Raw genomic sequence first — 230,686 nt, forward strand, 5'->3', positions numbered from 1 at the left:
AGCGGCTCGGCGGCAAGCGCGCGCTGGTGCTGACGACGCCGCAGCAGGAGGCGCAAGGCAAGAGCCTGGGCGCGGCACTCGGCTCGCTCTATGCCGGCATCTTTCCGGGCGCCACCATGCACACGCCGGTCGAGGTCACGGAGCGGGCGCTCGCCGAGATGAAGGCATGCGAGGCCGACTGCGTCGTTTCGCTCGGCGGCGGATCGACCACGGGCCTCGGCAAGGCGCTCGCCTTGCGCACGGGTGTGAACCAGCTCTGCATTCCCACAACCTATGCAGGTTCGGAGATGACGCCGATCGTCGGCCAGACCGAGAACGGCCTGAAGACCACCGTACGCGACGCCGCCATCCTGCCGGAGACCGTGATCTACGATGTCGATCTCACTTTGACGCTGCCGGCGAGCCTGGCTGCGACCTCGGGCATCAATGCGATCGCACATGCAGTCGAGGCGCTCTATGCGCGCGACACCAATCCGGTCACGTCGCTGATGGCGGAAGAAGGCATTCGCGCGCTGGCACGTGCCCTGCCCGCCATCGCCGCCAAGAGTGACGACCGCGAGGCCCGCACCGAAGCGCTCTATGGCGCGTGGCTATGCGGCGTCTGTCTCGGCACCGTCGGCATGGCGCTTCATCACAAGCTCTGCCACACGCTCGGCGGCACCTTCGATTTGCCGCATGCCGAAACCCACACCATCGTGCTGCCGCATGCGCTGGCCTACAACGCGCCGGCCGTGCCCGATGCGATGGCACGCATCTCGCGCGCGATCGGTACTGCCGATGCGTCGCGCGGACTCTACGATCTCGCAAAGCGGCTAGGTGCAAAGCTTGCACTACGCGACATCGGCATGCCCGAAGACGGCATCGGCAAGGCTGCCGACCTGGCCGTCACCAACGCCTACTGGAACCCGCGGCCGCTCGAGCGCAACGCCATCCGCGACCTGATCGCACGCGCCTGGGCCGGCGAGCCGCCCGCCGACGTCAAAGCGGTGGCTTGATTCCATGCGGCGCACGCTGATCAAATCCGCGGTCATCATCAGCATGGATGATGCGATCGGCGATTTCAGCACTGGCGACGTGCTGATCGAGCGCAACCGCATCGTCGACGTGCGCCCATCGATCGACGTCGGCAGCAGCGCGGCCGAAACGGAGATCGTGGACGGCACCGGGCGCATCGTCATCCCCGGCCTGATCAACGCGCATATGCACACCTGGCAGACGGCGCTGCGCGGCTATGCCGCCAACTGGACGCTGCTGGAATATTTCCGCCGGATGCATGCCGGGTTCGCAACGGTCTTCCGGCCCGAGGACATTTATATCGCGACCTTGGTCGGCGCGTTGAACCAGATCAACCAAGGCACCACCACGCTGGTCGACTGGTGCCACAACAATCCGACGCCTGATCACACCGACGCTGCCGTGCGCGGCCTGATCGAGAGCGGCATCCGCGCTGCCTTCTTCCACGGTTCGCCAAAGCCCGAGCCGAAACCGGGCGAGCGGCACTTCTCGGAGGTGCCGCATCCACGCCGCGAGGTCGAGCGGCTGCTGGCGGGGCCCCTCGCCGACCGCGACGGCCTCGTCACGCTTGGGCTCGCGATCCTCGGCCCGCATTATTCGACGCTCGACGTCGCCATGCACGATTTCCGCATGGCGCGGGAGCTCAAGCTGATCGCATCGATGCATCAGGGCGGCGGTCCCGCGAAGACGCCTGATGGCTGGGAGAAGCTGATCGAGGCCGGCCTCGTCGGCGCCGGAATCAACATCGTCCATGGCAACGACCTGCCTGACGATCTGCTGGACCGGATGGTCGACCTCGGCGTGTCCTTCTCGGTGGCGCCGGAGAACGAGATGATCCAGGGCCATGGCTTTCCGATCACTGGACGGCTGCTCAAGCGCGGGGTGCGGCCGACCATCGGCATCGATCTGGAATCCGTGCTCGCCGGCGATCTCTTCTCCGCTGCGCGCGTTGCGCTCTCGACGCAGCGATCGCTCGACAACGCCGAGTCGCGAAAGGTCAACGGCACCATTCCGGCGACGACCACGATCCCCGTCCGCGAGGCACTACGCTGGATCACGACGGAAGGCGCGCGCATGCTCGGCCGCGAGAACCAGATCGGCTCGCTGACGCCGGGCAAGCTCGCCGACCTCGTCATCATTGATGCCAGCGATCTCAACCTCGTCCCGGTGCACGATCCCGTTTCCACCGTGGTGATGCAGACGAGCCTCGCCAATATCGAGGCCGTGATGATCGGCGGCGTCTGGAAGAAGCGACATGGCCGTCTGGTGGCCGACGGTCTGGAGGCGAAGAAGGAACTGCTCGTGCAATCCGGCCGGCGGCTGGTGCGCGACATCGAACGACAGGGACACGCCGCCTGAGGGCGTCAAGGACAACAACAATGACAGACGCGCTAGAGAACATCGCTTTCATCGGGATCGGCAAGATGGGCCTGCCGATGTCGGTGCTCGTCGCCAAGGCCGGTTACGCAGTGACCGCGTTCGACCGGAACGACGCACGGCTCAACGAGGCGCGCGCGCAAGGCATCTCGATTGCCGCTTCACCGGCCGAGGCCGTGCGCGGCAAGGCCGCGATCGTCACGTCGCTGCCGGACGACACGGCGTTGCGCGGCGCGATGCTCGGCCCGACCGGCCTCATCGCCGCAATGGCGCCGGCAGCCGTATTGATCGAGACCAGCACCGTGAGCGTCGAAGCCTCCACGGAAGTTGCAATCGCCGCGCAGGCGCGCGGCATTGCCTATCTGCGGGCGCCGGTCTCGGGCAACGCCAGCATCGTTCACACCGGCGCGCTGAGCTGCTTCGTCTCGGGCCCGAAGGACGCCTACGAAAACGCAAAGCCGCTGTTCGCCGCCTTCACCCGCGCGCAGACCTATCTCGGGCCCGGCGAGGAAGCGCGATATGCGAAGCTTGCGGTCAATTTGATGATCGCGGTGTCGGCCGCCATGATGGCGGAGAGCCTGGCGCTGGCGCGCAAGGGCGGCATCGGCTGGCAGGACATTCTGAAAGTTCTCGACGACAGCGCGGTCGCCTCACCGATGGTGAAGTACAAGACCGCGCCGTTGCGTAACCGCGATTTCGACTCGACTTTCTCCTGCAAGCAGATGGCCAAGGATCTCGACTTGATCCTCGGCGCCGGCCATGCCGTCGGCGTTCCGCTTCAGCTCGCGGCTCAAGTGCGCGAAACCTATGGCTCGCTGGTGGCGCAGGGCGACGGCGACACTGATTTCATCGCGACCGTCAAGCATCTGGAACGGCTGTCCGGGCTTGGCGAACCCAAACTCTGATCGGCGGAGGCACACATGCGTAACGTCAACGAGAACACGATCACCGACGCGGTGCTGGAGCGGATCGCAGGCGCGACCGATCCGCGGATCAAGCAAGTCAGCGAGGCGCTGGTGCGCCACCTTCATGCCTTCGTCCGCGAGGTGCGACCGACCCAGAAGGAATGGGACTACGGCATCGACTTCCTGACCCGCACCGGCCACATGTGCGACGACAAACGCCAGGAGTTCATCCTGCTGTCGGATACGCTCGGCGTCTCCATGCTGGTCGACGCCATCAACCATCCGGTGCCGGAAGGCGCGACCGAAACCACGGTACTCGGCCCGTTCTTCGTGCAGGCGTCGCCCGAGAAAAACAACGGCGCTGACATCTCCGGTCCGATGGAAGGCGATCCGATGCTCGTCACCGGCTCGGTGTCGACCGTCGACGGACGGCCGCTTGCCGGCGCCGTCGTGGACGTCTGGCATTCCGACGATGATGGCTCTTACGACGTGCAGCAGCTCGACAAGATCGGCGATCTCGCGATGCGCGGGCGCTTCCACACCGACCAGAATGGCCGCTTCAATTTCTGGTCGATCAAGCCTGCGGCGTATCCGATCCCGCATGACGGCCCGGTCGGCGACATGCTGGCGGTCCAGGGCCGCCATCCCTGGCGTCCCGCGCATGTGCATTTCATGATCTCGGCGCCCGGCTTCGAGCAGCTCGTGACCCATGTGTTCGTCGCCGGCGACCAATATCTCGACTCTGACGTGGTGTTCGGCGTCAAGGACAGCCTGATCCGCGAATTTGTGCGCTGCCCGCCCGGCCGTGCGCCGGATGGTCGCATGGTGGACAGCGAGTATTTTCATCTCAACTATGATTTCGGCCTGAAGCAGGTCGCGAGCAGCGCAAGAGCCGCTTAAACTGAACGACGGCGGACCAGACAAGAGTCCGGCAACAGGGGCAGACAGGGAGCAAGGATGGGACCGCGGGTCAGCACGAGCATATTGGCCGATCGCCTCACGGGCATGATCGGCCTGCGCGCGAGCGTCGCGCGTGGCGTGCTCGATCAGCATGGGCAGAGCGAGTCGCATTATCGCAACCTGCCGCCCGACATCGTCGTCTTCCCTGAAACCACGCAGGAAGTCGCCGAAATCGTCAAGCTGTGCGCCGGTGCGAATATGCCCATCGTGCCGTTCGGCGCCGGCACCTCGCTTGAAGGCAATGCGGCCGCGGTCGCAGGCGGCGTCTGCTTCGACTTCGCGCGCATGAACAAGGTGCTGACGGTGCACGACAGCGACATGGATGTCGTGGTGCAGCCGGGCATCACCCGGAAGCAGCTCAATGCGGAACTGCGCGGCACCGGACTTTACTTTCCGATCGATCCCGGCGCCGACGCCTCGATCGGCGGCATGACGTCCACGCGCGCCTCCGGCACCATGGCGGTGCGCTACGGCACCATGAAGGACAACGTCATGGCGCTGGAGGTGGTGCTCGCCGACGGCCGCGTGATCCGGACCGCCAGGCGCGCGCGCAAGTCGGCCGCCGGCTATGATCTGACGCGGATGTTCGTCGGCGCCGAGGGCACGCTCGGAATCATCACCGAGATCACGCTGAAGGTGCATCCGGTCCCGCAGGCGATCTCGGCCGCGGTGTGCAGCTTCGATACCTTGCATGATGCCGTCGACACCGCAATCTCCGTAATCCAGTCGGCGATCCCCGTGGCGCGTATCGAGCTCCTTGACGACGTCATGATGCGCGGTATCAACGCCTACGCAAAACTCGGCTATCGCGAAGCCCCGACCCTGTTCTTCGAATTCCATGGTTCCGAGACCTCCGTCGCCGAGCAGGCCGAGGCCGCGCAGGCCATCGCCGCCGATCATGGCGGCCATGGCTTTGCCTGGGCGAAAGCGCCGGAGGATCGCAGCCGGCTCTGGTACGCCCGCGACAACACGCTCTATGCGGGCCTCGGCCTACGCCCCGGCGCGCGTGCCGTGATCACGGATGTCTGCGTGCCGATCTCGCGGCTGGCGGAATGCCTGACCGAAGCCCGGCGCGACGCGGACAAACACGGTTTTACGGCGCCCATCGTCGGCCACGTCGGCGACGGCAATTTCCACATGCTGATCCTGATCGACCCGGCAAAGCCGGAGGAAGTCGAAGGCGCCAAAGCGCTCCAAGCCCGCATGGTTGCCCGCGCCATCGCCATGGACGGCACCTGCACCGGCGAGCACGGCATCGGGCTCGGCAAGATCGACTATCTCGCTGACGAGCTCGGCGAGGCCGTCGACGTGATGCGGTCGATCAAGCAGGCGCTCGACCCCAACGGCCTGATGAATCCCGGAAAGATCTTCGCAAGCGGAGCGCGCGCATGAGCACCGCCGCATTGGACATTGAACCCACCTCACCTGCCCCGCTGCTGGAGCTGCGCGGCATCAGCAAGGAATTTCCCGGCGTCAAGGCACTCGACGACGTGTCCTTTGCCGTCTTCCCCGGCGAAGTCCATATGCTGCTTGGCGAAAACGGCGCCGGCAAGTCGAGCCTGATGAAGGTGCTGTGCGGCGCCTACCGCGCCGATGCCGGCGAGTTCTACTACAAGGGCGAGCCGGTCGCGATCAACTCGACCGCGGATGCGCAGAAGCTCGGCATTGCCGTGATCTTCCAGGAATTCTCGCTCGTCCCCCATCTCGATATCGCCCAGAATATCTTCCTCGGCCGCGAGCCGCGGGGGCGCATCCCCGGCACGATCGATCGCAGCAAGATCCTCGCCGACGCCAGGCGTGTGCTTGGCATGATCGGGTTCGAGATCGATCCCTCCACCATTGTCGACAAGTTAGGGGTGGCGCAGCAGCAGATGGTCGAGATCGCGAAAGCGATCAGCCAGAACGCGCGCATCCTCGTGATGGACGAGCCGACCGCGGCGCTGTCAGACCGCGAGACCGAGCTGCTGTTCGCACTGATCGCGCGGCTGAAGGCCGACGGCGTCTCCATCGTCTACATCTCGCACCGCATGGCCGAGGTGTTCGGGCTCGGCGACCGCATTACGGTGCTGCGCGACGGCCGCCGCATCGACGGCGTTCGCCCTGCCGACGTCACGCCGGACCAGCTCGTCCGCATGATGGTCGGTCGCAACGTAGACATGACCTATCCGCGTAATTTTTCCGACAAGCCCGGCGAGCTGCTGCTCGAGGTCAAGGGGCTGAGTGCCTCCACCGGAATCTCCGACATCAATATCGAGGTGCGCCGAGGCGAGATCGTCGGCCTGTGCGGCCTGGTCGGATCGGGCCGCAGCGAGGTCGCGCGCGCCATCTTCGGCGCCGATCCCGTGAGCTCAGGCGAGATCTTCTTCGACGGCAAGGCTATGTCCGGCGAACCGGATCTTGCCGCGCGCCGCGGCATTGCGCTGATCCCGGAGAGCCGCAAGAGCGAGGGTCTCGCGCTGCTGCGGTCGGTCAGTGACAATCTGGTGGTATCGGCGCTGCGAAAGCTGTTCCCGAGCGGCCTGTTCGACCAGCGTGGCGCGCAGCGCACCTCCGACGGCTTGATCCAGCAGCTGCGCATCGCGACGCCAAGCGCACGCCAGACCGTCGGCCTTCTTTCCGGCGGCAACCAGCAGAAGGTCGTGATAGGCAAATGGCTGGCTGCGGGATCAACGCTCTTCATCTTCGACGAGCCGACCCGGGGCATCGACATCGGTGCCAAGTCTGAAATCTTTGCCCTGATCGATCGCCTTGTCGCGGAAGGCGCGGCGGCGCTGATGATCTCGTCCGAGCAGGTCGAGATCTGCCATGTCTGCGACCGCGCCTATGTGATGCGCGAGGGGCGCATCGCCGGGCACCTGACGCGCAGCGAGCTCACCGAGGAGAACATCGTGCGACTGGGGATGCATCATGCGTGAGGCCGCCGTCGTTTCACAGTCCAATCCACTGCAACGCATTCCCGGCGTCGCCATCGTGCTGGTGCTTCTGATCGCGGTGTTCGGCGCCATCGCGCCCGGCTTCCTGTCCGTCGCCAACCTCTCCAACGTGCTGGTGCAGTCGACCATCCTGACCATGCTCGCGCTGCCGATGACGCTGATCATCATGACCGAGGGGCTTGACCTGTCGATGGGCGCGGTGCTGACGCTGACCTCGCTCTGCGTCGCCATCGTTTCGCTCGCGACCCACTCGATGCTGCTGGGCCTCGGCGCGGGCCTGCTGGTCGGCGCGGCCTTCGGCACCGTCAACGGCTGGCTGGTCGCCATCCTCGGCATCCCGCCCTTCGTCGCGACGCTCGGCACCCTCGGCATGGCGCAAGGCCTGTCGCTGATCGTCAGTGACGGCCAGAGCGTGGTCGGCATTCCCCACAGCGTGCGCGACATCTATTCGGCGACGCTGCTGGGCATTCCCGTGCCGATCGTGATGGCGCTGGTGACCTATGCGGCGTTCCACGGCCTGCTCTATCACACCCGCTTCGGCACCTACATCTTCGCACTCGGCGGCAACCGGGAGGCGCTGCGCTATGCCGGCCTCTCGCCGAACCGGCTGCTGATCGCGGTCTACGCGATCGGCGGCGCCATGGCCGGCATCGCCGGTCTCTTGATGACTGCGCGCATGAATTCCGGCCACCCGACGGCGGGCCTCGGTCTCGAATTCGATGCGATCGCCGCCGTTGCGGTCGGCGGCACCTCGTTCGAGCGCGGCAATGGCTGGCTTCTCGGCACCGTGCTCGGTGTCGTCTCGGTTGGTGTCTTACGCAATGGGCTGAACCTGATCTCGATGCCCTCCTCGGTGCAGGTCGCAAGCGTCGGCGTGCTCGTCATCGTCGCGCTGTTTCTGGATGGCCTGCGGAGCCGCGCATGACCGACATCAGCAAAGACGCCATCGCGCCGCCGCGCTCGTTCCTGTCGCAGGACGCGATCCAGGTATTCTATCGCCTGCTCGCGGCGCTGCTGATCTGCGCGGTGCTGGCGGTGCTCAGCGATTCCTTCCTGAGCCTCGGCAACATCCTCAACGTGCTCAGGCAGGCGAGCCTGACCTTCTTCATCGCCTCCGGCCTAACCCTGGTGGTGTTGACCGCGGGCCTCGATCTCTCTGTCGGCGCCAATGTCGCGCTGTCGGCCTGCATCGCCGGCACCGTGATCCACAAGACCGGCTCGCCCGCGCTCGGCATCCTCACCGGGCTTGCCTGCGGCGGCATCGTTGGGCTCCTCAACGGAATCATGGTCACGGCGCTGCGCATCCCCTCCTTCATTGCCACCTACGGCATGCTCTGGGTGCTGAACGGCCTCACCTATTGGTACATGGCGGGCGAGACCCTGCACGGCTTCCCGGCGGGCTTCCGCCAGATCGGCAGCGGCTATCTGTTCGGCCTGCCGATCCCGGTCTACCTGCTGCTGGTGTTCCTCGGGATCGGAACGCTGTTTGCGCAGCGAACGATCTGGGGTCAGGAGATCTATGCGATCGGCGCCAATCCGGTCGCGGCACGGCTCTCCGGCATTCCGGTCGCGCGGCGCCTGCTGCTGGTCTACGCGGTATCAGGCACCATGGCGGGGCTCGCCTCGATCATCTTCCTGTCGCGGCTCAATTCGGCCGAGGCCGACATCGGCGAAAGCCTGACACTGCCCGCGATCGCAGCGGTGCTGATCGGCGGCACCTCGCTGTTCGGCGGCGTCGGCACAGTCTTCGGCACCTTTATCGGCGCGCTGATCCTGACGCTGGTGCTGAACGGCATGAACCTGTTGTCGGTCAGCGCCAACTGGCAGCCGCTCGTCACCGGCATCATCGTCATTCTCGCGGTCTGGCTCGACATGAAGACCCGCCGCCGCGCGCAATGAGTTCTGGAGTTCCAACAAGCAAAATGAGGGATGGAGACAACATGAATAAGAAACTGGGTTACCTGACGTATTATTTGACGCTGCCGCTGCTGATGGCGGCCGCGTTCACCACCGAGGTTCGCGCCGACGGCGAGACCATCGCCGTCTTCACCAAGAACCAGACCAACCCGTTCTTCCAGACGGTGCGGGTCGGCGCCGACAACATGGCGAAGACCCTGAACGCGAAGACGCTGCAGTACATTCCGACCAAGCCTGACTCTATCCCAGAACAGCTCAGCCAGATCGAAGACGTCGTGGTGAAGAAGCCGAGCGCCATCGTCTTCACGCCGGTCGACTACAAGGCGATGGTGCCGGGGGTTGAGAAGATCAACGAAGCCAAGATCCCCGTTATCAACATCACCGACCGCTCCGCCGGCGGCAAGTTCCTCTCCTTCGTCGGCGCCGACGATTACAGCCTCGGCCTCGAGACCGCGCGCTTCCTGCTCAAGACGTTGGGCGGCAAGGGCAACATCGTCATTATCGAGGGCGTCAAGGGCTCGCTGACCAATGTCGACCGCGTCCGCGGTTTCAACGACGCGCTGAAGGAAAACGCCGGCGCAAAACTGCTGGCCTCGCAGCCCGGCAACTATCAGCGACTCCAGGCGCTCCAGGTGATGGAGAATTTGATGCAGTCGAACGCGCAGATCGACGGCGTGCTCGCCGCCAACGACGCCATGGCGGTCGGCGCGATCGAGGCGCTCGACGGCGCCAACCGCAAGGCGCAGGTGATCGGCATCAATGGTACCAAGGAAGCGATCGACGCGATCAAGTCCGGCAAGCTGCTCGCGAGCGGCGACTACAACGGATTTTTCCAGGGATGCCTCGGCACCATGATGGCGATCCGATCCTTGCGCAGCCAACCCGTCATCGCCGAGATCGTGCTGAAGCCGACCGTCATCACCAAGGACAATTACCAGCCGTTCGACGTGCCGCTGGAGCAGCGGAACTGCCCGACTTTCGAAGAAGCCGGCAAGCTCGGCGGCAAGTAAGCGTATCCATCAAGACAAACATGGACGGCCGCCGTCGCGGCCGTCCCAAGAATCCGAGCAGGAAACGGAAACATCATGCTGTTCGCCATTCACGCCATCGACCGCACTGGCGCGCTGCCGACGCGGCTCGCCAATTACGACGCCCATAAATCGTTCCTGAGCGACACCTCGCGCTTCGGCGTCAAGATCGTGATGTCAGGGCCGCTCGTCTCCGACGACGGCGAGAGGATGATCGGCAGCCTGTTCCTGATAGAGGCGCCCGGCCGCAGCGAAGTCGAAGCCTTCAACCGAGCCGATCCGTTTGCGGCGGCCGACATCTGGGAAAAGGTCACGATCACCGGCTTCCTGCGCCGCCAAGGCTGAGGGCGGGCAAAACCAAAAGCGCGAAAACAACCCCATGCACAGTAGAACGAGGTTGTTTTTGCTTGCCAAGCCCACCGGCCGGCTCGTGGCGGACATGGATCCGGAACGAAATTTTGGAGCACAACTGCTGTGATGGTGGATCGTCGTCGACCTTGAGCCGGTCGTAGGTCATGAAAATCTTGATTGATCCATGCCCCTGCTTCACCAGCGCCGGAATGTGCTCCTCGACCGTTTCCTTGGTACCATCGGCGATGATCATATGAAATGTGTAGATGGCGACGTCGGCTTCAAAGACGTCGGTCAGCTGCGTCACAGAGGTCTCCGTCACTTAATGGCCCCATGTTTCGAGAATTCGGCCGGACGCGCAAGTCCCCGGCTATGCGTTTCGGCCGCTGCGGCCCGGCCCAATAGCTCGGACTGACAATGAGAACCGCAACCGGCGCCAGCCGATGACGATCCCGGTGACCGAGAACACCAGTCCCAACATACATAGTCCGACAATCAGAACATCGCGTAGACGTGGATGCGCCATCAGGGCGGGAAAATCCAGCGTGTGCAGCGCGCCGTAGAACCAGCGATAAGCCCGCCGCGACGAATCCAGCCTTTGCAGCAAATTGCCGTCGGCGCCGTCGATGTCGAACCAGAGGTCGCCGCAGCGCGAGCGGTAGACCGGGGCACCCGGGACGGTGGACTGCGCGGGATAGTCGTCGCTGTCGGCAAGTACGGACGGTACGGCGCAGCCGGCCGCGAGGCGCGCGGTCAGCCCCTGGAGCTCGTGCGCATCCAGAAATCCCGTTGATCTATCGCGGGGCGCATCGCCTGCCTCGATCAACGTCTGGGCGGCAAGGCCCATCCGATCCCGCCGATAGAGATTGCCGTTGACGGCAAACCATTCGATTTCACGGGCCGACAGCGATATTGGCTGCCGATCGAGCGATGCGGCCGCCGTCCAATTCGGTGAAGCGTTCATCACGCCGGCTTCTGCCGAGGTCAGTTGCCCGCGCGAGAACAGCCGCCCGTGATCCATGGAGAGCCAGCCACTGAAAATCCATGTCAGCACGAAGACCGTCGCCGCGAGTCCGATGAGATGATGCAGGGCATGCCAGCCACGATAGGGTGAGCCGATCAGACCTCCGCGAAGCTTGATCCGCGTAAGGCCGAGCACAGCGCCAAGCAAAGCTGCGATCAGGGCCAGCAGCGACAAGGTCCAGACCACGCGATCCCACAGCCACCAGTTGCTTCGCAGGATCGTTGGATAGATCCAGTGCAGCACGCTGCCGACAAGATTCCAGCCACGCTCGCTGCGCGTTGTATCCAAAACGATCTCGCCGGTGAGCGAGGAGACGTAGACCTCCGTTGCGGCGGCGTCGCCGAGAGCAATGCGAAACAAGGGCCGATGGCGGTCAAAGCCGTTCGGCATGCTCCATTGGTCATAGCCCGCGCGCGCGACAATCGCGGCCCGCGCGGCATCGAGTCCGCGGCTGCGTGCATGATCTCGCGCAATAGCCAGTGCAATGTCGGAAGACGTGACCGACGCGTCGCCCCCATCGGCGGCACGGACTGCGCCTGCACGCGATGGCGCCGAGACGATATAGACCGGTCCGTCGCTGCGCTGGATCAGCCGAACGCGCGTCGCATCCCCGATCCCGCTCGCGGTCACCGCATCGGTGACCGCGATCCTCGCCTCTGCGCGATCCACCGGCGCCAGTCCGGCAAAGCGTTCCGCTTCCGTCAGGGACGGAAACGGAACGAAGTGCATCACGATTCCCGTCGCGAACCACATCGCAAACAGCAGGCAGAACGCGATCCCGAGCCAGCGATGCAGCAGAACGATCGCGCTCATCATCGATCAGCATCCTACCATTTGAACGCAGCCGAGATCTCATAGGTGCGCGGCGCACCCAAGAGGATCTGGTCGGGATAGAACGGATCGCCCCAGATCGCATAACGCTTGTCGGCGATGTTGCGCACGCGGAACGTCAGGCGGGCCTGGTCGAGCGCATCGAACACCGTTTTGGGAATGTCGACGAAGGCGTAGACGTCCGCGACGGTGTAGGCCTTCATCGTCACGACGTTGGCATCGGTGTTGTAGCGGTCGCCGACATGGCGGCCGGTGATGCCGAGCTCCACCGGCCAGGGCGTGAAGAGGCGCCAGGAGGCGCCGGCGTTCGCGACGATGCGCGGCACATTCGGCGGCGTATTGCCGGAGAACGAGCCGCCGACAAAATTGTAATCGGCATAGCGCGCATCGACATAGGCGATGTTGCCCCAGAGACGCAGAGGCTCGATCGGCCGCACGGATGCAGCCAGCTCCACACCCTTCGACTCCTGCCGCCCGGCGAGGTTGAGCTGCATGCCGCCGGCCGCGGCATAGACGTTCTTGCGCAGGATGTCATAGGCCGAGAACGACCACTCTGCCCGGTTGTCCCAGAACAGGTGCTTGACGCCGGTCTCATAGGTGCGCGCAGTGGTCAGGTTGAGCGGATCGGTCGGATTGAGCAGGAAGATGTTGTTGGCTGCGATGTCGGCGCCGGTGGCGTACTGGCTGAAGAAGGTCAGACCCGGAACGGCTTCCCACGTGTAACCGATACGCCCCGTTGTCGGGACCCAGGATTTCGAGAACGGGAAGTTCGCGTTCCCCAGCCCGGTCTTGTCGGTCGAGTTGCGGTCGAGCCCGATATGCTCGACGCGGAGGCCGCCGACCAGCGCGAAGCTGCGCGTCAACTTCAGCCGGTCCTCGAACGACAGTGCCTCGTTGTCGATGCGGGCGGTCTGCTGCTTGGTCGTGAGCAGGCCGTAATAGCCGCGGTCGGGATTGACCAGCGAGACATCGTCGTTCGGGAAGTTTGCCGCGCCCGGCCTGACGAAGTCGAGATAACTCGACGAAAGCGTCGTGACCAAGCGGTTGTCGAAGCCGGCGATGTTGGCATCCCAGATCAAGTCGGTGATGTTGCCGACAAGGCGCTGGCTGTGCGCGACATAGAAGCGCTCGCGATACACCCTGTTCGTCGTGGAATCGAACGCCTCGATCTCATTGTTGAACCAGGTGCGTTCCGCACCATAACCATAGGCTTGGCTTTTCAGCGTCAGGTCAGGCGCAAGCCTCAGCTCGAAGCCGCCGCGGAGCCACACCTCCTGCGCCACGTTTCGATTGTCGAGGACGTTGTAGTTGGTGTTGAAAGTGCGGTCGTCGATGGTGACAGCCCCAAGATCAGTCCTGTTGAAGTAATTGCCCGAAACGATCCCCGTCGTCGCATGCGAGCCGCTGAAGGCGATCGGCACCAGCGGTGCACCCCAATAGGCTTTCGAACGGTCTTCCCGATACTCGATCGCGCCCCAGATCTTGAGACTGTCCGAAATGCGGTAGTTAAGCTGGCCGGAGACGTCGAGCGTCTTGGTGTTGGTGTCGTCGGCAAAGCCGTTGAGCGAAGCACGGCTGACATCGAAGCGATAGTCGAGTCCCTGTACGTTGGTGCTGCCGCCCGAACCGTAATGCGCGCCGAACGAGTTCAGCGAGTCCGAGAAGAAATCGGCTTCGTTCCGGATTGGTCCGGTGTGCGGCTGCTTGGTAACGGTGTTGATCGCGCCACCGGCGGCACCTTCGCCCGAGATCAGCGAGGCCGGACCTTTCAGGAATTCCACTGCTTCGAGATTGGCCGTGTCCATGATCCGCGAGGTCATGTTCTGCGGGCCGATCTTGATGCCGTTGTAGAGCATGTTGATCTGGCTGTTGGTGAAGCCGCGCATCGAGAACGCCGCAGGCTCGGCCGGGTTATCCCCTGAGGTGACGCCGACGGCGCCCTGCGCAACCTCGGAAACAGTGCGATAGCCCTGCTCGCGCATAGTTTTCGCTGAAATCACCTCCACGGTGGCGGGGACCTCCCGCACGGTTAGACCGAGACGCGAGGCGCTCTCGGGGACTGCATTGGTGTTGAGCGGTGTTTGCGCCGCTGCGGTGGGCACGACAGGCTTGGGCACTGCGGATGCAGTCGCCGGCCGGCGCGCTGCTGCGCGGCGTGGGCTCTGCGCTTCCCGGGCGGCCGGCCTGGCCAGCTTCCGGGGATGAGCGGGCGATATCTCGACGGGCGGCAGAGGTTCGCGAACCTGCTGCGCCATCGCAGCGGGCAGATCAAGGACGGCAAGGGATGTGAGCGCAGCGGACGCAAGGAAATTGCGCAGCCGGATGGCATGGACGGAAAACATGGTTCAGACCTCGGTATGACGTCAGTGGCACGTCACAGCGAACGAGGTCTCACCTTGGCTTGTCAGCCTTCCGATGAAGCCGAATGTCTGTACTCCCCGACCGACATCTTCGCGTGTGACCACGGCTGACGGCAGGTCTCCTGGCTCGCGGGTCACTACCTTGCGTCGCCTTCCCGGGACCGAGATACCCAGTGGCTCGTGACGCAAGATTCGCCGCTTACAGTTGCGGGGGCAGCCACGGCATTGGGGACAAAGTCCCCGCACCGCATTCCCTTTTCATCCCCTCTCGGGGAAACCGTCACGAGCATCTAGGATTACGATCCAGACAGAGTCAATGTGCCAGCAGGCGTTATTGCCACAACGACCAACTTCCTTGGAGATAAGCATGGAAGGCGAGACCTTCCTCTGGCTGATACGGCATGCGCCCGTCGACGGGATCGCCGGGACGATCCATGCAGCCGATGCGCCGGCCGATCTCGGCGGTCGCGCGCAGTTGGAGGCGCTGCGGCAGCGTCTGCCGCAGAACGCCACGAGCTTTGCGAGCCCGTCGCGGCGCACGGTCGAGACGGCCCGCGCGCTGGGGCTAGAACCCGAGTTGGTGGGCGAATTCAGCGAGCAGGACTTCGGTGCCTGGACCGGTCGTCGGCATGACGATCTCGCAGCGACCGGAGGGGACGCCTATGCGCAGTTCTGGAACGATCCGGCGCACGGACGGCCGCCGGGCGGCGAATGCTTTGAGGATCAGGTCACGCGCGTCCGGCTGGGGCTCTCGCGGATCGGAGCCGGATCGGCCACGCTCGTCGTGCATTCCGGCACCATCCGCGCGGCGCTGTGCATCGCGCTGGATCTGACGCCACAGTCGGCCCTGCGCTTCGTCATCGATCCGCTGTCGCTGACCCGGATCGACCGGCTCACGACCGGCTGGCGCGTCGTCTCCGTCAACCAGCGGATGCTTTGATCAGGCCGGACGATCCGGCACATTGGCCTGCGCAAAGGTCGCCATGTCGTTGTGGAGCGCGCAGGCAGATCGCACCAATGGCAGCGCGATGGCCGCGCCCGATCCTTCGCCGAGCCTGAGATCGAGGCTGATCAGCGGTTGCACGTTCAGCGCACGCAGCACCAGCCGGTGCCCCTGCTCCGCCGATCGATGCGATGACAACAAGAATGGCTGGCAAGAGGGGTTGAGCCGCGTCGCCGCCAGCGCCGCCACCGACACGATGAAGCCGTCGAGCAGCACAGGGATGCGGCGCTGCGCAGCCGCAATAACAGCGCCGCAGATGGCCGCGATTTCGAGGCCGCCGACGGCGCACAAGATTTTCTCGGGCGAAGCGCCCGCAACGCCATGGTGAGCAATCGCAGCGTCGATCACCCGCGCCTTGTGCGCACGGCCGGCCGCGTCGACGCCGGTTCCGCTGCCCGCGATCTCCTCGGCACCCATGCCGAGCAGGCTCGCCGCAATCGCCGCCGATGTCGTGGTATTGCCGATGCCCATCTCACCGAAGATCAGGAGATCGGGCTTGCTGGCCGCGGCGCGAGCAACTGCGCGCTGACCGGCTTCGAAGGCAAACGCCAGCTCCGCGGGGGTGAGCGCAGCTTCGACGCTGAAATCGCGCGTGCCGCAACGCGGCTTGTCGGTAACGATTCCCGCCATCTCCTGCTGCGCCAGCGTGCCGGCGTCGACGACCTCCAGGTTTGATCCCAGTTCACGCGCAAGCACCGAGATCGCGGCGCCGCCGGAGGCAAAATTCGCCAGCATCGCGATGGTCACTTGTTGCGGATAGGCCGAGACGCCCTGCGCGACAATGCCGTGATCGCCGGCGAAGATGATGATCGGCACCCGCGCCGCGCGCGGCTGCTCAGTTGCTTGCAGGCCCGCAAGCTCGATCGCGAGCTCCTCGAGCCGTCCGAGCGCGCCGGTCGGTTTCGTCAATTGCGCCTGCCGCGCGACCGCCGCCTCGCGATGGACTGCCGAAATATCGGGGCACTGTTGGTAGACCCATTCGGGGAGCATGCTGCCTCGCTTGCCTTACGGCCTGCGCTTGAGGATGTAACTGTCCATGATCCAGCCATGCCGCTCGCGCGCCTCTTGCCGCACAGCGACGATACGCGGACCGATCTCGGCCAGCACGCCGGACATGATGACCTGATCCGGCATGCCGAGATAGGCGCCCCACCAGATGTGAAGCCCTTCCGGATCAAGCGACTGGAACGCCGTGCCGCCGTCGAGCATCACCACCACGGTATCGACACCTTGCGGCCAGCCGCCATCGCGCAAGCGGCGGCCCGTCGTCACCAGGAATGGCTCGCCGATATCATTGAGCGGCAGCGCATGTGCCGCGCACAGCGCCTGGATCGAGGTGATGCCGGGCACGACTTCGATCTCAGGCGACGGATTGAGCCGCCGCGCGATGCGCAGCGAAGAATCATAAAGCGAGGGATCGCCCCAGATCAGCAGCGCGACCTTGCCGTCAGCGTCGAGATGATCTGCGATCGCCTGCGACCAGGTCGCGGCGACGGCATCGTGCCAATCGTCCACGCCCTTGCGGTAGTCCGCTTCAGCCGCGTCGCGCACTGGAAGATCGAACTCGGCGATGCGCGTCGTGTCGCTGGTGAGCACATCCGCGCAGATCGTCCGCCTGAGATCGGCGAGATCGGATTTTGCGGTCCCCTTGCGCGGGATCAGGACGAGATCGGCCGCGTTGATCGCAGCGATCGCGGCGCGCGTCAGCTGCTCGGGATTGCCGCAACCGATGCCTATCAGGGAGAGCGTGAACATCGAGGCTGCGAAGGGCGGCCATGACGGCCGCCCATTCGCTTGTCTCTCAGGCCGCGCTATGCAAACGCGGGGTGACGAGGCCGGGCGCGGTGACGCCGCGCAACGACTTTGCCAGCGCCAGCACGCCGAGATCGGCGAGCGGCTCGATCACGATGACCAGCGCGTAGGACGCCGCGAACGTCGCGATGTTGGCGAGGTTGGTCGCGCCGAAGCCGGAGCCATAGAGCGCCCAGAACGCCACCCAGGCGATGACGCCGAACTGATACGTCGTCGAAAGCGCCAGTGCCTGGCGGTACTTCAGATCGACATAGGCGGTGTTGCGCGAAATGATCCGCGTGGCGATCGCCTGGATCGCGAACAGCGGCACCAGGAGCGTGGTGACGTTCATGCCATATTGCGGCAGGTCGGGCGGCTCGAAGAAGATGCCCTGGAACAGCAGGCCGAACGCGAGGCCGAAGGCCGCTGGCGCAGCACCGAACAGCAGGAACAGGGTCGAGCCGAGGATGAAGTGCACTTCGGACACGCCGACCGGGAAGTGCGGCAGGATCTCGAAGAAGACGAACACGAGGGCCGTGGTGGCGAGCGTGCGCGCCGCGAACGACGTGATACCCTGCTCGCGCACGGTCTCGACCGCGAGCTTCAACGCAACGCCGCCGACGGCGATGCCGGTTGCGTAGCTCAACACGAGCTTGGCGTCCGAGACTAGTCCGGGTTCGATATGCATGGCTCAGATCCTTCTTGCCGTCACACCCGACGGCCTTGGCCTAAAAACGTGCAGGGCCGGTCTCCTGGCTCGCGGTTCACTGGGAGTCTCCGGCCTTCCCGAACCTTGCGGCCCAGTGGCTGATCGAAGTCCCTCACCGCTTACAGTCGCGGGGGCGGCTGGGGTTTTGGGCGCCGCAACTGGGTCCGCCCATCCCCATTCCCGATTATGCTCCGGCGCTTTGCGCCGCGTCGAGCACCATGCCTCTCCTGTGTGCCTCTTTCGCAAGCCGGGCGTCAAGGGGCGAAGGGCGGCCGAGGCCGTCATGACGGATATTCCCCCGCCAGCGCGCCGAACAGGATCACGGCCGCCGTGGAGGCCGCCCCGCCCCGGGCAAGCTGCTCGGCAAGCTCCGAAATGGTGGTGCGGACCAATCGTTCATCGGGACGGCCGAGGGATTCGGCGAACAAGGCCGGCGCGGTTGGGGAGAGCCCATGCTCTATCAATTTTGCGACAAGCGCCGGAAACGTGCGGCGGCCCATATAGACCACGGTCGTCGCCTCCGGATCGGCCAGCGCCGCCCAGTTGAGGTCTGGCGGCAGCTCGCCCGTGACGTCCGCGCCGGTGATGAACTGCACCCGGCGCGAGGTATGGCGCCGGGTCAGGGGAATCCCGGCCTGGGCCGCAGCGACGCAGGCCGTGGTGACGCCCGGAATGATCTCATAGCCGATGCCCGCATCGCGCAGCGTCTCGAGCTCCTCCTCGAGCCGGCCAAAGATACCGGCATCGCCCGACTTCAGGCGAACTACGCGCACACCGGTTGCGGCGTAGTCGACCAGGAGGCGGTTAACGTGGTGCTGCTTGGTCGAGGGCCGCCTTGCCCGCTTTCCCACCGCGACGAGATTGGCGCCGGGACGGGCCAGATCGAGGATCGCGCCCGAAGCAAGATCATCATAGAGCACGACGTCGGCCTCGCGCAGCCGCGCGGCACCCTTGAGCGTGAGGAGCTCGGGATCGCCGGGGCCGGCGGAAACGAAGGAGACAAAACCGCTCACCGGTCCTCCGCGATCAGATGAAAGAACGTGCCGGTGGCTTGTCCCCGCCGCGAGCCGGTCTCGGTGATGACCGCGCCTGTCGCGTCGTGCACGACCGCCAGCGGCGTGTCGGGCTGCGCGAGGATCGTCGAATAGTGGAATTCATGACCACGCAGGCGTGCACCCGCCTGATGACCCGGCATCGGCGCTGTGAGCTCGGCCAAGCGATAGCCCAGATGCATGCGGCGTTTGGCAAAGCTCGTCTCCAGGCCGAGCAGGCCCGTCATCTCGTGGCGGATACCGTCGGCGTCGGTCAAAGCGGTACCCAGCACCATATAGCCTCCGCATTCGCCGTGCACCGGCCGCGTCGCTGCGAAGGCGCGTAATCCGCTGCGGAAGCGCGCATTGCCGGCGATCTTCCCGGCTTGGAGCTCAGGATAACCGCCGGGCAGCCAGCACACATCGGCGCCCGGATCAGGACCTTCGTCAGCCAGCGGTGAGAATGTCGATATCTCCGCACCCGCCGCGCGCCACGCTTCCAGCATATGCGGATAGACGAAGGAGAACGCAGCGTCACGGGCAAGCGCAATGCGCTGGCCGGGCGGCGTCACGTTCACGCCGCGTGCGGCAGGTTGCGGCGACCAGCTGGCAGCCGATTGCAGCACCGCATCGAGATCGACATGCTCGGCGACGAAGCGCGCGGCCTCGTCGATCAACTTGCCGATCTCCGCTTGCTCCTCGGCCTGCACCAGTCCGAGATGCCGCTTCGGCAGGCTGATCTCGGCATGGCGCGGCAGCGCGCCGAACACGGCAATGCCGGCATCCAGCAGCGCACGCCGCACGAGGGCTTCATGGCGCGGGCTGGCAACGCGATTGAGCACGACGCCTGCAAGGCGCACGCCGGGACGATAGTCGCGAAGGCCTGCGGCGATGGCTGCCGCCGTCTGTGCCTGTCCCGAGGGATCGATCACCAGCAGCACCGGCCAGTCCAGCATCTCTGCAATGTCGGCGGTCGCCCCGGTACCGCAGACGCCCCGCGCGGCGACGCCGTCGAACAGGCCCATCGAGCCTTCGGCCAGCACGACATCGGCGTCAGTGCCGCGGCTGACGAGATGCGAGATCGTCCCGCGATCCATCGCCCAGCTGTCGACATTGACGGAGGCGCGTCCCGTAGCGGCCGCATGAAACGCAGGGTCGATATAGTCAGGCCCGCTCTTGAAGCACTGCACCCGCAATCCGCTATTGCGCCAAGCGCGAGCGAGCGCCAGCGTCAGCGTCGTCTTGCCGACGCCCGAGGCCGGCGCGGAGATGACGAGCCCTGCCGCCATCACGACACCTCCGGAAAACGCGGCTCTGCGCCCACGGGGCGATAGCGGCGGTCGTAATCGGCGGCATAGAGACGGCTCTCGGAAAAATCCGCCGAGCCCAGCGTCTTGCCGACCAGGATAAGCGCGGTGCGCTCCATCTCGCCGCCGACAGCAGCGTCGAGTGTTGCGAGCGTGGCGCGGACGATGCGCTGGTCGGGCCAGCTCGCACGCCAGACGATCGCGACCGGGCAATCCGCGCCGTAATGCGGCGTCAGCTCGGCGACGATCTTGTCGAGCAGGTGGATCGACAAATGGATCGCGAGCACCGCGCCGGTGGCGGCGAACGCGGCGAGCTTCTCGCCTTCGGGCATCGCGCTGGCGCGGCCCGGGGTGCGCGTCAAAACCACGGTCTGGGCAAGGCCGGGCAGCGTCAGCTCGGCCTCCAGCGCAGCCGCGGCGGCCGAGAAGGAAGGCACGCCGGGCGTGACGGTGTAGGGAATGTCGAGCGCGCGCAGGCGGCGGAGCTGCTCACCCATCGCCGACCAGATCGAGAGATCGCCCGAATGCAGCCGCGCGACGTCCTTGCCGTCGGCATGCGCGGCAGCGATCTCGGCGATGATCTCGTCGAGCGACAGCGGCGCGGTGTTGACGATGCGCGCGCCGGGCGGGCAATGCGCCAGCACGCCCTCCGGCACCAGCGAGCCGGCATAGAGGCAGACCGGGCACGTGGCGATCAGATCGCGTCCGCGCAATGTCAGCAAATCGGGAGCGCCCGGTCCGGCGCCGATGAAATGCACCGTCATGCGCCGTCTCCTTCCGCGATCGCCGCGGTCGCGGTGCGATCCTGCGAGACCACCCGCGTTGCGATCAGTCGCGCGCGAGGTCCGGCTGCCGCGAGCGCTGCGGCCTCGGCAACCGATCCCGTCCCGAACTTTTCCGCAACGAGTTCTGACTGTGTCGGCGTGTCGATGCCGGCCAGCATTTCGGCGGCGATCGCCTTGATCGGCACGCCGCATTCATGCGCGAGCTGCTTGAGGGCTTCTGCCTCGGCTTTGTCACTCACAGTCGCGATAGCCGCGAGGCCTTCGGAACCGCCGGCCGCCAGCAGCGCCTCACGCAGCGACGCCAGCGTGACATCCTTTTTGAATCCGAGCCCGGCGACCTTCATCGGACCGCGCTCCATTGCACCACGGGCCGCACAGCCTCCCAGGACCGGTAGCGGCCGAGCGGAGTGGCGTGTGCAATCTCGACCCGCATCAATTCGCCGCCGTGGCGCTGGTGCAGCTCACCGAGCAGCGCTTCCGTCTCCAGCGTCACCGCATGCGCAACGAGCCGCGTTCCGGGCACGAGGCGCGACCAGGCGGCGTCGAACATCGCGACGTCGAGACCGCCGCCGATGAAGACGGCATCCGGCACTTCCAGCGCAACCAGAGCTTCGGGCGCTTTTCCCGTGATGACTGTGATCCGATGTGCCAACCCGAACGCCGCAGCATTGTTGCGAATGTTCGCGGCACGATCCTCGCGCGCCTCGACCGCGATCACCGTACCGCCGCACAGCGCCCACTCAACCGAGATCGAACCCGAACCGGCGCCGATGTCCCACAGCCGTTCACCGGGACGCGGCGCCAGCGCCGAAAGCGCGAGCGCACGGACCGGACGCTTGGTGATCTGGCCGTCATGGACGAAGAGATCGTCTGATAGTCCCGAGCTGCGAGGAAGGCCCTGCATGCCCGCCGCCTCAACGGCCACTGCAACCAGGCTCTCGGCAAGATCACCCGCAAAGCTATCGGCGCGATGCTCGTTGATACTTTCGCGCAGCCCGCCGAGCGCGGCGAGCGTCCAGAATGACGAGGCACCCCAACCGCGCGCCGTCAGCCATTTCGCGAGATCGCCGGCCGCCTTACTGTCGCGTACGAGACAAATAATGCGCGCACCTCGCGCCAGATGCGGCACGAGACGCTCGAATGGCGCGGCGTGGAGACCGAGACAGGCAATTGCTTCGAGGCGCCAGCCCAGCCGTGCGGCGGCGAGCGAAAACGTTGACGGGGCCGGATGCGCGACCCACTCGCTGGCGTCGAGTTTCTCGGCGAGGCTCGCGCCCACGCCGTGCCAGAACGGATCGCCGGAGGCGAGCACCGCCGTCGGGCGGCCGCGGCAGCCCAGCACGATATCTGCGTCGAATGGCACCGGCCACGGCCGACCCCGGCTGGTCACATCGGCAAGCGCGAGGTGCCGTTCCCCGCCGAAGACGGTTTCAGCATTGGCGAGCGCCTTTCGGCTTGCTTCGGACAGCCCGGCAAGGCCATCTTCGCCGATACCGATAATGGTCAGCCAGGGATCAGCCATGACGCGCGCCGTCATTCTGGGCGGAACGGCCGACGCAAACCTGCTCGCGGCGGAGATCGCGCGCGCAGGCATTGACGCCGTGTATTCCTATGGCGGCCGCACCCGTGCACCTGCCAATCAGCCGCTGCCGACCCGCATCGGCGGTTTTGGCGGCGTCAGCGGACTTGCTGACTACATTCGCCGTGAAGGCATCACGCATGTGGTCGATGCGACGCACCCCTTCGCGGCCGGGATGAGCCGCAACGCGGTTGAGGCGTGCGCGGAAACCGGAACGCCGCTGATCGCTCTTGAGCGTGCGCCATGGACCAAAGCGCCCGGCGATAGCTGGATCGAGGTCGCAGACGTCAACGCTGCCGTCGCCGCGCTGCCCGAGGCGGCGGAAAATGTGTTCCTCGCCATCGGCCGCCAACACATCGCGCCATTCGCGGCCAAGCCGCAGCACGCCTATACGCTGAGATTCGTTGATCCGCCCGAAGCGCCGCTGCCCCTCGCCGCGGACGTCATCGTGTCGCGTGGGCCGTTCACGCTTGAGGGTGAGCTGGAAATGATGCGCGCGCGAGGCATCGCGTGGATCGTCGCCCGCAATTCCGGCGGCGACGGCGCGCGCGCTAAAATCGACGCCGCCCGCAGGCTCAGCCTGCCAGTCATCATGATCTCGCGACCGGAGCTGCCCGAACGATTGCGGGTCGAGAGCGTGGCGGAAATCGTACAGTGGCTCGGTCATCGCACCTGCCTCGGCGCATAGACCCAGCGGCCGACGCGGCGGGTCTGCGAATTACCGACGATCACCAGCGTGCGCATGTCGGCCATCTCGGGCGTCGCCTCGTTCAGCCTGACGGTCTCGATCCTTTCATCGGCGGCGCTGATCGCGCGCGCGAAGATCACGAGGCGCTCGCCGCAGCCGGCCTCGTTCAGCACCGCAAGCGCACGGCCAAACCCTTCCGGCCGGCTCGCCGAGCGCGGATTATACATCGCAATGGCAAAGTCGGCTTCCGCGGCCAACCGCAGGCGCTTCTCGATCACCGCCCACGGCTTGAGATTGTCCGACAGGTTGATCGCGCAGAAATCATGGCCAAGCGGCGCGCCGGCGCGCGCGGCAGCCGCCAGCATCGCGGTGATGCCGGGCAGCACACGGATCGGCAGCTCCTGCCATTGCGGCGCCTGTTCGAGCGCCTCGAATACGGCAGACGCCATCGCGAAGACACCGGGGTCGCCGGAGGACACGACGACGACCTGGCCGCCTTCGGCCGCGAGCCGCAGCGCCTCGCTTGCGCGCTGCAGCTCTTCGCGATTGTCGGAAGGATGCAAAGTGAGCCCTGCCCGCGCTGACACGCGCGCGACATAGGGCGCGTAGCCCAGAATGTCGGTCGCGGCGGCAAGCGCGGCGGAGACCTCGGGCGTCACCAGCGCATCGCTGCCCGGCCCGAGGCCCGCGATGGTCAGCGTGCCCGTCATTCGGCGGCGTCCGGATGCCGGCCCTTGCCGTGCACGAGCACGATCGCGAAATAGGGGCAGTCGGCGGCATCGATCTCCGCGAGCCGCACCACGCGCTCGCCGGGCATGGTGCCGCGCTCGACCAGCCAGGCGTCGTCCAGCCGTCCGGCGGCAGCGAGCGCGCGGCGGACCTTTGCCAGATTGCGCCCGGTCTTCATGATCACGAGCGCATCGGAATCGCGCATGCGGCGCTCGAGCTCGGCCTCGGCGAGCGTGCCCATGAGCACCGTCGTCACGTCATCACCGAGCGCGATCGGCTGTCCCACGCCATTCCAGCAGCCGACCATGCCGGGAATGCCGGCGATCACCTCGATCTCGACACGGCCTTGCAGGCGCGTGTGCAGATGCATGAAGGAGCCGTAGAAGTAAGGATCGCCCTCGCAGAGCACGACGACGTCGACCGCACGCGCCAGCCGGGCCAGACGTTCCGCCCATTCGTCGTGGAAGCCGGCAAGCAGCTGGACATATTCAGGCGTGTCGAAGGCGATTTCCGTGGTGACCGGATATTCCATCGGATATTCGGTGACGTCGGCCGCCAACATGCCCTCGACGATGCGGCGCGCCTGGCCGGGCCGGCCCTTCTTGCGGAAATAGGCGACATGCTTTGCGCCGCGCACCGTGCGATCGGCGCGCACGCTCATCAAATCGGGATCACCGGGGCCGAGACCGCAGCAGATGATGCGTCCCATCTATTCGCTCCGGCTCGCCAGCGCGTTCACGGCGGCGACCGTGATCGCGGAACCGCCGAGGCGGCCCTCGACCGTGAGCGCCGGCGCCGGCGGATCGGCCATCAGCGCAGCCTTGGATTCGGTGGCGCCGACGAAGCCCACGGGACAGCCGATGATCGCCGCTGGCCGGGGACAGTCGCGGTCCTCCAGCATGTTGAGCAGATGAAACAATGCGGTCGGCGCGTTGCCGATCGCCACGATCGCGCCATCGAGATGCGGGCGCCACAATTCGAGAGCCGCAGCCGAACGGGTGTTGCGCATGGATTGCGCGAGCGCGGGAACGGTCTCGTCGCCCAACGTGCAGATGACAGCATTGGCCGCGGGAAGCCGCGCGCGCGTAATTCCTTCGGAGACCATGCGCGCGTCGCACAGGATCGGTGCGCCCTTCTGCAAGGCTGCGCGCGCGGCTGTCGCCATGCCTGATGTGAAGCGGATATGCGCCTCCAGGCCGACCATGCCGGCGGCATGGATCATCCGCACCACCACCTGCTCCTCGTCCGGCGAAAAACGCGCAAGATCAGCTTCGGCCCGGATGGTCGCAAAGGACTGCCGATAGATCGCCGCGCCGTCGGTCTCGTACGAGTGCGGCATCAGTGCCCCCCCATCAGGATGGAGGGATCTCTGACGATATCGTCGCGGCTCAGCCCCCGCAGGATGGGCTCATCGCGTGTCGACCCACCGCGCACGAGATCGAAGCCTGCGCCGGTCGCGACCAGAGTGATGGCGGCCGCACCGGAATGGGCGCAGCCCTTGGCGCAACCAGAGACGTGGAGCCGTGCGGCCGCGCCGATGTTCGGAGCCAGGGCCGCGGCCAGACCGCGGGTATCGGCATGCGCCTCGCGACAGCGTGGCGCGCCGCTGCAGGCGATCACGCGTAGCGCAGGATCGTAGGCCTCGGTGATCAGGCCAGTCGCGTTCGGCATCACGCGCTTGCCTTCGCTCAAAACCATCCGCCACGGCGTCATGCGCAGCGCATGTCCGAAACCGGCGAACTGGTCGAGCGTCGCATGCGCCATCTGTCCGAAGGCGACGCCGACCATCGCACCTTGCGAATAGAGGCCGGGACGCGCCGCGGCCATGATCGGCGCCGGCTCGGCATCGCCGAGCAATGCCGCCGGCAGGATTGCACCGGCGGCCAGATGCGCCGCCATCCGCCCGCGCCCGCCCCTGGCGCCGCCTGAGATCGCGAACCAGTTGGCGAGCGCGAGCGCGGTGGTCACGGCTTCGCCGCGCGCGACGGAGCGGCCGAGTTTGTCGCCAGCGGCCCGCACCAGCAGTCCGCCGGATCGATCGCGTTCGATTCGTACGTCCGCGGAATCGCCCGCAAGCACGCGTGAGGTGCCGTCATCAATGGCGAAGCCGAACTTGGTTGGAAGTTCGAGCTTGCTGTCAGCGAGCGCCTCCTCAAGCTCGGCGGCGAGCGATTGTGTCGTGTCTCCGGCACGCCAGAACGGCGTCACAAGAATGTTGCGACGGGATTCGGTGTCAGCGTCGGGGTCGAGCAGCGCCAGTTCCGAAAGGCCGTCGAGCAGCAGCCTGTGGCTGGTGTCGCTGACGCCCCTGATCTGGAGATTGGCCCGACTGGTCACGTCGATCAGGCCGTTGCCATGGCGTTCGGCGAGACGGGCCAGTCCGGAGATTTGTGGAGCATCGAGCCGTCCGCCGAACGGACGTACACGAACCACGAGCCCGTCGCCCGATTGCATCGGGCGCAGCGCGCCGGGACACCAGCCCTTGACCACGGAAGCGCTCATGACGCCTCCCGCAGCGCAGCCGCGATCGAATTGCGGCGCGTTCGCCAGAGCGAGACCTCATGCAGGCGCGTGAAACATGTCTCCATCGCTGCCAGCGCTGCCGGATTTTCGCGGGCCATGAAGGCGCGGACGTCGTCATGGCCAAGCGTCGCATCATAGTAGAGGTCGAACAGATGCGGCGGCACCGCGCCGGCCAGATGCGCGAAGGCCGCCATGTGCTCGAGCGTTGCCGTGATCTCGGCCGCCCCGCGAAAACCGTGGCGCATCATGCCGGCGATCCAGGCCGGGTTGGCCGCGCGCGCGCGGACCACGCGCGAAATCTCCTCGGTCAGCGTACGCGCATGCGGCTGCTCGGGTCGCGTCGTGTCGAGATGATAGAGCGATGGTCCTGCCGCGCCGAGATGCGCTGCGGCCGCCGCAATGCCGGCTTCATGGGCGGCATAGTCGGCCGCGAGCAGAAGATCGGTTTCCGGCAAATCTTGCACGTGCACGAAAGCATCGGCGGATGCGAGCCGCGATTCGATGCCGGCGCGATCGGGCTTGATCGCGCCGTCCGCGGAGAACGCCCAGGACGATGCCGAGAGCCAGGCTTCGCCGGCGGCTTCGCGCGTCTCGGGCGTGAACGCGTCCGGGATCGCCGAGAGGCCGACGCCGTATTGTCCGGGGCGCGGCGCGAACACGCGCGACGTGCGATGGCGATACGGATTTTCATCGCCCTCGTCGTCGCGGGTCGCCAGCGCCTCGGAGGCGGCTTCGAACAATTGCGCGAGGCCGGCGAAGACATCGCGAAACAGGCCCGAGACACGCAGCGTGACGTCGATGCGGGGCCGGCCAAGCTCGGCCGGCGCGATGATGTCGTAGCCGGTCACACGGCCGGAGGCGTGATCCCAGCGCGGCGCAAGACCGGCCAGATGCAGCGCCATCGCAAACTCTTCGCCCGCGGTACGCATCGTCGCCGAACCCCAGAGATCGACGACAAGGCCCTTCGGCCAGTCGCCGTGATCCTGCAGGTGACGACGTAGCAATTCTTCCGCGAGCTTGATGCCTTGGGCATGCGCCGACGGCGTCGGCACCGCGCGCGGATCGACAGCAAAGAGATTGCGTCCGGTGGGCAGCACGTCCTGACGCCCGCGATAGGGCGAACCTGACGGCCCCGGCGCGACACGCTGTCCTGCAAGCGCGGCCCGCAAAGCGTCTCGTTCAGCGTCGCCGCAGGGTCCGCGGCCGAACACGTGCAGGCCGTCGCCGAACTGGCTTTCCTTGAGATCGCAGACGAAGCGGTCGATCCGCGGGATCGCTTCGGCCGGTGCGGCCGCAGCATCGAGACCAAGATCGTCTTCGAGGCCAGCCGCGCGTGCCTCGTCACGGATCGCGGCGATCAAGCGTTGGCGGCGGGCGGGATCGAGGCCATCGGCAGTCGAATATTCATCGAGAAGCTGTTCGAGCCTGCGCAACCCGTCCGGCACCGCTGATGCTGCCAGTGGTGGCGGCAGATGGCCGATGGTGACGGCGCCGATGCGCCGTTTGGCCTGCGCGGCTTCGCCGGGATCGTTGACGATGAAGGGATAGATAACGGGCAAATCGCCGGTCAGGGCTTCCGGCCAGCACGTCTGCGACAGCGCCACTGATTTCCCGGGCAGCCATTCCAGCGTGCCATGCGCGCCCATGTGCACGACGGCATCACAGCCCTGCCCCCGCAGCCAGAGATAGAACGCGACATAGGCGTGGCGCGGCGTGCGGGCGAGATCGTGATAGTCGGAATCGCGCGTGGTCGCATCGCCACGCTCCGGCTGAACCGCGATGATCGACCGGCCGCAACGGATCGCAACGAAGTGGAACGCGCCGTCGCGGCAACCCGGATCGGTCGCCGGTGCACCCCAGGCTTGCGCGAGATCGTCCTGCAAGGATTGCGGGAGGCGCGCGAGCGCCGCGCGGTAATCGGCAATGCTCCAGCTCAAGGTCTGCTTGAGCAGCGTTTCGCCGAGTCCATGGACCGGCGCGACATCGAAGCCGGCCTCCGCGAGGTCGGACAGCAACGCTTCGACGGAAGCAAGCGCATCGAGACCGACCGCATGCGCGATCTGGTGCGGACGACCCGGATAGTTCGAGAGCACGAGCGCCAACCGCTTGCCGGCAGCCGGCTTCTCGGCAAGGCGCCGCCAGGCTGCAACATGCGCGGCGACGGCGTTCACGCGCTCTTCATCCGCGCGATGCGCAAGATGCGAGAATTGCAGATCGGGATCGCGCATCGCGGCCGATTTGAAGCTCACCACACCCGCGAACAGACGGCCGTCGACCTCGGGCAGCACAACATGCATCGCGAGATCGCCGGGCGACAGACCACGCAGCGACTCGGTCCAGTCCTCCCGCCGCACCGATGAGAGCGCGACCTGGAACACCGGACAGGATGCAGCATCGAACGGCGTCGTGCCGTCCTCGCCCATCGCCGAGAACGCCGTCGCATTGACGATCGCAGCCGGAGGGTTCTTCGCGAAATACGTCCCAAGCCAATCCGCAACGCCTGCAGCCTTCAGCGAGGTGACGAATACGCCATGCGCATCAAATCCCTTCTCGCGCAGCGCGGCAATCAGGGCATCGACCGGGGCGGTGTCCGCGGCGGTGAGATAGGAGCGATAGAACGTCACCAGCGCGCGCGGCTTCCCCTCGGAGGCCGACGGCGCCGCAATGACGCCCCGCCCGGGGTCGTAAAAACCCATCTCGGGAACGTTCATCTCGCCGATAACCGGCCCGGCATAGAGACCGGAGGCCAGCGCGAGCTGCGCGATCGCCGCTTGCGCCGCGACGGGGCCGCCGGTGTCGCAGAGCACCTTGAGCCGCCGCAGCGTCGAGACCGGCAAGGTCGAATATGCGTCCAGCCGCGTGTCGTCGCGGCCGTCGGCCGGCAGCACGGCCAGGACGATGCCGCGATCCTTCGCCAGTTGCTGCAGAGCCGCGAGCCCATACGCCCAATAGGACTCACCGCCGATCAGACGCACCAGAATGCCGCGCGCCCGCGACAACGTACGCTCGATATAGGTGTCGACCGAAAGCGGATGACGGAGCTCTGCGAGATTGACGAGCCGCAGCGACGGCAGAGTGTCGCGGCCACGGCGCCAGCCGGCCGCGAACGCCGCAAGATCCGAATCCGAATACGAGAGCACCACGAGATCGGCCGGATCCTGGCCGATGTCCCTTGGCGTCGCGGTCTCCTCGAGACCGCGGCTCTCGCGGAAGACGACGTGCATCAGATACCGAGTCCCGCCTTGATCGCGGCTTCATCAATATTTCCGTGCTCGCCGATCACGACGAGCTTTGACTGCCTGTGACCAGCGCCCCAGGGCTTGTCGAACTGGTGGCGCACGCGTTCACCGACTGCTTGCAGCAGCAAGCGCATCGGCTTGCCCGCAACCGCGATGTAACCCTTGGCGCGCAGCACGTTTTGCTCGCGCGCGAGACGCTGGACCGACGCGACCAGCGCATCGACATCGGCGACTTCAGGAAGATCGATCACGACCGAAGCAAAATCATCGTGCTCGTGCTCTTCCTCGCCGTCATGATGCGAGGGGCGCGCAGCAAGATCATTCTCGGCGGCAGCGCCGAGACCGAGGATGAGGCGCGCGTCGATCGCACCATCGGTCACCGGCAACATCGGCACGCGACGCGGCATCTCGGCGGTGATCGCCGCCTTGGCCGCTTCGAGGCCTGCCGCGCCCGCAAGATCCGCCTTGGTCAGCAGCACGATGTCCGCGCAGGCGATCTGGTCCTCGAACACCTCCGACAGCGGCGTCTCGTGATCGAGATTTTTGTCCGCCGCGCGCTGCGCTTCGACAGCAATCGGGTCGGGCGCGAAGCGACCAGCGGCGACAGCTTCGGCATCGGCCAGCGCGATTACGCCGTCGACCGTGATGCGCGAACGGATCTCCGGCCAGTCAAATGCCTTCAGCAACGGCTTTGGCAGCGCCAGGCCCGAGGTTTCGATCAGAATGTGATCGGGCCTTACCGGCCGCGACAGCAACTTCTCCATGGTCGGAATGAAATCGTCGGCAACGGTGCAGCAGATGCAGCCATTGGCGAGCTCGATGATGTTCTCTTCCGGGCAATTGGCGTCGGCGCAGGATTTCAGGATCTCGCCGTCAACGCCCTGGCTGCCGAACTCGTTGACGAGCACCGCAAGCTTCTTGCCGTTGGCGTTGGCGAGCAGATGCTGGATCAGCGTCGTCTTGCCGGAGCCGAGAAATCCCGTGACCACCGTGACCGGGACTTTTGCGAGCGAATTCATTCGGCGGCCTCCGGCACGACGGCCATGGGGGGAATGCGGGCAAGCGATTGCTTGCGGAAGATCTCGGGACGGCTGCGCCAGGGCACGAGGCCGTCGGGCGCGGCGGCATAGGCGGCGGCGCCCGCGACCACGTCGGGCGCATTCGCATCCGACAGGCGACCATAGACATAAGACCAGCGGCCGGGCGCGCTGAGCGCGACCGAGCAGCCCTGGCTGCATGCAGACAGGCATTCGACGGGAACTACATTGACGCCGTCGGGCACGCCGGCATCAAGGATCGCACCATGCAGGCGCTTGCCGGGTGTCGCCTCGCCCTCGCCGAGCGTCTCCCCGGCACGGCAGGTGATGCAGACGTGAAGTGTGACGGTCATCGCCTCTTCCAGAATAAATAGCGGGAAGCGAAGAGGCGCACGAACCATTCTTGCGAAGGCCCGCTTCCCCGTCGCGGAACACCCCGTCCGCCGGTCCAAAACTCGTCCGCGCTGGCAGGTCTCCCGGCTTCCGGAGCAGGGTTTCCCCTTCGATCCCCGCCTTCCCGATCCCCAAGGGGTCAGTGGCTTCGGGCATCTCTCCGGTCACGGTCGCGGGGGCGGCTGCATTTTGGAACCAAATCTTGCCGATTCGGACCCTATCGCATTCCCTCTTCGCCTGTCGTAGGACAGGAACCAACGCCGGGCCACCATTTGCCCCCGGCCGCCTCTTGTCAAGCCGAAGGACCCCGTCCGATGACGCCTGAACCGGATACCCAAACGGTCGACGAGACCGACGCCCGCCACGCCTCGAAAATGGCGAAGAAGAAGGTCGCCCGCGACAAGATCATGGCGACCAAGAGCGGTGAAAAGGGCCTCATCATCGTCCACACCGGCGCCGGCAAGGGCAAGTCCTCCTCCGCCTTCGGCATGATCGTCCGTTGCGTCGCCCACGGCTTCCCCTGCGCGGTCGTGCAGTTCATCAAGGGTGCCTGGGATACCGGCGAACGCCGCACGCTCACCGGCCATTTCGGCGACCTCTGCCAGTTCCACGCCATGGGCGAAGGCTTCACCTGGGAGACGCAGGACCGCGCCCGCGACATCGCCGCAGCGCGCGCCGGCTGGGAGAAGGCCAAGGAGCTGATTCTCGACCACAACCTGCGCATGGTCGTGCTCGACGAGATCAACATCGCGCTGCGCTACGACTATCTCGACATCGCCGAGGTCGTCGATTTTCTGGCTACGCAGAAGCCGCCGATGACGCATGTCGTGCTCACGGGACGCAACGCCAAGGACGAGCTGATCGAGATCGCCGATCTCGTCACCGAGATGACGCTGGTCAAGCATCCCTTCCGCTCCGGCATCAAGGCGCAAGCCGGCGTCGAGTTCTGAGCACGACGCGATGGCGCGCGCATTGATGATCCAGGGGGCCGGCTCGGACGTGGGCAAGTCGCTCATCGTCGCCGGCCTCGCGCGCGCCTTCACGCGACGCGGCCTGCGCGTGCTCCCGTTCAAGCCGCAGAACATGTCGAACAATGCGGCCGTGACCGTCGACGGCGGCGAGATCGGCCGCGCCCAGGCGCTCCAGGCGCTCGCCGCCGGCGTCGAGCCGCACACCGACATGAACCCGGTGCTGCTGAAGCCCGAGACTGATGTCGGCGCGCAGGTGATCGTGCAGGGGAAACGCATCGCGACCGCGCGCGCGCGTGAATATGCGGCGATGAAGCCGTCATTGATGGGCGCCGTGCTGGAGAGCTTTGGGCGGCTGAAGGTGCGCGCCGATCTCGTGCTGGTCGAAGGCGCCGGCAGTCCGGCCGAGGTGAACTTACGCGAGGCCGACATCGCCAATATGGGCTTTGCGCGCAAGGCCGATGTGCCGGTGGTACTGGTCGGCGACATCGACCGCGGCGGGGTCATCGCGCAACTCGTCGGCATCAAGGCGGTGATCGACCCGGACGATGCCGCGATGATCCAGGGTTTTGTCATCAACAAGTTCCGCGGCGATCCCACGATGTTCGACGACGGCTATAAGCTGATCGAGCAGAAAACATCATGGCGCGGCTTCGGCGTGCTGCCCTGGTTCACGCGCGCCGGCGAGCTGCCGGCCGAGGATGCGCTGGGCCTGAGCGATGCGCGCAAGCCGGGGCAATGCAAGATCGCATGTCTCGCGCTGTCGCGGATCGCCAATTTCGACGATCTCGATCCGCTAAAACTCGAACCTGGCGTCGATCTCTTGATGGTGCGGCCGGGCGAGGCCATCCCCGGCGACGTCAGGCTCGTCATCATTCCCGGCTCGAAATCCACCCGCGGCGACCTCGCCTTCCTGCGCGCGCAGGGCTGGGACATTGATCTCCTGGCGCATTACCGCAGAGGCGGCCATGTGCTCGGCCTCTGCGGCGGCTATCAGATGCTCGGACGCAGCGTCGCCGATCCCGATGGCATCGAAGGACCTGCCGGCAACACACCGGGTCTCGAACTTCTGGATGTCGAAACGGTGATGAGCCCGCAGAAGACGCTGACCCGCGTCGCGGCCGTGCACGCCGCCACGGATCAGCCGATCGAGGCCTACGAAATCCACATCGGCCGCACCGACGGACCCGACCGCGCGTGCCCATTCGCAAAGCTGAACGGCGAACCGGAAGGCGCGATCTCGCGCGACGGACGCGTGCAGGGCAGCTATCTGCACGGCCTTTTCAGGTCGGATGATTTCCGCAAGGCGTTTTTGGCAAAGCTAGACATTCCCGCAGGCGACGAGCCGTATCACGCCAGGATCGAGAGTGCGCTCGATGCCCTCGCCGATCACATCGAGCAGCATCTCGACGTCGCCGAACTGCTCGCGCTAGCGCGCTAGAGCCTCGGCCAGACGCGTCCATTCGGATTCGCTGCCCGGAAGCCCGAGGCGCAGCCATGTCGGCTCTCGCGCGAACACGCGCGACCAGATATGGCGACGCGCCAGCGTCTCTTGCGCGGCGAGCGCGTCGGGTGTCTCGTAGAGACGAAACAGCGGCGTCCCGCCAACGAGCGTCCAGCCTTGCGACTGCACCATGGCGTCGAGGCGAACGCAGTCTCGCGCGAGCCGCGCGGACGTGGCTTCCGCCCAGGCATCGTCACGCAGAGCGCGGCAGCCAATCGCGATCGCCGCTCCCGAGACCGGCCACGGCCCCGACATCGACGCGAGCCTGGCAATATCGGACGAATTGCCGAGCGCAAAGCCAAGCCGCAGGCCGGCAAGGCCATAGAACTTTCCGAAGGAGCGCAGGATCAGCAGCCCCGGCCGGTCTGCTTCCAGCGCGAGCGACAGTTGCGGGTCCATATCGGCAAAACTCTCGTCGATGACGAGACGGCCGACGCGCGGCAGCAGCTCCAGCAAATCCTTTGACGGATGGCACCGGCCGTCGGGATTATTGGGATTGACGACAATGGCGAGGTCCGCGCCGGCCAGTGCGTCGAGCGCGCCGACCTCTTCTACCTTCCAGCCCGCAGCCGAGAGCACCCCGGCATATTCGTTGTAGGTTGGCGCGAGGATGCGCGCGCGGCTGGGTGGTGCGAGTTGCGGCAGCAATTGAATTGCGGCCTGTGCGCCGCCAAGCGCAACGACCGCCGCGCTGGTGCGGTAAGCGTGCCGCGCCGCCTGATGCAGCGCCTCGATCTCGGATCGCGACGGTAAGGCATTCCATGCGCGCGAGCTCACCTCGCCCACGGGATAAGGCAGGCGGTTGATCCCCGTCGACAGATCGATCCAGTCCTCCGCGCGTCCGCCGAAACGCTGCTGGGCCAGATCGAGATTTCCACCGTGCTCGCGCATGCGCTGTTCTTTCACGCGAAGACCAGGATCGCAAGGATGCCGGCGAGCAGCAGCATGGCGCGGCGGTAAACCGTCAATCCCCGATCGACATCGGCAGCAAGCGGATCGCGCGCACCTTCGTTCAGCCATGGCTCGTTCGTGGTGCTGCCGTGATAGATGCGCGGACCGCTCAGCCGCACACCAAGCGCGCCGGCCATGGCCGCTTCCGGCCAGCCGGCATTGGGCGAGCGATGTCGGCTTGCATCCCGCATCATGCACGACAGCGCCTCCGATCGTTTTGTTGCCAGCAGCGCGAACAGAAATCCGCTCAGGCGCGCTGGAATGAAGTTGGCGACATCGTCGATGCGCGCCGCCGCCCAGCCGAAGGCTTCGTGCCGTTCGTTGCGATGACCGATCATGGAGTCCAGTGTGTTGATCGCCTTGTAGCCCAAGATGCCGGGCAGACCGAACAGCGCGCCCCAGAACACGGGTGCGACAATGCCGTCGGATGCATTCTCGGCGAGGCTCTCGATCGCCGCGCGCGCGATGCCGGCCTCGTCGAGCGTCAGGGGATCGCGGCCAACGATGCGCGAGACCGCGTCGCGTGCGGCGGCGATATCACCGGCCCGCATGGGATTTGCGACGGCAGCAACGTGGTCGAGCAAGGAGCGCAAGGCGACCAGCGGCCAGGCCAGGACGCCGACCAGCACGACCTGGATCCAGCCCAAGGGAAGCAAGGACTGAAGCGCCCAACCGAGCGCGACGGCGAGCGCGATCACGACGAGTGCGCCGGCAACGCCCGCGGCCCGGCGAAGCGCCGGCGGATCGGACGCGCGATTCCAGGCGCTGTCGATGGCAGAGATCAGCCGGCCCAGCCAAGTGACGGGATGGCCGATCCGCGCGAACAACCACGACGGCCAGCCCAACAGGGCATCCACCGCCATCGCCACGACCATCGCACCGGCAAAACCCACGCACGCCTCCTGTCCCGCCCCTGTTGCGCAAACCCCGGCCGGAGCGCAAGCCCCCGGCTGGCGGATTTCGGCTTTGTCTTTGCCCAAGTTTGGTGATTAGTGCTGGCCGACAGGAGACTTTATGGCCGTCATTTTGATCACCGGCGGAGCACGGTCGGGCAAGAGCAAGCGTGCGGAAATGCGCACGCGCTCCTTTCCCGGGCAGCCGGTCTATGTCGCAACGGCCGAGGCTCTCGATGCGGAAATGGAGGCGCGCATCGCCAAGCATCGCGCGCGCCGCGGAACCGACTGGATGGAACGCGAAGTGCCGCTCGATCTCGTGCCCGCGCTCGTCGCAACCGACGGCGGCGGCGCAAGGCTGGTCGACTGCCTGACGCTGTGGCTCTCCAACCTCATGCATGCGCAGCGCGACTGGGAGCGCGAGGTGAGCGAGCTCGCGACCGCCTTGTCCCGCCTCAAGAGCCCCGTCGTCTTCGTCACCAATGAAGTCGGCCTTGGTATCGTGCCCGACAACGCGTTGGCGCGCAGCTTTCGCGATGCCGCAGGGATCATGAACCAGACCATCGCGGCGTTGGCCGACGAGGTCGAGTTCGTCGTCGCCGGCCTGCCGATGAATCTGAAATGACGCCGCGCGCCGAGCTTCTGCGGGACATCATCGCCGATCTCAGGATCGCCGTGTCCTTTGTCACGATCCTGCCGGTGGCATCGTCGAAGCCAGCCGGCGACGGGGCCATCGCGCGCGCGACCTGGGCGCTTCCCGTTGCGGGGCTGGCGGTCGGGCTTACCGGCGGTTTGGTTTATGCAATCGCCAGCCGGTTCGGACTGACACCGAACCTTGCCGCCCTGCTCGCGCTGGCCACGACCGCGCTCGTCACTGGCGCGCTGCATGAGGACGGCCTCGCCGATACTGCCGACGGGCTCGGCGGCGGCCGCACCCGCGAGCGCAAGCTCGAGATCATGCGCGACAGCCGGATCGGGACCTATGGCGTCTGCGCGCTGATCCTGTCGTTCGGCCTGCGCTGGAGCGCGCTCGCGGCGATCGCCAATCCGTGGGCCGTCATGCTCGCACTGTGCGCTGCGCACATCGCGGCCCGCGCGGGCGTGCCGGCCTTCATGTCGCAGGTCACCCCCGCACGAACTGACGGCTTGTCGGCAAGTGCGGGATCTCCGCCGGGCCGCAGCATTGCCATCGCCATCGCTGTTGGAACCCTCGCGCTCGCGCTCGCGCTTGGGCCGGGCAAGGCGCTCGTCAGCCTGATCCTGCTCTCCCTCGCCGGCCTGATGCTGGCGCGACTTGCCATCCGCCAGATCGGCGGGCAGACCGGCGACATCCTCGGCGCGTTCGAACAGAGCGGCGAAATCCTCATTCTACTGGTGGCGGCATCCTTCCGGATGGGAGGCTGATCATATGGTCGAGTTCGACGGCACCTTCCGTCAGCACTTGCGCGAACTATTCGTGTGGCGCCGCGACGTGCGCCGCTTCCGCAACGATCCTTTGCAGGACGGCGCCATCGATCGCCTGATCGAGACGGCCTGTCTCTCACCCTCGGTCGGCCTCAGCCAGCCCTGGCGCTTCGTCATCGTCGATGACGCCGCACGGCGCCGAGCCGTGATCGACGACTTCAAAGCGTGCAACGCCGCCGCGCTGAATGCCTACGCCGGTGAGCGCGCAGCGCGCTATGCCACACTGAAATTGTCGGGTCTCGAACAGGCCCCCGGCCACCTCGCCGTGTTCGCCGACAAGGCCAGCGACATCGGTCACGGCCTCGGCCGCGCAACGATGCCGGAGACGACGGAATATTCCGTGGTTGCCGCAATCACCGCGATGTGGCTGGCCGCGCGCGCCGAAGGCATCGGGCTTGGCTGGGTATCGATCCTCAATCCGGATCGCATCCACGCCATTCTCGACGTGCCGGATACCTGGAAGTTCATCGCCTATCTCTGCATCGGCTATCCCGAACTCGAATGCGACCAGCCCGAGCTGGAGCAGGCGAAATGGGAGCAGCGCCGCGGCGCGGAAGAATTCACGCTGCGGCGTTAAGCGCGTCCCCCATACGCCCTACGACTTGCTCCTGCCGGCAATTGCCGCCACCGGCGCGGGGCTTTCCTGCTTCTGGAACATCAACAACGGCCGGAGAATGACGCGGCCATAGGCTTCGTAGTGGTTCTGGGTCGAGACGGCCATCTTCAGCGGCGTCGCGTAATTGGCCTCGAACGTCAGGAACGACGCGTAGGTCCAGGAAAAGCCGACGCCGACCGAGCCCAGTTCGGTGATGCCGGGAAATGTCGAATATACCGCGCCCCAGTCGGTGAAGATGTAGGTGTCGAAACCCCTGAGCCATTGCGACCAATTGTAGTGCAGCTCGGCGTTGAAGTAGTAGCCGCTGTCACCGGACGCCGAGTTGGAGGGATAACCGCGCACGGTGGTGGGGCCACCGATCGAAAAAATCTGGTCGCCCGGCAGCAGCTTTTCCTGCGTGTATTGCCAGCTCGCCAGCACATTGGTGCTGAAATTCGCCGGGCCTGCGGCGCTGGTCGCGATCAACGAGCCGGTATAGGTGTTGAACGCGCGGTTGTTGCCAAGCACATGGTCTTGCCACTCGATGTAGTTCACGGCCGGCGAGACAGTGATCGAATAGGTGTTGCCGGAATTGGTCACCGAGAGGCCCGCCGTGGCCTTGTCGTAATGATCCTGGGTCACGGCGACCGTGGCGAAGCGGCTGACCGTCTTGCCCTCGGTCTCCGCCGCGTTGAGCAGCACCAGCCAGTTCTGCGTCACCCAGACCGGTTGGCTGAAATTGACCGCGGCCTGGCTCGAGCGTCCGGTGACGTCGAGCGCGACGAACGGGCCCTGGATGATCTTGATCTTGCCTTCGGTGTAGCTGACACCGACGCGGCCACCCCAGGGATTGACCGGAACGCTGTAGGCGGCGTTGCCGTTGAGATTACCGTCGGAACGGACACCGTAGAAGGTCAAGCGGTCGTCGACGCCGAACAGACCGTGGCGCTTGTAGAAGGCCCCACCCTCCCAACGCCCGGTGTTTTCCGCGCCCTGGTTGTCGGTGAAGAGCTGCAGGGTGTCGATCGGCGGCTCGATCACCGCGAACTGGAGATCGGTCAGGCCGAAGCTCGTGCCGGGCTGGAGCAGCGCCTTGATCTGCACGTCGTTGGTTCGGTTGAACCAGATCACATCGCGATTGAGTTTTGGAACGTCGAGGACCTCGCCTTCAGGCTCCTTCACGCGCTGAAGGATGTAGTCGGTGCGCGTCTGCTTGTTGCCCTCGATGGTCGTCTTCTGGAGCCGGCCTTCGGTCAGCTTGACGCGGACGATGCCGCCCTTGGCATCCTGCTCGGGCAGCGTCGCTATGCCCGTGACGATGCCGCGCTCGGTGTAGATGGCATTGATGTCGGCGACGAGCTGCAACAGCGAGGCGATGTCGACGTTCTTGCCGACATACTTCTTCGCGATCTCGTCGAGCTCGGCCGGCGTGATGAACTTCGAGCCGTCGAACTCGACCTTGCGCAGGCGGAATTTGGGGCCGCCCGGCTTCAGGAGCTGGGACTTTTCCCGCTCACCGCCGATCACCGCCGGCCCGTTGAGCTTCGGCGGCGCGCTCTGCTGTTCGAGCTGCCGGCGCTGCCGGTCGACGTCGTTCTGGATCACGCCGGGATTGATCGAGGGCACCTGCGCGCGTGCGGGAGCGATGCAGCAAGCTGCCAGCCCAACCCCAAATGCTGCCCCCAGAATCCGCATTCCAAATCCCGTTACCATGCCTGTGCCAGACAGCCAATCGCCGGCCTCGCCGTCTCGACCGCCGCATCCTTCCAGCCCGTGCGCCCCACGCGCTGCCCCTGGCGGCGCAGCTTGCGCATGTCGTTCAGTCCTTCGATGTTGACGGCCGGGCCGGACCCGACGGTCTCGACCGGCCGCGGCGTCAGCAGCGCGTCGAGCCGCGCCTGGCCTGACAGACCGAGCAGGTAGAACGTCCCCCCGTCCTTCTTCGCGAGCCAGGTCTCGATGCTCTCCTTGCCCTCGCCGTCAACCGGGATGTTGCGCACCATGCTCGCGCCGGTGAAGTCGTTGCAGCAGGTGTGGGTCGAGCCGTAGTTGGTGACGGTCGCCGAGACGTCGCCGGTGTAGAACACCACATAGGCGTTGCTGACATTGGCGTTGCCGACCTGGCTCATCGTGAATACGCCGCCCGGCTGATAAAGCTGGAGCGACGGCCCGTTCGTCGGTGCCGGCGAACGGTTGTCCAGCAGCACCTGCTGGGTGGCGGTGGTGAGCATGAGCTGGCCCGGCACATAGCCGTTCAGGATCGTCACGGAGTGCGCATCGGTCAAGAAGTTCGCGTCCACCACCCTGAACTGGTTGATGATGATGGTGTCCGGATCGATCGAGATGTTGGCGTATTTCGCGGTACCGCCATTGTAGCCGGTGATGTTCATGATCAGAGGAACCGACGGGTTCGAGCGGACCTGCTCGCCCTTGACGTCCATGGTATCGGCGGCGAGGTCGAGCTCCTTGACCACGCTGACCCAATTGATGGTCAGGTCGCCCGACGAAATCAGCTTGATCACATTGCCGCTGATCCGGTCGAACGAGACCCCTCCGGCCACATCGAAATGCGTATCGCCGTTGGCGGAGATCGATCCGCCGCGGAGCGAACCGGTGTCGGACTTGACGTCGATGCCGCCGGCATCGCCCGGGATCCCCGTCGTGGTCAGCTGGCTGAAGACGATGTCGTCCACGGCATGCAGGGTCTGCGTGCCGCCGCTGGTGGCGGTGCCGAGCGTGATCCCTCCAGCCGTCGCAGTGATGCCGAGCGTGCCGCCGACGTTGAGATTGTCCCACCTGACAACGGTGCCCTGCAGAAGCGCGTTGCCGGTCGAAGCCGTGAGGTTATGACCAGTGTTCGCGCCCGCCGCGAGCAGTCTTGCCGAGCCGTTGGCCGAGACCGAACCCAGCGTCGTCACGCCGCCCGAGATCACCGTCTGCGCCAGGATGAAGCCGTTATCGGCCGTGACATTGATGTTGCCGACGTCGCCGCTGTAGCCGGTTGCCGCGAGCGACTTGAACGTCACGTTCTGGGTGGCGTGGACCGTCTGCGACCCGCTGCTGTCGGCGGTGCCGATGACGATGCTGCCGTTGTTCGCCACGACGCTGAAGGAGCCGCTCGCGCCCGCCGCCGTGCCCGCCAGCACCTGGTCGAGCGTCAGGCCACCGGTGCCTAAGATGTCCACGCTGCCCTTGACCGCGGAGAGCAGGCTCGCCTCGGTGTCGGTCAGAGCCTTCAGGTAGATGCCGCCGGCACTCGTGCTTGCCGACAGCCGCGCGGCGCTGAGGATGAACCGGCTTGTCGCGTTGCCGATGCCGTTGGATGCGCTCAGCGCGACTTCGGCGCCCGAGCCGGGCGCGACGAACTTGGTCTGACCATCGCCGTTGTCGATGATCGCCCCCAGCGAGGCGACGCCGCCGGCGGTGACGATGATCGAAGGCGCGTTCGAGGCCGCCGCATAGGACAGCGACGAATTCAGCTGGCCGATAGTCGCGTCGCCGGTGGTGGTCACGGAGATCACGCCGGCCGCGTTGATGGCGGTGTAAGCTCCCATCGACAGTGTCGCGGCCACCAGTGTCACTCCGTCCGAGCTGCTGGCGGCCGTCACAGGCGCCGTGCTGGTGCCGGCCGCGAAAGTCATGCCGCGGTTGGCAAGCAGTTGCATCGGGCCGCCGCTGGTGATGTCCGCATTGATGGTGAGCGCGCCGCGCGGAACGTTCAGCGTCAGTGCTCCGCCAGCCGTCAGCGTTCCATAGGTGCCGCTCGTGCCGACCACGAGATCGCCGGTGACCGCGAGGATGCTGAGATCGCCGACCGCCGAGCCGGTCACGGCGCCGGAGATATTCACCTGCACGGGCTGGAAGGTCGAGCCGTTGAAGCTGATGCTGCCGCCGGCACGCAGATCGAGGTCGGTGCCCAGAATGTGGATCGCGGTACGGTCTGAGAAGCCGGATTCGGCGTAGATGCCGCCGGTCGCCGCGAGCTGAATTGCATTGCCGGCGGCAATGTTGCCTAGGATGAGATCGCCGGTGGTCTGCTTCACATAGATGCCCTGCGCCGACGAGACCTGGTCGAGCTGATCGTTGCTCGGATCGGCGAACGCGATCTGGATCGCGTTTGCATTGGCTGCGGGATTGCTTCCGGCGGCCCCGGGGGCACCGACATTGCCGTGCTCGGCGATCAGGGTCAGGTTGCCGATATCGCCGGAGATCACGGGCGTACCGGTCACGCCGGCGGCGGCGGTGATGCTGGTCACGGCGTCGAGCTTGACGTCGCCACGGCCGGTCACTTCGATGCCGTTGGCCTGCGCGGCCGCGATCGGGCCGTAGTTCGCAGTGACGCCGCCGAGTGTAAGGCTGTTCTTGCTGCCGAGATAGACATTCGTCAGCGACTTGGCCGAGATCGCGATCGGGTTGTCGACAACGACGAGGTTCTGCTGCGACAGGCTGACCGTATAGGTCACGACATGGGTCGTCGGGTCGGTGACCGCGCCGACAGTGAGCTGACCGGGGCCGGCGGTCGCGAGCAATCCCCTCTGCTCCGTCGTCAGCGACGAGGAATCGACGCTGGTGAAAGTGAACGTCTGGGGCGCGGCCGAATTGCCAACCGAGCCGCGCGGCGCGTAGAGCATGATCTGGTTGGCGCTGACATTGGCCACGACGTTCTCGTCGATCGGCGGCGGTGCGGCGCCGACGGCCGACGACGAGACGGTGTAGGCGAGCTGGCTCTGCGTCCATTGTGAGCCCGCCGTGATGATGCTGTAGACCGTCTCCGTCGATGCGAGCGTGTAGGTGTAGTTCGCATTATAGGCGTTGAGCGCCGTTTGCAGCGCCGTATTGCTCGGCAGGCGCTGATTGGCTGTCGTTACGCCGTCGAACAGCTTCGTGAACAGGGTCGACGACAACGAGCTGCCGAACACGGTCGCCAGCGGATCTGCCGGTGCGGTGCCGAGCAATGTCGTCAGCGAGGTCTTGAGCTCGTCGGTCGTGATCTTGCCGAGCAGGAACTGATCCCTCAGGAACCGCGTCGTGGCCTCGACCTTCATGTCCGTCGTCGAGACGTTCGCGGGATCGATGCCGAGCTTGGCGGCCACTTGCGCCCGCAGCACCGTCAGCCCCACCGAAGTCGGGTTGTAGGTGCTGCCGTTCGTGAACGCGATGTTCTTGAGCTGGAAGTAGTCGTTGTAGGCCGACGTCACCATCGACTGGTAGCTGTTGACGGCGTTGGTGGCGGCGTTGCCGCTGAGTAGGTCGAGGCTGGCCCAGACATCCTGCAGATGCTGGCTCTGCGCCTGGGTGAGACCAACCGCTGCCCTTCCGTTCAGGATGCTCGCCTGGTTGCCGTCCGAGCCGGCGGCCTCCAGGAACACCGGGCCGCCGCTCGACTGGACCGTGCCGAGGCGCAAATCGCCCTTGGACTGCACGATGTAGGTGCCGGTGGCCGAGGCGCTGTCGAGAACCCCGCCGTCGACGCTGCCGCCGGCCTGCGTCGTGCCCGTCGCCTGGATCACCAGCGGATTGATATTGGTAAGCGTGCTCGCGCCATTGACGACGCTGCTCGTCGCGCCGATCGCGCCGGCGGTGGAGTTGATCTCGACGTTCTTGCCGATCACGACGGGGTTGGCGACGTCGTAGGGCGAGGCCGAGTTGATGTCCCCGGTCGCCGAGATAAAGACACTGCCCTGCGGCGTGCTGCCCGCCGAATTTACCTTCACCTGATTGATCGAAAGCGAGCCGATGGCCGCGATCGCGATGTCGTGGTCGATCGAACTCGCCGTCAGGCTGCCGCCATAGACCTGCACCTGGACGGGAACACCGTTCGCGCCGATCGTGCCGATGCCGCCGTCCGCCGAGAGAATTACGCTCCGGCCCGATATCATCGGGTTGTTCGCGTTCGTCCCGCTGGTGATGGCCGAATTGGCCCCGGTGGCGTTGACCGTCGTCGTGCCCGAGAGGTTGTTGATCGGACCGTTGACGACGATGCCGGAATTCGAAGTAACCAGAACCGTGCTGTTGCCGCCGCCGCTGAACGAGATGTTGATCGGGTTCGACGCCTTGACCGTATTGGTCAGCGTCAGTGTCAGGTGATCGTAGATCTCCTGGTACCAATTGTACTGACCGTCCGCGCCGCAGCACTTCTCGGGATGGGTGTTGCCGCCGCCGGTGTGATAGGAACCGGTCGCGGTAACGACTTCCTGGAAGTTCGAGGTCTGTGGGCCAGTGCTGCCGCCGCCGCCCTGGGCCTGCTGCACGTCCGAAACCAGGCTGATGGTGCGGGTCCAGTTCTGCCCGGTGGCCGCGTTGGGCGTATAGTGCCAGCCGTAGTCGAACTGCGTCGAGTCCGTCGGACGATCCAGCGTAGCCGTATCGACCCACTGGTAGAACATGTTTGCCTTGGTCGCGTACTGGATGCCTGCCGTGCCACTGAGGCTGGTCAGCATCGTGTCGGTGTACTGGCTCGCATTGACGCCGCTCGTTTGATACGTCGACACCTGCTGGCCGCCCGCAGCGGAAGGATTGTAGACGTACCACGTCGTCTGCTGCTTGAGCTGATCGACGATCTCGATCACGCTCGGTGCGCTGACGCCGGTATTGATGGTGTTGGTGACGAGCTGCAGGCCGGTTGTGTTGTTGACCGTGATCGAGCCGGCGCCACCTTTGACCGCGATAGTGCCCTGGGAGACACCATCCTGGGTCGACGTCGAGATGATTTTGCCGTTCAGATAGACGTAGCCGCCCGAGCCCTGCACCACGCCGTTCACGAGGATCTGGTCGGTGAGAGCGTTGTACTTGACCCCGATCTTGATGTCGCCTGCGGCCTCCGTCGTCGCGGAGGCCGTGATGTCGTAATAGCTGCCGTTCCGCGCGTTGACCTGGGCCTGGGCAAAGTCCGCGCCCGCATTGCGGCTCTTGAGGTCGTTGATGGCGGTCAACGTGGTGCCGCCGATGTCGACCGAGTAATCGCTGCTCGTGCCGCTCTGGATCGTGCCGTTGATGTTGATGACCCCCGCCGAGATGATGATCGCCTTGCCGAAGATGAAGGGCGCGTTATCCGGCGGGTTGGTCCCCGTGGGCGCGGTCGAGCTCCAGTTCGAGGACGCGTTCGATTGCGCGGTCCTCGGCGTGATCACGTCGGGCTGGATATTGACGACCTGGAAATAGGCAGAGCACCCCGCGCAATTGAATGGCGAGTAGAACGTGGACGTGTGGTTGGTGGTGGTGGTGTTGCCCTGGGAATCTGTCGAGGTCGTGGTGTAGTCGTAGGTCGAGTTGCTGTAGACGCCCTGGCCGGTATAGGTATCCCGCTCCCACGGCGCGGTGGTGATGGTCTGGCGCGTCGGCCCTTCCATCTGCCCGAGCACGGTGGTGCTCCCAACGCTGCCGGCGTTGGGGTTGCCGCTACCCGGCGCCCCCGATCCCATCGGCAGGAAGATCGCCGAATAGAGCGACAGGCCGTCGTAATACAGTTCCAGCATGCGCGCAGTGAAGATCGTGCTGTTGGCGGCCGTTTGCTGAACGCCGTTGTTGCCGTCGACGCAGCAGTAGTAGAAATACGGGTGACCGGCTCCCCCTGCGATATGCGGAGCGGTCGCGTAATCGCCATAGGCGCCGAGATAGGTCGCCGCCGCCATCACCGCCGTCAGCGTGTCGTCGTCAGCCGGCTTGAATTCGACGCCGGCCCATTGCGAGAGAACATCGTGGTTGGAGGTGTAAAAGCTGCCAATGCCGCCGAGGAAGACGAACGAGCCGTTGGGCGCCACCATCTGGACGGTCGCGGCATTGAGTGACTGCGACGCGACGATGCTGCCGAGATTGTTGGTGATCTTGAGCAGGCCGTTCTCGTTGTTGACGACGCCGTCGAAATAGATGTCGGGCGTGCGGGTCAGCTGGTTGCCGTTCTGGTCGACGCCGAGCCCGCTGGAGGGATCCAGGCGGTTGTAGGTGGCCGAGATGTCGATGATCGGCGTCGCGCTCGGCGTGGCGGTGAAGGTCACGTTGGAGTGCGAATCCGGGTCGACATGGTCGATCTGGCGGTAGGTGATGTTTCCTCCGGTTACATTGGTGACCGTGAGGTTGGCCAGGTCCATGAAGTCGAGACCCCTGTTCTCGATCTTGATCATCGGCGAGCTGCGCGCGATCACCGCCGGCGCAGTCGGATTCGTGCCGCTGTTTCCAGTCAGCTTCTGCGCCAGGATCGAGACGTTGCCGGCGGACACCAGCATATCGCCGAATGCGAAGGCATTGCCGGTGGAGTCGGAGGTGTACGGCGCCTGCTGGATCAACGCGTTGATCTGGCGCTGGAAGTCGCCGGTCGGATCGGTGCCTGACGGCGACATCGTGGCGGGCGCCGCGGGCGTCGCCGCCGCCAGCTGTGAGCGAATTTGCGTCTCGGTCAGGCCGGTCAGCGTGACGAGCTGGTTGACGACGCTCTGGTAGGGATTGAAGCCGCCGACGATGGTGTACTGGACCACCTGGTGGTTCCAGCTCATCATCGGGTTGAAGTGGTCGACGTCGGCGACATATTCGAGGGTAGGTGTCGACGAACCGCCGGACAGCAGTGACGAGTAGGGACTCGTCGTGCTCGCGGTCGGCGTGCTCGCACCTATGTCGATCGTAATGGTGATATCGTTGTTGATGCCCGCCACCACCAGGCCATTGAGCGCGACATCGCCGGTTCCGCTGGTGTGGCTGTGGTTATCGCTGTTCTTGGCGCTGAAGATGTCCAGATACGGATTGTAGTTGCTGCCGTTGCCGGAGGCCGTGACCTGACCCTGGGTCGCTCCCAGGGAAATGTTCTGTACGCCGAGCACGCTCGAGGTGTTGGCGAGCGTCAGGCTTGTGGTGTCATCTGCATTGGCCGTGCCGCGGTAGAGCGTCGAGATCGGAATCGCGGTGTTGTTGTAGACAACCGTCGTTGCGGTTGCCTGCACGCTGCTGAAGATGATGGTATCGCCCGACATGCCGGCAAAAATGTTGATCTGGCCCCAGGCCTCGACCTTGGCGTTGTTGCCGACATTGACGGCCTGGTTGGCGTGCACCCAGGTGTTGGTGCTGGCGCCGACGCCGGCGATCGCGCCGTAGAGGCTGGCATTGGCATTGTTCGCCGCCGCCATCTTCGCCGCCGAACCAATATAGATCTTGCCGACGCTGAAGAGTTCGCGGGCGTTGATGTTGACCGCGAGCGTGGCGTTTGCCGTCATGTTGGATTCGGCGCCGCCGCCCGCGAAGAAGCTGGCCGTGGCCAGGCTGGCAGTGTCGTTGGTGTTCAGCGTGTTGTAGGCCTCGATGTTGATCACCGCCGCCGAGGTCCGCGGATCGCCGTTGAGGCTCAGGACCGTGCCGGAGCCGATGTTGGTGGTGACGGTCTGGGTGACATGGGAGTCGCTGAGTGCGGCAGCGCCTGAGAACGTGCCGCCGGAGCCCGAACGCGCGCCGCCACCGGCCTGGTTGACGATGTCGTTGGAGATGACGACCATGTTGCCGCCGGCCGAATTGATGATCAGGTGGTTTCCGATCTCGGCAGTGGTGGTCGAGTTGACGTCGTTCTGCGCCTTGCCGGCGGAGACACCGGCCGTGGACGCCTGATAGGCGTCACCGCTGGCGGCATAATTCGTGGTGTGCTTGGCGTTGATGCTGAGGCCGCCGAAATAGACCGTGTCATCCGTCGTGCCACCGTCGAACCGCGCATCGGTCACGGCGGTCGAACTCGTGGTTGCGACCGCAGCGGCGCCGGCGTAAGTGCCGCCCGCGCCGACCGTCGCGTTGGAGACGTTGGTATCCTTGCCGGTGGCCGTGATCTGGAGGATACCGGTGTAGTCGGTGTGATTCAGATGAGCCGCGTCCATATCCACGGGCGCGCCCAGATAGGCGTAAGTGTGCGCGCTCGACGACGTCTGGGCGACGGTCGCACCCAGCGCCAGGAACCCGGTCGAAAGGCCGGTCGCCTGGGCGTATTGGCTGCTGTCATTTTCGGCCGCAATGACCACGTCGCCGTTGGGAAGCGTAATCCCGGTGCCGCCGTACGCGCTGACCGTCGCGTTCTCGGAAGCCATGGCCAAGCTGCCCTGCGCGCCGATCAGCGAGCCGCCGCCGCCTGCGAGCGCCCAGGCATAGGTCGTCGTGCCACTGGTCGGGACCAGCGCCATGGCGGTCACGGCGAGCGCACCGCCCGAGAAGACGGCATTGTCGCCGACATCGGCCGTGACCATGGCTCCGACCGTGGACTTGGCGACGGCGACGCCGACCGCGCCGCCGCCGACCGAGACGCCGATCGCGGTGCTCGACAGATTGGGCGTGATCGACGCCGTCACGAGCGTACCGACGCCGGCCGCGGAGGTCGTGATCGAGGAGCCCGAACCGATCTCCGCAAGCACCGTCGAATTTTCGTGAGCCTCGGCGTCCGCACCGACGCCGGCGACGATACCGCCGCCAAGCGCCGTCGAGGTCGTGGTCAATTGGCCGGCGCCGGACGCGCCAACCGCCAGGGTCGAAGTATTGACGACGGCGTCGTCAAGAACCTTCGCCGCGACCGAGCTCGATCGTCCCGCGGTGGCGATCGAAGCGCCGACCGCCACGGCACCGCCGGTGACGCCGCCCGTGAAGACGACCTGGGTCGACGAGTCCAGCGCCATGACGGCGACGCCGTCGCCGCCCGTGCCGGTGATTTGGCCGCCGAGCTGCGCGGTCACGGTGTTGGCAACGTTGCCGACCGCCACGGCTGCGTCGGCGCCGAAGTAAAGCGCGGCACCGCCGGCGATCGCCTCGGTGTCGATGGTCTTGCCGGCATAAGGTCCGGTGCCGGCGTCCTTGACCACCGCAGCAACAGCCACGGAAGGCGCGGATACGACCGCGCTCAGATTGGCCAGCACGCTGCTGCTGACGCTGGTGTAGCCGATGCCGGCACCGATACCGACGTTCTTCGCAAAGCCGGCGCCGAGCAGATACATCTTGGCCGCGTTGGCGCTGGTGGCGGCGACATTGACCTGCGTGCCCGTGACGTTGCCGCCCGCGATCTGCGCCGTGACGCCGTCATTGCCGCCGGTCAGCACGCTGCTGACGTCGTAGGTCGAGGTCACGTTGGCATTGTTCGGATTCCCGGCGGTGCCGCTCGCGACCGCGTCGCTGCCATGCGAAGAATTGGTGCCGGCGTTCACCGACGCGATGGTACCGTTGCCGCCCTGATTGAGCTGGCCGGTCTGCTCGCCCTGCGTATCCGGATCGGCGGTATTGGTGCCGATGATGATGACGCCGACGGTCGCACCGATGCCGACGCTGCCGCCGATGCCGGCGGTGACAGCGTAGGACAGCACCTCCTTGGTGCTGAGCGCGCCGACATTGATCGCGCCGGACGAATTCAAATTGCTGTTGCGGCTTTCCGCAATGGTCTGGCTCTTGAAGACGATGACGTTCGCCGCGGCACCAACGCCGACGCCGCCTCCGCTGGCCCCGATCGCGAGTGCACCCGCGATTTCCTTGATCGCCACGTCCTCGTTCGCGTTGATGGTGACCGCGCCGGCCGCGCCGCCCGTGGGCGATTGCAGCGTGGTGTCGTAGACGCCGGCGATGGTGGTGTTGTTTGCGATCTCGATGTTCGCCATGCCGGCGATCGCCGCCGTCCCTGTCGAAAGCGCGCCGCCGACTGCATAGGCCTCGAAGCGGTTCTTCGTTTTGGCCTCGACGTCGAGCGCGCCGGTCAGATTGACCGCGGTCGTATGCGCCGCGCCGTTGCCCTGGTAGTGGAATTCGTCGCCGACATAGGCCTCGGTCCGGTTCGCCGAGACCTGGACCAGAAACGCCGCGCCGATCGCGGCCTGGCTGCCATAGGCGCCGGAGCCGTTCGCGGAGAAGATGCCGGTGTTGTTGTTGGCGTTCACCGTCAGTGACGCGGCCGTCAGCGCGCCGCCGTCGACATAGGCTTCCGTCGTGGCCTGGAACACGTTCAGCCCGACCGAGCCGGTGTTGAACCCGATCGCGATCGAGGACGCGTCCTGCTCGGCGTTGGCCTTCACGGTGACGGCGCCGACCGTCGGGCTCGGCGACTGGACGCCGCCGACGGTGGCATTGGTGATGTAGGCGCGCGTGTCGCGCGACATCGTCGTGCTGATGATCGTGGCGCCGCCGCCGCCGTTGCCGGTGGGCGGAATGATGCCGGCGCCGAGCGTGCCGGAATAGGAGAAGCTCGACGCGGCCACCTCGATCTGCGGCGCCAATGTCGAGGAGGTCAGGCGCGTGTCGATGGCTGCGCTGTCGATATAGGCCCTGGTCGCCCCGCTCATCACATTGGTGATCGGGTTGATCATGATGGCGATGCCGCTGCTCGCGGCGAGCGACGCAACGTTGGCCACGACCGCCTGGTGCGAGCTTGCCACGACGGCGAGGCCGCGCAAAGCGTCCTGGTTTTCAGAGAGGTCGGGCGTGCTGTCGCTCGGCGCCTGGGCGGCGCCGAGATCGAAGGCATGGACGAGCGTGCCGTTGTTGACCGACAGCGCATCGGTCGCGCTGGTTCCGCGCGCATCGACCTTGGTATTCGCCCCGCTGATATAGGCCGCGGTGGCCCCGGTGATCTTGTTGGTCACCAGCGAACCGGCGCCGCCGCCCGCGCCCTTGCTGATCGACACGGCGCCCGCGAACACCGCCGCCTTGTCGTTGTTGCCGGCGATCACGGCAACGTTGTTGGCGGCGATCACGTCGGCGCCGTTGATACCGTTGGTGCCCGCAGCGGTGATGTTGGCGGTGACGTTGGTCCCCATCAGATTGGTGGCGACCGAACCGGCCAGGCCGACCTGCGAGGACATCGCGATACCAACGGCGATGGTCGAGATACTGGCGTTCGAGTTCGCGCTGACGGCGACGCTGCCGGAGGCGGTCAGCTTGGAGCCGGTGACGCCGGCGCTGACATTGTTGGCGATGCTGCTGTAGACCAGCGCCAGGCCCGCGGCGCTGCCTTGCGTCGAGGCGCCAGCGATAGCGGCGGCTCCGGTGATGCTGGAATTGTCGCTCGCGCTGACGGAGATGTTGGAGGCCGTCACGGTCGATTGCGTCGGGTCGGACTGGTTGTTGCCGATAGCCGCCGTAACGGTATTGGCGATCGAGCTGATCGTCATGCCGCCGACGCCGGCAAACTGGCTGGTCGCCAGGCCGAATCCGATCGTGACCGACTGGATCTTCGTGGTGTCGAGCGCACTCACACTGACACTGCCGAGGGTCGACATCCGGACGTTGGCGATATAGGCCGAATGCGTCGTCGCGATGGTATCGTACACCATCGAGGCGCCGACATTGTTCTTGCCGGCCTGGATGGTGCCCGCAACGGAGACGATGCTGGCGCCCGGACCGTTACCCGTGCCACCGTTGAGCGCCGCCACGCTGAAATCGATGCAGTTCTGCGTGCCATTGCCGGCGGCAGCCGTGCACGTGTCCGATGCGAGATGATTGTTGTTCGACTTCTTGACGAGATTTCCGAGCGCCGTATCGAGGTCCGACACAGCGCCGCTGTCCGCCAGCACCGTCACGCGCCCGACGTTGATGTTCACCGTCGAGCTGCTGCTGATATAGGCCGTCGTCGTGGGCGTAATCTCGTCGACGACGATCGCACCGGCAAGCCCGTTGCCCCCTGCCCCGCCCGTGGCCGCACCGGCGGCAATGACGCTGGCGCTGTCGGCCAGCACCAGCAGACTGTCATAATTCGAGATCGACGTGCTGCGGATATGCGCGTCGGTGGCATTGCCGCCCGCGGGATCGGCAATCGACGCGTAAGTCAGCCCAATGCCGACACCGGCCTTGCCGCCGGACACGTAGAGCGAGCCGCCGCCGATTGCGATGTTCGTAGTCTGGTAGGCATCGACCTCGATCGCGCGATTGGTCCCCGTCGCGTAGCCCGTGATGGTCGAGCTCTCGATATAGGCGTTGGCGCTGTCCGTCATGATGCCGACCGACCCCGACAGCGCGGCCGCATTGGCTGACGTTCCGCCCGCCACGCCGATGGCGACGACGGTTTCCGACCCGCCATTGAGCGCCTGCACCGTCACAGACATCTGGTTCTGCATCGTGGTGCCGTAGATATAGGCGAGCGTGGCATTGTTGGACATCGCAGCCGCGATGGCGGCGCCGATCGCGGCTCCCTGAGACGACGACCCGGACATGTTGGCCGCGGCGGAGCCGGAGCCGTTGCTGAGGATCGTGTCGTTGAGCGCCTGCACGATCGTATTCGTGTTCACCGCGGTCGCCGTGGTGAATTTGTTGACCGACGTATTCCTTACATAAGCACTGGTTCCGAGCGAGACGTCGCTCACGGACGAGCTGCCCGCAAGGTCCATGGTGAAGCCGCTCGTGCTCGATCCCGAGCCCGAGCTGATCTTGTTTGCAGCCAGCGCAATCCCCGCCGGCCCGCCGGTCGCGGCGGCACCGGCGGCGCCCGCCTTGTCGGCGAAGCTGGACAATGACGGTTCGGAAATCGAAGCCGCGACGGCCGCTGCCGTGATCCGGCCTGAGGTGGTGGCGCTGATCGTGAGGTTGTCGGCGTTGACCGAGCCGCTTCCGCCGCTGTTGCCGGCAAACGGATCGTCGGTGCTGAACGGCCCGGGCCGGATGTCGGAATGATTGTCGCCGATATAGGCGGACGTATCCATATTCGCGCCCAGATAGGCAACGGACAATCCAACCGCCGAACCGCCGCCGACATTGACCGCGCCGGCGATCGTCACGACCGACAGATCCTGCTGCGCCAGGATGTTGAGGGTCGGAGAAAAGACGCTGGCCTGGCTTGAGATCGAGGCGTGCGTCGTGTTGTTGAGGAAGCCGAGCGAGGTGATGCCGTTCAGCGCCAGCGCGCCGGCGGCCTTTCCGGACGACGGCGCGACGGCGATGAACTGATCCGAGGTGATCGCGTTGACGGCGATGTCGTCCGCCGCCCGCAGCGACGCACCGTCCGAAACGCCGGCGATCGTGCTGGTGTTGAACTGGACGAAATTGAGCGAGCCGCCCACCGAGGAGCCGCCGGACGTGTTGCCGGGCAGGAAGCCGAGTGTACCGACATTGCCGGCGGCGTCGATCGACGCCGTCGTCGTCGTCGCCGCGATCTGGATGCTGGCGTCGTAGGTGTGGACGTCGCCGTTGTTCACCGTCGCGGACCAGCTGCTGCCGCAAGCCGCCGTGCATGTCGCGGTCAGGCTGGCGCTGCTGGCCACCCACGCCGTGGTGTCGTTGTTCACGACGAAATGGTTCATCGAGCCAGCGACGGCGGCGGTGTCGCCCGCGTCGGCCGTGGCGTTGGCATAGCTGGTCAGAATGTTGCCGCCGACGCCGAGATTGCCGTTGAGGTGACTGAGAACCTCGGTCAATCCGTCCCACTTCAGCCAGGTATTGGTGATCGGCATCCACGTGCTGGTGTCGACGGCGATGTTGGCCGCATTGATCACGGTGCCGCCGCCGATATAGGCGTTCGAATTGTGGTTGAAATTGCCCCATGCGACCGCGGCGCTGATCGCGACTCCCTCGCCGCTCGTGGGGTCCGAGGCGATCGCAGAAGCCGTGGCGTTGCTGCGCACGCCGCGGTCGACGAGAGTGCTGACGACTGCGACATTGCCGCTGACATAGAGGCTGGGCGCGCCGCCGCTCGGATTCTGCCCGATCGACGCGGTGGCGTTTTCGGTGCTGTTGGCCAGCGACAGCGCGGCGGCGGCCTTCAGATCGAAATTCACCGGCATCAGCGGGATCATATGCTGGGCGATGATCGAACCCGGGCTGGCCGTGGAGACCATGAAATCCTGGATCGCGCCGATCACGGCCGGCGTACCGACGATGGTCGAGGCCATGGTCGAGTTGCTCGTGGTATTCGACGTCGCCTCGACCATCACGGAGCCGTTCATCCGGGACGACGCGCTGGTGCCCAGTGACGAGCCGAGCTTTGCGGTGGCGGACGTGGTGACGTCGCTGATGGCGAGCGCCCCGCCGATGCCGCCGCTCGCGTTCGGCGTGCTTAGCGCGACCGCCGTGGCACTGGTCGAGAACGAGTTGTTGTTGATCGCACGTACCGTCAGCGAGTTGCCTGATGCAATCACGTTGCCGACGGAAAGGTTCGCACCGGTCGCGACATTGGCCGAGGTCGAGACCGAGCCGGTGGAATAGGCAACGGTCGCGACGAATTGCGCGCTGGACGTCGCCGCGACCGCAGTCACGTTCAGCGTGGCGTCATTGATGGCGTGGATGTTGAGGTTGCCGCCCGCGCTGATCGTGGCGCCGGAGGCCACGTTGGTGGTGACGTTGCCGTCGAGCTTGCCGACGACCGCGGCGGCGCCGATCGGCGAGCCGCCGAGCAAGGTGCTCGCCAGCGCCGGATCCTGCGCCGTTTCCGAGCCGTGCGACGTGATGTCGACGTTGCCGGCGCCGTTGATGTTGGCGTTGCCATTGATGTTGACCACCGCCGTGGCGCTCGCGGCCACATAGCCGCCGTTGAGGCCGAGCAGCGAGGCCGCAAGCGTGGTGCCGACCAGCGTGAAGAGGCCAGGGACCGAGCTCGTGAAGCTCGATGTCGCCGTCGAGGTCGCGCCGATCGAGATGTCGCCGCCAGTGATCTGGCCATCGATCGTGATTCCAGTGGTCGCGGTGGCTTGGCCCGACAGCTTGGTGTCGTTCGCCGTCGCCGTCAGCGTGACACTGCCGCTGGTGTAGGTCGTTCCACTAATATTGATCGCCTGGGCGAGAATCTTCGCTCCGTTGACGATGCTGATGGTCGGCGCGTCGATCTCGACATTGATGGCGTTGCCGACGGAATGAGTCTTGGCGGCGTCGAGGTTGCGGGCATCGATCACCGCATGCGCGGCCAGCGTGACCGAATGGTCGGCCTGAACCAGATAGGTGCCGCCAGCGCTCAGCGCCGCGATGGCGTTGGCGACGGACGTGTTCCCGAGGGTTACGCCGGCGTCGCCCTGGCTCATGTCGCCGATCACCACATCAGTCGGGTCGATCAGCAGCGTGCCGGCCTGGCCGTTGGGCGCGGCAAGGTTGATGGTAACACCGCTGCCCACGTCAATGACGCCGTTTCCGCTCAGCTCGACCAGACCCGCGTTGCCCGCTTTCGAGCTGGCATTGATCTTGGCGCCGCTCTTGACGGTCACGTCGTTGCCGGCCTTGACGAGAACGCCGCCGGCATCCGCAGTCTTGCTCGCCGTGCTCAACCGCGCATTCTTGCCGAGCTCGGCCTTGTTGCCGGCCACAACGGTGATGCTGCTCGGCGTCGTGCTCTTGCTGCGTGCCGTCAACCGTCCGTTCACGGTGGCGTTGTTGACGGCGCCGATGTGAATCGAGCCATTGCGCACGGTAATCGCCGCGGCGCTGCGCAGCCCCTTCGAATTGACCGAGGCGGAAAATTTGGCGGCGTGATCGAGATTGGCGATGTCGCGCTGGCTCGCGCCCCCGCCGACGAAGATGTTCTGCCCTGTCAGGCGGACACCGTCCTGGGCGTTGATCCGGCCGTAAATACGGATATTGCCGTCAGGCGAGACCGGGAACGACCCCGCCATCAGATTGCCGACCGCCGAGCCGTTGATCTGGCCCCCCGCGCCGATCAGGCTGTCGGTGAACTCGCGCGTCGGTGTCGAGACGTTGAGGCTGCCGACGTTGACCGTGCCGCTGCGGCCGACCACGAAACCCTTGGGATCGGCGAAATAGACGTTACCGCCGATCGCGCCGTTCATGTAGGAGTTCAGTGTGCCGTTGACGTAGACCGGAGCGTCGCGAACGATATTGACGAGATTTTGCGTCCCGGTCGGCAGCTGCAAATTGACGGTGTTGCCCTGGCCGACGCTGAACTGCGAGAACGAGTTGAAGGCGTTGTTGCCGGACACTGTCGACGTCGTGACGTTGGTTACGCTGCCGGAGGTTTGAAGGCTGGTCCCGGTGCGGCCGTCCGGCGTGATCACGTTCGCCGGCTGCGCCTGAAGGCGGACGCTGAACACCGGCAGGAAGACCATCTGCATCGCACAGAGCAGTGACATCGAACGGAAACGCGCAAGTCGGCGCAGCGTCAGCTCGTCATTGTCTCGCTTTGCAGATGGTCGGCGCATTTCAGATCCTCTTCATCGGCATTGGCGCCGATCCACAACCGTGTGGGAGAATGTCGTGGAAACGTTCCGGCATCAGAACTGGCCGGGCGGCAGCTTGAAGATGTCAGGGCTCTTGGCATCGGCGACGTAGAACAGCAGCAGGCTGGTCGGCGTCAGCACACGCTGGTTGTTCTCCTTGTTCTCGAACGTGCCCTGGAGAAGCAGGATGACCGAACGATCCTTGGCGTCGCTGCCGCGGAACATCACGATGCCGCCGCTGACGGGCATGTTGACCGCGATGGAGTCGGGCTTGAAGCCCTCGCTGAGGAAATGGGCGCGCAGGATGTTGGCATTGGAGAACAGCTTCTCCGCCGTGATCGCCGCGTCGGTGCCCTTCGACCAGACCGCGCCGATCTGGATCAGCGACTTGGACTTGTAGCCGAACACGTAAGACAGCTCGGCGGTGCCGCCGTTCGGCAGAAGCTCCGGAACGGAGAGCAGGACGCTCCGCGTCAATTCGGACGCGTTGTCCTGAACCTTGATCGCGTCGGACTTGGCATTGAAGTCCTTCGTCATCGCCGCGCGCACGTCGGCCTCGTTCATGCCGAACTTGGCGGAGCGGAAGCCGTCGATCGCCTTGATCTTGTCGTCTGGGGTTGGCGTCTCGGCGGCGGCGGCCGACGTCGCGCCGGCAGCGACCGGCGTACCGGCAGCGGCCCTCGGTGCCGGCGCAGCTTTCTGCTTCGGCACGGCGCCCTGGGCCGCAAGGGGCCCGGTTGCAACAGAGGTGAGCAGGCCAACGAGGGCCGGAACGAGATAGATTTTGCGCATCGAAAACCTTCGAAAAAACTTGAAACAACGCTTTAAAAATCGGCAGCTACGAATCGGCTTCCCCGAACCGTCATCGCAACCGAGACGGAAAATGTTGCAACGCCGCAATGCGTTACAAGGTGTCACGGAGTAGACAGGGTTCGAAACAGCGACTCTTTGGCGGCGTAGGATACGGTATCGGGCTGCCAAACGCTGCGAATGAACAGTCACAAACGCATTTTTTCATCAATTGTGGATGCCGGCCGTTCGCGCTAAGCATCGGCTTGGGGCAAACCATCATGCAAAGACTTTCATGACCGAACGGCCTTCCGCTCTCGCGGTCGATCGCCGCGGGTTCATTCGCCTTGCGGGCACAACCGCTGCGGGATGGCTGGCGCTCGGCGCAACATCTGATCGCATGCGGGTGGTCGCATCGCTGACCGCATTGCGGCTCGACGACGAATTGACCAGAAGAAGCATGATCGACAGCCCGACCTCTCGCCTGGGTGGCCTCATCGTGGGCTTGAGGCAGCGAGGTTGGGTCGAAGGCGTCAATTTCCGCTTCGAGCTCCGTTCGACTTTCGGCGCACCGGATAGACTGAAGACCGCGGTCCAGGAGTTGCTCGAGCTTAAGCCGGACGTGATCCTGACCGGCTCGACAGTCGAAACCGGGGCCGTCCTCGCAGTCACCAAAACCATCCCGATCGTCTTCGCGACCTCGAATGACCCTGTCGGCAATGGCTTCGTCCAAAGCCTCGCACATCCCGGCGGCAACGTCACAGGCTTCACCAGCAGCACCGCCGAGATGGGCGGCAAATGGCTTCAGCTCGTCCGGGAGGCCGTGCCGGATATCGCGCGCGTTGGTGTCCTGTTCAATCCGGCGACCACGCCCGGCGCCGGACGATTCTACCTCGACTCCCTCGAGCAAGAAGCCGCGGCGTCCGGAGTGGCGGTGGTGCTCGCGCCCGTCAGCACGGCAGCGGACATTGACGGGGCGATCAGCCGCTTTTCCGAACCGCCAAGGGCGGCGATGATCGCGCTCGTCGACAGCTTCCTGGTGGTCAACCGGCAGGCGATCGTCGCGGCAACCGCGAAATACCGCGTGCCCACGATTTACCCGTTCCATTATTTCATGGATGCGGGCGGGCTGATGAGCTATGGGCCGACGCTTGAAGTGCGCTCAGCCGACTATGTCGATCTCATCCTGCGCGGCACCAAGGCCGGCGATCTTCCGGTGCAATCGCCGCGGAAATACGAGCTCCTGATCAACCGCACGGTCGCCCGCGCGCTGGATTTGACGATCCCATTCACGCTGCTCGCACGCGCCGACGAGATCCGCGAGTGAACGAGACGATCGACCACGGACATTTGCGGACACCTCCCGGCCGGCTGTTCCGAAAATACCTCTACTCGATCGCCGCCCTCGCCTTCGCCGCGCTTGCCATCAACACCGGCTTGGACGTCTGGTTCTCATATCGCGAGCAGAAGCAGCTTCTGGCGGCGACCCAGCGCGAGCAGGCAGCGTCCGCGGCCATTCAGATCGGCCAGTTCATCGGCCAGATCGAAAGCCAGATCAGATGGCTCTCCCGCCTGCCCCCCGAGCTGTCCACGAACGAGGACGATCGTCTGAACGCCATCCGCCTCCTGCGTCTCTCGCCCGCGATCGCGGAAATCGCCGAGCTCGACGCGCAGGGCCGCGAGCAGGTGCGCGTGTCGCGCCGTGTCGCGGACAGGATCGGCAGCAAGGCCGATCTCTCCACCTTGCCCGCCTTTCGCGGCGCCAACGAAAGCCGCGCCTATTACGGACCGGTCTACTTCCTCGGTGACACCGAGCCGTTCATGACGCTTGCCACACGCGGAACGGGCCTCGCGCCGAATGTGATTGTCGCCGAGGTCAATCTTCGCTTCATCTGGGACCTCGTCGCCGGAATCAGGGTGGGCAACACCGGCAAGGCCTACGTGGTCGATCGGATGGGGGTGTTGATCGCACATCCCGATTTGTGGCCGGCACTGCGTCGCAGCGACCTCTCCAGCCATGCGGACGTCCGCGCCGCACTCGATGGCGTGGGGCCGCCCTCGGGCGGCCTGGTCAAGGAGGATCTGTCCGGTCAACGCGTGCTGTCGACCTATGCGACGGTCCCTTCACTGGGCTGGCTGGTGTTCGTCGAGCTCCCGCTCAGCGAAGCCTACGAGCCGATCTATGCATCGATCGGACGTTCGACATTTCTCCTGGTCATTCTGCTGGCCTGTGCGGTGCTCGTCTCTTTGTTTCTCAGCCGGCGCATGACCGTGCCGATCCAGATCCTGACGCAGGGCGCGCGGCGGATCGAGAGCGGCGACCTCGGCCTGCGGCTCGCGATCAAGACCGGCGACGAGCTGGAGGCGCTCGGCGATCAGTTCAACCGGATGGCCGCTCACTTGCGCGAATCCTATGCGACACTCGAACGCAAGGTGATCGAGCGCACCTCGGAGCTGGAGAAGACCCGAGACCAGGCGCTTGCCGAGCACGACGCCGCCGAGCGCGCGCGCAGCGCGGCGGTGGCGGCCAACGAGACAAAATCGCGCTTTCTCGCGGTCGTCAGCCACGAGCTGCGCACGCCGTTGAACGGCGTCATGGGCGTGCTGCAACTGCTCGACGACGGCAGCCTCGGTGAAGCACAGCGGCGCGGCCTCACGACCGCGGCTGCGTCGGGGGAAACGCTGATCGCGCTGGTCGATGCCATCCTGGAATATGCACGCCTGGAGGCCAGCGCCGAAACTCTGGAAACGCGTGATTTCCGGCTCGACCAGCTCATCGAAACGGCCGTCGATCTGATGCGGCCGCAGGCCTTCGGCAAGGGACTGACCTTCGACCTCGCCTGCGATGCGACAGTCAATACCTCGGTGCACGGCGATCCCGTGCGGCTCAATCGCATCCTGCTCAATTTGATCGGCAACGCGATCAAGTTCACCCCGCGCGGCGGCATCGGCCTGAACGCCGCCACCGAGCATCATGACGATCGTGCCCTGCTGCGCATCACCGTTCGCGATACCGGCATCGGCATCGCGCCCGACATGCACGAGCGGATTTTCGAGGATTTCGTCCAGGCCGACGACAGCATCGCGCGGCGGTTCGGCGGCACCGGCCTGGGGCTCGCAATCGCACGCCGCCTTACCCGCCTGATGCGCGGCGAGTTGACGGTGGCGAGCACGCCGGGTGCAGGCAGCTCATTCATGCTTGAAGTGCCGCTCGGTATTGCCGCGAGCGGCATCGCACAAGGCGCGGTTCAGCCATCATCGCGGCAGCTTCGCGTGCTGCTGGTCGACGACGATCCCGTCAATTGCGAGGTCGGCGAAGCCATGCTGAAGAGGCTCGGCCATCACCCCACGATCGCCACGAACGGCGCGTCGGCTATCGCACTCGCCCGCGACCAGGCGTTCGACATCATCCTGATGGATCTGCACATGCCCGACATGGACGGCGTGGAGGCGGCGTCACGGATCGGCAGGCTTGGTCTGCCGAGAATGCCGCGCATCATCGCCGTGACGGCCGACGTGTCGCGCCGCGCCCGCGAACGGCTTGCAGGGGCAGGCATCGCCAAGATCGTCAGCAAGCCTATCCTGATCAATGCGCTGCGCGAGGCGATCGAGGACGAACCGCGGGACGAGCCGGCAGCAGTGCAACTTGCCGCGGGCGCGTTGATCGACCGGCATTTCATCGACGACCAGAAGGAGCTGCTGGGCGCCGCGCAAATCGAAAAGCTCCGCCGGCTTCTGCATCAAACGAGCGAGCAACTGATCGGCGACATCGCCAAGGCCGCCGAGATTGGCGAACACACGCAGTTCGCGCGTTGCGCGCATCAACTCGGCAGCGCCGCGAGCGCGCTCGGCCTCGTCCGCCTGTTCGAGCGCTGCCGCGAGATCGAGCTGGCAGCAGCCACGATGTCACCGTTCGAATGCCAGAGTGCCGCCAGCGAGCTGGTCGCGCTTCGGCAGGCCTCGATGAGCGCGCTGGACGAATTGCTCCGGCCGGCCTAACAGCGTCCGGTCAACTGGCCGCGGCGGGTTTGCGCTCGCCTGCTTCGTCGTCCTCTCGCCCAAAACGTTCGACCAGAAAGTCGATGAACAACCGCACCTTCACCGACAGGTGCCGGGTCGGCGGATACACCGCATAGAGCGCGAGCGGCGGCGCTGAATAGTCGTCCAGCACCGTCCGCAGCTGGCCTTTTCGCAACGCATCGGCGGCGATGAATTCGGGAAGCAGCGCGAGCCCCCTGCCCTTGATTGCGACATCGCGCAGCACTTCCGCATTATTGACGCAGAGCGACCAGGCCGGCTGGATCCAGTGATCGCCATCGGCGCCTGTCAGCTTCCACTGATTGCCGGTGAGCAGGAAGCCGTAGGTCAGCGACGCATGCTCGCGCAGATCCTGCGGATGTTTTGGCGTGCCGTGACGTGCGAGATAATCGGGCGAAGCGCAGATCATGCGCGCCACCGGCATGATTTTTCGCGCGATCAGGCTCGAGGACTCCAATTCCGCGATCCGTAACGTCACGTCAAAGCCGTCCTGGACGGGATCGAGCAGGTCGTCGCTGAGGACCAGTTGGAGCTGCAGCTCCGGATACCGCGCCATGAAATCGGCGAGCACCAGCCCGAGCCGCATCGTGCCGAACGACATCGGCGCGTTGACGCGCAACAAGCCGCGCGGCGCCGACTGGGCTTGCGTCACCGCCTGATCGGCGGCCTCGATTTCCGAGAGGATCACGACCGCGCGCTCGAAATAGCGCTGGCCGTTCTCGGTCGGACTCGCATGCCGCGTGGTCCGATTCAGGAGCTGCACGCCGAGGCTCTCCTCGAGGTCGGCGATGTATTTGCTGATCGCCGAGCGCGACAGCCGCAACTGGCGGCCGGCCTCGGCAAAGCTGCCGCTTTCGACAACTTTCACGAAGGCCCGGAGGCTGACCACCTTATCCAAGGGCAGACCCCCGGAATTGCTTCCAAATTGTAGACATAGACGTCATATTTGCATGGATTGTCTCCAATCCAAAGCGGCACGATATTGACAGCCAGAGCAAGACCGCTCCCCGAGTTTTGGAGGACGACAATGTCTGGACTGCACCACGTCACCGCGATTGCCGGCGATCCCATCAGGAATTTCGGATTTTACACCAGGGATCTGGGCCTGCGCTTCGTCAAGAAGACGGTCAATTTCGACGATCCCGGCACCTACCACTTCTATTATGGTGACGAGACCGGCCGCCCCGGCACCATCCTGACCTTCTTCCCGTGGGCCGGCGTGCCGGCCGGGCGCCGCGGCGTCGGCGAAACGCACCAGACCGCCTTCCGGGTGCCGCAACGCTCGCTCGGCTATTGGACGCAGCGCTTCACCGAGAAGGGCGTTGCTTACGAGGCGCTGGAGAAGCGCTTTGGCGAGTCCGTGCTGCCGTTCACCGACCCTGACGGCATGGCACTCGCGCTTGTCGGCGTTCCCGGTGCCGAGAACAAGCCCGGCTGGAGCAACGGCGACGTGCCGGCCGAGCACGCGATCCGCGGCTTCCACGGCGTGACGTTGCTGCTCGACAGCGCGGCGAAGACGGCCGCCGTCCTCACCGACGTGTTCGGCTTCAAGGAGACCGGCCGCGAAGGCTCCGTGATCCGCTTCAAGGCGCCGGGTGCTGTCGAAGGCAGCGTCGTCGACATCTACGAGGCCAAGGGATTTTTGCGTGGGCATCAGGGTGGCGGCTCCGTGCACCACATCGCCTTCCGCGCGGTCGACGACGCCGAGCAGGGCAAGATGGCGCAAAAGCTCGTGAGCAATCACGGCCTGCATCCGACCGAGCAGAGGGACCGCAACTACTTCCGCTCGATCTACTTCCGCGAACCCGGCGGCGTGCTGTTCGAGATCGCGACCGATATCCCCGGTTTCGCCGTCGACGAGCCCGTCGCGACGCTCGGACATGACCTGAAGCTGCCGAGCTTCCTCGAAGCGCAGCGCGAGCAGATCGTGGGTGTCCTGCCGAATTTGGAAGAGAGGGTGTCGTGACCGGGAATTCATTCATCCATCGCTTCGAGCCCGCGACCAGCGCGGGCTCGCCTCCTCTCCTGCTGCTGCACGGCACCGGCGGCGACGAGAACGATCTGCTCGGGCTTGGCAAAATGATCTCGCCCGGCTCCGCCCTGCTCTCGCCGCGCGGACGCGTGCTGGAGCACGGCATGCCGCGCTTCTTCCGCCGCCTCGCCGAAGGTGTATTCGACGAGGAGGACGTTCGCCGACGCGCCCTCGAACTCGGCGACTTCGTCGCGGATGCACGGCAGCGCTACGGCCTCGCCGCGCCTGTCGCGGTCGGCTTCTCCAACGGTGCCAACATCGCCGCCGCGCTGTTGCTGCTGAAGCCGGATGTGCTGGCAGGCGCGATCCTGCTGCGCGCGATGGTGCCGCTGTCGGATCCGCCGAAGGCCGAGCTTGCGGGCAAGCCGGTGCTGCTGCTCTCCGGCCAGGCCGATCCGATCGTGCCGGCGAGCAATTCTGCGCAACTTGCAGCGCTATTGTCCGAGGCGGGTGCGCACGTCGACCACAAGGTGCTGCCGGCTGGCCATCAATTGTCGCAGGCCGACGTCACGCTTGCCCGAGGCTGGATCGGCAGCGGCAACGCGAAGGCGGCCTGAACCAACAGACGGCGCATCGTTCCAGGCGGTGCGCCGCTACTTACTCGAACCAGCCGCGCCGCTTGAACCAGATCAGCGGCAGCACGCCGCTGGCAATGATGGCGAGCCACGCCAACAGATAGCCGAACGTCCAGTCCAGCTCCGGCATGTGCTTGAAGTTCATGCCCCAGATGCCGACCAGGATGGTGGGCGGCACGCCGACGACGGAGACGATCGTCAAAATCTTGAACAGCTCGTTCTGCTGGATGTTGATGAACCCGAGCACGGCATCGAGCAGAAGCTGGATCTTGTCGGTCAGCCGCGTCTCGTAGTCGCCGAGCGAAACGACGTCCTTCGATACGGCGTGAAGCCGCTTCTTCGATGCCTCCGTGATCCATTCGCTTCCGACGTCGCCGGCAAACGACGCAATTCGCCCGACGCCCAGCAGGACGTCGCGCGTCTTGGCGAGACGGTCGGCCAGTTCACCGATGTTTTCCAGCGCCTCGCGCATCCTGCGGCTGGACCGGATCGGCCGCTTGGTGCGAACCAGTCCGCCCCTGAAGACGCTCCGCGACAGCGTATCGACTCTCACGGCGAGATGCTCCAGAGCATCGGCGCCGCGGTCGATCATGGCCTCGAGCAGGCTGGTGAACACGCACATGCCGTTCTCGAGGGTGTCATCGGAGCCGACGCGCTTGCTGACCTGGTCGAAAATGGGCAGCTCCGCAAAGCGCACCGTCACCAGCACATGCGGGCCAATGATAAAACCCACCGGCGTAATCTCGGCCTCGTTGTCCTCGTTGAGCCGGACCGCGGGCGAGCCGAGATAAAGCGTGCCGTGATCGAAGATCAGGCGGCTCGACGCCTCGATCTCGCTGAGCGACTCCGCGGACGGAATGCGTATCTTCAGCAATCGCTCGACGAATTGCTTTTCCTGCGCGGTCGCATCCAAAAGATCAGCCCAGATGATCTCGGACGGCATTTCCGCGCCAATGTTCTGCCACTCGTCGGATGGCCACCTGTACAGTTTGAGCAAGAAACGAACTCCGCATACCCTAGCGCCGGATCGCACGGCATGCGGCCATCCTGCGCTGAGCTAACGCATGAGGGTTCCGATCGTTCAAAGCCGGGGGAGCATCAGAGGCGGCGTAATCCAACCAAGAGGGCGCGGCCTCCTCCGACGATGCCATCATGCCGGTGTTTTGCCCGACGGGTCAATGGCATCGCGGAACGCGCAGCGCGCAAACCGGTGAATCACGCTACGCGCAAACCATCGAAATGATTATCCCCGGCTACTGTGCATGGGGTTGTTTTTCAGGTTTTTGTTTGGACCGCTCTTCAGCGGAGCTGCCCACTCCCACATGGGGAGTGGGCACAGTAACGGACGCCGCGCTAACGCAGCCCCTACTCCCACGCCCATGTCGAGAAATCATTCTCGTACTGCGGGATGTCCTTCCAGACGCCCTTCAGCTTCTTGTTGGTGATGGTGATCAGCTGCGGTTGGTACAAATAGCCGGAGACTGCGTCGGTTGCCAGCATGCGCTGCGCATCGCCGAGAAGCTTTGCGCGGGCGGCCTCGTCCGGCGTCGACACGATCTGCTTGTAGAGAGCGTTGAACGCCGCGTTGTTGTAGCCGAGGTAGTAGTCCGGCTCGGTGATCTTGACGAGGTCGATCGGCTCGACATGGCTGACGATGGTGAGATCGAAATTGTGCGGCCCGTTGCCGGCGAACACCTGCGACAGCCACTGCGCCCATTCAACGTTTTCGATCTTGGCGATGATACCGACCTTCGCGAGCTGAGCCGCCAGGATCTCGCCACCCTGCCGCGCATAGGACGGCGGCGGAAGTTTCAGCGACAGCTCGAGCGGCGTGATGATGCCCGCTTCCGCCAGCAGCTTCTTCGCCTTCTCGGGGTCGTAGGGGTTGATGCCGGTGGTGTCGATGAAGCCGAGCGCGCCCGGCACGTAGAAGCTGCCGATCGGCGTGCCGAAACCGTCAACCGCGCCGTCGATCATCGCCTTGCGGTCGATCGCGGCGAGGATGGCACGGCGCACGCGGACGTCGTCGAGCGGCTTCTTGCGCTCGTTGATGCCGACGATGGTCTTGGCGCGGGAGCCGCCGACCATGACGTTGAAGCGTGGATCGGCCTTGAACTGGGCGATAGTGCGCTGGGCCGATACGCGCGGGAACGCATCGACATCGCCGGAGAGCAGCGCCGCGGTCTGCGCCGCCGGATCGGAAATGAAGCGGATCGTCACCTTCGACAGCTTGATCGCGGCCGCGTTGCGATAATCGGCCCACTTGTTCAGTGTGATCGAAGAGCCCTTGGCCCAGGCCCCGAGCTGATAAGGCCCGGTGCCGACCGGCTGCGTACCGTTGGTGGGTGCGCTCTTCGGCTCGACGATCGAGCCGCTCGCCTGCCCCAGCAGGAACGGCAAGTTCGGCTCGGAATATTTCACCGAGATCACGACCGTATCGGCGTCGGGCGCATCGACCTTCTCGAAGGCCTGGAACAGGCTCTTGTCCTTGTTGGTGCTGGTGGCGACAGCGTTGCGCTCGAACGAGAACTTGACCGCCGCGGAATCGAACGCCTCGCCGTTGTGGAATTTGACGCCCTTGCGCAGCTTGAACGTATAGGTCTTCAGGTCGGGCGAGGCGGTCCAGCTCTCCGCCAGCAACGGCGCGACGGTGCCGTCCTCGTTGATCTTGGTCAGCGTCTCGTAGATGTTGTAGAGCGTGACTTCGGCGATCGCGGCAGCGGCGGCGTTGGTGGGATCGAGGCCGGGTGGCTCCAGCGCCATCGCCATGACGACGCTGTCCTTCTTGCTCTGCGCCAGCACCGGCAAAGGGGCCGCGGCAAGCACGGCGGCGAATGCGACGATCGATAATTTCCTCAACATGCGTAACTCCCGGCCTTCTCTATTCCCAGCCTACGCTAATCCCGCCGCGGACGCTAACCTTCCACGGGCAATGGCGGCAACGCCATCACGGCCTCCGCCTTGTGGCAGGCGGCGAGATGCGTCTCGCCCACCTTGCGTAGCTCAGGCAGAACCTCGCGGCAATGCTGGTGGGCGAGCGCGCAACGGGTGACATAGGGACATCCGCTCGCGGCCGCCGATTGCGAGGCGATCGCCTGGGCTCCGCGCCGGCGCCGGCCGCCGCCGGCGCGCGCCCGAGGCACGGCATCCAGCAATGCTCGGGTATAGGGATGGGCACAGCGCTCGAACAAATCCTCGGGACGGCCCTGCTCGACGATCCGGCCGAGATACATCACCGCGACCTCATCGCAGAGATAGTCGACGACCGCGAGGTCGTGGCTGATCAGGACATAGCTCAGCCCGAACTGCTCCTGGAGATCCTGCATCAGGTTCAAGACCTGCGCCTGCACGGAGACGTCCAGCGCGGAGACCGGCTCGTCGGCGACGATCAGCTTCGGTTGGGTGATCAGCGCGCGCGCAATGGCGATGCGCTGGCGCTGGCCGCCGGAGAACTCGTGCGGATATTTCTCCATGTCGGCATCGCGCAAACCCACTTGCCGCAGCACCGCAGCGACGCGCGCGCGAAAAGTCCTACGATCGGCGTCTTCCAGCACGGTCAGCGGCTCGGCAACGATGCGCGCGATGGTCTGGCGCGGGTCGAGCGATCCGTAAGGGTCCTGGAACACCATCTGGAAATCGCGGCGGGCGCGGCGCAATTCGTCGGCGGAGATGCGGTTGAGATCGCGGCCAAGCAGCGCGACCTGGCCCGAGGTCGGCCGTTCCAGTGCCATCACCACCCGCGCGAAGGTCGACTTGCCGGAGCCGGACTCGCCGACGATGCCAAGGCTCTTGCCGGCATCGACCCGCACACTGACACCATTGAGCGCGCGCACCTGCCCCGGCGGACGGAACAGGCTCTCGCGCGGCAACGTGTAGCGCTGCTCGAGATCCTTCACGTCGAGAAGAGGCGCCGTGCTCATGCGGACAGCGCTCCGACGTTCGCGGCCATGGACACGTTCGTCCGGATGCAGCGCACGAAGTGGCCAGGTCCGACGTCCACCATCGGTGGAAGCGCGGTCCGACACGACTCGATCACGAGCGGACACCGATCGGCGAAGGTACAGCCGGAAGGCAGATCCGCGAGCTCCGGCACCGTGCCCGAGATCGTCGTCAGCCGCGTCCCCTTGCGTGCGCCGAGCTTCGGCCGGGCGCGGAACAGGCCCTGCGTGTAGGGATGTCCCATCCGCCGGAACACCTCGTCGGTCGGCCCGCTTTCGACGACCGTGCCGCCATACATCACCATCATCCGCTGCACGTTCTCGGCGATAACGCCGAGATCGTGCGAGATCAGGATCATCGACATGCCGCGTTCATCGACGAGGTCGGCGATGAGGTCGAGGATCTGGCCCTGGATGGTGACGTCGAGCGCCGTGGTCGGCTCGTCCGCGATCAGAAGGTCCGGCTCGCAGGCGAGCGCCATCGCGATGGTGACGCGCTGGCGCTGGCCGCCGGAGAATTGGTGCGGATAGGCATCGATGCGCCTGGCCGGATCGGGTAGCCCGACGCGGTCGAGCAAGGCGATCGTCTCTTTACGCGCCTGCGCCGCCGAGTATTTCTTGTGACGGCGCAGCGGCTCGGCGACTTGATGGCCGATCGTGTGCATTGGGTTGAGCGCGGTCATCGGCTCCTGGAAGATCATGCTGATGCGGTTGCCGCGCAGGCTGCAATAATCCGCATCCGAAAGCCCGACGAGCTCGCCTCCATCCAGCTTGATGCTGCCGGTGACGACCGCGCTGTCGGGCAGCAGTCCCATCAGCGACAGCGCGGTCACCGACTTGCCGCAGCCGGACTCGCCGACGAGCCCGAGCGTCTCGCCGCGTTTCAGGACGAAGCTGACGCCGCGCACCGCCTGTGCCGGCCCGCGGCTCGTGTTGAGGTGTACGCCGAGATTTTCGACCTCGATGAGCGGCATGGTCGAGCGCTCGCTCATCGTCATCGCTCCCGTGCCAGTCGTGGATCGAGCAGATCGCGCAATCCGTCGCCGAGGAGATTGAGGCCGAGCACGGCGACCGCGATCGCAGCGCCCGGATAGACCGCGAGCATCGGCGACTGGAATAGCAATGTCTGTGCGTCGTTCAGCATGCGGCCCCATGACGGCTGCGGCGGCTGCGTACCGAGCCCGAGATAGGACAGCGCGGCCTCCGCGAGGATCGCGAGCGCGAACTGGATGGTAGCCTGCACGATCAGGATCGACAGGATGTTGGGCAGGACGTGCTCGATGGTGATGCGGAAATATCCCTTCCCCGCCGCGCGCGCGGCCAGCACGAATTCGCGCGCCCAGATCGCGTTGGCCGAGCCGCGCGTCAGCCGGATCAGCGTCGGAATCTGAAAGATGCCGATGGCGACGATCGAGGTCACCATGCCGGGCCCGACGACCGCGGAGAGCATGATCGCGGACAGCACGGCCGGAAAGGCGAAGGTGAAATCGGAGAAGCGCATGATGATCTCTTCGGTCCAGCCGCGCCGGGCCGACGCCACCAGGCCGAGGCAGACGCCGAAGGTGAGACCGATGCTCACCGCGATGATGCCGACCATGATGGTGGAGCGGGCACCCGCGAGCAGCAGCGAGACGATGTCGCGGCCGAAGACGTCGGTGCCGAGCCAGTGCGCGGCCGAGGGCGGCCGGAGCTTCGAGGCGATGTCGATCTCGTAGGGTGACCACGGCGTCCACACCAGCGAGAGCAGTGCGGAGGCGAGCACCAGCAGGCTCAGCGCACCGCCCAGCACAAAACTGCGATGGCGCAGCGCGCGGCGCCAGAAGGTCCGGGCCGGCAGAGCACGCGTTGCGGCCGGCGCGTCGACAAGGGTGGTCAGCGGCGCGCTCACAGGTCGTGGACCTTGATGCGGGGATCGACGAAAGCATAGAGCACGTCGACCACGAAATTGACGATGACGACCATGGTCGCGAGCAGCATCACGCAGTTGCGCACCACGATCAGATCGCGGTTGGCGATCGACTGGAAGATCAGGCGGCCGAGACCCGGCAGATAGAACACGTTCTCGATCACGATGGTGCCGGCCAGCAGATTGGCGAATTGCAGCCCCATCACTGTCATCACAGGGATCATGGCATTGCGCAGCACGTGGCGCCACAGCACCTCGCGCTTGCCTAGCCCCTTCGCGCGCGCCGTGCGGACGAAGTCTTCACGTAGCACTTCCAGCACCGCCGAGCGCGTGACACGCGCGAGGATCGCGGCCTGCACCACCGCGAGCGAGACCGCCGGCAGCAGCAGCGACTTGATACCGAGCCAGATGCCGTCCTCCCAGCCGGGAAAGCCGCCCGCGGAGAGCCATTGCAGCCGCACCGAAAACAACAGCACCAGCAGGATCGCGAACCAGAAATTCGGCAGCGCGATGCCTACCTGCGTTAACGACATCACGCCGACATCGCCGAGCTTGTTGTGATTGGCCGCGGTGTAGATGCCGGCCGAGAGCGCCAGCGTCACCGTGATCAGCATCGCAATGATCGCAAGCGGAATGGTCAGCACCAGCCGCTCCGCGATCAAGCTCGCGACCGGCGTGCCGTAGACATAGGAGTTGCCGAGATCGCCGACGAGAAGGCCCCTGATCCACTGCAAATAGCGAACCGCCAGCGGCTGGTCGAGCCCGAGCTTGACGGTGAGCGCGCGCACCGCGTCGGCCGAGGCATCGGCGCCCATCAGCATCTGCGCGGCATTGCCCGGAAGAGCATCCAGCACCAAAAAAATGATCACGGATGCGCCGACCAGCGTCGCCAGCAAAGTCAGCAGACGGCGGAGGACAAATACGCTCATGCGCGCTCGGATTCAGGGATCATCCGCGGCACGATCAACACGTCCGGGCGCCGGAGGCAAGTCCTTTGCAAACAAGTCCTTTGCTGCATGCCCATCTGCTCAATCCGGCCAGCGGGACAGAAGGTCGTGCGAAGCCTCGAACAGCGCGCTCACGCGCAGCAAGTCCGCATCGCTGCGGAAGCGGCCGACGAGCTGAAGGCCGATCGGCAGGCCGTCGCGGCCGAAGCCGCACGGCAGACTGATGGCGGGATGTCCGGTCATGTTGAACGGCATGGTCCAGGGGAACCAGTGCGGCCGGACGCTGTCAAAGTGCTTGCCGTCGATCTCGATGGTGCCGAACAGGTCTTGATCGATCGGCAGCGCGGTGCGCGTGAGGGTCGGCATCGCCAGCAGGTGCCCGCGCGCAAGCAGGGATTGCACCCGGCGGAACAACGCCGTGCGCGCGAACATCGCTTCCTGATAGGCGACGCCGCTGACGTTGGTCGCAAGCGCGACCTGCTTGACGAAGGCTTCGCTGAGGGCGTCGCCGTGCTCGGCCACGAGCTTTGAAAAGCGCGTGCGCCAGACCGTGTGGTTGATGGCGCGCCAGATCGGTTCGATGTCGAACCCCTCGCCGGAAAATTCCTCGAGCTCGGCACCGAGCCCGGCGAGCCGGTCGAGACTCGCCTTGAAGCCGGCGTCGACATCTGCAGAGACAGGGCGTCCGGGCGGCGACAGGCAGTACAGGATTTTCTGCCCACGCAGATCGCCGCGCGGCAGAGCGGTGCCGATGAAGTCAGGCACGGGAACGCCGATCGACCAGGGATCGCAGGAATCCTCGCCGGCCATCGCCTGCATCATCAGCGCGGTGTCGGCGACGGTTCGCGTCATCGGCGTGACATAGGTCTGGTTGCCGAAGGCATCGAGCGCTTGGCTGTGCGGGATGACGCCGTTGCTCTGCTTCAGCCCGACCACGCCGTTGCAGGCGGCGGGAATCCGTGTCGAGCCGCCACCATCGGTCGCGATCGCAAGCGGCGCGATGCCGCTGGCAACGGCGACCGCCGCGCCGCCGCTGGAGCCGCCCGACGACCGCTCCGCGCTCCAGGCGTTGCGGGTGCGGCCGAACAGCGGCGAGTCGGTCAGGCACTTGCTCCCGAATTCCGGCGTGGTGGTCTTGCCGATCAGGATCGCGCCTTGCGCACGCAGCCGCGCGACCACCACGGCATCCTCGTTCGGCACATTGTCCTTGTAGGGAACGGCGCCGAAAGTGGTCTTCACGCCTCTGGTGTTGACGATGTCCTTGACGGTGACCGGGATGCCGTGCAGCAGGCCGAGTGGTTCGCCGGCCATCATTTTGCGCTCGGCCGCGCGCGCCTCTGCCATCGCCTCGCCGCCACAGAGCGTGATGAAGCAGTTCAACTGGGGCTGGAGCGCCTCGGCGCGCGCGAGCACGGCGCTGACAAGTTCGACGGGGGAGACTTCCTTGCGGTCGATGCGCGCGCGCATTTCGGTGGCGGACAGGAAACAGAGATCATCGTTCATAGAAGGACCGCCTCGCGTCAGGATGCGCGGACCTTGCCAGCGTGCACCGATCCTGTCCATTTCGGCTTGCGCATGGCCGCAGTCCACCGAGACAACTCGGAAATGGGGCAAGGCCTGACGCGCTAGCTACCAGCTCCAATTGATCTCGTGGCTCCACGGCGGATCGGCACCGGGACGGGTGCAGGTCAGGCCGGCGCAACTGGCGGCAAAGGACAGCGCACGGCGAAGCTCGTCCGCGCCGATGTCCTTCAACTGTTGTCGGGCGAGACGCCCCTGCTTGTGCAGGGCGAACAACAGCGCCGCCTGAAAACTGTCGCCCGCGCCGATGGTGTCGGCCACCTCGACCTTGGGCGCGGCGACCTCGATCGGCCCTGCCCCCGCATGCCACGCGATGGCGCCGCTGTTGCCGCGGGTGACGACGACAAGGCTCGCGCCCCGTGCGAGCAGCGTGCCGGCGCGCTGGTGATACGGCTCGTCGCCGAACAGGTAGGCGAAATCGACGTCCGACATCTTGATGAGATCTGCGCTGTCGGCGAACTCCGCCATGCGCGCGAGATAGGCGGGCTTGTCCTTGACGAGGTTGGGCCGGGAGTTCGGATCGAAGGAGATTGTCGACAACGCCCGTGCGTCCGCGATCAGGGCCTTGGTCTCGGCGGCACCCCGGTCATTGACAAGCGTGGTCGAGCCGACATGGAGGGCTTCGACGGTCGCGAATGGAATAGTGCCGCGCCGATAGGTCCAGTTCCGCGTCGCAGTCTCGGCATCGTAGAACGCGTAGTGCGACTCGCCCGCGACGATGCGAACGAAGGCGAGCGTGGTCTGGTGATCGCTGCTTGTAGCGAGAGCGAGTTCGACATTCGACACTGTCGCGTGATCGGCGATCATCTGCCCGAACAGGTCGGTCGAGATGCCGCCGACGAAGCCTGTCGGCGCACCCAGCCGCGCCATGCCGATCGCGACGTTGAGGCAGGAGCCGCCGACGGCCGGCATTACCGCTTCGCGCCCGTCGATGTTTCGCGTCGGGACGAAATCGATCAGCGCATCGCCGCAGGTAATCAGCATTCGCTTCGACCTCTGGCCATCGCGGCACGGCTGCCGCGATCAACCTCGCGCAGCAGCTTGTAGACCTCGCGCTTGCGGGCGTGAAAGGCCGCGATGTCGGGCGCGGTCGGCTCGCTCTTCCGTCCCAGAGCCGACATTTTGGCCATGGTCTCGCCGATCGAGGCATAGGCGCCGCCGGCCACCGCGCCGAGCATCGCGGCGCCGAGCAGCACCGGTTCTTTCGTCTGCGGCAGCGCGACCGTGAGGCCGGTGGTGTCCGCCATGATCTGCCGCACCAGCGGGCTACGGCTCGCTCCTCCGCCCATGATCATGATGCTGGAGCGAACGCCATGCGCGGCAAAGGCCTCGATCACCTCGGCAAGCCCATAGGCGAGCCCGCACAGGCCGGCGACGAACAGCCGTTCCATCGAGGCGATATCGGTATCGAGATCGAGGCCTGCGATCACCGCGCGCGTGTCAGGATCGGCGTAGGGCGAGCGGTTGCCGATGAACTCGGGAAGGACATGGACGTCGCGGGCCAGCAGCGCGGCGCGGCTGGCGCCGCCTGCACGAGCGATGATGCGGCGCTCGAGGAACTCGATGAGGTCGACGCCCTCACTGCGCGCCGCCGCGCTCGCTTCGGCAAAGCCGGGATGCGATTTGAGGAGATGATCGATCGCCGCGCCCGCAGCCGACTGACCGCCTTCGTTGAGCCAGAAGTTCGGCACCATGCCGGAATAGTAAGGACCCCAGACGCCCGGCACGAAGCACGGCTCCTTGGTCGTCGCCATGATGCAGGCCGACGTGCCCATGATATAGGCGAGCCGGTCGCTGACATCGGTCGCGCCGTCCGAGTCATCACGACCGCCGATCGCGCCGATGCCGCCGGCATGGGCATCGATCAGGGACGCACCGACCGGTGTGCCCACAGACAGGCCGAGGTCAGCCGCGGCAGTGCGGGTGAGACCTGCACCCAGGCCCGTACCGGGGGCGACGATCTCGGTGCCAATCCGGGCATATTTCTCGGCCACGAAATCCGAGAGGCCGATGCGCTGAAAGAACGGCGCGCTCCAGCCGCCGCCATCATGCGCGAGGTAGTTCCATTTGCAGGTGACGGTGCAGGTCGAGCGCTGCAGCGAGCCGGTCGCGCGCCAGGTCAGGTAATCCGCCAGATCGAAGAAGTGCCCTGCAGCGTCGAAGCTCGCGCGCATGTGCCGCTTCAACCACAGCAGTTTCGGCATCTCCATCTCGGGCGAGATCGAGCCGCCGACGTAGCGCAGCACGGCGTCACCGGTTTCGTTGATCAGCCGCGCCTCAGCCGTGGCGCGATGGTCCATCCAGACGATGACGTTGCGTTGCTTGTCGCCGGAGGCACTGACCGTGACCGGCTCGCCTTGCCGGTCGAGCACCACGAGGGAACAGGTCGCGTCGAAGCCAATGCCGCCGACGCTGTCGGGCGCGATGCCAGCCTCCGCCATCGCGGCTCGCACTGATCTCACGCAAGCGTCCCAGATATCCTGGGATGACTGTTCGACGATGTCGCCGGCCTCGTGCCAGGTCCTGATCGGATGCCGTGCGATCGCCAGCAAGGTGCCGGCCTCGTCAAATACCCCTGCCCGCGTGCTCGTGGTCCCTACATCGACGCCGATATACGCTCGCGGCATTGTCGCTCCCGGTCGCTTCGTCAATTTTGACGCAAGCCTACCAGCAAGTGTAGCCGCCATCCACCAGCACAATGCTGCCGGTCATCAGGCTCGCCGCCTCTGAGGCAAGGAATAGTACGACGGAGGCGATCTCATCGACCTGCCCCATCCGCGCCATCGGGGTTCCACCAATCCAGGCATCGTACATTCTTGGATTGCTCTTCACGAAGGCGTTGAGGGGCGTCTCGATATAGGTCGGCGCCACCGCGTTGACGCGGACGCCGCGCGCGCCCCACTCAGCGGCCAGCGATTTGGTGAGATGGTGCACCCCTGCCTTGGAGGCATTGTAGAAGCACTGCTCCTGCGGCTTGTTGACGATGAAACCCGACATCGAGCCGACATTGACGATGGCGCCGCGCTTGGCGTTGAGCATGTGCTTGCCGAACTCTCGGCAGCACCAGAAGGTGCCGTTGAGATTGACGTCGATCACATTGAGCCAGTGCTCGTCGGTCACGGTCTCCGCCGGCGTCTCGCTACGGGCAATGCCGGCATTGTTGACGAGGATGTCGACGTTGCCATAGCGGGCGACGAGATCGCTCGCGACCTCCGCGACGCGCCTGGTGTCGGTCACGTCCATGATCGCCGTCTCGGCGTCGTAGCCCTTCGCCTTCAGGCTCTCTTTCGCGCCGTCGGCGACCTTGCTGTCGCGATCGCCGATGACGACCCTGGCGCCGGCTTCAGCCAGCGCCTCGGCGCAGGCGAACCCGATGCCCTGCCCGCCACCCGTGATGAACGCGGTCTTGCCAGTCAGCTTGAATTTTTCCAGGTACATGGTGGTATTTCCGTTTCTTTGCCGTTTCTTTGCCGTTTCTTGCGGTCTCTTGTCAGCCTCGAATGGCGTTGCCGCTCGCGTCGAAGCGATGGATCCGTGCGGGGTCCGGCACCAGCGACACGTGGTCGCCGGCGTGCAGGCTCAATTCACCGATGTAGCGCGCCGTCAGCATCCCGAGCTCACCGGCATCGACATAGAGGAAGGTGTCGCTGCCGAGATGCTCGGCGACCGCGATCGTGCCCTGCCAGCCGCCAGTGCCGTCGCGTTCGATCTTGAGATGCTCCGGCCGTACGCCGATCGTTGCTGCGCTCTTCTGCAAGGCGTGCCCGCCGGTGACGAAGTTCATCTTGGGCGAGCCGATGAAGCCGGCGACGAAGAGGTTGGCCGGCTTCTCGTAGAGATCCAGCGGCGAGCCATATTGCTCGATCTTGCCGCCGTTGAGCACCACGATCTTGTCGGCCATGGTCATGGCTTCGACCTGGTCGTGGGTGACATAGATCGCGGTGGTGCCGAGCTGCTTCTGAAGCCGCGTCACCTCGATGCGCATCTGCACGCGCAGAGCCGCGTCGAGGTTGGAGAGCGGCTCGTCGAACAGAAATGCCTTTGGTTCGCGGACAATGGCACGCCCGATCGCGACGCGCTGGCGCTGACCGCCGGAGAGCTCGCGCGGCTTGCGGTCGAGATAAGGCGTGAGGTTCAGCGTCGCGGCGGCAGCCTCGACCTTGCGGTTGGTCTCGTCCTTGGAAAGGCCGGCCATCTTCAGGCCGAAGCCGATATTGCCGCGCACGCTCATATGCGGATAGAGCGCGTAGGACTGGAACACCATCGAGAGCCCACGCTTCGCGGGGGGCGTATCGACCACGTTCTTGCCGTCGATCAGGATCTTGCCGCCGGAGACGTCCTCGAGCCCGGCGATTAGCCGCAGCAGCGTGGTCTTGCCGCAGCCTGATGGTCCGACGAACACCACGAAGGAGCCGTCCGCGATCTCGAGATCGGCGCCCTTGATGATGTGCACGGGGCCGAAGGATTTCTGCACGTCCTGAAGTGTGATCTGACCCATGATCCGGCAGCCCTTCTTACTTTACCGCGCCGAAGGTGAGCCCGCGCACGAGCTGCTTCTGGCTGAACCAACCAAGGACGATGATGGGCGCGATCGCCAGCGTGGAAGCCGCCGACAGCTTGGCCCAAAACAATCCTTCCGGACTCGAATAGGACGCGATGAACACCGTGAGCGGCGCGGCGTTCGAGGTCGACAGATTGAGCGTCCAGAACGCCTCGTTCCAGGCCAGGATCAGATTGAGCAGCATGGTCGATGCGAGCCCCGGGATCGCCATCGGCGTCAGGACATAGACCAGCTCGCGGCCGATGGTGGCGCCGTCCATGCGCGCGGCTTCCAGGATGTCGCGCGGGATCTCCTTGAAATAGGTGAAGAGCATCCAGATTACGATCGGCAGGTTTCCGAGGCACAGGATGAAGACGAGGCCGATGCGGGAATCGAGCAGGCCGAAGGACTTGTAGATCAGGTAGATCGGCACCAGCACGCCGACCGGCGGCATCATCTTGGTCGAGAGCATCCAGAGCAGGATGTCCTTGGTGCGCTTGGTCGGCGAGAACGCCATCGACCAGGCGGCGGGAATGGCGATCAAAAGCGCAATGAGCGTCGAGCCGCCGGCGATGATGATCGAGTTCAGCGCGTGGTGAAAATAGTCGCTGCGCTCCTGCACGGTCGCGTAGTTCTCGGTGGTCCAGTGGAAGAACAGGAAGGATGGTGGAATCGCGAAGGCCTCAAGTTCGGTCTTGAAGCTCGCCAGCACCATCCAGAGGATCGGGAAGAAGATCAGGAAGCCGAAAAACCACGCCCCGATCGTCGAGACCACGACCCGCCGCCTCGTCGCCATACGCGCCATGTCTCATGCCTCCAGATTGCGGCCGACGATGCGGACCAGGAAGAAGGCAACGACGTTGGCGATCACGACAGCGACGAGGCCGCCCGCCGAGGCGGTGCCGACATCGTACTGGATCAGTGCCTGCGAATAGATCAGGAAGGCGATGTTGGTGGTCGACAGTCCCGGGCCGCCGCCCGTGGTGACGTAAATTTCAGCAAAGACGGTGAGCAGGAAGATCGTCTCGATCAGGATCACCACCGTGATGGGACGCGCGAGGTGCGGCAACGTGATGTAGATGAAGGTCGAGACCGCGCTGGCGCCGTCCATTTCGGCGGCTTCCTTCTGCTCCTCGTCGAGCGACTGCATCGCAGTGAGCAAAATCAGCGTCGCGAACGGCAGCCATTGCCAGGACACGATCAGGATCACCGCAAACAGCGGCGCGTCGGTAAACCAGTCGATCGGCGTCAACCCGAACATCGAGGCGATCCAGGCAAACAGCCCGGATACCGGATGCATCAGCAGGTTCTTCCAGACCAGCGCGCTCACCGTCGGCATCACGAAGAACGGCGCGATCACCATCAGCCGCACGATGTTAAGGCCGATCACGGGCTGGTCGAGCAGCAGCGCCAGCGGAATTCCGAGCAGGACGGTCAGCGCCAGCACCGAGCCGACCAGCACCAGCGTATTCTGGAGCGACGCGAGGAACGCGGGATCGGTGAGGAAGTAGCGGAAGTTTTCCAGCCCGACGAATGATTCCGAGCCGGGATCGAGCAGACTGTAGTGCAGCGTCGAGAAATAGAGCGTCAGCGCAAGCGGGACGATCATCCAGATGAACAGCAGCCCGACCGCAGGCGTCAGGAGCGTCCGTGCGAGAAGCTGCGTCTGCCGGGTTGCCATTCTTGGCTTCTCCGCTTGCGGGAAGAAGGCGGCCATCCATCCCTAGCGGGTGGATGGCCGCAAGTCTGAGCTCAGGAGGGAGAGCTCGGGTTCACTTGATGTAACCGGCCCGCTTCATCTCGCGCTCGGTTGCGGACTGCGCGGCGGCGAGCGCGGCATCGACCGTCATCGAGCCCGCAAGCGCGGCCGAGAACTGCTGGCCGACCTGCGTGCCGATGCCCTGGAATTCGGGGATCGCCGCATATTGCACGCCGACGTAAGGCACCGGCTTCACGGTCGGCTTGTTCGGATCGGCCGCATCGATCGAGGCCAGCGTCAGCTTGGCGAATGGGGCGACCTTCAGATAATCCGGGTTCTGGTAGAGCGAGGTCCGCGTGCCCGGCGGCACATTTGCCCAGCCTTCCTTCGCGGCGACGGTCTTGGTATAGTCCTTGCTCGTCGCCCAGGCGATAAACTTCTCGGCCGCTTCCGTCTTCTTGGAGCCCGCGGGGATCGCGAGATTCCAGGCCCACAGCCAGTTGGCGTTCTTGCCCAGGCCCGTGTTGGGCGCGAGCGCGAAGCCGACCTTGTCGGCGACCTTGGAGTCCTTCGGGTTGGTGACGAAGGACGCCGCGACCGTGGCGTCGATCCACATCGCGCACTTGCCGGCATTGAACAGCGCGAGGTTCTCGTTGAAGCCGTTCGAGCTCGCACCGGGAGGGCCGGCCTGCTTCATCAGGTCGACATAGGTCGACAGCGTCGCCTTCCATTCCGGGGTGTTGAACTGCGGCTGCCACTTCTCGTCGAACCAGCGCGCGCCGTAGGAATTGGCCATGGCGGAGAGGAACGCCATGTTCTCGCCCCAGCCGGCCTTGCCGCGCAGGCAGATGCCATAGACGCCGGCGCTCTTGTCACTGAGCTTCTTGGCGGCGTCGATGACGAAATCCCAGGTCGGCTTTTCCGGCATCTTCAGGCCGGCCTTGTCGAACAGGTCGGTGCGGTACATCACCATCGAGCTCTCGCCGTAGAACGGTGCGGCATAGAGCTTGCCATCGACGGAGACGGCATCCTTGATCTTGGGCAGGAGGTCGGCGACGTCGTAATCGGCGCCGAGATTGGCGAGCGGCACCAGCCAGCCCTTCTTGGCCCAAATCGGCACCTCATAAGTGCCGATGGTGAGCACGTCGAACTGGCCGCCCTTGGTGGCGATGTCGGTGGTGACGCGCTGGCGCAGCACGTTCTCCTCAAGCGTCACCCATTTCACGGTGATGTCGGGGTTCTTCTTGGTGAATTCAGCCGTCAAACCCTGCATGCGGATCATGTCGCCGTTGTTCACGGTGGCGATCGTCAGGGTCGTTTCGGCCATCGCGGGGACGGCCAGCAACAGGCAAGACGCGCCGCAGACGGCGCCAAGGACGTGTTTCACGGGTGACCTCCCTAGGATCGCGCTTTTGAGCATATGCCCACGCGTTGGGCGTATGTTCAACCGAGGGCGGACCGTTGTCAAGCAGGCGCGAGGGCGTTCGCGCAACTTATGAGTGCTGCGGTGCGGGAGATGGTGTCGTGTGCCGCGAGTGGGGTGGCCGTTGCTCGAGCCGGGCGCACGCAACTTGCTCCACGTCTCCCGCTTGCGGGAGAAGTCGTATCGCATCGAAGATGCGATGCGGGTGAGGGTTTTCTCCTCTTGGGGAGTCTTGCCAGCGGAGAGACCCTCTCCCCGGCCTTCTCCCGCAAGCGGGAGAGGGAGAGCAAGGCCGCCGTCGCGCTAGCTCTGCCTCAGCGCTCGATAATTGCCCTTGCGGTCGTCTCGTCGGTAATGAGCCCGTTGATCAACCGCCCGTTCAGCGCCGCCGCGATCGCCGCCACCTTGGCCGCACCGACTGCGGCGCCGATCGTCGTGGTTTTTGCCGGCACTTCCGGCGGAATGCTGGTCAAGCGTTTGTTGGTGCCGGCTTTGAGCAGGCGGCCCTTGGAATCATAGGCCCAGCCGGTGATTTCGCCGATCGCCCCTTGCCGCATCATCTCGAACAATTCGTCGCGGGTGACGAAGCCGTCGACGTGGACCTGCGCCTTCTGGTCCATCTGGCCGATGCCGACGAGGCGCAAATCCGCCTTGCTCGCGACCGCCTTCACCTTGGCGATCGGCTCGATCCGCACCATCTTGTTGCGCTCGTCCTCGGACGACATCAGGAACGGCAGCGGCATCGGATAGTGCCGCGCGCCGGTGCGATCGGCGAGCCGGCCGACGGTATCGTAGAAGCTCGCAGAACCGTCGGCGGAGATGTTGCCGACCAGCGAGACGATCTGGTGGTTGGGCCGGTCGATCGGCGTGACGCGCTCGACCGCGGCGCGCACCGCCCGGCCCGTGCCGAGCGCGACGATGACGGGCGTCTCCGAACGCAGCGTGGCATCGAGCAGATTGGCGCAGCGTTCGGCAATGCCCGCTGTGGCCTGCGGCGCCGCCGGATCGGCCGGCACCACCTCGCAATGGACGAGATCAAACCGTTCCTTCAGCCGCGCCGCAAGTTCCATGCAGGCTGCGATGGGATGTTCGAGCCGGAAGGTGATGAGCCGCTCGGCGAGACACAGCGAGACCAGCCGCTGCGCCGACGCGCGCGAGACCTGGAGCATTTTTGCGATTTCGTCCTGGGTGTGACCGGCAATGAAATAGAGCCAGCCGGCGCGTGCGGCGTCATCGAGCCTGGACTTTTCGTTCTCAGCGGCCATGGCGGGCGTCAGGCGTCCTTCCAGAAATCGATCATGCGCGCGAACACTCGGTCGGCCCCCGCACCCGACAATATAGCCTGCCCGTCGCGGCCGCGATAATGGCTGCCGCCGACAAATCCCCAGACGGTCATGCCGGCCGCCTTTCCCGCCTGCACGCCGCTGGCGCTGTCCTCGATCACCAGCGTGCGCGCGGGCTCCGCACCCATCTTCGCCGCCGCGTGGAGAAACAGATCGGGCGCCGGCTTGCCGTGCCTGACCATCTGCGCGGTGTAGATCCGGTCGCCGAAATGCGCCCGCAGGCCGGTGACGTCAAGAGACAACGAGACGCGGTCGATGTCGCTGGACGACGCCACGCAAAACGGCGCGCGCAAATCGGAGATCACATCGGCGACGCCGGGAATTGGTTGAAGCGCACCCGCGAATGTCGTCAGTACATGCGACTTCAAGCGTGGCAGAAAGCCCTCCGGCACGACCTGTCCGAGATCCCGATAATGCTGCACGACCGCCTTGGTGCTGCGCCCGAGGAAGAGTTCGAGCGCCTGCTCTACGCTGAGCGCGATGCCGCATTCGGCCAGCACGTCGGACAAGCAGCGACAGCTCAACAGCTCACTATCGACCAGCACGCCGTCGCAGTCGAAGATGATCAGATCGGGTTTTGGCCGGCCCTGGTCCATCCGGCCATTCGATCATATACCCAACTCATGGGCAATAGCTCAGCATACGGCGACCCGGCAATGCCGCGGCAGGAAACCGTAGCCCGGGCTCCATCCCGGCTGCGCGGCGTCACCTGCGCTGATTATACACGTCGATGCACACCGCCCCGAGCAGCACCAGTCCCTTGATGACCTGCTGGTAGTCGATGCCAATGCCGAGGATGGACATGCCGTTGTTCATCACGCCCATGATCATGGCGCCAACCACGGCGCCGCCGACGCGGCCGACACCGCCATAGGCCGACGCGCCGCCGATGAAGCAGGCGGCGATGACGTCGAGCTCGAAGCCGAGACCGGCCTTGGGCGTTGCGGTGTTGAGGCGCGCGGCGAAGACGAGGCCGGCGAGCGCGGCGAGCACGCCCATGTTGACGAAGGTGAGGAAGGTCAACCGTTCCGTCTTGATGCCCGACAGCTTTGCGGCTTTCGCATTGCCGCCGACCGCGTAGACCTGCCGGCCAATCACGGTGCGGCGGGTGACGAAGCCGTAGAGCGCGATCAACGCGGTCATGATGACCAGCACGTTCGGCAGGCCGCGATGCGAGGCGATCAGATAGGTGAAGTAGAGCACGGCGCAGGCCAGAAGAATGCTCTTGCCGAGGAAGAACGCGTAAGGCTCGACCTCGATGCCGTGCAACTGCTCGCGCGAGCGACCCTTGGCGCCGGCATAGACGAGGCCGAGCGCGAGCACGGCACCGATCAGCATGGACGTCGGATGCAGCGTGCCGGCCTCGGGCAGCATCTCCGGAATGAAGCCCGACGACAATTTCTGGAAGGTCGCCGGAAACGGTCCGAGCGACTGGCCCTGCAACACCGCGAGCGCAAGTCCCTTGAACACCAACATGCCGGCCAGCGTCACGATGAAGGACGGGATCTTGAAATAGGCCACCCAATAGCCCTGCGCGGCGCCGATCGCCGCGCCCAACAGCAGACAGGCGATGAAAGCGAGCGTGTAGTCGATCTTGTACGTCACCATCAGCACGGCGGCCACCGCGCCGACGAAGCCCGCGACCGAGCCGACCGAGAGGTCGATATGGCCGGTGACGATCACCAGCAGCATGCCCAGCGCCATGATGACGATGTAGCTGTTCTGGAGCACCAGATTGGTCAGGTTGAGCGGCTGCAGCAGCGTGCCGCCAGTCATGACCTGGAAGAACAGCATGATCGCGACCAGCGACATCAGCATGCCGTAATTGCGCAAATTGTTCTTGATGAAGCTGCCGTGCCGGCGCTCCTCGGGCAGCGATACCGTCTTGTCGGTCATGGCTGCGATCCTCCCATCTCCGCGCCCGCAAGGACGCTGCTTCCATAATTTCTATCGTTGCGCATGATGGCGCGCATGATCTTTTCCTGCGTCGCTTCAGTGCCCGGGAACTCGCCGACGAAGGCGCCGTCGTTCATGACACAAATGCGGTCGCAGATGCCGAGGAGCTCGGGCATCTCCGAGGAGATCACCACCACGCCGCGGCCGGCCTCCGCAAGCTCGTTGATGATACAGTAGATCTCGTATTTGGCACCGACGTCGATGCCCCGCGTCGGCTCGTCCAGGATCAAGACCTTGGGGTCCGTCATCAGCCATTTCGACAGCACGACCTTCTGCTGGTTGCCGCCGGAGAGCTGGCCGGTCTCCTGGTAGACGTCGGAGCAGCGGATGCGCATGCGGTTGCGATAGTCGCTGGCGACCTTCAGCTCGGCGATGTCGTCGATCACCCGGCGAGGCGCGACCTGGTCGAGGCTTGCGAGCGTGATGTTCTTGCGAACGTCGTCAGCGAGGATCAGGCCGAGCTGCTTGCGGTCCTCGGTGACATAGGCAAGACCCGCGTCGATCGCGGCCGCGACGTTCGGCAGCACGATCTCATGGCCCTCGAGCCGGATGCGACCGCTGATGGTAGTGCCCCAGGACCGACCGAACAGACTCATGGCGAATTCAGTGCGGCCGGCGCCCATCAATCCGGCAATGCCGACGACCTCGCCGCGCTTCACGCCGAAATCGATGTTCTTGATCACCTGCCGCTCGGGATGGATGGGATGGTAGACCGACCAGTTCTCGACGGTGAGGACGGGCTCGCCGATCTTTGCGCTACGCTCCGGGAAACGGTGGGCGAGATCGCGGTTGACCATGCTGCGGATGATGCGGTCTTCCTGGATCGGCTCGGCGCGGCAGTCGATGCCATCGACGGTGCGGCCATCGCGCAGCACGGTGATGTGGTCGGCGACGCGGGCGACCTCGTTCAGCTTGTGCGAGATCAGGATCGAGCCGATGCCCTGCTCGCGGAAGGCCACGAGACGTTCGAGCAGCGCGGCACTGTCAGCCTCGTTGAGACTGGCGGTGGGCTCGTCCAGGATCAGCATCCGCACCCGCTTGGACAGGGCCTTCGCGATTTCGACGAGTTGCTGCTTGCCGACGCCGAGATCGGTGATCAGCGTATCCGGCGATTCCTTGAGGCCAACCTGCGCGAGGAGTTCCCGCGTGCGCCGATACACCTCGTCGCGATCGACGACGCCAAGTCTTGAAGGCGGATGCGAAAGGAAGATGTTTTCGGCAATCGACATCAGCGGGATCAGCGCCAGCTCCTGATGGATGATGATGATGCCGAGCGCCTCGGAATCGTTGATGTCGCGAAAGCGCCGCTCCGCGCCATCAAAGATGATGGTGCCCTCGTAACTGCCGGCCGGATACACGCCGCTGAGCACCTTCATCAACGTCGACTTGCCGGCACCATTCTCGCCGACGAGGGCGTGGATCTGCCCGGCGTCAACCGAGAAGTTGACGTCGCGCAGCGCCTGCACGCCGGAAAAGCTCTTGCTGACGTTGCGCATCTCCAGCATTGCGGTCATCGTCGTTGTCCCTTGTTCAACCTCTCCCCATCTTGCGGGGATGATATCGCGGCATCCACATCGTCATTGCGAGCGCAGCGAAGCAATCCAGACTCTCTCCGCGGCGGAAGACTGGATTGCTTCGCTGCGCTCGCAATGACGGAGTGCATAGCAATCACTGCCCGTACGGAGATGGCCCCTCACCCCGCCCTCTCCCCGCGAGAGCGGGGCGAGGGCGAAGGAGATAAAGTCTTACTGGAATTGTGACTTCTTGTAGTAGCCGCTGTCGATCAGGACCTTCTCCCAATTGTCCTTATAGACCACGACCGGCTTGAGCAGGTAGGACGGCACGGTCTTGGCGCCGTTCTCGTAGGTCTTGGTGTCGTTGACGGTGACCTGCTTGCCGGCAAGCGCGGCGTCGACCATGTCGGCGGTCACCTTGGCGAGATCGCGGGTGTCCTTGAAGATGGTCGAATACTGGTCGCCGCGCAGCATCGCCTTGATCGAGGGCACCTCGGCATCCTGGCCCGAGATGACAGGCATCGGCTGGCCGGCGCTGCCATAACCGACGCCCTTCAGCGAGGAGATGATGCCGATCGACAGGCCGTCATACGGCGACAACACCGCATTGACCTTCTTGTTGCCGTAGTAGGCGCTGAGCAGATTGTCCATGCGAGCCTGCGCGGTGGCGCCGTCCCAGCGCAAGGTCGCGACCTTGTCCATGCCCATCTGGCCCGAAGCCACGACGAGCTTGCCGCTGTCGATGTACGGCTTCAGCACGCTCATCGCGCCGTTGTAGAAGAAGTAGGCATTGTTGTCGTCGGGCGAGCCGCCGAACAGCTCGATGTTGAACGGACCCTTGCCATCCTTGAGGCCGAGGCCCTGCACGATCGACTCGGCCTGGAGCACGCCCACCTGGAAATTGTCGAAGGTCGCATAGTAATCGACGTTCGGCGTGCCGCGGATCAGGCGGTCATAGGCGATCACGGTGATGCCCTTGGCCTTGGCCTGCTTGAGCACGTCGGAGAGCGTGGTGCCGTCGATCGCGGCGATCACCAGCGCCTTGGCGCCCTTGGTCACCATGTTCTCGACCTGCGAGAGCTGGTTCGGAATGTCGTCCTCGGCATATTGCAGGTCGGTGTTGTAGCCGCGTTCCTTCAGCACCTTGACCATGTTGTTGCCATCGTCGATCCAGCGCGCCGACGATTTGGTCGGCATGGCGATGCCGACCGTTGCTTTGTCCTGGGCTGAGGCGGTGACGCCCGCGGCCATCGTCGCGGCGCCGGCCAGCGCCAGCGCGAGGAATGTCGTCTTCAGTTTCAGCATGTTTCACTCCCTTATGGTGTCAGACTGTTTCTTGGCTTCGTCGAGAACGTGGCGATGAGCTGCTTCGGGCCTCCTATGCGAGCTTGACGTCCGGCTCCGCGCGACCATGCGCGGAGGCCTCCAACAGAAAGGTGCAGCCGGCCTGCGGATCGGCGGCGCGCGCCGCCGCGTCCATGTCCTGCCACGCCGAGGTGACGAGAATGCGCGATAAATCAGGGCCGACGAAAGCGGGGCAGCTTGCCTGCTTGGCCGGCACGCTGATCGAGCGCAGGCGCTCGCCCTGCGGCGAGTAGACATCGATGCGGCTTGCGCCCCAGCACGCGTTCCAGATCTGGCCATCTGCGTCGCACACCGAGCCGTCGAGGCCGCCGATGCCGGTATGGCGCAGCAGCACCTCGGGCTCGCCGCGCGGAAGGCCGGTCGCCGGATTGAGCGGCACGGAATAGAGCACGGCGCGTGCGGTGTCGGTGAAGTAGCCTGTGGCGCCATCGGGCGAGAAACAGATCGAGTTGGGAATGCTGATACCGGGAAACAGCGTCGAGATCTTGCCGCGATGGAACGCATAGATCGCGCCAGCCCCTCGCTCGGCCTTGCGGCCCATGGTGCCGATCCAGAACGTGCCGGATTGGTGCACGCGGCAATCATTGGAGCGCGTCGCGGGATTGTCGGCTTCGAGCGGGCAGAGCAGCGCCATCGCACCGTCGGCGAGCTTGCGGATGTAGAGTCCATCTTCCGCAACGATCAGCTGGCGCTCGGCATCGATGCGCCCGAGCGCGCTCGCCATCCGGCCGAGCGCATGGACGCGAATGCTGCCACGGCCGAGCTGCGCCTCGAACAGCCGCCCCTCGCGGATGTCGAACCACCAGGCCGTGTCGGTGGTCGCGTCATAGGTCGGTCCCTCGCCGAGATGGCAGGGATCGTCCGAGAGGACAGACGTCGGCACCTGCTCCATCATGGCGACCTCACCGCAAAGCGATAGACGGTATGATGGCGATAGACCCCGCCTGGATCGAGGCGCGGGCTTGGAAAATCCGGCCGGTTTGGTGAATTGGGCCACATGTGCGGCTCCAGGCACATCGCGTCCGACTGGCGATACAGCTTGCCGCCCTTCCCCGAGATCGTGCCGTCGAGATAGTTGCCGGAATAGACCTGAAGACCGGGCTGATCGGTGAACAGCTCCATGATCCGCCCCGAGCGCGGCGCCTCCAGCCGCGCCGCGAGCGCAAGCTTGCCGTCGCGGCCAAGACAGTAGGTATGGTCGTAGCCCTTGCCGTTCTGTAATTGCCGATCGCTCTCGCGGATGCGCGCGCCGACGGCCTGGGCGTCGCGGAAGTCGAACGGTGTGCCGGCAACGCTGCGCGGCGGCTCAGGAAGCGGAATGGCGGTGGGATCGATCGCCAGGAAATGTTCGGCGGCGACCGTCAGCTTGTGATCGAGAACGGGTGTGCCTGACGTCGCGCCCTCCAGATTGAAGAAGCTGTGATTGGTCAGGTTGACGATGGTCGGCCGGTCGGTCCGCGCCTCCATGGTGAGCGACAGCTCGCTCGGGCCGGTGACGCGATAGGTCAGGCGGACGTCGAGCCGGCCGGGATAGTTCTCCTCGCCATGCGGGCTCGTGTAGGTCAGCGTCACCGCCGACTCGGCGCCGTCGTCGATCTCCGCAATCTCCCAGAGCTTGCGGTCGAATCCGTCGAGGCCGCCATGCAACGCGTTCGGACCGTTGTTGACGGGAAGCTGCACCGTCTCGCCGTCCAGCGAAAATTGTCCGTTGGCGATGCGGTTGGCATAGCGGCCCACGGTGGCGCCAAAAAACTTCCGCTCGGCGAGATAGCCGGCGAACGCATCGTGACCCAGCACGACGTCGTCATAGCCGCCTCTCGCGTCCGGCGCGATCAGAGCCTGAATCACCGCGCCGTGGGTGATGATGCGCGCTTCGAACCCACTCTCCTCGCGCAGCACGATGCGCTCCACGCTACGGCCGTCCGGCAGTGTTCCGAAGACGTCTTTTTCTATTTTTGCGCCAGCCATGTCTAATCCACAAATGGTTCGACGATATTGCGCCTGCCGAGCAGGAAGGCATCGGCGACGAGACGAAGCGGCGCCAGATCGACGTCGCGGGCACCTGTTGCGGCAAGCGTGACGAAGCGCCGGTACAGCTCCCGATATTCCTCATCGGGCGCCTCGGCAACGGTCTTGCCGTCGATCGCCATGATCCGGCCGCCGCGGGATAGCGTCATCCGGCCCTGGTCGGTTTCGACGAGGATATCCCAGCTCTGCGGCCCGGTCTGGCGGAAATCGAACTCGGCGGTAACTCGCAGGCCATCAATATCGGCCAGCGTCAGGTTCGCGGCGATCGGCGCCTGGCAATTGGCGGGGAAGGCGAGCTCGGCCGCGGTGACGAACACCGGCTTCGGCAGGATCCTGGTCAGGATCGACAGCGCATTGATGCCGGGATCGAACACCCCGAGCCCGCCGGGCTCCCAGATCCAGGCCTGCCCGGGATGCCAGACGCGGACGTCCTCTTTCCAGTTGATGTGCACGGAGGCGATCCGCCGCGCGGCGAGCCATTGCCGCGCCGGCTCGACGGCCGGTGCTTGGCGCGAATGCCAGGTCGCAAACAGTGTGCGCTTCGCATCCGCCGCCATCGCGATCAAGGGATCGAGCTCGGCAACGCCGGTGCCGGGCGGCTTCTCCAGCATGACATGCTTGCCGGCGGCGAGCGCCAAGGCAGCCTGGGTGCGGCGCACCTGCGGCGGCGTGCACAGCGACACCGCATCGATCGACGGCCCCCTCTCCAGCAATTCCTCGATGGTGGCAAAGTGCGGCAGCCCCGGCAGCGAGGCGTTGCGGCTGGCAACGGCCGCGAGCGTCGCACCCGGCACCGCGGCGATCGCGCCGACATGCTGGTCCCGCGCGATCTTGCCGAAGCCGACGATGGCGATGCGAAGTTCAGTCACGATCTCTCTCCAGTGTCCGCGGACGGCAGCGCCTCGGCCGGTACAGTCTCGGTCACTGTACCCTCATGGCGGCGCATGCCGTTGTGAATGACGTAGACCATCGCCTCCGAGGCAGTCGCGGCATCACCCGTCGCGATGGCATCGACGATCTTCTGATGCCAGAGCAGCACGGTGTCGCGGTCCTCCGGTTCGACAGGTGCGCTGAGCAGGAACGAGGCGCGCAAGGCGGCCTCGATGACGTGCCCGATCGAGCGCATGAACAGATTACCGGACGCACGCGCCACGGCGACATGAAGCGCGAGGTCGGCATCAGCAAAGCCGACGGAATCGGAAGCCTCATCCCGCATCCGCTCCATGCAGCGACGCAGCTCGGCCAAGTCCTGCTCCGACCGCTGCGCCGCTGCCAGCACGGCCGCGCGCGGCTCGACCGCAAGGCGGATCTCGGCGAGGTCGTTGAGGAAGCGCTTGTCGATGCCGGCGTCCAGATGCCAGGCCAGCACGTCGGCGTCGAACATGTTCCAGGCGACGCGCTCGCGCACGACAGTGCCGACCCTCGCCTTGGTGGTGAGCAGGCCCTTGGCGACCAGCGTCTTCACGCTCTCGCGCAGCACCGGCCGCGACACGCCGAACATCGCGATCATCTCGGCATCACCCGGAAGCCTTGTCCCCTCCGCGTAACGCCCGGCGATGATGTCGACGCCGATCGAGCGCGCCACCTCCGCGTGATTGGAGTGCGCCCGGCGCGTCGGGATGACGACGATGCGCGAGGTCATGAGACGGCTCCCGCGCGCTTCGCCACCGGCCGGCGCGCGAGCGCGACCAGCCCCTGCTGCAAGGCGATGAAGGCGAACAGCAGCACGCCGGTCGCGATCTTGGTCCACCAGCTCGACAGCGTCCCGTCGAAATTGATGTAGGTCTGGATCATGCCCTGGATCAGCACGCCGAGGAAGGTGCCGACCACCGAGCCCTGCCCGCCGGTGAGCAGCGTGCCGCCGATCACGACCGCCGCAATGCTGTCGAGCTCGACGCCGACGGCGGAAAGCGAGTATCCCGCACTGGTGTAGAAGGAGAAGACGATGCCCGCGATGCCCGCCAGCAGGCTCGACAGCATGTAGATCTTCACCGTCATCCTGCCGACGGCAACGCCCATCAGGCTCGCGGCCTGCCGGCTGCCGCCGAGCGCATAGACATTGGCGCCGAACCGGGTGAGACGCAGCAGCAATGCGCCGCCGATCACGATCGTAAGCATGATGATCGCGACCGCAGTCAGGCGCCCGCCGCCGGGTAGCCGCAGCGCGAAGTCCGACACGGTGGAATAGACCGGCGCGGTGATCGGCACCGATTCCGTCGAGAGCAGGAAGCTGGCGCCACGGGCCAGGAACATGCCGGCGAGCGTCACGATGAAAGGCGGCAGATCGAAGACGTGGATCATCGCGCCCATCGCCGCGCCAAAGGCTCCCGAGAGCGCGAGGATGGCGACGAAGGCGACGAGAGGTGGAACGCCCCAGCGCTCGATCGCCAGCGCGACGAATACAGTGGTAAAGCCGATCACCGAGCCGACCGAGAGATCGATGCCGCCGGAGATGATGACGAAGGTCATGCCGGTCGCGACGATGCCGAGGAAGGCATTATCGGTGAGGAGATTGCCGACCACGCGAGTCGAGGCGATGTTGGGGAATTGCACCGCGCAGAGCGCGAATCCCGCGACGAGCACGATGGCGGTGATGAGGACGGGCGGCAGGCCTTTCAAGCTTTTGCCCTCCGCAGCCGCGCCACGACACCGGCAACGCCGGACAGTTTCGGTGATTGCAGCAGAAGCACGGCGATCACCACCACTGCCTTGACCAGCAAATTGAACTCCGGCGGATATCCCGACAGCAAAATGCCGGTGTTCATGGTCTGGATGATCAGTGCACCTAACACAGCAAGAATTAGGCTGAAGCGGCCGCCGAACAGCGAGGTGCCGCCGATCACAACGGCCAGGATCGCGTCGAGCTCGAGCCAGAGGCCGGCATTGTTGGCATCGGCGCCCATGATGTCGGCAGCCGCGATCACGCCGGCGAGCGCAGCACAGACACCGCACCAGACATAGACCGCCAAAATCATGGCGCGCGTGCCGACGCCAGCGAGTTCGCTCGCCCGCGCATTGCCGCCGGTGGCCTCGATCAGCAGTCCGAGCGCCGAGCCGCGCACCACCGCGCCGGTGACGATCAGCATGCCCAACGCAACCGCGACTGGCACCGGCACGCCAAGAATGGCGCCATTACCGAGCCAGACCAGATCGGGCGAGGAGAAGGTCACGATGCGACCCTCGGTGATGAGCTGCGCGATGCCGCGTCCCGCCACCATCAGGATCAACGTCGCGACGATCGGCTGCATGCCGAGCACCGCGACGAGAAATCCGTTCCACAAGCCGCAGATCAAGCCCGCGCCGAGCGCGGCTGCCAGCACCACGGCCAGACTATGGCTGTCGGCGAGGCTCGCCGCGATCGCGCCAGAGATCGCCATGATCGCGCCGACCGAGAGATCAATGCCGCGCGTCGCAATCACCAGCACCATGCCGAGCGAGAGCAGCGCCACCGGCGTGCCACGGTTGAGCACGTCGATCAGGCTGCCGAACAGACGGCCGTCCTGGAGACGCAGGTCGAAGAATTGCGGCGACACCACACGATCGACCGCCAGGATAACGATTAACGCAAGGATCTGGGCAAGGCCGCGGCGCGGCAACAGCGCTGTCATGCCCGGCCCTCATGCGCGACACTGACCCCGTCGGCGGCGATGGCGGCGAGAATGCTGCCGACGTCGGTAGCCTCGCCGGCGAGCTCCTCGACATGGGCGCGATCGCGCAGCACCACCACACGATCGGAATAGGTCACGATCTCGTCGAGCTCGGAGGAGATCACGAGCAGCGCCAGCCCGTCGTCGCAGAGCTCGCGGATCAGGCGGATGATCTCGGCATGCGCACCGACGTCGATGCCGCGGGTCGGCTCGTCCAGCACGAGCAGCCGCGGCGAGGTCGCAAGCCAGCGAGCCAGCAGCACCTTTTGCTGATTGCCCCCGGACAACAGCCCGACGGGACGCTCCGGATCGGGCGGGCGGATGTCGAGCATCTTGACGTAACGGCTTGCGATCTCGTCCTGCTCGCGGCGCGACAGCGGCCGATGTAGGCCACGCTTGGCCTGGAGCGCGAGCACGATGTTCTCGCGCACGGTAAGCTCGGCGACGATGCCGTCGGTCTTGCGCTCTTCCGGGCAATAGCCAAAGCCGTGGCGCACGCCATCGCGCGGCGACTGAAGCCGGACAGGCACGCCTTCGACTCTCGCCTGCCCGCGATCGGCGCGCTCGGCGCCGAACACCAGCCGCGCCGTCTCGGTTCGGCCGGAGCCAAGCAGACCGGCGAGGCCGACGACCTCGCCGTGGCGCAGCTCGAGATTGAACGGCGCGACGTAGCCGGCCTTGCCGTAATTCTCGAAGCTCGCACAGACGTCACGCGTCTTCTGCGCGCCTGCCGATGCCCGGGTGCTGGTGGTCTCCGCAAGCTCGCGGCCGAGCATCATCCGGATCAGCTCGAGCCGCGACAGAGACGCGGTCTCGCGCTCGCCGACCAGGCGGCCGTTGCGCAAGACTGTGATGCGATCGGAGATCTCGTAGACCTGGTCGAGAAAATGGCTGACGAAAACGATCCCGATACCGCGCCTGGCGAGCTGGCGCATGATGCGAAAGAGGATCTCGACCTCGTGGCGGTCGAGGCTCGCGGTCGGCTCGTCCAGGATCAGCACGCGTGCGGAGAGATCGACGGCGCGCGCGATCGCGGTGACGTGCTGCACGGCGACGGAATAGCTGCCGAGCGGCGCCGATACATCGATATCGAGACCGAAATCCGCGAGCAATGTCTTCGCGCGACGGCGCACCTCGCCTTCGCGCACGATGCCGAAGCGCATCGGCTGGCGATCGAGGAACAGGTTCTGCGCCACCGAGAGGTTCGGCAGCAAATTGACTTCCTGATAGACGGTGGCAATGCCGGCCTGAAGTGCGGCCTTGGCCGAGCGCGGCGCGACCTCTTCGCCGCTGATCCTGACGATGCCGGCATCGCGCGGGAACACGCCCGTGATCACCTTGATCAGCGTAGATTTGCCGGCGCCGTTCTCGCCGAGCAGCGCATGGATCTCGCCGGCGCGGAGCGTGAAGTCGACCTCCTGCAACGCATGCACAGCACCAAAACTTTTGCTGATCCCGCGCACCTCCAGCAGGGAAGCGGCAGAATCCGAGCTGTTCTCCATCGTGACGTCACTCCCACCGGCGCCCGCTGATGATGCGGACACCCAGCCTATCCGTTCGCGCAGCGGTTTCGAAGGGGGCCGCCGGACTGCCGAAACACGGCCGTCCGGCGACGCACTCGCCTCAGTAACCGAGGCCCTTCTTGCTGTCGTAGATCTTCTGCGGATCGTCGGTGGGCGTGTAGAGCTTCGAGTCGGTCTGGATCCATTTCGGCGGAACCGTGCCCTTATCCTTGAACGCCGCGATGGCATCGAGGGCGGGACCCGCCATGTTCGGCGTCAGCTCGACCGTGGCATTGGCTTCGCCTGCGACCATCGCCTTGAAGATGTCGGGGACCGCGTCGATCGAGACGGTGAGGATGTCCTTGCCGGGCTTGAGGCCCGCTTCCTTCATCGCCTGGATGGCGCCGACCATCATGTCGTCGTTGTGCGCATAGACCGCGCAGATCGACTTGCCGCCGCCTTCGGCCTTGATGAAGCTTTCCATCACTTCCTTGCCCTTGGCGCGGGTGAAGTCGCCGGTCTGGCTGCGCACCACCTTCAGGTTCGCATGCTTGGCGATGGCGGCGTCAAAACCCTTCTTGCGATTGGCGGCCACGCTGGCGCCGACGGTGCCCTGCAATTCGACGATGTTGCAGGCCTTGGCCCCGACGGTCTTCGCCAGCCAGTCGCCGGCGACCTCGCCTTCGTGCACGCTGTCGGAGGTCACGGCGGTGAGATAGAGCTCCTTGCCGGAGGGATCGATGTCGCGGTCGAGCAGCACGACCGGGATCTTGGCCTCCTTCGCTTCCTTCAGCACCGAGTCCCAGCCGGTCGAGACGACCGGCGCGAGGAAGATCGCATCGACGTTCTGCGCGATGAAGGAGCGGATCGCCTTGATCTGGTTCTCCTGCTTCTGCTGCGCGTCGGCGATCTTGAGATTGACCTTGCGCTTGGTAGCCTCCTGCTTGGAGACCGACGTCTCGGCCGCGCGCCAGCCGGATTCCGATCCGATCTGCGAGAAGCCGATGGTGAGTTCGGCGGCGTTGGCCGGCAGCGCGAGCAGCAACGCGGCGGTCGCGCTGGCCGCAAAGAGGGCTTTGAGGATCATCAGGCGTGTCTCCCAAAATGTTAATCCGGGCGCGCCGATTGGTAGCATGGCACCCGCAGACCGCCCTTGGAGGCGGCGGGAGGGACTATTTCACGGAAGTTTGGTTCCGACTAGTCATATTATCTGACTATTTGCGCTGAACACGGCAGTCGGCGGGAGGGCCATCGTATGACACGCCCAGCGCGATTTTGTTCCGCGGATGCAACGGGAAGATGAAAAGAATGTGTGCGGCCCATCCTTCGAGACGCCCGCTGTTTGCGGGCTCCTCAGGATGAGGTTCATGTTGGCAGCTAAATCCTGAACCTCATGGTGAGGAGCGCCGCTTGCGGCGCGTCTCGAACCATGAGGCCCCGCAAGTGAGATGAAGCGAAGCCGGCGCTAGATCAGCTTCCGCTGCGCCAGATTCGTCATCAGCGCACCGATGCCAAAGGTCCAGGGCTCGCACTCGTCGCTGGTCCGCATGCGGTTGACGAGCTTGCCGAGCTGGGGCGCCGAGATCGTGACGATGTCATCGCGCTTGTGGGTGAACCCCTGCCCCGGAGCATCGCGATCCTTGACCGGCGCGAACATCGTGCCGAGGAACAGTACGAAGCCATCAGGGTATTGATGCACCTTGCCGATCGTTTGCTCGACCAGGTCGGTGGGATCGCGGCTGATCATGCTGATCGAGGAGTGGCCGTCGAGGACAAAACCGTCCGCCCCTTTCACGTTCAGGCTGATCTCCAGCTTGCGCGCGTCGTCGAGCGAAAAACTGTCGTCGAACAGACGCAGCAGCGGGCCGATCGCGCAGGAGGCGTTGTTGTCCTTGGCCTTAGACAACAGCAGCGCCGAGCGGCCCTCGAAGTCGCGCAGATTGACGTCGTTGCCGAGCGCGCCGCCGACGATCTTGCCGCGGCTGGAGACGAACAGCACCAGCTCGGGCTCCGGATTGTTCCAGGTCGATTTCGGATGCAGCCCGGCATCCATGCCGGTGCCGACCGAGGACAAGGTCGGCGCCTTGGTGAAAACCTCTGCATCGGGGCCGATGCCGACTTCGAGATACTGGCTCCAGGCGTTCTGGTCGATCAGCACCTGCTTCAGGTGCATCGCCTGATCTGAGCCCGGCTTGAGTTTTGACAGATCGTCTCCGATCAGCCGCGTCACTTCTTTCCGGATCGCTTCCGCCGAGGCCGGATTGCCTTTCGCCCGCTCCTCGATCACGCGCTCCAGCATCGAGATGGCGAAGGTGACGCCGGCCGCCTTCAGGGTCTGGAGATCGACCGGCGCGAGCAGCCACGGCATTTTCGAATCGCGCTGATCCGGCGCCGTGTTGGCGACGATGGCATCGAGATCGCCGATGCGCTCACCCCTGGTCGCGGCAAGCGCCTTGGCCGGCTCGTCCTCTTCGCAGAGCGCGCTGATGGTCGGGAATTTCGCGGTGACGTCGAAGACACCGTCGGCGCGGACGGCGACCACGGCCGGGCCATTCGCCTGCGGCAGCCAGACGCGGCCGACGAGCGTTCCCCGCGTGCCGTCCTCGGGAAGAAGGTCCTTAACCGTCAATGTCGTCATGGCGCGTCCCCGCTCTTTTCGGATCGGCCGCGCTCGAAGAGGCCGATCATGTTGGCGAAGACCAATAAACGTCTGGGACGGGAAGTCCAGAGCGGCAGCCTGCCGCGCTTCTATGCCCCCGCCCGCGCCTTTCGGGCCGCGATCTGCTGCAGCGCCCAGCGCGCGTTCTTGCGCACATCGGGATCGGCATCATCGGCGATGACGGCGAGGAACGCTTCGCCGTCGGGATGGGCGATCTCGCCGAGAGCCGCGGCCGCCTCCTTCCGCAAGTTCGCTTGCTCGTGATTGACGCAATTGCCGATCGGGCGCACCGCGCGCTCGATCTTCATTCGACCAAGACTGCGGATCGCCTTCAGCCGCACCTGCCAGAAATCGTCGCCGAGCGAAGCGACCAGTTGATCGGCGGCGATCGAACCGTTGACGTTGAGACCCAGCGTCTCCGCCGCCATCTCGCGCACCATCCAGTCCGAATCCTTCAGCGCACGCGTGATCGTCTCCGCCGCAGGCTTCAGATGCGAGAACGCGAGTGCGCTGACGGCAGCACGGCGCACATGCGCGTCGGGATCGTTGATCAGCGCGGTCAGCGCCGGAATTGATTCCTCAAGTTTGAGGAAACCGATCACACCGATCGCCTGCACGCGCACGGCGGCGTCCGTATCCTGGAGCGCTTCCAGCGCCGGCTTCAACGTATCCTTGCAGCGCAGCTCCTTGAGCGCACGCAACGCGCTCATGCGCACGAAGGCGTGGGCATGCTTGACCAGCGGCAGGATGATGTCGGCGCAGGCTGGATCCTTGAACTCGGCCATGCTGTCGGCCGCGGCGGCGGCGACGATCCTTTCGGGATCGACCAGCAGCTTCACCAGCGCACTGGCGGCCTCCGGCCCGTCGAACTCGCCGAGCGCCATCGCCACCTGCTGGCGCACGCCGGCATCGGGATCGGCGACCATGCTGGCGAGATGGCCGACCGCTGCGGGATCGCCGGAATGGCCGAGCGCGATGATCGCGACGCGGCGCTCGGCGGGATCTGCGGCCTGCAAACGCTCGTCGGCGTCTTCGAGGTCGTCGTAGGATTCGAACGGGCTCGACATGATCACCTCAACAGATAAGGAATGTTGACGGTGACGGCGCCGGTCGGGCAATCCGCCTCGCAGGGCATGCAGTACCAGCATTCGTCATAGGCCATGTAGGCCTTGCCGGTCATGTCGCTGATGCGCAGCACGTCGAGCGGGCAGACGTCGACGCACACGGTGCAGCCCTTGTCGGCGATGCATTTGGCGTCGTCAACGACCACCGGAACCGATGTCTGATAGGAAGCGAGAGGCATCGTATGTCTCCTGTTATTTGTGCGGCGGGTCAGGCTGTGGCGCGAATGCGCTGCTTGTCGTAGAGATCCTTTTCGTCGTCGGCGATCGGCACGACGTAGGGCTCCACGGCACGCTTCTCGCTGGTCATCTTGTCGTTCTGCTTGGACAGCAGCGTGTGGCAGAACCAGTTCTCGTTGTCCTTCTCCGGGAAATCCGTGCGCCAATGATAGAGGCCCCAGCGACTTTCCTCGCGGTAAAGCGAGGCATGCACAGCCATGTCGGCACAGTCCATGATTGATTGCACTTCGAGGGCGCGGAGCAGCTCATGCGCGTTGCGCGCAATCATGTGCTCCTGCATGTCCTCGCGGGCCTCGGCGAGGCGGCGCATGCCGAGCTCGTATTTGCGCGTGACTTTTGGCGGCTGGAGATAGTCGTTGACCAGGCGCCGGGTCTTGTACTCGATCTGGTTCGGCGGAATGCCATCCTCGCGCTTGGTCGGCGCCATCACGCGGTCGCGTTCCCTGGCGACATCGGCCGCATCGAACTCCGCAAAGTCGTGGTTCTCGGCAAACTCCATCGCGTCGATGCCGGCAACCGCCCCGTTGGTGAAGGCGCCCAGCATGTAGTTGTGCGGCACGCTCGCCATGTCGCCCGCGGCATAAAGGCCGGGCACAGTGGTGCGCGCGTTGTCGTCGACGAACACGCCGGAGGCGCTGTGACCCGAGCAAAAGCCGATCTCGGAGATGTGCATCTCGATCGACTCTTTGCGGTAGTCGATGCCGCGCCCCTGTTGGAACAGGCCGCGCGTCGGCCGCTCCACCTTGTGCAGCGTGGTTTCGATCTCCTCGATCGTGTTCGGATGCAGATGCTTGAGCTGGAGGAACACCGGACCCTTGCCCGACAGGAGTTCATTGTAGAACTCCAGCATCATCTGCCCCGACCAATAGTCGCATTCGATGAAGCGCGATCCCTCGTTGTTGGCAGTGAAGGCGCCGAAAGGACCGGCGACGTAGGCGCAGGCCGGGCCGTTATAGTCCTTGATCAGCGGATTGATCTGGTAGCATTCGAGGTTCGCGAGCGCGGCGCCGGCATGATAGGCCATCGCATAACCGTCGCCGGAATTGGCGGCGTTCTCGTAAGTGCCGAACATGTAACCGGAGGTCGGGAGACCGAGGCGACCGGCTGCGCCCATGCAGAGGATCACCGACTTGGCCTTGATCACCAGGATTTCGGCCGTGCGGGTGTTGACGCTGATCGCGCCGGCGATACGACCATCAGCGGACTTCAGCAGCCGCGTCGCCATGTAGCGGTTGGAGATCAGGATGCGAGCGCGGCGAAGCTGGCGATAGAGCGCCTTCTTCACGGTCTCGCCGTTCGGCATCGGCAGAACGTAGCTGCCGATATGATGCACCTTCTTGACGGCGTAATCGCCGTTCTCGTTCTTCAGGAAGCGAATGCCGAAACTGTCGAGCTCCTCGACGATCTTGTAACAGTTCTGCGCGTATTTATAGACCGCCTTTTGATCGACGATGCCGTCATTGGCGATGGTGATTTCCTTGGTGTACTGCTCGGGCGTCGCGTAGCCGGGGATGACGGCGTTGTTCAGCCCGTCCATGCCCATCGAGATGGCGCCGGAACGCTTGACATTGGCCTTTTCGAGCAGGACGACATTGGCCTTCGGGTTCTTCAGCTTCGCCTTCAGCGCCGCCATCGGGCCGGCGGTGCCGCCGCCGATCACGAGCACATCGCAGGAAACCTCCGAAAGTCCGTCCACGATCTGATCTAGTGCCATCGCTTGCTCCTGGTTCACCGGCAGGTCCGGCGCCTTTGCATCAGATTTGTTCAGTGGCTCGTCCGGCGATAGCAATTAGTTGTCGCCGGGACGCGATTTGCGCATCAGCGCTCGACGAAGGCCTTTTCGATCACGAAATGGCCGGGCCGGCTGTGATTGCCCTCGACAAACCCGCGCGCGGAAAGCATCGCGGGAAGTTCCTCCAACATCGCCGGGCTGCCGCACAGCATGATGCGGTCGGTCTCGATATCGAGACCCGACTGCCCGATATCGTCGAAGAGTTGATTCGAGGCGATCAGGTCGCTGATGCGGCCCCGATTCCTGAACGGCTCGCGGGTGACGGTCGGGTAGTAGACGAGCTTGTCGCGGATCAGCGGCCCGAAAAACTCGTGATCGCGCAGGCATTCGACGAGGTGCTCGCCATAGGAGAGCTCGGAGACCTGGCGGCAGCCATGGGCGAGCACGATGGTCTCGTAGTTCTCGTAGACGTCGGGGTCCTTGATCAGGCTGGCGAACGGCGCAAGCCCCGTTCCGGTCGAGAGCAGCAACAGGCGCTTGCCGGGAATGAGATTGCCCGTGATCAGCGTGCCCGTCGCCTTGCGGCCGACCAGAATGATGTCGCCTTCCCTGATCTTCTGGAGCCGAGAGGTCAGCGGTCCGTCTTGCACCTTGATCGAGAAGAACTCGAGCGCCTCCTCGTGATTGGCGCTGGCCATGCTGTAGGCTCGCAGCAACGGCTTGCCCTCGACTTCTAGTCCGATCATCGCGAACTGGCCGTTCTGGAAGCGGAAGCCGGGATCGCGCGTCGCGGTGAAGCTGAACAGGGACTCGGTCCAGTGCCTGACCGACAAAACCGTTTCCTTCTGAAATGCGCTCATTGTCTCTCCTGACCTCGATTGGGCACAAGGTTTCGGAGAGAACGGAATCGGGCAACGCCGAACTGAAATTCCCGGTCGATTAGTTTCACATTTCGCGGGCGATGATTGAAGTACAGGCGACCAAGAACAGCGCCGCGCGCTTGCGCAGGCAATTAGTTGCTATCGCGGTGGCGTCACGACGACATAGAGAGAGGTTGGAGATGCGTCATGACCTTGGTGGCACCGACCGTGGCAGATTACGAAGCAAGCGCCGACCTCGCCACGCTCCGTGTTCGCACCGCTGGGGACGACGCGCTGGACTTGCCCGCGGAAACACTCCGCCTCTCCTGCAAATGCGCCCACTGCACCCGCGCCCGCTTCGACGGCCGCTTCCCAGAGCGGTTTCCGGGCATCGCGATCACTGAGATCGGCGATCTCGGTTATGGGCTGAACATCTCGTTTTCGGATGGGCACAACCGGGGGATTTACCCCAAGCCGTATCTGTTGAGCCTGGCGGGGCGCTAGGCCCATACTCGCTGTCGTCCTGGCCTTCGCCAGGACGACGGCTTCATGCACATCACACGGTTCCTCGCCCTATCTGGCACGGACATTGCTCCTCTTTAGAACGATTTCAACGTTCCGGAGGCAGACGATGTTGCAGGCGGCGAATGCGGTTCGGGGGGCTGGTCCCCCGGCAGTCCGGCCTGCCGGCAGTTCCTCGCTGCTGCTCACCGAAAACCAGCAATGGATCGGCGGACCGCCGCCGTTGATGGACAAGCTCAGCCAGCGCGAGCGGGAGCTGGTGCTGAGACAGGGCCGCCGAAAAGTGCTCAACCGCGGCCAGACGCTGTTCAGCCAGGGCGGCAAGCATGACGGCATCTGGCTGATCGAGAGCGGCCGTATCCGGGTGTTCTACACCTCCCCTCTCGGCCGCGAGATCACGCTGGCTTACTGGCATGTTGGCAATTTCGTCGGCGGGCCCGAAGTGTTCGAGGGCACCGTGCATCAATGGTCCGGCGTTGCATCCAGCAATTGCAGCGTGGTGCATCTGCCCGGAAAGGAGCTACGGTCCCTTGCCGTAGAGATCCCGAACCTTGCGATCGGCCTGATCGAGGGCCTGACCTTCAAGGGCAAGTGCTATTCGGCGCTGGCCCAGATGCTGGGAACGCGCTCGATCACACAGCGCCTTGCGCATCTCCTGCTGCATCTCGTCGATCTCTACGGCGTCGAGGACGCCGACGGCCGGGTGATCGCGGCCGCCTTCACCCACGCCGATATCGCCCACATGGTCGGCGCGACCAGGCAATGGGTCACGATCAGCCTGAAGCGCATGCAGGAGAAGGGAATCGTGCTGACCAAGCGCTCGCAGATCGTGGTCTGCCGGCCCGACGTGCTGGAAGAGATGCGGGGGCAAGGATCTGACTAGGGCCGATGCCCAGGCAAGCGGCTTTATAGTGCAGGACTGCTCAAGGAGTATGCAATCCGCTTTTCCCGGCAACTAATCGACTGCGGCGGACATTCCGGATTTGCCCTGTCGGCGCCCTCACCCAATCATGGCAACCACAGCACATCCAACCGAATGAGGATGAGAATGGTCCGCCGTCTTTCCACGCACTCGATCACGATGCCTGTGACGTCGCTGGCGCTTCTCCTCGCGCAGCCGGCCTCGGCGGAAACCGTCACGCTCGGCATCGGAACGCAGGATACCACCACCAACACGGTGACCGCCGGCGTCGTCATCCGCCAGCTCCATCTCCTCGAAAAATATCTCCCGAAGGACGGCAAATACGCCAACATCAAGTTCGAGCTGGAGTGGCAGAACTTCACCTCCGGCCCACCCGTCACCAACGCGATGATGGCGAACAAGCTCCAGATCGGCATGATGGGCGACTATCCGCTGATCGTGAACGGCTTCACCTTCGACAGCAATCCGGAGAGCAAGAGCCGGCTGATCGGCATCGCCGCCTACAGCCTGTCCGGCTCAGGCAACGGCATCGTCGTTCACAAGGATTCGCCCTACTACGATCTCGCCGATCTCAAGGGCAAGCTCGTCAGCGTGCCGTTCGGCTCCGCCGCGCACGGCATGGTGCTGAAGGCGATGCAGGACCGCGGCTACACCTCCGATTTCTTCCAGCTCGTCAGCCAGAGCCCGGAGGTCGGCTCGACCAATCTCCAGGAGAAGAAGATCGACGCGCATGCCGACTTCGTCCCCTTCGCCGAGCTGCTGCCGTTCCGCGGCTTTGCGCGAAAGATCTTTGACGGCGTCGAGACCAATCTGCCGACCTTCCACGGCATTGTGGTCCGCACCGACTTCGCGGAGAAATATCCAGAGGTCGTCGTCGCATATTTCAAGGCTCTGATCGCCGCCAACCAGTGGCTGCGCGACGATCCCAAGCTTGCTGCCGAAAAAATCCAGGAATGGACCGGCATCAACAAGGAAGTCGTCTACATCTTCCTGGGGCCCGGCGGCAACATGACCACCGATCCCACCGTCAAGCCGGCGCTGATCGATGCCGCCACCGCCGACGTCAAGGTGCTGCAGAACCTCGGTCGCATGAAGGAGTTCGATCCCAAAAAATGGGTCGACGACAGCTACATCCGCAAGGCCTATGCCGAGATGAAGCTCGACTACGACGCGCAGCTCGCCAGCACCAAAAATTACGAGATCTCCGGCGAAGACGCTTTCTGCAAGAAATCGATCGCCGATCCGCGCAAGGCCGGCGAGATATGGATCGACGATTCAGGCATTCTGCCCTTCGCGTCGGCCGCCTGCACGCTCGGCGCCTATGCCGACTTCAAGGCCAAGGGCAAGAAGATCAACGTCGCCTACCTCTTCGATACCACCCGCGGCATCAAGCTGTTCGCCGATCAGGCCTTCTTCGCAGTCGGCAATGGCGAGGTTGCGCCATTCCTGCTGAAGAAGGACGCCGAAGCCTACGCTGCGAAAATCAGCGGCAAGGTGCTCGGCTTCGACGATGCCGTGAAGGTGGCGGTCGGCGGAGGCAAGACGTGAGCAGTCCCGCCCTCCTCAGACATTCCGAGCACAGCATGCCGGCAAGTGCAACCGCGGAAACGACCTCCGTGCCCGCCACCACTCCACCCGCGGCACCGCCCTCCTTCGGCACGCTGGCGCTGCGCTGGTACCGGCTCAACCGGGACGGGCTGCGTGCAACCGCGATCGGCATCATCTCGCTGCTGGCTTTCCTGCTGGTCTGGCACCTGCTCACGACCTATCGCGTCGTGTTCTTTGTGCGCTTCACCAACGTGCCCTCGCCGCTCGCGGTCTATGCCAGCTTTGCTAAGGCGATCCACGATCCGAAATTCCTGCTGCACGTGCTCTTGAGCTGCCGACGCATCTTCTTCGGCTTTTCGCTCGCAGCGATCGTCGCCGTGCCGCTCGGCCTGATCATGGGCCGCTTCAAGCTTGTCCATGAGATCATCTTCCCCGTGGCGGAGGTGCTGCGGCCGATCCCGGCGATCGCCTGGGTGCCGATGGCGATCATGCTGTGGCCGACCAACGAGCAAAGCATCGTCTACATCACCTTCCTCGGATCGTTCTTCCCGATCCTGGTCAACACGCTGCACGGCATGTCGCTGGTCGATCCCGTGCTGGTGCGCGCCGCGCAATGTCTCGGCGCGCGGGAGCGCTGGATCTTCCGCGATGTGTATTTTCCGGCCTCGCTCCCGCACATCTTCACCGGCCTCACCGTGGGCATGGGCGTGGCATGGGTGTCGCTGATCGCCGCCGAGATGATCTCGGGACAATACGGCATCGGTTACTTCACCTGGGAGGCCTATTCGCTGGTCCAGTATGCCGACATCGCACTCGGCATGATCGCGATCGGCGTGCTCGGCCTCGGATCGAGCATGTTGATCCGGGGGGCCGGACAATTGGCAATGCCATGGAGATCAAGATGAGCGAGATCGTCGTCAAAGCACCGCAAGGCCATATCGAGGTCAGGAACTTCTCCCTCAGCTACGATAGCATCGAGGGGCCGGTCGAAGCGGTCACCGACACCCAGATCCATGTGAAGCCTGGCGAGTTCGTCTCGATCGTCGGGCCCTCCGGTTGTGGAAAGTCGACGCTGCTCAACGCGGTCGCGGGCTTCCTCAAGCCGACCACGGGCATCGTCACCGTCGACGGCGAGAAGGTGAACGGCCCCAGCGCCGAGCGCGGCATGGTGTTCCAGCAATATTCGCTGTTTCCCTGGAAAACCGTGCGGGAGAATGTCGAGTTCGGCCTGAAGATGCGCGGCATGCCGCGTTCGCAGCGCGAGCGCGCCGCGCGGACGTTGCTCGGGCTTGCGGGCCTCGAAGCCTTCGAGAAGCATTATCCGGAAAAGCTTTCCGGCGGAATGAAGCAGCGTGTCGGCATTGTCCGCGCGCTCGCGACGGGACCAAAGGTGCTGCTGCTGGACGAGCCCTTCGGCGCGCTCGACGCGCAGACGCGCGTCATCATGCAGCAAATCCTTACCAACATGTGGCAGCGGCTGAAGATCTCAGTGCTGTTCGTCACCCACGACATCGACGAGGCGATCTTTCTGTCCGACCGCGTCTATTGCATGACCGCGCGCCCCGGCTCGATCAAGGCGGAGATTCCGATCCCGCTGGAGCGGCCGCGGCAGCAGTCGATGATGATGTCGTCGGAATTCCTGGCGCTACGCCGCGGGCTGATGTCGCTGATCCGCGAGGAAAGCATCAAGGCAATGGGCGGCGAGCTCAACGACATGGGCATGCAGGGGCTCAACATCGAGCTGCACGGGCATTCGCTCGCGGATGTGATTTGATCCACCTAGCCCGGCTTGCCGGAAAGGCAGTTTCGTAGGGGGCAAAGCGGAACGTGCCCACCACTATCGCGATTGTCGAAGGATGGTGGGCACGGCGCTTACGCGCCTTTGCCTACCCTACAGCAGCTTCGGGTGCTCGCGAGCCTCAGCCCTCACTTGAACCAGTGCACCAGCGCGATGCTGATGCCGAGCAGCAGCATCAGCGACAGCGTCACGGCCGCCGTCACCCGTCCCCCGACATTGGCAAGCACCTTCACATCGACGCCGAGGCCAAGCGCGGCCATCGACACCACCGTGAGAAAACCCGTGATCCGCGTGATCGGGGCAACCACCGTGGACGGCACGATCTCGAGCGAGCGCAGGGTCGCGAGCACGAGGAAGCCGAGGATGAACCACGGGACCAGGCGGAAGAAGCCGACATTGGTCTTCTTGGCGTCGCTCTGCCAGCGCGAGGCCGTCAGCGAGAGGCCGACAACGACCGGTCCGAGCATCAGGACGCGCATCAGTTTCACGAGCGTGCCGATCTGCGTCGAGATAAGTCCCGCCGGCACCGTCGCGGCCAGCACCTGCGGCACGGCATAGACGGTCAGGCCTGCGAGGATGCCGTATTGCGTGGCCGACAGCTGAAGCAGCGGAATCAGCAGTGGCAGGCCGAGCACCATCATCACGCCGAGGATCGCGGTGAAGGAGATCGAGGATGCGATCTCGTCATTGCTGGCGCCGATGATCGGCGCCACCGCTGCAATCGCTGAATTGCCGCAGATGGAGTTACCGCAGGCGATCAGGATCGAGAGCCGCGTCGAGAGACCAAGCAGGCGGCTGATGCCGAAGGAGACGCTGAGCGCGACCACGACGACCGCTGCGATCGATGCCAACAGCGCGACGCCGGACGCTGCGATGGCTGCAAAGCTGATCGAGGCCCCCAGCAGCATCACAGCGATTTCGAGCAGCTGCTTGGCGCTGAATGCGATGCCCGCCTGCCAGCGCGGCGCGGGCTTCCAGAAACTGCGCAGCGCCATCCCAAGCAGAATCGCCATCACCAGCGCCTCGACATAGGGATGCTCGAACACGCCCAGCTCGGCCCGCTCCAGCAGGGCCGAGACACCGGCCACGACGATGCAGAGAAGGATACCCGGAAGCAGCGCGACGATACGGCCAATGGCCGTAGACGGCTTGGCGTCGGCTGGGCTGGATGCTTGATTCTGCGACACAAATCTCTCCCCGAGGAGAAGGATTTATACGCAGCGCCGCTTCGTTGGGGAATAAGTTTTCGACATATCAGGGCCGAGGGAAAGTTCTATCCTCAGCCTGGAATAGACGGCTCGCAAGATCAGGCAGCCTTCAGAAGAACAGGTTTTTGGTCAGCGAGGCAACGCGGCTGAAGCCCTCATAGACGCCGGGCTCGAAGTAGGCCGCACGCGCGAGCACGATGCCGGCGACCAGCGACCAGAACAGGCCGGTGCCAACCCGCAGGAGCAGCTTTGACCCGCGCGAGCGCGGCTGGGTGTCCGTTGCGGACACCAACTGCTCGCCGAAAGGCTCAAATCCAGTGCGTTCCATAGCCGTCGATCCATCGATTTCTGAAGGAAATGTCGTCGTTTCGGCCCGAAACAGCAATGGAAGCGATTGGCTTTTTCGTGCCTCGGAGGGGAAACTCCTTCCGCCGGAGCGACGCGGGGCAATGGTTTTCTTCTTCCGGCCTATCTGGGCACCGGCGCACCGGCTACAACGCCAGATAGCGGCGGCGGATCGACTCGTTGGCCTTCAGTTCGTCGATCCCGGCGGCATAGACGATCTGACCCTTGTCGATGACGGTGGCATGGCTCGCCAGCCCCAGGCAGAAATGCATGTTCTGCTCGGCGATCAGCACCGTCGAACCGATCTTACGGAGTTGCCGCAACAACTCGCCGATCCGCTGCACGATGATAGGCGCGAGACCCTCGCTCGGCTCGTCGAGCAGCAACAGCGCCGGATTCCCCATCAGCGTGCGCGCGATGGCGAGCATCTGCTGCTCGCCGCCTGACAGGCGTCCGGCGATGCGGTGGCGCAACGGCTCCAGCAGCGGGAAAACGTCGTAGATGCGCTTGATCGGCCATTCGTCCTGGCCCTCAGGCCCGCGCTTCCTGCCGATGACGAGATTGTCCTCGACCGTGTGCTCCGGGAAAATCTGGCGGTCCTCCGGCACGAAACCGAGGCCGGCGCGCGCGATATGGTGCGGCTTGCGGCCGGAGATCACCGCTCCGCGCAGGCTGATTTGGCCCCGTCGCGGCGGCGCCAAACCCATGATCGCCTTCATGGTCGTGGATTTGCCCGCGCCGTTGCGCCCGAGCAGCGCCATGGTCTCGCCCTGCCGCACCGCGAGGGCGACGCCGAACAGGATCTGGCTGGTGCCGTAGTAGACGTCGAGATCGGCGACTTCGATGACGGCAGCACTCATGCGGCGGCTCCCGCATGCTCAGTACCGAGATAGGCCTCGATCACCGCGCTGTTGTTGCGGATCTCGTCGGGCGTGCCGGTCGCGAGGATGCGGCCGTAGCAGAGCACTACGATCTTCGGTGCAATCTTGAATACGATGTCCATGTCGTGCTCGATGAAGACGACGGTGATCTTTTGCGTTTCCCAGAGCTCGCGCACCTTGTCGATCATGCGCCAGCGCTCCTCCGGGCCCATGCCGGCGGTCGGCTCGTCCAGCAGCAGCACCTTCGGTTCGAGCACCAGGGCGAGTGCGATGTCGAGCAGCTTCTGGTCGCCATGCGACAGCGTCGCCGCCGTGCGATTGCGTTTGCCGGCGAGGCCCAGCAGCTCCATCACATGCTCGGCACGGTCGCGGGTCTCGGGCAACGGAAAACGCTTGTGCAGCACCGCTGACGATCGCTGGTCGGCGCTGACGGCGGCGAGCATGGTTTCCTGCACGGTCAGCGATTTGAAGATGTTTGCGACCTGAAACGCGCGGCCGATGCCGTGGCGGACGATCGCCGGCGGCGAGCGGCCGGCGAGATCGACGCCGTCGAGGAGCACCTGGCCGGAATCCGGCCTCAGCGCGCCGGTGATCAAATTGAAGAAGGTGCTCTTGCCCGCACCGTTCGGCCCGATCACGGCTGTGAGCGAGCCGTCGGGGAAGTCGAGCGAGACGTCGTTGGTCGCCTTCACGCCGCCAAAGGACTTTGCGAGATTGCGGATCTCGAGCATGGCTAGCGCCCTTCGCCCGTATTGCGCCGGTGCGAAAACCATTCGGCGACGAAATCGAGCAAGCCTTTGCGCAAGCCCAGCGCGAAGAACAGGATGACGACGCCCAGCACGATGCCGTGGTACTCGGTGAAGCGCGTTACGGTATCGTTGAGCAGCAGCAATAGCACTGTGCCGACCATCGGTCCGAGGAAGGTCGAGACGCCGCCGAGCATGTTGATGAAGATGCCCTCGCCCGAGATGGTCCAATAGGCAAATTCGGGATAGGCGCCGGAGACGAACAGCGCCATCACCATGCCGCCCATCGCCGCGAACAGCGCCGCGAGCACGAAGACGGTGAGTTTTGCGCGCCAGACGTCGATGCCGAGAAAGCTCGCGCGCGCGGCGTTGTCGCGGATCATGCGTAGCGTGTAGCCGAATGGCGATTGCGCGATCTGGCGCATTGCGAGCAGGCCGAGGATGAGAAGCGCACAGCTCGCGACATAGAGATGGACGTGGTTGGCGAGATTGATGCCGAGGAATGCGGGACGCGGAATGCCACCGCGCAGGCCCTGGTCGCCGCCGGTGAAGGAGGCCCAGGACAGGATGGTCGAGTGGATCAGCATCTGGAACGCCAGCGTAACGAAGGCGAAATAGATATCCTTCAGCCGCACGCAGATCGCACCGATGACGGCGGCGATCACCGCGGTGATCGCGAGCGTCGCGACGAAGGCGACCGGAATGGGCACGCCGAGCTTCTGCATGATGAGGCCAAAACTGTAGGCCCCTAGACCGAAGAACATGCCGTGGCCGAATGAGGTCAGGCCGGTATAGCCGACCAGCAGGTTGAGCGAGGTCGCGAACAGGCCGTAGGCGGAGCAGCGAATGACGAAATCGAGCAGCGCCTTGCTGCCGGTGAACAGCGGCAGGCTCGCCAGCACGGCGAAGGCGATCAGCGCGATCAGGACATCGCGATAGCGTTGCAGCACCGCGCCGTTGCGCGCCGGCACTAGCGTCCGCGCGCGCCCGGCCTCCAGCTCGGTCATGCCGCCTCCTTGCCGAACAGGCCGGTGGGCTTGGAAACCAGCACGATCACCATGAACAGATACATCAGGCCTTCCGTGAACAGGGGAAAGCCGAGCGAGCCGAACGAGCGGATCAAACCGAGCAGCAGCGCACCGACCAGTGCGCCCAGAATCGAGCCCATGCCGCCGATCACGGTGACAATGAAGGATTCGATCAGCACCGAGAATCCCATGCCGGGGGTCAGAGAGCGCACGGGCGCGGCAAGCGCGCCGGCAAGGCCCGCCAGCATGCCGCCGAGCGCGAACACGCCGCCGTAGATCAGGCCGGTATTGATGCCGAGCGCGGAGACCATGCCGGGATTATGCGCGGCGGCACGGATCACCTTGCCGATGCGGCTGCGCGAGAGCCCAATCCCGAGCACGATCGCCGCGACCAGCGCCACGCCGATCAGCAGCAGATAATAAGGCGGCACCACGCCACCTGCGATGAACAGCGGCATCACCTGGAACGCCGCGGGCATGCCCATCGACTTGAATTCCGGCCCCCAGATCAACCGCACCACATCGTCGAAGATCAGGACGAAGGCGTAGCAGACCAGCAGCTGCATCAGCACGTCGGCGCCGTAGACGCGACTCATGAAGACGCGCTCGAAGATCAACCCAAGAACCGCGGTGCCGGCTGCACCGGCAATCATCGCGAGCGCGAAGCTGCCGGTGAACTGATAGGCGGTCATCGCGAAATAGGCGCCGAACATGTAGAATGCGCCGTGGCTGAAATTGACGATCTTGAGCACGCCAAAAATCAGTGTCAGCCCAACCGCGACCAGGAACAGCAGCATGCCGATGATGAGGCCGCTGGTGGTTTGCGTCACCAGGCAGGCGGAGCTGGAGAGGCAGCCGGCGAGCGCGTCGAGATCCACGGGAGCACTTTCATTGCGGCGCGCCTGATACGGCGCGGAGAACCAAACGAAACAGGCGGAGACGGTCACCCATCTCCGCCGCGTCTCAGATCAGGTGTAGCCCTTGCTCTTCTTCCACTCGGCTTCGAGTTCGAAGATGGTCTTCCAGTCGCCGGCCTTGACCTCGGGGACATAGGGCTCCTGCGGAATCGTGGTGCCCCAGCCGATGGCGTAGCCGACCAGCGTGTGGTCGTCGCCGCGCATGGTCACGGTGCCGTCGGCGCCGAATGGGCACTTGATGGTGAGGCCCTTCAAGACCTCCGCGATCTTCTTGCCGTCGGTCGAGTTGGCCTTCTTCGCGGCTTCGCTAAGGAACATCACCGCGGTAGCGTTCTGCCATGACCAGTTGGTCGGATATTCGTTGTACTTGGCCTTGTAGGCATCGCCCAAGGCGGCGTTTTCCGGCGTGGTCGGGAACGACTTGATGTAGCGATTGCCGGAGTGGATGCCCTTCGGCAGGTTCTTCACCACGGTGAGCGCGGTGTAGTCGGCCATGTTGACCGCGAACACCTCCATCTGGCCGAACATCGCGTAGATGTTGGCCTGGTCGATATAGGAGGTGAGATCGCCGCCCCATAGACAAGAGTACAGCGCCTGCGGCTTGGCCTGCAAAATCTTGGTCACCACTTCGGTGTAGTCGGGCTGGAACAGCTTTGGCCAGGACTCGCTGATGATTTCGACGTCGGGCGCGAAGCGCTTCAGGTACAGAGTGAACTCGCCGGTGGTGTCGCGGCCATAGGCATAGTCGGGCGAGCAGGTCGCCCATTTCTTCAAGCCCTTGGCCTTGGAGATCGACGCGGCGTAGCTGCCGCCGACGATGGAATCGTGGATGCCCTGGCGCACGCAGCGGAACGCGTTCGGGATGTGCTGCTTCGGATCGGCCGTCAGCGACGACGCTTCTGAGCAGGTGTGGACGCAGAGCACACCGAGATCGCGCGCCACTTCGTGGACCGCGAACGATCCGGACGAGGCCTCGCCGTCGATCAGCCACTCGCAGCCGTCGGTGTTGACGAGTTCGCGCGCGACGCGTGCAGCTTCCTGCGGCTGGCCCTTGGAGTCGCGGATCACCATCTCGATCTGCCGGCCGGCGAGCCCGCCGGCTGCGTTGACCTTGTCGACCTCGAGCATCACCGCGTTGCGCGACGACGTGCCGAGCTGCGCGACCCGGCCCGACAGGATCGTCGGCATGCCGATCTTGATGGTCTTGGCTTGCGCACGCGCCACCCACGGCGCGGCAACACTGATCGCACCGGCGCCCATCAGCGCCAATGTTGAACGGCGGCTGATGCCCGGCGTGCGGGTTCTCGTCATCTTTTCCCTCCCTCTGTCGGGTCGGCGTGTCCTGATCCCTGCCGGAGATCGTCTCGTCTCCGTGTTCCCAAGGATTTCAGAGGGAGGGGGTGACGTCAAGCCAAAGATGAATTATGAGTCAGAATTCATCAAAGAGGAAACGGCGCCGGAAATCGGCCCAAAATCCGCGCAATGATCAACCTGTCGAGCTTCATCGCCTTTCATGCCCGGCGCACGCCGGACCGGCCTGCGCTGAAATATCGCGGCGAGGAGATCTCCTACGCCGCCTTCGACGCGCGCATCCGGAGGGTGGCAGGTTGGCTCGACGCTCAGGGCATCCGCGCCGGCGATATCGTGGCCGTGCTGATGAAGAACAGTGCTGCCTTCCTGGAGTTGGTCTTTGCCACCAGCCATCTCGGCGCGGTGTTTTTGCCGATCAACTTCCGCCTCTCGCGCGATGAGGTCGGCTACACCGCCCGCAATGCCGGCGCGCGGCTGCTGATTGTCGACGAAGAGCTGGCTGCGAACGCAGCTGGTGCAACCTTAGTCGTGCTCGACGAGGCCGCGCAGCAGAGCGTGACGCGCCTCGCAGGGGAAGCGCCGCCCGCCCCGATGCACCTCCGCCAGCCGTCAGATCTGATGCGGCTGATGTACACCTCGGGCACCACCGACCGTCCCAAGGGCGTGATGATCAGTTACGACAATTTCTACTGGAAGTCCGCCGACCAGACGATCGCGCTGTCCTTGAGCGCGGAGACGCGACTTCTGATCGTCGGCCCGCTCTATCACGTCGGCGCGCTCGATTTGCCCGGCATCGCCGTGCTCTGGCATGGCGGCTTCATCATGATTGAACGCAACTTCGAGCCGGAAAGCGCGCTTGCCGCGATCGCGGAGGACAAGCTCAACGCCGCCTGGTTCGCGCCTGTGATGACCACTGCGATGCTCACCTGCCCCACCCGTGAGCGCTATGATGTGTCGAGCCTGAAATGGGCGATCGGCGGCGGCGAGAAGACGCCGGAGCTGCGCATCCGCGCTTTCGCGGAGTTCTTCCGCCATGCGCGCTACATCGATGCCTATGGCCTGACCGAAACCGTGGGCGGCGACACCTTTATGGATGCAGGCCGGGAAATCGAGAAGATCGGCTCCACGGGGCGCGCCATTGCTCACGTCGAGATCGAGATCCGCGACGAGGACGGCAACAAACTCCCGCCGAACGTCGATGGCGAGATCTGCCTGCGCGGGCCAAAAATCACGCGCGGCTATTGGAAGGATCCGGAGAAGACGGCGGCCGCCTTCTTCGGAGACTGGTTCCGCAGCGGCGACGTCGGTTATCTCGACGACGATGGCTTTCTGTATCTGACCGACCGCAAGAAGGACATGATCATCTCCGGCGGCGAGAACATCGCCTCCTCCGAGGTCGAGCGCGTCATCTACGATTTGCCTGAGGTGCGCGAGGTCGCGGTGATCGGCCTGCGCGATGCGCGCTGGGGCGAGCGGCCGGTCGCCATCGTCGTGCTGGCTGACGGCGCGAGCCTCGAACTCCCCGCCCTCACCGAGCACTGCCGCACGCGGCTGGCGAGCTTCAAGGTACCGAAACAGCTCATCATCCGCGGCAGCCTGCCGCGCAACCCGTCCGGAAAGATTCTCAAGCGCGTGCTGCGCGCCGAACTGGAGACCGTGGCATGACGCAAGGCCCCGCCAGCGAGAAAGTCACAAAACTCAACCGCGTCGAGCGCAACGCCTGGACCAAGCAGAAGATATTCGAGGCCGCCACAAAGGTCGTCGGCAAGCATGGCTATGCCGAGGCCTCCGTGGCCCGCATCACCGAGCAGGCCGGCGTCGCGCAAGGCACCTTCTACAATCATTTCGAGAACCGTCAGGAGCTGCTCGACCAGCTGCTGCCGAAGATCGGCCTCGATATGGTCGAGTTCATCCGCGCCCGCACCGGCACGGCGGATGCGGCACGGCAGGAGATCGAGCGCTTCTCAGCATTCTTCGACTTCATCCGCGAAGTGCCGGAATTTTTGCGCATCCTCAACGAGGCCGAGTTCTTCGCACCTCCCGGTTACCAGAAGCATCTCGACAACATCTCGGTCGCCTATGTCCGCATTTTGCGTCGCGCGCGACGTTCAGGCGCGATCGAGAATTACAGCGACGAGGAGTTCGAGGCCATCGTCCACATGCTGATGGGCTCGCGTGGCTATCTCAGCCGGCGCTACTCCTATTCCGCCGATGGCGTCACCGCCGTACCCGAGCACGTCATCTCCGCCTATCGCAAACTAATGACGCGCGGCCTCTTCATTGCATCCGGAGATCAGGACACGCCATGAACATCGAATCTCCGCACAAGGCGCTCGACCTCACCTCGACGATTGAAGAAGGCGACATCCGCTGCCTGCTGATGGTGCTCGTGCACATGACCGGCGACGAGCGCTGGCTGGAGCCACCCTATCTGCCCAAGCGCGACATCCGCCTCATCCCCGATCCCGAGGCCGGCGTGCCCAGAGAAGTCCAGGACGAAATCCGCGCCGCGGTCGTCAAGCTCTTTGCCGATGGCCCACCCGAGCCTGTCATCACCGATCCCGGTGATGAACTGCTGCTCAAGATGATGCGCGCCTGTCTCGGCGAGAATGTCTCGCCGGAATACGCACCCCTGATGCGCGAGGAGATGGGTTTTGTGCCGCGCGAGGCGCGATGGGCCAAGCGCCCTTCAGACGAAAAACTGGCCGAGCAGCATGTGCTGATCGTCGGTGCCGGCGTCTGTGCCATCGCGCTCGGCGTAGCGCTCGGCCATCTCGGCATTCCTTACACCATCGTCGAGAAAAACGAGGAGCTCGGCGGCACCTGGTGGATCAATCGCTATCCCGGCTGCGGTGTCGACACGCCGAACCACTCCTATTCCTACTCCTTCGGCTCGGGCAATGCATGGACCCGCTACTTCTGCCAGCGCGAGGAGCTGCACGGATATCTGCTCAAGGTCGCCGACGAATACGGCATCCGCAAGCATCTGCGCGTCAGCACCGAGCTGACGTCGTCGCGCTGGGACGAAGGCAAGAGGCGTTGGATCTCGACCCTCAGGACTGAGAATGGCGTCGAAACCTTCGAATCCACTGCGCTGGTGAGCGCGATCGGCCAGCTCAACGATCCCTCGCGCGCCCGTTTCGAGGGCGAGGAAGACTTCAAGGGAACGATCCTGCATTCGGCGCTGTGGTCCAGCGACACCAATATCGACGGCAAGCATGTCGCCGTGATCGGCACCGGCGCGACATCGATGCAACTGGTGCCGGCGATTGCCGGCCGCGTTGCCTCGGTCACTGTCTACCAGCGCAGCGCGCAATGGGCACGGCCTGTGAAGGGCTATGCCGATCCGATCAGCGAAGGCGCGCGCTGGCTGCTCGCGCATCTGCCGTTCTATGTGCAATGGTACCGCTTCAACATGTTCTGGCGTTACGGCGACGGTCTGCTGCCGTTCCTGCGCAAGGACCCGGCCTGGCCGTATCCTGAGCGCGCCGTCAACAAGGGCAACGACCGGCACCGCCGGGAGCTGACCGACTTCATCCTCACCGAGCTGAAGGACCGCCCCGATCTGATCGAGAAGTGCGTGCCGACCTATCCGCCCTATGGCAAGCGCATCCTGCTCGACAACAACTGGTTCAAGACGCTGATGCTGGATAATGTCCAGCTCGTCACCGACGCGATCGATCATTTCGACCAGGGCGGCATCGTCACCGCGGAGGGCGAGCATCGCGCCGCCGACGTCATCGTGGTCGCGACCGGCTTCAAGGTCACGGAAATGGCCGCGCGCCTCAACATCAGCGGCCGCAACGGCAAGGATTTGCGCGAGGCCTGGGGCAACGACAATCCGACCGCGTTTCTCGGCCTCACCGTGCCCGATTTCCCAAACTTCTTCTGCATGCTGGGTCCAAATTCCGGTCCCGCGCATGGCGGCAGCGTCATCTTCCAGTCGGAATGTCAGAGCCGCTACATCTCCGCCTGCCTCGCCGACATGATCGAGCACGACGTCGCAGCGATCGACGTCCGCAAGGATGTGCTGGACGACTATATCCGGAAGGTCGATGCCGAGCACGAGACGATGATCTGGACTCATCCCGGCATGAGCACCTACTATCGCAATTCGAGCGGCCGCGTGTTTTCCGCAATGCCCTGGCGCTTCGTCGACTACTGGCGCATGACGCATGATCCTGATCTGCGGCAGTACAGACTGACGAAGGCGTGAGCTTAAGGGAGGGAGTTGGCCATGCCGAAGCCACGCGTGCGCGTCTACACCGATTACAAGAGCCCCTACGCGTTCGTCGCCAACAAGCGTCTGTTCGAGCTTGAGGAGACGCACGGCGTCGAGCTCGAATGGCGGCCCTACACGCTTCGCGTCGCCGAATTCATGGGGACGGTCGAAGAGCGCACGCCGCATTTCTGGCGCAAGGTGCGCTACGCCTATATGGACGCGCGGCGCTATGCCAATGCGCAAGGGCTTGTCATGAAAGGGCCCCGACGGATTTACGACGCCTTCCATTCCAGCGTCGGCATGCTGTTCGCACAGGCGCACGGCTTCTTCCGTCCGTATCACGACACGGTGTTTCGCCGTTTCTGGAGCCATGAACTCGAAATCGACGACCTCGCCGCAATCACTGACGTCATCACATCGTGCGGCGGCTCGGCGAGCGAGTTCGGAGCCTACGTCCACGGCTCCGCGCGCGCCGAACATGACCGCATCATCGACGAGGCCGAGGCGCTCGGCGTGTTCGGCGTTCCAACCATGGTGTTCAACGGCGAGCTGTTTTGGGGCGGCGACCGCATCGACATGCTGATCGAACGCATCGAGAAGCCCGAGACGATCGAAGCCGCGCTCGGCAGCCGCCATCGCAAGCCGGTATAAGCAGCAACGCTACGCCGCCAGTCCGCTCTCCACCGGAGCAAACTCCAGCCCGAGGCTTTCCGCCACGGCCTTGTTGGTGATGCGGCCGCGATGCACATTCAGCCCGTTGCGCAGATGTGGATTTTCCAGCACCGCGGCAAAGCCCTTGTTCGCAAGCATCAAGCCGAACGGTAGCGTCGCGTTATTCAGCGCGTGGCTTGACGTCACCGGCACCGCGCCGGGCATGTTGGCGACGCAATAATGCACGATGCCGTCGACCAAATAAGTTGGTTCTGCATGTGTCGTCGGGTGCGAGGTCTCGAAGCAGCCACCCTGATCGATCGCGACGTCGACCAGCACGGCGCCCGGCCGCATCGATGTCAGCATCGCACGCGTGACGAGCTTTGGTGCGCTGGCGCCCGGCAGCAGCACCGCGCCGATCACGACGTCGGCGGCGAACACCTCCTCCTCGACCGACTCGATGGTCGAGAACCGGGTGCGCACGCGGCCGGCAAAGAGATCGTCAAGTTCGCGCAACCGTGGAATCGAGCGGTCGATCACCGTGACCTCGGCACCGAGCCCTGCGGCCATGCGCGCAGCCTGCGTTCCCACCACCCCGCCGCCGAGCACGACGACCCTTGCCGGCTGCACGCCGGGAACACCGCCCAGCAGCAGCCCGCGGCCGCCGGCCGAGCTTTTGAGCGCGGCGCCGGCAGCCTCTATGGCAAGGCGGCCGGCGACTTCGCTCATCGGCGCAAGCAGGGGGAGGTGACCGGCCGCGTCGGTGACGGTTTCATAGGCGATCGCAGTACAGCCGGAGGCGAGCAAACCTTTGGCTTGTTCGGGATCCGGCGCGAGATGGAGGTAAGCAAACAGGATCTGGCTTTCGCGAAGCTGGGCCCATTCGCTCTTCTGCGGCTCCTTCACCTTCACGATCATGTCGGACTTGGCGAAGATGTCGCGCGCGTTCTCGGCAATGATGGCCCCTGCCCGCCGATAAACCTCGTCGGAGGCGCCGATGCCGCCGCCCGCGCCGGTCTCGACCGTCACCTGGTGCCCGGCGGCGATATATTCGCGGACCACGCCCGGGGTGAGCCCGACGCGATATTCCTGCACCTTGATCTCCTTGGGCACACCGACACGCATCCTGGGCTCCTTTTGATTCACCTCCTGATCGTAGCGACGGGGCCGGTTTGGTTTCGTGCAAATATCCGCTAGCTTTGGCTTCTCCGCGCCGGTTTCCGGCGCGCAAACGCCCTTTCACGCTGGAAACGAAACCTTGGCCCTCGACCGGAAAGATCTCGCCATCCTCGCGGAACTCACCACCAATGCGCGGGCCAGCCACACCGAGCTCGCCAACAAAGTCGGCATGTCCAGCACCGCGCTGGCACGGCGGCAGAAGGCGCTGGAGGACGACGGCTACATCCAGGCCTATCAGGCCGCGCTCGACCTCGCGCAATTCGGCCTCACCACCACGGTGCTGGTCCGTATCGCGCTGGAAAGCCAGAGCGACGAGGCGTTGAAGGCGTTCGAGGCGGAGGTGGTGAAATGCCCCTCCGTGGTGCGCTGCTTCCTGATGTCGGGGACCGACGACTACATCCTGATCGTGCTCGCCCGCGACATCCAGGATTTCGAACGTATCCACCGCACCGAGTTGTCGCGCCTGCCGCGCGTAGCACGGGTACAATCGAGCTTTGCGCTCCGCGAGGTCGTCAACCGCGCGGTGCCGAATGTGGTGTTCGGGGAAGCAAAGCGCTGACTGCGGCCTCTCGGAAAGGCGAACTGCCGCCAAGGAACCAACCGGCCGGTGGTCCGTTGGGCGCTATTGGCCGGCGGAGGCGTCCCCCCGCGTCAACACGACTGACGTCCGGCATCGTCGCCGTCGCAGGGAGCAGGACATGGGCGATCTCACGCATCAGATTCCCGAACGCATTCCGATCCATCTTGTTGTCAACGGCGTCAGTCACAAGCTTGATCTCGTGCCCTGGACCACGTTGCTGGACGCCTTGCGAGACCATCTTGCGTTGAGCGGCACCAAGAAGGGGTGCGACCATGGTCAGTGCGGCGCCTGCACGGTGCTGGTGGACGGCCGGCGCGTCAATTCCTGCCTCACGCTCGCCGTCATGAATGACGGCGCTGAGATCACGACCGTCGAAGGTCTTGCCAAGGACGGTACGCTGCATCCCCTGCAACAGGCTTTCATCGACCATGACGCCTTCCAGTGCGGCTATTGCACGCCGGGACAGATCTGTTCGGCGGCCGGACTGCTCGTCGAAGGCCATGCCCGGGATGCTGACGAGATCCGGGAGCTGATGAGCGGAAATCTCTGCCGCTGCGGCGCCTATCCGAACATCCTCGCCGCCATCCAGCAGGCAATGGGCCAGCCATGAACAACTTCCAGTATGCCCGAGCCACGGACGTTACCGACGCGATCCGCCTGCTCGCCGCCGATCCCGGCGCCAAACTGATTGCCGGCGGCACCAATCTGATCGACCTGATGAAAGAGAATGTCGAGCGCCCCTCCGGGCTGATTGACATTTCCCGGCTGCCGCTCCGCAAGGTCGAGGAGACGGCGGACGGGTCCTTGCGCATTGGCGCCCTGGTGCCGAACTCGGACCTCGCCTACCACCCGCTGATCGAGCAGCGCTATCCTCTGCTCGCCAGCGCCATCCTGGCCGGTGCCTCGGCGCAACTGCGCAACATGGCGTCGGTCGGAGGCAATCTGATGCAGCGAACGCGCTGCGCCTATTTCTATGACACGGCCACGCCCTGCAACAAGCGACGTCCCAGCAGCGGCTGCTCGGCAATGGACGGCCTCAACCGCAACCATGCGATCCTCGGTACGAGCGCCGCCTGCATCGCGACCAACCCGTCCGACATGAGCGTGGCGCTGGCTGCGCTTGGGGCGCTGGTGCACATCGCAGGCCGCTCCGGCGAGCGCATCATCGCGCTGACCGATTTCCACCGGCTTCCCGGCGACACGCCTCATGTCGATACCAATCTCGGCACCAGCGAGATCATCACGGCGATCGAGCTCCCGGCCTGCGGCTTTGCTCAAAACTACAGCTATCTCAAAGTTCGCGATCGGATGTCCTATGCTTTTGCTCTGGTCTCGGTCGCCGCCGCGCTCGAACTGGAAGGCAACGCGATCAGCGGGGCACGGATGGCGCTCGGCGGCGTGGCTCACAAGCCCTGGCGCAGCCTCGAAGCCGAAGCCGCGTTGCGCGGCCAGGCCGCGACGCCCGACCACTTCTCGCACGCCGCGGATCTCCTGCTCCAGGGAGCAACGACCCGCTCACATAATGGCTTCAAGGTCGAGCTCGCGCGCCGCGCCATCGTGCGGACGCTGACACAGGCGGCGAATGCCACGCCGCAATCCCAGGCCCACAAGAAGATCGCGTGAGGGACCGATGAACGCCTATATCGGAACGCCAACGTCGCGTGTCGACGGCCGTGCCAAAGTCACCGGCGCCGCCAAATACGCCGGCGAATTCCCGGCCGACGGACTCCTCCATGGCTTCGTCGTCGAGGCCACCATTCCATGCGGGCGCATTGCCCGCCTCGACACCAGTGCGGCGCTGCAGGTCAAGGGCGTGCTCGACGTGCTTACGCATGCGAACCGTCCGCCGCTCGCCGACAAGGACGAGGCGTGGAGGGACGAGGTTGCACCGGAGGGTTCGCCTTTCCGTCCACTCTACGACGACACGGTCAAGTTCAACGGCCAGCCGATTGCGTTGGTCGTGGCGGAGGACTGGGAAACCGCGAAATTCGCGGCCACACTGGTGCGGGTCGAGTATGAGCAGCGCGGCTTTGCGACCGACCTCGAGGGCGAGCGCGGCAAGGCTGCCGAGATGGACAAGCCGCATAAGCCGCGCGGCGACGCCGCAGCAACTCTTGCCCAAGCCCGCGTGCGCCACGAGGCGGAGTACGTGATTCCAACAGAGCATCACAACCCGATGGAGCTCTATGCGACCACGGCGATCTGGGACAGCAATGGCAAGCTCACGATCTACGACAAGACGCAGGGCGTTCAAAACGTCCACAAATTTCTCTGCGGCGTGTTCGACAAGAAGCCGGATGACATTCGCGTGGCCTCGCATTACGTCGGCGGCGCCTTCGGCTCCGGCTTGCGGCCGCAATACCAGGTGGTGCTGGCAACGCTTGGCGCGCTCGCACTGAAGCGGTCTGTTCGCGTCGTGCTGACGCGGCAGCAGATGTACGGGCTCGGCTACCGGCCGATGACGATCGAGCGCGTCGGCCTCGGCGCAAAATCCGACGGTACGCTCGATGCGGTCACGCACGAGGCGATTGCCGTCACCTCCCGCTACGAGGATTTCGCACGCAATGACACCGGCTGGGCCGAACAGCTCTACAGCAGCCCGAACAGCCGTTTCTCCCACAAGCTCGTCCACCTCGACGTCTCCACTCCCTGCGACATGCGCGCACCGGGCGCGGCGTCGGGCGTCTGCGCCCTCGAATGCGCCATGGACGAGCTCTCCGTCGCGCTCAAGCTCGACCCGATCGAACTGCGGCTGAAGTGCTATTCGGATCGCGACCAGAGCGAAAACCTCCCCTACACGAGCAAGCAGTTGCGCGAATGCTATGCGCGCGGCGCGGACGCCTTCGGCTGGAGCAGACGCAATCCTGCGCCGCGCTCGATGCGCGATGGCAAAGAGCTGGTCGGCTGGGGCATGGCGACGGGCGTGTGGGAAGCGTTGCAGATGCCGGTCGCGGTGCGCATCGTGCTGACGTCGAACGGACATGCCGAAGTGTCCTGCGCCGCATCCGACATCGGCACCGGTACCTACACCATCGTGGCGCAGGTCGCGGCCGATGCGCTCGGCCTGCCGATCGAGAACATCAGCGTCCGGCTTGCCGATTCCACTCTGCCGCAGGCGCCGGTCGAGGGCGGCTCCTGGATGGCCGCATCGAGCGCGCATGCGGTGCTCGCAGCCGCTGAAGAGGTGCGCAAGGAGCTGTTGCGCTTGGCCGGGAAAATTCATGGCTCGCCGCTCGCCGGCGCCGAGTTGGCCGATACGGTGCTGACCGACGGCAGCATTGCCAGGGCCAGCGACAACCGCCGTGCGGTCTCGATCGCCGACGCGATGCGCCATGGCGGCGTCGAACGTATCGAGAAGGAAAAGCTCAACCAGTTCGGTGAGGACAAGAAGCACGCACGCAATACCCATTCGGCCGTCTTTGCCGAGGTCAAGGTGGACGAATTGCTTGGCGTCATCCGCGTCACGCGGGTCGTGAGCGCAATCGCGGCCGGGCGGATCCTCAACACCAAGACCGGCCGCAGCCAGATCATGGGCGGCGTGGTCTGGGGGATCGGGATGGCCCTGCACGAGGAGACGGTGATGGACCACCGCTTCGGCCGGATCATGAACGCGAACATCGCCGAGTACCACATCCCGGTGAATGCGGATGTTCAGGACATCGACGTGATCTTCGTCGACGAGCCGGACGCGCACATCAACGCGCTCGGCATCAAGGGACTGGGCGAGATCGGCATCGTCGGCGTCCCCGCCGCGATCGCGAACGCCGTCTATCACGCCACCGGCAAACGCATCCGCCGCTTCCCGATTACATTGGACAAAGTGCTCGACTGAGACGTTGCAGCGGTCGCTCGGAGCCGGCCGCTAGACCTCACGACGGAAAGTCAGCCGGCCTGACCTGGATGCGGTCGGCATGCAGCGACCAGTGGTGCAAGGCCTGGTCCTTGCAAAACCTCGCCTTCGCCCGCTCCCTGGCCTCGTTCTCGTCGGTGGCGTCGATCTCGAGCGAGCCCTGGCACACCTCGATCTGCCGGCCGTACTGGCCGAGCACGTCCTTCATGAATCTGACGACATAAGTTGACATGGGACCTCCTGCTGCCACGGCCAGCCCCGGCGACACTCTAATACCATTTAGCCTGAATGAGGGAGGGAGAATTTGACGCGCATCAAGGCCGGTAGGCGGTTCCACGCTGCCCCGGAATGGCAAGCTCCTAACCCTACCCCGGCGTTACCCCGAACGCCTGCTTGAAGCGCTCGGCATAGCGCGGCCAAACCTCGGGATTGATGATGCGCGGCGGGCGTTTGCCGTCGAGCGTGTCCAGCACCTGCTCGGCGGCGATGCGGCCCATGTTCTGGCGCGCCTCGATCGTGACGCCTGCGGTATGCGGGCTCGCCAGCACGTTGTCGAACTGCAGCAGCGGATGCTCCGGCGGCGGCGGCTCCTTGGACCAGACGTCGAGGCCGGCACCCGCGATGCGCTTGTCGCGCAACGCCTGGAGCAGCGCGTCCTCGTCGTGAATGAAGCCCCGGGCCGTGGTGACAAAATACGCATGCGGCTGCATCAGCGCGAACTCGCGCACGCTGATCAAGTTGCGGCTGCCCTTGTTGAGGGGACAGGAGATCGAGACGAAATCGGCGCGGCGCAGCAGCTCGTCGAGTTCGACCTTCTCCCCGCCTCGCTCGGACATCACCTCGGCCGTGAGATACGGATCATAGGCCAGCACCTTCATGCCGAGCAGGCCCTTGCACAGCGCGGCGATGCGGCGGCCGACATTGCCGAGCCCGACGATGCCGACGGTCTTGTGCTCGACCTCGTTGCCGACGAGTTCGTTGCGATTGACGTTGGCCTCCCTGCGAAGCTTGCGGTCGGACTGGATGATACGCTTGGACAGCGTCAGCATCATCGCCAGCGCATGCTCGGCGACCGAATGCGCGTTGCCGCCGGACTGGTTGACGACGAGCACGCCCGCATCGGTGCACGCTTCGGCGTCGACGGGATCGAAGCCCGCGCCGTTGCTGGAAACGAGCAGGAGGTTGGGCGTACGCTTCAGGAAGGCGGCGTCAACATGGAAATGCGGCGCGAGTTCATCGCGAGCAGCCCCGATCTGGTAGACATGGGCCGCGCTCAGGATCGGCGCGTAGAAATCCTCAGGGCTTTCGTTCTCGATGCGATCGAGCCGGACGTCGGGCCGCGCCTTCAGGATGTCGATATAAATCGGATTGGCCAGATATTTGACGTAGAAGACACGCTTGCTGTTGACGGACATCAGGACCCTTCCGGCTCTCTCCAGGAGATCCGCAGGGCCAGCGCAGCGCGCGCTCCTGTCATGCGTTCCTCCGTTCTCTTGTTATGCCCGCTTATGACACGTCGGTACCGGTCGCGGCAGGCCGTCTGGCGCAGATCACGGTGCAGTCCGGACATGTTGACAATCCCGCCCGCCGCGTCAAGTTCGGCAGACCGCCGCGACGGCCAAGACAACGCCTAAGGCAATGGCCAAGACCAAGACGCATGCGCGGCTGAAGGGAGAATGCAATGGCGATTGCGGAGCAACATACCTCGTCCGAGGCGGCGCAGACCTCCAGTGACAAGAGCTGGCACGGCATCGTCCTGCAAACCCTGAAGCGGAACGAGATCAGCCTCATCCCTTACGTGCCCGACCGCGTGCTGACGCCGCTGATCAGGAACCTGCACGCCGATCCCTTCTTCACCACCTTTGCCACCGCCCGTGAGGAGGAAGCCGTCGGCATCGTCTCGGGCGCATGGATGGGCGGACGGCGGGCTGCGGTGCTGATGCAGACCTCCGGCTTTGCCACGCTCGCCAACGTGCTGGCCTCGCTCGCGGTGCCCTACCAGATCCCGCTGATCATGTTCGTGTCCGAGCGCGGCACGCTCGGCGAGTTCAACTACGGCCAGTCGCTGGTCTGCCGCACCATGCGTCCGGTCCTGGATTCGCTGGCGCTCGAGCATCACACCATCACCCGGCTCGACGAGCTCGAATTCATCACCGACCGTTCGATCAAGCAGGCCGTCACGACACAGGCGCCCGTGGCGCTGATCCTCAACCCGCTGCTCACGGGCGGCAAGACTTTCGACAAGTGAGGCCGGCCCAAATGAATACAGACGCGCGCAACACCAAAGTGATGAACCGCTTCGACGTCACCTCGCGCCTGATCGCGAAACTCAAGCACGAGGAAGCCGTGATCGGTGGCATCGGCAACACCAATTTCGATCTCTGGGCCGCCGGCCACCGTCCGCAGAATTTCTACATGCTCGGCAGCATGGGGCTCGCCTTTCCGATCGCGCTGGGCGTGGCGCTGGCGCAGCCGGACCGGCGCGTCTTTGCGCTCGAAGGCGACGGCTCGCTGCTGATGCAGCTTGGCGCGCTCTCGACGATTGCGGCGCTGAAGCCTGAGAACCTCATCATGATCGTGATGGACAACGGCATCTACCAGATCACCGGCGCGCAGCCGACACCCGCCGCGAACGTGGCTGACATCGTCGCCATCGCCGCCGGCTCGGGGCTTGCCAACAGCGCCTGGGCCGCGGACGAAGAAGATTTCGAGCGGCTGGTCGAGGAAGCCATGTCGGCCTCCGGGCCGAGCCTGATCGCCGTCCGCATCGACGACAAGCCGGGCGTCGGCGCCACCCGACGCGATCCCGTGCAGATCCGGGAACGCTTCATGCACGGCCTTGGCGTGCGCGAGGCACTTTAACTTTTTGTCATTAACTACACGGCGATCTGATCCCCGCCTCACTGCAGGCGCGGCAAATCCGTGCTAAGCGGTGCGTATGTCCATTTTCATCCGCTTTTTTGCCTGGCTGCTCGCAGCCGCCGTCACTTTCGCAACACTCGGCCCGCCCGGCCTGCGGCCCCGCTCCGACCTCGGCCAGGACGGCGAGCATGCCCTCGCCTTTGTTCTGGTCGGATTGGCCTTCGGCCTGGCTTACCGGAACCGTCGCTGGGCCGTGGCTGCCGTGGCGGTAATTCTGATCGGCATGCTCGAACTGATGCAATTCTGGGCGCCGGGTCGGCATGCGCGGCTGGAGGATTTTTTGGTCGATGCCGGCACGGCCTGCATCGGCTTTGCGTTCGCGACCGCCGTCGATTGGGTCATGACACGCTTCCGCGCAAATTCGGCCCTGACGAGCGAAGGCCCCGCGGAGTGACGCTCCGCAGGGCCCAATTGTTCAAGCCTAGACTCTGATCGATCAGTCGATGATCTTGACGACGCGGCGTGTGCGCGGCTCGACGATCACGCGGCGATCATTGACGACTGCATAGCGATACTCGGTGTAGTTCGGAACGGGGCGCAGCACAACGGTCGGCGGCAGCGGCTCGCCGACAACGACGCGATCCTCGACGACGACGGAATCGCTACGCGGGATTCCGCCCAGGATCGCATTCGGAATTTCCAGGCCGGCGCCGACCGCTGCACCGACGGTGCCGCCGACCATCGCGCCAACCGGGCCGCCGATGTCGCCGCCCGCACGTGCACCGTTCGCGGCGCCCTCGGCGGTCGTCGACTGAGCAAAGGCTGCGCTTGACACCAGCAGCGACGCGGCAGCCAACGAAATCGCAAGACGGGTTTTCATGTCCTGATGTCTCCAGTGATTGTTGTGCGCCTTCAACCGCGGGGCCGGAGCATTGTTCCGGTTCCCCATGGCGAAAGACGCGCCAGATCCGGAGACGGTTACCGCGTAACAGTTCAGGCCGCGGCGATCTCGTGGCCAGCCATCAGTTCCAGCGCCCGCACCATCGCCGAATGATCCCAGCCCTTGCCGCCATGCGCGGTGCAGGACGAGAACAATTGCTGCGCCACCGCCGTGCTCGGCAACGACAGGCCGAGCGCGCGAGCGCCTTCAAGCGCGAGGTTGAGATCCTTCTGGTGCAGCTCGATGCGGAAACCGGGATCGAAATTGCGCTTCACCATGCGCTCGCCATGCACTTCGAGTATCCGCGACGAGGCAAAGCCGCCCATCAGGGCCTGCCGCACCAGTGCCGGATCGGCGCCGGCTTTCGACGCGAACAGCAGCGCTTCGCTCACCGCCTCGATCGTCAACGCGACGATGATCTGGTTGGCGACCTTCGTTGTCTGGCCGTCGCCATTGGCGCCGACCCGGGTGACGTTCTTTCCCATGCGGTCGAAGATCGGCTTCATGGTGCTGAAGGCACGCTCGGGCCCGCCGACCATGAAGGTGAGGCTTGCCGCCCTGGCACCGACCTCCCCGCCCGAAACCGGTGCGTCGAGATAATCCGCGCCGAGCGCCTCGATCTTCTTTGCGAACTCTTTGGTCGCCAACGGCGAGATCGAGCTCATGTCGACCACGATCTTGCCCTTGGAGATGCCGCTCGCGACGCCGTCCGTGCCGAACAGCACTGCTTCCACATGCGGCGTATCGGGCACCATGATGATGACGGCATCCGCCTCCTCTGCGACCTCCTTGCTCGACTTGCAGGCAACGCCGCCAGCCGCGATCAGCTCCGGCGCGACAGGCGCGACGTCATGCAGGAGAACGCGATGTCCTGCGGCCAGAAGATGGCCGGCCATCGGCCGTCCCATGGTGCCAAGTCCGATGAAGCCGATGTCGATCATGTCCAAATTTCCTCAGGTCTCGAATGTCCGCGCCGCATGCCAGGACAGGCCTTCCAGCGTCGTGGTGCGCGGCTTGTACTCACAGCCGACCCAGCCGCGATAACCGATCGCGTCGAGATGGCGGAACAGGAAGGGATAGTTGATCTCGCCGGTGCCCGGTTCGTGGCGGCCGGGATTGTCGGCGAGCTGGATGTGGGCGATCTGGGGGAGATATTCCTGCATGGTACGGGCGAGGTCACCCTCCATGATCTGCATGTGATAGATGTCGTACTGGACGAACAGGTTGTTCGACCGCACCTCCGAGATGAGCTGCACGGCCTGCTCGGTGCCGTTGAGGAAGAAGCCGGGAATGTCGAGCGTGTTGATCGGCTCGACCAGCAGCTTGATGTTCTCCCGCGCCAGCGTCGAGGCCGCGAAGCGCAAATTCCCGACCAGCGTCTCGTTCAGCTCGCGCGGATCGGCGTCCACTGGCGCGATGCCGACGAGGCAGTTGAGCTGCTCGCAATCGAGCGCCTTGGCATAGTCGATGGCGCGAAACACGCCGTCGCGGAATTCGGCGACGCGATCGGGCAGGATCGCGATGCCGCGCTCGCCTGCGGCCCAGTTGCCGGCCGGCAGATTGTGCAGCACCTGCGTCAGCCCATGGCTGTCGAGCTGCTCGCGCAAAAGCGCCTTGTCGAAATCATAGGGAAAGAGATATTCGACCCCGGAGAAGCCCGCCGCCTTGGCCGCGGCGAAGCGGTCCACGAACGGCATCTCGTTGAAGAGCATGGTGAGGTTGGCGGCGAATTTCGGCATGATGCTGTTCCCTATTCCGCCGGCTGCAGCACGCCGGGCCGCGCGCTCGCGACCTCGTCGAGCGGCAGATCCAGCACCTCCTCGAACTCGACGATGTTGTCGATCTCCGTGCCCATCGCGATGTTGGTGACGCGTTCGAGGATGAACTCGACCATCACGGGCACGCGGTACTTCGCCATCCATTCGCGCGCTGTGGCGAACGCGGCCTGCGAATCCTTGGGATCGGTGACGCGGATCGCCTTGCAACCGAGGCCTTCGGCAACCGCGACGTGATCGACGCCATAGCCACCGAGCTCGGGCGCGTTGATGTTATCGAAGGAGAGCTGGACGTGATAGTCCATGTCGAAGCCACGCTGGGCCTGACGGATCAGCCCGAGATAGGAATTGTTCACGACGACGTGGATGTAGGGCAGATTGAACTGCGCGCCGACTGCGAGCTCCTCGATCAGGAACTGAAAATCGTAGTCGCCGGAGAGCGCGACGATGTCGCGATCCGGGCACGCCGCGCGCACGCCGAGGGCGGCGGGCAGCGTCCAGCCGAGCGGCCCCGCCTGCCCGGCATTGATCCAGTTACGCGGCTTGTAAACGCCGAGGAACTGCGCGCCGGCGATTTGCGACAGGCCGATCACCGAGACGTAGCAGGTGTCACGGCCAAACGCCTTGGTCATCTCCTCGTAGACGCGCTGGGGCTTGATCGGGACGTTGTCGAAATGGCTCTTGCGCAGCATCGTCTTCTTGCGATCGCGGCAGGCCGCGGGCCACGCCTGGCGCTCGCGTAACCTGCCTGACCGGCGCCACTCCCTGGCGACGGCGACGAACAGTTCGAGCGCGGCCTTCGCGTCCGAGACGATGCCGAGATCGGGATTGAACACGCGCCCGATCTGGGTCGGCTCGATATCGACATGCACGAAGGTGCGACCTTTGGTGTAGGTCTCGACCGAGCCGGTGTGACGGTTGGCCCAGCGGTTGCCGATACCGAGCACGAAATCGGATTCGAGCATCGTGGCGTTGCCGTAACGATGGCTGGTCTGGAGACCGACCATGCCGGCCATCAGCACGTGGTCGTCGGGGATGGCGCCCCACCCCATCAACGTCGGCACCACCGGAACATTCGCGATCTCGGCAAACTCGACCAGCAGGTCCGAGGCGTCCGCATTGATGACGCCACCGCCCGCCACGATCAGCGGCCGCTCGGCGGCGTTGAGCATCTCCAGCGCCTTCTCGACCTGCTTGCGCGTCGCGGTGGGCTTGTAGACCGGCAGTGGCTCGTAGGTCTCGTCGTCGAACTCGATCTCGGCGAGTTGCACGTCGAGCGGCATGTCGATCAGCACCGGCCCCGGGCGGCCGGAGCGCATCACGTGAAAAGCCTGGCTGAACACGCGGGGCACCAGCGCGGGCTCGCGCACGGTCACCGCCCATTTGGTCACGGGCTTTGCGATCGACTCGATGTCGACGGCCTGGAAATCTTCCTTGTAGAGCCGCGCCCGTGGCGCCTGCCCCGTAATGCAGAGAATCGGGATGGAATCGGCGATCGCCGAATAAAGCCCGGTGATCATGTCGGTGCCCGCTGGCCCCGAGGTTCCGATGCAGACGCCGATGTTGCCGGCCTTGGCCCGCGTGTAGCCCTCGGCCATGTGCGAGGCACCCTCGACATGCCGCGCCAGGATATGGCGGATCGAACCGCGCTTCTTCAGCGCCGAGTAGAGCGGATTGATCGCGGCCCCGGGAACGCCGAAGGCAGTCGAGATGCCTTCCTTCTCCAGAATTCGCACGGCAGCATCGATGGCTCGTATTTTCGCCATATCGGACCTCGCTCGGTTGCATTGGCTGAGCGAGATCATCGGGCGCGCAGGATACGATCTCAACGAGATCGATTTTATTTTCCACGATGCGGCAGCCGCGGAAAAAACGCGGCGGTCTCAATCGGTTAGGTCGAGAAACGCGTGAAAGCGCTCACTCGAACAGCGGCGCCAGCTCCATCTGCGGCACCAGCACGAGACCCTTGTCGGTGATGCGAATTTCCGGAATGACCGATAGCGGAATCAAATTGAAGCCCATGTAGGGGATGGTGCAGCCGGCCTCCGCCCATTCCTTCTTCAGAGCCTTGACCTCCTCGGCCACCTCCGTGACGCGCTTGTCGGACAAGAGCCCGGCGATTGGCAGCGGCACCAGCGCCCTCACCTTGCCGTCGGCGACGACACAGACGGCGCCCTGCTGTGCCTTGATGGCCGATATCGCTGCCTGCATATCGGCCTCGTTGGTTCCGGCAACGATGATGTTGTGGCTGTCGTGCCCGACGCTGGAGGCCACCGCCCCGCGCTTCAGGCCAAAATCCTTCAGCAAGCCATAGGCGACGTTGCCGGCCGATTTGCCGTGGCGCTCGACCACCGTAACGAAGCACAGGCCGTAGCGCGCAAACAGCGACGGCCAGTCTTCTGCGGGCTCGATTGCGATCTTCTCATGGATGAGCGTGATGCCGGGCAGCGCGGTTTTGATCGCGTTGACGGTACAGGCTTTCGCCGGCAACTCCGGCGTCAACTTGACCTTCTCGGGCAGCTTCACGGTCGCATAGGCCGCCCTCGGATATTGATAACGCTGCGACAGCGCCTGATCGAGCTTCGGCGTGATCTTACGGTGCTCGACCACGAGTTCGCCGCCGTACCAGGTGCATTGCGGCCTGAGATTGTCGTCCATCAGCACCAGATCGGCGCGGCGGCCGCCGCCGAGCCCGCCGATATCGCCATCGACGCCAAAACGCGTCGCACCATGCAGCGACCCCATCGACCAGGCCTGCTCGGGCGACATTCCCGCCTTCACCGCCTCCCGCACCACCCAGTCGAGGCCGAACAGCAGCAGATCATCGGCGTCGCGGTCATCGGTGCACACGGCGGTGCGCTTGTGCGAGGCGCCGAGCTCGGTGATGGTGCGGATCGCCTGCGGCAGCGAGTGCCATGGCGTGGTCGGCGGGCCGCCGCGCAAAAACACCCAGACGCCGGCATCGAGCAAATCGTCGGCGATGTCGCGGTCGATCGCCTCATGGGTGTCGGTGACGCCGGATGCCGCATAGGCCGCAACGAATTCGCGGCCATAGACATGGCCGGACACCGGTCGCCCGCGCTTCAGGGCGGCGGCGAGGATGGCGTGGCTGCGTTCATCGCCCATGGTGACAGGCACAAAATCCATCTTCTCGCCGAGCCCGACTGCTTCCGGCCAGCGGTCGAACAGGCCGGCGATCTTGTCCGGCGTGAGGTCGCCGCCCGCAGTCTCCAGTGCGGCCGAGGTGGCCGGTACCGTGCTCGGCACCGTCAGGAAGATCGAAAGCGGGGCTTCGCGCGCGTCCTCCAACATGGCTTCAACGCCGGCGACGTCCATGACGTTGCCGATCTCGTGGCTGTCGCAGAAGATCGTGGTGGTGCCGTTGAGCAGTGCCGCCTCGGCATAGGCGCAGGCCGTCACCATCGAGGATTCGATGTGGATGTGCGGATCGACCAGGCCCGGCGCGATGATGCCGCCGGCGGCGTCGTACAGCGGCACGTTGCCGAAGAATCGCTTCGCAGCCCCCGCCGGCTTCACCGCCGCAATGCGCCCCCCGGTAATCCAGACCTCGCGGTTCGCGTGGATACGCTCGGAATAGGTCGAGAGCACCCGCGCACCTGATATGACGAGATCGGGCGCGACGCGCGCGGAGGCGACATCGGCCAGACGCCGCGTCATCGCGTGCAGCGGTGCGACGGCAAAGCGGGTGAGTTTTGTCATGAGCGCTCTCGCGGGATGTTACGGCCCGCGATGGTTACGCCCTGAGCCAGACCGGGCAAGCTCAAATGTAACAGCACGCCTGCTTACGCCTTGGGTGGAACGCCTGCCGTCCCTGACCTTCTGCGCGGGTTCCGCGTTTTCGACGGTGGTGCGGCAGCGGGCTTGACCCGAATCCGCATCGACCGCCCCTTCGGCTCATCGATCTCGAAGGAGTTTGTCTTCCGCACGAGGTCACTCAGCTTGCGGAAACCGAACGTCCTCGGATCGAAATCGGACGCCAGATTGGCAAGCTGCCGCCCGACCTCCCCGAGCGTGACCCAGCCGTCTTCGCTCTCCATCTGGGTGATGACCCTCTTGATGATGGGGGTTGCCCCATCGGGCGGCTGAAGTGGCGCTGACCTCGCCGCCGCATCCTGCGTGTTCGCGGGGGCGGGAAGCAGGTTCTCCGTATAGACGAACCTTCGGCAGGCCTGCCGGAAGCTTTCCGGCGTCTTCTGCTCGCCGAACCCAAAGACATCGACGCCCTGCTCGCGGATACGGGCGGCAAGACGGGTAAAGTCGCTGTCGGACGACACCAGGCAGAAGCCATCGAACCGGCCGCTGTGCAGCAGGTCCATCGCGTCGATGACCAGCGTTATGTCGGATGCATTCTTTCCCGTCGTATAGGCGAATTGCTGCTGCGGGATGATGGCGTGTTTCGACAGGATGTCGGCCCAGCCCCTGGACCTGGCATTGGAGAAATCGCCGTAGATGCGGCGGACGCTGGCCTCGCCGATCTTGGCGATCTCCTCGAACAGTCCATCCGCGATCTTGGCCGAAGCATTGTCGGCATCAATCAGGACGGCGAGACGGGGCGAACGGAGCTCTGACGGCATGACTTTCCCCAAAAGGACGCGACAACGGTGGACGGATATACCGATGTCGGGGCTCTTGCCGCCAGAGCTGATTTCTCCCGCAAGGTGGCGATGGAGCGCAGGCCTGGCTCAACCCGGCTTTGCCGCCGGCATCACGCCGCCAAGCGCTGCCGTCAGTTCCGCCGCGACGTCCCGCACCACGCGGCCGATCTCGGGCAGCCGGGCGTCGGTGACGCGGCTGGTCAAGCCGGACACTGAGATCGCGGCGAGCGGCTCGGCGCTGGGGCTGTAGACCACGGCTGCGACGCAGCGCAGACCCATCTCGGCCTCTTCATCATCCACCGCAAAACCCTGCTTGCGGATGGTCGCGAGCTCCCTGAACAGATCGCTCGGTCGCACGATGGATTTCTCGGTCAGGCGTGGCATGCCGTGATGGCGGATGACGGCACCGACGTCCTCGTCGGAGTAGGTCGCAAGCACCGCCTTGCCGACACCCGATGTCACCATGGCGACGCGACCGCCGACCTTGGTCAGCGAGCGCATGATCTCGCGGCTCTCCATCCGGGTCAGCACGATGATGAACTCGTCGTCGACGACGGCGAGATTGGCGGTCTCGCGGGTGAGATCGCGCAGCTTGCGCAAATAGGGAATGGCCTGGGCGCTGAAATTGCGCCGTCGGGCAAAGCTCGCGCCGACCGTGAAGCTGCGCACGCCGACATGCCATTTGGATTCGGCGCGGTCGAATTGCACGAAGCGGCGGCTTTCCAGCGTCGCCAGCAGGCGGTGCACGGTTGAGGCCGACAGGCCGGTGCGGACGGCGAGATCGCTGAGGCGATAGCCTTCGTCGTCCTCGGCCAGTGTCTCGAGGATCGACAGCGCGCGGCCGACGGACTGCACACCGCCGTCGCGCGCGTCGTGGTCAGCCTCCGATGACGATCGAGGCTCGAGCGATTTGCGCCGGATCACGTTCTTGCCCATCGCGACCTGACAATTGTCACCTCTCTCCGCGTGCGGAGAGAGGTGAAAGTCCTCGTGTCAGAGCAGCCCTGCCCCGCGCGCCCATTTGTACTTGGCGCCCAGAACCTCGACCGGCAGTTCGGTCGAATAGGCATAGGCCGGGATGCCGTTCTGGTAGAGATATTCGGCGGCTTCCTCGACCTCGACGTCGCCGGCGAGCGAGGCGACGATCGGCTTCACAAAACCCTTCGCCTCCATCTCCTTCTTCACCTCGATCATGTTGCGGGCGAACACCATCGGCGGCGTGACGATAGTGTGCCAGTAGCCGAGGATCAGCGAATGGATGCGCTCGTCCGTCAGGCCGAGCTTGACCGTGTTGACGTAGGTGATCGGCGGCTCGCCGCCGGTGATGTCCACAGGATTTCCGGCCGCGCCGAACGGCGGGATGAACTTGCGGAAGGCCGCATCGAGATCCGGCGGCATCGACATCAGCGACAGGCCGTTGTCGACGCAGGAGTCCGACAGCAGCACGCCCGAGCCGCCTGCGCCGGTGATGATCAGGACGTTCTCGCCCTTGGGCGTCGGCAGCACCGGCACGCCGCGCGCGAACTCGAGCAGCTGCCGCAGCGAGCGGGCGCGGATCACGCCGGACTGCGCCAGGACGTCCTCGTAGATCTTGTCGTTGCCGGCGAGCGCGCCGGTGTGCGACGAGGCTGCCTTCGCACCGGCGGAGGTGCGGCCGGCCTTGAGCACGATGACAGGCTTCTTCTTGGAGACGCGTTTTGCGGCTTCGGCAAAGGCGCGGCCGTCCTTGAGATCCTCGCAGTGCTGCGCAATCAGGTTGGTGTTCGGATCCTGCTCGAAGAAGGCGAGCAGATCGTCCTCGTCGATATCGGACTTGTTGCCGAGACCGACGATGGCCGACACACCCATTTTTGCCGAGCGCGAAAAACCGATGATGGCCATGCCGATGCCACCCGACTGCGATGACAGCGCCGCGTGGCCCTTGACGTCGTAGGCGGTGCAGAAGGTCGCGCAGAGATTGGCCGGCGTATAGTAGAAGCCGTAGATGTTCGGCCCCATCAGGCGGATGTCGTACTTCTTGCCGACCTCGACGATCTCGGCCTGGAGCTCCGGCGCGCCGGCTTCCGCGAAGCCCGACGGAATCAGAACCGCGCCGGGAATTTTCTTCTCGCCGCATTCGGTCAGCGCCGCGGCCACGAACTTCGCGGGAATCGCGAACACCGCGGTGTCGATCACGCCCGGCACGTCCTTGACGCTCTTATACGCCTTGTAGCCGAGGATTTCGGCGGCCTTGGGATGGATCGGGTAGATGTCGCCCTTGTAGCCGCCGTTGATGAGGTTCTTCATCACGGAATTGCCGATCTTGCCGTCTTCGGCCGAGGCACCGACCACGGCAACCGCCTTCGGCTGCATGATGCGGCTCATGGCCGCGACGATCTCTTCGGTCGGGCGCGGCTTCGGCTTGGGCACGTAAGCGAAATCGACGACGATGCGGACGTCGGCGGCGATCGCGTCCTTTGCCGTCGCGAACACCGGGTTGAGATCGAGCTCGACCATCTCGGGGAAATCAGTGACGAGCTGCGAGACCTTGACGATGATATCCGCAAGCGCCGTGCGGTTCACCGGCTCGCCGCCGCGAACGCCCTTCAAAATCTCATGCGCCTGGATGCCGTCGAGCATCGACAGCGCGTCTTGCTTGGTCGCGGGCGCCAGGCGGAAGGTGATGTCCTTCAGGACCTCGACCAGCACGCCGCCAAGGCCGAAGGCAACCAGCTTGCCGAACGAAGCGTCGGTGATCGACCCGACGATCACTTCGGTGCCGCCGGCCAGCATCTGCTGCACCTGGACGCCCTCGATCTTGGCATCGGATTTGTACTTCTTGGCGTTGCCGAGAATGGTGTCGTAGGCCTTCTCGGCGTCTTCGGCCGTCTTGAGGCCGACGATGACGCCGCCGGCTTCGGTCTTGTGGAGAATGTCCGGCGAGACGATCTTCATCACCACCGGGAAGCCCATGGACGAGGCCATCTTGCCAGCCTCGCCGGCCGACTTCGCCACGCCCTCCTTCGGCACCGGAATGCCGTAGGCGTCGCAGACCAGCTTGCCTTCCGGCGCGGTCAGGCTGGTGCGGTTGTCCGCCTTGACCTGGTCAAGCACCTTGCGGACGGCATCTTTGGAATTGGACATGTGGCTTCTCCCTGGACCTTAGTTCTTTCTCAAAGCGCGCGCGTGTTGCGGCTGCCCGTGATGCTTGCCAATCGCCGCGCTCTGTTCCATGTCGCGGAGCGGAGTGGCGTAAGCCTGAGACTACTCCGCAGCTTTGGATCAAAAATGGCTGGCGATGGCATTTGGTATGCCAGAAGCCAACTTGTCAAGCTGCAGCGCACCTTAGAATGCTGCGAAAAATAGGCAGCTTGACATTCTGGTATTTGGTATGCCAAAAACTTTCCGGTCAATATTCCTGTAAAAGACGACTCCCACTGGAGGAGATTCGTCGTGTCACTGCGGAAACCAACCAAGGCGTTGCCGAACATGGCCGAGGCAGATATCGCAATCGTTCGTATTGCCCCGGAGAGCAGCTTCAAGAACAAGGCGTATGACGCCTTGAAGCAAGCTATCCTCAAGATGGACATCTACTCGACGCCCGAGCCGGTGATGCTCGACGAGCGCGCGCTGTCAGAACGCCTGGGTGTGAGCCGCACGCCGATCCGCGAAGCCATCGCGATGCTCGAGCAGGACGGTCTCGTGAAAACGGTTCCGCGCCGCGGCATCATGGTGGTGCGAAGGACCAAGACCGAGATAGTGGACATGATCCGCGCCTGGGCGGCGCTGGAAAGCATGGCGGCCCGCCTCATCACCACCACCGCGCGCAAGAAAGACATCACGGCGCTGCGCGACTACTTCAAGGACTTTGGCAAGGACCGCCTGCCCGAGGATCACGTCGAGGAATATTCGCGCGCCAACATCGCCTTCCACCAGGCGCTGATCTCGCTGTCGGAATCGTCGGTGCTGGTCGATCTCACCAACGACCTCCTGCTGCACGTGCGCGGCTATCGCCAGCTGACTATCGGACGCAAGGACCGCACAGCGACTTCGCTGCCCGAGCATCTCGGCATGATCGAAGCACTGGAAGCGCGCGACACCGAGCTCGCCGAGAAGCGCGCCCGCGACCACACCCTCGGCCTTGCTGCTTACGTCGAAGCGCACGGCCAGGAATTATTCAACTAGCAACGTTCACCAGAAGGGCGAAGCACTCGCCCCAGTAGCTGAGACCAGGGAGACAACGCCCATGCTGAATACCGCGACCAAGTCCGAAGCACCGGGCACCGAGCAGGAATTGACGGATGGTTTTCATCTCGTTATCGACGCGCTCAAGCTGAACGGCATCAACACGATCTATAATGTGCCGGGCATCCCGATTACGGATTTGGGCCGCATGGCGCAGGCGGCCGGTATTCGCATGATCTCGTTCCGCCACGAGCAGAACGCCGGTTATGCGGCGGGGATCGCCGGCTACCTCACCAAGAAGCCCGGGATCTGCCTCACCGTCTCCGCGCCAGGCTTCCTCAACGGTCTCACCGCGCTCGCGCACGCCACCACCAACTGCTACCCGATGATCCTGATCTCGGGCTCCTCCGAGCGCGAGATCGTCGACCTCCAGCAGGGCGACTACGAAGAGATGGACCAGCTCGCGATTGCCAAGCCGCTGTGCAAGGCGGCTTATCGCGTGCTGCACGCCCAGGACATCGGCATCGGCCTGGCCCGCGCCATCCGTGCCGCCGTCTCCGGCCGTCCCGGCGGCGTCTATCTCGATTTGCCGGCAAAGCTATTCGGCCAGGTGATGAACGCCGATGCCGGCCGGAAGTCGCTGGTCAAGGTGATCGACGCGGCTCCCGCGCAGATCCCCTCGCCCGCTTCCATCAAGCGCGCGCTTGATGTGTTGAAGAACGCAAAACGTCCGCTCATCATCCTCGGCAAGGGCGCGGCCTACGCGCAGGCCGACGAGGAGATCAAAACCTTCGTCGAGAAGAGCGGCGTCCCCTTCCTGCCGATGAGCATGGCCAAGGGCCTCCTCTCCGACACCCATCCGCAATGCGCAGGTGCTGCTCGCTCGACGGTGCTGAAAGAATCCGACGTCGTGCTGCTGATTGGCGCCCGGCTGAACTGGCTGCTCTCGCACGGCAAGGGCAAGAACTGGGGCGAAGCGCCCAAGAAGTTCATCCAGGTCGACATCGAGCCCAGGGAAATGGACTCCAACGTCGAGATCGTCGCACCGGTCGTCGGCGACATCGGCTCGGTCGTCTCCGCCTTCAACCAGGCGATGGCTTCGGGCTGGACCGCCCCGCCGACCGAATGGACCAAGGCGATTTCGACCAAGCGTGAAGAGAACGTCGCCAAGATGGCGCCGAAGCTCATGAACAACAAATCGCCGATGGACTATCACGGCGCGCTCGGCGTGCTGAAGAACGTGATCAAGGATCATCCCGAGGCGATCCTCGTCAACGAGGGCGCCAACACGCTCGATCTCGCCCGCGGCGTCATCGACATGTACAAGCCGCGCAAGCGTCTCGACGTCGGCACCTGGGGCGTGATGGGCATCGGCATGGGCCAGGCGATCGCGGCAACGCTTGAGACCGGCCACCCCGTGCTCGCGGTGGAAGGCGACAGCGCGTTCGGCTTCTCCGGCATGGAGGTCGAGACCATCTGCCGCTACAATTTGCCGATCTGCATCGTCATCTTCAACAATGACGGCATCTATCGCGGCACCGACGTCAACGGCGCTAATTCCGATCCGGCGACGACGGTCTTCGTCAAGGGTGCGCGCTACGACAAGATGATGGAAGCCTTCGGTGGCGTCGGCGTGAACGCGACCTCGCCGGACGAGCTCAAGCGCGCCGTCAACGAGGCGATGGCCTCGGGCAAGCCGACGCTCATCAACGCGGTGATCGATCCGGCTGCAGGTTCCGAGAGCGGCCGCATCGGCAACCTCAATCCGCAGAGCGTTCTGCAGAAGAAAAAGTAAGTCCTCCCCTTCAACCCTTTATTCCCTGCGGTTGGCAGGGGCAGACAGAGTACGGAGCAACACGATGACCAAGGCGCTTGAGGGCGTTCGCATTCTCGACTTCACCCACGTCCAGTCCGGACCGACCTGCACGCAGCTGCTGGCCTGGTTCGGCGCCGACGTGATCAAGGTGGAACGTCCGGGCGTGGGTGACATCACCCGTGGCCAGCTGCAGGACATCCCGAACGTGGACAGCCTGTATTTCACCATGCTCAACCACAACAAGCGCTCGATCACGCTCGACACCAAGAACCCCAAGGGCAAGGAAGTCCTCACCGAGCTGATCAAGAAGTGCGACGTGCTGGTCGAGAACTTCGGCCCCGGCGTGCTCGACCGCATGGGCTTCCCGTGGGAGAAGATCCAGGCGATCAACCCGAAGATGATCGTCGCCTCGATCAAGGGTTTTGGTCCCGGACCGTACGAAGACTGCAAGGTCTATGAGAACGTCGCGCAGTGCACCGGCGGTGCCGCCTCCACCACCGGCTTCCGCGACGGTCTTCCGCTGGTCACCGGCGCACAGATCGGCGACAGCGGCACCGGTCTGCATCTGGCGCTCGGCATCGTCACCGCACTCTATCAGCGCACCCATTCCGGCAAGGGCCAGAAGGTCACTGCCGCGATGCAGGACGGCGTGCTCAACCTCGCGCGCGTCAAGCTGCGCGACCAGCAGCGCCTCGCCCATGGCCCACTGAAGGAATACAGCCAGTTCGGCGAAGGCATTCCGTTCGGCGATGCCGTGCCGCGCGCCGGCAACGATTCCGGCGGTGGCCAGCCCGGCCGCATCCTGAAGTGCAAGGGCTGGGAGACCGATCCCAACGCCTACATCTACTTCATCACCCAGGCCCCGGTCTGGGAGAAGATCTGCGACGTGATCGGCGAACCGACCTGGAAGACTGATCCGAACTACGCCAAGCCGGCCGTCCGCCTGCCGCGCCTGAACGAGATCTTCGGCCGCATCGAACAGTGGACGATGACCAAGACGAAGTTCGAGGCGATGGAAATCCTCAACAAGGACGACATCCCCTGCGGCCCGATCCTGTCGATGAAGGAGATCGCCGAGGACCAGTCGTTGCGCGCGACCGGCACCGTGGTCGAGGTCGACCACCCTACCCGCGGCAAGTACATCTCGGTCGGCAACCCGATCAAGCTGTCGGACTCCCCAAGCGACGTGGAGCGCTCCCCGCTGCTCGGCGAGCACACCGACGAGATCCTGCGCAGCGTACTCGGCTTCTCGGACCACCAGGTCGCCGACATTCACAAGTCCGGCGCGCTCGATCCGCCGCAGAAGCAGGCCGCGGAGTAAGCGGAGCTACCCGAGAAAACAGAAGGCCGCCGGTTTCGGCGGCCTTTTTGCTGGCGCCGAGATGAACCATGTCGCGCAATCGGCACGTTTCCTGGGTTGACCCGCCAAAGCGAATAAGGACTAATCTTGGGGAACCGATGCGGCAGCCGGCCGTTGTTATCTCGACCGGTGTGCTCTCAAATGCGGGCGTGCCGCGGCCATAGCGAGTGACTGAACGCCTCGCAAAAGACCTGCATACCGCTGAAGAACTTGCCGCCTTCTCCCTGGAAGGCGAGGCCTAAACATGCAGGATGCGAGAGGAAAGCGTCGCGTTCTGGTCGAACCACGAACGTTGATGAAAGTGAGGTCGAAATGTTGAAAGATCAATCCCCTGATCGCGCCAAGCGTGAAGCCAACAAGGCGTTTAAACCAACCACAACGCAAAAGCCGGTGAATGACTATGCGAAGGACCAGAACTCCTTCAACGAGAACCGGGAGCGGCTGAAAGCCGAGCGATTGGCCCGCGAAGCCAAGCCGGGAAAAGATTCCGATTAGGAGCCGCTCTGAACCAGCTTCCGTTCGCAAACGCGCTGGAAGCCTGGCATCGAAATCGACCCCGATCTAAAGCATCGAGAGCACGACGATCCCGTCTTCAAGCTCGCCTAAGGCCAGCCGAGTCCGCGCGACGCGCTCTAATTCCGTTCGGTTCTTTTGAAGATAGCTGAAGGCCTGCTTCTGCGTCAGGAACGTGGTGGCAAGTCGACACATTTGCCGGCCCGCGCCAAGCGCGAGAAAGAAAGTGATTGTGCCACCGCTGTCCGACTTTATTCTAGGCACGACCCGCACTCTTTGGCATGTGACCGGCCCTCTCCAGATTTTCGTCGGCGCTTTTAGTGCCGGCTATGGCGGCAGCTTCTTCTTGCGCTTCGCGGGGGCAGGCGCCGGCAACGACGCTTGAAGGGTCGCGTCGGCCGCTTCCTTGGCCCGGCGCAGCTCTCGAAGCCGCGCCATGTTCTTGCGAACATCGACGGCTTGCTTTTCGGCATCCGCCATGGCTCGCACGCCTTCTTCGGCAGCCAAACGCTGACGATTGGTGCGCGCTATGGCTTCAGGTGATGGTTCGGCCGATTTCCTGGCGCTCATTATTCACCCTGCTCTGCAACAGACAAAACCCGCTCAATCCTGGGATCGAGCGGGTGGCGTGGCCGTTTCAGTACATCCGTGAAACGGCACCAGGGCTTTAAGCCAGCGAGAGATTCTCTGCGCTGACCTTGCCCCGCATCTTGTCGGTCTTGAGCTCGAAGTTGACCTTTTGGCCCTCTGCGAGACCCGCAAGACCAGCCCGTTCGACCGCGCTGATGTGAACGAACACATCACTACCACCGTCGTTCGGCTGAATGAATCCAAAGCCCTTCTGGCCGTTAAACCACTTCACAGTACCTGTTGTCATTTTCTTCTCCAAAGCGCATACGCGCGCGCCCCGCGCGATAGTCACGCAGAACCAAGTCAATTCGTCGATGTCTATGGAAAAGGAGCCCGCGGGCACATTCAACAAGGCACAGCGGCTGAACGAACAGCTCTAACGTATACCACATCTGCCTCATTTGCAAGGCTTGGGCGGATTCCAAGGCGCTTGGCCAGCCTTCATGGCTTGGCCAGCCTTCAAGGCTTGGCCGGATTCAAGGATTGGCCGGACCCTATGCCTCAGGAACTCGACGGCGAGATACGCCCGCGTCAGGACGGACGGAGTAGGCACGATGCCGCAGGATGGCGCCAGTATGCCAGCTCTCGCCAGGCATCCCCTATAGAAATTCGAGACGCCCTGTCGGATCGGAAGTATCCCGTTCGTCATCTAGACATGAATGGGCAATAGACGCTGAGGTCGAGCCCAACGATTCATGAGGAAGAACGATCATGCCCAGCACTGTCCGCCTGCACCGCGTTCTCTCGACCAGCCCCGAGAAAGTCTATCGCGCTTTTCTGGAGGCGGATGCGCTGGCGAAATGGCTTCCGCCGAATGGCTTTACCTGCACCGTGCATCATTTCGAACCGAAGGTCGGGGGCACGTTCAAGATGTCGTTCCGTAACTTCACGACGGGCAACAGCCACGCCTTCGGCGGCGAATATCTCGAGCTCATCCCCGGCGAACGTCTCCGCTACACCGACAAGTTCGACGACCCCAATCTGCCGGGTGAGATCCAGGTGACGGTGTTGCTGAAGAAAGTATCCGTCGGCACCGAGGTGGATATCACGCAGGCCGGCATTCCCGACGTCATCCCGCCGGAGGCTTGTTATCTCGGCTGGCAGGAGTCGCTGCGGAATCTGGCGAAGCTCGTCGAGCCCGAGATCAACCAGTAGCGTCCCACGCGGAGCCGAGGGCCCGCCAAAGGCGGGCGTCTCGAAGGATGGGCGGCAGAGAACAGCCTTGAATGCGATAGTCCTGTCCGGAAGCGGGGCAAGCGATCGAGCCCAGTCTCACAGCGCTTACGCGCCCACCCTCGACTCCAGCCCGCCGCTTGCGGTCCAGCGCTCCGGGTCGGGGCTGTGTCCGATCAAGGCCAGGCCGTAGGCAATCGACTCGAACTGGTCGCCCGACATCAGCCGTTCGTTGCCGAACCGCTCGGCGAACAGTTTTCGGACAGCGGGCACGAAGGACGTGCCGCCGGTCAAAAACACCTTCTCAATTTCGCGCGCGGTGATGCCGGCTTCGCCCAACACCTTGTCGACGGTGGCCCCGAGCCTCGCGATATCGTCGGCAATCCAGGCTTCAAAATTCTTCCGCGTAATGGTCGAGCCAATGTCGACCCCGCCGCCCTTGAAGCGGAACTCGACCTGGTCCTGCGCCGACAACGCGACCTTGGCATCGGACACCGCGCGGTACAGAGAAAAGCCGAGGTCGAGATCGACGATGGTGATGAAGTCCTCGAGCAGAGCCGGCTTCACCGCGGTGCGCGCAAGGTCCCGGAGCTCGCGCAGGTCGCCGTTGCTCTTCATCATTGCGAGCTGATGCCAGCGCGCGAGATTGGTGTAGTGGCCGGTGGGGATCGGCAGCACCTTGTCGAACGAGCGGAAGCTGGAGCCTTTGCCGAGGCGCGGCGAAACGACATGGTCGACGATGCGGTAATCGAAGGTGTCGCCCGCAATGCCGATGCCGGCATGGCCGAGCGGCTCGGCACGCAAGCTGCCGCCTTTGCGCGAGAAACGCATCACGGAGAAATCGCTGGTGCCGCCGCCAAAATCCGCGACCAGCACGGTGGCGTCGCGCTCCAGCCGGCGGGCGAAGGAGAACGCGGCGCCGACCGGCTCGTAGACATAGCGCGCGTGACCGGCGCCAAGGCGCTCGAACGCGGCCCGGTAGCGCTGCATCGCCAGCGCTTCGTCGGGATTGCCGCCGGCGAAGCGCACCGGGCGGCCGACCGTGATGGTCGACGTCTCGAAGCCGAATTTGTCGCCGCCATGGCGCGCCAGCGTCCGCAGGAACGCCGCCAGAATATCCTCGAACTTGTAGCGCTGCCGGAACACCTGGGTGGTGTTGAAGCTCGAGCTCGCCGCGAAGGTCTTGAACGACTGGAGGAAGCGGTAGACGTGGCGCCCTTCGAGGAACTGCTCGATCGCCCAGGGGCCGCCTTCGGCCTGGGCCCCGGCTCCCGGCCGGTCCTCCCAGAAGCACAGTGCCGAGACAAAGACGCTGTGGCGCTGTCCGCCATGGTCGAAGCGGATGGCCTCGACCCGGCGGTCGTCCGCTGCAATCGCTACGACCGTGTTGCTGGTCCCAAAATCGATGCCGATCGAGACGGCGGGCGAGGCGCTCGACATGAACCACTCTGACAGATGATTGGAAGGGGGCAGACCACTAACGGCTTTGCCTTGCCCTGCCAAGACCTTGCCCTGCCAAGACCCTGCCGGACCGCCAAACACCGCGTTTCGGCTGTCCAGGAGGACTTTAAGCGCGAAACGGCCCCGTTAACCCCGTGCTATGTTGCAATGCGGGATATCGCATGCTGCTATGCAATGGCATGCGTAGACAGTGGCATCTGGTATACATAGATTGCCCTTCGAAATGAGACAGCAATACTGACCGTCTCAAGAAGGGATCTCCAATGTCCAAGTCCGCTGCCGTCGCTCTCGCACCGTCCTCCTCGCTGTTCGCCCGCCTGATGGCCACGATCGACCGCCTCCTGATGGCGAGCGCCGAGATTTCGAATCACAACGGCGACCTCCCCCGTTTCGGCCTGTAAGCCCGCGCTGCCAGGAGCGCGACGGTTTCAGACCGGTTCGCATACTACTTTTGATGAATGGCCCCGTAGGACGGGGCCATTTCTACTTGTGCTGGCCTGAGTCACAGCCGCAACGGGTCAAGGTACTGCGGCATTTGCGCACGGTGACCGGACCAGCGCTTGAAGCTTGGCATAATGCATACAAGAATGCCGTCCCAGCGCTCGCAGAAAAATGAGAGGCGCCACGGGAGGCTTTATGACGGACATGGTGCAAGCAACCGCCCCTACAGCTGCGCGCGTTAGCGACACGTATCGCTGGACGCAACTGGCGGTCGGGGTCGGGGCGATGGTGATGATCGCCAACTATCAATACGGCTGGACGTTCTTCGTCCCCGACATCCAGAAGAAATTCGGCTGGGATCGCGCGTCAATCCAATGGGCCTTCACACTGTTCGTGCTGTTCGAGACCTGGCTCGTGCCGGTCGAAGGCTGGTTCGTCGACAAATACGGCCCGCGCCTCGTCGTGCTCATCTGCGGCGTGCTGTGCGCCATCGGCTGGGCGATCAATGCCCAGGCCACCACGCTCAACGGCTTCTATCTCGGCATGATCATCGCGGGCATCGGCGCGGGCGGCGTCTATGGCACCTGCGTTGGCAACGCGCTGAAATGGTTTCCTGACAAGCGCGGCCTTGCCGCCGGCATCACGGCTGCCGGCTTCGGCGCGGGCTCCGCGCTCACGGTCGCGCCGATCCAGGCGATGATCAAGGATAGCGGGTTCCAGACCACCTTCCTCTATTTCGGTCTCGGCCAGGGCATCGTCATTTGCATCCTCGCCTTCTTCCTGCTCGCGCCGAAAGCAGGTCAGGTGCCGAGCGTGGTCGCGAACGCCGCGCTGGTGCAGACGCGCCGCAACTACCAGCCGACCGAGGTCCTGCGCCAGCCGATCTTCTGGCTGATGTACTTCATGTTCGTGATCGTCGGCGCCGGCGGCCTGATGGTGACGGCGAACCTGAAGCCGATCGCGCTCGACTGGAAGGTCGACAACGTGCCGGTCACGCTGATGGCGGTGACCATGACCGCGGTGACTTTCGCGGCCACGATCGACCGCGTGCTCAACGGCCTGACGCGTCCGTTCTTCGGCTGGATCTCCGACATGATCGGACGCGAGAACACGATGTTCATCGCCTTCGGTATGGAAGGCATCGGCATCTGGATGCTCTACCTCTGGGGCCACGATCCGCTCTGGTTCGTGCTGCTCTCGGGCTTCGTGTTCTTCGCCTGGGGTGAGATCTACTCGCTGTTCCCCTCGACCTGCACCGACACGTTCGGCGCCAAGTTCGCGACCACCAATGCGGGCCTGCTCTACACGGCGAAGGGTACGGCCTCGCTGCTGGTCCCGATCGGCAACTACATGCAGCAGTCGTCGGGCAGTTGGGACCACGTGTTCATCATCGCGGCCGGCGCCAACATCCTGGCCTCGGCGCTGGCGATCGCGGTGCTCAAGCCCTGGCGCAAGGTCGTGGTCGCGCAATCGACTATCTGACACACGCTCCAAAAGCGCTTCTTGCGCAAAACGCCCGGCCTCAGGCCGGGCGTTTTCGTTTTGCGCGAAGCTTTCGCGAGCCCAATTTTTCCCAATGGAACCCGCCTTTTGTCACCAGGGCGCCAAGTTAGGGCTTGCAATCTGGAATATGGTATACCAAGGTCCCCGCCGCGCTTGCGACGATAAGCCACAATATTGCGACATCAGGTCATCTTGCAACCGGTGTCGAACAGACAGGCGCTTGGGAGGTTCTTGATGATTTCCGGCACCGACGGCGCCGTCACGGCCGCGCCTCTTCGCACAGGTTTCCGTTGGCTCCAGCTCGTCATGGGCATCGTCTGCATGGCGATGATCGCCAATCTGCAATACGGCTGGACGCTGTTCGTCGATCCGATCGATCACACGCACCACTGGGGCCGCGCCGCGATCCAGCTCGCTTTCACCATCTTCGTTGTCACCGAAACCTGGCTGGTGCCGATCGAGGCCTGGTTCGTCGACAAATACGGCCCGCGCCTCGTCATCATGTTCGGCGGCGTCATGATCACGCTGTCATGGATTCTCAACTCCTACGCCGATAGCCTCACTTTGCTCTATACGGCCGCGATCATCGGCGGCATGGGCGCGGGCGCGGTGTACGGCACCTGCGTCGGCAACGCGCTGAAGTGGTTTCCCGACCGCCGCGGCCTTGCCGCCGGCGCAACTGCCGCCGGCTTCGGCGCAGGCGCCGCGCTCACCATCGTGCCGATCGCGACCATGATCGCAACGAGCGGCTATCAGCACGCGTTCTTCACCTTCGGCATAGGCCAGGGCGTGATCGTCTTCGTGCTCGCCTTCTTCATCCAGCCGCCGCGGATTTCGATCCCGCCGAAGAAGAGGCAGCTCAATCTGCCGCAGACCAAGATCGACTTCACCCCGCCGCAGGTGCTGCGCGCCCCTATTTTCTGGATGATGTATCTCGTCTTCGTCATGGTCGCCTCCGGCGGCCTGATGACCGCGGCGCAGATCGCCCCGATCGCGCACGACTTCAAGATCGCCGACACGCCGGTGACGCTTGCAGGCTTCCAGATGGCGGCACTGACGTTCGCGATCTCGCTCGACCGCATCTTCGACGGTTTCGGACGCCCCTTCTTCGGCTTCGTCTCCGACACGATCGGCCGCGAGAACACCATGTTCATCGCCTTCGGCACCGCCGCGCTGATGTTGCTGACGCTGTCGTCCTATGGCCACGTGCCGGTCGTCTTCGTGCTCGCGACCGCTGTCTATTTCGGCGTGTTCGGCGAGATCTACTCGCTGTTCCCCGCCACCTGCGGCGACACCTTCGGCTCGAAGTTCGCAACCACAAACAACGGCATGCTCTACACCGCGAAGGGCACGGCATCCCTGCTCGTTCCGCTCGCCAGCGTAATCTCGGCGACGTACGGGTGGAAAGCCGTGTTCGTGGTCGCGGTGGCGCTGAACGCGACGGCGGCGCTGATGGCGCTGTTCGTGATCAAGCCGATGCGCCGCTCCTTCATCCTCGGCAAGGAAGCCGAGAGCGTCAACGCCGCGACGGCTAACGCCAAGACCGAGACGGCGTAACGGCCACGCACCTTGCTCGGTTGAGAAAGGGGCGCAGCGATGCGCCCCTTTCTTTTTTGCTTTTGGGGAACGGCAAACGTCAGCAGTGCTGCCGCAAGATTTTTCGGATCAGCCAAATCCAACGCTTGACCATTGGCATTATGTATACCACACTTGCTCCAACATTCACCCAGGGAGGTTGCAATGCTGGTCGGAGACATTCTGCGCAACAAGACACCGCGCGTTGTCACGGTGCGAATGAACGAAACGGTGGGTATCGCCGCCAAGCTGATGCGCGCCAACAATATCAGCGCACTGGTGGTGAAGGACGTGGTCCGCTCCGAGGGTAACACCGCGGTCGGCATGTTCACCGAGCGCGACGTCGTGCGCGCCGTCGCCGAGCACGGCGCCAATGCCGTCAACGTCAAGGTCTCGCAGCTGGTCTCGGTGCAGCAGCTCGTGTCCTGCACGTCGAGCGACACGATCGAGCACATCCGCCATCTGATGAACCAGAATCACATCCGCCACCTGCCTGTCATCGACGATTACAGTCTGGTCTCGGTCGTCAGCATGCGCGACATCGCCGCTGCCATGGACGAAGCGCTCAACCGCACGCCGCAAGCAGCAGCCTGAAGGCGTCGCCGCACTTCCTGGAACTGCAGCCACGGAAAAAGGGCGCCCCTCCCGCTTGCGGGAGAGGGTTGGGGAGAGGGTCTCTCCGCTAGGAAGACTCCCCAAGAGGATAGAGCCCTCACCCGCCGCGCGAGCGCGTCGACCTCTCCCGCAAGCGGGAGAGGTGCAGAGAGCCTGTGGCGTGAACGATCGAACGAACGACCAATTTTGGTCCCGCGAGGATTCCATGAAGATCTGCATCTACGGCGCCGGCGCGATCGGCGGATATCTCGGGGTTCAGCTCGCGCGCGCTGGCGCCGACGTCAGCCTCATCGCACGCGGCGCCCACCTCGCCGCGATGCGCGAGCGCGGCTTGACGCTGCTCGCGGGCGAGGAGAAGCACACCGTGCATCCGCGCTGCACCGACGATCCCGCCGAGCTCGGCGTGCAGGACTACATCATCATCACGCTGAAGGCGCACTCGATCACCGGCGTGATCGAGAAGATGCAGCCGCTGCTCGGACCCCACACCCGCATCGTCACCGCCGTCAACGGCATCCCCTATTGGTACTTCTACAAGCACGGCGGCCAATACGAGAACGCGACGCTGGAGAGCATCGACCCCGGCGGACGGCAGTGGCGCGAAATCGGCGCCGGGCGCGCCATCGGCTGCATCGTCTATCCCGCCACCGAGATCGAGGCGCCCGGCGTGATCCGCCACGTCTACGGCAACAATTTCCCGCTCGGCGAGCCCTCCGGTGAAATCACCCCGGACGTGCAACGCCTCGCCGATCTCTTCGTCGCCGCCGGGCTGAAAGCGCCCGTGCTCGACCGCATCCGCGACGAGATCTGGCTGAAGCTGTGGGGCAATGTCTGCTTCAACCCGATCAGCGCGTTGACCCACGCAACGCTCGACGTGATCTGCACCGATCCGGCCACCCGCGCGCTGTCCCGCGCGATCATGATGGAGACGCAAGGCATCGCCGAGACGTTCGGCGTCAAATTCCGCGTCGACGTCGAGCGCCGCATCGAGGGCGCGCGCAAAGTCGGCGCGCACAAGACCTCGATGCTCCAGGATCTCGAGCGCGGCCGTCCGATGGAGATCGACCCGCTCGTCACCGTTGTGCAGGAGATGGGCCGCCTCACCGGCGTCCCCACCCCCGCGCTCGACTCGGTGCTGGCGATGGTGACCCAGCGCGCCCGCATCGCCGGTCTCTATGACGGTATCACGACGCCATCAGATCCGCGCGCACTGGCGGTGGCATGATGGCCGGCGAGATGAAACAATGGCTCCGCTTCCGCAACAGCGGTGCGACCGGCTTCGGCACGTTGAATTCGTCAGGCATCAGCGTGCACGAGGGCGAGATGTTCGGCCGCCATGCAGCCACCGGCAAGACGCTGGCACTGTCGGAGGTCGAGCTGCTCGCGCCCTGCGCGCCCAGCAAGATCGTCGCGCTCTGGAATAATTTTCACGCGCTCGCGGCCAAGCTCAACCAGCCTGAGCCACCGGAGCCGCTCTATCTGCTGAAGGCCACCACCAGCATCACGACACCTGGCGCCGTGATCCGCCGTCCCTCGTATTACGACGGCAAGACAACATATGAGGGCGAGCTCGGCATCATCATCGGCAAGACCTGCGCCCGCGTCTCGCCGGCGGAAGCAGACAGCTTCATCTTCGGCTACACCTGCGTCAACGACATCACCGCCAACGACATCCTGACCAGCGATCCCACGTTCCCGCAATGGGCTCGCGCCAAGGGCATCGACGATTACGGCCCGTTCGGCCCCGTCATCGCCACCGGTCTCGATCCGGCCAAGCTGGTGGTCCGCACCATCCTCAACGGCGCGGAGCGGCAGAACTATCCGATATCGGACATGATCTTCACCGCGCAGGAACTGGTCAGCAAGATCTCCCACGACATGACCCTGCTCCCCGGCGACCTCATTGCCGTCGGCACCTCGGTCGGCGTCGGCGTGATGAAAGAGCCGGTGAACATGGTCACCGTCGCGATCGACGGCATCGGCGAGCTCACCAACGAGTTTCGGCTGTAGCGCAATCTCTGTCGTTCGATGGATTCCGGGCTCGGCGCTACGCGCCGCCCCGGAATGACGGCCGAGGGGACCTGACGTCGCCCGCTCCCAATTCGGTAAAATCCGGTACTCTCCACCGCCCTCCGCCGATCGGCTGACGCAACCAGCCGTGGATCGCGCTACCGGAAACGTCCGGGCAAGCCCCGCGACCCTTTCGCGCCAGCGCCTCGGCGCGTTGCAGGAGACGCTGGCGACGCTGAACGCCTTCAAGACGGAGCTGTCGAAGTCGCAGGCCGATCTCGTCCCGCTGGAGGCCCCGGTGTTCGGCATCGAGGCTCTGATTACGGACGTCGGCACCACCCGCGACCTCCTCGCCAAAACCGTCGGCGAGATCGAGGCGAGCGGCGACGTCACCCTCGCCTCGCGCGTCGATGCGCTGACCAAGAGCAAGCGCGAGGTCGAAGACCGCCTAGCCCGCATCTTCGACAATTTCAACGCGCTCGACGGATTGCGGAAAGACATCGGCGGGATTTTCTCGACGATTCGGAGTAGCCTGAACCGGATCGGGTGAGGCCGAGCTGCGTAGGATGGTTTCGCTGCGTTCAACTCATCCTGCGAGCCGCGTGCTCCGAAACGTTCAGACACATCACATCTCCACGCGCCCGGCAGATGCCGCCAACATGTCGCGCGGATGCCGCACTGTGGACGTATTCGGCCGCCCTTCTGTGAGGCGTGTCTGGGGGCACGGCGGTGCCGTGTTTGGACCAAACCTTCTAGGGGTATGACTGTGAAGAAGATTGTATTTGTCTTGGGTGCTACGCTTGCTCTGGTGACGGTTGCGAATGCTGCGGATCTGCCGCGCCGCCAGCCCGTTCCCGTCTATTCGGAGCAGGCGCCGATCGGCAAGATGCCGATTGGCAAGAGCCCGGTTGGAAAGGCCCCGATCGGCAAGGCGCCCGGCCCGGTCGCGGCGCGCTACTGACGCGTTAGCGAAGTACGCGCAGAAGAAGCAAGCGCAGACTTGGCGTAAGCGGCCGACAGTCGAGGGGCACAGCGTGACGAACAAACCTGATCGATCGGGACCCTGCATCCTTGCGGGATTTGCGCTCGCGGCCATGATCGCGTGTACGACACCCTCGGCCTCGGCCCACGAAGCGAACAAGCGCGTTGCTGACGCAAACGCGCTTGCCACCACCGACACCGTATCGCGGCCGGCGCCGCCATCGACGCGGCGCGCGGAGAAAGGTCCGTACTACGTCGATTTCCGCGCCCGCACGGCCGCGAGCTGGGGCCACGCCTTCGTCTGGTACGGCAAGACCAGCGAGCGCGCCGTCGAGGTGGCAGGGCTCACGCCCGCCGGCGACACCTGGGCCTATGTGCTCGGTCACGTCACCTGGGTGCCGGCGGAGACCGGCGCGAGTTACGGCGATCTCGACCCGGACTATCTGACCGCGAACTACCGCGTCTATTTGAACGAAGCCGACGCCAAGCGCGTGTTTGCCTATATCAAGAGATTGCAGGCGAGCTCGCCGGTCTGGAACGCCGAGACCACCAACTGCACCGGCTTCATCGGCGACATCGCCGAGTACATGGGATTGAAGGTCCCCTACCGCTGGCAGCGGCCGGAAAACTTCGTCAACAGCCTCAAGGAAATAAACGGCGGCCGCCAGATGGTGCGGCTGTCGGCGGAGTAGCCGCAGCCTTGTCACCCGTCGGGCAAAACACTCCGCGCAATTCCCCCACCTCGCTTGTCAATCCTCCGCGCCAAAAATATTCCACTTTACCGAAATTCTGATTTACCGTACACACGAACCACCCTGTCCGAGACAAGGGACGGATCGCGATCGTCACGAACGGCGGGCAGGGTAGCGATGGACGCGACGGCGTCGGGCGCGATCGGAATTGCAGGGCGGCCTTGCCGTGAGCAGTCACCACCGCGCGTACGACACGATGCCGACAGCGTTTTCGCATGGCTTCGGGCGTGAGCACACGCCAGCTCTCGAAGTCCCAGCGAGGATGTGCGCGGACGGTCAAGTCGTGTGGTCCTGACGCCCGGGGTCTGTGCGTCAAGTCCAGCGGTGATGTTGCTGCCCGACCGGGCGTGCGCATCAGCGATCCGCTCGGCGACGGGGGCAATAGTGCATCGCTCCCCGAGGAGAGCACGAAGTAAGCCGTAAACCATTGCGCAGGGAAGGCCGGGCGATTGGCTGACCTGTGGTCCACCCCGTGTGCATCTTCCTGCGCACGGACCTGGGTGCCAGCCGGCGCCCGGCCTTCCCTGCGCCCTTGTCACGACGAGGGCGATGCGATCAGGCAAAGCTCGGGCGAAATGCGCCGCGAGGAGGCGAAGGTGTGTCCACTGTTTGAAAGTTGGGTCGGGATTGATCCGCAGACGGTTCGTCCGTGCCCCGGATGCAGCGCAGCGTCCCCTCGACGGTGCCCTGCAGAGCCGGGGCCCATCTTTCAGAGTGCTCGCGGGGCATGGGTCCCGGCTCTGCGCCGCAACGTGAAGGACGTTGCAGCGCGTCCGGGACACGAGACGGAACGACGCTGTCGCCCACACTCATCGCGCCCCAATTATCCGCCCCACGGAATCCCCCACTCCCCCGCATGATCGCCCTGTCCGACCTCGCAATAGACTTTTCCCGACCCGGGCGGCATCCTGCCGCCATCAACCGATAACAGAGCGCCACGCAGGCGGGGGAAACAGATCATGTTGCAGACGCGGTTCACGAAGCTCGTCGGTGTCGAGCACCCGATCGTCCAGGGCGGCATGCAATGGGTCGGCCGTGCCGAGCTGGTCGCTGCCGTCGCCAATGCCGGGGCGCTCGGATTCATCACGGCGCTGACCCAGCCGACGCCGGAGGACCTCAGGAAGGAGATCGCGCGCTGCCGCGACCTCACCGACAAGCCGTTTGGCGTCAACCTCACCATCCTGCCCGCGATCAAGCCGCCGCCTTATGCCGAATACCGCGCCGCCATCATCGAGAGCGGCATCACGGTGGTCGAAACCGCCGGCAACAAGCCGCAGGAGCATGTCGACGAGTTCAAGAAGCACGGCGTCAAGGTCGTGCACAAATGCACCAGCGTCCGTCACGGGCTCTCGGCTGAGCGCATGGGCGTGGACGCCATCTCGATCGACGGGTTCGAATGCGCCGGCCACCCCGGCGAGGACGACACCCCCGGGCTGATCCTGATCCCGGCCGCCGCCAACAAGATCAAGATCCCGATGATCGCTTCAGGCGGCTTTGCCGACGCCCGCGGCCTCGTCGCCGCGCTGGCGCTGGGCGCCGAAGGCATCAACATGGGCACGCGTTTCATGGCCACCAGGGAAAGCCCGATCCACCAGCTCATCAAGGAGAAGATCGTCGCCAATGACGAGCGCGAGACCGAGCTGATCTTCCGCACCATGCGCAACACCTCCCGCGTCGCCAGGAACGAGATCTCGACCAAGGTCGTTGCGATGGAGAAGGAAGGCGCCAAGTTCGAGGACATCCGCGAGCTCGTCGCCGGCGCCCGTGGCAAGATGGTCTATGCGACCGGCAACTCGGACGAAGGCATCTGGTCGGCGGGCCAGGTGCAGGGCCTGATCCAGGACATCCCGAGCTGCGCCGAACTCGTCTCCCGGATCGTGCGCGAAGCCGAGGCCATCATCCGCGGCCGGCTCGAAGGCATGATCGTTCATCCGACAGCGCAAGCTGCTGAATAGTCACTGTAAGAAGCGAGAGCAATTTATGAAGGCTTATGTCTACGGCCCTGGTGGCGCTACGATTTCCGACGTCGCTCAACCAAAACCTAAAGGCACGCAGGTGCTGGTCCGCGTCCGCGCCTGCGGACTGAATCGCGCCGACACCGGCATGCGCAAGGGCCACGCCCATGGCGCGGCCGGCGGCGCCGGCACCGTGCTCGGTATGGAATGGGCCGGCGAAGTCGCCGAGCTCGGACCGGATGCCAAGGGCGTGAAGGTCGGCGACCGCATTATGGGCTCGGGCGGCGCGGCGTTCGCCGAATACACGCTGGCCGATCACGGCCGGCTGTTCCGCGCGCCCTCGAACATGAATTTCGAGGAAGCCGCCACCCTCCCCGTCGCGCTCGCGACCATGCACAACGCCGTCGTCACCGTCGGCGGCGTGCAGCCCGGGCAAGCCGTGCTGATCCAGGGCGCAAGCTCCGGCGTCGGCCTGATGGCGATGCAGATCGCCAGGCTCAAGGGCGCCAAACTCGTGATCGGCTCGTCGACCGATGCCACTCGCCGCGGCCGGCTGAAGGAATATGGCGCCGACCTTGCCGTCGATTCCTCCGATCCCACATGGGTCGACGAGGTGCTGAAGGCGACGAACGGCGAAGGCGTCGACCTCATCGTCGACCAGGTCTCAGGCCAAGTCGCCACCCGGAACCTCGCCGCGACCAAGGTAAAAGGCCGCATCGTCAATGTCGGCCGGCTCGGCGGCACCCATGCCGATTTCAACTTCGACCTGCATGCGGCGCGCCGCATCGACTATGTCGGCGTCACCTTCCGCACCCGCACCATCGAGGAGGTCCGCGAGATTTTTGAGGAGGTTCGCAAAGACATCTGGGGCGCGGTCGAGTCGCGAAAACTGCAGCTGCCAATCGACAAGGTGTTTGCCTTCGACGACATCGACAAGGCATTCGAGCACATGGAGGCGAACAAGCACCTCGGCAAGATCGTGGTGACGGTGCCGTAGCGGTCCCAGTCTTGCGGGGTGGGCAAAGCGAAGCGTGCCCACCACAAGCGGTTGATCAGGAGACGCCTGTTGGTAGGCACGGCGCCATGGCGCCTCTGTCCACCCTACGAAAAGGTGCTCCTGCAACTCACTTGCGACTACGTCTGTGGACTGCAGCTTGATGTTCACCCGTGGCCTGCTAAATCCCACGCCATGAGCTCCCAACACAACAAGACCTCGGTCGCGGCGATCTCGATCTTCGCCAGCGGCGGCATGGCGGCGGCCAAGTTCGCAGTCGGGATCGCGATCGGCTCGCTGGCGCTGATCTCCGAGGCCCTGCACTCCTCGGTCGACCTGGTCGCCACCATCATCACCTGGGCGGTGGTACGGGTGTCCGACAAGCCGGCGGACGAGGAGCATCATTACGGCCACGGCAAGCTCGAAAGCATCTCGGCGCTGGGCGTCACGGCCCTGCTCTACGTGCTCGCCGGCGGCATCCTGGTCGAATCCTACAGCCGGCTGCGCGAGGGAACCCCGCCACCGACCATTTCGGCCGTGCCGTTCGTGGTGCTGGTGATCGACATCGTCGTCAATCTCTGGCGCGCCCGCGCCCTGCACCGCGCCGCGCGGGAGACGCGGAGCCAGGCGCTCGCCGCCGACGCGCTGCATTTCGCCTCCGACGTGATGGGCTCTTTCGCCGTGATCGTGGGCTTGGTCCTCGCCGCCCTCGGCTTCTGGTGGGGCGATGCCGCCGCGGCCGCCGCGGTCGCCGTGATGATCGCCCTGCTCGGCTTGCGCATGGCCGGCTCGACCGTGCAGACGCTGCTCGACCGCGCCCCGGAGGGCGCGCAGGAGAAGGCCACGGCCGCGATCCGGGGCGTGTCCGGCGTGATCGACGTCAAACGGCTGCGCGTGCGCATGGTCGGGGCGACCACCTTCATCGACACCATCGCAAAGGTGCCGCGGACCTATCCGATCGACCGCGTCGAGGAGATCAAGCGCAAGGCGCAAGCGGCCGTCGACAAAGCATTCGGCGATACCGACCTCACCTTCACCGCGGTCCCCGTCGCCCGCGACAACGAGACCGTCCGCGACCGCATCATGGTGATCGCGCATAATTCGGGACTCGCCGTCCACCACGTCACGGTGCACGACCTCGGCGGCAAGCTGATCGTCAGCATCGACCTCGAGGTCGACGCCGGAATGCAGCTCGACGCTGCCCATGACGTCGCCAACACGCTGGAGCGCAACATCCAGGAGGAGTTCGGCGCGGACGTCGAGGTCGACGTCCACATCGAGCCGTTGGAACCTGAACTGCCGTTCGGGGTCGATGCCGCACCGGAACGGGTGCAGGCCATCGCCGCCGCTCTGACGGAATACGCCGCCGGCGGCGAGATTCACGACATCCACAATGTCCGCGTCCGCAACACCGACGCCGGCGAGATCGTCAACTTCCACTGCCGCGCCGAGCCGTCGATGAGCGTGATCAAAGTGCACGAGCACGTCGACGCGATCGAGCGTGCGCTGCGGCGCGCGTTCCCGAGCGTGAAGCGCGTGATCAGTCACGCCGAACCGCCGCGCGCATGATGCAGAATGTGCGAGGAGTCACACGTTCCCGTTTCGGACTCGTAACGCACGTCAATTTACGGACGCGAGAGGCGCGAACTCTCCATTGGATAAGAATTATTCGGCATTAACGATTCATTGACTCTCGACAGGCCGCGAAAACTGGATTCAAATCGCTGTGATTCGAAAGCGATGTGGGGCTGCTTTCGAAATCAGTCGCAGCAGAGTTTCCAGGGGGCCTAGGGCATGGCGCGTGCAGACGCCGCGAACGCGTGCGTGCAATCCGATTCGATCAAAGGATTGGCGCAATCGATCGCGAAACCTGCCTACCATCGGCTGCTGATCGCGGAGCCGGCGCTGCGCCGCGCGGTGCCGACGCTCATCATCGCGTTCCTGATCACGATCTGCCTCGGCGCGTTCGTGCAGGTCGTCGATCAGACGCGCCAGAAGCGGCTGGTGATCCGCCACGACATGTCGGCGCTCGTTGACCTGCTCGCCGAGCGCATCGACCGCCTCACCTCGGCGCGACAGGAGCGGCTGAAGAACATCGAGAACCTGCCGACGCTGCTGTCCGATCTCATTCCGTCCTGGGGCACCGCCTCGGGCCGCCACGTCATCGTCACCTCGGCCGGCCTCGATCGCCGCATCCTCGCCCGCATCCCGGTCGACAGCGATCCCTCGGGCAACGATCGTCTGCTCGACGCAATCACGACGGCGCAACTGCTGGCGGCGCCGCCGCGCGACGGCAACATCTCCGACATGACGCTGCCGAACGGCAACGCCGCGATGGCGACCTCGCGGCAGATCAAGTCGCTGCCCGGCTTCGTCACCGTGATCCAGGAGCGCAACGAGCCGATCTGGGGCTCGGACGCCGCGCTGTCGGTGACGCTGTCGGCCACCACCGGCTTCGTCGTCCTGATCCTCGGCTTCGCCTTCCACTGGCAATCCACCCGTGCCCGCGAGGGCGACTTGATCAACGACGCCGTGCGCGGCCGGATCGACACCGCGCTCAACCGCGGCCGCTGCGGGCTGTGGGACTGGGACCTGTCGCGCGGCCGCATCTTCTGGTCGCAGTCGATGTTTTCGATGCTCGGCCTCGACGGCCGCAACGAGCTCCTCACCTTCGGCGAGGTCAACGCACTGGTGAAGTCCGACGACATCGACCTGTTCGAGATCGCCGACCAGCTTATCTCCGAGAAGATCGACCACATCGACCAGACCTTTCGCATGCAGCATGTCGACGGCCATTGGATCTGGCTCCGCGTCCGCTGCGAAAAGACCCACGGTGCGACCGATTCCAGCGTGCACCTGATCGGGATCGCCGTCGACATCACCGAGCAGAAGAGCCTCGCCGAGCGGACCGTGGAAGCCGATCTGCGCCTGCGCGACGCGATCGAGACCATTCCCGAAGCCTTCGTGCTGTGGGACGCCAGCGACCGCCTGGTGCTCTGCAACTCGCACTTCCAGCGCCTGCACAAGCTGCCCGACAGTGCCGTCATCTCCGGTACCTCTTACGAGACCGTGCTCGAGGTCGGCCGCATGCCGGAGGTGCGAACCCGCCATAACGAGACCGCCAGCCAGGGCCCCGGCGCGCGCACCTTCGAGGCGCAGCTCGACGACGGCAGCTGGCTGCACATCAGCGAGCGCCGCACCAAGGACGGCGGCTACGTCTCGGTCGGCACCGACATCACCCGCATCAAGGAGCACGAGCAGAAGCTGGTCGACAACGATCTGCGCCTGCGCGCCACCGTCATCGACCTGAAGCGCTCGCAGGCAGCTCTGGAACGACAGGCAGGCGAGCTCGCCGATCTCGCCGAAAAATACCAGCGCGAGAAGACCCGCGCCGAGGAAGCCAACCAGACCAAGTCGAAATTCCTCGCCAATATGAGCCACGAGCTGCGCACGCCGCTGAACGCAATCATCGGCTTCTCCGAGATCATGGGCTCGGGCATGTTCGGCGAACTCGGTTCGGAAAAGTACCAGGAATACTGCCACGACATCCTGACCAGCGGGCATTATCTGCTCGAAGTCATCAACGACGTCCTCGACATGTCCAAGATCGAGGCCGGCCGCATGAAGCTCGACATGGAAGAGCTCGACCTGGCGCAGACGCTGGCGGAATCCTTGCGGGTCGTCACCGGCCGGGCGCAGGACAAGCACCTGACGCTCGACGCCGACATCGAAAAATCCCTCTCCGTCGTCGCCGATCGCCGCGCCACCAAGCAGATCATCGTCAATTTGCTCTCCAACGCCGTGAAGTTCACGCCCGACGGCGGACGCATCGTGGTGCGCAGCCGGCAGTTCGACGACAGGATCGTGCTGATGATCGCCGACACCGGCATCGGCATCGCGCCGCATTCACTGGCGCGGCTCGGCCGCCCCTTCGAGCAGGTCGAGAGCCAGCTCACCAAGACCTATCACGGCTCGGGACTGGGGCTTGCGATCGCCCGCTCGCTGGCACAGCTCCATGGCGGCTCGATGCGGCTGCGCTCCAAGCTCGAAGTCGGCACCGTCGTGCGCGTGACCCTGCCGCGCGACGCGATCAAGGCGGCGTCCGGAATATCGGCCGCGGCCTGAATCCTACGATTGCAGCGACGGCGCGACTTCGCGCGCGACATTGACCAGCGCCGCAATCAGCGGCGTCATCGGATCGCGCTGCGGGATCACCATGCCGATGCTGTAATTGACATCCGGATCGGTGATCGGGATCGAGCGCACCGTGTCGGACAGGCCGAGCGTCTCGGCGAGCTTGGCCGGCATCACGCTGGCCCAGCGTCCCGTCTTCACATGCGTGAACAACACCAGGAGCGAGTTCGACGTCAAGGTCGGCGTCGCCTCCGCGCCGACCGAACGCAGCGCACGGTCTATGATGCGGCGGTTCTGCATGTCGGGCGTCAGCAGGCACAGCGGCACCTGCCCGACCTCCGTCCACGTTACCGTCTCGCGATCGCCGAACATTCCATCCGGCGCGGTGAGCAGGCGATAGCTCTCGTTGTAGAGCGGAATGGTGCGCACCTTGCCGATCGGCTCGTTCTCGATATAGGTCAGCCCCGCATCCACCTCGAGATTCTCGAGCAGCCCCAGCACCTCGGATGAGGTGGTGGACCGGATGCTGAAGCGCACCTCGGGATGCCTGGCGCGGAACGGCGTCGTCAGCGCGGCGACCATGCCGAGCACGGTCGGGATCGCGGCAATACGTATCTCGCCGGAGAGCTGATGCTTCAACCCATTGATCTCGTCACGCATCGCGCGTGCATCGCCCACGATCCGACGGGCCCAATCCAGCGCCCGCTCGCCTTCCGGCGTAAAACCCTGGAAGCGAGAGCCGCGCTGGACCAGCATCACGCCGAGAATCTCCTCGAGCTGCTTGAGCCCGGTCGACATTGTCGGTTGCGTCACGCCGCACACCTCTGCGGCCCGGCCGAAATGCCGCTCTTTCGCCAGCGCCAGCAGCAATTCAAGCTTGTCGAGCAACCGTCATCCCCTCGGATTGTGTGGTGGCATACAAGCTAGCATGCCGTACCCCGACCAACACGTAAAAACCGCCCGGCGGACAGCTCCGATTGCAATTTCAAATCGACTGATCGCCAACGCAAATCGATCGGAATTCGCAATCGCAGCATGAGACAGCTTTATTGATCTTCGAATGATTCCAAATAGTTTGCGATGAGCAGACGCTCTGGTTGAGAACGAAGAATGACAGCGGCTTTTGAGCCTTGGGACGAAACGCGCGGCGCCGATATCATCGCCGAACACGGCAAGCAGGAAGGCGCGACGCTGGTGATCCTGCACGCGCTGCAGGGGGCGTTCGGCTACGTGCCGGAAGCAGCCATTCCGATGGTGGCGCAAGCGCTCAATCTGTCGCGCGCCGAAGTGCATGGCGTGTTCACGTTCTATCATGATTTCCGCCACAAGCCGGCCGGCCGCCATGTGCTGAAACTCTGCCGCGCGGAGGCCTGTCAGGCGGCGGGCGGCGATGCGCTGGCTGCGCGTGCCGAGGCGAAGCTTGGCGTCTCGCTCGGCAACACGACGGCCGACGACCGCGTCACGCTGGAGCCGATCTACTGCCTCGGCCTGTGCGCGACCGCACCGTCCGCGATGCTCGACGGCCGGCTCATTGGCCGGCTCGATGAAAAGCGTATCGATGCGCTTGTTGCGGAGGCGCAGCGATGAAGATGCGGATATTCGTCCCCCGCGATGCGGCTGCAGTCGCCGTCGGCGCCGATGACGTGGCCACGGCGCTCGAACAGGCCGCGGCACAGCGCGGCCTGCCGATTGAGATCGTCAGGACCGGCTCGCGCGGGCTCTGCTGGCTGGAGCCGATGATCGAGGTGGCAACCCCCGGGGGCCGCGTCGCCTACGGACCGGTCGGCCCGGAGGATGTTGCCTCCGTGTTCGATTCGATGGCGAGCAATGGATCTCATCCCCTGCGGCTCGGCGCCGCGGATGAAATCCCCTGGCTGAAGCGCCAGACCCGCCTCACCTTCGCGCGCTGCGGCGTGATCGACCCGCGCTCGCTCGACGACTACCGCGCCCATGGCGGCTACAAGGGCCTTGAGCGTGCGCTCTCGCTCGGCTCGGATGCGATCCTGAACGAAGTCACCGCATCCGGCTTGCGCGGCCGCGGCGGCGCGGGCTTCCCGACAGGCATCAAATGGAAGACGGTCGCGCAGGCGAAAGCGGATCGTAAATTCATCGTCTGCAACGCCGACGAAGGCGACAGTGGCACCTTCGCCGACCGCATGATCATGGAAGGCGACCCCTTCGTCGTGATCGAGGGCATGACGACCGCCGGCATCACCGTCGGCGCGACCAAGGGCTACATCTACATCCGCAGCGAATATCCGCATGCCGTCGAAGCGATGAACGCGGCCATCACCGCGGGTAGACGCGGCGGCTATCTCGGCGACAAGATCGGCGGCTCCACATACAGCTTCGATCTCGAAATACGCGTCGGCGCCGGCGCTTACGTTTGCGGCGAAGAGACCTCGCTGCTGGAAAGCCTCGAAGGCCGCCGCGGCCTCGTGCGTGCAAAGCCGCCGCTGCCCGCGCATCACGGCCTGTTCGGCAGACCGACCGTCATCAATAACGTGCTGTCGTTCGCCGCCATCCCCTTCATCCTGGCCGAAGGCGCCAAGGCTTATGCCGATTTCGGCATGGGTCGCTCGCGCGGCACGATGCCGATCCAGCTCGCCGGCAACATCCACCAGGGCGGGCTGTTCGAGACCGCATTCGGCGTTACGCTCGGAGAGCTCGTCGACGACATCGGCGCCGGCACGTTCACGGGCCGTCCCGTTCGCGCGGTTCAGGTCGGCGGCCCGCTCGGCGCCTACTTCCCGCGCGCGCTGTTCGACACCCCCTTCGACTACGAGGCCTTTGCCGCGCGGGACGGCCTGATCGGCCATGGCGGCATCGTCGTGTTCGACGACAGCGTCGACATGCGCAAGCAGGCGCGCTTCGCGATGGAATTCTGCGCCGTCGAATCCTGCGGCAAATGCACACCGTGCCGGATCGGTTCGACCCGCGGCGTCGAGACCATCGAGAAGATCATGCGCGGCGAGCGCGTGAGCGAAAATCTGGCGCTCGTAGAAGACCTCTGCAACACGATGAAATTCGGCTCGCTCTGCGCGCTCGGCGGCTTCACGCCCTACCCCGTGCTCAGCGCATTGAAGCACTTCCGGGAAGATTTCGTCCCGGCCCCGACCACGCTTCAGGCCGCGGAATAGGAGAACGACAATGTCTCTGATCGAAGAAATCGACTTCGGCACGCCGCGCTCGAAATCGGAAACGATGGTGACGCTGACCATCGACGGCAACCAGGTCACGGTGCCCGAGGGCACCTCGATCATGCGGGCGGCGATGGACGCCGGCCACCAGATCCCAAAACTCTGCGCGACCGACATGGTCGATGCGTTCGGCTCGTGCCGCCTTTGCGTCGTCGAGATCGAGGGCCGCGCCGGCACGCCGGCCTCCTGCACCACGCCCGTCATGCCCGGCCTCGTCGTGCACACCCAGAGCGAACGGCTGAAGAAGCTACGCAAGGGCGTGATGGAGCTCTACATCTCCGACCATCCGCTCGATTGCCTCACCTGCGGCGCCAACGGCGACTGCGAGTTGCAGGACATGGCCGGTGCCGTCGGCCTGCGCGACGTGCGTTACGGCTATGAGGGCGAGAACCACGTCTTTGCCAAATCCAATGGCGAGATCAACGCCGCCTGGATGCCGAAGGACGAGTCGAATCCGTACTTCACCTATGATCCCTCCAAGTGCATCGTCTGCTCGCGCTGCGTCCGCGCCTGCGAGGAAGTCCAGGGCACCTTCGCGCTGACGATCTCCGGCCGCGGCTTCGACAGCCGCGTCTCGCCCGGCATGAGCGAGAGCTTCCTCGGCTCCGAATGCGTCTCCTGCGGCGCCTGCGTGCAGGCCTGCCCGACCGCGACGCTGACCGAGAAATCGGTGATCGAGATCGGCCAGCCCGAACACTCCGTCGTCACCACCTGCGCCTATTGCGGCGTGGGCTGCACCTTCAAGGCCGAAATGCGCGGCGAGGAAGTCGTCCGCATGGTGCCGTACAAGGACGGCAAGGCCAATCGCGGCCATTCCTGCGTCAAGGGCCGCTTCGCCTGGGGTTACACCAACCACAAGGAACGCATCCTCAAGCCGATGATTCGCGAGCGGATCGAGGACCCCTGGCGCGAAGTGTCGTGGGACGAGGCATTCTCGTTTGCCGCCGACAGGCTGCGCGGCATCCAGAAGACCTACGGTCGCGACGCCATCGGCGGCATCACCTCGTCCCGCTGCACCAATGAAGAAACCTATCTAGTGCAGAAGCTGATCCGCGCCGGCTTCGGCAACAACAATGTCGACACCTGTGCCCGTGTCTGCCACTCCCCGACCGGCTATGGCCTGTCGACCACGTTCGGTACGTCCGCCGGCACACAGGATTTCGACTCGGTCGAGGACACCGACGTCGTCGTCATCATCGGTGCCAACCCCGCTTCGGCCCACCCCGTCTTCGCCTCTCGCCTGAAGAAACGGCTGCGCCAGGGCGCCAAGCTGATCGTGATCGATCCGCGCCGCACCGAGATGGTGGAATCGCCGCATGTGAAGGCGCTGCACCTGCCGCTGATGCCCGGCACCAACGTTGCCGTGATGACGGCGCTGGCGCATGTGATCGTGACCGAAGGCCTCGCCAACGAAGCCTTCGTGCGCGAGCGTTGCGACTGGAGCGAGTTCGAGGAGTGGGCGGCGTTCGTCTCCCAGCCGAACAACAGTCCGGAGGCCAGCGCGATCCTCACCGGCGTCCATCCGAAGGATCTGCGCGAAGCGGCTCGCATCTACGCCACCGGCTGCAACGGCGCGATCTATTACGGTCTCGGCGTCACCGAGCACAGCCAGGGCTCCACGACTGTGATCGCGATCGCCAACCTCGCGATGGTCACGGGCAATATCGGCCGCTCCGGCGTCGGCGTGAACCCGCTGCGCGGCCAGAACAACGTGCAGGGCTCCTGCGACATGGGCTCGTTTCCGCACGAGCTGCCGGGCTATCGTCACATCGCGGGCGATGCCGTGCGCGAGCAGTTCGAGGCGCTGTGGAACGTCAAGCTCAACCCCGAGCCCGGCCTGCGCATCCCCAACATGTTCGACGCCGCGGTCGAAGGCACGTTCATGGGCATCTACGTGCAGGGCGAAGACATCCTGCAATCCGATCCCAACACCAAGCACGTGGTGGCCGCACTGTCGGCGATGGAATGCGTCATCGTCCACGACCTCTTCCTGAACGAGACCGCGAACTACGCCCATGTGTTCCTGCCCGGCTCGAGCTTCCTCGAAAAGGACGGCACCTTCACCAACGCCGAGCGCCGCATCCAGCGCGTTCGCAAGGTGATGACGCCGAAGAACGGCTTCGCCGACTGGGAGGTCACCATCGGCCTTGCCAAGGCCATGGGCTTCGAGATGAACTACAGCCACCCATCCGAGATCATGGACGAGATCGCCGCGCTGACCCCGACCTTCGCCGGCGTCTCCTACGCCAAGCTCGACGAGCTCGGCTCGGTGCAGTGGCCCTGCAACGAGGAGGCGCCCGAGGGCACGCCGGTGATGCATATCGACGGCTTCGTCCGCGGCAAGGGCAAGTTCGTCGTCACCGAGTATATCGCGACCGACGAGCGCACCGGCCCGCGCTATCCGCTGCTGCTCACCACGGGCCGCATCCTCAGCCAGTACAATGTCGGCGCGCAGACCCGGCGCACCGAGAACGTGGTCTGGCATGCCGAGGACCGGCTGGAGATCCATCCGCACGATGCCGAGCAGCGCGGCGTGCGCGACGGCGACTGGGTGCGGCTGAAGAGCCGTGCCGGCGAGACCACGCTGCGTGCGGAGATCACCGATCGCGTCGCGCCGGGCGTCGTCTACACCACGTTCCACCATCCGGACACGCAGGCCAACGTCATCACGACCGACTATTCGGACTGGGCGACCAACTGCCCCGAATACAAGGTCACGGCGGTGCAGATCTCGCCGTCGAACGGCCCGTCCGACTGGCAGAAGGCCTACGACGCGCAGGCACGGCACTCCCGCCGTATCGCGCCGGCCGAGGCGGCGGAGTAGCGGCATGCACGTGCCGGTCCAGGCCATCGACCGCGAGATCTGGCGCGACGGTATCGCGTCCGAGGGGACACGGCTGATTCCGGAGGAGGCGCCGCTGGCGCTGACCTACAATGGCGGCACCTATGCCGTCATGATGGGGACGCCGCAGAACCTGGAAGATTTTGCGGTCGGCTTCAGCCTCGATGAAGGCATCATCAAATCGGTCGACGACATCAAGTCGCTCGAAATGGTCCGCCTCGACGACGGCATCGAGCTGCGCATGTGGCTGGCCTCGGAAGATGCCGCGCGCATCGGCGAGCGGCGCCGCCACATCGCTGGCCCGACCGGCTGCGGCCTTTGCGGCATCGATTCAATCGCCGAAGCCGTGCGGCCTGCGGCAGTCGTGCCGCAGGGACAGACGTTTACGCCCGAACAGGTCATGGCGGCGATGCAGACCATCGCACCGCTGCAATCGATCAATTTGCAAACCCGCGCCGTTCACGCCGCCGCGTTCTGGTCGCCTGCCGGCGGTATCGTCACGCTGCGCGAGGATGTCGGCCGCCATAATGCGCTCGACAAGCTCGCCGGCTCGCTGGCGCGCAGCCGCACGGTTGCAAGCGGCGGTATCGTGCTGCTGACCAGCCGCGTCTCGGTCGAGATGGTGCAGAAGACCGCCGCCATCGGCGCACCGGTGATGGTCGCCGTCTCTGCGCCGACCGCGCTCGCGGTGCGCACCGCTGAGGCCGCCGGCATCACGCTGATTGCCATTGCCCGCCAGGACGGGTTCGAAGTGTTTTCGCATGCCGGCCGGGTTGTCGCGCGTCATGCCACGGAGATTGCCGATGTCGCCTGACCGCCTGATCTACATGGCCAACCAGATCGGCACGTTCTTCCGGAGCCAGGGCCACGACAAGGCCGTGCCGGGGATCGCCGATCATATCAAGAAGTTCTGGGATCCGCGGATGAAGCGCGTGATCTTCGCCCATCTCGATGCCGGCGGCGTTGGCCTGGAGCCGAACGTGCGCGAGGCGCTCACCTCGCTGAAGCCGGCGACGTCCCTTCCAGCAGCGCCCTGAAGACACGGCGCACCTCGCTCTGCGTCTCCTTCACGCGCGCCTCCAGCGAGGAGAAATCCGGTGCGTCGCCGGCGCGTGCCATCACGCGCAGCAGGTCGGTGCCGGCTGTTTCCGGCTTGAAGCGGTCGCTGACGCAGAGCCGCAGGATCTGCGTCAGGTCGTGATAGAGCCGCGCTGCGGCGCGCAATATCTCGGTCTCCGATTGTGCGAGCACGCCGAGCCGACATGCATTTTCCAGCACCTGCATGGTGCCGACGTCGAGAATCCCCGGCTTCTCGTGAGCATGTACGAGCTGGAGATATTGCGCGATGAAATCGATGTCGACCATGCCGCCGGCGGCGTATTTGAGATCCCAATGGTCGGTCTCGCCCTTCTCCTGCGCGATCGCGCGCCGCATGTCCGCGACGTCGTTGGCGGTGATTCCGGGATCACGGCGGCGGGTCAGGACATCGCGGATGACGTGCTCGATCCGTTCCCGAAATGCGGGCGAAGCCGACACCACGCGCGCGCGCGTCAGCGCCATGTGCTCCCAGGTCCAGGCCTCGTTGGTCTGGTAGTCCGCGAAGGAGACGAGGCTCGACGCCACGGGGCCGGCACGCCCCGAGGGACGCAGCCGCATGTCGATCTCGTAGAGCACGCCGTAATTGGTACGCGTCGTGAAGGCGCTGATCAGGCGCTGGGTGAAGCGGGCGAAGTAGTGTGCACCTTGCAGTGACTTCGCACCGTCGGAGTCCGGGTTGTCGCTGTCGAAATCGTAGAGCAGGATCAGGTCGAGATCGGACGACGCCGTCATCTCTCGGCTGCCGAGCCGGCCCATCGCGATCATCGCGGTCTCTTGTCCCTTGATCCGGCCGTGCTGGGCGGCGAAGCGGTCGGCAACGAGGCCGTGCACGGTATGGACGATGCCCTCGGCGACGTCGGCAAAGGCCGTGCTCGCCTGCTGCGCCGAGACCGTGCCGGACAGGATGCGCGTGCCGATCAGGAACAGGCTCTCCTGCCCGAACAGGCGCAGGCGGTCGAGGAACTCTTCGTATGAGCCGGCATCCTGCACCGTCGTCGCGAGCCGCCCCGACAATTCCTGCCTGTCGGGCATGGCGCCGAAGAAGCGCGGATCGATCAGGCCGTCCATGAGCTGCGGCTGCCGTGCCAGCATCTCGCCGAGCCGCGGTGCTGCACCCAGCACCAGCGCCACCAGCGCGACGAGATCGCGGTTCTGGCCGAGCAGCGTGATCAGCCGGCCGCCGCGCTGAAGCGCCCCAAGGAATTGATCGAACGCCACGACCGCCCGGTCCGGCTCCTCGGCATGAGCGAGACCGTCGATCAGGGCCGGCACGAATTCGACGAAGGCGCTTCGCGTCGCCTCATTGCGAAACACGCGGTAGTCGCCGGTGATCCAGTCACGCACGGTCTGCGCGACCGCGGCGGGCTTCTTGAAGCCGAGCGCCGCCAGCTGCTGAAGCAGCCGCGGATCGTCGGGACCCACACTGTAGTCGAGTGCCGGCAGCCTGGCCGTGCCGGTCGGATCGTCGCCCTCGAACAGCTTTTCGTAGTGCCCCTGGACGATCTCGAGCTGGCGCAAGAGGTCGCCGGCAAAGGCCTCGCGATCCGGATAACCGAAGAACCAGGCGAAATGCTCGACCGCCTCCTTGTCCTCGGGCAGCGTATGGGTCTGCTCGTCGGCGATCATCTGGAGCCGATGCTCGACCCGGCGAAGGAATTCGTACGCAGTGGCCAGTTCGTCGCGCGCTGCGAAGGTGATCCAGTTGCTGGAAGCGAGAATATTGAGCGCGGCGAGCGTCGGCCGCACGCGCAGCTCGGGATGGCGGCCGCCGGCGATCAATTGCTGGGTCTGGGCGAAGAACTCGATCTCGCGGATGCCACCGCGCCCGACCTTCACGTTATGCCCTTCGACCGCGACCTCGCTCTGACCGCGATAGGTCTGCATCTGCCGCTTCATGTCGTGAACGTCGGCAAGCGCGGCGAAATCGAGATGCTTGCGCCAGACGAAGGGCGCGATCTCCGCGAGCAGCGCTTCGCCCGCTTTGGGATCGCCGGCGCAGGCTCGCGCCTTGATCATCGCGGCGCGCTCCCAGGTGCGCCCTTCCCGCTCGTAATAGTTCAGCGCGGCGTCGCGCGAAATCGCCACCTGCGTCGAGGATGGATCGGGACGCAGGCGCAGATCGACGCGGAAGACATAGCCGTCATAGGTGCGCTGCTGGAGAATGCGTGCCATCCCCTGCGTCACCCTCACGAAGAATGGCTGGGGTTCGATATCCGCTGCCAGCGTCGTATTGTCGGGATCGAAGAACACGATCAGATCGATGTCGCTGGAATAGTTCAGCTCGCCAGCGCCCATCTTGCCCATCGCAAGCACGATCAGCCCGCAGCCTTCCTCGGGCGCCTCGGGATTGGGCGGCAAGAGCTTGCCGCGTGCGGCTTCCTGCCGCAGCAGGTACTGAAGCGCCGCCTGCACCGAGGACACCGCGACATCGGTGAGAGCTGCGGTCACCCGCATCACCGGCCAGACGCCGCCGATGTCGCACAGCGCGGTCAGGAGCGCGGCCTCCGCCTTCATGCGGCGAAGCAGCCGCATCACCTCGGCCTCGTCGGATGCCGAGAGCACCGCACCGCTCGCCTCCGCGATCAGCGTGGCGAGATGCGCATCCGGATCGCATTCCAGCAGCCGGATCAGGCGCAAGGGATCGGAACGCGCCAGTTCGAACAGATAAGGCGAGAATTCCGTGATGCCGGACAGGATGTCCCGCGCGAAGGGATGAGCCAGCAGCGCTTCAAGACGGGCGGATTGCGCGGGCTCGAGCCCGGCCAGCCAGCTTTCAAAACGTCCTTGGTCGGTGACGGAAGCGGCAATATGGGGAGCCTCCGCGAAGCGTGCGGCCAGGCTCTCACCATGCTTGTCCGCGTTTCCCGGCGCGGAATGGTTCATGCCACCTTCTGTGGCACATCCTGCATTGACGGAGCAACCCTGTCGCCGGCCCCCGCGCGCGCCGGCAGCACCAGCGTGGCGACAAGCCCGGGCTGGGCGTCACCCAACCTCAACTCGCCGCCATGCAATGTCGCAACCGCCGAGGCGAGACTGAGGCCGAGCCCGGATCCGGGCAGCGTACGGCTCGCTTCCAGCCGCACAAATCGTTCCACGACGTGCTTGCGGTCGGCTTCGGGGATGCCGGGACCGCGATCGGTGACGCTGAGCAGCACCTGATCGCCCTCGCGCCTGGACTCGATCGTGATCTGCCGGCTGTCCATGCTGACCACGGTTCCAGCCGAGTGCGCGATCGGTTTGCCGTATTTGATCGCATTCTCGACAAGATTGGCGAGCGCCTGGCTGATCAATTCGCGGTTGGCGTGAACCGGCGTCGGCTCGCAGCTGACCTTCAAGATCATGCCGTCGTCTTCGGCCAGCGGCTCGTAGAGCTCGTGGATGCCGCCCGCGACGTCGGCGGCGTCGAAATCATCCATGTTGCCGCGCGCCTGTCCGGACTCGGCACGCGCGATCATCAGCAGCGCGTTGAAAGTGCGGATCAGGCCGTCGGATTCCTCGATGGTCCGTTCCAGCGCGGCGCGGTAATCGGCCTCGCCGCCCGATTTCGCCAGCGCCTCCTCGGCACGGTTGCGCAAGCGCGTCAGCGGCGTCTTGAGATCGTGGGCGATGTTGTCGGAAACCTCCTTCAGTCCCGCCATCAGCGCCTCGATCCGCTCCAGCATGGCGTTGAGGTTTTCGGCGAGGCGGTCGAGTTCGTCACCGCTGCGTCCCACCGGCAGGCGTTCGCTGAGATCACCGGTCATGATGCGATGGGCGGTGCCGCTCATCGCATCGATGCGCGTGAGCACTCGGCGCGCCACGAAGATGCCGCCGCCAAGGCCAAGCACCACGACGATCAGGATCGACCATTGCGCGGCCTTCGCCACGATGCCGAACAGCCGTCGCCGCTCCGCGAGATCGCGTCCGATCAGAAGCCGGAAGCCGTTTTCCAATTCGGTGACGCGAACCAGCGCAAGATGGTCGCGATCATCGGTGTCCTCGATCCGCCGGTAGGCGGTCTCGGACCAGCCGCGCGTCGCCATCACGCCGGGCGCGAGCGAGCCGACATTGCCGGCGATCGACTGGCCGGTCGGCGTCGTCACCAAATAGAGGTTGGCGCCCGGCCGCAACGCCCGGTACTCAATGGCAAGGACGAGACCGCGCAAGCCGCGGCGGCCGTAGATCTCGTTGATCTCCGACGTCTCGGCATTGACCGTCTGCGTGATCTCCTCGGTGATCAGCCGCCGTGTATTCCAGGCGAAATAGGCAAGCAGCGAGGCCGCGAACATCGCGAACAGCAGCAAATAGACCAGCGTCAGCCGGAATGCCGTGGTGCGGACGAGTTTACCGAATGCCGTCACGGATCATGTACCCAATCTGAGCGCTGCGCCTGCTATCACCAGTCATCGTCTCAACTCGCATTCCCATTTATTTTCAATGTATTACCGGAATCTACTGCCGTCTGACTCCGTTGAAAATCGTCAACCGTCGGCCGGCTTTGGCGAAAAACTGGTAAGTTGACGCACCTCTCGCCTCCAAAGTATCCGTGACGGTCATATATCTGAAGCAGGTCGATTTTGGAACAACTGACTATCACGACCGAGCATCCGCGACGGTAAGTGGTAAGCGGGAGGGGAACGTTAAAGTGGCACTCAATTCGAACCAAGTTAAATCCCTGCAAGCTGGCGTTCATGCGGACGGAGGGGGTCTTTATCTGGTGGTGCGCGAAAGCGGTTATCGGGTGTGGGCCTTCCGCTTCACCGACCTCGAGGGAAAGCGGGCGCAGATGGAATTCGCCAGGGCTGGCGATCGCGACGGCGCAAGCGGTGACGTTCTGACCTTAAGCAGCGCGCGCGAGAAGGCGCGCGACTATAAGGTCGCTTTGAAGCGCGAGGGCATCGATCCGCGCGTCAAGAAGCGTGCCACCGCTCAGGGCGGCAAGATGTTTAAGGAGTTTGCCGAGGAACAGTATCCCGGTTGGTGCCAAGGGCTGTCCGAAGAGGAATTGAAGCAGTGGCAGCGCTCCATCCGGGACGTTGCGAGCCTGCACGAAAAGAAGCTCCAGGAGATCACTACCGAGCACGTGTTGGAAGCGCTCAAGGCGATCTGGACCGTGAAGCCGGTTACAGCGTCGCGGACACGCCAGCGGATCGAGCGGCTGATGGACGCTGCCAAGGCGTTGAGACTGCGCACGGGCGAGAACCCGGCTGCATGGCGCGGCAACCTCAAACACCTGCTGCCGTCGCCCCGCAAGCTGAATCGCAAGAAGGGACATCGGTCGGCGCCTTATACGAAGATGCCGGGAATGATGAAAGGGCTGCGCTATGATCCCGGCAACGCCGCCCGCTGCACAGAAGTCGGCATCCTCACAGTGTCGCGGAGCCAAGAAATCCGGCTAATGGAGTGGACGGAGCTCGACTTCGAAGCACGGACGTGGGTGGTTCCGGCTGAGAAGATGAAGATTAAAGGCGAGCTAGAACCGAAGCCGCATCTCGTCCCGTTGTCAGATCAGGCAATCGAGATCATCCAATCGATGCCGAGCACGAATAAGTACGTATTCCCCTCCGACCACGCGGAGGAACATCAGCCGTTCCGGGCGAACGCGCTTGTTGCGGCCATCGAGCGCACTGCCGTTAAATCCACCATGCATGGCTGCCGCACGAGCTTCCGAAATTGGGGCGCTGACAATAAGGAGCACAATTTCCGTCGGGAAGTGCTCGAGTTCTGTCTGTCACACCGTATCGGCGATGAGGCTGAACTGTCGTATTGGGACAGCGAGATGATCAAGCGACGCCGCGATGCGCTGCAGGCGTGGGCGGACTTCATCAAGCCGCGCAAGAAGACGTCGGGCGAGCAGTCGCCCGAAAGAAAGCGGCAAAAGCTGAAACTCGTCGCCTGACGAGCCGCACTAAGATTTCGCATCCGGTCATTGGCATTTTTTGAGGACGAACAACATGAAGCAACACATTCCCGAGGTCTTTTCTCCTGGGTTAATTGACTGGAGCGCGCTCGTGATCATTGGCAACGCGATGCCACCCCGCGATCCTGAAGACGACGAAGATGACGATCAGGAAGAAGAGGACGACCGCGCCGACGAACCGCCGGTCGTGCGCGAACCAGACGAAGATTAGACTAGTCGGTCGTTGGCAGCCGGCGTTATATTATGTTCCATGAGCTGGGACGAGAAAGACGTAACGCTGCTCAAAGAACTCTGGGCATTGGGGCACAGCGCCGCACAGATCGCGCGCGCACTCGGGTGTAGCCGTAACGCGGTTTGCGGGAGGCTGACTCGTTTGCGCCTTAAGCGTGGTCACAAGCCGCCAGCAGCAAAGCCCAGAATAAGACCAGTCCCGAAGCGAAGGCCAGCGTTGTCGGCCGCCTGTGTCAGCCCGGTGGAAAAGAAGCTATCGAAACCGCTAGCGAGGCAGCAGTCTAATGAATTCAACAAGCGCCAACTTTACGCCATGCTAGCTGAGGCGGTCAGGAACACGGGCTAAGGGCCCACCATGACATCGTTGCGGCAACGCGTGCATACCTAGTTCAGTTCCAACGGGCTCGCTGTTGCGGGCACCTAAGAAACTAGTCTTCAAAGAAGCCGGGGTGTTTCGCGACAAAAGACTGTAGCTCGCGCGATACGCGATCGAGATGGTTCGCCATTTGGCTTTTTGCCTGATCAGGCTGACGCGCAGCAATCGCGCGAAATATCGCTTCGTGCTCGCGGAAGGTTCCCTCGGGCCGTCCCGGCTCCGGCAGAAGCGTCCGGCGAACTCGCTCAAGATGAGTCCGGATCGGATCGAGGACCTCGCCAACCCGCCCAAGACGCAGGCCCTCAGTCAGCTGGCGATGAAATCGGGTGTCGAGTTCGTGGAAACCCTGGAGATCACCGCTGGTGATGGCGGCCATTTGGTAGGCGAGGTTCTGGCCAAGCGCTGCAATCGCATCGTCCGGCATGTCGGTCGCGCAGACCCCGACAACCTCTATCTCCAGTGCACGCCTCATCAACATCCATTGCCGCACATCCTCAAGGTGGATCTTGGCCACGTAAGAGCCGCGCTGCGGCTCAACCACTACAAGCCCCTCGAAAGCGAGCCGATTGATCGCGGTCGTTATGGAGAGTCGAGACACGTCGAAAATTGCACACCACTCGTTCTTGTCGATTGGGGCGTCCGGCGCGAGCGCACCCGAAACGATGGCACGCTTGAGCGCCAAATAGGCATGGTCGACTTTCGATCCGCCCGCCCGACGTGCGGCGGCCGCTCCTCCGCTGAATCCGCCGACTGAATGCATGCTGTGGTCCTGTATCTGATGTTCACATTTCCAGTGGCGCGAGAGCCAATCATGGACACCAGGAGGCTTGACGAGCGGCAACTGATATAACTAGCATATCAGAAAAATAACCAACGAATACCTGCCGCTCGACGTCTCCAAAGACTTTGGGCGCGCCGGGAGGAGAGCAGCCCGATGGAGACACGCTTCGGCGCCCTCGGAGGAGAGGATGATCGGGCCGCGGACCGCTCCTCCCGTATGGTCGAGCTTAGCAGCCCAGCCTGCGCGCCGACCGGGCAAATTGTGCTTTCTGCGGAGCGCGTCTCGAAATCTTTTGCTGGCGTAAAGGCGCTCAACAACGTCGACTTCGATCTGCGCTGCGGCGAGGTGCACGCGCTGATGGGCGAGAACGGTGCCGGCAAAAGCACCTTGATGAAAATTCTCGCGGGCGTGCAAACGAATTATCAAGGGACGATTCAGGTCGGTGGCCGGGCCGCCGCATTTGCCGGAGTGCGCGATGCTGAAGAGGCCGGCGTCGCGATCATCCATCAGGAGCTCAATCTCGTTCCCGAGCTGAGCATCGCCGACAATATCTTTCTTGGTCGCGAGCCGCTGATCGGCGGCGTGCTGATCGATCGCCGCCGCATAGTCAAGGCGGCGGAGCGCCTGCTGCACCGCCTCGGCGTCTCAATCGCTCCGGAAAGTCGACTCGCCGACTTGCGCGTCGGCGAGCAGCAATTGGTGGAAATCGCCAAGGCGCTGTCGCTCGACGCGCGCATCCTTATCATGGACGAGCCAACTTCTGCATTGTCGTCGTCGGAATGCGAGACGCTGTTCAAGATCGTGCGACAACTCGCGAGCGAAGGTGTCGCGATCATCTACACCTCGCATCGTATCGAGGAGGTGCTCGATCTCGCCGACCGGGTGACGGTGCTGCGCGACGGCAGGCGCGTTGTCACGGCTCCGATCGGCGACTTGTCGCGGGGCGCGATCATCTCGGCGATGGTCGGCCGCGACATGGTCACAAGCGATCGCGGTGCGGCCGCGCAAGACGGTGCGAACGTGCTTTCGGTGGATGACCTGACGCTGGACACGCTTGGTCCGCACGGCTGGCGCCGGATGTTGCACGGCGTCAGCTTTCAGCTCGGACGCGGCGAGATCCTGGGCATCGGCGGCCTGCTCGGTTCCGGCAGGACGGAGATCCTGGAGTCTATCTTTGGTGTCGCGAACGGTTGGCGGGGCGGCGCCATCGCGATCGATGGCACGACCGTCGATATCAGCTCGCCAGCGGAGGCCTGCCGCCTCGGTGTCGCGCTCGTGAGCGAGGATCGCAAAGAGCGCGGCCTGCACCTCGCGGCCTCGATCTGCGACAATATCGCCCTGCCGTCGATCGGCGCGCTGTCGCGCTTCGGCCTGCGCGCTGTCGCGCTTGAACGCGCCCTGGCGGCCGACATGGTCGGCCGGCTCTCGGTCCGCTGCACCGGCATCGATCAGACGGCAGCAGCGCTCTCAGGCGGCAATCAGCAGAAGATCGTGATCGGCAAGTGGCTCGCCACCGAACCGCGGATTCTTCTGCTCGACGAGCCGACCCGCGGCATCGATATCGGCGCCAAGCAGGACATCTACCGGCTGATCTTCGATCTCGCCGCGCAAGGCCTCGGCATCGTCGTGGTCACCTCCGAGATGCCTGAGCTTCTTCTGTTGTCCGACCGCATCCTGGTGATGTGCGAGGGACGGCAGACCGGAGTCCTGCGGCGCGAGAGCGCGACGCAAGAGACGGTGATGCGTCTTGCAGCGCCAGGCATGGCAGCGTGGTCGCGGGAAACATCGTCATGAAGGCGTTTCTTCGGCTCTTGTCCCGGACCAAGCTTTACTGGGGGCTGCTGCTCATCTGCCTGGTCGGTGCCCTCACCTCGCCGCATACGTCATCCGGTAACAATATCTTCCTGTCCTACGGTAACCTGACCGATGTCCTGCGGCAGGTCTCGATTACGGGCCTGGTCGCCACCGGCATGACGATGGTCATTCTGCTCGGCGGCATCGATTTGTCGGTCGGCTCGGTCATGGGCTTCGCGACGGTGATCTGCGCGATGCTGCTCACCAAGCCCGGCTGGACCGCGGCCGCTGTGATGGGCGTTCCGGCGGCGACGTTCGTGAGTGGCGCAGCCATTGCTCTCGTTGTGCGCTTCATTGTCCGCGGCCTGGCGCGGGGCCGTGACGTCGGCGCGGGGCGGCGCCGCGAATTCGCAGTGTCGCCCTGGCGCGGCTTGTGGATTCCCGCGCTGCTCGGCCTTCTCGGCGCCGCCGCCGTTGCGTGGTGGACGGCAAGCCAGGCGACGGCCAGATTCGGCGTTCTCGGCGTTCTCCTCGTGGCACCGTGCCTCGCACTGCTGCTTGGCGCCATCAACGGGCTCTTGGTCGTCGCCGGGCGCTTGCAACCCTTCATCGCGACGCTGGCCATGATGGTCAGCGCACTCGGCATCGCCCGTCTCACCGCCGGCCAGGACAATGCCGTCGTACCGGTCTACACCGGTACCAATGCCACCGAAGCATTTGAGCTGCTCCGCTCGATGCTGTGGGGCGTGCTGCCGATGCCGAGTGTTTTCTTCCTCGCAGCGATCATCCTGTTCGGCGCGATCCTGCGCTTCACGACCTTCGGCCGCTACGCCTACGCCATCGGCGGCAACATCGAGGCCGCCAAGCTTTCGGGCATTAACGTCGCCCGGGTCCAGCTCACGGCCTATCTGCTGTCCGGATTCTTGGCGGGAATTGCAGGGGTCCTGTTCGTCGCGCAGTACCGCCAAGGCAAGCCCGATGCCGGCGCCGGGCTCGAGCTCGACGCCATCGCCGCGGTCGTGATCGGCGGCACCAGCCTGATGGGCGGCCGAGGCGGTCTCGCCGGCACCTTCGTCGGCGTCCTGATCTTCGGTTTGCTGTCCGACATCCTCCAGCTTCGGAACATCGACTCCAACGTCCAGCTGCTGATGAAGGGGTTGATCATCGTCTGCACCGTGTTGGTGCAGGAGCAGAATCTCGGCCAGCTCATCGCGCGATGGCGGTTCAGCCGATCGCCGGAAGCCAGCGTCGATCCGAAAACAGCCGAGTCCTGTCGGCTGCCAAGCGCCGCCAAGGCGCGATTTGCAACGGAGGATCTCGATGAAGCGTCGTGAATTCCTAAAACTGTCGACCACCATGGCCGGCGCCGCAATGACGATCTACGTGCCGGCCGGCTGGAGTCCCGCCAAGGCCGCCGCGAAGTGGAAGGTCGGCTTCAGCCAATGCACCACGCTCGAGCCGTGGCGCGTGCAGTTCAACAAGGACATCCAGGCCGAGGCCAAGAACCAGCCCGACGTCGAGCTCGTCATCACCGACGGCCAGGACAAGACCGAGAAGCAGGTCGCCGATTGCGAGAACCTCATTGTCCAGCAGGTCAACGTCCTGCTGATCTCACCCAAGGAATCGGCGGGCCTGACCGGCGTCGTCGAGAAGGCGATCGACGCCAAGATTCCAGTCATCGTGCTGGATCGCAACGTCGACACCAAGCGGATCACACAGTTCATCGGCGGCGACAATGTCGCCATCGGCAAGGCCGCCGGCGAATATGCTGTGAAGCTGCTCGGCGGTCCCGGCAAGGCGACCGGCAACGTCGTCGAAATCTGGGGCGGCATGGGCACGCAGCCCGCCCACGACCGGCACGACGGCTTCCATGCTTTCACCGACAAGGAACCGAGCATCAAGAACCTGCTCAACAATCAGTCGGGCGACTGGAAGCAGGACAAGGCCTACAACATCATGACGACCGCGCTGCGCAACAACGAGAAGATCGACTTGGTCTATGGCCATAACGATCCGATGGCCTATGGCGCCTATCTCGCGGCCAAGGACGCCGGCCGCGACAAGGATATCAAGTTCATTCTTGGCATCGATGGCCTGCCGGATGAAGGCGTGACCTGGGTCAGCAAGGGGCAGCTCACGGCGACATTCCTCTATGCAACGCCCGGAGCTGAAGGGCTACGGCAAGCTGTCAAGCTCTTGAAGGGCGAGAAGCTGGAGCCGGTCATCACCTTGCCCACGATGCTGATTACGCGGGACAATGCATCGGAGATCCTGAAGAAGAACGGGCTGCTTTGACCTCCGGATCTTCAGGCCGACGCGGGAGCTGACCGAGTCTGGTTCGACCTGGTCGAACCAGACTCTGCATTCGTTTGGGCTGTCTCTCTACTTGCGTGATGGCGTTGGACTGCCAATGCTAATCGAGGTTTGACATGAGCGATCCGATCTTCGGCAGAAGCGACGGTGTGTGGCTGAATGAACCGGAACGATGGACCGCGCGCAGCGACAGTCTTGAGATGGTCACTGATCAAGCCACCGATTTCTGGCGCGAAACCCATTACGGCTTCAGCCGGGACAGCGGGCATTTCCTGGGCTTCCGCACCGCCGAGGCATTCACCGCCGAATTGCGCGTCCAAGGTGACTTTCGGGCGCTCTACGACCAAGCGGGCATCATGGTCCGTATCGACGCGCAACATTGGGTCAAGGCCGGAATCGAATTCTCCGACGGCCGCGCCATGCTTGGCAGCGTTCTGACCGACCGGCAATCGGACTGGGCGACAGCGCCCTATGAGCACGACGCCGGCGACTTCTGGATGCGCGCAACCGTGACGAATGGTGTCCTTCGCCTGCAGGTCTCGGCCGATGGCAAGCTCTGGCCGCTTGTGCGATTGGCGCCATTCGCCAAGGCAAAGTCGTACCTCGTGGGGCCGATGGCCTGCACACCCGAGCGGGCCGGATTGAAGGTCGTTTTCCCGGCGTTTCGCCTAACACCGCCGCTCGACAAGGATCTGCATGATCTCGGCTGAGGGCTGGCCATTGGCTTGTCGCGCGGATTGATAGCCTCGACATCGTCTTTGCTGAGCGGTGACGAGCGATTCACGGTGGTGGCCGGCACGCGGTGCGGGACATCATTGTCGCCTGGTCACGACACTCGGTGCAACGTCGCCGGCACGTTTACAGCAAGACCGGGAACGCCGCGAGGCCGTCCTCGACTGCCGACTCGCCCTTCGCGATCACGCGTTGGGCGTGATCGACGAGGACGATCTTGACCGCCGATGCGCCGAGATACATGATCCTTGCAAATCGTGGACGTCGATATGGACGACGGCTTCGCAACGTCGGATAGTCAATCAATCCAAGAAGCCTGATCTCGTCAAGGGAGACGTCGCATGCTGAAATCGATCGATCCGCTTTTGAATGCCGATGTTCTCTACGCGCTGCGATCCATGGGGCACGGCGACGATCTCGTGCTCTGCGACACGAACTTTCCGGCCGACGCGGTCGCGCGCCAGACTGTGCTGGGGCGGCTGTTGCGCATCGACAACGTCACCGCAAGCCGCGCCTCGCGCGCGATCCTGTCAGTGCTGCCGCTCGACAGCTTCGTGGACAAGCCGGCATCCCGCATGGAGATCGTCGGCCAGCCCAACGAAATTCCACCTGTGCAGAGCGAGGTCCAGGCCGAACTCGATGCGGCGCAGGGCCGCTCTTTTCCGATGGCCTCAGTCGAGCGCTTTGCATTCTACGAGCTTGCGAAGAGATCCTATTGTGTGATCCAGACCGGAGAGCGGCGCTTCTATGGCTGCTTCATCTTCAAAAAGGGCGTCATTCCGCCTGATGCTGCTTGAGGTGAACATCTTGACGGCACGGCTGCACCGGCGTCTGACATAAATACGACGTCGAGATGATGCCGCGCTCGCGGAACCCTGCTCATTCACGATCACCGCGACGGTGATCGGCGCTGCACGGCATCAATCATCTTGCAGCGCGGCATTGCGAGGACCCTGCTCATCGTTCGCGCATCGACGGCACGCGCGACCTCAATCTCATGCGCATTCGTTGACTTTGATATGCGCCGCTGCATACTCGAAACGGCCTCTGCCGCCATCGCCACGACGCGGAAGTCCGCCGAGTGTCACGTCATCGAGGTGCTCGAGCGAAGCGGACTTTAAAAAAGAAGGTCACGCAAAGAAAGTCAAAAACGGGAGGGTATCGCGGTGAAACAGCACGATCAGCATTCCGCATTCCAGCCGAACCGGCGAACGGTGCTAAGAGGCGCGGCGAGCGCCGCAGCACTTGGCTCCAGCGGCGCACTCGGCACGTTCTCGGAGCTCGCATTGGCGCAAACCAACCTACGCGCCGAGATCACGCAAATTCCTGGTGTCGGCAAGGGCGCACCGACGGACGCCGACTGGCAGAAGGTCGGCGAACTCTGCCTCGGCCCGACCAAAGCGAGCATCAAGGAAGGCGAATTCAAGGGCGTCGAGCTCTCGTTCATGGGGCTCAACAATCAGAACCTGCACAATCTCCTGTTCCGCGGTTTCCTCAAGCCGTGGGAAGCTTATACGGGCGCGAAAATCTCCTGGATCGATCTCGCTCAAGCCGACTACAACCCACGGCTACAGCAGGCAATTGCGACGAGCACGATCGATTTTGACATCCTCGAGATGGGCGCGCCGTTCGAGGGCGATGTCTGTGGCAAGGGCTTGGCATCGGAGATGCCGGACTGGGTCAAAAAGCAGATCGATATCGATGACTATGTCGACTATCTGAAGCCGCCGGTCGGAACCTGGAACGGCAAGACCTATCGCGTCACCATCGACGGCGACTGCCACAACTTCAACTACCGCAGCGACGTCTTCTCCGACGCAGCCCTTGCCAAGGCCTGGAAGGACGCCGGCAACACGGTCGAATGGGGCGTGCCGAAAACCTGGCAGCAGGTCCAGGCGGTGACGAAATTCCTCAAAGGCAAGAAGATCAAGAACCAGAACGCGTTCGGCTATCTCGATGCGCCAAAGCCCTGGGGCGGCTTCGGCTTCTATTTCCTCGGTAGCCGTGCCTCGGCCTACGCCAAGCATCCCGACGACAAGGCTTGGCTGTTCGACATCGACACGATGAAGCCGCGCATCAACAATCCGGCCTGGGTGCGCGCTATCCAGGATGTCATTGACGCGCTGCCGTTTGAGCCGGCCGACCAGCTCAACGCCGATCCGAACACCACCGGCTTCCAGCAATTTCTCGCCGGCATCGGCTCAATGATCCCCTGGTGGGGCGACATCGGCCAGGTCGCCAAGGCGAGCGACACCTCGGTCATCGGCGATATTGTCGGCTTCGACATCCTGCCGGGATCGGACGATGTCTATAATTCCAAGACTGGACAGTGGGATAAGCTCGCGAGCGGTCCGAACCACGCGCCGAACTGCGCCTATCTCGGTTGGGGCGTCTATGTGATGGCCAGGGTCAATGGCGACGAGAAGAAGCACAAGGCCGCCTGGAGCGCGGCTGCGCATCTCGGCGGCAAGGATCTGTCGCTGTGGATGGTGATGTATCCGTCGGGCTTCCAAGCCCACCGCACCAGCCACTTCCAGTTCGACGAATGGGTGGCTGCGGGCTATGACCGCAAATACATCACCTCCTACCTCAACTCGCAGCTTGGCTCCTACAATCATCCGAACCGGGCGGTCGAGCCGCGTATCCCCGGCATCTTCCAGTACTACAGCATCGCGGAGGATGAGCTGACGAAGATTTTTGCCGGCAAGGTCGACGCGCAGACCGGCGCGAACAACATCGCCGCCGCCTGGGAGAAGCTGACCAACCAGATCGGCCGCGAGCGGCAGATCGCACTCTACAAGGCCTCGCTCGGCGTGTAGCCGCACGAGCTTCACGAAGACCCTCGGCTGGCAACGCTCTCGCGGTGCCAGCCGAAAACTTGCCCGGCGGCCGACCGGTCATTCAGGATCGGCAGAGTTCGATTGCCATGCAGAATTCAGCTCCCGTGACCGGCGACCTGCACCACCAGCCCGCGGTAGCACGCGCGCCGGCCCGGCGGAAGACCGCCGGCCGCGCGCTTGTCGCACTGGCGTCGCTCGGTTTCCTGCTCGTACTCCTCGTCCAGATTCTACACACGACCGGTGCGACCGCGGCCGGGTTCTCCGATTGGCGACCGATCGTCATCGCCTATCTCATCTGGTCCGTCGCCTTCGCCATCGCCCAAGTGCTGATCCGCGGCGAGCGCGGCCAGCGCGCGCTGTTCCTGCTGCCGGCAGTGTTCTTCACCATTGCGGTGGTGATCTTCCCGAGCATCTTTGGGATCTATATCGCTTCGCTCGACTGGAATCTCAGCTCGGTCGAAGGCCCGCGTTTCGGCGGCTTCGACAATCTCGTCGGGATGTTCCACGACACCTATTACTGGAACGCGCTGGGCAACATGATCTTCTACGCGGTCGCAGTCCTCGGCGAGTACGCGATCGCGTTCGGCCTCGCGCTCCTGCTCAGCGCCGAGATCCGCGCGCGAAAATTCTTTCGCATCGTGTTCCTGCTGCCGATGATGCTGAGCCCCGTCGCCGTGAGCTGGATGATCGGAAAATCGCTGCTCGAATATCGCTTCGGCCCGGCCGCGACGCTGGCGCGCTATCTCGGCTGGGACAACCCGGCCTTCTTCGCATCGCCCTGGATGGCGCGCTTCACCATCCAGGCGATGGATGCCTGGGTCTCCATTCCCTTCATCATGATCATCCTGCTCGCAGGCCTACAGGCGATGCCCAAGGAGGTGCAGGAGGCCGCCAAGGTCGACGGCGCGAACGGCTGGCAATCGTTCTGGCACGTGACCTTTCCGATCATGCTGCCGGTGAGCATCACCGTGCTCATCATCCGCGTCATCTTCAAGCTGAAGCTCGCCGACATCGTGATCAACGTCACCGCAGGCGGCCCCGGCGGCGCCACCGATACCGTGTCCAGCTTCATCTATCGCGTCTACCGCGACCGCTCGAACGTCGGCTACGGCACCGCACTTGCCATGGTCTATCTGCTCCTGATCATCGTGCTGCTGACGCTGATGTTGCGGTTCTCCAAACGATGGACGCAACGGGTCACCTGAAGGAGTTGCACGCTTGTCTGTCACGCCCCTGGCATCGCGTCCCGCCCGTAGGGCCCTCGCCGCACCGCGCGCAAAGCGGATGCTGAGTCGCGCGCTGATCTACGCCGCGCTGTTGCTTTGGACCTTCATCTGCCTGTTCCCGATCTACTGGACCGTCACGACCTCCTTCAAATCCGCGGTCGACGTAACCCAGGCGCATTTGATCCCTTGGGTAGACTTTCAGCCGGACTGGAAAGGATGGCGCTCGCTCGGGCTGTCGCCGGATACGTTGTTCGGAACTTCCACTGCGCGGTCCGAGTTCGTTAACCGCTTCGTCAACAGCATCATCACCTCGGTCGGCGCATCGGCGCTGGCCTTGATCCTCGGCTCGCTCGCCGCCTACGGCCTCAGCCGCTTTCGCTACAAATTCGCATGGATGCGCAACGACGACATCCTCTTCTTCTTCATGTCGCAGCTGATCCTGCCGCCGGTCGTGCTCGCCCTGCCCTTCCTCGTGCTCTACAAGGCACTGGCACTCCTTGACACCACATTCGGATTGATCCTCCTCTACACCCTGACGGTGCTGCCAATCGTCATCTGGATCATGCGCGACCAGTTCAATGCCATACCGGTCGAACTCGATGAAGCCGCCTTTGTCGACGGCCTGTCGACCTGGGGCGCGTTCCTGCGCATCATCCTGCCGCTTGCGGTCCCCGGCATGGTCGCCGCCTTTATCCTCTCGCTGGTCCTGTGCTGGAATGAATATTTCTTCGCCGCGTTGCTTACCAGCACCGATGCCAAGACATTGCCTGTGATGGTGGCAAGCCAGACCGGCTCGCAAGGGATCAACTGGTGGTCGATGGCCGCGCTGTCAACGGCCGCGATCGCACCGCTTGTCGTCGTCTGCATCTTCCTCGAACGCTATATCGTCAGTGGTTTGACGACGGGTGCCGGGAAGTAGCGGCGAACCCAGGGTTGAGATCAAGTACGCCGGTCGTCGCACTCCACCTCTCCTCAGTGGAGAGAGGCGAGTTCTTGGCTCGTATCGATTCAACCAATATTCACCGCCTCTACCCCGGAACAGGCGCTTCCGATTCCAGCAGGCGCGCGGCTTTGAGATCGCTCCAGAGCGCGGACGGCACTGTGGCGCTCAGCGCTGCCACGTTACGCTCGACCTCCTGAACATTATGCGCCCCGAGCACCACGCTCGCGACCGCGGGATGACCGAGCGCGAAATGTAGAGCGGCCGTTGGCAGCGCGACTCCATGAGCTGCGCAGATATGCTGGATTTCGACAACCTTCGAAAGGATTTGCGGCGGCGCGTCCTGGTAATTGTACTTGGCGCCCCTAGTGGCGCCCGTCGCCAGAATCCCCGAATTGAATACGCCGCCGAGCAGCACGGCGATGCCCTGCTTCAGCGCCAGCGGCATGAACTCCTCGAGTGCCGGCTGTTCCAGCAGCGAATAACGCCCGGCGAGCAGCATCACCTCGAAGGATCCGGCCTGCGCGAAGCGCACGCATATCTCGGCCTCGTTGACGCCGATTCCGATGCCTGCGACCACGCCTTCGGAACGAAGTTGTCGAGCGCTACATAGGCCCCGGACATCGCCTCGCGAAACCGGTCCTCAATCGCGTCCTTGCCGTGGGTCCACACATCGACATCATGGATCAGCAGCAGGTCGATCCGGTCGGTGCCAAGCCGTAAGAGCGACCGCTCGACCGAGCGCATGGTGCCATCATAGGAGTAGTCGACGATGGCCCGGTGCGGCTGTCCGCCAACAAATCCGGACCGAGTCTCCGGCTGGTGAAACGGATCCATCCAGCGACCCGTCTTGGTGCAAAGCACCACCTCCTTGCGCGGCACGCGCCTGAGCGCCGTTCCGCAGCGATGCTCCGACAGGCCATTGCCATAGTGCGGTGATGTATCGAGCAGATTGATGCCGAGTTCGAAGGCGCGGCTTGCGGCTGCAATCGTAGTCTGGTCGTCGAGCTTGAGAAAGAGATCGCCGAGCGGTGCGGTTCCGAACCCGAGGATGGAGACTTCGAGCCCGGTCCGGCCAAGGGGACGGCGCGGCAATGCTGATTGTGAAACCATGGGGATTGCAGTCCTTCTCCGCGCCTCAATGGCGCGCTGGTCTCATTGGTGGTGACGCACAGCGTATGACTTTGCCGTTACGTGTCAACGCGAAGAATAGGCTGCGCAAAGCTGTTCCGCCGACACGATCGAGTTGCTAAGAATAGCCGAAACCAGCATGCGGGCGCCTCACGACCTGCAGCAACGAGGAGGAACGATGCTCCCCTATGTCACGCACGATGCGCGCTTCGAACGCCTGGTCTTCGGTCACGCCAATCTCGAAAAGCTCACCAGCGGCTGCCCCTGGGCCGAGGGCCCAGCTTACTTTCCAGCCGGCCGCTATTTGATCTGGTCCGACATTCCGAACAACCGGATGATGCGTTTCGACGAGACCGATTTCGCAACCACCGATACCGAAATTCGCTGATAGTGGATGTTTGACGAGTCCGCGCTTGGCATTTTTAGCCAGATTCGTGGAAAGCTCCAATTCAACCGGTTAGTGGCACAGGTTCGATTCCGGCCAGGGGCACCAACCAGGCTGTTCAAGCCCGTTCTAAAGCGTCCGCAACCGTCCGCGCAGTGCTCGGAAACCCTTGAAAAATAGGCTCTTCCGCGTACATTCGCGTTCGTCACCGTTTGTTCTCATCCGATCCCAGCCGCCCGATTTGTCGGTATTTTTGTCGGTATCTAGAGAACAAGCGTTCACGGCGACTTTCGCTATTCCGAACGAAGGGATTTTGAGCAGATGGCCGGCAAGAATGATGGCGTGCGCGCCACCCCCAAGCAGATCAAGACAGACGTCGACTGCCGCGCCGCCCGACCGAAATTCGACAATGGCATCTGGAGCCCCGCCAAGATTTCCGACGCCACGGGCGGCGGCCTCTACCTCTTCGTCACGCCGGACCAGAGCAGGCCCGGCGACGCTGCCTCCAAGCTCTGGCGGATTGACTACCGCTTCCACACCCGTCGGAAAACCTACTCCATCGGCCGTTATGGCAACGGCAGGGATGGCACGTTCTCGCTCGCCGACGCGCGGCGCGAGCGCGACAAGGCCAAAGACCTGCTCAAGGAGGGCAAAGACCCGAGCACAGAGAAACAGCTCGACAAGCACAGGCAGGCGGCCGCCCGGTCATTCGGTCAGTGGGCCGACGAGTGGCTCGCGAAGAAGAAGGTTGAGAAAGTCAAACGCGGTAGGATCGTCGCGGTGCGCGACCCCAAGACCATCGAGATCCTTGAGCTGCGCGTCGGCTACGTCAAGGCGCGCTTCGGCAAGATGTGTAGGCAGGACATTAAGCGTCCGGACGTGCTCGCTTTCATGCGTTCATACGAAGCCGAGGGAAAGCTGGAAACCCGCGACCGCGTGCGCAGCATCGGCGAGCAGATTTGCGACTATGCCGACGTCGAAGGCGACGGCTACAATCCATTCCGCAACCTGAATGGGCAGATGATTGCCAACATTTCGACCCCGCGTCCTGGCGTCACCGAACCGCGCGACGTGACGCGCGTCTTCAAACTCATCAGCGCACCTTGGACGAGAGCGAGGTTTGGTGACGTTGTGGGCCTTGCCTTGCGCTTCGACGCGCTGACCATTCCCCGCCCCGGCATGGTCAATGAAATGGAGTGGAACGAGGTTGATTGGGATGCCAAACGCTGGACTATTCCAGCCGCCAAAATGAAGACCGGCTGGGACCATGTCGTGCCTCTGTCACGGCAGGCACTCGCTATCCTACGCAGCGTTCAGAAGCTGACCGGCCATCGCCGGTACGCGTTTTCCTGCTCGAAGGACGCGCCGCTATCAAACAACACGCTCAACAAGCGCTTACGGCTGCTGGGCATTGACACCAAGACCGATCACTGTGCCCACGGATTCCGGACCACCTTCTCGACCCTGTCTCACCACGAAGAGATCAAGGACGCCAAAGCATGGGATGGCGATGTCGTCGAGCTGCAGCTTGCGCATCTCGATAACTCTACCGTGGAAGGTCTCTACAAGAAGCACGGACCGCTCGCGCTGATCGGCTCGCGCACAAAGCTGATGCAGCATTGGGCTGATCGGATCGACCACTGGCTCGATCCCAAGAAGGTAATGTCGATCAAGGGAGGCGCGCCTGCTTGAGTCACCTGAAGGCGATCCTTCTGGGTCGCCTGCGCCGATATCGCAAGGATCGGTGGTTGCGGGGACGTGCAACCATCTCAAATTGCTGTTTCAGGCGGTCGCCTGACCGGAGCAGGTCTCATTCTCTTGAGACAGTGCGTCCCGAACGCAGTGAACAATTTCTAAGTTGTTGATTTTTATAGCTATGGCAGACATTTCCGTCCCGTTTTGTTCACGGTCGTTTCACCCAATTCGTTGCGATTTCGTTGCGACCTTCGTAGACGAGAACGAGAGCTGCTGAGGACCTTGGGATCGGATACGCGGCGGGATTGGTTAGATCCTTCGTCGCCGACGGCGGGGCCATTTCCAAATGCCCGTTCCAAATGAACAACGGAAGCCGGGCGCAGTATCTTAGATTTCACTGGCAATCTTTGGTTTGGACCAACGTCAGAATGGCGGAATCAAAATCAGTCTGATTGTTCAACGATTTCAAGCCGCATTTGGAAAAATGTGCGAATTCGCCCCTAGTGAGAATCAATTGCTTAGCAGGCTTTTCCAAATGGGAAAGCGGCCAGCGCGGATCACAACCGGGCAGCCAACCCGCGACCTAGACCCTTGGTAGTTCGTCAAAAGCCGCCGTTGAAGCAGCGGCTTGACAGCTCCTAAACGAGTGCGGCGAGAGACCAAAATCGGGACCCGCTGTCGCGCTGGCAAATTCAACGTTCGCGCACAATCTTAGGGAGCGCCGCAGCTTCCATCAGGCAGGCTCCCACACACGATCGCCGAGTTTGCTTGACCCCACGACTACATCAACCGCGTCGTGAGAGGGTCAAAAGATAAACGCCACAAGGCGGCCCAACACGGCGACCGACAAAGCTGCGAGAAGGACGATAAGTTGCCCAAACTGGACCTCTTCCATGTCGATGTCCGGCATCGTGATCATGGCGTATGCGATCATGTGGCAATTCTCCATGGTAGTTCCTCCCCTAGCTATTGTTCTGCCGTCTTCCGGGCAGTACCACCCGTTCGTCGCGGATCGCTCGAGGGGCGACTCTTCGCTTAACGCGCGCGGATCAGGCCGCCCTGCTTTCAAGCTCCGTCTGATGAGATGCCGCAATCGTTCCGACGCACACTCCGAAGCCGATGGATGCAAAGCCCTCACGAGTGCAGCGCCCCTCAAATCGGATCTCGTCACCGTCGTGTAGAAAGCCGCGACGCTCTCCGTTGGGAAGCGTAATGGGGCGGGTTCCGGCAGAAGTGAATTCGAGCATGCTGCTCAATTCAGCGTCGGTAGGTCCGGAGATCGTGCCGGTGCCGATCAGGTCCCCCGGTAGAAGGTTGCATCCATTGATCGTGTGGTGCGCAACCATCTGCGCCGGTGTCCAATATAGATATTTGGCGTTCGAGCTGAGAATTTCGACAGGAACGTCCCTTGCGGCCCGCATCTTTTCGGTCGTGAGAAAAACCTTCAGGCTTATGTCCAGCCCGCCACTTTTCTGATCGTCCTCGTCGAGCAGGTATTTCAACGGCTGGGGGTCCCCGTGAGGACGAACCATCGCCGGAATGCGGAACGGAGCCAACGCGTCAGTAGTGACAACCCACGGCGAGACGGACGTTGCGAAACTCTTGCTGAGGAATGGTCCGAGTGGATACATCTCCCAGCGCTGGACGTCCCTCGCCGACCAGTCGTTGAGAAGTGAATAGCCGACGATCTGTTCGCTTGCGCGCGCAACCGGGATCGGACTTCCGAGCTCGTTGCCGCCACTGAGATAGAACCCCATCTCCAGTTCGAAATCGAGTCGTTCGCACGGACCGAAGCCAGGACTGCCCCCGTCAACCGACGGCGTCCGCTGTCCCATGGGTCTGCGGACAATTCCCTGCCCGATTTGCACCGAAGACGCCCGCCCGTGATAGGCAATCGGCACCCATTTGTAGTTGGCGGGCAGCGGATTTTCAGGCGTGAGGAGTGCGCCGGCCGCCTTCGCGTGATGTATGCCGGCATAAAAATCCGTGTAGTTCGGCACCGCAGTCGGACGATACATCGTGCAAGCGCTCAATGGGACCAGCAGGTCCGACGCACGGCGGCGCGCAGCCTCACCGCTTGAACCCGCGTCAAGCGCGGCACTGACTGCCTTTCGTAAGTTGTGCAACGCGCGAGGTCCCAACGCAAACAGCGAGTTGAGCGAGGAGTCGGCGACGGTCCACTCGGGAATTTCTGCCGGCAGGAGACCGGCGCTGTGCGCCGCATGAAGATCGAGGATCTGGTCGCCGATCCCAATCCCCGCGGATCGCTTTCCGTCCTTGCCACGGCTGAAGACACCGAGCGGCAGGTTCTGGATGGGGAAGTCGCCGGAGGGGTCATTGGCGGCCGCCACAAAACTGCGGCGCGCCGGATCGTGGGTCTCGTCGATCATGGCGTTCATCCTGCAGCTCCCGCCAGCGCGTTATTGCCCTCAGAGGGTCCGATGCCGATCTCGGATTGCACAAACTGAGCATCAAACGCCCGCCGCTCGGCCGCGGCGCGGGCCGTTCGGTCACTCAGCGAACCGAGCCAAATCACCAGAAATGCCAGGGGCATCGAGAAGAGCGCCGGATTGTCGTAGGGAAATAACGGCGCCGCGAAATGGAATACCGCGACCCAGACTGTCTTGCTCAGCACGACGAAAAGGAGAGAGCTGAACAGGCCGACCAGGCCACCGGCAACGGCGCCGCGCGTGGTGGTACCGCGCCAAAAGATCGCCATCGCCAGCACTGGAAAATTGCAGCTTGCCGCGACCGAAAGCGCTAACCCCGCCATGAACGCGACATTCTGGTTCTCGAAAGTGATGGCAAGGCCCACCGCGACGATGCCGGTCGCCACCGCGGCAATCTTCGCAACCATCACCTCACGTGCCTCTGGCGCGTTACCCTTCGCAATCACCTGCCCATAAATATCGTGGCTCACCGCCGAGGCGCCGGCGAGTGTCAATCCGGCGACCACGGCGAGAATGGTGGCAAACGCGACGGCCGAGATAAACCCAAGCAGGATTGGTCCGCCGAGAGCGCCCGCCAGGTGCACCGCCGCCATATTGGGACCGCCGATCAGATCGGTAATCTTGTTGAACTGGCCGCCCGCGCCGACGTTGAAGAAACTCGCATCCGGCATAAGGACCACCACCGCAGCAAAGCCGAACAGCGGGATGACTAGGCAGAAGTAAGCTACACAGGTCGTCGCATAGAAAACCGACTTCCTTGCGCCTGCGGAATCGCTGACGGTGAAGAACCGCATCAGGATATGCGGCAATCCCGCGGTACCGAACACCAGCGCGAGTCCAAGCGAGATCGCGGAAACCGGCTCAGCGAACAGCCCGCCTGGAGAGAGAACTGAGGCCCCCTTGGGGTGCACCCGGCTCGCCTCGGCGAATAGGCGTCCAAGACTGAAATCGAAGCGCCACAGCACCACCAGCGCCATCAAGGTGCCGCCGATCAGCAGCAGCAGCGCTTTGGTGATCTGAACCCAGGTGGTTGCCTGCATGCCGCCGACAGCCACATAGACGATCATCAGAAGTCCGACGCCGGCGACTGCGAACAGATAGTTCACCCCGAACAGAAGCTGAATGACCTTGCCGGCACCGATCATCTGCGCGATCAGGTAAAACAGCACGACGACGAGACTGCCGGTGGCGGCGACCAGACGGACCGAGGTCCGATCGAGGCGAAACGACGCTGCGTCGGCGAACGTGTAACTGCCGAGGTTGCGCAAGCGCTCCGACATCATGAACAGCACGATCGGCCAACCCGTCAAGAAGCCCAACGCATAGACGAGGCCATCAAAGCCGGTCGCATAGATCAGCGCCGAGATACCGAGGAAAGCCGCGGCCGAAAGAAAATCCCCCGCAATCGCCAGGCCGTTCTGGAGCGGCGTGATCTCATGTCCCGCGGTATAGAAGTCCGCCTTCGATTTGGTTCTGCCAGCCGATCGATAGGTGATGAGGAGCGTGACGGCGACGATCAACAGGAACATGCCTATGGCAACCCAGTTCAGATCGCGGCCCGCTACAACAGCGGTCGCCTGCGCATGGGCCGAAAAGGACACCGTCGCCGCAATGGCGGCCAGCAGAATGCGCATGATCATCGGCCACACTCCCGGCGAACGAGCTGTGTCAGGCCGTCGAAGTAGGTGTTGGAACGGCGTACATAGTAACCGGTCAGGGCAACGACCAGGGCGATCATGCCAAGCGCGATCACCATGCCCAACGGAACGGCTCCGCCTGCCATGCTCTTCCCGAGCGCTGACGACGCCGCCGAAATCAGCCCGATGAAGCCGAAGAACATCAACAACGTGACGATCGAGAGCCCCCACCGCAACCTTGCCCGTGCGGCGGTCAGTTCCCGAAAAGACGGATTAGACAGGATTTTTCGCGTTTGTTCCGACGACAACGACATGATTTCCCTCCCCCATTTCTTGATCAGTTGGTTTCGACGCAGCTAGGACGCCTGCTTCAGGACATCGTCACTATCGGGCGGCGCGGATGCTTCTATCGACGGCGAGGGTCGCGGCGGAATGTTCGTCAACAGCACGCCCGAATTGGTAAGGGCTGCGATCTCCTGGTCGGAGTAGCCGTATTCCTTCATCACTTCGACGTTGTGTTCACCGCGAAAGGCGGCTTCGCGCGCAGCGGCCAGCGGCGTCTTCGAGAAGTGCCAGGGCTTGCCGGGGATCCTGACCGCCTTGCCGCGGCGGTCGGTAACCTCTTCTATCGCGCCCCACCATTTGACCCAGTCCGAACCGGCGAAGTCCTTGACCGAGCGAACCACGCCGAACGCCAGCTTCACTTCGTCGAGCTGTGCATCGAGTTCGCCGGCCGTGGCAAAGGAAAGAATCCACTGCTGGATGATCTGGTAAAGGGCGTTGAGATTCTTCCGGCGCGCCGCCGGCGTGGCGAATCTGGGATCTGAAGCGAGATCGGGGCGACGCATCGCCGCGATGTAGTTCGGAAACGTCAGGCTGCTGACGACACTGGTCGCGATTGTGATGACGTCACCGTAGCTTGTCTTGAAGAACGGCGAGTCAGCAGGTCCGAGCGCCGCCGGTTCGGCGCCGAGATCCACGCCGGAGAGATCGGCATGCACCCGTTCATTGACGGCAAGCATGGTGGCGGCCATCGCAATATCGACATATTGGCCCTCGCCTGTCTGGTCGCGGTGATGCAGTGCTGCCAGAATGCCGATGATCGCTTCGAGGCCCGTATAAATGTCGGCATGCGAGTAGGCATCATGCCTCTTGACCGTGAGATCCTCGCCGAGATGGTCGATCATCCCGCCGACAAAGCCGGATTCGGCATGGACGGTCGGCGCGTAGGCGCTGCGGTGTGACAGCGCGCTGCCCTGGCCGTAGCCGCTGATTGAGGCGTAGATTACTTTCGGGTTGCGCGCGGCGACGGATTCATAATCGAGGCCGAAGAATTTCAATGTGCCGGCGCGAAAATTCTCGACGATAATGTCGGCGCTATCGCACATCTTGCGCACGACTTCTCTTCCTTCGGGGAAGTTCAGGTCGATGCTGATGTTCCGTTTCCCGACGTTCTGTTGGATATAGTAGTAGGACATGCTCGCGGTTTCGTCGCCAGGCAGGGCGTACCGTGAGATGTCTCCGCGCGGCGGCTCGATCTTGATCACGTCGGCGCCGAGGTCCGACAGGGCCCTGGTGCAGTGGGGACCAGCAAGGACGCGCGAGAAGTCGACGACCTTGATTCCGGCAAGGGGTGTACGATTTGTCATGACAACGTCCCTCAGCGGCCCGAGAAAATGGCGTGACCAGGCCCGGACTCGCGGAAGGCCTTCAGGCCGACGACGAGATCGTTGCTCTGTAAGATCGGACGCTGCGCGTCAGACATTGCGCGGTCGGCTTTCACGACGCTGTCTTCCATATATTCCCGGACCAGTCGTTTGGTGGCGCCATGCGCCACTGTCGGGCCCACCGCAAGCTCGAGCGCGAGGATCCGCGTCGTTTCTTCAAGCTGGGCTTCGGGCACGACGCGATTGACGATATTCCAGCGCTCCAGCGTCGCCGCATCATAGCGACGTCCGAACAGAGCCATCTCCTTGGCGCGCGCCACGCCGGCGCGCGATGCCACACGTTGTATGGCGCCCATCAGCGGATGCAGGCCCAGCGTCACCTCGACCATGCCGGCCTTCGCGGAGTCCGCGGCAACGATGATGTCGCAGGCCAGCGCCAGCTCGAATCCGCCACCGAGGGCCAATCCGTGCATGCTCGCGATGATCGGCACAGGAACCTGTTCGAGCGCATCCAGGCAGGCGCACACATCGATTTCGGGCATCCGTTCGCCGCGATTGTCGAATAGTTCTATTTCAGCACCGGCGGAGAAGTGTCGCAATCCGCTCCGCAGGATGATGGCACGCGCGCCTCCCTTATGAGCCTGTTCGACTGCATCCAGCAGCGCGGTCAGCAGCGGCTTGGCCACGAGATTGTAGGGAGCGAAAGTCATCGTCAGGGTAACGAGATCGCCCTCCCGACTGACGGTAACCAACTCGTTTGGTGTGGTCATTGAATTCCTCCGGATTTTTTTGAGTCAGTCGTTCGGTTCGATAATGGAACGGTATCTGAAAAACTCATACGGTCAACATAAAAAAGATATTATTGGATTCATCTTGTATTCCTCCGAATCCTTGTGAAAATGCCAGGGATGCCTCAGGACGCGACCAGCCTTACCGTTTCAGCCTATGCTCGACTTCGCTCGGACATCTTGGCCGGCCGCTTGCCGGCCGACGGAAAGCTGAAAATTCAAGATCTGGCTCAATATCTTGGGGTCAGCCCGAGCGTTGTACGGGAGGCCCTGTCGCGTCTCTCTGCCGAGGCGCTGGTCATTGCGGAGCCCCAGCGAGGTTTCCGGGTGGCGCCCATCAATGCCGCCGATGTTTCGGATCTGACGGCCGTCAGAATCGACATCGAACTGAAATGCATGCACCGCGCGATGAAACTCGGCGGCCTCAAATGGGAGGCTGCTATTGTCGCAGCCGATCATGAACTCTCGCATACGCCCCACGACATTCACGACCTGGGCGACGACTGGATGATCGCGCACGCGAAATTCCATGCCACCCTGGTGGCGGCCTGCGATAGTCCCTGGCTGCTGCGAATCCGCGAACAACTCTTCGTCCAGGGCGAACGCTATCGCCGCATCAATGTGCGAATGTCGCGCGCCGATCGTGATCTGCGCGCCGAACATTCGGCACTGGCCCAAGCCATTCTTGGCCGGCATGTGAAACTCGCCACCGATTTGATGACGGAACATCTGCGCTTGACCGAGGTGCTGACGCTTCAGTCGCTCAAGTCGCAGGACGCAGCGGTCGCCTAGCAAAAGCGTCTCCCGGCCCGATACGTTCAATTCGGCCAACCACGCTCAATTGACCATCCGCTCGTATCCTTCCCAATAGCGCTCTCGCAGCAGCCGCTTGAGGATTTTCCCGGACGGATTGCGGGGAAGTTCGTGCACGAATTCGATCGACTTCGGGATCTTGAACCCCGCCAGCCTTCCTCGCGCGAAATGCAGTATGCCCGCCGGGTCCGCCGTACGATCCGGTTTCAACACGACGAGGGCCTTGACCGCTTCACCCCACCGGTCGTCAGGCACGCCGATGACGGCGACGTCGGCGATATCCGCGTGTCCATACAAGGCACTTTCGATCTCGGCGGGGTAGACGTTCTCTCCGCCGGAAACGATCATGTCTTTCAAACGATCATGAATGTACAAATAGCCGTTTTCATCGAGGAATCCGGCATCGCCGGTATGCAGCCATCCGTTCCTGAGAGTCCTCGCGGTGTCCTCTGCCCGATTCCAGTATCCCTTCATATTTTGCGATGAGCGGCACACGACTTCACCCACCTCTCGGGCTGGTAGCGGTTTGCCCGACGCGTCGATGACCATCAGTTCAATGCCTTCGACCGGACGGCCGCATGACCTCAGGATATCCCTATTGTTCGAGGAATGGTCTGCAGCATCCAGAACCGTGATGACGCCGGTCGTTTCGGTCAGGCCGTAGACCTGGAAGAACCCCGTATGCCTGAACACCCGGAGCGACTTCCTGAGAAGCTCGAGCGGTATCGGGGAGGCTCCGTAAAGAATCTGTCTCAGTGAGGAGAGATCGATTTTTTCAACGTTACGTTCGGCCAGCATCGCCAATAGCATTGCCGGAACGAGGAACGTGACCGTAGCTCGTTCGCGCTGTATCGTTTCAAGCGCCACCGATGGAACGAACTCGCGAAGCACGATCGTCTTGAGGCCGGCGACCAGACCGAATACGCCGGTACCGACCCCTGCGATGTGGAACAACGGCATTGCGAGCAGCATGACATCGTCGGACGACCACGCCTTCCAGTCGTCAAGCGCGTGTAGTGGAAAATTGGCGTGAGAAAGCTGCACGCCCTTCGGATAGCCGGTCGTGCCGCTGGTGTAGAGCTGCAAGCAAACGTCATCGGGGCTGACTGGCAGGCTCGCCTCGGTCGTCGGGTGGGCATCGCGCCACTTGAGGTAACGAGAGTCCAACACAATGATTTGGTAAACAGTTTCCAGCTGATCCTGGATTTCAGTGGTAAGTTTCTCGAACGATTCCCCGACGAAGAGAATCTCGGTTTTGGCATCGTTGACCGCGAAAACGATCTCGGGAGGTGCCAGCCTTGCATTGATGGGAACCAGGACGGCGCGGGCCTTGGCTGCCCCGAGAAGCACTTGAAAAAAGATATCCGAATTCTTGTCGAGTATCGCAATTCGGCTGCCCGGTCGCACACCCCCAGCCATGAGGCCATTGGCGACTTGATTGGATAATTCCTCCAAAACCCGATAGCTTGTCTCGCGCCCCTCGAAGCTCACGGCGACGGCGTCGGGCGTGATGGCCGCGTAACGTCGCGGAATTTCCGCGATCGTCTGGATCGGCGTTGACAGCAAGGCCCCTTCCGATTTGGACATCCATCCCTCCCGTTATGATTTTTGAGATGGAGGATGACCGGCCCGGCGCCCGGCAAGTATCTAAATTCTGAACTACCGCTATTCAGCGCAGAATGACCACGGCCTCTTCGCGTGTCTTACCGCGATATTTCCAGATGCGGCGAAGGCAGCATGTGAGACGGCCTCAGGCCTTGCGCTTGGTCACTCTCGCATTTCGAGGGTTGCCCGCGAGCCATTCCCTGGAAGCGGTGAATTCTGCTTCCAGGAATCGCCTGACTTCACGAGTCAATTTTCTCAGGTCGCTCTCGCGCCGGCGCAGCAGCCATACGTTCATCGTAACTGTCTCTTGCGGCAAGACCTGAACCAGTCCCTCGGCTTGCGCGAATGGTACAGCAAGAAGCGCAAGCCCGAGACCGCAACCGGCGGCGGCGAAATGGTTGGCAATTGGGTTGACCCGAACAACGCTGCGGATGCCCGCCGCTTCCGAGAAATACTCCAACAAATCCCTCTGATTGGGCCGAACGTTGCGGAAGGAGACAAAATCGGCAGTATGGCCGATGATGTCGTGATCCCTCAGCTCTGACAATGACCGAGGCGCGGGGCGTCCGGCAAGGTACCGCTCGGAGGCAAAAATCCCCATCGGCACGTCCGCGACCCGCTTTCCAATGAGATCGTTCTCGCCGGGATCTCCCATCCTGATGACGTAGTCCAGATCGCTCGTTGCCAAGCTCTGCTGGTTCACCGTGGAGATGATTTCCAGGTAGATTCGACTATCGCGCCGTCGCAGCTCCGCAACCCGCGGGAGAAGCCAGTGCTTGGTCATGCCTTCGGTCGCCGATATCCTGACCACTGACGATCGTTGCCCGACGCGCGAACGCAGATCGCGATGAAACGACTCGAATGCGAGCATCATATCGCCGGCCGAGCGTTGCAGGTCCTCGCCTTCCCGCGTCAGCTTCACCCCGGACGAGGCGCGAAAGAACAGGGGAGCGGCCACGTAGCGCTCCAGCTCCTTCAGACGCCTGCTCAATGTCGGTTGGCTCATTCCCAGTTCGTGTGCGGCACGGTTGACGCTTCCAGTTCTCGCCACCACGGAAAACAAGCGAAACAAATCCCAGCTTGCCTCGGTCATGCTCTCGTCCTTTGCGCAAGCGCTTTTGGTTCCTGATCGCCGAGTGCGAACGACGTCGCAGGACCCGGAAACACAAGCGAAAAAGCCATCAAAGCCTGGCCGCTATTCAATATTGCGTTCCCCGTTCAACAAAATCGACATGGCCTTCCTCGCAGTTTGGGGAAATATGCCAAACGGTCGAACAACGGACACAGCGATGGCACAGATTAAGCTCGAGGCGATCAGGGATTTCGTGGGCCAGAATCTCGGAACATCCGACTGGGTCACCATCGACCAGCCCATGATCGACCAGTTCGCGGCCTGTACTGGGGACAGGCAGTGGATCCACGTGGATGCGGACCGCGCGAGCAAGGAAAGTCCTGTAGGCGGCACCATTGCCCACGGCTTCCTGAGCCTGTCATTGATTGCGCCACTTGGCATGGACCTGGGGCTCGCTCCGGTCGACGCATCTGCCGTCTTCAACTATGGTCTGGACAAAGTCAGGTTCCTGACACCCGTAAGATCGGGTAACCGCGTTCGCCTTCAGCTTTCCATGACAAGTGTCGAACCGAAGGACAACGGGCGTATGCTGATCAAGGGCAACGCGGTACTTGAGATCGAGAATAGTCAAACGCCGGCTCTGGTCGCCGAGACGCTGACGCTGGTGGTCCCTTAGCCCTCCACCGCCGCGAACGGTGTCACTACAAAACCGCAGGCCGCCAGACCAAGACGTTCAGGAAGACGATAGCACCGAAGTCAGACCACCATCGACGGCAAGGATCTGTCCGGTAATGTGCTTGCCGGCGTCGCTGGCGAACAGAACCGCGGCACCTTTCAGATCGTCCTCATCACCGATGCGGCGCAGCGGCGCGCCAGCGGCGAGCTTTTCGACCCCGACCGCTTCGATCGTTCCCTTTGTCATCTTCGATGGGAAAAAGCCAGGCGCCAGAGCATTGGCCGTAATTCCGTAACGCCCCCAGCTCCCCGCCAACGCCCGCGTGAAGTTGACGACAGCGCCTTTGCTTGTGTTGTAGGCGACCGTCTGCATATCCCCGGAACTTCCGAACAGGCCCGCGATCGAAGCAAGGTTGACGATGCGGCCATATTTGTTCGGTATCATCGAACCCTTGGCGATCTGTTGGCTGAGCAGGAACAGCGAGCGGATGTTCAAGTTCATCACCTTGTCCCAGGCTTCGATCGGGTGATCTTCCGTCGGCGCGCCCCAGGTGGCGCCCGCGTTGTTCACCAGAATGTCCACCCGTCCGAGCTTCTTGATCGTTTCGTCGGCGAGGCGCTTGACGTCTTCGTCCCTGGAATTATCCGCTGCGATCCATTCCGCCTTGATGCCGAGCCCGGCAAGGTGCGCCTGGGCCTTTTCCAGGTCTGGCGCCTTGCGAGAGGAGATCACGATCCGTGCTCCTTGCTCACCCAGCGCCTCGGCGATCTGCAACCCAAGGCCACGGGAGCCTCCCGTAACAAGAGCATTCCTGCCGGTGAGATCGAATGCCTTCTTGATGCTTCCCATGGTCAAATCCTCTGGTCCGGAGCGAAGTTCTACCAAGCGGTCGTGGGATCTCTATTTCCCGCGGAATACTGCCGAGCGGCGCTCCACGAATGACTGGATGCCTTCTTTCATGTCTTCGCTGCTGAAGACGCGATCCTTGATCTTGGGAATGTAATCGATCGCGGCTCTCTCGCCGGCCTCGATGTATTTCAACGCGGCCTCCTTCGTCACCTGAATGCCGATCGGCGCGTTCTTGGCGATCAGATTCGCAATCTCCATCGCGCGCGCAATCTGCTGGCCGGGAGCGACGACTTCCTGAACAAACCCGATCTTGTAAGCCCGCGCGGCATCGAACTCGTCGCATAGGAACAGGTGATACATCGCGTCTCCCCAGCCCGCCCGTGTCAGATATCGGAAATGGGCACCACCAAGAGGCGCGATCCCGCGCTTGGATTCCATCTGACAGAACCGTGCGTCGTCGGCCGCCACGACGATGTCGCCAGCGAGCATCATTTCGATGCCAATCGTGAAGCAGATCCCCTGCACTGCCGTCACGATCGGCTTGCGACACCGGCTCTTCAACGCGAACGCATCGATGTTGTCGGGCTTGATCTCGGTATTCTCGGCCTTGGGTCCGAAGAATTTCGGCATATCCAGCCCGGCCGTGAAATCCGGGCCCTCGGCGCAAAGTACCCCGACCCAGTAGTCGTCGGTGCGGTCGAGAAGCGTCATCGCATCCGACATCTGCGCCATCATCTGCGGACTGAACGAATTCTTCTTCGCAACGTTGTCGATGATGATCTTGAACACATGCCCGTGCACCTCGGTGCGGATTTGGCCGACCTGGGTTTTCGTGTCGTTCATTGCCAGTCTCCGAATTGCTTCCAGGCGACTGCGCAAGGACACGCAGGCTCCTCCCGTCGTCGACTGCCGGGCAGCCGATCATTCGTTGCCAGCCAGCTTGGACCGATCGCCGCAGCACCGGCTACCCAACATTTTCGATAGCCGTTATTCAGTAGCGACGAACCCTGCCCCGACACCCTTCATCGCTCGGATTAGCTCAGCGCTGCGAATGCAGTTCGTTCGAAAGCCATCAATTCCTCTGTCCGGCCGTCGCGTATCTTCAGTAGCCACTGCGGATCCTGAAGCAGCGCCCGACCCACCGCGACAAGATCGAACTCCTCGCGATCGAGGCGGCGGATTAACTCGTCGAGGGACGCCGGACGCGAGCTTTCTCCGCTGTATGCAGCGATGAATTCGCCGGTCAGACCGACTGACCCGACCGAAATCGTCGGTACACCCGTGACCTTCTTCGCCCATCCGGCGAAGTTCAAGTCGGAACCATCGAACTCCGGCTCCCAGAAGCGCCGTTGCGAGCAATGCAGAACATCTACTCCAGCGTCGACCAGAGGTTTGAGCCAGGCTTCCAACGCGCGAGGCGTCTCGGCCAGCTTCACTTCATAGTCCTGCTGCTTCCACTGGCTGATGCGGAGCAGTATCGGAAAGTCCGGTCCGACCGATTTGCGAACCGCGTGGATGATATCAGCGGCAAACCGCGCCCGACCCGGCAGGTCCTTGCCACCATAAGCATCCTCGCGGCGATTGGTGCCCGCCCAGAAGAATTGATCGATCAGATAGCCGTGCGCGCCATGCAATTCGACGGCGTCGAATCCCAGGCGCTTCGCCGCAAGCGCTGCATCGGCGAAGGCGCGAATGGCGTCGGCGATGTCCGCTTCGCTCATCGGCTCGCCAAATTTCTTCTCCGGTCGCGACAGACCGGACGGACTGTCGTAAGCACCCGGAGGAGACCAATCCTGGGCGCGGGTGCGAACGGCTCCGACGTGCCATAGCTGCGGTGCCATCAGGCCACCGGCGGCATGCACCTCGTCGACCACACGCCGCCACCCCGCCAACTCCTTCTCACCGTGAAAACGGGGAACATTCGGATCGTTCAGGGATGCCGGACGATCCACGCCCGTGCCCTCCGAGATAATGAGGCCGACCGCTCCTTCGGCACGCCGACGGTAATACTGCGCGACGTCGCCGGTCGGGATTCCGCCCGGAGAGAATGAGCGCGTCATCGGCGCCATCACGACCCGGTTCGGCAAGGTCAGCCCTTTCAGCTTGAAAGGCCGGAAAAGAACGTCGCTGGACATCCGTGCTCCATGATTCAGTTGATCGCGTGGCTCAAATCACCTGCGCAGCGTGTTCAGACGATACAATTCATTTCCCGTCGGCGCTGAGTACACTACCAAATTGCTCCCACGTGGTCCCATTCCAGCGCTGCAGCTGCAGCTGCGTATACGCCATACTGCTTTCGGGGCCCGTGTTGATGATGACACCTGGTATAACAGTGGGAAGCGACAACCCGCGGATGCTGCGCGATTGCCTGACGATATTCTCCCGCGAGAGATCGTTGCCACATTGCTTGAGTACCTGCTCCAGGATCTGTCCCTGCTGGGTCCCGAACAGATAATTGTTGTCTCCGATATCTGCGCCCGGCAGGTATTTGGCAAAGAACTCGCGGTACCATTTGATGCCGGGATCGTCGGCCCACTTCTTATCATTCGGATCCTTCGTGATTGTCGCGGCGACTATGCCTACGGCCTTTTCCGGTCCTGCGGGGACGATGGTCGAAGACACCGAGCTCGAAACAAAGTTGATCAGGAACAGCGGCTTCCAAGCTATCTCATCTGCCTTCTTGATGGCCTGCGCTGCGAATTTTGGCGTGCCGGCCACCAAAAACGCCGATGCGCCAGACGATTTCAGCGAAACGACATGGGAATCAATGGTCGGCTCCGTCACTTCGTAGGACGACGCGACGACTTTCTTGTCGAAATCGTCCTTCAAATAGCCCTTGAATGCATTGACGAAGTCCTTACCCAGATCGTCGTTCTGATACAGGATGGCAATCTTCGCGTCCGGCCGGGTCTGGGTGATGTATTTCGCGTAGATTCGTCCCTCGGTGTCGTAGCTCGGCAATCCCGTCGTGGTCATGGGGAATTCAGCGAAGTTCGTGAATTTTGTGACTCCGCTCACAACAAACAGATGCGGGACTTTCTTCGCGTTGACGTACTTGATAGTAGCGCTGATGCCGGGCGTCCCCAGCGGGCCGAACAGGAACGCCACCTCGTCACTTTCCACGAGTTTCCTGGTCTGCTCCACCGTCTTGGGGGGACTGTAGGCATCGTCGTAGGTGACGAGGTTTATCTTCCGCCCGTTGATGCCGCCGCGCTCGTTGATCGAATTGACGTAGGCGATCATGCCCTTTCCGGTATTGCTGAGCGGCGAAGCGGGGCCGCTGAAAGGGAACGTCGCTCCTATCTTTATCTCGGATTCAGTGACGCCCGGCGTCTGCGCATGCGCCCCGGCTATGGATGCCGCGAGCGCGGCTACAATCATGACGCTTCTCAACATTGTCATCTCCCTTCGGCGACAAGTCCGTCGCTCACGTTCTTTCTTAAACCGGCATATTGCCGTTCAAATCATCCTGACGCCCGTCAGCCAGCGGCGGCCGCACGCGACGCCTTCGGGGCGGCCTGTTCGTTCGCCATCTCTCGCAGCTTGTGTTTCAGTATCTTGCCGGTGGAGGCCGAGGGCAGAGCGTCGAGCACGATCAATTCGGTTGGACGCTTGTAGGACGTGAGCAATTGGGCCGTATACGCCTTTAGGTCTTCCGCGCTGATGCTCGCACCGGGGAGAAGCTGAACGAACGCGACGACCTCCTCGTTGCCCTCGACCTTTCGTCCGACGACGGCCGACTGAACGACCTGGTCGTGCGCGTTCAGGACCGCTTCCACCTCGGCGGGATAAACGTTGAAGCCGGAGCGGATGATGAGCTCCTTGGTGCGGCCGGCAATGTAGAGATGCCCCTTGCCGTTCACCCGCGCGAGATCTCCCGTGTTGAACCATCCCTGCTCATCGATCGCCGCCGCTGTCAGGTCGGGCGCACGATAGTAGCCGAGCATGATGTTCGGACCTCGTACGTGCAATTCGCCCACCTCACCGGTCGCCACCTTTTTTCCTTGTCCGTCCACGATCCGGTGCTCGACGCCGGGAAGAAAAGGGCCGACCGACTCGTCCGAGACAGGCTGTTCCGAACGGACACCCGACAGGCCGGGCGAACATTCGGTTATGCCGTAGTTGTTCAACAGCGGGATTCCAAACTCGTCCTCGATCCGCTTCTTGAGATCGAGGTCTAGCGGAGCGCCAGCCACCGCCATGATCCGCAGGCTGCCCCGCTCGAGCCGTTGGATGCCCTTGACCGCCTTGTGCTCAAGCAGCCGCTGATATGTGGCAGGCACGCCGAATAGGCTCGTAATCCCTTGCTCGGCGATGGCATGAGCCAGCGCAGCGGGATCGGCCTTGGCCACGACGTGCAACGTGCCGCCGTGCATCAGCGTCGAAATCAGTAGGATCGCATACCCGACGATGTGCGACATCGGCAGCACGCCGTAAATGCGGTCGCCTGGACTGCTTCGTCGAAGGATTCCCGACGTCCTTGCGGTGAAGAGCAGATTGCGGTGGCTCAGCATGACGCCCTTCGGCGCACCGGTCGTGCCCGAGGTGTATAAAAGGCCTGCGACCTGGCGGGCGCCATCCTTCTCGACGGGCTCTGCTTTCGCATCCGCATTGAGAGGACCGACACCGATTCCACCAAATGGTCCGACGGCGCCGATTTTCGCTCCGACGCGAGTGGCATGATCGGCCGCTTCCTTCGACAGAGCCGAGTTGAACAGAACGCGTCTGGCGCCGCTGTGCGTCCCAATCAGGTCGATCTCTCGGGGCGAAAGGCGGGGATTGACCGGAATACCCCAGGCATCGAGCTTGCTCGCTGCGAAGAGCATCACGCCGAGGGCCACGCTGTTCTCACTGGCAATCATCACGCGATCACCGGGCCTGATGCCCAACCCGGCGAGATTCTTTGCAGCAGCGTCGACAGCATCCGAGAACTGCCGGTAGCTCCAGGAACGCCCGCCTTCCACGAAGGCCGGATGATCCGGAATATCCCGCACGAACGGCGCGTAAACCTCGTGCACTCTGGACGGCAGGCCGTCCAGCAGTTCGGCTGCGGTAAGCTCGTCCACGCTCCTCATGCCATCCTCCCTCGCGCCTTGTTTTCGGCAGCGTGCGCGGCCTCCTTCAACCGGGAGGTCCGCACCCTTCATTCATATCGGCCCGCGGAGTAAACCGTTCTAAAATAGAACTGTCAAGACGAGCAGACGTCAATGTGCCAGAGAATGGCGGAATTCTTGGTGCAGAAATCGAATTCCAATTTAGAATTGGCGATCTCCGCGCACTTGTTCGGAGGGATCAGCTGAGCGTAATTACCATTTCTCGACCCACGGCCGCAGCACGACTTCAAAAGCCCAGGTCGACCGATGCTGGCGGTGCAGCTGCAGATAGGTTTCCGCAATATGGACAGGGTCGGCCATGTTGTCTTCCACGGTCGTCCCCGCCAGACGGTGCGCGCGGGTCCCGTCTTCCTGAGTCCAACCGATCGCGGCATCGATCGGCACATTCGCCACATGGATTCCCTGCGGCATCAATTCTCTCGCCATGCTTTGCGCGAGTCCGGATTTGGCATGGCACGCCATCGCAAATGCACCACTCGATGGAAAACCCTTGAGCGCCGCGCTGGCGTTCGTAAAGATTAACGTTCCTCTCGTACCATTGACGTCGGGTTCGTTTCCGAGCATGAGCCGAGCTGCCTGTTGACCTACCAGAAACGCGCTGAATGCCGAGTTTCGGATTGTTTCGAGCGCCATTATCGGGTCGGCTTCGAGAATGTCCTTGCGGAAAATGCCGGGAACGCGGCCATCGATGTTATGCACGACAAGCCTCGGCGCTCCGATCTCTCGAGCGACATTCGCGAACAGCTGTGCCACGGCCTCCGGTTCGCTTGCATCGCAGGCGTAGCGACGTACGCCGTGCACCTTTTCGAGAGTCTCAAGGACGGCTTTTTCCGGATTCCTGGCTGCGACGGCGACACGCATTCCGTTTTCCGCGAACAGCCTGGCGCAACTCGAACTGATGCCCGGGCCACCGCCGACAATAAGTGCGACGTCCTGCTGGAAAGGCTGTGTATCGCGGTTGGATTCAGTCATGTCGTTTCCTCATGCACTTGGTGCCGGCCGGCGTATGGCGTCGCAACGCAGGCGGCACCGTTACGGAACTATTGTTTCACCGCGATCACGACCTTGCCCTTTGCGCGCCCGGTCTCGACATAGGCGAGCGCGTCGCCGGTTTTTTCGAACGGGAAAACCTTGTCCACGACCGGACGGATCACGCCGGATTCGATCAGGGACGTGATTTCGCGTAGCTGCTGTCCCTGCGCTCGCATGAACAGGAATGAGAAGCGCACACCAAGTTTTCTGGCTTTCTTCCGCACACCATGGCTCAGCAAACGCAGCACCAGTTTCAGGAAGATGTTCATCCCCTGCTCCCTCGCGAATTCGGGGTCGGGCGGCCCGGAGATTGAGATGAGCAGGCCGCCCGGCTTGAGCACGCGCAGAGATTTTTCAAGCGTCTTGCCGTCCTGGCTGTGCAGGACCAGATCGTAGCCCGACAAGACTTTCTCGAAATCCTGGGTCTTGTAGTCGATGACCAAGTCCGCGCCGAGGCTCTTGACCAGCTCGACATTCTTCGCGCTCGTCGTCGTCGCGACGACCGCACCGAGATGCTTGGCGAGTTGGATCGCGAAACTCCCCACCCCGCCGGAGCCCGCCTGGATGAAGACCTTCTGGCCGGGCCTCAGCTGGCCCACCTCGACTAGCGCCTGCCAGGCGGTCAGCCCCACCAGCGGGATGGAAGCGGCCTCTTCCATGCTGATGTTCGAGGGCTTCGGCGCCACGTCGGCTTCGTTCATGGCAATGAATTCGGCGAATGTTCCGATCCGATGATCGCGCGGCCGCGCATAGACCTCGTCGCCTGCCTTGAATCGCCTGACATTGCGGCCAACCCTGACGACCGTCCCGGCAACATCGTGGCCCAGAATGAAGGGCGGACGATACGGCAGGATGAGCTTGAATTCTCCATTCCTGAGCTTGGAGTCCAGGACGTTCACAGCAGTTGCGCGAACCCGAACCAGGACATCATCGTCCCGCAACTCCGGTTCTGGCATGGTTGCCGAGCGCAGAGCCCCTTTCTTCTTATATTTGTCGACGACGAATGCCTTCATGATGTCATCTCCAATTTGAAAATATGGTCGCGGCGTCAGGCGTCGAGGAACGACAGCGCCTTCGGCACGAAATCGGCGTGGTACTGGAAAATCCCGCCGTGCCCGGCATCTTCGTAGATGACCAGTTGGGCGCCCGGAACACGCCGTGCCATGTTGGTGCTGTTTGCGGTCGGCACCATGATGTCGTTATCGCCATTCGCGATCAGGACCGGGATGCGGAGGCTGCCGAGATCCTGAGGCGCCTGCTGGCCCCAGCTCTTGATCGCCTTGAGCTGCCGCAACAAGGCCACTGGCGTGGCTCCTTTGTCCCGATTTGACTTACGCTCCTTCAGCCTTTCCAGAAAGGCCTTTGCGGCCCGGCGGCCATTGGCTGTGGAGGTGAAGAACAGATAGAATTTCGGGTCTCGCAAAGTCAGCAAGCCCTTGATCATCAGCGGCCAGGACACCGGCCCGACCTTCTCGATACCTTTGCCGCCTGCCGGGCCCGTGCCGGTCAGAATCAGCTTTCGCACGAGACCAGGGGCCTTCAGTGCGATATCCTGGGCTACGAAGCCGCCGAGGGAAAAGCCGAGCAGATCGACTTTTTCAAAACCCAGCGCGGCGATCAGAGCAATCGTATCTTCTGCCATTTCGCCAACGCTAACAGGCGCTTTCCCGCCTGAAGCGCCGATGCCGCGGTAGTCGATCGCGATCACGCGATGCCTGGTGGCGAGCCCGTCGACGATCGGTGGATCGAAATTGTCGAGAACCGCGCCCCAATGGTTGAGAAGGATCAATGGCACGCCAGTGCGTGGACCGATATCGCGATAGGCAAAAGTTGTTCCTGCAGCACTGATCGAAAGATTCGGCGCATCGACATAGCGCACGACCGATCCTGGGTGGCTGACATAAGTTGACATCACTTACTCCATAGTTCGGCTGACACCGGAATCCCTGAGATCAGAGGGATATCGGATGACGCGGTTCTTCCTGTGCGCACGAAGAGGTGCACGTGTTGATAGGCCGCTATGTTGGCCTTGGCCCGACGCCAGCCCAATGCTGGCGGAAGCACCCGGCATCAGCGCAATTCCGCGTCCTCGGCTCCGGTCTTCCCAATTTGGTGTGGAACACCGACGAATGATCTGTTACTATCAATTTAGTATCAAGTCACTACTAAAATGAGACTTACATGAAAAAACCTTCGGCCCAGCCTTGCCTGATCGCCCGAAGCCTGGCGCTGGTCGGAAACGCATGGAGCATGCTGATCATGCGCGACGCCCATGCGGGACTGACCCGCTTCGACGATTTTCGCAGGAGTCTCGGTATCGCGCCGACGATGCTGACGGGGCGCCTTTCGGCGCTGGTTGACGAGGGAGTGCTGGAGAAGCGCCGTTATTCAGACCGTCCGCCACGGGACGAATATGTGCTGACGGAAGCCGGGCGCGACTTCTTGCCGGTCCTATTCGCGATTGGTGCGTGGGGACGCAAGCATCGCAGCGGAGGCAAGGTGACCCGGTTCTTTGATGCCGAAAACGGAACGGAGATCGATCCCCTCACCATCGACCGCGCGACCGGCGCTCCGATCGGAACGCGTCCCATTCGTATCGCCGCAGTCGAATGAGCAATTAGAGCGTTTCATTGCTTAATTGAATCGGAGGGGATTCCGGTTTCTGGCGGTTTGTGATTCAAGATGCTGACTGGATTGGAGGCCAGCATCGCATGACCCGACCTCTTTCCCTGGATCTTCGCGAGCGAGTGGTGGCGTCGGTTTTGGCAGGCGAGAGCTGCCGGTCTATGGCAGAACGGTTCGGCGTTGCGGTCTCGTCAGTTGTGAAGTGGTCACAGCGGCAGCGGGCGACCGGCTCGGTTGTGCCTGGCAAGATGGGCGGACACCGCAAGCCTGTACTTGATCCGCACCGCGCCTTCATCGTCGAGCGAATCACTCAGACGCCCCACCTGACGTTACATGGCCTGAAGGCGGAACTGACGGCCCGTGGGGTCAAGGTCTCGCACAACGCGGTCTGGCTGTTCCTGCGCCGGGAAGGGCTGCGGTTCAAAAAAACACTGTTCGCTCTTGAGCAGGCTCGGGCCGACGTCTCTCGTAGGCGTCAGCGTTGGCAATCCTGGCAGGCCGGGCTCGATCCGGGCCGGCTCGTCTTCATCGATGAGACCTGGATCAAAACCAATATGGCCCCTTTGCGGGGCTGGGGGTGCCAAAGTGGCACGCCTGCGTGGCTTCGCACCGCACGGTTACTGGCGTACCCTCACGTTCCTCGGCGCGCTCCGCCACGACCAACTCACGGCACCCTGCGTCTTCGACGGGCCGATCAACGGCGAATGCTTCCGCGCCTATGTTGAGCACCTTCTCCTGCCAACCCTGCGCGAGGGCGATATCGTCATTCTCGACAATCTTGGAAGCGACAAGTCGAAAGCTGTCAGGCAGATGATCCAGGCCGCTGGCGCCAGGCTCTGGTACCTGCCGCCATACTCCCCCGACCTCAACCCGATCGAACAGGCCTTCGCCAAGATCAAGCATTGGATGCGGCAAGCTCAGAAGCGCACCATCGAGGACACTTGGCGACACATCGGTCACCTCGTCCACGACATCCAGCCTCGTGAATGCGCCAACTACTTCGCTAACGCCGGTTATGCTTCAGTCAAAAAGTGAAACGCTCTAGCTTGGCAGCTCCAGCTTGTGCGGTTGCGGGTACGGCCCGCTAGGCCTTCGAAGTCATGACCTGAAAGAGTTTTACCTGTAAGTCGGCGGACGCTTCTCAATAAAAGCCCGGACAGCTTCGGCGTGCTGCGCAGTGCCCGCCGCGAGGACCATCCTCTCGGCCTCTTGATCTAGTGACGTCAAGAAGTCGGCCGACAGCGCAAGGTCGAGATTATCCTTCATGCAGGCATAGGCGCTCGCCGGGCCATTCGCCAATGCTCTCGCCATTTCGAATGCTTCGCTTTGCAGTTCGGAATCAGACACCACGCGATTGATAAGGCCCAATGCTTCGCAGCGCCGTGCACTGATCCGTTCAGACAGAAACATCAGTTCGCGAGCACGTGCCGTCCCGGCAAGCCGGGTCAACAACCACGAAATGCCGTAATCGCCGGTGAGCGCAATCCTGGCATAGCCTGTCGTCATGATCGTGGATTCGGCCGCGATACGAAGGTCGCAAGCGAGTGCGATCGCAAGCCCGGCGCCAGCCGCCGGTCCCGGCAAAGCTGCGATGGTGGGCTTCCGCACCGAAACAAGTACGCCGGTCAGGGTTCGCTGACGTTCCCGCAATCGCGCAACCTTGTCGCTGAATGACATCGCCGGCGCGGCAGCGTTGCCGCCCATTCCCTTAACATCGCCGCCCGAACAGAAGGCAGTGCCTGCACCGGTAATCAGGAGGGCTCCGACCTCAGGATCATCTCCATTCTGTTTGATCATCCGGCGCAACGCCGGCGTAAGATGATCGGACAACGAATTTCGGGCTCCGGGCCGGTTCAAGGTAATCACCGCGACGCGATCCCGGATCGCGCACAGCAGTTCGTCCGTCCCCGCATCAACCGCGATGGATCCATCAGTCATGTTCCTGACCTTTCAAGTCCCGCGGAGAGCTCTCCAAAGTGACCCAGCGCGCCGTGCCCGTGTTCGAGCGTTACCAATTTTCGTTGAATGGCCGCAGTTCCGTGAGAAACGACCAGGCCGAGCGATCCTGACCGTAGAGATGCAATAATTCGTCGGCGATCGCCGCCGGCTTGATGAAGAACTCATCCGGTTTGTCGCTCATCCGCGCGCGCATCCGGGGCGTATCGATAACGGCGTCGATGAGAACGTAGGAGACGTGGACGCCGAGAGGTCCTACTTCACGTGCGATCGACTCGGCCAGAATGCGCTGCGCCGCCTTCGTCGGCGCGAAGCCGGCGAAATTGGCTTTGCCTCGGATCGAAGAGGTGTTGCCGGTCACCAGGATTGCGCCCTTGCCCCGAGCGATCATGTCAGGCGCCACTTCTCGCGACAGGTACAACAGACCCATCACGTTGACTTCGAAGTTGCCCTTCAGCATCTTCGGATCGATCTCGCGAAAACTCCCCCAACCCCCTCCGACCGCGTTGTGGATGAGAATGTCCGCCGCGCCAAAGCGGCGCTTTACGTCAGCGACTGCGGTCCGCACCTGAGCCTCCTCGGAGACGTCGCAGGTCACCGCGTGCACGTCCGGAAGCTCTTGCGCAAGTCGATTGGTGAGCTCCGCTGAGCGGGCAAGCGCGATGATACGAAACCCGCCAGCAGAGAAGCGCTTGACGATGGCAGCTCCCGTGCCTGGCCCTACTCCGGTCACGATTGCGATTGGTTTCTCGGTCATTCGACGCTCCCTTCGAGCTATTGTCCGGCCGCTCTCTTATGAATTCGCTCGGATTGCGACTGATAGGCGGCAGCTTCGTGCCCGGACACCAGGGTCAAACGCACCGGGACGTTCTTGTGGTAGGGCGTGCCCGCAATGGGATCACGGTTGCCGCTCTCGGTGAGCAGATTGATGCGCGGTCCGTTGATCAGGCGCTCTCCGTCTGATGTCGGGTATGCCTGACCGTAGCCGTGCGGCAGCGCCAACTGGCCGTTCCGCATGGCGTCATCGACCTTGCAGCGGACGACGAGCCGCCCGACCGCCGACTCGACCGCGATCCAGTCACCATCCTTCGCGCCCAACTCGCTCAGATCGCTCGAATTGATCAACAGGGCGCCGTCCGGGTCGTCGCGACGCCACGCGGGATCGCGAAATATCTGGTTGGCATTGAACATGCGGCGACCACCGGCCGCCAGCATGAACGGAAACTCCTTTGGCGCGCCCGCAGCCTGCGGATCGAGACGCGCCAGCCATTCCATCATCTGCGGGACGACCAGCCGAACCTTGCGATCCGAATGGCTGATCAGTGACCAGACCTCGTCATACTTGTGCCGGGTGACCGCCGTGCCCTGCCGGGTCGCCACAATGGTGTTGAACAGAAGGTCTCCGAGCTGCTGGTCCGTCACCTGGTCGGATGCGCCGATCGCCCGCCGTACCGCTTGCGGCGACCGCTTCGCGCAAGCCAATGCCGCGCTCCACAACGGAGCCGCGGCCGCCGTGTCATCCGGAAGCGTCTGCCCTAGCGTATGGTAGAGCACCAGGGCAGGCACCGCCGCCGGGTTTTCCGCGATGAAGGCACGAAAGGCCGCGGCGAATTCAGGTCGCGAGCGCTGTGCTATTTCGCGTAGCGGCGCGAGCACATTGTCACCCGGCAGAAGCCCCAGGGCGACGGCAAGCCGCGTGTAGATCTCGGGCTCTGGCAACGTGCCGGCGAGCGGCGGCAAGACGCCAGCGCGCACGTGAAAATAGTTTGTCGGGAATTCGTAGTTAAAGAGAGTGAATTCCGTCTTCTCGTATTGTGTGGACGCCGGGAGAACGTAATGCGCGAGCCTAGCGGTTTCGGTCATCGCAACGTCCACGACGACGCATAGTTCGAGCGATTTCAGCGCGCGTTCCACCGCCTCCGTGTTTGCGGCGGTGTTGGCGGGATTGGAGCTGTCGATCCAGGCGCAGCGCAACCGGTCTGGATGGTCCTTGAGAACCGCTTCGGGGAAAATGTTGGGCGGCAACAAGCCGCCAATGATGGCGTCGCCGGTTGGCGCGAATGTCTGGTTCGGAGAATTTCCCCATAGCGGCTGAAGCCAGCTATGCAATTGGTTGGTACCTTCACGGCCGAAATTGCCGGAAAGCATGATCAAGAGCTTCTCGAGATAGGAGTTGAGAGTCGAGTTGACGCCTTGCTGGATGCCGAGTTCAACCCGAACCACCATGGCCTTCGCGGCCGCGATCATCGCGGCGCAGCGCTCCAGCTGCGCGATCGAGATATCGGCGGCGTCGGCCCATTCTTGAACGGGGATATTCAATAGCGCTTGCCTCACTTCCGCGAAGCCGATCGTATGCGCCTCAATGAACGCGTGGTCGATCCGGTCGGACCGGACGAGCGTGGCCAGCAGCGCGCCAAGAAGAAACGTATCCGCACCGGGACGAACCGCAAGATGCAGATCCGCCATCTCTGCGGTTTCGGTTCGCCGGGGGTCGATGACGACCAGCTTGCGTGCGGGATCCTTGCGTATCTGATTGAGATGGTCGCGCGCATTGGGGAAGCCGTGCGCGATCCAGGGATTTGCCCCGATGACAAGCAAGAGATCGCAATGATGGACGTCCTCTGAGGTGTGGCAGGTTTGGCTGCCGAACATGTGGCCATTGACCCAGAAGTCGCCGGTTTTTTCCTGCGAAAGAGCGTTGAAGACGCCGCGCGAGCCCAGCGCACGCAACAAACCACTGGCGTAGGCGCCGCCAGCGTGGTTGCCCTGCCCGCCGCCGCCATAAAGGGCAATACTCTTGCCGCCATACCTGTCGACGACGTCTCGAAGCCGCTCCGCGATTTCTGCGATCGCGACGTCCCACTCGATCTCATCAAAGCCGCCATCGGCGCGACGACGCAGCGGGGTCGTGAGCCGATCCCTGTGATGCGCATAGTAGGGAATGCGCGCCGCCTTGTTGCACAGATAGCCTTGCGACTTCGGGTTTGAACGGTCGCCTCGTACCTTCTCGAGACGCCCCTCATTCACCCAGACCTCGATGCCGCAGTTTACGTAACACAGGTTGCAGGCTGTCTTGAGCCACTTGCCGGCCGTCATGGGCACCTCCCAGATTATGGTTTGTCGCAGCTCATCGCCTTTGCTGTTCTGCGCTGTCGCTTGTGAGTCCGGCCGCAGACAGTCATCCGTCCGGCGTCGAGAATATCGTCGGAAAGCTTCCCGGCGCCGACAGCACGCGATAGCACGATCGATCCAACCATCGTCGCAATGGCGCTCGTCGCGATTTGGCGTGCCTGTTGAGGACCCTCGGCGGGAAGCACTTCGACCAGGATGTCGATCATCTTCTCCAGCTTGGAAGCAAGCGCCCGTTGCTCCCTCGGGCTCGATCGAGCGACATCAGCGGCCAGGGCTGGAAGCGCGCAGCCTTGTCTGGGATTGTCGCGGTGGCGGGAACTGAGATAATCGGCGATCAACGTCTCGAAACGATCCTCGTTTGCCTTCCGGTTCGCCAGTTTTTTCCACCGCTCGGCCGTTTGATCCATCGCAAACGCAATTGCCTCGCCAACAAGCGCGGCACGCGACTCGAAATGGTTATAGAACCCGCCGTGCGTAAGACCGGCGAGCTTCATCAATTCGACAACACTAAGCCCTTCGGCACCGTTTTGACGCAAGCCGTAGGAGGCACTTTCAACGATCCGGCTGTGGGTCTGGCGCCTATGGTCTCCTACGTAACGCATCTCCCCTCCGTGCAAGCTGCTCGGTGACCGGCTGTACGACCGTTCCCATCCACCAGCGCTTCTGGACCGCGCTTTTGAAGCGACGGCAATATTTCATTGCAATGCCGGCCATGTTATATGATTATCGTCATATAACAACAGCGATCAACAGGAGAATTCGCCATGGCTTCCGATCCCGTCGTCATCCTCTCCGCAGCCCGGACGCCGCTCGGCCGCTTCATGGGCGAGCTCTCGCCACTCAGTGCCCACAAGCTCGGCTCCCATGTGATCGGATCTGCGCTCGAACGAGCCAAACTGGCGCCCGAGCGGATCGACGAGGTGTTCATGGGCAACGTGTTGCCGGCCGGACAGGGCCAGGCGCCGGCACGCCAGGCCGCGCGCGGCGCCAAATTGCCCGATGCCACCGGCGCCACCACGATCAACAAGGTCTGCGGCTCCGGCATGAAGGCCACCATGCTGGCTCACGATATCATCAATGCGGGCTCCGCCGAGATCGTTCTGTCTGGCGGCATGGAGAGTATGAGCAATGCGCCCTATTTGCTGGCCAAGGCGCGGGGCGGCTATCGCGCTGGCCACGACCGCATCATCGACCACATGTTGATGGACGGGCTGGAAGATGCCTACGAGACCGGACGCTCGATGGGCGACTTTGGCGAGGCCACGGCGGAGGCCTATCAATTCACCCGCAAGGACCAGGACGAGTATGCGATCGAGACCTTGACCCGCGCCCGCAAGGCGGTTGAGGGCGGCGCGTTCAAGGCTGAGATAGCTCCGATCACGCTGACCGAGAAAGCCGGGCCCCGGATCATCTCCAATGACGAACATCCGCTCAAGGTAGATCCCGCCAAAATCCCCGGGCTGAAAGCCGCGTTCCGCGCCAACGGCACCATCACGCCCGCCGCCTCATCCGCCAATGCTGACGGCGCTGCGGCGCTCGTCTTGGCGAAACGCTCGCTCGCCGATCGCGACGGCCTCCCGGTGCTCGCCGAGATCAAGGGCCATGCCACCCACAGCCAGGAGCCACAATGGTTCACCACGGCCCCGATCCCCGCTATTCGCAAGCTGTTGGACAAGGTCGGCTGGAGCGTTGGCGACGTAGATCTGTTCGAGATCAATGAGGCATTTGCCGTCGTGGCGATGGCGGCACAGAAGGATCTCGGCATCCCCAGAGAGAAGCTGAACGTCAATGGCGGCGCCTGCGCGCTAGGTCATCCCATCGGCGCCACCGGCGCGCGGCTGATCGTGACGCTATTGCACGCGCTCGAAACGCGGAACCTCAAGCGCGGGGTCGCGTCACTCTGCATCGGCGGCGGCGAAGCCACGGCCATCGCGATCGAGCGCGTCGTCCGCTGATATTGCGGCTAGGCGACAAAAACGGAATCGGCAAGCGGCGCGAACCGCGTCACTCGCCGCCTTGATCTACCTATCCCTGTCACGCGAAAGATCCCATGGCTGACCTGATCAACACCGCGCCTCGGGACATTCCCACCTCCAGCGCCCTGCCTATCGCGGTCCTTTCCGTCCTGGCCGCGATGGGAACGCTCGCGACTAACATCTTGCTGCCGTCTCTGCCGCAGATTGCGATCTCATTGAATGTCACGACTGCAGAGGTCACGTCCGCCATCACCGTGTTTCTTGCAGTGTTCGGGTTAGGCCAGCTCCTGGTCGGACCGCTTTCGGATCGCTACGGAAGACGTTGGCCGGTCCTGATCGGATTTGCTGTGTTTTTCGTCGGCAGCGTTTGGTGCGGTCTGGCAACCGACCTGCCCAATCTCCTCATCGGCCGCGTCGTGCAGGCAACAGGTGCTTGCGCGACGTCAGTGCTGTCTCGCGCTATCGCCCGCGACATGTTCAGTGGCGCCGCACTGGCGCGCGCGATGGCGCTCATCATGATCGTGATGTCCGCTGCTCCCGGATTCTCGCCGCTGCTTGGCGGCGCCCTCGACCACAGCCTGGGCTGGCGCGCCGAATTCGCGCTGGTCGCAGCCTTTGCCGCCGTCAGCGCCGTTGCCTACGCCATCGTTCTTGGCGAAACCCACAATTCGATCCGCACGCCGTTCAATCCAGTTGTCGTCGGCAGGACCTATGCCGGTCTGATTCGAGACCGTCGCTTCGCTACCCCCGCGGCCGCCTCGAGCCTCACTATGGGCGGCTTGTTCTCGATGTTTTCCGCTGCGCCGCGCCTATTCATCGAAGCGTTGCACTTCACGCCGATCCAGCTCGGGCTCTTCTTTGCCGGCACCGTCTTCATCGTATTCGCCGCGGGTATGCTTGCCACAAGATTGGCACCACGCTACGGGCTCGATGGTCCGATCCGGGCAGGTTTGTGCGCGACGACCGCCAGCAGCCTTGCGATCCTGCTCATCTCGCTGATCAGTCCGACTTTCTTGCCGTTCTTAGCCGCAATGAGCATATATCTCCTCGGCATGGGCATTGTCGGTCCATTGGCCACGGCGCGCGCGTTGTCTCCATTCGGCGAGAAAGCCGGCGCGGCCTCGGCGCTGCTGGGTTTCTTGCAGATGATGATCGCGGCAATCGGCGTATGGCTTGCTGCCACAGTGTCACATGAAGCAATGTTTGCGCTGGGCGTCGTGATGAGCGCGTTCTCCCTGCTGGCTCTTGGCCTGTACGCGCGGGGCCCGGGGTCTTGATGGGCGTATGACTCCGCACGCGCTTCCGTTCAGTCACTCATCGGCTTTGCGAAGTCGGGCTTAGGCCTGTCGGGCAAAACGCGGCAAGGCATGGTCGGCCCCACAATTGAGCCTGTTTCCAGCTCAATCAGGTCCCGTGGAACTCCGGCTTGCTGCTGCCCGCTGGGCGCTTCATCTCGAACATGTTCTCGGTCCTGACCTCGAGATAATCTCCACCCCGGCCGGCGCGCAGAATGGGACGCGCAAGTGCCGTGTTGTAGACGCCGTCCTCGATCAACGTTTTGTCGATGTAGACCGCGACGACCTCACCAAGCACGAACCATCCTTCGACCTTTTCTCCGCGTGCGTTGGCCAGCTGAGAGACCTCGACGACTTTGCATTCCATGGCGGCCCTGCTCTCGCCCACCCGCGGCACAGCAACGTGGCGTCCGGGTATCGGTGTCAAACCGGCTGCTTCGAACTCGCTCACGCCGTGATCGAGTGGCGTCGCTGTCACGTTCATGCGCTCGCCGAGATCCATGGTGACCAGATTCCAGACAAATTCGCGCGTCTCGCTGACGTTCTTGACGGTGTCTTTCCACGAGATCGAGGAAAATCCGATGATCGGAGGATCGTAGAGGAACGCGTTGAAAAAGCTGTAGGGGGCCAAGTTCAATCGACCGGCTGCATTGCGCGATGAGATCCACCCAATCGGACGCGGCGCGATTATCGCATTGAACGGATTATGCCGGAGCCCGTGGCCTTTCGAAGGCTCGTAGTAGTGGAAGTCGGCCTGGTCCATAAATGCCCCCGAAGCTGCCGAAGGCCGTCGATCTGACCCGTTGAGCTTCAACAAAGATCGACGCACGCATGACCATGCGTGCGCATAGCCTCCGTCAGAACGTCCGGAAGCGGTATGTCCTCCCGGGCTAAGCCATCGCCCGAGCCGCAGCCGGCCGCTGTCCGGCGCCGTCGAGGAAACCAGTCAGGCGCTGCCGGATGAGTCTTTCCGCATCCGCCATGATGCGGTCGATCAGTTCCTTCACGGACGGAATGTCGTGAATGAGCCCGACGACCATGCCGCAGCTCCATGCGCCCGCATCCATGTCGCCGTCGATCATCACCTTGGGATAGACGCCCGCCACCTGGTCATGGATGTCCTCGATCTTGAGGCTCTTGCCCTTCTCGCGCTCGATCTCGAGCAGTTGCTCGACGCCCTTGTTGTTCAGGACCCGCTCTGTATTCCGGAGCGCACGCATCACGAGCCTGGTGTCGAGTTCCGTCGCCGCGACCAGCGCCTTCTTGACGTTCTCGTGCACCGGCGCTTCCTTGGTGGCGATGAAGCGCGTGCCCATGTTCATGCCCGCAGCGCCCATCGCCAGGGCGGCAACCAGGCTGCGCGCATCCGCCATGCCGCCCGAGGCAACGAACGGGATCTTCAGTTCCTCCGCGGCGCGCGGCAACAGGATCATGTTCGGCATGTCATCCTCGCCGGGATGGCCCCCGCACTCGAAGCCGTCGACGCTGACGGCATCGCAACCGATCTGCTCGGCCTTCAGTGAATGCCGGACGGAGGTGCATTTGTGGATCACCTTGATGCCGCCCGCCTTCAGGGCCGGCATGTACTGTTCGGGGCTGCGCCCGGCGGTTTCGACGATCTTGACGCCGCCCTCTCTGATGGCCGCGATGTACTCCGGATAGGGCGGCGCGCTGAAGGTCGGCAGGAATGTCAGATTCACGCCGAACGGCTTGTCCGTCATGTCGCGGCAGCGAGCGATCTCCTTGGCCAGCAGCTCCGGCGTTCTCTGCGTCAGGCCCGTAATCAAGCCGAGCCCGCCCGCGTTGGAGACGGCCGCCGCCATTTCGGCGAAGCCGACATAGTGCATTCCGCCCTGGATGATCGGGTGCTCGATGCCGAACAGTTCGGTAATTGCTGTCTTCACGAATGATCTCCCGCGTTGCCGCTCAGTGGATGATTTCGAACAGGCCGGCTGCGCCCATGCCGCCACCGATGCACATGGTCACCACGCCGTACTTCGCCTTGCGCCGCCGGCCCTCGATCAGGAGATGGCCGGTGAGCCGCGACCCGGTCATGCCGTAGGGATGACCGATCGCGATCGAGCCGCCGTTGACGTTGAGCTTGTCCGGATCGATTCCGAGCTTGTCGCGGCAATAGATCACCTGCACCGCATAGGCCTCGTTCAGCTCCCAGAGGTCGATGTCGTCGATCTTGAGGTTATGGCGCTTGAGCAGGCGCGGGATCGCGGCGACCGGGCCGACACCCATCTCGTCCGGCTCGACGCCGGCAGCGACGAAGCCACGAAAAATGCCAAGCGGCTTGAGACCCTTTCTGGCCGCAATCTTGTCGCTCATGATCACGCAGGCCGAGGCACCGTCCGAGAGCTGGCTGGCATTTCCTGCGCTGATTGTCTTGCCCTCGAACACCGGCTTGATCTTGGCGAGGCCTTCGGCGGTGGTTTCCGGACGCGGGCCTTCGTCCTTGGTGAGCGTCACCTGCTCGTAGGTGACCTCCTTGGTGTCCTTGTTGAACAGCGCCATCCTGGTCGTGAACGGCACGATCTCGTCGTTGAAGCGGCCGGCCTGTAACGCAGCGCCGACGCGGCGTTGGCACTCGAGGCTGTATTCGTCCTGCTTGTCGCGGCCGATCTTGTAGCGCTCGGCAACGACCTCGGCGGTATCGAGCATCGACATGTACATTTCGGGCTTCATCGCCATCAGCTCGTCGTCCACCGCGTGGAACTTGTTCATGTGCTCGTTCTGCACGAGGCTGATCGACTCGATGCCTCCGCCGATCGCGACCTCGACCCCGTCGAGCATCACCGAGCGCGCGGCGACCGCGATGGCCTGCAGGCCGGACGCGCATTGCCGGTCGATCGTTGTGCCGGCCACCGTGATGGGCAGGCCGGCGCGGATCGCGCCCTTGCGCGCCACGTTCATCACCATGGTGCCTTGCTGCATCGCGCAGCCCATGACCACGTCTTCTACTTCTCCGGGCGCGATGCCGGCGCGCTTCACGGCTTCGGCCATCACGTGCCCGGCCGTGGTGGGGCCGTCCGTGTTGTTGAGCGCGCCGCGATACGCTTTTCCGACGGCCGTTCGGGCGGTGGAAACGATGACTGCTTCAGTGGTCATGCCTGCCTCGCTGCTTATGCGGCCGCGTCCAGCTGCGCGTAACGCAGCACATGGAACGCGGGATCGCCGAACTGGATGTTGATGGAGGAGATTCGCTTGAAATAGTGCCCGACGTTGAGCTCGTCGGTCATTCCCATGCCGCCGTGAAGCTGCACCGCCTGGTCGGCGACGAACTTGCCGGCATAGCCGATCTTCGATTTGGCACCCGAGGCGAGCCGCGACAGGCCGGCATCGCCAGCGCTGAGACTGAGGCTCAGATGCTGCATCAGGGAAAGCGCCTCCTGATGTGCGATGAACATGTCGACCATTCGGTGCTGCAGCACCTGGAAGGAACCGATGGTGGTGCCGAACTGCTTGCGCGTCTTCGAATACTCCAGCGTCGCCGAATTCAGCTCGCCGATGGCGCCGACTGCTTCCGCGCAGAGCGCGCCGATGGCACGGTCACGGCAGGCTTCCAGCGCGGCAAGACCCTCGCCTTCTGCGCCCAGCAATTGCCCGCGGACCTCGTGCAGGCCGAGCTCGGCAGCCCGGCGGCCGTCGATGGTCTTGAAGCTCCGGAGATCGACGCCGGTCGCGCGCCGATCGACCACGAACAGGCTGACGCCGCCGCGGTCACGATCGTCGCCGGAGGTCCGCGCAGAGACGATCAGATAGTCGGCCCAAGGTGCGGCGATCACCATGGTCTTCGCGCCGGTCAGGATGTGGTCGCTCCCCTCGCGCCGCGCCCGCGTCGTGACATTGGCAAGATCGAAGCGCGATGCCTTCTCCGTCCAGGCCAGCGTCCAGATTTTCGAGCCGTCGATGATTTCAGGGATGAAGCTTTGCTGCTGCTCCGGCGTGCCCACGTGCTCGATCAATCCGCCGGCCAGCACCACCGTCTCGACGAACGGCTCGACCACGAGGTGACGGCCGAACTCATGCATCACGATCATGGTCGACAGCGGACCGCCGCCGAGACCGCCGGCGCCCTCGGAGAACGGTGCAGCGAGAAGGCCGAGCTCGGCGAAAGCGTCCCATTGCTTTCGGCTGAAGCCCTCCTCGCTTGCCACGATCTTGCGCCGCGCCTCGAAGTCGTACTGGTCGCGCAACAGGCGCTGGACGCTGGATCGCAGCAATTCCTGCTCTTCCGTGAACTGAATATCCATCCGATCCTCCCGATCCGCCGTGACTAGAGCCCGAGCACGGCTTTGGCGATGATGTTGCGCTGGATCTCGTTGGATCCGCCGTAGATGCTGAGCTTGCGCGCGTTCAGGTATTTCTCCGACGCGGTATGGCCGTAGTCGGCGCCGGGCATGAAGCGGTTGGCGCTGACCGGATGCTCGCGGATGGCAAGGCCGTAATTGCCGATCGCGCGATGGGTGAGTTCGGTGATGGCCTGGAAGATTTCAGTGCCGCGGATCTTGAAAAGCGAGGCGGCCGGGCCAGGATCTATGCCGCGCGCCATCTGGGCGACGACGCGCAGCTCCGTCGCCTCCAGCGCCAGCACGTCGAGCTCGATGCGGGCAATGTCCCGCAGAAATTCGAGATGCGCGGGATCCTCGGCCGGTATTTCGGCCTTCACGATCTGTTTCAGCTTGTTGATGTAGCGGGTGGACCGGCCGATGCCGGCCATGCTGGTGCGCTCGTTGCCGAGCAGGAACTTGGCGTAGGTCCAGCCCTTGTTCTCCTCGCCGATCAAATTCTCGGCGGGCACGCGGACGTTCTCGAGGAAGACGTCATTGACCTCGTGGCTGCCATCGATCGTGATGATCGGCCGCACGGTGACGCCGGGCGACTTCATGTCGATCAGCAGGAAGGAGATCCCGGATTGCGGCTTCGCGCTCGGATCGGTCCGCACGAGGCAGAAGATCCAGTCGGCATGCTGCGCCAGCGTGGTCCAGGTCTTGTGACCATTGACGATGTAGTGGTCGCCGTTGCGCACGGCCTTGGTTCTGACGGTTGCGAGGTCCGAGCCGGAGCCAGGCTCCGAATAGCCCTGGCACCACCAATCCTCGCCGGAGAGAATCCGCGGCAGAAATTTCTGCTTCTGCGCCTCGTTGCCGAAGGTGTAGATAACCGGCCCGACCATGGTGACGCTGAATGCGAGCGGCGGCAGCGTGCCGGCGCGAGAGGTCTCCTGCTCGAAGATGAAGCGCTGCGTGACGGACCAGCCCGGGCCGCCATACTCCTTGGGCCAGAGCGGGGCGATCCAACCCTTCTTGTGGAGGATCCGGTGCCACAGCAGCGACTGCTCCTTGGTCAGGTCGGTCTCCGGATTGGGAACGCGCATTTCCGGCGGATAGTTCTCCGCAATGAAACTGCGCACCTCGTCACGAAACGCGGCATCCTCGGGCGAAAGCTTGAGCTCCATCGCAGCAGGCCCGCTACCACTTCTCGCCGAAGGGGCGGATCTCGAGCTCGAAGGTCCAGGCGCTTTTCGGCTGCTGGTAGAGCTGCCAATAGGATGCTGCGACGGAGGACGGAGGCATCAAGGCGTCCGGATCATCCAGCGCGGTGGGCCCGAGAGCCTCCAGTCGGCGTTGCCGCACCCACTCAGTATCCACGCCGGAATCGATGATGAGATGCGCGACGTGAATATTTTTCGGGCCAAGCTCGCGGGCCATTGCTTGCGCGACCGCACGAAGGCCAAACTTGGCGCTTGCGAAAGCGGCATACCCGCTGCCGCCTCGGAGCGAGGCGGTCGCCCCGGTAAAGAAGATGTTGCCACCCCCGCGCGGAAGCATGAGGCGGGCCGCCTCGCGACCGGCCAGAAAGCCGGAATAGCAGGCCATTTCCCAGACCTTGCGGAAAACGCGTTCTGTGGTTTCCAGAATTGGGAAATTGACGTTCGCACCGATGTTGAAGATGCAGACTTCCAGCGGCGCATGCTTGTCTGCATCGTTGAGGAAGGAGATGATCTCGTCTTCCTTGCGAGCGTCGAGCGAGCGTGCGTGAATCTCTCCGCCGGCAGCCTCGATATCCCTGACGAGCGGAGCCAATTTTTCGCCGTTACGACGGCCGGCGAAGACCGTGAAGCCTTCTGCGGCGAACTTTTTGGCGATCTCGCCGCCGATGAAGTCTCCGGCGCCGATGACGGCCACGGTCGCGTTTCTCTTTTGCAAGATGTCCTCCCGGTAAGTTAGATGTGTTGCCTGCGGAATTCGGGCGTCTGCACCGCAGGGGTTGCGCCGCCTTCGCGCAAGCTCTCCGCGAGCTTGTGCTTGAGTATCTTGCCGGTCGACGTCGCCGGCAAGGCATCGAGGATGACAATTTCGGACGGCCGCTTGTAAGAAGTAAGCTGAGACCGGACAAAATGCATCAGGGTCTCTGGTGTCGTGCAAGATCCTGGCAGCAACTGCACAAAGGCCACGATCTCCTCATTGCCGTCCGCGGCACGACCGACCACAGCGGATTGCACGACGTCCTTGTGTGAACTGAGGACAGCTTCGACCTCCGCGGGATAGACGTTGAAACCGGAACGAATGATCATTTCCTTGGTGCGGCCGACGATATACAGACAATCGCCGTCGAAACGTGCGAGATCGCCGGTGTTGAACCAGCCCTCGCTGTCAATCACCTTTGCGGTAAGCTCGGGGGCACGATAGTACCCCAACATGACGTTGCGCCCGCGAACATGCAGCTCGCCGACTTCACCTCCTGCCGTCGGAAACCCTTCGATGGTTCGCACCCGCGCCTCCACACCCGGCAGCAGCGTACCAACAGCCTGATCCGAGCGTGGTCTGTCGAAACGTACGCCTGATATTCCCGGCGAGCATTCGGTGATCCCGTAGCCGTTGAGCAACGGAAGCCCGAACTCCTCTTCCACACGCAACTTCAAATTCAAATCCAGCGGCGCGCCGGCGACGGCAATCAAGCGCAACGAACCTCGGGGGAGTTGTTCCACGCCTGATACGCTCTTGTACTCCAGCAGGCGCTGATAGGTGGCAGGCACGCCATTGAGAATGGTGACGCCCTCCTCCGCGATGGCCTTTGCAGTCGCGGCAGGATCGTATTTGCTGACCATCCGCGCCGTGCCGCCAACCATCAGCGTCATCATCAGGAGCGAGATGCCGACGATATGCGAGATCGGCAACACAAGATAGATCTTGTCCTTCTCGTTCATCCTGCGGAAATACGCGGTGGTCTTTGCGCTGATCAGAAGGTTGTCATGCGAGAGCATCACGCCCTTGGGAGTCCCCGTCGTTCCGGACGTGTAGATCAAAACCGCGACTTGCCTCGCTGGATCGGCCTCCACCGGCTGGACCACCGCGCTTTCGTTGAGCGGACCAACACCAATTTCCGACAGCGCGCCAATTCGCCGATTCTCGGCGCCATAGCGAGAGGCGTGAGCAGCGGCCTCGTTCGAAATACCCGACGTGAACAACATCCGCCGGGCGCCGCTGTGATCGCGGATCTGGTCCAGTTCGCGCGCCGACAAGCGCGGGTTGGCGACAATCGCCCAGGCGTCGAGCCGGCTCGCCGCCAGCAGCAAAGCGGCAAGCGCAATACAGTTCTCGCTGACAATGATCATCCGATCGCCGGCCCTGATCCCCAGCGATGAGAGCATGGTGGCGATCTCGCCAACGCGCTGCTCCAGATCTCGATAGCTCCAGGAAGCCCCATCCTCGACCAGCGCAATCCGGTCAGGCGCTCTGGCAACCGGTCCTGCCGTTACTTGATGGATTCGGCTCGGCAAGCCGACAACAATCTCGTCGACACTGATCGTCTCTGAAAGCTCCAGCACGACTGACCTCCCGACCGACCATGCCGACTTTGCAATGCGGCACACTTGGCTTCGACTTATAGTTCTTTTTTAGAACTCGTCAATCGATAAATCGTCGTCAGCCTTTTCCGGAGTCGAATGGACAATCCATCCGCGAGTATCGTTTTCTGCGCGACTCTTAAGAACCTCCGTTTACAACGCATCATCCGGCAGCTAGTCTATAGTATCAAATAAGAACTTAAAGGGGAGGATCGAGGATGGCAGCGAGCCGCGGTGTAGCGATACTTGTCGGCGCAGGCGATGCCATTGGCGCGGCGGTCGCCCGGCGTTTTGCCCGAGGCGGCTATACGGTTTGCATTTGCAGACGCGATGCGTCCAAATCGCAGGGACTCGTGGCCGAGCTGAGGGCTGCGGGGCATGACGTTCACGCATTCAGCGTGGATGCGCGTCAGGAACCAGAAGTCCAAGGCATATTCACGCGGGTCGAGAAAGAGCACGGGCCTGTCGAGGTTTGCCTCTACAATGCCGGCTCGAACGTCAACAAGCCTCTGCTCGAGACCACGGAGAAGTTGTTCTTCAAAGCTTGGGAACTCGCCTGCTATGGTGGTTTCCTGGTTGGACGTGAGGCGGCTCGCGTGATGCTGTCGCGCGGACGCGGCACCATCTTCTTTACGGGTGCGACGGCAAGCGTGCGTGGCGGCCCGGGATTTGCAGCATTTTCATCAGCGAAGTTCGGCCTTCGTGCAGTGGCACAGGCGATGGCGCGCGAGCTTGGACCGAAGAACATTCACGTCGTGCATCTCCTGATCGACGCTGGCGTGGATAGCGAGGCGATTCACCAACGCATGAAGGCAGCGAAGGGGATCGAAGCAAGCGACATTCCGCCCGATAGCCTGACCAAGACGTCTTCCATTGCCGAGGCGTATTGGTTCACCCACCAGCAAAGCAAAGATGGCTGGACCCACGAGCTCGATCTCCGTCCGTCCGTGGAGAAATGGTAACATGAATGCGACACCAGACCTGACCCTGTGGGGCGTTGGAACGAGTCGCACCATTCGTCCGCATTGGGCCATGCACGAACTGGGCTTAGCCTACAAGACAAGGCCCATTGGCCCGCGAACCGGCGAAACCAAGACCGCGGAATACTCGAAGCTCAATCCGCGCCAGAAGATCCCGCTGCTTCAGGATGGCGACTTCTGCATCGGCGAGAGCGCGGCGATCGTTGCCTACCTGTCGCGAATGTATTCCACGACGGAACGCTCGCTGATTCCGGAAGCCGCCCGCGAGTATGCGGCGTGGCTGGAATGGTGCTTCTTTATCGTCGCGGAGCTGGATTCCACCAGCCTTTACGTGATGCGTCGCCATCGGGCCGATGCGCTCGGCCCGATCTACGGCGTCGCGCCCGAGGTCGTCGCCCAGGCCGGAGAGTATTTCCGCCAGCAGTTGCGCCATGTCGAAGTCGCGCTCGCAGACGGCCGGCAGTTCCTGATGGGCGACCGGTTTACCAGCGCTGACATCCTGCTCACGACCTGCCTGGAGTGGGCCATCGCCTATGGCGTCGGCATTTGCGACAACGCTCAGCCCTATCTCGAGCGCATCAGGAAACGGGAAGCTTTCCAGCGCGCCGTCGCGGCGAATGCCCCGCTGGCACCGATCACGCCGGCGCCGGCGAAGACCTAGAGTACGGCCTCGTGCGCTTCGCCGTCAGACGGCGACGCGCACGCTGCGCTCTGCGACCATCTTGTCGATGGCGGCGTCGTCATAGCCCAGTTCGTGCAACACGTCGCGCGAGTGCTCACCGACCCTGGGAGCGGGCCCACCGATCGCGGCCTCATTGATCGCAAAGCGGGCTGCGGGTTTAGGTTGCCGCACCCGCCCGACCTTCGGTTGATCGAACTCCGCGATGATTTCGCGCGCGACCACCTGTTCGTTGTGGATGATTTCGCCGCGCCGCAGGATCGGCGAACAGGGGACGTCGGCGGCATCCAGACGCTCCAGCCATTCTGCGGTGGTGTGCTGGCTGATATATTCGGCCATCTTGTTGATGCGTGCCGTGGCGTTGACCGAGCGCGCCGATGGCGTCGCAAACCGGGGATCCTTGGCAAGCTCGGGATCGCCGGAGGCCTGGCAAAACCCCTGCCATTCGGAATCGGAAATGGTGCCGGCGGTGATGTAGCCGTCGCTGGTCTTGAACACGAGATCGGGCCGATCGTTGGGATCGGCAGCAGCAGCCTCGGCACCCACCACCGTGTATTGCATCATGCCTTCGGGCCACAAATACGAGATCATCGCATCAAGCATCGCAACCTGAATGTGATCACCCTGCCCGGTCTTCTCGCGGGCATAGAGCGCGGCCGCCACCGCCTGCGCGGTGAACACCGCGGTGGTCTTGTCACAGACGATGGTGCGGATCATCTGCGGGCGGTTCGTGACCGGCTGCGACTGGATGTCGGCAAAGCCCGACAGGCCCTGAATGATCGGGTCGTAAACGCGCTTCTTCACATAGGGTCCGGTGTCGCCAACACCGCTGATCGAGACATAGATCAGGCGTGGATGCCGCTGGCGCAGCTCATCGCCGCCGAGACCGAGGCGCTCCATGGTGCCGGGCCGGAAATTCTGCACCAGCACATCCGCCTTCGCGACCAATTTGGCCAGAACCTCACGGCCGGCCGCGCTTTTGACATCAATCGACAGCGAGCGCTTGCCACGGTTTGAAGAAATGAATAGCGCGGAGAATTCGCCATCCTTATCAATGGTGGCGCGGCTGCGCCGGGTAATGTCGCCGCCGATCGGCTCGATTTTCAGGACGTCCGCGCCCTGATCCGCCAGGAACATGGTCGCGAAAGGACCCGACACTACGCCTGTCAAATCGAGGACACGAACGCCGTTGAGGGGGCCGGGCATGACATTCTCCCTAAATTGGTTTTGTTATAAGGCCGACTGAGCTTTCGTCATGCAGGCGCGCGGACGTCTGCTCGGCTCTGCAAGGCTCCAGGTCCTGGCCTTAGGCCGTCTTCGAAACGGGCTGGCCAATCTGCTCGACGATCGACTCCTCCACATCGCGGAGCTGGTCCTTGCCGAAGAACATCTCATTTCCAACGAAGAAAGTCGGCGAGCCGAATGCGCCGCGGTTGACGGCGTCGGTGGTCCGATCGATCAGCCCTTTCTTGACGTCATCCTGCTGCGCACGCGCAAGCAACCGATCAATATCGACGCCTGAGGAGATGAACGCTGCTCGGAAGGTTTCGAGATCATCCATCTTCTTCGGCTCCTCCCACATGTGGTGGTACGCCGCGCGGAAGTAGGGTTCGAACACGCCTTCGAGCTGCGCCGCGACGGCGCCGCGCATCAACATCAGCGTATTGACCGGAAAGAACGGATTGGACCGGAACTTCGTTGCGTTATGACGGCGAATGAAGCGCTGTGTCTCCAGCGCCTGATACTCCGGCTTGTTCTTGATGCCACGAAGGGATTCGAACGGGGACATGTTGCCCGTCGCCTTGAAGATGCCGCCGAGCAGGACCGGGACATATTCGAATTTCACGCCGGTGCGCCGTTCGATTCCCGGCAGGGCCAGTTCCGCGAGGTAAGCATTCGGACTGCCGAAATCGAACAGGAATTCAACTTTGAGAGACATGTCAGCTCCTCCCGCAGAGCGCGATGTTGGTCAGATTTGGGTGATCGTCCAGGCCGAACGCAGGCTGTCACCCACTTGTATAGTTCTAAAATTGAACTGTCAAATCTGCTCTGAAATCACGAGGTTTGGGCGACCGACGGGGGTATTGTATCCACTTTAGTACCTATCTAGAATGGTGTGAGCGGCGCATGCCCCTCCCCCCTGATTCGAGCGGAACAGGCACCGGCCGACCGGAGAGCAGAATGAAATGGGATGAACTTGAGGAAGAGCCGTGTTCGATGGCTCGCACCATCGGTGTGATTGGTGACCGCTGGACTCTTCTAATTCTCCGCGAATGCTTCCTGCGCACGCGCCGCTTCGAGGGTTTTCAGTCAGCGCTTGGAATCACACGGCATTTGCTCGCCGAGCGGTTGAAGAAGCTGGTCCGGCAGGGCGTCCTGCGCCGCATTCCGTATCAGGAGTCGCCTAAACGCCACGAGTATATCCTGACGCAAAAGGGCCTCGACCTCTATCCGATCATGATGGCGCTCGTACATTGGGGCGACACCCACATGGTCGACGAACGCGGACGTCCCCTGCTGCATGAGCACCGCAAGTGCGGAAAGATGTTCGACCCCGTGATGGTGTGCTCGGAATGCGGCGAGCCGCTTTCAGCCAAGGAAGTTCATGTCCACCCTGGTCCAGGTGCGCGCCCGGCTCCAGAGAGGGTCTTGCTTGACAAAAAAGCAAAGCCGAAGCCCCGCAGGAAAGCGGCGTAACGGCGACGCGCCGCGTTTCCCCCGCAACGGCCGCAGCACTGCGGCGGCTAACTCTGCGCCATCGGCTGGGTGAACTACAGTTTGACGCCCCCCGGTGCAGAAGCGCATCAGTTCGACTGACTATCCGATCGGCTCGCCATGACCCTCTGTTCTACGGCAGCGCGTAAGACGCCAGCCCGAGCAGCCTCTGCAGGACGTCGCTTGGTTCGATTCTGGACCGAGCATTAGAAGCTCAATTTCCAAACGCGCCAAAAAATTCGGCAGGAATGGAGCTGCTTACGCAACGAACTCAACGGCTTGTAAGCTGGCTGGCGACCCAGTGCTGATCGCACCTGTCTCTAGGTCATTTCCCGGCAAACAGGGAATTTTGCGGGGAATTTGATCGTTTCGGCTTCGCAACTGCCGCTGGCGAAAGAAAAACCGGCCTGTTTGCAGGGCGTTATCGCGAATACCCTATGCCACGTATCAGCGAAATTTGAGCAGATATCAGCGAACTTCCGGGGATGAGCAGCGAATTTGTATCCTGCGACGCCGGAGACAGCGAGCACCACGCCTGCCTGGTTATTCTGCCTGGTTATTCTGAAAAGAGAGACTCGGGCGCCGGCAAAAAAGAAGGCTCTCCGGGCAGCTCGATTATCTGCTTCCAAGTCGAGGTCGTGACACCGAACAGAACGCAGCCTGACTGGCTTGTGCTATCGCCAAAGGCCGGGCCCCAGTTTTGGTTTGCTGTTAAGCCGAGAGAACTCACCTCGTCATGGCGGCGGCGGGATCAGCCGGGTGGAATGGCGCATCAGCGGCGTCACGGCCGGCGTGGACACACAGGTGTCCGCGCCGACAGGCCAGCCGACACGGCTCAGCCGCGGCCCGCTGCTCGATGCCGGCGACAACGCGATCGAGGTCGTGGCCTAAACGCCGCGAACCTGCTCGCGTCGCTCCCCGCGCGATTGTACGTCGCCTCGCAACTGGTCGCACCGCCCGGCGCCCCGACCCAGCCGCCGCTGGGCGACCAGCCGCCGGTTCGACCAGGCCGTGGCTGTTTCGTCTTGGTGGCCGGCGTTAACGACTATGCCGATCCCCGCATCCAGCTGTCCTACGCGGCATCGGATGCAAAGGACGTCGCACGCGCCTTCCGGGGCCAGCGGCAAGACAGACCCGCGTCCTGCAGGACGACGTCACGCCGGTGGCGGCGGCAAAGCCCAAATACGAACTGTCGCAGACCGCGCAGCTCCAGGTTTAGCCGAACGCGGGCGGAACCGTCGTGCGAAGCCTCTCCACAAAGACGGTGGTCACGGTGATCGAGAGCAAAAATGGGTGAGTCGCTGATTGCAACCGATCGCAAGCCGCTCGGCTACATCGCCACGAGGGACCTCGCTCCATCCAGTAGAAGCGTCAGTTGAAGGCATCACTCCGATCGGAGCACGCGACGCGGTGTAAGCAAGCGCCGAACTTTGATCCCTATCGCCTTCCAACATTGACCCCACACGTGATGAGCAATGGCCCAAGAAATTAGGCAGTGTTGGCCGGGGTGAACCTTCAGCCCCGATCGGGGTCAAACCGTGCGGCGAATAACACGCAGAATGGCTGCAAGGATTCGGTCGGGCGTTCGGCTCCAGTATTTCGGCTTTCAAGTCGACGATTAGGCCGGCGGGGAAATTCGATTCCGATACGGAGCGGTCAACAGCAATTGGAAAACCGCCCTTGCTGCCATGTACTGCGCAGCAGGCCTGCTCCGCTCGCTTCCAGTCAGAACAGAAATCCCTGACCGGTCTATAACGGACCATCGCCAGGCGCGGCCGCGCCTATAAATGGAAAGATCAAAGAGAGGAAAATCGCCAGCGATCATGGCGGGAACACCCTCAAACAGGCACATGGAAATAGACAGGATACATTACAAATCTGACAGAACAACTTTCGGCTAATGTCAGAGTTCCAAGGCTGCGTGCTTCTCGAAAATAGTTGAAGCTTAAAGCTTGGCGCTACTCGACGATCTCCGGTAGCGATTTATATAGAATGCGACCGATAATCGGCGTCGCGGATCCGGGATGCTTGCAGGACCCGAACTTGCCCCACCGAAAGCGTGAACTAAATGTCACCTTCCTCTACCGACAAGATCGCGCTCTTCATCGACGGAGCCAATCTCTACGCGACGGCGAAAACTCTGGGCTTCGACATCGATTACAAGCGCCTGCTGAAGGAATTTCAGAGCCGCGGGACACTGACGCGGGCGTTCTACTACACCGCGATCATTGAGGATCAGGAATACTCCTCGATCCGCCCCCTGATCGACTGGCTGGACTACAACGGCTACACGGTCGTGACCAAAGCGACCAAGGAGTTCATCGACGCCTCCGGCCGCCGTAAGGTCAAGGGCAACATGGACATCGAGCTCGCCGTGGACGCCATGGAGCTCGCCGAGCACATCGACCAGATGGTGCTGTTCTCGGGTGACGGCGACTTCCGCTCCCTGGTCGAGGCCGTTCAGCGCCGCGGCGTGCGGGTCACCGTGATTTCCACGATCGCCAGCCAGCCGCCGATGATCGCCGACGAGCTGCGCCGCCAGGCCGACGTCTTCACCGACCTCGTCGAGCTGCAGGCCAAGCTCGGCCGCGATCCGTCAGAGCGCCCCGCCTTGCGTGACCGTGAAGCGCGTGGACACATGCCAAAATTCTTGCAAGAGCCGAAAGGGAACGACCCTGCCGGCTAGACAGTTAAGGACCGCCCGCATCGGCGAATCTGGGCGGACGGACTTCAATAGAAGAGCATCACCGACATCCACGCCGCCAGCGACGCGCAGAGACCAATTCCAAGATAAGGCAATGCAAGGCGCATCGGGTTTCTCCTCCGAGACGCGAAATATGCCTTAGCTTCACATGTCGGCCGCCCAATGACTACGAATCTCCGGTTGTGCCGCCGCCGCTGCCGGGCGGCGACTTGCTGGTGCACTCGGAAGCAGGCGTATGCTCGACCCGGGCACCGGTTTGCTGCTGGTGAACCTGCTCCTCGGCGTACAAGAGCACCTTGCGCCGCGTATTCTGATCGGTCAGCTTCTGAAAAGCCCTGATCAACCGCAGCATTTGAAGATCTTCGGTGCCGTTCGCCATGGCAAAATCTCGCTAAAAAAGGTGGCATCTCCAATGGGAAAGTTATGCAACGGTTCACCCGGCGGAGGAACGTGGAACTTCGTCGAAGGTTAAGGTCTGCTGGCCATAGCCGCCGATGGCTGGCGGAGCGGCTCCGATCCACCTCTCCAAGACACCCCGGCCGGGGCCGTCTCTCCGGCAAGAGCTGTTCTCATGACATGCGTCACCAACGCGACGACCCCGGCTTGGTCTGCGAGAACAATTCCGCGCCTGCCCCTGTGGCGACGCCGGTGCGCGTCAAGGGCGGAATGCCGCGTATGCCCAATGGCTTTAAGGTCGAGACCGACAAGGTCCGCTGGCGGGTCCGGGTGTGAATTCGTGCCGGCGATCGCCTTGAGCGCAACGTAAGGGCAGCCAAATCATGACCGAAAAGAAAAGCGCGAAGAAGTGTAAGGCGTCCGCAAGGGAGAGCGCGTCAATCCTCCGTCCGCAAGCAACGGCGTTCGATACGGTTGCTATCTATCGCCCTTCCCTCAAGTTGCGTTCCTGCAATGCAAAATCCCAATTCGGTTTTGGTCTTGTTAGGGTTAGGGATCGCCTTGCTCGGTGTTTGGCTTTTTCTTGGGGCTGCTGAGCGTGTGGTGATCATAGGCGCCTCGCTACCGCTTTCCATCTGGTCGATCGGATTAGCAATGGGCCCCGCGCGTCGGGGTCCGCACCTAACCGCAGCGCGGCGCCTTATGGCCGCCGGCATCGCCCGACAGCCGGATCATATGTTGCACACAGCTTCTTAACCGGCCAGTTCAAAATGCGGGCTTGGAAAAGGGTCGTAGGATCTGCGCGATGTCGTACTGGTGGAGGGCCTGCCGACGGCTAGTCCCGGCGGCGCCCTGAGCCGGAGCCGCTAGGCAGACCTAGGTCGAGTGTTGAGACGCACCAAGGCGCCTCTGGCGACCGCCGTCAGCTCGCCCAAGGTGCTCTGACCAGCCGCGGCCGCTTGGATCAACTGTTCCGCGATGTACTTACGGCTCTCGTGATCGCCGCCACGCGGAAGTTCTCGGCACACCTCCTCAAAATGAGGTCCATGTTCGCACGCAACCGAGAGCTTATTTCGCCCATCACCTTGTTTCCCTCAAAGAAAAAAAGCACGCCAAAATGCCGCATCCACGGATGAGCACAACATGAAAGTTCCTGGAGGGTTAAAGCCGGCGGACGTGTGCGCCGACGGACAGAGGCTGCGGGTAGCGAGAGGGCCGGCGGGACGTCTCTCGGCGAAAGCTCGGGGGCTCCGTGAAAGTTGGCCGGCGAAACCGCTCCGAGACCCGAAAAGCCCTGCGGCTGATGCTGCCGTCGCAGACTAATACCTAATACCTATTTTGCCGGGTATTTGGATTTCCCTCGGCGGTAGAGATCAACAATCCGCATCCTTCAGCTTCCGATTGAGTATCGCTGGGCGGCTAAGTTTGGACAGCCGGTCGCGATTGTATGGCCGCCTTTGCAGCAAGCACATTCGACGTCCGCCATGCGCGAAGACCACTCTAGCGGCTGTTATAAGAAGCTCTGAAGCCGCCTCATGCCTCCCGCCTTTAGCCGCGCCGGAATTCAGGCGCCGAATTCCGCTGAAGTGGAGGCCTCGAACTTTCCGAGCCTCACCAGCGGCGCAAAGCATCGGCTGTCACTCCGACCTTACACGAAACGGCTGGCCAATTTTTTCTCGGATTAACACTGATTGGAATGGCCATATCGATCGGCTCAGTCGTCTACATCGTCATGCTGCGAAATCTGTTAAAGCTGGAAGCTCTCTGAGGATGTGGGGTATTCGCGTCGGTCGACGGCCGATTAT

The 230,686-nt window shown here is 63.7% G+C and carries 199 protein-coding genes, 1 pseudogene and 3 riboswitches (2 of these 203 running past the window's edge); of the genes and pseudogenes, 85 read left to right on the top strand and 115 right to left on the bottom strand.

Annotated elements, in window-relative coordinates; translation table 11 throughout:
- The 10 genes from ABIB06_RS03240 to ABIB06_RS03285 form a co-directional block, all read left to right on the top strand.
- A protein-coding gene (locus tag ABIB06_RS03240; RefSeq protein WP_354044141.1) for a maleylacetate reductase crosses the window boundary here: on the top strand, window positions 1-995 show its 3' portion. The gene continues 85 nt to the left of window position 1, outside the view; the window shows 995 of its 1,080 coding nt (coding positions 86-1,080); the start codon falls outside the window, past its left edge; the stop codon is at window positions 993-995.
- A 4-nt stretch (window positions 996-999) separates the two neighbouring features.
- Window positions 1,000-2,373, top strand: a complete 1,374-nt coding sequence (locus ABIB06_RS03245; protein WP_354044145.1) for an amidohydrolase family protein — start codon at window positions 1,000-1,002, stop codon at window positions 2,371-2,373.
- Between the two features lie 20 nt (window positions 2,374-2,393).
- On the top strand, window positions 2,394-3,296 hold the full coding sequence (locus ABIB06_RS03250; RefSeq protein ID WP_354044148.1) for an NAD(P)-dependent oxidoreductase: 903 nt from the start codon (window positions 2,394-2,396) through the stop codon (window positions 3,294-3,296).
- Between the two features lie 15 nt (window positions 3,297-3,311).
- On the top strand, window positions 3,312-4,196 hold the full coding sequence (locus tag ABIB06_RS03255; RefSeq protein ID WP_354044150.1) for an intradiol ring-cleavage dioxygenase: 885 nt from the start codon (window positions 3,312-3,314) through the stop codon (window positions 4,194-4,196).
- A gap of 57 nt (window positions 4,197-4,253) precedes the next feature.
- Window positions 4,254-5,648, top strand: coding sequence for an FAD-linked oxidase C-terminal domain-containing protein (locus tag ABIB06_RS03260; protein ID WP_354044156.1), 1,395 nt, complete (start codon window positions 4,254-4,256; stop codon window positions 5,646-5,648).
- Window positions 5,645-7,171 (top strand): sugar ABC transporter ATP-binding protein, encoded by a 1,527-nt coding sequence (locus tag ABIB06_RS03265; RefSeq protein ID WP_354044160.1) that lies wholly within the window; start codon window positions 5,645-5,647, stop codon window positions 7,169-7,171. The genes ABIB06_RS03260 and ABIB06_RS03265 overlap by 4 nt, the downstream gene beginning before the upstream one ends.
- A complete protein-coding gene (locus ABIB06_RS03270; protein WP_354044164.1) occupies window positions 7,164-8,114 on the top strand; it encodes an ABC transporter permease in 951 nt (316 codons plus the stop codon). The genes ABIB06_RS03265 and ABIB06_RS03270 overlap by 8 nt, the downstream gene beginning before the upstream one ends.
- Complete coding sequence (locus ABIB06_RS03275) at window positions 8,111-9,088, top strand: ABC transporter permease (RefSeq protein ID WP_247444889.1); 978 nt, start codon at window positions 8,111-8,113, stop codon at window positions 9,086-9,088. The genes ABIB06_RS03270 and ABIB06_RS03275 overlap by 4 nt, the downstream gene beginning before the upstream one ends.
- A 41-nt stretch (window positions 9,089-9,129) precedes the next feature.
- Complete coding sequence (locus tag ABIB06_RS03280) at window positions 9,130-10,116, top strand: sugar ABC transporter substrate-binding protein (protein WP_354044169.1); 987 nt, start codon at window positions 9,130-9,132, stop codon at window positions 10,114-10,116.
- 75 nt (window positions 10,117-10,191) lie between these two features.
- Window positions 10,192-10,479 (top strand): YciI family protein, encoded by a 288-nt coding sequence (locus ABIB06_RS03285; RefSeq protein ID WP_354044173.1) that lies wholly within the window; start codon window positions 10,192-10,194, stop codon window positions 10,477-10,479.
- On the opposite strand, the gene ABIB06_RS03290 is transcribed toward ABIB06_RS03285, so the two are convergent.
- The 3 genes from ABIB06_RS03290 to ABIB06_RS03300 form a co-directional block, all read right to left on the bottom strand.
- Window positions 10,451-10,792 carry a hypothetical protein gene (locus ABIB06_RS03290; RefSeq protein ID WP_354044580.1) on the bottom strand — a complete coding sequence of 114 codons (342 nt, stop codon included), beginning with the start codon at window positions 10,790-10,792 and terminating at the stop codon, window positions 10,451-10,453. The genes ABIB06_RS03285 and ABIB06_RS03290 overlap by 29 nt on opposite strands.
- Window positions 10,793-10,855: 63 nt before the next feature.
- Window positions 10,856-12,325 carry a PepSY domain-containing protein gene (locus ABIB06_RS03295; protein WP_354044176.1) on the bottom strand — a complete coding sequence of 490 codons (1,470 nt, stop codon included), beginning with the start codon at window positions 12,323-12,325 and terminating at the stop codon, window positions 10,856-10,858.
- An 11-nt stretch (window positions 12,326-12,336) separates the two neighbouring features.
- Window positions 12,337-14,682, bottom strand: coding sequence for a TonB-dependent receptor (locus tag ABIB06_RS03300; protein ID WP_354044180.1), 2,346 nt, complete (start codon window positions 14,680-14,682; stop codon window positions 12,337-12,339).
- 113 nt (window positions 14,683-14,795) lie between these two features.
- A riboswitch (cobalamin riboswitch) is annotated at window positions 14,796-14,997 on the bottom strand.
- A 70-nt stretch (window positions 14,998-15,067) separates the two neighbouring features.
- Here ABIB06_RS03300 and ABIB06_RS03305 point away from each other — a divergent pair.
- A complete protein-coding gene (locus tag ABIB06_RS03305) occupies window positions 15,068-15,640 on the top strand; it encodes a histidine phosphatase family protein (protein WP_354044184.1) in 573 nt (190 codons plus the stop codon).
- Here the strand turns inward: ABIB06_RS03305 and cobT are convergent, their stop codons facing one another.
- The 8 genes from cobT to cbiE all read right to left on the bottom strand — a co-directional run bounded on the left by cobT (window position 15,641) and on the right by cbiE (window position 22,848).
- Window positions 15,641-16,693 (bottom strand): nicotinate-nucleotide--dimethylbenzimidazole phosphoribosyltransferase, encoded by a 1,053-nt coding sequence (cobT, locus tag ABIB06_RS03310; protein ID WP_354044188.1) that lies wholly within the window; start codon window positions 16,691-16,693, stop codon window positions 15,641-15,643.
- A 15-nt stretch (window positions 16,694-16,708) separates the two neighbouring features.
- On the bottom strand, window positions 16,709-17,458 hold the full coding sequence (gene cobF, locus ABIB06_RS03315; RefSeq protein WP_354044191.1) for a precorrin-6A synthase (deacetylating): 750 nt from the start codon (window positions 17,456-17,458) through the stop codon (window positions 16,709-16,711).
- 46 nt (window positions 17,459-17,504) lie between these two features.
- Entirely contained in the window at window positions 17,505-18,182 is a 678-nt protein-coding gene (locus ABIB06_RS03320) for an energy-coupling factor ABC transporter permease (protein ID WP_354044195.1), read from the bottom strand.
- 37 nt (window positions 18,183-18,219) lie between these two features.
- Window positions 18,220-18,439, bottom strand: a riboswitch (cobalamin riboswitch).
- Window positions 18,440-18,484: 45 nt separating this feature from the next.
- Window positions 18,485-19,216 (bottom strand): uroporphyrinogen-III C-methyltransferase, encoded by a 732-nt coding sequence (gene cobA / locus ABIB06_RS03325; protein ID WP_354044199.1) that lies wholly within the window; start codon window positions 19,214-19,216, stop codon window positions 18,485-18,487.
- On the bottom strand, window positions 19,213-20,523 hold the full coding sequence (locus tag ABIB06_RS03330; RefSeq protein ID WP_354044203.1) for a cobyrinic acid a,c-diamide synthase CobB: 1,311 nt from the start codon (window positions 20,521-20,523) through the stop codon (window positions 19,213-19,215). The genes cobA and ABIB06_RS03330 overlap by 4 nt, the downstream gene beginning before the upstream one ends.
- Entirely contained in the window at window positions 20,523-21,305 is a 783-nt protein-coding gene (gene cobM, locus ABIB06_RS03335) for a precorrin-4 C(11)-methyltransferase (RefSeq protein ID WP_354044206.1), read from the bottom strand. The genes ABIB06_RS03330 and cobM overlap by 1 nt, the downstream gene beginning before the upstream one ends.
- The gene (locus ABIB06_RS03340; RefSeq protein WP_354044209.1) at window positions 21,302-21,670 is read right to left on the bottom strand and encodes a cobalamin biosynthesis protein; all 369 of its coding nucleotides are present in this window, start codon (window positions 21,668-21,670) and stop codon (window positions 21,302-21,304) included. Before ABIB06_RS03340 ends, cobM begins: the two co-directional genes overlap by 4 nt.
- Entirely contained in the window at window positions 21,667-22,848 is a 1,182-nt protein-coding gene (cbiE, locus tag ABIB06_RS03345) for a precorrin-6y C5,15-methyltransferase (decarboxylating) subunit CbiE (RefSeq protein WP_354044213.1), read from the bottom strand. The genes ABIB06_RS03340 and cbiE overlap by 4 nt, the downstream gene beginning before the upstream one ends.
- On the opposite strand from cbiE, the gene ABIB06_RS03350 reads away from it, so the two are divergent.
- Window positions 22,847-23,593 (top strand): cobalt-precorrin-6A reductase, encoded by a 747-nt coding sequence (locus ABIB06_RS03350; RefSeq protein WP_354044216.1) that lies wholly within the window; start codon window positions 22,847-22,849, stop codon window positions 23,591-23,593. The two genes, cbiE and ABIB06_RS03350, sit on opposite strands and share 2 nt — an antisense overlap.
- Here ABIB06_RS03350 and cobJ read toward each other — a convergent pair.
- The 7 genes from cobJ to ABIB06_RS03385 are packed head-to-tail and all read right to left on the bottom strand — an operon-like array spanning window position 23,569 to window position 31,474.
- Window positions 23,569-24,303: a precorrin-3B C(17)-methyltransferase gene (gene cobJ, locus ABIB06_RS03355; protein WP_354044219.1), complete on the bottom strand. Its 735-nt coding sequence runs from the start codon at window positions 24,301-24,303 to the stop codon at window positions 23,569-23,571. The genes ABIB06_RS03350 and cobJ overlap by 25 nt on opposite strands.
- Complete coding sequence (locus ABIB06_RS03360) at window positions 24,300-25,031, bottom strand: precorrin-2 C(20)-methyltransferase (protein ID WP_247289004.1); 732 nt, start codon at window positions 25,029-25,031, stop codon at window positions 24,300-24,302. The genes cobJ and ABIB06_RS03360 overlap by 4 nt, the downstream gene beginning before the upstream one ends.
- Window positions 25,032-25,661, bottom strand: coding sequence for a precorrin-8X methylmutase (locus ABIB06_RS03365; protein ID WP_354044223.1), 630 nt, complete (start codon window positions 25,659-25,661; stop codon window positions 25,032-25,034).
- Window positions 25,661-26,824 carry a precorrin-3B synthase gene (gene cobG, locus ABIB06_RS03370; protein ID WP_354044226.1) on the bottom strand — a complete coding sequence of 388 codons (1,164 nt, stop codon included), beginning with the start codon at window positions 26,822-26,824 and terminating at the stop codon, window positions 25,661-25,663. Before cobG ends, ABIB06_RS03365 begins: the two co-directional genes overlap by 1 nt.
- Entirely contained in the window at window positions 26,821-30,069 is a 3,249-nt protein-coding gene (cobN, locus tag ABIB06_RS03375; protein WP_354044230.1) for a cobaltochelatase subunit CobN, read from the bottom strand. The genes cobG and cobN overlap by 4 nt, the downstream gene beginning before the upstream one ends.
- Entirely contained in the window at window positions 30,069-31,103 is a 1,035-nt protein-coding gene (gene cobW / locus ABIB06_RS03380; protein ID WP_354044233.1) for a cobalamin biosynthesis protein CobW, read from the bottom strand. Before cobW ends, cobN begins: the two co-directional genes overlap by 1 nt.
- Entirely contained in the window at window positions 31,100-31,474 is a 375-nt protein-coding gene (locus tag ABIB06_RS03385) for a DUF1636 family protein (protein WP_247350160.1), read from the bottom strand. The genes cobW and ABIB06_RS03385 overlap by 4 nt, the downstream gene beginning before the upstream one ends.
- A gap of 96 nt (window positions 31,475-31,570) precedes the next feature.
- A riboswitch (cobalamin riboswitch) is annotated at window positions 31,571-31,788 on the bottom strand.
- 40 nt (window positions 31,789-31,828) lie between these two features.
- On the opposite strand from ABIB06_RS03385, the gene cobO reads away from it, so the two are divergent.
- Together cobO and ABIB06_RS03395 are read left to right on the top strand one after the other, a co-directional pair.
- On the top strand, window positions 31,829-32,464 hold the full coding sequence (gene cobO, locus ABIB06_RS03390) for a cob(I)yrinic acid a,c-diamide adenosyltransferase (protein WP_354044238.1): 636 nt from the start codon (window positions 31,829-31,831) through the stop codon (window positions 32,462-32,464).
- A gap of 10 nt (window positions 32,465-32,474) precedes the next feature.
- Window positions 32,475-33,923 carry a cobyric acid synthase gene (locus ABIB06_RS03395; RefSeq protein WP_354068447.1) on the top strand — a complete coding sequence of 483 codons (1,449 nt, stop codon included), beginning with the start codon at window positions 32,475-32,477 and terminating at the stop codon, window positions 33,921-33,923.
- On the opposite strand, the gene cobD is transcribed toward ABIB06_RS03395, so the two are convergent.
- Together cobD and cbiB are read right to left on the bottom strand one after the other, a co-directional pair.
- Window positions 33,912-34,877: a threonine-phosphate decarboxylase CobD gene (cobD, locus tag ABIB06_RS03400; RefSeq protein WP_354044245.1), complete on the bottom strand. Its 966-nt coding sequence runs from the start codon at window positions 34,875-34,877 to the stop codon at window positions 33,912-33,914. The genes ABIB06_RS03395 and cobD overlap by 12 nt on opposite strands.
- 11 nt (window positions 34,878-34,888) lie before the next feature.
- Complete coding sequence (gene cbiB, locus ABIB06_RS03405; protein WP_354044249.1) at window positions 34,889-35,830, bottom strand: adenosylcobinamide-phosphate synthase CbiB; 942 nt, start codon at window positions 35,828-35,830, stop codon at window positions 34,889-34,891.
- 121 nt (window positions 35,831-35,951) lie between these two features.
- Between cbiB and cobU the strand changes: the two genes are divergently transcribed.
- The 3 genes from cobU to bluB are packed head-to-tail and all read left to right on the top strand — an operon-like array spanning window position 35,952 to window position 37,871.
- On the top strand, window positions 35,952-36,455 hold the full coding sequence (cobU, locus tag ABIB06_RS03410; protein ID WP_354044253.1) for a bifunctional adenosylcobinamide kinase/adenosylcobinamide-phosphate guanylyltransferase: 504 nt from the start codon (window positions 35,952-35,954) through the stop codon (window positions 36,453-36,455).
- Window positions 36,452-37,234, top strand: a complete 783-nt coding sequence (gene cobS / locus ABIB06_RS03415) for an adenosylcobinamide-GDP ribazoletransferase (protein ID WP_354044256.1) — start codon at window positions 36,452-36,454, stop codon at window positions 37,232-37,234. Before cobU ends, cobS begins: the two co-directional genes overlap by 4 nt.
- Window positions 37,235-37,238: 4 nt before the next feature.
- Window positions 37,239-37,871 carry a 5,6-dimethylbenzimidazole synthase gene (gene bluB / locus ABIB06_RS03420; protein ID WP_354044259.1) on the top strand — a complete coding sequence of 211 codons (633 nt, stop codon included), beginning with the start codon at window positions 37,239-37,241 and terminating at the stop codon, window positions 37,869-37,871.
- Window positions 37,872-37,889: 18 nt separating this feature from the next.
- Here bluB and ABIB06_RS03425 read toward each other — a convergent pair whose 3' ends face one another.
- The 3 genes from ABIB06_RS03425 to ABIB06_RS03435 all read right to left on the bottom strand — a co-directional run bounded on the left by ABIB06_RS03425 (window position 37,890) and on the right by ABIB06_RS03435 (window position 56,761).
- Window positions 37,890-39,584 (bottom strand): ShlB/FhaC/HecB family hemolysin secretion/activation protein, encoded by a 1,695-nt coding sequence (locus ABIB06_RS03425; RefSeq protein ID WP_354044262.1) that lies wholly within the window; start codon window positions 39,582-39,584, stop codon window positions 37,890-37,892.
- Between the two features lie 11 nt (window positions 39,585-39,595).
- Window positions 39,596-55,951, bottom strand: coding sequence for a leukotoxin LktA family filamentous adhesin (locus ABIB06_RS03430; protein ID WP_354068445.1), 16,356 nt, complete (start codon window positions 55,949-55,951; stop codon window positions 39,596-39,598).
- 72 nt (window positions 55,952-56,023) lie between these two features.
- Complete coding sequence (locus ABIB06_RS03435; RefSeq protein ID WP_247350140.1) at window positions 56,024-56,761, bottom strand: hypothetical protein; 738 nt, start codon at window positions 56,759-56,761, stop codon at window positions 56,024-56,026.
- 292 nt (window positions 56,762-57,053) lie between these two features.
- Between ABIB06_RS03435 and ABIB06_RS03440 the strand changes: the two genes are divergently transcribed.
- Together ABIB06_RS03440 and ABIB06_RS03445 are read left to right on the top strand one after the other, a co-directional pair.
- Window positions 57,054-58,085, top strand: coding sequence for an ABC transporter substrate-binding protein (locus ABIB06_RS03440; protein WP_247350138.1), 1,032 nt, complete (start codon window positions 57,054-57,056; stop codon window positions 58,083-58,085).
- Window positions 58,082-60,757 carry a hybrid sensor histidine kinase/response regulator gene (locus ABIB06_RS03445; RefSeq protein WP_354044272.1) on the top strand — a complete coding sequence of 892 codons (2,676 nt, stop codon included), beginning with the start codon at window positions 58,082-58,084 and terminating at the stop codon, window positions 60,755-60,757. Before ABIB06_RS03440 ends, ABIB06_RS03445 begins: the two co-directional genes overlap by 4 nt.
- Before the next feature lie 10 nt (window positions 60,758-60,767).
- Here the strand turns inward: ABIB06_RS03445 and ABIB06_RS03450 are convergent, their stop codons facing one another.
- Window positions 60,768-61,694 (bottom strand): LysR family transcriptional regulator, encoded by a 927-nt coding sequence (locus ABIB06_RS03450; RefSeq protein ID WP_354044275.1) that lies wholly within the window; start codon window positions 61,692-61,694, stop codon window positions 60,768-60,770.
- A gap of 129 nt (window positions 61,695-61,823) precedes the next feature.
- On the opposite strand from ABIB06_RS03450, the gene ABIB06_RS03455 reads away from it, so the two are divergent.
- Together ABIB06_RS03455 and ABIB06_RS03460 are read left to right on the top strand one after the other, a co-directional pair.
- Complete coding sequence (locus ABIB06_RS03455) at window positions 61,824-62,762, top strand: ring-cleaving dioxygenase (RefSeq protein ID WP_354044277.1); 939 nt, start codon at window positions 61,824-61,826, stop codon at window positions 62,760-62,762.
- Window positions 62,759-63,385 carry an alpha/beta hydrolase gene (locus ABIB06_RS03460; RefSeq protein ID WP_354044280.1) on the top strand — a complete coding sequence of 209 codons (627 nt, stop codon included), beginning with the start codon at window positions 62,759-62,761 and terminating at the stop codon, window positions 63,383-63,385. The genes ABIB06_RS03455 and ABIB06_RS03460 overlap by 4 nt, the downstream gene beginning before the upstream one ends.
- A gap of 40 nt (window positions 63,386-63,425) precedes the next feature.
- Here ABIB06_RS03460 and ABIB06_RS03465 read toward each other — a convergent pair whose 3' ends face one another.
- The 32 genes from ABIB06_RS03465 to ABIB06_RS03620 all read right to left on the bottom strand — a co-directional run bounded on the left by ABIB06_RS03465 (window position 63,426) and on the right by ABIB06_RS03620 (window position 99,404).
- Window positions 63,426-64,400, bottom strand: a complete 975-nt coding sequence (locus ABIB06_RS03465; protein WP_354068443.1) for a magnesium transporter CorA family protein — start codon at window positions 64,398-64,400, stop codon at window positions 63,426-63,428.
- A gap of 368 nt (window positions 64,401-64,768) precedes the next feature.
- Window positions 64,769-66,265, bottom strand: a complete 1,497-nt coding sequence (locus ABIB06_RS03470) for an ABC transporter substrate-binding protein (RefSeq protein WP_354044286.1) — start codon at window positions 66,263-66,265, stop codon at window positions 64,769-64,771.
- Between the two features lie 53 nt (window positions 66,266-66,318).
- Window positions 66,319-67,323, bottom strand: coding sequence for an ABC transporter ATP-binding protein (locus ABIB06_RS03475; protein WP_354044290.1), 1,005 nt, complete (start codon window positions 67,321-67,323; stop codon window positions 66,319-66,321).
- Complete coding sequence (locus ABIB06_RS03480) at window positions 67,320-68,333, bottom strand: ABC transporter ATP-binding protein (protein WP_354044293.1); 1,014 nt, start codon at window positions 68,331-68,333, stop codon at window positions 67,320-67,322. The genes ABIB06_RS03475 and ABIB06_RS03480 overlap by 4 nt, the downstream gene beginning before the upstream one ends.
- A gap of 2 nt (window positions 68,334-68,335) precedes the next feature.
- Window positions 68,336-69,229, bottom strand: a complete 894-nt coding sequence (locus ABIB06_RS03485; protein ID WP_354044297.1) for an ABC transporter permease — start codon at window positions 69,227-69,229, stop codon at window positions 68,336-68,338.
- Complete coding sequence (locus tag ABIB06_RS03490) at window positions 69,226-70,176, bottom strand: ABC transporter permease (protein WP_354044300.1); 951 nt, start codon at window positions 70,174-70,176, stop codon at window positions 69,226-69,228. The genes ABIB06_RS03485 and ABIB06_RS03490 overlap by 4 nt, the downstream gene beginning before the upstream one ends.
- 99 nt (window positions 70,177-70,275) lie before the next feature.
- Window positions 70,276-71,697: an amidase gene (locus tag ABIB06_RS03495; protein ID WP_354044303.1), complete on the bottom strand. Its 1,422-nt coding sequence runs from the start codon at window positions 71,695-71,697 to the stop codon at window positions 70,276-70,278.
- 126 nt (window positions 71,698-71,823) lie between these two features.
- Window positions 71,824-72,759 carry a carbohydrate kinase family protein gene (locus ABIB06_RS03500; protein WP_354044307.1) on the bottom strand — a complete coding sequence of 312 codons (936 nt, stop codon included), beginning with the start codon at window positions 72,757-72,759 and terminating at the stop codon, window positions 71,824-71,826.
- Window positions 72,753-74,402, bottom strand: a complete 1,650-nt coding sequence (locus ABIB06_RS03505) for an FGGY-family carbohydrate kinase (RefSeq protein ID WP_354044310.1) — start codon at window positions 74,400-74,402, stop codon at window positions 72,753-72,755. Before ABIB06_RS03505 ends, ABIB06_RS03500 begins: the two co-directional genes overlap by 7 nt.
- Before the next feature lie 37 nt (window positions 74,403-74,439).
- Complete coding sequence (locus tag ABIB06_RS03510; RefSeq protein WP_354044313.1) at window positions 74,440-75,213, bottom strand: SDR family NAD(P)-dependent oxidoreductase; 774 nt, start codon at window positions 75,211-75,213, stop codon at window positions 74,440-74,442.
- A gap of 52 nt (window positions 75,214-75,265) precedes the next feature.
- Complete coding sequence (locus ABIB06_RS03515; protein WP_354044316.1) at window positions 75,266-76,273, bottom strand: ABC transporter ATP-binding protein; 1,008 nt, start codon at window positions 76,271-76,273, stop codon at window positions 75,266-75,268.
- A gap of 16 nt (window positions 76,274-76,289) precedes the next feature.
- The gene (locus tag ABIB06_RS03520; RefSeq protein WP_354044320.1) at window positions 76,290-77,120 is read right to left on the bottom strand and encodes a carbohydrate ABC transporter permease; all 831 of its coding nucleotides are present in this window, start codon (window positions 77,118-77,120) and stop codon (window positions 76,290-76,292) included.
- A gap of 3 nt (window positions 77,121-77,123) precedes the next feature.
- The gene (locus tag ABIB06_RS03525) at window positions 77,124-77,996 is read right to left on the bottom strand and encodes a carbohydrate ABC transporter permease (RefSeq protein ID WP_354044324.1); all 873 of its coding nucleotides are present in this window, start codon (window positions 77,994-77,996) and stop codon (window positions 77,124-77,126) included.
- Window positions 77,997-78,087: 91 nt separating this feature from the next.
- On the bottom strand, window positions 78,088-79,401 hold the full coding sequence (locus tag ABIB06_RS03530) for an ABC transporter substrate-binding protein (protein ID WP_354044327.1): 1,314 nt from the start codon (window positions 79,399-79,401) through the stop codon (window positions 78,088-78,090).
- A 350-nt stretch (window positions 79,402-79,751) separates the two neighbouring features.
- Window positions 79,752-80,702: a sugar-binding transcriptional regulator gene (locus ABIB06_RS03535; RefSeq protein WP_354044330.1), complete on the bottom strand. Its 951-nt coding sequence runs from the start codon at window positions 80,700-80,702 to the stop codon at window positions 79,752-79,754.
- An 8-nt stretch (window positions 80,703-80,710) separates the two neighbouring features.
- Complete coding sequence (locus ABIB06_RS03540) at window positions 80,711-81,376, bottom strand: HAD family hydrolase (RefSeq protein WP_354044334.1); 666 nt, start codon at window positions 81,374-81,376, stop codon at window positions 80,711-80,713.
- 109 nt (window positions 81,377-81,485) lie between these two features.
- Window positions 81,486-82,676 (bottom strand): multiple monosaccharide ABC transporter permease, encoded by a 1,191-nt coding sequence (gene mmsB, locus ABIB06_RS03545; protein ID WP_354044338.1) that lies wholly within the window; start codon window positions 82,674-82,676, stop codon window positions 81,486-81,488.
- Window positions 82,673-84,250, bottom strand: coding sequence for a multiple monosaccharide ABC transporter ATP-binding protein (mmsA, locus tag ABIB06_RS03550; protein WP_354044341.1), 1,578 nt, complete (start codon window positions 84,248-84,250; stop codon window positions 82,673-82,675). The genes mmsB and mmsA overlap by 4 nt, the downstream gene beginning before the upstream one ends.
- Window positions 84,251-84,481: 231 nt before the next feature.
- A complete protein-coding gene (gene chvE, locus ABIB06_RS03555) occupies window positions 84,482-85,555 on the bottom strand; it encodes a multiple monosaccharide ABC transporter substrate-binding protein (RefSeq protein WP_247350094.1) in 1,074 nt (357 codons plus the stop codon).
- 73 nt (window positions 85,556-85,628) lie between these two features.
- On the bottom strand, window positions 85,629-86,507 hold the full coding sequence (locus ABIB06_RS03560; RefSeq protein WP_247350272.1) for an SMP-30/gluconolactonase/LRE family protein: 879 nt from the start codon (window positions 86,505-86,507) through the stop codon (window positions 85,629-85,631).
- Window positions 86,507-87,583, bottom strand: a complete 1,077-nt coding sequence (locus tag ABIB06_RS03565; protein ID WP_354044346.1) for an aldose epimerase family protein — start codon at window positions 87,581-87,583, stop codon at window positions 86,507-86,509. The genes ABIB06_RS03560 and ABIB06_RS03565 overlap by 1 nt, the downstream gene beginning before the upstream one ends.
- A gap of 2 nt (window positions 87,584-87,585) precedes the next feature.
- Window positions 87,586-88,512, bottom strand: a complete 927-nt coding sequence (locus ABIB06_RS03570; RefSeq protein ID WP_354044350.1) for a Gfo/Idh/MocA family protein — start codon at window positions 88,510-88,512, stop codon at window positions 87,586-87,588.
- Window positions 88,509-89,285 (bottom strand): FadR/GntR family transcriptional regulator, encoded by a 777-nt coding sequence (locus tag ABIB06_RS03575; RefSeq protein WP_354044353.1) that lies wholly within the window; start codon window positions 89,283-89,285, stop codon window positions 88,509-88,511. The genes ABIB06_RS03570 and ABIB06_RS03575 overlap by 4 nt, the downstream gene beginning before the upstream one ends.
- The gene (yjfF, locus tag ABIB06_RS03580; protein ID WP_247350087.1) at window positions 89,282-90,262 is read right to left on the bottom strand and encodes a galactofuranose ABC transporter, permease protein YjfF; all 981 of its coding nucleotides are present in this window, start codon (window positions 90,260-90,262) and stop codon (window positions 89,282-89,284) included. The genes ABIB06_RS03575 and yjfF overlap by 4 nt, the downstream gene beginning before the upstream one ends.
- Window positions 90,259-91,251 carry an ABC transporter permease gene (locus tag ABIB06_RS03585; RefSeq protein WP_354044358.1) on the bottom strand — a complete coding sequence of 331 codons (993 nt, stop codon included), beginning with the start codon at window positions 91,249-91,251 and terminating at the stop codon, window positions 90,259-90,261. The genes yjfF and ABIB06_RS03585 overlap by 4 nt, the downstream gene beginning before the upstream one ends.
- Window positions 91,248-92,792 (bottom strand): sugar ABC transporter ATP-binding protein, encoded by a 1,545-nt coding sequence (locus ABIB06_RS03590; RefSeq protein ID WP_354044574.1) that lies wholly within the window; start codon window positions 92,790-92,792, stop codon window positions 91,248-91,250. The genes ABIB06_RS03585 and ABIB06_RS03590 overlap by 4 nt, the downstream gene beginning before the upstream one ends.
- A 121-nt stretch (window positions 92,793-92,913) precedes the next feature.
- Window positions 92,914-93,879 (bottom strand): galactofuranose ABC transporter, galactofuranose-binding protein YtfQ, encoded by a 966-nt coding sequence (gene ytfQ / locus ABIB06_RS03595; RefSeq protein WP_247350085.1) that lies wholly within the window; start codon window positions 93,877-93,879, stop codon window positions 92,914-92,916.
- Between the two features lie 378 nt (window positions 93,880-94,257).
- On the bottom strand, window positions 94,258-95,430 hold the full coding sequence (locus ABIB06_RS03600) for a fumarylacetoacetate hydrolase family protein (RefSeq protein WP_354044364.1): 1,173 nt from the start codon (window positions 95,428-95,430) through the stop codon (window positions 94,258-94,260).
- Between the two features lie 110 nt (window positions 95,431-95,540).
- Window positions 95,541-96,518 carry a HEAT repeat domain-containing protein gene (locus tag ABIB06_RS03605; RefSeq protein WP_354044368.1) on the bottom strand — a complete coding sequence of 326 codons (978 nt, stop codon included), beginning with the start codon at window positions 96,516-96,518 and terminating at the stop codon, window positions 95,541-95,543.
- Window positions 96,519-96,520: 2 nt separating this feature from the next.
- Window positions 96,521-96,754, bottom strand: coding sequence for a 4Fe-4S dicluster domain-containing protein (locus ABIB06_RS03610; protein WP_008141081.1), 234 nt, complete (start codon window positions 96,752-96,754; stop codon window positions 96,521-96,523).
- A 29-nt stretch (window positions 96,755-96,783) separates the two neighbouring features.
- Window positions 96,784-98,526, bottom strand: coding sequence for a fumarate reductase/succinate dehydrogenase flavoprotein subunit (locus ABIB06_RS03615; protein WP_247350080.1), 1,743 nt, complete (start codon window positions 98,524-98,526; stop codon window positions 96,784-96,786).
- A 104-nt stretch (window positions 98,527-98,630) separates the two neighbouring features.
- Window positions 98,631-99,404, bottom strand: a complete 774-nt coding sequence (locus tag ABIB06_RS03620; protein ID WP_354044374.1) for a ferredoxin--NADP reductase — start codon at window positions 99,402-99,404, stop codon at window positions 98,631-98,633.
- Window positions 99,405-99,611: 207 nt separating this feature from the next.
- Between ABIB06_RS03620 and ABIB06_RS03625 the strand changes: the two genes are divergently transcribed.
- From ABIB06_RS03625 to ABIB06_RS03645, 5 genes are all read left to right on the top strand, one after another.
- Complete coding sequence (locus tag ABIB06_RS03625; protein WP_354044378.1) at window positions 99,612-99,908, top strand: gamma-butyrobetaine hydroxylase-like domain-containing protein; 297 nt, start codon at window positions 99,612-99,614, stop codon at window positions 99,906-99,908.
- A 127-nt stretch (window positions 99,909-100,035) separates the two neighbouring features.
- Window positions 100,036-100,809 (top strand): Crp/Fnr family transcriptional regulator, encoded by a 774-nt coding sequence (locus tag ABIB06_RS03630; protein WP_354044381.1) that lies wholly within the window; start codon window positions 100,036-100,038, stop codon window positions 100,807-100,809.
- Window positions 100,810-100,974: 165 nt separating this feature from the next.
- A complete protein-coding gene (locus tag ABIB06_RS03635) occupies window positions 100,975-102,396 on the top strand; it encodes an ABC transporter substrate-binding protein (RefSeq protein WP_354044385.1) in 1,422 nt (473 codons plus the stop codon).
- Window positions 102,397-102,431: 35 nt separating this feature from the next.
- A complete protein-coding gene (locus ABIB06_RS03640; protein ID WP_354044388.1) occupies window positions 102,432-103,301 on the top strand; it encodes an ABC transporter permease in 870 nt (289 codons plus the stop codon).
- Window positions 103,298-104,170 carry an ABC transporter ATP-binding protein gene (locus ABIB06_RS03645; RefSeq protein ID WP_247350070.1) on the top strand — a complete coding sequence of 291 codons (873 nt, stop codon included), beginning with the start codon at window positions 103,298-103,300 and terminating at the stop codon, window positions 104,168-104,170. The genes ABIB06_RS03640 and ABIB06_RS03645 overlap by 4 nt, the downstream gene beginning before the upstream one ends.
- Window positions 104,171-104,322: 152 nt before the next feature.
- On the opposite strand, the gene ABIB06_RS03650 is transcribed toward ABIB06_RS03645, so the two are convergent.
- The 7 genes from ABIB06_RS03650 to ABIB06_RS03680 all read right to left on the bottom strand — a co-directional run bounded on the left by ABIB06_RS03650 (window position 104,323) and on the right by ABIB06_RS03680 (window position 110,630).
- A complete protein-coding gene (locus ABIB06_RS03650) occupies window positions 104,323-105,381 on the bottom strand; it encodes a YeiH family protein (RefSeq protein WP_354044394.1) in 1,059 nt (352 codons plus the stop codon).
- A 130-nt stretch (window positions 105,382-105,511) separates the two neighbouring features.
- Window positions 105,512-105,691, bottom strand: a complete 180-nt coding sequence (locus ABIB06_RS03655) for a hypothetical protein (protein WP_354044398.1) — start codon at window positions 105,689-105,691, stop codon at window positions 105,512-105,514.
- A 202-nt stretch (window positions 105,692-105,893) separates the two neighbouring features.
- On the bottom strand, window positions 105,894-106,607 hold the full coding sequence (locus ABIB06_RS03660; RefSeq protein ID WP_354044402.1) for an ABC transporter ATP-binding protein: 714 nt from the start codon (window positions 106,605-106,607) through the stop codon (window positions 105,894-105,896).
- Window positions 106,604-107,359, bottom strand: a complete 756-nt coding sequence (locus tag ABIB06_RS03665) for an ABC transporter ATP-binding protein (protein WP_247350063.1) — start codon at window positions 107,357-107,359, stop codon at window positions 106,604-106,606. Before ABIB06_RS03665 ends, ABIB06_RS03660 begins: the two co-directional genes overlap by 4 nt.
- A 2-nt stretch (window positions 107,360-107,361) precedes the next feature.
- Complete coding sequence (locus ABIB06_RS03670; protein WP_247444966.1) at window positions 107,362-108,381, bottom strand: branched-chain amino acid ABC transporter permease; 1,020 nt, start codon at window positions 108,379-108,381, stop codon at window positions 107,362-107,364.
- The gene (locus tag ABIB06_RS03675) at window positions 108,378-109,280 is read right to left on the bottom strand and encodes a branched-chain amino acid ABC transporter permease (protein WP_354044410.1); all 903 of its coding nucleotides are present in this window, start codon (window positions 109,278-109,280) and stop codon (window positions 108,378-108,380) included. The genes ABIB06_RS03670 and ABIB06_RS03675 overlap by 4 nt, the downstream gene beginning before the upstream one ends.
- Window positions 109,281-109,370: 90 nt before the next feature.
- Window positions 109,371-110,630 (bottom strand): ABC transporter substrate-binding protein, encoded by a 1,260-nt coding sequence (locus ABIB06_RS03680; protein WP_354044413.1) that lies wholly within the window; start codon window positions 110,628-110,630, stop codon window positions 109,371-109,373.
- Window positions 110,631-110,801: 171 nt separating this feature from the next.
- Here ABIB06_RS03680 and ABIB06_RS03685 point away from each other — a divergent pair, with 171 nt between their 5' ends.
- The 4 genes from ABIB06_RS03685 to ABIB06_RS03700 are packed head-to-tail and all read left to right on the top strand — an operon-like array spanning window position 110,802 to window position 115,503.
- Window positions 110,802-112,295 (top strand): AMP-binding protein, encoded by a 1,494-nt coding sequence (locus tag ABIB06_RS03685; RefSeq protein ID WP_354068440.1) that lies wholly within the window; start codon window positions 110,802-110,804, stop codon window positions 112,293-112,295.
- A complete protein-coding gene (locus ABIB06_RS03690) occupies window positions 112,292-112,939 on the top strand; it encodes a TetR/AcrR family transcriptional regulator (protein WP_247350053.1) in 648 nt (215 codons plus the stop codon). Before ABIB06_RS03685 ends, ABIB06_RS03690 begins: the two co-directional genes overlap by 4 nt.
- Window positions 112,936-114,846: a flavin-containing monooxygenase gene (locus ABIB06_RS03695; protein ID WP_354044420.1), complete on the top strand. Its 1,911-nt coding sequence runs from the start codon at window positions 112,936-112,938 to the stop codon at window positions 114,844-114,846. The genes ABIB06_RS03690 and ABIB06_RS03695 overlap by 4 nt, the downstream gene beginning before the upstream one ends.
- A gap of 21 nt (window positions 114,847-114,867) precedes the next feature.
- Window positions 114,868-115,503: a 2-hydroxychromene-2-carboxylate isomerase gene (locus ABIB06_RS03700; RefSeq protein ID WP_354044422.1), complete on the top strand. Its 636-nt coding sequence runs from the start codon at window positions 114,868-114,870 to the stop codon at window positions 115,501-115,503.
- Window positions 115,504-115,512: 9 nt separating this feature from the next.
- Here ABIB06_RS03700 and ald read toward each other — a convergent pair whose 3' ends face one another.
- Complete coding sequence (gene ald, locus ABIB06_RS03705) at window positions 115,513-116,628, bottom strand: alanine dehydrogenase (RefSeq protein WP_354044425.1); 1,116 nt, start codon at window positions 116,626-116,628, stop codon at window positions 115,513-115,515.
- Between the two features lie 133 nt (window positions 116,629-116,761).
- Here ald and ABIB06_RS03710 point away from each other — a divergent pair, with 133 nt between their 5' ends.
- The 4 genes from ABIB06_RS03710 to ABIB06_RS03725 all read left to right on the top strand — a co-directional run bounded on the left by ABIB06_RS03710 (window position 116,762) and on the right by ABIB06_RS03725 (window position 121,094).
- Window positions 116,762-117,241, top strand: a complete 480-nt coding sequence (locus ABIB06_RS03710) for an Lrp/AsnC family transcriptional regulator (RefSeq protein WP_247350047.1) — start codon at window positions 116,762-116,764, stop codon at window positions 117,239-117,241.
- Between the two features lie 139 nt (window positions 117,242-117,380).
- Complete coding sequence (locus ABIB06_RS03715) at window positions 117,381-117,872, top strand: (2Fe-2S)-binding protein (protein ID WP_354044430.1); 492 nt, start codon at window positions 117,381-117,383, stop codon at window positions 117,870-117,872.
- A complete protein-coding gene (locus ABIB06_RS03720; protein ID WP_354044433.1) occupies window positions 117,869-118,885 on the top strand; it encodes an FAD binding domain-containing protein in 1,017 nt (338 codons plus the stop codon). Before ABIB06_RS03715 ends, ABIB06_RS03720 begins: the two co-directional genes overlap by 4 nt.
- A gap of 7 nt (window positions 118,886-118,892) precedes the next feature.
- Window positions 118,893-121,094, top strand: coding sequence for a xanthine dehydrogenase family protein molybdopterin-binding subunit (locus ABIB06_RS03725; RefSeq protein ID WP_354125566.1), 2,202 nt, complete (start codon window positions 118,893-118,895; stop codon window positions 121,092-121,094).
- A gap of 37 nt (window positions 121,095-121,131) precedes the next feature.
- On the opposite strand, the gene ABIB06_RS03730 is transcribed toward ABIB06_RS03725, so the two are convergent.
- Window positions 121,132-121,344: a hypothetical protein gene (locus ABIB06_RS03730; RefSeq protein ID WP_247350040.1), complete on the bottom strand. Its 213-nt coding sequence runs from the start codon at window positions 121,342-121,344 to the stop codon at window positions 121,132-121,134.
- Between the two features lie 133 nt (window positions 121,345-121,477).
- Window positions 121,478-122,527 carry a hydroxyacid dehydrogenase gene (locus tag ABIB06_RS03735; protein WP_354044440.1) on the bottom strand — a complete coding sequence of 350 codons (1,050 nt, stop codon included), beginning with the start codon at window positions 122,525-122,527 and terminating at the stop codon, window positions 121,478-121,480.
- Between the two features lie 266 nt (window positions 122,528-122,793).
- Here ABIB06_RS03735 and ABIB06_RS03740 point away from each other — a divergent pair, with 266 nt between their 5' ends.
- From ABIB06_RS03740 to ABIB06_RS03750, 3 genes are all read left to right on the top strand, one after another.
- The gene (locus ABIB06_RS03740) at window positions 122,794-123,360 is read left to right on the top strand and encodes a decarboxylase (protein WP_354044443.1); all 567 of its coding nucleotides are present in this window, start codon (window positions 122,794-122,796) and stop codon (window positions 123,358-123,360) included.
- A gap of 11 nt (window positions 123,361-123,371) precedes the next feature.
- Window positions 123,372-123,974, top strand: coding sequence for a thiamine pyrophosphate-dependent enzyme (locus tag ABIB06_RS03745; RefSeq protein WP_247444980.1), 603 nt, complete (start codon window positions 123,372-123,374; stop codon window positions 123,972-123,974).
- Window positions 123,975-124,050: 76 nt separating this feature from the next.
- Complete coding sequence (locus tag ABIB06_RS03750; RefSeq protein WP_354044448.1) at window positions 124,051-124,428, top strand: VanZ family protein; 378 nt, start codon at window positions 124,051-124,053, stop codon at window positions 124,426-124,428.
- A gap of 42 nt (window positions 124,429-124,470) precedes the next feature.
- On the opposite strand, the gene ABIB06_RS03755 is transcribed toward ABIB06_RS03750, so the two are convergent.
- The 8 genes from ABIB06_RS03755 to ABIB06_RS03790 all read right to left on the bottom strand — a co-directional run bounded on the left by ABIB06_RS03755 (window position 124,471) and on the right by ABIB06_RS03790 (window position 134,428).
- Window positions 124,471-124,854, bottom strand: a complete 384-nt coding sequence (locus ABIB06_RS03755) for a DUF1236 domain-containing protein (protein ID WP_354044452.1) — start codon at window positions 124,852-124,854, stop codon at window positions 124,471-124,473.
- A gap of 113 nt (window positions 124,855-124,967) precedes the next feature.
- Entirely contained in the window at window positions 124,968-125,855 is an 888-nt protein-coding gene (locus tag ABIB06_RS03760; protein ID WP_354125567.1) for a 2-hydroxy-3-oxopropionate reductase, read from the bottom strand.
- A 12-nt stretch (window positions 125,856-125,867) separates the two neighbouring features.
- Window positions 125,868-126,653, bottom strand: coding sequence for a hydroxypyruvate isomerase (hyi, locus tag ABIB06_RS03765; protein WP_354044458.1), 786 nt, complete (start codon window positions 126,651-126,653; stop codon window positions 125,868-125,870).
- Window positions 126,654-126,664: 11 nt separating this feature from the next.
- A complete protein-coding gene (gcl, locus tag ABIB06_RS03770; RefSeq protein WP_354044462.1) occupies window positions 126,665-128,455 on the bottom strand; it encodes a glyoxylate carboligase in 1,791 nt (596 codons plus the stop codon).
- A gap of 151 nt (window positions 128,456-128,606) precedes the next feature.
- On the bottom strand, window positions 128,607-130,409 hold the full coding sequence (locus ABIB06_RS03775) for an adenine deaminase C-terminal domain-containing protein (RefSeq protein ID WP_354044465.1): 1,803 nt from the start codon (window positions 130,407-130,409) through the stop codon (window positions 128,607-128,609).
- Window positions 130,410-130,492: 83 nt separating this feature from the next.
- Window positions 130,493-131,284 carry an NYN domain-containing protein gene (locus tag ABIB06_RS03780; RefSeq protein ID WP_247350018.1) on the bottom strand — a complete coding sequence of 264 codons (792 nt, stop codon included), beginning with the start codon at window positions 131,282-131,284 and terminating at the stop codon, window positions 130,493-130,495.
- A 108-nt stretch (window positions 131,285-131,392) separates the two neighbouring features.
- The gene (locus ABIB06_RS03785) at window positions 131,393-132,241 is read right to left on the bottom strand and encodes an IclR family transcriptional regulator (protein WP_354044470.1); all 849 of its coding nucleotides are present in this window, start codon (window positions 132,239-132,241) and stop codon (window positions 131,393-131,395) included.
- 57 nt (window positions 132,242-132,298) lie between these two features.
- Window positions 132,299-134,428: an acetate--CoA ligase family protein gene (locus tag ABIB06_RS03790; RefSeq protein ID WP_354044473.1), complete on the bottom strand. Its 2,130-nt coding sequence runs from the start codon at window positions 134,426-134,428 to the stop codon at window positions 132,299-132,301.
- Between the two features lie 345 nt (window positions 134,429-134,773).
- Here ABIB06_RS03790 and ABIB06_RS03795 point away from each other — a divergent pair, with 345 nt between their 5' ends.
- From ABIB06_RS03795 to ABIB06_RS03810, 4 genes are all read left to right on the top strand, one after another.
- On the top strand, window positions 134,774-135,469 hold the full coding sequence (locus tag ABIB06_RS03795; RefSeq protein WP_247350268.1) for a GntR family transcriptional regulator: 696 nt from the start codon (window positions 134,774-134,776) through the stop codon (window positions 135,467-135,469).
- A gap of 61 nt (window positions 135,470-135,530) precedes the next feature.
- Window positions 135,531-137,264: an oxalyl-CoA decarboxylase gene (oxc, locus tag ABIB06_RS03800; protein ID WP_354044476.1), complete on the top strand. Its 1,734-nt coding sequence runs from the start codon at window positions 135,531-135,533 to the stop codon at window positions 137,262-137,264.
- A gap of 64 nt (window positions 137,265-137,328) precedes the next feature.
- On the top strand, window positions 137,329-138,606 hold the full coding sequence (frc, locus tag ABIB06_RS03805; protein WP_211394187.1) for a formyl-CoA transferase: 1,278 nt from the start codon (window positions 137,329-137,331) through the stop codon (window positions 138,604-138,606).
- Between the two features lie 351 nt (window positions 138,607-138,957).
- Complete coding sequence (locus ABIB06_RS03810) at window positions 138,958-139,140, top strand: hypothetical protein (protein ID WP_247444991.1); 183 nt, start codon at window positions 138,958-138,960, stop codon at window positions 139,138-139,140.
- A 66-nt stretch (window positions 139,141-139,206) separates the two neighbouring features.
- On the opposite strand, the gene ABIB06_RS03815 is transcribed toward ABIB06_RS03810, so the two are convergent.
- From ABIB06_RS03815 to ABIB06_RS03825, 3 genes are all read right to left on the bottom strand, one after another.
- Window positions 139,207-139,431: a hypothetical protein gene (locus ABIB06_RS03815; protein WP_354044482.1), complete on the bottom strand. Its 225-nt coding sequence runs from the start codon at window positions 139,429-139,431 to the stop codon at window positions 139,207-139,209.
- Window positions 139,432-139,485: 54 nt separating this feature from the next.
- Window positions 139,486-139,728: a transcriptional regulator gene (locus ABIB06_RS03820; RefSeq protein ID WP_247350006.1), complete on the bottom strand. Its 243-nt coding sequence runs from the start codon at window positions 139,726-139,728 to the stop codon at window positions 139,486-139,488.
- Between the two features lie 97 nt (window positions 139,729-139,825).
- A complete protein-coding gene (locus ABIB06_RS03825) occupies window positions 139,826-140,035 on the bottom strand; it encodes a cold-shock protein (protein ID WP_211382982.1) in 210 nt (69 codons plus the stop codon).
- A gap of 464 nt (window positions 140,036-140,499) precedes the next feature.
- Between ABIB06_RS03825 and ABIB06_RS03830 the strand changes: the two genes are divergently transcribed.
- Window positions 140,500-140,943, top strand: coding sequence for an SRPBCC family protein (locus ABIB06_RS03830; protein ID WP_354044488.1), 444 nt, complete (start codon window positions 140,500-140,502; stop codon window positions 140,941-140,943).
- 126 nt (window positions 140,944-141,069) lie between these two features.
- Here the strand turns inward: ABIB06_RS03830 and ABIB06_RS03835 are convergent, their stop codons facing one another.
- On the bottom strand, window positions 141,070-142,401 hold the full coding sequence (locus ABIB06_RS03835) for an Hsp70 family protein (protein WP_354044491.1): 1,332 nt from the start codon (window positions 142,399-142,401) through the stop codon (window positions 141,070-141,072).
- A gap of 284 nt (window positions 142,402-142,685) precedes the next feature.
- Here ABIB06_RS03835 and ABIB06_RS03840 point away from each other — a divergent pair, with 284 nt between their 5' ends.
- The 13 genes from ABIB06_RS03840 to ABIB06_RS03900 all read left to right on the top strand — a co-directional run bounded on the left by ABIB06_RS03840 (window position 142,686) and on the right by ABIB06_RS03900 (window position 157,373).
- Window positions 142,686-142,823, top strand: a complete 138-nt coding sequence (locus ABIB06_RS03840; protein WP_247496438.1) for a hypothetical protein — start codon at window positions 142,686-142,688, stop codon at window positions 142,821-142,823.
- Window positions 142,824-143,058: 235 nt separating this feature from the next.
- Window positions 143,059-144,345 carry an oxalate/formate MFS antiporter gene (gene oxlT / locus ABIB06_RS03845; RefSeq protein WP_247350002.1) on the top strand — a complete coding sequence of 429 codons (1,287 nt, stop codon included), beginning with the start codon at window positions 143,059-143,061 and terminating at the stop codon, window positions 144,343-144,345.
- Between the two features lie 255 nt (window positions 144,346-144,600).
- Window positions 144,601-145,923 carry an oxalate/formate MFS antiporter gene (gene oxlT / locus ABIB06_RS03850; protein WP_354044499.1) on the top strand — a complete coding sequence of 441 codons (1,323 nt, stop codon included), beginning with the start codon at window positions 144,601-144,603 and terminating at the stop codon, window positions 145,921-145,923.
- A gap of 183 nt (window positions 145,924-146,106) precedes the next feature.
- Window positions 146,107-146,535 (top strand): CBS domain-containing protein, encoded by a 429-nt coding sequence (locus ABIB06_RS03855; RefSeq protein ID WP_354044501.1) that lies wholly within the window; start codon window positions 146,107-146,109, stop codon window positions 146,533-146,535.
- 226 nt (window positions 146,536-146,761) lie between these two features.
- Window positions 146,762-147,781: a 2-dehydropantoate 2-reductase gene (locus ABIB06_RS03860; RefSeq protein WP_354044504.1), complete on the top strand. Its 1,020-nt coding sequence runs from the start codon at window positions 146,762-146,764 to the stop codon at window positions 147,779-147,781.
- Window positions 147,778-148,566, top strand: a complete 789-nt coding sequence (locus tag ABIB06_RS03865; RefSeq protein ID WP_354044506.1) for a fumarylacetoacetate hydrolase family protein — start codon at window positions 147,778-147,780, stop codon at window positions 148,564-148,566. The genes ABIB06_RS03860 and ABIB06_RS03865 overlap by 4 nt, the downstream gene beginning before the upstream one ends.
- A gap of 148 nt (window positions 148,567-148,714) precedes the next feature.
- Window positions 148,715-149,116, top strand: coding sequence for a hypothetical protein (locus ABIB06_RS03870; RefSeq protein WP_354044509.1), 402 nt, complete (start codon window positions 148,715-148,717; stop codon window positions 149,114-149,116).
- A gap of 210 nt (window positions 149,117-149,326) precedes the next feature.
- Complete coding sequence (locus ABIB06_RS03875) at window positions 149,327-149,527, top strand: hypothetical protein (protein ID WP_354044510.1); 201 nt, start codon at window positions 149,327-149,329, stop codon at window positions 149,525-149,527.
- 73 nt (window positions 149,528-149,600) lie between these two features.
- Window positions 149,601-150,239, top strand: a complete 639-nt coding sequence (locus ABIB06_RS03880) for a hypothetical protein (protein WP_354044511.1) — start codon at window positions 149,601-149,603, stop codon at window positions 150,237-150,239.
- A 1,019-nt stretch (window positions 150,240-151,258) separates the two neighbouring features.
- Window positions 151,259-152,254 (top strand): NAD(P)H-dependent flavin oxidoreductase, encoded by a 996-nt coding sequence (locus ABIB06_RS03885; protein WP_354068435.1) that lies wholly within the window; start codon window positions 151,259-151,261, stop codon window positions 152,252-152,254.
- Window positions 152,255-152,279: 25 nt separating this feature from the next.
- Entirely contained in the window at window positions 152,280-153,251 is a 972-nt protein-coding gene (locus ABIB06_RS03890) for a quinone oxidoreductase family protein (protein ID WP_354044512.1), read from the top strand.
- A gap of 192 nt (window positions 153,252-153,443) precedes the next feature.
- Window positions 153,444-154,817 carry a cation-efflux pump gene (locus ABIB06_RS03895; protein ID WP_354044513.1) on the top strand — a complete coding sequence of 458 codons (1,374 nt, stop codon included), beginning with the start codon at window positions 153,444-153,446 and terminating at the stop codon, window positions 154,815-154,817.
- Between the two features lie 225 nt (window positions 154,818-155,042).
- Window positions 155,043-157,373 carry a PAS domain-containing sensor histidine kinase gene (locus tag ABIB06_RS03900; RefSeq protein ID WP_354044514.1) on the top strand — a complete coding sequence of 777 codons (2,331 nt, stop codon included), beginning with the start codon at window positions 155,043-155,045 and terminating at the stop codon, window positions 157,371-157,373.
- A 3-nt stretch (window positions 157,374-157,376) separates the two neighbouring features.
- Here ABIB06_RS03900 and ABIB06_RS03905 read toward each other — a convergent pair whose 3' ends face one another.
- A complete protein-coding gene (locus ABIB06_RS03905; protein WP_247349978.1) occupies window positions 157,377-158,270 on the bottom strand; it encodes a LysR family transcriptional regulator in 894 nt (297 codons plus the stop codon).
- A gap of 222 nt (window positions 158,271-158,492) precedes the next feature.
- Here ABIB06_RS03905 and ABIB06_RS03910 point away from each other — a divergent pair, with 222 nt between their 5' ends.
- From ABIB06_RS03910 to ABIB06_RS03930, 5 genes are read left to right on the top strand one after another with little or no spacing between them, the layout of a single operon-like run.
- On the top strand, window positions 158,493-158,969 hold the full coding sequence (locus tag ABIB06_RS03910) for a formate dehydrogenase subunit gamma (RefSeq protein ID WP_354044515.1): 477 nt from the start codon (window positions 158,493-158,495) through the stop codon (window positions 158,967-158,969).
- Window positions 158,966-160,522: a formate dehydrogenase beta subunit gene (locus tag ABIB06_RS03915; RefSeq protein WP_354044516.1), complete on the top strand. Its 1,557-nt coding sequence runs from the start codon at window positions 158,966-158,968 to the stop codon at window positions 160,520-160,522. The genes ABIB06_RS03910 and ABIB06_RS03915 overlap by 4 nt, the downstream gene beginning before the upstream one ends.
- A 10-nt stretch (window positions 160,523-160,532) precedes the next feature.
- Window positions 160,533-163,406 (top strand): formate dehydrogenase subunit alpha, encoded by a 2,874-nt coding sequence (fdhF, locus tag ABIB06_RS03920; protein WP_354044517.1) that lies wholly within the window; start codon window positions 160,533-160,535, stop codon window positions 163,404-163,406.
- A 4-nt stretch (window positions 163,407-163,410) separates the two neighbouring features.
- Window positions 163,411-164,238 (top strand): formate dehydrogenase accessory sulfurtransferase FdhD, encoded by an 828-nt coding sequence (gene fdhD, locus ABIB06_RS03925; protein ID WP_354044518.1) that lies wholly within the window; start codon window positions 163,411-163,413, stop codon window positions 164,236-164,238.
- Complete coding sequence (locus tag ABIB06_RS03930; protein WP_354044519.1) at window positions 164,228-164,461, top strand: formate dehydrogenase subunit delta; 234 nt, start codon at window positions 164,228-164,230, stop codon at window positions 164,459-164,461. Before fdhD ends, ABIB06_RS03930 begins: the two co-directional genes overlap by 11 nt.
- On the opposite strand, the gene ABIB06_RS03935 is transcribed toward ABIB06_RS03930, so the two are convergent.
- Together ABIB06_RS03935 and ABIB06_RS03940 are read right to left on the bottom strand one after the other, a co-directional pair.
- Entirely contained in the window at window positions 164,418-167,405 is a 2,988-nt protein-coding gene (locus ABIB06_RS03935) for a bifunctional [glutamine synthetase] adenylyltransferase/[glutamine synthetase]-adenylyl-L-tyrosine phosphorylase (RefSeq protein ID WP_354044520.1), read from the bottom strand. The genes ABIB06_RS03930 and ABIB06_RS03935 overlap by 44 nt on opposite strands.
- Entirely contained in the window at window positions 167,402-168,862 is a 1,461-nt protein-coding gene (locus ABIB06_RS03940; RefSeq protein ID WP_354044521.1) for a sensor histidine kinase, read from the bottom strand. The genes ABIB06_RS03935 and ABIB06_RS03940 overlap by 4 nt, the downstream gene beginning before the upstream one ends.
- A 284-nt stretch (window positions 168,863-169,146) precedes the next feature.
- Between ABIB06_RS03940 and ABIB06_RS03945 the strand changes: the two genes are divergently transcribed.
- Genes ABIB06_RS03945 through ABIB06_RS03955 form a run of 3 tightly spaced genes read left to right on the top strand, consistent with a single transcriptional unit; the run spans window position 169,147 to window position 170,998 of the window.
- Entirely contained in the window at window positions 169,147-170,400 is a 1,254-nt protein-coding gene (locus tag ABIB06_RS03945; RefSeq protein ID WP_354044522.1) for a tyrosine-type recombinase/integrase, read from the top strand.
- A 55-nt stretch (window positions 170,401-170,455) separates the two neighbouring features.
- A complete protein-coding gene (locus ABIB06_RS03950) occupies window positions 170,456-170,632 on the top strand; it encodes a hypothetical protein (RefSeq protein ID WP_354044523.1) in 177 nt (58 codons plus the stop codon).
- Between the two features lie 39 nt (window positions 170,633-170,671).
- Window positions 170,672-170,998 (top strand): GcrA family cell cycle regulator, encoded by a 327-nt coding sequence (locus ABIB06_RS03955; RefSeq protein ID WP_354044524.1) that lies wholly within the window; start codon window positions 170,672-170,674, stop codon window positions 170,996-170,998.
- Between the two features lie 82 nt (window positions 170,999-171,080).
- Here ABIB06_RS03955 and ABIB06_RS03960 read toward each other — a convergent pair whose 3' ends face one another.
- Complete coding sequence (locus tag ABIB06_RS03960) at window positions 171,081-171,788, bottom strand: GntR family transcriptional regulator (RefSeq protein ID WP_354044525.1); 708 nt, start codon at window positions 171,786-171,788, stop codon at window positions 171,081-171,083.
- A 237-nt stretch (window positions 171,789-172,025) separates the two neighbouring features.
- Here ABIB06_RS03960 and ABIB06_RS03965 point away from each other — a divergent pair, with 237 nt between their 5' ends.
- From ABIB06_RS03965 to ABIB06_RS04000, 8 genes are all read left to right on the top strand, one after another.
- Complete coding sequence (locus ABIB06_RS03965) at window positions 172,026-173,603, top strand: sugar ABC transporter ATP-binding protein (RefSeq protein WP_354044575.1); 1,578 nt, start codon at window positions 172,026-172,028, stop codon at window positions 173,601-173,603.
- The gene (locus ABIB06_RS03970) at window positions 173,600-174,937 is read left to right on the top strand and encodes an ABC transporter permease (protein ID WP_354044526.1); all 1,338 of its coding nucleotides are present in this window, start codon (window positions 173,600-173,602) and stop codon (window positions 174,935-174,937) included. The genes ABIB06_RS03965 and ABIB06_RS03970 overlap by 4 nt, the downstream gene beginning before the upstream one ends.
- 37 nt (window positions 174,938-174,974) lie before the next feature.
- On the top strand, window positions 174,975-175,898 hold the full coding sequence (locus tag ABIB06_RS03975) for a substrate-binding domain-containing protein (protein WP_502916513.1): 924 nt from the start codon (window positions 174,975-174,977) through the stop codon (window positions 175,896-175,898).
- A gap of 134 nt (window positions 175,899-176,032) precedes the next feature.
- Entirely contained in the window at window positions 176,033-176,626 is a 594-nt protein-coding gene (locus tag ABIB06_RS03980) for a DUF1349 domain-containing protein (protein WP_354044528.1), read from the top strand.
- Window positions 176,627-176,989: 363 nt separating this feature from the next.
- Window positions 176,990-177,445 carry an RbsD/FucU family protein gene (locus tag ABIB06_RS03985; protein ID WP_354044529.1) on the top strand — a complete coding sequence of 152 codons (456 nt, stop codon included), beginning with the start codon at window positions 176,990-176,992 and terminating at the stop codon, window positions 177,443-177,445.
- Between the two features lie 363 nt (window positions 177,446-177,808).
- Window positions 177,809-179,467 (top strand): type 2 periplasmic-binding domain-containing protein, encoded by a 1,659-nt coding sequence (locus ABIB06_RS03990; RefSeq protein WP_354068468.1) that lies wholly within the window; start codon window positions 177,809-177,811, stop codon window positions 179,465-179,467.
- Window positions 179,468-179,574: 107 nt separating this feature from the next.
- The gene (locus ABIB06_RS03995; protein ID WP_354044530.1) at window positions 179,575-180,693 is read left to right on the top strand and encodes a carbohydrate ABC transporter permease; all 1,119 of its coding nucleotides are present in this window, start codon (window positions 179,575-179,577) and stop codon (window positions 180,691-180,693) included.
- A gap of 79 nt (window positions 180,694-180,772) precedes the next feature.
- Window positions 180,773-181,633, top strand: a complete 861-nt coding sequence (locus tag ABIB06_RS04000) for a carbohydrate ABC transporter permease (protein ID WP_354044577.1) — start codon at window positions 180,773-180,775, stop codon at window positions 181,631-181,633.
- A gap of 109 nt (window positions 181,634-181,742) precedes the next feature.
- Here ABIB06_RS04000 and ABIB06_RS04005 read toward each other — a convergent pair whose 3' ends face one another.
- The gene (locus tag ABIB06_RS04005; RefSeq protein WP_354044531.1) at window positions 181,743-182,234 is read right to left on the bottom strand and encodes an aldo/keto reductase; all 492 of its coding nucleotides are present in this window, start codon (window positions 182,232-182,234) and stop codon (window positions 181,743-181,745) included.
- On the bottom strand, window positions 182,156-182,767 hold the full coding sequence (locus ABIB06_RS04010) for an aldo/keto reductase (RefSeq protein ID WP_354044532.1): 612 nt from the start codon (window positions 182,765-182,767) through the stop codon (window positions 182,156-182,158). Before ABIB06_RS04010 ends, ABIB06_RS04005 begins: the two co-directional genes overlap by 79 nt.
- A gap of 196 nt (window positions 182,768-182,963) precedes the next feature.
- On the opposite strand from ABIB06_RS04010, the pseudogene ABIB06_RS04015 reads away from it, so the two are divergent.
- Window positions 182,964-183,143 (top strand): annotated as a pseudogene (locus ABIB06_RS04015) (SMP-30/gluconolactonase/LRE family protein); the annotation flags it as partial.
- Window positions 183,144-183,491: 348 nt separating this feature from the next.
- On the top strand, window positions 183,492-184,862 hold the full coding sequence (locus tag ABIB06_RS04020; protein WP_354044533.1) for a tyrosine-type recombinase/integrase: 1,371 nt from the start codon (window positions 183,492-183,494) through the stop codon (window positions 184,860-184,862).
- 808 nt (window positions 184,863-185,670) lie between these two features.
- Here ABIB06_RS04020 and ABIB06_RS04025 read toward each other — a convergent pair.
- The 6 genes from ABIB06_RS04025 to ABIB06_RS04050 form a co-directional block, all read right to left on the bottom strand.
- Entirely contained in the window at window positions 185,671-185,799 is a 129-nt protein-coding gene (locus tag ABIB06_RS04025; protein WP_256467653.1) for a hypothetical protein, read from the bottom strand.
- A gap of 115 nt (window positions 185,800-185,914) precedes the next feature.
- Window positions 185,915-187,264 carry a fumarylacetoacetase gene (gene fahA, locus ABIB06_RS04030; RefSeq protein ID WP_247341851.1) on the bottom strand — a complete coding sequence of 450 codons (1,350 nt, stop codon included), beginning with the start codon at window positions 187,262-187,264 and terminating at the stop codon, window positions 185,915-185,917.
- On the bottom strand, window positions 187,261-188,955 hold the full coding sequence (gene actP / locus ABIB06_RS04035; RefSeq protein WP_247348285.1) for a cation/acetate symporter ActP: 1,695 nt from the start codon (window positions 188,953-188,955) through the stop codon (window positions 187,261-187,263). Before actP ends, fahA begins: the two co-directional genes overlap by 4 nt.
- Entirely contained in the window at window positions 188,952-189,266 is a 315-nt protein-coding gene (locus ABIB06_RS04040) for a DUF485 domain-containing protein (RefSeq protein ID WP_247341845.1), read from the bottom strand. Before ABIB06_RS04040 ends, actP begins: the two co-directional genes overlap by 4 nt.
- A gap of 42 nt (window positions 189,267-189,308) precedes the next feature.
- Window positions 189,309-190,601 carry a CaiB/BaiF CoA transferase family protein gene (locus ABIB06_RS04045; protein WP_247341842.1) on the bottom strand — a complete coding sequence of 431 codons (1,293 nt, stop codon included), beginning with the start codon at window positions 190,599-190,601 and terminating at the stop codon, window positions 189,309-189,311.
- Window positions 190,602-190,612: 11 nt separating this feature from the next.
- Window positions 190,613-191,389, bottom strand: coding sequence for an enoyl-CoA hydratase/isomerase family protein (locus ABIB06_RS04050; protein ID WP_354068432.1), 777 nt, complete (start codon window positions 191,387-191,389; stop codon window positions 190,613-190,615).
- A gap of 138 nt (window positions 191,390-191,527) precedes the next feature.
- Between ABIB06_RS04050 and ABIB06_RS04055 the strand changes: the two genes are divergently transcribed.
- Window positions 191,528-192,199, top strand: a complete 672-nt coding sequence (locus ABIB06_RS04055; protein ID WP_247341835.1) for a GntR family transcriptional regulator — start codon at window positions 191,528-191,530, stop codon at window positions 192,197-192,199.
- A gap of 45 nt (window positions 192,200-192,244) precedes the next feature.
- Here the strand turns inward: ABIB06_RS04055 and ABIB06_RS04060 are convergent, their stop codons facing one another.
- Complete coding sequence (locus ABIB06_RS04060; protein ID WP_247341832.1) at window positions 192,245-193,807, bottom strand: fatty acid--CoA ligase; 1,563 nt, start codon at window positions 193,805-193,807, stop codon at window positions 192,245-192,247.
- Window positions 193,808-193,970: 163 nt separating this feature from the next.
- Window positions 193,971-194,918 carry a LysR family transcriptional regulator gene (locus ABIB06_RS04065; RefSeq protein WP_247341829.1) on the bottom strand — a complete coding sequence of 316 codons (948 nt, stop codon included), beginning with the start codon at window positions 194,916-194,918 and terminating at the stop codon, window positions 193,971-193,973.
- A gap of 196 nt (window positions 194,919-195,114) precedes the next feature.
- Between ABIB06_RS04065 and ABIB06_RS04070 the strand changes: the two genes are divergently transcribed.
- Window positions 195,115-195,573: a MaoC family dehydratase gene (locus tag ABIB06_RS04070; protein WP_247453169.1), complete on the top strand. Its 459-nt coding sequence runs from the start codon at window positions 195,115-195,117 to the stop codon at window positions 195,571-195,573.
- A gap of 57 nt (window positions 195,574-195,630) precedes the next feature.
- Here the strand turns inward: ABIB06_RS04070 and ABIB06_RS04075 are convergent, their stop codons facing one another.
- The 8 genes from ABIB06_RS04075 to ABIB06_RS04110 form a co-directional block, all read right to left on the bottom strand.
- Window positions 195,631-196,422 (bottom strand): SDR family oxidoreductase, encoded by a 792-nt coding sequence (locus ABIB06_RS04075; protein WP_247341823.1) that lies wholly within the window; start codon window positions 196,420-196,422, stop codon window positions 195,631-195,633.
- A 51-nt stretch (window positions 196,423-196,473) separates the two neighbouring features.
- On the bottom strand, window positions 196,474-197,265 hold the full coding sequence (locus ABIB06_RS04080; RefSeq protein ID WP_247341820.1) for a crotonase/enoyl-CoA hydratase family protein: 792 nt from the start codon (window positions 197,263-197,265) through the stop codon (window positions 196,474-196,476).
- A gap of 191 nt (window positions 197,266-197,456) precedes the next feature.
- Window positions 197,457-198,557, bottom strand: coding sequence for an NADH:flavin oxidoreductase (locus tag ABIB06_RS04085; RefSeq protein ID WP_247341817.1), 1,101 nt, complete (start codon window positions 198,555-198,557; stop codon window positions 197,457-197,459).
- 67 nt (window positions 198,558-198,624) lie between these two features.
- Window positions 198,625-199,818, bottom strand: a complete 1,194-nt coding sequence (locus ABIB06_RS04090) for an ABC transporter substrate-binding protein (RefSeq protein ID WP_247347916.1) — start codon at window positions 199,816-199,818, stop codon at window positions 198,625-198,627.
- Window positions 199,819-199,901: 83 nt separating this feature from the next.
- Window positions 199,902-201,569 carry a class I adenylate-forming enzyme family protein gene (locus ABIB06_RS04095; protein WP_354068430.1) on the bottom strand — a complete coding sequence of 556 codons (1,668 nt, stop codon included), beginning with the start codon at window positions 201,567-201,569 and terminating at the stop codon, window positions 199,902-199,904.
- 159 nt (window positions 201,570-201,728) lie between these two features.
- On the bottom strand, window positions 201,729-202,508 hold the full coding sequence (locus ABIB06_RS04100) for an SDR family oxidoreductase (protein ID WP_247341810.1): 780 nt from the start codon (window positions 202,506-202,508) through the stop codon (window positions 201,729-201,731).
- A gap of 68 nt (window positions 202,509-202,576) precedes the next feature.
- The gene (locus ABIB06_RS04105) at window positions 202,577-203,581 is read right to left on the bottom strand and encodes an NADP-dependent oxidoreductase (protein WP_247446425.1); all 1,005 of its coding nucleotides are present in this window, start codon (window positions 203,579-203,581) and stop codon (window positions 202,577-202,579) included.
- 35 nt (window positions 203,582-203,616) lie between these two features.
- Entirely contained in the window at window positions 203,617-204,480 is an 864-nt protein-coding gene (locus ABIB06_RS04110; RefSeq protein WP_354068428.1) for an alpha/beta fold hydrolase, read from the bottom strand.
- A 269-nt stretch (window positions 204,481-204,749) separates the two neighbouring features.
- Here ABIB06_RS04110 and ABIB06_RS04115 point away from each other — a divergent pair, with 269 nt between their 5' ends.
- Entirely contained in the window at window positions 204,750-205,181 is a 432-nt protein-coding gene (locus ABIB06_RS04115; RefSeq protein ID WP_354068426.1) for a winged helix-turn-helix transcriptional regulator, read from the top strand.
- 98 nt (window positions 205,182-205,279) lie between these two features.
- A protein-coding gene (locus ABIB06_RS04120) for an IS630 family transposase (protein ID WP_354044537.1) occupies window positions 205,280-206,228 on the top strand; the annotation gives its coding sequence in 2 pieces (ribosomal slippage) (window positions 205,280-205,768 and window positions 205,770-206,228; 948 coding nt in all).
- Window positions 206,229-206,309: 81 nt separating this feature from the next.
- Here ABIB06_RS04120 and ABIB06_RS04125 read toward each other — a convergent pair.
- The 4 genes from ABIB06_RS04125 to ABIB06_RS04140 all read right to left on the bottom strand — a co-directional run bounded on the left by ABIB06_RS04125 (window position 206,310) and on the right by ABIB06_RS04140 (window position 210,883).
- Complete coding sequence (locus ABIB06_RS04125; RefSeq protein WP_354044538.1) at window positions 206,310-207,131, bottom strand: enoyl-CoA hydratase-related protein; 822 nt, start codon at window positions 207,129-207,131, stop codon at window positions 206,310-206,312.
- A 70-nt stretch (window positions 207,132-207,201) separates the two neighbouring features.
- Complete coding sequence (locus ABIB06_RS04130; protein WP_247341791.1) at window positions 207,202-207,906, bottom strand: SDR family NAD(P)-dependent oxidoreductase; 705 nt, start codon at window positions 207,904-207,906, stop codon at window positions 207,202-207,204.
- Window positions 207,907-207,923: 17 nt separating this feature from the next.
- Complete coding sequence (locus ABIB06_RS04135; RefSeq protein ID WP_247347912.1) at window positions 207,924-210,245, bottom strand: molybdopterin-dependent oxidoreductase; 2,322 nt, start codon at window positions 210,243-210,245, stop codon at window positions 207,924-207,926.
- 14 nt (window positions 210,246-210,259) lie between these two features.
- On the bottom strand, window positions 210,260-210,883 hold the full coding sequence (locus ABIB06_RS04140) for a TetR/AcrR family transcriptional regulator (protein ID WP_247341785.1): 624 nt from the start codon (window positions 210,881-210,883) through the stop codon (window positions 210,260-210,262).
- A 162-nt stretch (window positions 210,884-211,045) separates the two neighbouring features.
- Here ABIB06_RS04140 and ABIB06_RS04145 point away from each other — a divergent pair, with 162 nt between their 5' ends.
- Both ABIB06_RS04145 and ABIB06_RS04150 read left to right on the top strand, forming a co-directional pair.
- Complete coding sequence (locus tag ABIB06_RS04145) at window positions 211,046-212,236, top strand: acetyl-CoA C-acyltransferase (RefSeq protein WP_247347911.1); 1,191 nt, start codon at window positions 211,046-211,048, stop codon at window positions 212,234-212,236.
- A gap of 95 nt (window positions 212,237-212,331) precedes the next feature.
- Window positions 212,332-213,534 carry a multidrug effflux MFS transporter gene (locus tag ABIB06_RS04150; RefSeq protein ID WP_247444357.1) on the top strand — a complete coding sequence of 401 codons (1,203 nt, stop codon included), beginning with the start codon at window positions 212,332-212,334 and terminating at the stop codon, window positions 213,532-213,534.
- 127 nt (window positions 213,535-213,661) lie between these two features.
- On the opposite strand, the gene ABIB06_RS04155 is transcribed toward ABIB06_RS04150, so the two are convergent.
- From ABIB06_RS04155 to ABIB06_RS04185, 7 genes are all read right to left on the bottom strand, one after another.
- Complete coding sequence (locus tag ABIB06_RS04155; RefSeq protein ID WP_018322613.1) at window positions 213,662-214,315, bottom strand: flavin reductase family protein; 654 nt, start codon at window positions 214,313-214,315, stop codon at window positions 213,662-213,664.
- Between the two features lie 127 nt (window positions 214,316-214,442).
- Entirely contained in the window at window positions 214,443-215,456 is a 1,014-nt protein-coding gene (locus ABIB06_RS04160) for an NAD(P)H-dependent flavin oxidoreductase (protein ID WP_247341777.1), read from the bottom strand.
- Between the two features lie 22 nt (window positions 215,457-215,478).
- Window positions 215,479-216,666 (bottom strand): acetyl-CoA C-acyltransferase, encoded by a 1,188-nt coding sequence (locus tag ABIB06_RS04165; RefSeq protein WP_247341774.1) that lies wholly within the window; start codon window positions 216,664-216,666, stop codon window positions 215,479-215,481.
- 14 nt (window positions 216,667-216,680) lie between these two features.
- On the bottom strand, window positions 216,681-217,811 hold the full coding sequence (locus ABIB06_RS04170) for an acyl-CoA dehydrogenase family protein (protein WP_247341771.1): 1,131 nt from the start codon (window positions 217,809-217,811) through the stop codon (window positions 216,681-216,683).
- 23 nt (window positions 217,812-217,834) lie between these two features.
- Window positions 217,835-219,016 carry an acyl-CoA dehydrogenase family protein gene (locus tag ABIB06_RS04175; RefSeq protein WP_247347906.1) on the bottom strand — a complete coding sequence of 394 codons (1,182 nt, stop codon included), beginning with the start codon at window positions 219,014-219,016 and terminating at the stop codon, window positions 217,835-217,837.
- 13 nt (window positions 219,017-219,029) lie between these two features.
- The gene (locus ABIB06_RS04180) at window positions 219,030-219,767 is read right to left on the bottom strand and encodes an SDR family oxidoreductase (protein WP_247341765.1); all 738 of its coding nucleotides are present in this window, start codon (window positions 219,765-219,767) and stop codon (window positions 219,030-219,032) included.
- A gap of 17 nt (window positions 219,768-219,784) precedes the next feature.
- Window positions 219,785-221,389 (bottom strand): class I adenylate-forming enzyme family protein, encoded by a 1,605-nt coding sequence (locus ABIB06_RS04185; protein WP_247347905.1) that lies wholly within the window; start codon window positions 221,387-221,389, stop codon window positions 219,785-219,787.
- Window positions 221,390-221,625: 236 nt separating this feature from the next.
- On the opposite strand from ABIB06_RS04185, the gene ABIB06_RS04190 reads away from it, so the two are divergent.
- Window positions 221,626-222,369, top strand: coding sequence for an SDR family NAD(P)-dependent oxidoreductase (locus ABIB06_RS04190; RefSeq protein ID WP_247341757.1), 744 nt, complete (start codon window positions 221,626-221,628; stop codon window positions 222,367-222,369).
- A 1-nt stretch (window position 222,370) separates the two neighbouring features.
- On the top strand, window positions 222,371-223,048 hold the full coding sequence (locus ABIB06_RS04195) for a glutathione S-transferase family protein (protein WP_247341754.1): 678 nt from the start codon (window positions 222,371-222,373) through the stop codon (window positions 223,046-223,048).
- Between the two features lie 24 nt (window positions 223,049-223,072).
- Here the strand turns inward: ABIB06_RS04195 and ABIB06_RS04200 are convergent, their stop codons facing one another.
- Both ABIB06_RS04200 and ABIB06_RS04205 read right to left on the bottom strand, forming a co-directional pair.
- A complete protein-coding gene (locus ABIB06_RS04200; protein ID WP_247347904.1) occupies window positions 223,073-224,272 on the bottom strand; it encodes a CaiB/BaiF CoA transferase family protein in 1,200 nt (399 codons plus the stop codon).
- A 100-nt stretch (window positions 224,273-224,372) separates the two neighbouring features.
- Complete coding sequence (locus tag ABIB06_RS04205) at window positions 224,373-225,005, bottom strand: 2-hydroxychromene-2-carboxylate isomerase (RefSeq protein WP_247341747.1); 633 nt, start codon at window positions 225,003-225,005, stop codon at window positions 224,373-224,375.
- Window positions 225,006-225,247: 242 nt separating this feature from the next.
- Here ABIB06_RS04205 and ABIB06_RS04210 point away from each other — a divergent pair, with 242 nt between their 5' ends.
- The 3 genes from ABIB06_RS04210 (at window position 225,248) to ABIB06_RS04220 (ending at window position 228,467) form a co-directional block, all read left to right on the top strand.
- Window positions 225,248-225,763, top strand: a complete 516-nt coding sequence (locus tag ABIB06_RS04210) for a winged helix-turn-helix transcriptional regulator (protein ID WP_194406779.1) — start codon at window positions 225,248-225,250, stop codon at window positions 225,761-225,763.
- A 777-nt stretch (window positions 225,764-226,540) separates the two neighbouring features.
- The gene (locus ABIB06_RS04215) at window positions 226,541-226,672 is read left to right on the top strand and encodes a hypothetical protein (RefSeq protein WP_256468377.1); all 132 of its coding nucleotides are present in this window, start codon (window positions 226,541-226,543) and stop codon (window positions 226,670-226,672) included.
- A 1,177-nt stretch (window positions 226,673-227,849) separates the two neighbouring features.
- Window positions 227,850-228,467, top strand: a complete 618-nt coding sequence (locus ABIB06_RS04220) for a LabA-like NYN domain-containing protein (RefSeq protein WP_354044543.1) — start codon at window positions 227,850-227,852, stop codon at window positions 228,465-228,467.
- Between the two features lie 184 nt (window positions 228,468-228,651).
- Here the strand turns inward: ABIB06_RS04220 and ABIB06_RS04225 are convergent, their stop codons facing one another.
- Entirely contained in the window at window positions 228,652-228,864 is a 213-nt protein-coding gene (locus ABIB06_RS04225; RefSeq protein WP_247341666.1) for a hypothetical protein, read from the bottom strand.
- A 197-nt stretch (window positions 228,865-229,061) separates the two neighbouring features.
- On the opposite strand from ABIB06_RS04225, the gene ABIB06_RS04230 reads away from it, so the two are divergent.
- Window positions 229,062-229,217 carry a hypothetical protein gene (locus ABIB06_RS04230; protein WP_354044544.1) on the top strand — a complete coding sequence of 52 codons (156 nt, stop codon included), beginning with the start codon at window positions 229,062-229,064 and terminating at the stop codon, window positions 229,215-229,217.
- A 1,465-nt stretch (window positions 229,218-230,682) separates the two neighbouring features.
- Here the strand turns inward: ABIB06_RS04230 and ABIB06_RS04235 are convergent.
- Window positions 230,683-230,686 carry the 3' end of a sensor histidine kinase gene (locus tag ABIB06_RS04235; protein ID WP_354044545.1) on the bottom strand. It continues 1,166 nt past the right edge of the window, so 4 of the gene's 1,170 nt are visible here — the last part of the coding sequence; the start codon falls outside the window, past its right edge; it ends in the stop codon at window positions 230,683-230,685.

It is taken from the genome of Bradyrhizobium sp. LB8.2, assembly GCF_040548035.1.
Taxonomy (GTDB): Bacteria; Pseudomonadota; Alphaproteobacteria; order Rhizobiales; family Xanthobacteraceae; genus Bradyrhizobium.

Coding starts and splice junctions, on each gene's coding strand:
- ABIB06_RS03780 (WP_247350018.1), bottom strand. CDS start 131,284: ATGCCGTCAGAGCTCCGTTCGCCCCGTCTCGCCGTCCTGATTGATGCC.
- ABIB06_RS04200 (WP_247347904.1), bottom strand. CDS start 224,272: ATGCCCGGCCCCCTCAACGGCGTTCGTGTCCTCGATTTGACAGGCGTA.
- ABIB06_RS04135 (WP_247347912.1), bottom strand. CDS start 210,245: ATGACGGCCGGCAAGTGGCTCAAGACAGCCTGCAACCTGTGTTACGTA.
- ABIB06_RS04090 (WP_247347916.1), bottom strand. CDS start 199,818: ATGTTGAGAAGCGTCATGATTGTAGCCGCGCTCGCGGCATCCATAGCC.
- ABIB06_RS03915 (WP_354044516.1), top strand. CDS start 158,966: ATGAAGATGCGGATATTCGTCCCCCGCGATGCGGCTGCAGTCGCCGTC.
- ABIB06_RS03270 (WP_354044164.1), top strand. CDS start 7,164: ATGCGTGAGGCCGCCGTCGTTTCACAGTCCAATCCACTGCAACGCATT.
- ABIB06_RS04075 (WP_247341823.1), bottom strand. CDS start 196,422: ATGGGAAGCATCAAGAAGGCATTCGATCTCACCGGCAGGAATGCTCTT.
- ABIB06_RS04080 (WP_247341820.1), bottom strand. CDS start 197,265: ATGAACGACACGAAAACCCAGGTCGGCCAAATCCGCACCGAGGTGCAC.
- cobO (WP_354044238.1), top strand. CDS start 31,829: ATGACGCCTGAACCGGATACCCAAACGGTCGACGAGACCGACGCCCGC.
- ABIB06_RS04055 (WP_247341835.1), top strand. CDS start 191,528: ATGCCTCAGGACGCGACCAGCCTTACCGTTTCAGCCTATGCTCGACTT.
- ABIB06_RS03475 (WP_354044290.1), bottom strand. CDS start 67,323: ATGAGCACGGCGCCTCTTCTCGACGTGAAGGATCTCGAGCAGCGCTAC.
- ABIB06_RS03455 (WP_354044277.1), top strand. CDS start 61,824: ATGTCTGGACTGCACCACGTCACCGCGATTGCCGGCGATCCCATCAGG.
- ABIB06_RS03690 (WP_247350053.1), top strand. CDS start 112,292: ATGACGCAAGGCCCCGCCAGCGAGAAAGTCACAAAACTCAACCGCGTC.
- ABIB06_RS03860 (WP_354044504.1), top strand. CDS start 146,762: ATGAAGATCTGCATCTACGGCGCCGGCGCGATCGGCGGATATCTCGGG.
- ABIB06_RS03605 (WP_354044368.1), bottom strand. CDS start 96,518: ATGTCGAGCCCGTTCGAATCCTACGACGACCTCGAAGACGCCGACGAG.
- fdhF (WP_354044517.1), top strand. CDS start 160,533: ATGTCTCTGATCGAAGAAATCGACTTCGGCACGCCGCGCTCGAAATCG.
- ABIB06_RS03855 (WP_354044501.1), top strand. CDS start 146,107: ATGCTGGTCGGAGACATTCTGCGCAACAAGACACCGCGCGTTGTCACG.
- ABIB06_RS03685 (WP_354068440.1), top strand. CDS start 110,802: ATGATCAACCTGTCGAGCTTCATCGCCTTTCATGCCCGGCGCACGCCG.
- cobJ (WP_354044219.1), bottom strand. CDS start 24,303: ATGACGGGCACGCTGACCATCGCGGGCCTCGGGCCGGGCAGCGATGCG.
- ABIB06_RS03280 (WP_354044169.1), top strand. CDS start 9,130: ATGAATAAGAAACTGGGTTACCTGACGTATTATTTGACGCTGCCGCTG.
- ABIB06_RS03250 (WP_354044148.1), top strand. CDS start 2,394: ATGACAGACGCGCTAGAGAACATCGCTTTCATCGGGATCGGCAAGATG.
- ABIB06_RS03895 (WP_354044513.1), top strand. CDS start 153,444: ATGAGCTCCCAACACAACAAGACCTCGGTCGCGGCGATCTCGATCTTC.
- ABIB06_RS03320 (WP_354044195.1), bottom strand. CDS start 18,182: ATGCATATCGAACCCGGACTAGTCTCGGACGCCAAGCTCGTGTTGAGC.
- ABIB06_RS04170 (WP_247341771.1), bottom strand. CDS start 217,811: ATGGATATTCAGTTCACGGAAGAGCAGGAATTGCTGCGATCCAGCGTC.
- ABIB06_RS04210 (WP_194406779.1), top strand. CDS start 225,248: ATGAAATGGGATGAACTTGAGGAAGAGCCGTGTTCGATGGCTCGCACC.
- ABIB06_RS04025 (WP_256467653.1), bottom strand. CDS start 185,799: ATGATCGCATACGCCATGATCACGATGCCGGACATCGACATGGAAGAG.
- ABIB06_RS03340 (WP_354044209.1), bottom strand. CDS start 21,670: ATGAAGGTCGCCGGGCTCGGATTCAAAAAGGATGTCACGCTGGCGTCG.
- ABIB06_RS03715 (WP_354044430.1), top strand. CDS start 117,381: ATGGGCGATCTCACGCATCAGATTCCCGAACGCATTCCGATCCATCTT.
- ABIB06_RS03720 (WP_354044433.1), top strand. CDS start 117,869: ATGAACAACTTCCAGTATGCCCGAGCCACGGACGTTACCGACGCGATC.
- ABIB06_RS03585 (WP_354044358.1), bottom strand. CDS start 91,251: ATGACAGCGCTGTTGCCGCGCCGCGGCCTTGCCCAGATCCTTGCGTTA.
- ABIB06_RS03495 (WP_354044303.1), bottom strand. CDS start 71,697: ATGAACGATGATCTCTGTTTCCTGTCCGCCACCGAAATGCGCGCGCGC.
- ABIB06_RS03560 (WP_247350272.1), bottom strand. CDS start 86,507: ATGGAGCAGGTGCCGACGTCTGTCCTCTCGGACGATCCCTGCCATCTC.
- ABIB06_RS03825 (WP_211382982.1), bottom strand. CDS start 140,035: ATGACAACAGGTACTGTGAAGTGGTTTAACGGCCAGAAGGGCTTTGGA.
- ABIB06_RS03525 (WP_354044324.1), bottom strand. CDS start 77,996: ATGGCAACCCGGCAGACGCAGCTTCTCGCACGGACGCTCCTGACGCCT.
- ABIB06_RS03755 (WP_354044452.1), bottom strand. CDS start 124,854: ATGAAAACCCGTCTTGCGATTTCGTTGGCTGCCGCGTCGCTGCTGGTG.
- fahA (WP_247341851.1), bottom strand. CDS start 187,264: ATGAACGCCATGATCGACGAGACCCACGATCCGGCGCGCCGCAGTTTT.
- ABIB06_RS03790 (WP_354044473.1), bottom strand. CDS start 134,428: ATGTCCAATTCCAAAGATGCCGTCCGCAAGGTGCTTGACCAGGTCAAG.
- ABIB06_RS03255 (WP_354044150.1), top strand. CDS start 3,312: ATGCGTAACGTCAACGAGAACACGATCACCGACGCGGTGCTGGAGCGG.
- ABIB06_RS04070 (WP_247453169.1), top strand. CDS start 195,115: ATGGCACAGATTAAGCTCGAGGCGATCAGGGATTTCGTGGGCCAGAAT.
- cobN (WP_354044230.1), bottom strand. CDS start 30,069: ATGCACGTCGTCTTCCGCGAGAGCCGCGGTCTCGAGGAGACCGCGACG.
- ABIB06_RS03950 (WP_354044523.1), top strand. CDS start 170,456: ATGAAGCAACACATTCCCGAGGTCTTTTCTCCTGGGTTAATTGACTGG.
- ABIB06_RS03965 (WP_354044575.1), top strand. CDS start 172,026: ATGGTCGAGCTTAGCAGCCCAGCCTGCGCGCCGACCGGGCAAATTGTG.
- ABIB06_RS03900 (WP_354044514.1), top strand. CDS start 155,043: ATGGCGCGTGCAGACGCCGCGAACGCGTGCGTGCAATCCGATTCGATC.
- ABIB06_RS03245 (WP_354044145.1), top strand. CDS start 1,000: ATGCGGCGCACGCTGATCAAATCCGCGGTCATCATCAGCATGGATGAT.
- ABIB06_RS03810 (WP_247444991.1), top strand. CDS start 138,958: ATGTTGAAAGATCAATCCCCTGATCGCGCCAAGCGTGAAGCCAACAAG.
- ABIB06_RS04050 (WP_354068432.1), bottom strand. CDS start 191,389: ATGACCACACCAAACGAGTTGGTTACCGTCAGTCGGGAGGGCGATCTC.
- ABIB06_RS04115 (WP_354068426.1), top strand. CDS start 204,750: ATGAAAAAACCTTCGGCCCAGCCTTGCCTGATCGCCCGAAGCCTGGCG.
- ABIB06_RS03955 (WP_354044524.1), top strand. CDS start 170,672: ATGAGCTGGGACGAGAAAGACGTAACGCTGCTCAAAGAACTCTGGGCA.
- ABIB06_RS04225 (WP_247341666.1), bottom strand. CDS start 228,864: ATGGCGAACGGCACCGAAGATCTTCAAATGCTGCGGTTGATCAGGGCT.
- ABIB06_RS03505 (WP_354044310.1), bottom strand. CDS start 74,402: ATGCCGCGAGCGTATATCGGCGTCGATGTAGGGACCACGAGCACGCGG.
- frc (WP_211394187.1), top strand. CDS start 137,329: ATGACCAAGGCGCTTGAGGGCGTTCGCATTCTCGACTTCACCCACGTC.
- ABIB06_RS04150 (WP_247444357.1), top strand. CDS start 212,332: ATGGCTGACCTGATCAACACCGCGCCTCGGGACATTCCCACCTCCAGC.
- ABIB06_RS03975 (WP_502916513.1), top strand. CDS start 174,975: ATGACGATCTACGTGCCGGCCGGCTGGAGTCCCGCCAAGGCCGCCGCG.
- ABIB06_RS04100 (WP_247341810.1), bottom strand. CDS start 202,508: ATGACTGAATCCAACCGCGATACACAGCCTTTCCAGCAGGACGTCGCA.
- ABIB06_RS03995 (WP_354044530.1), top strand. CDS start 179,575: ATGCAGAATTCAGCTCCCGTGACCGGCGACCTGCACCACCAGCCCGCG.
- ABIB06_RS03635 (WP_354044385.1), top strand. CDS start 100,975: ATGGTCCGCCGTCTTTCCACGCACTCGATCACGATGCCTGTGACGTCG.
- ABIB06_RS04010 (WP_354044532.1), bottom strand. CDS start 182,767: ATGGTTTCACAATCAGCATTGCCGCGCCGTCCCCTTGGCCGGACCGGG.
- hyi (WP_354044458.1), bottom strand. CDS start 126,653: ATGCCGAAATTCGCCGCCAACCTCACCATGCTCTTCAACGAGATGCCG.
- ABIB06_RS04060 (WP_247341832.1), bottom strand. CDS start 193,807: ATGTCCAAATCGGAAGGGGCCTTGCTGTCAACGCCGATCCAGACGATC.
- ABIB06_RS03885 (WP_354068435.1), top strand. CDS start 151,259: ATGTTGCAGACGCGGTTCACGAAGCTCGTCGGTGTCGAGCACCCGATC.
- ABIB06_RS03725 (WP_354125566.1), top strand. CDS start 118,893: ATGAACGCCTATATCGGAACGCCAACGTCGCGTGTCGACGGCCGTGCC.
- ABIB06_RS04130 (WP_247341791.1), bottom strand. CDS start 207,906: ATGACCGAGAAACCAATCGCAATCGTGACCGGAGTAGGGCCAGGCACG.
- ABIB06_RS03875 (WP_354044510.1), top strand. CDS start 149,327: ATGACTGTGAAGAAGATTGTATTTGTCTTGGGTGCTACGCTTGCTCTG.
- chvE (WP_247350094.1), bottom strand. CDS start 85,555: ATGCTGAAACTGAAGACGACATTCCTCGCGCTGGCGCTGGCCGGCGCC.
- mmsA (WP_354044341.1), bottom strand. CDS start 84,250: ATGACCGCAATGCTGGAGATGCGCAACGTCAGCAAGAGCTTTTCCGGC.
- ABIB06_RS03910 (WP_354044515.1), top strand. CDS start 158,493: ATGACAGCGGCTTTTGAGCCTTGGGACGAAACGCGCGGCGCCGATATC.
- cobG (WP_354044226.1), bottom strand. CDS start 26,824: ATGAGCGCTTCCGTGGTCAAGGGCTGGTGTCCCGGCGCGCTGCGCCCG.
- ABIB06_RS04155 (WP_018322613.1), bottom strand. CDS start 214,315: ATGGACCAGGCCGACTTCCACTACTACGAGCCTTCGAAAGGCCACGGG.
- ABIB06_RS03575 (WP_354044353.1), bottom strand. CDS start 89,285: ATGACCTCGCGCATCGTCGTCATCCCGACGCGCCGGGCGCACTCCAAT.
- ABIB06_RS03625 (WP_354044378.1), top strand. CDS start 99,612: ATGACCTTGGTGGCACCGACCGTGGCAGATTACGAAGCAAGCGCCGAC.
- ABIB06_RS03260 (WP_354044156.1), top strand. CDS start 4,254: ATGGGACCGCGGGTCAGCACGAGCATATTGGCCGATCGCCTCACGGGC.
- cobD (WP_354044245.1), bottom strand. CDS start 34,877: ATGCGCGAGCACGGTGGAAATCTCGATCTGGCCCAGCAGCGTTTCGGC.
- ABIB06_RS04175 (WP_247347906.1), bottom strand. CDS start 219,016: ATGGAGCTCAAGCTTTCGCCCGAGGATGCCGCGTTTCGTGACGAGGTG.
- ABIB06_RS03930 (WP_354044519.1), top strand. CDS start 164,228: ATGTCGCCTGACCGCCTGATCTACATGGCCAACCAGATCGGCACGTTC.
- ABIB06_RS03640 (WP_354044388.1), top strand. CDS start 102,432: ATGCCGGCAAGTGCAACCGCGGAAACGACCTCCGTGCCCGCCACCACT.
- ABIB06_RS03935 (WP_354044520.1), bottom strand. CDS start 167,405: ATGAACCATTCCGCGCCGGGAAACGCGGACAAGCATGGTGAGAGCCTG.
- ABIB06_RS04195 (WP_247341754.1), top strand. CDS start 222,371: ATGAATGCGACACCAGACCTGACCCTGTGGGGCGTTGGAACGAGTCGC.
- gcl (WP_354044462.1), bottom strand. CDS start 128,455: ATGGCGAAAATACGAGCCATCGATGCTGCCGTGCGAATTCTGGAGAAG.
- ABIB06_RS04045 (WP_247341842.1), bottom strand. CDS start 190,601: ATGACAAATCGTACACCCCTTGCCGGAATCAAGGTCGTCGACTTCTCG.
- cobW (WP_354044233.1), bottom strand. CDS start 31,103: ATGAATTCGCTCGCAAAAGTCCCGGTCACGGTGGTCACGGGATTTCTC.
- ABIB06_RS03300 (WP_354044180.1), bottom strand. CDS start 14,682: ATGTTTTCCGTCCATGCCATCCGGCTGCGCAATTTCCTTGCGTCCGCT.
- ABIB06_RS03425 (WP_354044262.1), bottom strand. CDS start 39,584: ATGCGGATTCTGGGGGCAGCATTTGGGGTTGGGCTGGCAGCTTGCTGC.
- ABIB06_RS03665 (WP_247350063.1), bottom strand. CDS start 107,359: ATGCTCGAGATCCGCAATCTCGCAAAGTCCTTTGGCGGCGTGAAGGCG.
- ABIB06_RS04095 (WP_354068430.1), bottom strand. CDS start 201,569: ATGAAGGGTGCGGACCTCCCGGTTGAAGGAGGCCGCGCACGCTGCCGA.
- ABIB06_RS03760 (WP_354125567.1), bottom strand. CDS start 125,855: ATGATCGACATCGGCTTCATCGGACTTGGCACCATGGGACGGCCGATG.
- ABIB06_RS03535 (WP_354044330.1), bottom strand. CDS start 80,702: ATGGCCGCTGAGAACGAAAAGTCCAGGCTCGATGACGCCGCACGCGCC.
- ABIB06_RS03735 (WP_354044440.1), bottom strand. CDS start 122,527: ATGTCCGTCAACAGCAAGCGTGTCTTCTACGTCAAATATCTGGCCAAT.
- ABIB06_RS03350 (WP_354044216.1), top strand. CDS start 22,847: ATGACGCGCGCCGTCATTCTGGGCGGAACGGCCGACGCAAACCTGCTC.
- ABIB06_RS03890 (WP_354044512.1), top strand. CDS start 152,280: ATGAAGGCTTATGTCTACGGCCCTGGTGGCGCTACGATTTCCGACGTC.
- ABIB06_RS04020 (WP_354044533.1), top strand. CDS start 183,492: ATGGCCGGCAAGAATGATGGCGTGCGCGCCACCCCCAAGCAGATCAAG.
- ald (WP_354044425.1), bottom strand. CDS start 116,628: ATGCGTGTCGGTGTGCCCAAGGAGATCAAGGTGCAGGAATATCGCGTC.
- ABIB06_RS03820 (WP_247350006.1), bottom strand. CDS start 139,728: ATGAGCGCCAGGAAATCGGCCGAACCATCACCTGAAGCCATAGCGCGC.
- cobS (WP_354044256.1), top strand. CDS start 36,452: ATGACGCCGCGCGCCGAGCTTCTGCGGGACATCATCGCCGATCTCAGG.
- ABIB06_RS03680 (WP_354044413.1), bottom strand. CDS start 110,630: ATGACGAGAACCCGCACGCCGGGCATCAGCCGCCGTTCAACATTGGCG.
- ABIB06_RS03970 (WP_354044526.1), top strand. CDS start 173,600: ATGAAGGCGTTTCTTCGGCTCTTGTCCCGGACCAAGCTTTACTGGGGG.
- ABIB06_RS03305 (WP_354044184.1), top strand. CDS start 15,068: ATGGAAGGCGAGACCTTCCTCTGGCTGATACGGCATGCGCCCGTCGAC.
- ABIB06_RS03515 (WP_354044316.1), bottom strand. CDS start 76,273: ATGGGTCAGATCACACTTCAGGACGTGCAGAAATCCTTCGGCCCCGTG.
- ABIB06_RS04140 (WP_247341785.1), bottom strand. CDS start 210,883: ATGCGTTACGTAGGAGACCATAGGCGCCAGACCCACAGCCGGATCGTT.
- ABIB06_RS03395 (WP_354068447.1), top strand. CDS start 32,475: ATGGCGCGCGCATTGATGATCCAGGGGGCCGGCTCGGACGTGGGCAAG.
- ABIB06_RS03330 (WP_354044203.1), bottom strand. CDS start 20,523: ATGGCGGCAGGGCTCGTCATCTCCGCGCCGGCCTCGGGCGTCGGCAAG.
- ABIB06_RS04065 (WP_247341829.1), bottom strand. CDS start 194,918: ATGACCGAGGCAAGCTGGGATTTGTTTCGCTTGTTTTCCGTGGTGGCG.
- ABIB06_RS03265 (WP_354044160.1), top strand. CDS start 5,645: ATGAGCACCGCCGCATTGGACATTGAACCCACCTCACCTGCCCCGCTG.
- ABIB06_RS03835 (WP_354044491.1), bottom strand. CDS start 142,401: ATGTCGAGCGCCTCGCCCGCCGTCTCGATCGGCATCGATTTTGGGACC.
- ytfQ (WP_247350085.1), bottom strand. CDS start 93,879: ATGATCCTCAAAGCCCTCTTTGCGGCCAGCGCGACCGCCGCGTTGCTG.
- ABIB06_RS03440 (WP_247350138.1), top strand. CDS start 57,054: ATGACCGAACGGCCTTCCGCTCTCGCGGTCGATCGCCGCGGGTTCATT.
- ABIB06_RS03275 (WP_247444889.1), top strand. CDS start 8,111: ATGACCGACATCAGCAAAGACGCCATCGCGCCGCCGCGCTCGTTCCTG.
- ABIB06_RS03830 (WP_354044488.1), top strand. CDS start 140,500: ATGCCCAGCACTGTCCGCCTGCACCGCGTTCTCTCGACCAGCCCCGAG.
- ABIB06_RS03610 (WP_008141081.1), bottom strand. CDS start 96,754: ATGCCTCTCGCTTCCTATCAGACATCGGTTCCGGTGGTCGTTGACGAC.
- ABIB06_RS03510 (WP_354044313.1), bottom strand. CDS start 75,213: ATGTACCTGGAAAAATTCAAGCTGACTGGCAAGACCGCGTTCATCACG.
- fdhD (WP_354044518.1), top strand. CDS start 163,411: ATGCACGTGCCGGTCCAGGCCATCGACCGCGAGATCTGGCGCGACGGT.
- ABIB06_RS03590 (WP_354044574.1), bottom strand. CDS start 92,792: ATGGAGAACAGCTCGGATTCTGCCGCTTCCCTGCTGGAGGTGCGCGGG.
- cbiE (WP_354044213.1), bottom strand. CDS start 22,848: ATGGCTGATCCCTGGCTGACCATTATCGGTATCGGCGAAGATGGCCTT.
- ABIB06_RS04220 (WP_354044543.1), top strand. CDS start 227,850: ATGTCACCTTCCTCTACCGACAAGATCGCGCTCTTCATCGACGGAGCC.
- ABIB06_RS03520 (WP_354044320.1), bottom strand. CDS start 77,120: ATGGCGCGTATGGCGACGAGGCGGCGGGTCGTGGTCTCGACGATCGGG.
- ABIB06_RS03785 (WP_354044470.1), bottom strand. CDS start 132,241: ATGGGCAAGAACGTGATCCGGCGCAAATCGCTCGAGCCTCGATCGTCA.
- ABIB06_RS03980 (WP_354044528.1), top strand. CDS start 176,033: ATGAGCGATCCGATCTTCGGCAGAAGCGACGGTGTGTGGCTGAATGAA.
- ABIB06_RS03660 (WP_354044402.1), bottom strand. CDS start 106,607: ATGAGTGCTGCCGTCATCGAAGTCGCCGATCTCGACGTCTACTACGGC.
- ABIB06_RS03430 (WP_354068445.1), bottom strand. CDS start 55,951: ATGCGCCGACCATCTGCAAAGCGAGACAATGACGAGCTGACGCTGCGC.
- ABIB06_RS03630 (WP_354044381.1), top strand. CDS start 100,036: ATGTTGCAGGCGGCGAATGCGGTTCGGGGGGCTGGTCCCCCGGCAGTC.
- ABIB06_RS03540 (WP_354044334.1), bottom strand. CDS start 81,376: ATGGACCAGGGCCGGCCAAAACCCGATCTGATCATCTTCGACTGCGAC.
- cobM (WP_354044206.1), bottom strand. CDS start 21,305: ATGACGGTGCATTTCATCGGCGCCGGACCGGGCGCTCCCGATTTGCTG.
- ABIB06_RS03435 (WP_247350140.1), bottom strand. CDS start 56,761: ATGCGCAAAATCTATCTCGTTCCGGCCCTCGTTGGCCTGCTCACCTCT.
- ABIB06_RS03840 (WP_247496438.1), top strand. CDS start 142,686: ATGTCCAAGTCCGCTGCCGTCGCTCTCGCACCGTCCTCCTCGCTGTTC.
- ABIB06_RS03615 (WP_247350080.1), bottom strand. CDS start 98,526: ATGGCACTAGATCAGATCGTGGACGGACTTTCGGAGGTTTCCTGCGAT.
- ABIB06_RS04105 (WP_247446425.1), bottom strand. CDS start 203,581: ATGAAGGCATTCGTCGTCGACAAATATAAGAAGAAAGGGGCTCTGCGC.
- ABIB06_RS03960 (WP_354044525.1), bottom strand. CDS start 171,788: ATGCATTCAGTCGGCGGATTCAGCGGAGGAGCGGCCGCCGCACGTCGG.
- ABIB06_RS04040 (WP_247341845.1), bottom strand. CDS start 189,266: ATGTCGTTGTCGTCGGAACAAACGCGAAAAATCCTGTCTAATCCGTCT.
- ABIB06_RS03670 (WP_247444966.1), bottom strand. CDS start 108,381: ATGACCGAGCTGGAGGCCGGGCGCGCGCGGACGCTAGTGCCGGCGCGC.
- ABIB06_RS03700 (WP_354044422.1), top strand. CDS start 114,868: ATGCCGAAGCCACGCGTGCGCGTCTACACCGATTACAAGAGCCCCTAC.
- ABIB06_RS04165 (WP_247341774.1), bottom strand. CDS start 216,666: ATGACCACTGAAGCAGTCATCGTTTCCACCGCCCGAACGGCCGTCGGA.
- bluB (WP_354044259.1), top strand. CDS start 37,239: ATGGTCGAGTTCGACGGCACCTTCCGTCAGCACTTGCGCGAACTATTC.
- ABIB06_RS03620 (WP_354044374.1), bottom strand. CDS start 99,404: ATGAGCGCATTTCAGAAGGAAACGGTTTTGTCGGTCAGGCACTGGACC.
- ABIB06_RS03775 (WP_354044465.1), bottom strand. CDS start 130,409: ATGACAAAACTCACCCGCTTTGCCGTCGCACCGCTGCACGCGATGACG.
- ABIB06_RS03470 (WP_354044286.1), bottom strand. CDS start 66,265: ATGTTGAGGAAATTATCGATCGTCGCATTCGCCGCCGTGCTTGCCGCG.
- ABIB06_RS04125 (WP_354044538.1), bottom strand. CDS start 207,131: ATGACTGATGGATCCATCGCGGTTGATGCGGGGACGGACGAACTGCTG.
- ABIB06_RS03985 (WP_354044529.1), top strand. CDS start 176,990: ATGCTGAAATCGATCGATCCGCTTTTGAATGCCGATGTTCTCTACGCG.
- oxlT (WP_354044499.1), top strand. CDS start 144,601: ATGATTTCCGGCACCGACGGCGCCGTCACGGCCGCGCCTCTTCGCACA.
- ABIB06_RS03865 (WP_354044506.1), top strand. CDS start 147,778: ATGATGGCCGGCGAGATGAAACAATGGCTCCGCTTCCGCAACAGCGGT.
- cobF (WP_354044191.1), bottom strand. CDS start 17,458: ATGTTCACGCTCTCCCTGATAGGCATCGGTTGCGGCAATCCCGAGCAG.
- ABIB06_RS03285 (WP_354044173.1), top strand. CDS start 10,192: ATGCTGTTCGCCATTCACGCCATCGACCGCACTGGCGCGCTGCCGACG.
- actP (WP_247348285.1), bottom strand. CDS start 188,955: ATGATCATGCGCATTCTGCTGGCCGCCATTGCGGCGACGGTGTCCTTT.
- ABIB06_RS04000 (WP_354044577.1), top strand. CDS start 180,773: ATGCTGAGTCGCGCGCTGATCTACGCCGCGCTGTTGCTTTGGACCTTC.
- oxlT (WP_247350002.1), top strand. CDS start 143,059: ATGACGGACATGGTGCAAGCAACCGCCCCTACAGCTGCGCGCGTTAGC.
- ABIB06_RS04085 (WP_247341817.1), bottom strand. CDS start 198,557: ATGTCCAGCGACGTTCTTTTCCGGCCTTTCAAGCTGAAAGGGCTGACC.
- ABIB06_RS03740 (WP_354044443.1), top strand. CDS start 122,794: ATGGCGATTGCGGAGCAACATACCTCGTCCGAGGCGGCGCAGACCTCC.
- ABIB06_RS03600 (WP_354044364.1), bottom strand. CDS start 95,430: ATGACGACATTGACGGTTAAGGACCTTCTTCCCGAGGACGGCACGCGG.
- ABIB06_RS04190 (WP_247341757.1), top strand. CDS start 221,626: ATGGCAGCGAGCCGCGGTGTAGCGATACTTGTCGGCGCAGGCGATGCC.
- mmsB (WP_354044338.1), bottom strand. CDS start 82,676: ATGACCGACAAGACGGTATCGCTGCCCGAGGAGCGCCGGCACGGCAGC.
- ABIB06_RS03565 (WP_354044346.1), bottom strand. CDS start 87,583: ATGGCTGGCGCAAAAATAGAAAAAGACGTCTTCGGAACACTGCCGGAC.
- cobT (WP_354044188.1), bottom strand. CDS start 16,693: ATGCTCCCCGAATGGGTCTACCAACAGTGCCCCGATATTTCGGCAGTC.
- cobU (WP_354044253.1), top strand. CDS start 35,952: ATGGCCGTCATTTTGATCACCGGCGGAGCACGGTCGGGCAAGAGCAAG.
- ABIB06_RS04230 (WP_354044544.1), top strand. CDS start 229,062: ATGCGTCACCAACGCGACGACCCCGGCTTGGTCTGCGAGAACAATTCC.
- ABIB06_RS03695 (WP_354044420.1), top strand. CDS start 112,936: ATGAACATCGAATCTCCGCACAAGGCGCTCGACCTCACCTCGACGATT.
- ABIB06_RS04205 (WP_247341747.1), bottom strand. CDS start 225,005: ATGTCTCTCAAAGTTGAATTCCTGTTCGATTTCGGCAGTCCGAATGCT.
- ABIB06_RS03385 (WP_247350160.1), bottom strand. CDS start 31,474: ATGACCGTCACACTTCACGTCTGCATCACCTGCCGTGCCGGGGAGACG.
- ABIB06_RS03490 (WP_354044300.1), bottom strand. CDS start 70,176: ATGAGCGTATTTGTCCTCCGCCGTCTGCTGACTTTGCTGGCGACGCTG.
- ABIB06_RS03645 (WP_247350070.1), top strand. CDS start 103,298: ATGAGCGAGATCGTCGTCAAAGCACCGCAAGGCCATATCGAGGTCAGG.
- ABIB06_RS03480 (WP_354044293.1), bottom strand. CDS start 68,333: ATGAGCGAGCGCTCGACCATGCCGCTCATCGAGGTCGAAAATCTCGGC.
- oxc (WP_354044476.1), top strand. CDS start 135,531: ATGCTGAATACCGCGACCAAGTCCGAAGCACCGGGCACCGAGCAGGAA.
- ABIB06_RS03730 (WP_247350040.1), bottom strand. CDS start 121,344: ATGTCAACTTATGTCGTCAGATTCATGAAGGACGTGCTCGGCCAGTAC.
- ABIB06_RS03500 (WP_354044307.1), bottom strand. CDS start 72,759: ATGCTGATTACCTGCGGCGATGCGCTGATCGATTTCGTCCCGACGCGA.
- ABIB06_RS04110 (WP_354068428.1), bottom strand. CDS start 204,480: ATGTCAACTTATGTCAGCCACCCAGGATCGGTCGTGCGCTATGTCGAT.
- ABIB06_RS03295 (WP_354044176.1), bottom strand. CDS start 12,325: ATGATGAGCGCGATCGTTCTGCTGCATCGCTGGCTCGGGATCGCGTTC.
- ABIB06_RS04145 (WP_247347911.1), top strand. CDS start 211,046: ATGGCTTCCGATCCCGTCGTCATCCTCTCCGCAGCCCGGACGCCGCTC.
- ABIB06_RS03360 (WP_247289004.1), bottom strand. CDS start 25,031: ATGGGACGCATCATCTGCTGCGGTCTCGGCCCCGGTGATCCCGATTTG.
- ABIB06_RS03750 (WP_354044448.1), top strand. CDS start 124,051: ATGTCCATTTTCATCCGCTTTTTTGCCTGGCTGCTCGCAGCCGCCGTC.
- ABIB06_RS03795 (WP_247350268.1), top strand. CDS start 134,774: ATGGCCGAGGCAGATATCGCAATCGTTCGTATTGCCCCGGAGAGCAGC.
- ABIB06_RS03745 (WP_247444980.1), top strand. CDS start 123,372: ATGAATACAGACGCGCGCAACACCAAAGTGATGAACCGCTTCGACGTC.
- ABIB06_RS03365 (WP_354044223.1), bottom strand. CDS start 25,661: ATGCCGCACTCGTACGAGACCGACGGCGCGGCGATCTATCGGCAGTCC.